The sequence below is a fragment of the Sphingomonas sp. 8AM genome (genome assembly GCF_902506455.1).
GTDB lineage: Bacteria > Pseudomonadota > Alphaproteobacteria > Sphingomonadales > Sphingomonadaceae > Sphingomonas.
Map to the genome: position 1 here is coordinate 3328023 of NZ_LR733844.1, position 229154 is coordinate 3557176.

Sequence of the window (229154 nt, forward strand, 5' to 3'; positions counted from 1 at the left end):
GGTGACGCGCGCCTTCCACGTCGCGTCATTGTCGCCCTGATCGAGCCGGCGGACGACCTCGGTAACCGCAGCAGCGCGCGTGTCGCGCGTCGCCTCCGGATCGAGCGCGCCGCCGAGTGCCAGCCCTTCGATGATGACCGGATCGTAGCGACGCGGCACATAGCGCATCAGCGTCCGCATCCGCCGCGCGTGCTCGACCAGCGGCCGCAGGTGGACACCCGTCAGCTTCTCGTCGCCGCGCTCCAGCGCCATCGCGCCCAGCCCGGCGTCGACGAGGTAATTGTCGAGCGCGTGATCGTCCTTGAGGTACACCTCCGAACGGCCCTTGGTCGCCTTGTAGAGCGGCGGCTGCGCGATGTAGAGGTGACCCGCCGTGATGATCTCGGGCATCTGGCGGTAGAAGAAGGTCAGCAGCAGCGTGCGGATATGCGCGCCGTCGACGTCGGCGTCCGTCATGATGACGATCTTGTGATAGCGCAATTTTTCGAGCTTGAAGTCGTCGCGCCCGATGCCGGTGCCCATCGCCTGGATGAGCGTGCCGATCTCCTTCGAGCCGAGCATCCGGTCGAAGCGTGCGCGCTCGACGTTGAGGATCTTGCCGCGCAACGGGAGGATTGCCTGGAAGTGGCGGTCACGGCCCTGCTTGGCCGAGCCGCCGGCCGAGTCGCCCTCGACGAGGAACAGCTCTGACTTGGCGGGATCGCGCTCCTGACAGTCGGCCAGCTTGCCGGGCAGGCTGGCGATGTCCATGACGCCCTTGCGTCGCGTCAGCTCGCGGGCGCGCTTCGCCGCCTCGCGCGCGGCGGCGGCGTCGATGATCTTGCCGACGATCGAACGCGCGTGCTGCGGATTTTCCTCCAGCCATTCCGCCATCTTGTCGGCCATCAGGCTTTCGAGCGGCTGGCGGACCTCCGACGAGACGAGCTTGTCCTTGGTCTGCGAACTGAACTTGGGATCGGGCAGCTTGACCGAGACGATCGCGGTCAGCCCCTCGCGCATGTCGTCGCCGGTGAGCGACACCTTCTCCTTCTTCAGGAGCCCCGACTTCTCGGCGTAATTGTTGAGCGTGCGGGTCAGCGCGGCACGGAAGGCGGCGATGTGCGTGCCGCCGTCGCGCTGCGGAATGTTGTTGGTGAACGCGAGGACGTTCTCGTAATAGCTGTCGTTCCACTCCAGCGCGACCTCGATCGTCACGTGATCGCGGGTGCCCGCGACCGAGATCGGGTCGGGGAACAGCGGCTGCTTGTTGCGGTCCAGCCACTTCACAAAGGCGGCGATCCCGCCCTCGTAGAACAGCTCGATCGACTTCGGTTCTTCGTGACGCGCGTCGTTGAGGAAGAGGCGGACGCCCGAATTGAGGAACGCCAGCTCGCGGTAGCGGTGTTCGAGCTTCTCGAAATCGAATTCGACGATCTTGAAGGTCGCGGGCGAGGGGAGGAAGGTAACGCGCGTGCCCTTCTTGCCCTCCGCCTTACCGACCACCTTGAGCGGAGCAACCGCATCGCCGTGCGCGAAGCGCATATAATGCTCCTCGCCGTCGCGCCAGATCGTCAGGTCGAGATATTCGGACAGTGCATTGACGACCGACACGCCGACGCCGTGCAGACCGCCCGACACCTTGTAGGCATTGTCGTCGCTGGTGTTCTCGAACTTGCCGCCGGCGTGGAGCTGGGTCATGATGACCTCGGCTGCCGACACGCCTTCCTCGGGGTGGATGCCGGTCGGGATGCCGCGACCGTTGTCGGTCACCGACACCGAGCCGTCGGCGTTCAGCGTGATGTCGATCCGGTCGCAATGCCCGGCCAGCGCCTCGTCGATTGCATTGTCGCTCACCTCGAACACCATATGGTGGAGGCCCGAGCCGTCGTCGGTATCGCCGATGTACATGCCGGGGCGCTTGCGGACGGCGTCGAGGCCCTTCAGCACCTTGATCGAGGAGGCGCCGTATTCGCTGGTATTCTGAGGTTCTGCCATGGCGATCATATAGGCAGCCGGGCGGTGTAGCGAAAGCGAAACCTAGCCTTGTGCGGGTCGGTCGCGCAGCCCCGTGAAGAGCAGCCCGGCGATCGCCAGCGCGGTGCTCGCCACCGCCAGACCGGCCGCGTCGCCGCCGGTCGCGTCATGGAGCGCGCCGAAGCCGATGATCCCGGCGCCGCTGCCAACCAGCGCGACGACGATCAGCGTGCCGTAGACCTCGCCGTACGCGCGCAGCCCGAACAACCGCGCGGCGAAGAAGGGAAAGAGGTCGTTCTCGGCGCCGTTCATCAGCCCGGCGCAGAAGACGCCGGCCATCAGCCCCGGCAGCGTGAGCCCGGGCCATTGCAGCGCCGCGAAGCCGAGCGCCGAGACGCCAGCGACGGTGGCGGCGATCCGCTGCGGCGGGTAGCGGTCGATCAACGCGCCGAACGTGACCCGCGCCGCGACCTGCGACGCCCCGAAAGCGGTGAGCAGCAGCGCCGCCTGCTTGCCGGTCAGATCGTGGTCGATCCCGAACGGCACGAGCTGCGTGACGAAGCCGATCGTCCCGAGATTGACGAAGAAGCCGGTCAGCCCCAGCCGCCAGAAGCGCGGATCGCGCCGTGCTTGCGGGGCGGTGACGCCGGAAACGTGCGCCAGCTCGGTGAACCCAACACGGGTGACGGGGCCGGCGGTGCGGATCGCGACGAGCGCGATCGGCAAGGCGATCAGCGCGGAATAGAGCGCCAGCGCGACGAACCCGCCGCGCCAGCCGAACGCCTCGATCACTTCGGCCAGCACGATCGGCAGCAGCAAGGTGGTCAGCGGCAGCCCCGAGGTTGCGATCCCGAGCGCCAGCCCGCGATGCGCGAAGAACCGCGCCGCGATCAGCTTGCCATAGGCGAGCGCGCTGGTGCCCGGCACCGTCATCGCCAGCGCGAGCACCAGCAGGTGATAATGCCAGAGCTGCCCGCCCATCGTCGCCATGCCCAGATAGGCGGCGGCGAGCGCGACCATGCAGCCGACGATCATCGGGCGCACCCCGATGCGGTCGACCATGCGCCCGAGCAGGGGCACCGCGAGGCTGCCGGCGAAGCCCAGCCCGCTGGCGGCGGCGACCGCGCCGCGGCTCCAGCCGAACTCGCCGGTCATCCCCGGCACGAACATGCTCGACAGATTCTGGAACAACGCCGGGCCGGCCCCGCTGCCGACCACCGCGCCGAGCACCACCGGCCAGCCGCGCCGCCATTCGCTGCGATTCGGGGCGGGCTGGCGGGTCGACATCGACGCGCGCTAGCGGGCCGCGCTGTCGCCGTCATCCCCTGCGCGATCGGGGAGAATCAGGAAGCACATTGCCGCCAGCAGCAGCGCGCCGCAGCCGAGCGTCAGCGCGCCCGTGTAGCCGCCGGTGAGGTCGTGAAGCCGCCCGAAGCCGATGATCCCGACCGCGGTGCCCGACAGGGCGATCGGCATCGCGGTGCCATAGATCTCGGCATAGGCGCGCAACCCGAACAGCCGCGCCGCGAAGAACGGCAGCAGGTCGTTCTCCGCGCCGTTCATCAGCCCGGCGAGAAAGACCAGCACCAGCAGCAGCGCCAGCCCCGACGGCGCGAACGCCAGCGCGACGAAGGCGGCGGCGGACAGGATCGCGAAGGCTGCGGCCACCGGCTGCGGGCGCATGCGATCGACCAGCCAGCCGACCAGCAGCCGTCCGGCAATCGCGCTGGAGGCAAAGCTGGTGAGCAGCAGCGCGGCCTGCGGCGGCCGCAGGCCGAGTTCGAGCCCGATCGGAACGAGCTGGGTCACGAAGCCGGTGGTCGCGGCGTTGGTGAGCCAGGCCGAGGCGACCATGATCCAGAAGCGCCGGTCGCGCCGCGCCGCCGCCGCGCTGGTGCCCGGCAAGGCGGTGCTGCGCGGATCGGAGCGGGCGGGCATCGCGACCGCGCGCAGGCTGAGCATGATGAGCGGCAGCGCGAGGAGCGCCGAGCCACCCGCCAACACGACGAACCCCGCGCGCCAGCCGAAGTTTGCGATGGTGGCGCCCAGAAGGGGTGCGGCAATGATCGTTGCCAGCGCCAGCCCCGAGGTGCCGAGCGCCAACGCCATCCCGCGCCCGCGCACGAAGCGCGCCGCGATCAGCTTGCCATAGGCGAGGCTGCTCGTTCCCGGCAGCGCCAGCACCAGCAGCACGACGCCGAGCTGATAGCGCCAGATCGCCCGGCCACCGTTCATGCCCATCCCCGCCAGCCACAGATAGGCGGCGCCCAGCAGCAGCATCGACGCGATGATGACGGGACGCACCCCGAAGCGGTCGGCGGCGCGCCCGATCAGCGGCGCAGCAATCGCGCTGCCCAAGGCCAGCCCGGCGGCCGTAGCAATGTCGCCGCGCGACCAGCCGAACGTCGCCTCGAGCCCGGGCGTGAACAGGCTGGAGAGGTTCTGGTAAAGTCCTGGTCCGAACCCTGCGCCGAGCATCGCCGCGGCCACCACCGGCCAGCCGCGCCGCCATTCGGTCAGCGTGCGCGGGACGTCGTCGGCGGAAACGGCGGGCTCGGTCAGCGGAATGTACCCCAGAGAAGAAAGCGGTGGTTCATCGCTCAACGCGGATCGGGCAAAAATGTTGTGGGCGTAACGACATCATGCAGCGCGACCCAGGTGGCGGCGTCGATGCCGTCGAACAGCGCGCGCTCGGTGCCGGTCATCCACACCTGCCCGAGCGGGGCGAGGCGGGCGAACAGCGCGGCGCGGCGCACCGGGTCGAGATGCGCCGCCACTTCGTCGAGCAGCAGCACCGGCGCATGCCCGGTCAGCCGCGCCACCAGCTCGGCATGCGCGAGGACGATCCCGAGCAGCAGCGCCTTCTGCTCACCGGTCGAGGCGGTGGCGGCGGGGCGCGCCTTGTCGACGTGCGTGACGATCAGGTCGGCACGGTGCGGGCCGACCAGCGTGCGGCCGGCGGCGGCGTCGCGCGCGCGTCCGGTGCGCAGCGCGTCGGCCAGCGTCGCGGCGTCGCCGCTCCAGCCCTCGAGCGCGATCCGCGCGCGCGCGATCTCCCCAGCGGGCTGGGCGGCGAGCGCAGCGTCGAGCGCGGCGATGGTGTGGCGGCGGGCGGCGTCGAGCGCGGCGCCATGCTGTGCCATCTGCGCCTCAAGCGCCGCGAGCCAATCGGGGTCGGGGAGCGGCTCGGCGAGCAGGCGGTTGCGGTCGCGCATCGCCGCCTCGTAGCGCGCGCCGTCGCGGGCATGGCCGGGCTCGATCGCGAGCGTCAGCCGGTCGAGGAAGCGCCGCCGTCCGCCCGCCGCCTCGGTGAACAGCCGATCCATCGCCGGGGTGAGCCACAGCACCGCGACGCGCTCGGCCAGCGCGGTGGCGGGGGCCGCGGCGCCGTTGATCCGCACCACCCGCCGCTCGGGCGCGGCGGCCAGCGTGCCGGTAGCGAGCGTGACGTCATCTGCCAGCGTCGCGGCGACGCCGAAGCCGCCCGGCCCATCGCTGCGCGCGACCTCCGATAAGGCGGCGCGGCGCAGGCCCCGGCCCGGCGCGAGCAGCGATACCGCCTCCAGCACATTGGTCTTGCCCGCGCCGTTCGGGCCATACAGCACCACGAAGCCGGGCGCGGCATCGGGCACGATCGACAGCGCTTCGTGGTTGCGGACATCGGTGAGGACGAGGCGGGACAGCATGATGGCGCGACGCTGGTACGGGCAAAGCGCGGGCAGGGCGACTGTTTCCTTGGGCGCGCCGGTGCGATGGGTCGGCGCGCGCTTGCATCGTGGCGCATCTGCCGCGACACGGCACGCATGACCGCAAACTCCCATCGCTCCGGCCTGCTGCTCGGCGTCGGCGCCTATGTCTCCTGGGGGCTGCTGCCGCTCTATCTGCACCTGCTGACCGGCGTACCGGCGTTGCAGGTGCTGGCGCATCGCGTCGTCTGGTCGCTGCTGCTGCTCGCCGCGATCGTGCTGGCGATGCGGCGCACCCGGCCGATAGTGGCGGCGGCGCGCGGGCGGACGTTGTTGCTGCTGTGCGCGTCGGCGGCGCTGATCGCGGTCAACTGGCTGGTCTATATTTTCGCGGTGCAGAGCGGGCATGTGCTGGAGGCGAGCCTCGGCTATTTCATCAACCCGTTGCTCAACGTCGCGCTGGGGACGATCGTGCTCGGCGAGTGGATCGGCGCGATCCAGAAAGCGGCGGTCGCAGTCGCCGCTCTCGGCGTCGTGGTGCTGGCGATCGCAGGCGGCGGGGCGTTGTGGATATCGCTGACGCTCGCGTTCAGCTTCGGCGTCTACGGGCTGATCCGCAAGGTGGCGGCGATCGATGCGCTGGGCGGGCTGACCGTCGAGACCGCGTTGCTGATCGGGCCGGCGCTGGCGGTGCTGTGGCTCAGCCCGGAGCCGGTGTTCGGGCGCGGCGATATCGACCTGTTGCTGGTGCTGGCGGGCGCGGTGACCGCCGCGCCGTTGCTGATGTTTGCCGCGGCCGCGCGCCGGTTGCGCTACTCGACGCTCGGGCTGCTGCAATATCTCGCGCCGACGCTGCAGTTCCTGCTCGCGGTGCTGGTGTTCCACGAGCCGCTACGGGGCGTGCACATCGTCACCTTCGCGCTGATCTGGACCGGCTGCGCGCTCTACGCTCTCGGCAGCCGGCCGCGGCGCGCTACTCCCTAGGTTCGCGCCGACCCAGCCACGCGGTGGTGGCGAGGTCCATCGTGACATTGCCGACGGTGCGGATGATGTCGGGGATTGTCTCGACCGCGACCAGCAGGCCGAGTGGGGCGACCGGTGCGCCGATCGTGCCCGCGATCGGCGCGATCGCGCTGACATAGCTGACCGTGCCGGGCAGGCTGACCGAGCCCAGCGAGGTGAGCGTCGCCACCACCACGCCGATCGCCAGCGTCGCGGGCGACAGCGGGACGCCGAACCACGTCGCGACATAGATCGCGACCGCGAGGTTCATCGCCGGGCCGGTCGCGCGGAAGATCGCGACCGCCAGGGGCAGCGTCACCCCGGCGGTGCGCACCGGCACGCCGAGCGTGCGTGCGCCCTCCAGCATCGCCGGCACCGAGGCGAGCGAGGATTGCGTGCTGATCGCCACTGCCTGTGACGGCAGCGCGGCGCGCACGAAGTCTGAAGGGTTGAGCCGCGCGCCGGCCCAGGCGACCGGATAGGCGAGCAACGTGACGATCACCCCGACGCTGGCGACGACGAGGATGTAATGCGCCAGCGCGCCGAACGCGCCCGAGCCCGCGCGCGCGCCCACCACCAGCGCCAGTGCGAATACGCCGAGCGGCGCGATCCACAACACCCAGTCGATCACCACCAGCATCGTGTCGCGGAGGGCAGTGAAGAAGCGGACGAGCAAAGCACGCCCCTCCGCGTCGATTCGCGCGATCGCGAACGCGAAGACGAGCGTGAAGATGATGAGCGACAGGAAGGCGTCGCTGGCGGCGGCGTGGACGATGTTGGTGGGGACGATCCCGGCGAAGAACTCGCCGAGCGGCGGGACCGCGGGCACCTTGCCGGCGCCGACCAGCGCCGCGCGCAACGCCTGCGCGGAGGCGGCGGGGAGCGGGGCGACCGCGAGGATCACCGGCGTCGCGATCGCGGCGATCACCGCCGACAGGAACAGGAAGGTGACGTAAAGCGCGATCGCGCGCCCCGCCAGCCGCCCGGCACGCGCTGCCTCGGCGGTTGCCGCGACCCCGGTGACGAGCAGCGAGACGACCAGCGGCACGATCGTCATCTGCAACCCGTGCAGCCATGCCGCACCGATCGGCTCCGCCACCGCGATCGTGCCCGCGACGGCGTCGCGCGCGAAATGGGCGAGGGCGACGCCGCCCGCCAGCCCGATCAGCAGCGACAGCAGGATGCGGGAGGCTTGCGACATGCGGTATCTTCGCCTTTTGCTCGTCCGCGATTATGGGACCTGTCTGGGCCAAGCGAACGGAAGACACGATGGCAAGGAAATATTTCGGCACCGACGGCATTCGCGGCCTGACCAATGCGGGCGCGATGACCGCGGAAATGGCGATGAAGGTCGGGATGGCGGCCGGGCGGCACTTCCTGCGCGGGCAGCATCGCCACCGCGTCGTGATCGGCAAGGACACCCGCCTGTCCGGCTATATGCTGGAGAGCGCGTTGCAGGCCGGCTTCACCAGCGTCGGGATGGACGTGACGCTGGTGGGGCCGATGCCGACCCCGGCGGTGGCGATGCTGACCAAGTCGATGCGCGCCGACATGGGCGTGATGATCTCGGCCAGCCACAATCCGTTTTTCGACAATGGTATCAAGCTGTTCGGGCCCGATGGTTACAAATTGTCCGACGAGGACGAACTGGCGATCGAGGCGGCGATCGACGGTGACGTCGCGCTGGCGCCGGCGGGCGAGATCGGACGCGCCAAGCGGATCGACGATGCGCGCGGGCGCTACATCCACTTCGCCAAATCGACTTTCCCGGCCGATTTGCGGCTCGACGGGATGAAGGTGGTCGTGGATTGCGCGAACGGTGCCGCCTATCAGGTCGCGCCCGAGGCATTGTGGGAACTGGGCGCCGACGTCATCCAGATCGGCGTCAACCCCAATGGGCTCAACATCAACGACCAGATCGGGTCGACTCACCCCGAAGCCTTGTCGGCGGCGGTGCTGGCGCACGGCGCGGCGATCGGGGTTGCGCTGGACGGCGATGCCGACCGGTTGATCGTGGTCGATGAAAAGGGCCGCGTGATCGACGGGGACCAGTTGATGGCGACGATCGCCGCCGGCTGGGCGCGCGCCGGGCGGCTGGCGGGCGGCGGGCTGGTCGCAACGGTGATGTCGAACCTCGGGCTGGAGCGACACCTCAAAGCGCAGGGGCTGGGGCTGATCCGCACCGCGGTCGGCGACCGGCACGTGCTGGAGGCGATGCGCCGGCGGGGCTATAATGTCGGCGGCGAGCAGTCCGGGCACATCATCCTCAGCGATTATGCGACGACCGGCGACGGGCTGGTCGCGGCGTTGCAGGTGCTGGCGGAGATCTGCCGCGCCGGGGCGCCGGCTAGCGAGGTGCTGCGGCGCTTCGAGCCCTTGCCGCAGTTGCTCAAGAACGTGCGCTTCTCGGGCGGCAAGCCGCTGGAGACCGATGCGGTGAAGGCGGTGATCGCCGATGCCGAGGCCGAGCTGGCGGGGCGCGGGCGGTTGGTGATCCGCCCGTCCGGAACCGAGCCGGTGATCCGCGTAATGGCGGAGGGTGACGATCCGGTGCAGGTCGAGCAGGTGGTCGACCGCATCTGCGACGCGGTGCGCGCGGCGGTTTAAGGGAACGGTGGGGGCGGCTGATGGCCCGCCTCCTTGTCCATTCTCTCGTACCCCGGCGAAGGCCGGGTCCCAGTTGGGGGACGGCTGTCACAGGGCGTAGCGCGCCACCACTGCGGTCTTCCCAACTGGGCCCCGGCCTTCGCCGGGGAACAGGGGCTTACCGCTCGCTCAGATAATAACGATCGGTCGCGTTGAGCGCGTCGTCGAGTTCGTAGACGATCGGCTGGCCGGTCGGGATCTCCAGCCCGGTGATCTCTTCGTCCGAAATCCCCGACAGATGCTTGACCAGCGCACGCAGCGAATTGCCGTGCGCCGAGATCAGCACGCGCTGCCCGTCCTTGAGCGCCGGCGCGATGCGGCCTTCCCAATAGGGCAGCACGCGCGCGATCGTGTCCTTGAGGCTCTCGGTGGCGGGCACGTCGATTCCGGCATAGCGTCGGTCGGCCGAGGGATCGTAGGTGCTCCCGGCTTCGATCGGCGGCGGTGGCACGTCGAAGCTGCGGCGCCAGATGTGGACCTGCTCGTCGCCGTGCTTCGCCGCCGTCTCGGCCTTGTCGAGCCCGGTCAGCCCGCCGTAATGCCGCTCGTTGAGCCGCCAGTCCTTCTCGACCGGCAGCCACAGCCGCCCCATCGCCTCCAGCGCGAGGTTGAGCGTCTTGATCGCGCGGGTCTGGAGCGAGGTGAAGGTCTGGTCGAAGTCCAGCCCCCTGGCCGCCATCAACTCGCCAGCGGCGCGCGCCTCGGCCGCGCCTTTTGCCGTGACGTCGACGTCCCACCAGCCGGTGAAGCGGTTTTCGAGATTCCAGGCGGACTGGCCGTGGCGGATGAGGACGAGCGTTGGCAATCGGGTTCTCCCGTTAGAGGATCAGGGTCAGGAACTGGTTGTGCGGGCTCGGTCGGTAGTCGGCGAAAGCGTCGCAGGGAACGAAGCCGGCGCTGCGATACAGCGCAACCGCTGGTTGATGCAGCTCGGCGGTGCCGGTTTCGAGGCTCAGCCGCGCGTAGCCACGTTCGCGTGCGATGGCGATTACATGCGCCAGCAGCGCGCGACCGACGCCGGTGCGGCGTGCCTGCGGAGCGGCCCGCATCGACTTCACCTCGCCGTGGCGCGGGTCGAGCTGCTTCAGCGCGACGAACCCGGCCAGCGTCTCCTCCCGCCACGCGGTCCAGAAGGTCACCTCCGGCATCGAGAGGCCGGCGGCGTCCAGCGCGAAGGCGAACTCCGCCATCTGGCCGCGCAGCTCGGCCAGATGGTGCGTCAGCAGCGCGGCGACATGCGAAGCGGTCGGGTCGTCCTTCCTGATCTGCATCATGAGCCCCGCTGCTTGTCCGGCGAATGGCTCCGATCTAGCGAAAGGCGCGACCGACACAACAGGAGAGCGCCGATGACGATCCGCCGCCGCACCATCATCCATGACGGACCGGGTGGTCCGTTCGAGGGCGTGTTCGTGTGGGACGACGCCGTCACTACGCCGCGGCCGGGCGTGCTGGTGATCCCGAACGTGCTCGGGCAGAAAGAGAGCGACAATCTGAAGGCCGAGGCGCTGGCCGCGCTCGGCTATGCCGCCTTCGCCTGCGACCTGTTCGGGCAGGGCAAGCGGACGCAGCGCGGCGAGGGCGCGAGCCGCTATATGGACGAACTGAACGCCGACCGTGCGCTGCTGCGCGCGCGACTGCGCGCGTCGCTGGGCGCGCTGACGGCGCACGACGAGGTCGACGAGGCATTGTGCGCCGCGATCGGCTTCTGCTTCGGGGGCAAATGCGTGCTCGACATGGCGCGTGCCGGGCTGCCGATCCGTGGCGGGGTCAGCTTCCATGGCGTTTACGATCGCCCCGATTGGGACAGCGTCGATCCGATCACCGTGCCGCTGCTGATCTGTCATGGGTGGGACGACCCGCTCGGGCCCCCAGATGCGGTCGTCGCGCTCGGCGAGGAACTCACCGCGGCGCAGGCGGACTGGCAGGTCCATGCCTATGGCGGGGCAGGGCACGCCTTCACGGACGCAGCGATGCCGGCGGGTCACGCCGGCTTTGGCTATGATGCGCGCGCCGACCGCCGCAGTTGGCGCGCGATGAGTCAATTTTTACAAGATGTCTTTGAAAACAACGAGATCGTTGCCGAAGTCACCACAGCCTTGTAGCGACGTCGCGCCAGTCGAGCGGCGCAGCACAAGCAGCACCCGCGATTGTAAAAAAACAAACAACGCTTCGGGACGCGTCGCAGGTTATGGGGATCACCGTTTATGCACCGGCGCCGACGCCTGATGACGAGGGCGCGCGCGAGCGGGCGGTGATGGCGTCCGGTGCGCTCGACGCGCGCGACGATCCGGCGTTGCTGGAACTGGTCGAGCAGGCGCGGCAGCGATTCGGCACCGGCATGGCGGCGGTGTCGATCCTTTCGCGCGACTGGCAATATCTGATCGCTGCCGCGGGCGTCACGTCGCGGACCTATAGCCGGCGCATGTCATTGTGCGGCCACGCGATCATTACTCCGCGCGCGGTCTTCTGCGTCGACGATGCGCGTGCCGACCCACGCTTTGCCGACAATCCGGTGCTGATCGACGGCGGACAGGTGCGCTTCTACGCCGGTGCGCCGTTGATCGATGCCGGGCACATGCCGATCGGCACCTTCTGCGTCTTCGACCGGATGCCGCGTGGCGATTTCAGCGCCCACGAGCAGACGCATCTCCGGCAGTTCGCCGAGGCGGCGATCACGCGGCTGGCGGTCCGCCGGGCGGCACCTCCAACCGCCTGACCCCGGTCAGCCCGCCGCGGCGGCGCGGTGGTGGCGGATCACCTCGTCGATGATGAAGCGCAGGAACTTCTCGGAAAATTCCGGGTCCAGCTCGGCGTCCTCGCTCAACTGGCGCAAGCGCGCGATCTGCGCCTCCTCACGGCCGGGATCGGCCGCGGGCAGGCCGGTCTGCGCCTTGTATGCACCGACCGACTGGGTGATCTTGAATCGCTCGGCGAGCAGGCAGACCAAAGCGGCGTCGATGTTGTCGATGCTCTTGCGATAGCCCTTCAGAACGTCGTCGGTCATCACGGCTTCCCCGTCAAAGCGATAATGGTCATGCAGCCCGCGCTTGCGTTGCGCGCGTGCCTCCCCCTAAGGGCAGGAACAGATGAGCGCTACCTTGCACCGACTTCCCGGGCACACGCCCTCGCTCGATCCGATGATCGGGCTGGTCGCCGCCGACATGGATCACGTCAATGCCGTGATTGTCGAGCGCATGCGATCCGAAATCCCGTTGATCCCCGAATTGGCCGGGCATCTGATCGCGGGCGGGGGAAAAAGGATGCGTCCGATGCTGACGCTCGCGGGCGCGCAGCTCGTCGGCTATGACGGCGATCGCCATCACCTGCTCGCCGCCGCGGTGGAGTTCATCCATACCGCGACGCTGTTGCATGACGATGTCGTCGACGGATCGGACCTGCGTCGTGGAAAGCGCACCGCCAACATCATCTGGGGCAATCCCGCCAGCGTGCTGGTTGGTGATTTCCTGTTTTCGCGTTCGTTCGAGCTGATGGTGGCGGGCGGGAACATGCGCGCGCTGGAGATCCTCTCGAACGCCTCGGCGGTGATCGCGGAGGGCGAGGTCAATCAGCTGACCGCGGCGCGGCGCGTCGATCTGCCCGAGGAACGCTATCTCGACATCATCCACGCCAAGACCGCTGCACTGTTCGCGGCCGCGTGCCGGATCGCGGCGGTCGTCGCGGGTCGGCCGGAAACGGAGGAGCAGGCGCTCGACTCCTACGGTCGCAATCTGGGGATCGCCTTCCAGCTGGTCGACGATGCGATCGACTATACCAGCGACGCCGGGACGATGGGCAAGGATGCCGGCGACGACTTCCGCGAAGGCAAGATGACGTTGCCGGTGATCCTCGCCTATGCGCGCGGCGCTGACGAGGAACGGCAGTTCTGGCGCGACGCCGTCGAGGGACGCCGTGCGAGCGATGCCGATTTCGCACATGCGATCGATCTGGTCCGCCGCACCCGCGCGGTCGACGATACGCTGGCGCGGGCGCGGCACTATGGACAGCGTGCGATCGAGTCGCTGGCGATCTTCCCCGACAGCGCAATCAAGGACGCGATGGTCGAGGCGGTCGAATTTGCGGTGGCGCGCGCATATTGACGGACGGCGAGGGGCGGTCAGGACGAGCGTAGCGGCGTCCGCCTGTCCGTCCCGAGCCGCTGCCGAAGCGCTTCGCTGAATAATCACTGACGACAGGGTGTCGCGACCGGAAGTGCAAAGCCGGAAGGCGGCGTCCGGCACGGCGTAGCGCCAGCGATCCCTTGTCACCCCCACCCGACCGGCGCAGATCCGGATCGCCGATCTCGGCCGATACGGTCGCGATGAAGCGCTTTGCCGCGCCTCCTTCGATGAAGTGCCGTTCGGGAGCCCGACGCCCGCCGCATCTCCGCCGCGCGGGCCGCGGCAGCAAGGCTGATCCTGTGGCCGAAGGAAAGCGACACGCCACAGCCGTGCCGTTTGGGCGATCTCATTCTCCGATGCCGGTGACATCCCGGATGAACGGCGGGTCGCGCAAAAATCCGCCGCCCGGGGCTCCCCGGACGGCGGCTCTTTCACGTCAGGCTAACGCCCGAAGCAAGGATCACTCCTTGTTCAGATACTCGCCGGCATCGGCGTCGGTGCCGGTGCCCGAGGGGACGACCTCCGCCAGCGGATCGCTGCCGGTGCCGACGTCCTCGCGCGGGGTGCGCTTCACTTCCGCGGCGCGGGTCTGCGCGGCGGTGCCGGCCGACCCGGCCGCAACCATCGCCTCCTGCAACTTGCGCTGCTGGACCCGCAGCGCCGCGTCGCGCGACGAGGCCGCCACGCGCAGGCGGTTCATGCCCGCACCGGTGCCCGCCGGGATCAGGCGACCGACGATGACGTTCTCCTTCAGGCCCATCAGCGTATCCTGCTTGCCCTGGACCGCTGCCTCGGTGAGGACGCGGGTGGTCTCCTGGAACGACGCCGCCGAGATGAAGCTGCGGGTCTGCAGCGACGCCTTGGTGATGCCGAGCAGGACCGGCTTGCCCGCCGCGCGCGCCTGACCGTCCTCCAGCTTCTCGTTGATCGCGTCCATCTCCTCGCGATCGACCTGCTCGCCCACCAGCAAGGTGGTCTCGCCGGACTCGATGATCTCGACCTTCTGCAGCATCTGACGAACGATCGTTTCGATGTGCTTGTCGTTGATCTTCACGCCCTGCAGTCGATAGACTTCCTGGATTTCGCTGACGAGATATTCGGCCAGCGGCTCGATCCCCATCGTCTCCAGAATGTCGTGCGGGTTCGGCGAACCGCCGATCAGGTTGTCGCCACGCTTGACGTAGTCGCCTTCCTGAACGTCGATCACCTTCGACTTCGGCACCAGATACTCGACGATATCGCCGCCATCCTCGGGCTGGATGCCGATCTTGCGCTTCGCCTTATAGTCCTTGCCGAACACCACCCGGCCGGAAACCTTGGCGATGATCGCCGCTTCCTTGGGGATGCGCGCCTCGAACAGTTCGGCGACGCGCGGCAGACCGCCGGTGATGTCGCGGGTCTTGGCGCTCTCGCGCGCGACACGCGCCAGCACGTCGCCGGCATGGACGGTACCATTGTCCTCCACCGACAGCACCGCACCCGGCGCCAGCAGGTAACGCGCGGCCTCGCCCGAACCCTCGTCGAGCAGGGTCATGCGCGGACGCAGATCCTCCTTCGACTTGGTGGTCGCGCGATATTCGATCACCACGCGCTGCGCGATACCGGTAGCTTCGTCGACCTGCTCGGTGAGCGTCTTGCCCTCGATCAGATCCTGGAACTTCACGGTACCGCCGGTCTCGGTGATCACCGGCATGGTGAACGGATCCCACTCCGCCATCCGGTCACCCTTGCTGACGATGTGGCCATCGTCGAACATGACGTACGCGCCGTACGGGATCTTGTGCACCGCCAGTTCGCGACCTTCCATGTCGACGATCGCGATTTCGCCCGAACGGCTGAGTACCACGCGACGGCCGCGCTGGTCCTCGATCAGGCGCAGGTCGCGGAACTCGACCGTGCCGTCGACCGGCGCTTCGAGGTTCGACTGCTCGTTGAGCTGCGCCGCACCGCCGATGTGGAAGGTCCGCATCGTCAGCTGCGTGCCCGGCTCACCGATCGACTGCGCCGCGATCACGCCGACCGCCTCGCCGATGTTGACCGGCGTACCGCGGGCGAGGTCACGCCCGTAGCACTTGCCGCACACGCCGACCTTGCTTTCGCAGACCAGCGGCGAGCGGATCTTCATCGCCGGTACGCCCAGCGCCTCGATCTGCGCGACCATCGGCTCGTCGAGCAACGTGCCGACGGGGATGACGACCTTGCCGGTCTTGGCATCCACGACGTCCTCGGCCGTGGTACGGCCCAGGATACGCTCGCCGAGCGACGCGATCGTCGAACCGCCCTGCACGATCGCCTTCATCTCCAGCGCGCGCTCGGTACCGCAATCCAGCTCGACGATCGTGCAGTCCTGCGACACGTCGACGAGGCGGCGGGTGAGGTACCCCGAGTTGGCGGTCTTCAACGCCGTATCCGCGAGGCCCTTACGCGCGCCGTGGGTCGAGTTGAAGTATTCAAGGACGGTCAGACCTTCCTTGAAGTTCGAGATGATCGGCGTTTCGATGATCTCGCCCGACGGCTTGGCCATCAGCCCGCGCATACCCGCCAGCTGCTTGATCTGCGCGGGGCTGCCACGCGCACCCGAGTGGGCCATCATGTAGATCGAGTTGATGTCGCGCTCGCGGCCGGCCAGCGGGCCGTCCTCGTAATGGCGCACCGCCTTGATCTCGTTCATCATCGAGTTCGCGACCTGATCGCCGCAACGGCTCCAGGCGTCGATGACCTTGTTGTACTTCTCCTGCTGCGTGATCAGGCCGTCCTGATACTGCTGCTCAAAGTCCTTCACGAGGTCGCGGGTCTCGTCGACCAGCTTGTCCTTGTCCGGCGCGATCAGCATGTCGTCCTTGCCGAACGAGATGCCGGCGCGGAACGCGTGACGGAAGCCCAGCGACATGATCGCGTCCGCGAACAGCACCGTCTCCTTCTGGCCGGTGTGACGATAGACCTCGTCGATGACCTCGCCGACGTCCTTCTTGGTCAGGACCCGGTTGACGACGTCGAACGGCACCTTGTGGCTCTTGGGCAGGCACTCACCCAGCAACATGCGACCCGGGGTGGTCTCATAGCGCTTCAGATACTGGTTGCCCTGCTCGTCGGTCTGCGGAACGCGGCTGACGATCTTGGTATGGAGCGTCACGGCGCCCGCGAACAGCGCCTGGTGCACCTCGGCCATGTCGCCGAGCAACATGCCTTCGCCCGGCTCCTTCTGCTTTTCCAGCGACAGATAATAGAGACCCAGCACCATGTCCTGCGACGGCACGATGATCGGCTTGCCGTTCGCGGGGCTCAGGATGTTGTTGGTCGACATCATCAGGACGCGCGCTTCCAGCTGCGCCTCAAGCGACAAGGGCACGTGCACGGCCATCTGGTCGCCATCGAAGTCGGCGTTGAAGGCCGAGCAGACCAGCGGGTGAAGCTGGATCGCCTTGCCCTCGATCAGCACCGGCTCGAACGCCTGGATGCCGAGGCGGTGGAGCGTCGGGGCGCGGTTCAGCAGCACCGGATGCTCGCGGATCACCTCGTCGAGGATGTCCCAGACTTCCTTGCGCTCCTTCTCGACCCACTTCTTCGCCTGCTTCAGCGTCATGCTAAGGCCCTTGGCGTCGAGGCGCGCGTAGATGAACGGCTTGAACAGCTCGAGCGCCATCTTCTTGGGCAGGCCGCATTGGTGCAGCTTCAGCTCCGGACCGGTCACGATTACCGAACGGCCCGAATAGTCGACGCGCTTGCCGAGAAGGTTCTGGCGGAAGCGGCCCTGCTTGCCCTTCAGCATGTCGGACAGCGACTTCAGCGGACGCTTGTTGGCGCCGGTGATCGTCCGGCCGCGACGGCCGTTGTCGAACAAGGCGTCGACCGCTTCCTGCAACATGCGCTTCTCGTTGCGGACGATGATGTCCGGCGCACGCAGCTCCATGAGGCGTTTGAGGCGGTTGTTGCGGTTGATGACGCGGCGGTACAGGTCGTTGAGATCCGACGTCGCGAAGCGGCCACCGTCCAGCGGCACCAGGGGGCGCAGCTCGGGCGGGATGACCGGCACGACCTCGAGGATCATCCACTCCGGACGGTTGCCCGATTCCAGGAAGCTCTCGACGACCTTCAGTCGCTTGATGATCTTCTTGGGCTTCAGCTCGGACTTGGTCGTCGCCAGCTCTTCGAGCAGCGCGACCTTCTCGCCTTCCAGATCGAGGCTTTCAAGCATGATGCGGACTGCTTCGGCGCCGATCCCGGCGGAGAAGGCGTCCTCACCATATTCGTCCTGCGCCTCGAGCAGTTCATCCTCGGTGAGCAGCTGGAACTTCTCGAGCGGGGTCAGGCCCGGCTCGATGACGATATACGCCTCGAAGTACAGCACGCGCTCGAGCTGCTTCAGCTGCATGTCGAGCAGGAGGCCGATGCGGCTCGGCAGCGACTTCAGGAACCAGATGTGCGCGACCGGCGCGGCCAGCTCGATATGGCCCATCCGCTCGCGGCGGACCTTCGACACCGTGACTTCGACACCGCACTTCTCGCAGACGATGCCCTTGTACTTCATGCGCTTGTACTTGCCGCACAGGCACTCATAGTCCTTGATCGGACCGAAGATGCGCGCGCAGAACAGGCCGTCACGTTCGGGCTTGAACGTGCGATAGTTGATGGTCTCGGGCTTCTTGATCTCGCCGAACGACCACGAGCGGATCTTGTCCGGCGACGCGATCCCGATCTGGATCTGGTCGAAGGTTTCCGGCTTCGCGAGCGGATTGGCGAAATTGGTCAGTTCGTTCATCTTGATGAACCTCTTTCAATTCGTAGCCCGCTCCCCGTCGGGGAGAGGGTTGGGTGAGGGGCCGCCACGGGCGCTGGTCTCGGTGAGACTTCGCCCCCCACCCCGACCCTCTCCCCGGTGGGGAGAGGGAGAAGTGGCTTACTCGGCCGCGATGGCGATGCCGTCGTCGTCCTTGGCCTCTTCCATCGACTTCAGGTCGACGTTGAGTCCCAGCGAGCGCATTTCCTTGACGAGCACGTTGAAGCTCTCCGGGATGCCGGCCTCGAACGTGTCGTCACCCTTGACGATCGCCTCGTAGACCTTGGTGCGGCCGACCACGTCGTCGGACTTCACCGTCAGCATTTCCTGGAGCGTGTACGCCGCGCCATACGCCTGGAGCGCCCAGACTTCCATTTCGCCGAAGCGCTGGCCACCGAACTGCGCCTTACCACCCAGCGGCTGCTGGGTGACGAGCGAGTACGGCCCGATCGACCGGGCGTGGATCTTGTCGTCCACAAGGTGGTGCAGCTTGAGCATGTAGATGATGCCCACCGTCACCTTGCGGTCGAACTTGTCGCCGGTACGCCCGTCGAACAGGTCCGACTGACCCGAGGTGTCGAGCCCGGCCAGCTCGAGCATGTCGGAGACGTCCTTCTCGACCGCGCCGTCGAACACCGGGGTGCCCATCGGGACGCCGGGCGTCAGGTTCTGCGCCAGCTCGATGATCTCGCCCGCGTCACGCGAGTCGATGTCGTCGAGGTAGTGCTCGCCATACACGATGCGCAGCCGGTCCTTGACCGCGTCGGGCATCTCGCCCGCCTTGGCGTCCGGATTGGCGTCGCGCCAGTCTTCCAGCGCATGCTTGATCTGCTGACCAAGGCCACGTGCCGCCCAGCCGAGGTGCGTCTCGAAGATCTGCCCGACGTTCATGCGCGACGGCACGCCCAGCGGGTTGAGCACGAGATCGACCGGCGTACCGTCGGCGAGGAACGGCATGTCCTCCGCCGGCAGGATGCGGCTGATAACGCCCTTGTTGCCGTGACGGCCGGCCATCTTGTCGCCCGGCTGCAGCTTGCGCTTCACCGCGACGAACACCTTGACCATCTTCAGCACGCCCGGCGGCAGCTCGTCACCGCGCTCCAGCTTCTCGCGGCGATCCTCGAACTTGTCGCGGATGCGCTTGGCCGCCTCGTCATACTGGCCCTTCACGGCCTCGAGGTTCGACTGGACCGCATCGTCGGCCACCGCGAACTTCCACCATTCGTGGCGCTCGACGCTGTCCAGCACGTCCATGTCGATGGTCACGCCCTTCTTGACGCCCTTCGGCGCCGCGGTCGCGACCTGATCCAGCAGCATTTCGCGCAGCCGGCTCCACGTCGCGCGGTTGAGGATCGAGCGCTCGTCGTCCGAGTCCTTCTTCAGGCGCTCGATCTCCTCGCGCTCGATCGCCATCGCGCGCTCGTCCTTGTCGATGCCGTGGCGATTGAAGACGCGTACGTCGACGATCGTCCCGGCAACGCCCGGCGGCAGGCGCAGCGACGTGTCGCGCACGTCCGACGCCTTTTCACCGAAGATCGCGCGGAGCAATTTCTCTTCCGGCGTCATCGGGCTTTCGCCCTTCGGCGTGATCTTCCCGACCAGGATGTCACCCGGTTCCACTTCGGCGCCGACATAGACGATGCCCGCCTCGTCGAGGTTGCGCAGCGCTTCCTCGCCGACGTTCGGGATGTCGCGGGTGATGTCCTCCGGCCCGAGCTTCGTGTCGCGGGCCATCACCTCGAACTCGTCGATGTGGATCGACGTGAACACGTCGTCCTTCACGATCCGCTCGCTGATGAGGATCGAGTCCTCGTAGTTGTAGCCGTTCCAGGGCATGAACGCGACGAGCGCATTCCGGCCCAGCGCCAGCTCGCCGAACTCGGTCGACGGACCGTCGGCGATCACGTCGCCGGCGTTGACCACGTCGCCCACCTTCACCAGCGGACGCTGGTTGATGCAGGTCGACTGGTTCGATCGCTGGAACTTCATCAGCGTGTAGATGTCGACGCCCGACTTGGCCGAGTCGACCTCACCGGTCGCACGCACCACGATACGCGCCGCGTCGACCTGGTCGACGATGCCCGCACGCTTGGCCGAGATCGCCGCGCCCGAATCGCGCGCCACGGTCTCTTCCATGCCGGTGCCGACGAACGGCGCCTCGGCGCGCACCAGAGGCACGGCCTGACGCTGCATGTTCGAGCCCATCAGCGCGCGGTTCGCGTCGTCGTTCTCGAGGAACGGGATCAGCGACGCCGCGACCGACACGAGCTGCTTCGGCGACACGTCCATCAGCGTCACCGTTTCCGGCAGCGCCATCAGGAACTCGCCCGCCTGCCGTGCGGAGACCAGCTCCTCGGCGAACGAACCGTCCTCGTTCAGCTCCGCCGACGCCTGAGCGACGGTGTGCTTCTGCTCTTCCATCGCCGACAGATAGACGACCTCGTTGGTCACCTTGCCGTCCACGATCTTGCGGTACGGCGTCTCGATGAAGCCATACTTGTTGACGCGCGCGAAGGTCGACAGCGAGTTGATCAGACCGATGTTCGGGCCTTCCGGCGTCTCGATCGGGCAGATGCGGCCATAGTGCGTCGGGTGAACGTCGCGAACCTCGAAGCCTGCACGCTCACGCGTCAGACCGCCCGGCCCGAGCGCCGAGACGCGACGCTTGTGCGTCACTTCGGACAGCGGGTTGGTCTGGTCCATGAACTGCGACAGCTGCGACGAACCGAAGAACTCGCGCACCGCGGCGACCGCAGGCTTGGCGTTGATCAGGTCGTTCGGCATCACCGTCGAGACGTCGACCGACGACATACGCTCCTTCACGGCGCGCTCCATGCGGAGCAGGCCGACGCGATACTGGTTCTCCAGCAGCTCGCCCACCGAACGCACGCGGCGGTTGCCGAGATTGTCGATGTCGTCGATCTCGCCCTTGCCGTCCTTCAGGTCGACCAGCGTCTTCACGACCGCGAGGATGTCCTCGGTGCGCAGCGTCGTCACCGTGTCCTCGGCGTCGAGGTCGAGGCGCATGTTCAGCTTGACGCGGCCCACCGCCGACAGGTCGTAGCGGTCCGGATCGAAGAACAGCCCTGCGAACAGCGACTCCGCCGTTTCCAGCGTCGGCGGCTCGCCGGGGCGCATCACGCGGTAGATGTCCGACAGCGCCTGCTCGCGCTCCTCGGCCTTGTCGGCCTTGAGCGTGTTGCGGATCCACGGACCGGTCGCGACATGGTCGATGTCGAGCAGCTCGATGCGGTCGATGCCCGCCTTGTCGAGCTTCTCGAGATTGTCCGGGCCGATCTCGTCACCGGCCTCGACGTAGATCTCGCCGGTCGACGCGTTGATGAGGTCATAGGCGCTGTAGCGGCCGTAGATCTCCTCGGTCGGGATCAGCAGCGTCTCAAGACCGTCCTTGCCCGCCTTGTTGGCGGCGCGCGGCGTGATCTTGGTGCCGGCGGCGAAGATCACCTCGCCCGACTTGGCGTCGACGATGTCGAAGGTCGGCTTCACGCCGCGCCAGCTCTCGGCCTGGAACGGGATCTGCCAGCCGCCGTCGCCGCGCACGAAGGTGAGGCGGTTGTAGAAGTGGTTGAGGATCTCCTCGCCGTTCATCCCCAGCGCATACAGCAGCGCGGTGACCGGCAGCTTGCGCTTACGGTCGATACGAACGTTGACGATGTCCTTGGCGTCGAACTCGAAATCGAGCCACGAGCCGCGGTACGGGATCACGCGCGCCGCGAACAGATACTTGCCCGACGCATGGGTCTTGCCGCGATCGTGATCGAACAGCACACCCGGCGAGCGGTGCATCTGCGACACGATGACGCGCTCGGTACCGTTGATGAAGAAGGTGCCGTTCTCGGTCATGAGCGGCATGTCGCCCATGTAGACGTCCTGCTCCTTGATATCGAGCACCGAGCGGGTTTCCGTATCGGGATCCACCTCGAACACGATCAGGCGCAACGTAACGCGCATCGGCGCCGCATAGGTGATGCCGCGCTGACGGCATTCCTCGACGTCGAACTTAGGCGGCTCCAGCTCGTAGTTGACGAAGTCCAGCTCGGCGGTGCCGGCGAAGTCACGGATCGGGAACACGCTGCGCAGCGTCTTCTCGAGCCCGGAGACATAATTGATCGACGGGTCGGAACGCAGGAACTGCTCATAGCTCTCGCGCTGGACCTCGATCAGGTTCGGCATCTGCACCACTTCGTGGATGTTGCCGAACACCTTGCGGATGCGACGCTTGCGCGTCCCCGCCTTGTCGGTCCGCGCGGAGCCCGCGTCGATCGGATTGGTCGCCATAAAAGCTTGTGCCTCGTCAGCCGTCAAAATGCAGGCGCAGGGTCGAACGGACAAAAGCCGATCGCACATCATGCGTCGGCTTCCAGCGTCCTGAACCGCGGCTTCCCAATCCGATCGACACACTGCGCAAGGCGTGCCGTTTCCCGGAAGCTGTGGTGATGATGCGGATATAGGAGCGGGGAGGGGGTGTGTCAAACGGGGCGCCATCCTCTTCCGTTATCCCGGACTTGATCCGGAATCCCGCTTCTTGTCCTGCGCGGGGCGCAAAGGAGCGCGGCTCCGGATCAAGTCCGGGGCGACGAGAACGCGCATGAAAAAGGGGCGGCACCCGCGTGGGTGTCGCCCCTTTTCTGCTGGCGGCCACGTCATGGGGATGAATCCCATGACGTCGAACGAGCGGGCTTGGGCCGCTCGTCGGCCGGCCTCGTGTGAGGGGGGCAAGCCCCTCACACTTCGGCTTACTTCAGCTCGACGGTCGCGCCGGCTTCTTCCAGCTGCTTCTTGACCTTCTCGGCCTCGTCCTTGTTCACGCCTTCCTTGACCGGCTTCGGCGCGCCTTCGACGAGCGCCTTGGCTTCGGTCAGGCCCAGGCCGGTGATCGCGCGGACTTCCTTGATGACGTTGATCTTCTTGCCACCGTCGCCGGTCAGGATCACGTCGAACTCGGTCTTCTCTTCAGCGGCCGGAGCAGCAGCGCCGCCGCCAGCAGCCGGAGCCGCAACCGCCGCAGCGGCCGAAACGCCCCACTTCTCTTCGAGCAGCTTCGACAGCTCGGCTGCTTCCAGGACGGTCAGTTCGCTCAGGCTCTCAACGAGCGCGTTCAGGTCTGCCATGATTGTACTTCCTAATTAAACGGGGACAGGGCCCCAATTCCAAACATCAACCGGATGCGGCCTGAAATCAGGCTGCCTCCTTCTCCGAATAAGCTGCCAGCACGCGCGCGATCTGCGCGGCCGGGGCCTGGGTGATGGTCGCCAGCTTCGTGGCAGGTGCCACGATGAGGCCGACGATCTTCGCACGCAGCTCGTCCAGCGACGGCAGCGTGGCCAGTGCCTGCACGCCCGCCACGTCGAGCGGGGTCGCGCCCATCGCACCGCCGACGATCTCGAACTTGTCGGTCGTCTTGGCGAACTCGGCGGCAACCTTCGCGGCCGCGACCGGATCGGTCGAGGTCGCCAGGCCGACCGGACCGGTCAGCATGTCGCTGATCGAGCCGTAATCGGTGCCGTCCAGTGCGATTCTGGCAAGCTTGTTCTTCGAGACCTTGTAGGTCGCGCCGGCGTCCCGCATCCGGTTGCGCAAGTCGGTCGACTGCGCCACCGACATCCCCAGGTTGCGGGTGACGACCACCACGGCAACCTCGGAGAAGGTACGGTTGAGCTCGGCGACGGCCGCGGTCTTCTGACTACGATCCATGCCATTCTCCACATTGGGAAAGGACGTGCCGAAACACGCGCCCTTCCGGGTACGGACCGCCAGTCGCGCGGATGCGCGAGCGGCGGCATAGTCCAGCGATGGGGAAAATGACCGGCGACCGGCCACACGATGATCGTGGCAGCGCGGGAAGCGTCGATCCTGTCCCCGTCTCGGCGGGGAATTAAGGCCCGAGGGGCCACCCGCTGTCTCGGACGGTGTGCCATGTCCGCGAACGGACAGGCGACACGGCGGGCTATAGCGGATTGCGCCGGCCGGTCAAGGGCGAAGCGGGTGTCACGAAGCTGTCGCCGAACTGTCGTTGCGCCGTCGCCGAACTTTCACGCCCCTGCCTTCCAAGGCCGCGATAGCCGCGGCGGAAATGATGTTCGGGGAAGCTTTTATGACCGGCCTGCGCCACGACGACTTCGTCTTGTTCACCGACGGTGACGTCGACACCAATCCGTCCACCACCACCACGCTCGGCGCGCTGGTCGAGCAGCGCTATTCGCGCCGCCGGATGATGGGCGGCATGAGCGCGATGACCACCGCCGCATTCGGCGCGTCGCTGCTCAGCGGCTGCGGCTCGGACGATGACGACACGAGCGACGCGATCACCGTGTCGGACGGCACCACCGTCCAGACGCAGGGCGGGCGCGTCGTGACGCTGACCGCGACCGCCAGCGGCAATGCCACCAGCACCGGCTGGTCGCAGGCGAGCGGACCCGCCGTCGCGCTGAGCACCAGTGGCACCTCGGTCAGCTTCGTCGCGCCAAACGTCACCACCGCGACCAACATCGTGCTGCAATTCACGGCCAGCAACGGCAGCACGATCAGCAAGGCGAATTCGACCGTCGTCATCAGCCCGGCGACGCTCGATTTCACCGCGGTCGTCAAGAACAGGAACGACATCGTCACCGTGCCGACCGGCTATACCGCGTCGATCCTCTATCGCTGCGGCGATCCGCTCGCGGCGGGGGTGGCGGCTTACGCCAATGACGGTACCGACGGCAATTTCGCGCAGCGTGCGGGCGACAATCACGACGGGATGAGCTTCTTCGGGCTCGCCGCCAGCGGTGCAAATCCCGACGCCAGCAACAGCACGCGCGGGCTGCTGGTCCTCAACCACGAATATATCAATCCGGGCTATATGCATGTTGCCGGGCAGACGATCGTCAACCGCACGCGCACCGTCGAGGCGGAGGTCGTCAAGGAGATCGAGGCGCATGGCGTGTCGGTCGTCGAGGTGACGCGCGCCGGCAACACCGGCGCCTGGAGCTACGTACAGGCCGGCGCGCTCAACCGCCGCGTCACGCCGAATACCCCGATCGCGTTCAGCGGGCCGGTGAAGGGCGACGCGATGCTACGCACCGTGTATGCCAAGGACGGCACCACCGGCCGCGGCACGATCAACAATTGCGCGAACGGCGCGCTGCCGTGGGGCGATTACGCGACCTGCGAGGAGAATTGGGCGGGCTATTTCCGACGCGACGCCGGTGACGCGGCAGTCCGCACCGCGGCCGGCACCCCGAAGCAGAACGTGTCGCTCGCACGCTACGGGATCAGCGAGGGCGCGGCGGGCAACCATCTGTGGTCGACCGTCGCCGCGGCCGATGCTGCCAGCACCATCTATCGCCGCTGGAACGCCACCGCGGCGGCGACGCTGGCGGCGGACGGCACCGCCGACTTCCGTAACGAGCCCTACACCTTCGGCTGGGTGGTCGAGATCGACCCGTACAATCCGGCCTCGACCCCGCGCAAGCGCACCGCGCTCGGCCGCATGGCGCACGAGGGGGTGATGCCCGGCCGCGTGATCGCGGGGGTCAAACCGGCCTTCTACATGGGTGACGACGGCCGCAACGAATATATCTACAAGTTCGTCTCCGCGACCGCCTGGTCGGCGGCGGATGCGACCCCGTCCGATCGCCTCGCGACCGGTGACAAATATCTCGACAGCGGCACGCTCTATGTCGCGAAGTTCAATGCCGATGGCACCGGCCAGTGGCTGCCTTTGCTGTTCGGGCAGAACGGGCTCGACGCGAACAATGCCGCCTATCCGTTCGCCAGCCAGGCCGACGTGCTGGCCAACGCGCGACTCGCCGGCGACGCGCTGGGCGCGACGCCGATGGATCGCCCGGAATGGACCGCGGTGAACCCGGTCGACGGCGAGATGTACTGCACGCTGACCAACAATTCGAATCGTCGCGGCGTCGCGAGCAGCAGCACGCGCGCGATCGACCCGGTCAATCCGCGTGCCTATGTCGACACGCGCATCGATGGCGGCAGCAACTCGGGCAATGCCAATGGCCATGTCGTGCGGCTGCGCGAGGCCAGCGACTCGACCGAGTCGCTTACCTTCAGCTGGGACGTCTATGCGTTCGGCGCGCGGTCGGGCGCGGATGCGGCCAACGTCAACCTGTCGGGGCTGGACGCGACCAACGACTTCTCGTCGCCGGACGGTTTGTGGTTCGGGCTGCCGACCAACGCCGCCGGACAGGCGGCGCCGCTGCTGTTCGTCCAGACCGACGACGGTGCCTATACCGATGTCACCAATTGCATGATGCTGATCGGCATGCCCGGCAGGGTCGGTGACGGCACGACCACGAGCGTGACCAGCTCGTTCGGCGGCACCGCCACCACCACCGCGCGCGTCGGCGCGGCGCCCGGCGCGAAGCTGAAGCGCTTCCTCGTGGGCCCGAAGGAATGCGAGGTCACCGGCATCACATCGACCGCCGATGGCCGCTCGATCTTCATCAACATCCAGCATCCGGGCGAGGACGGCAATTACGCCAACATCACCTCGAATTGGCCGCAGAGCCAGGCGACCGGCACCGGCACCGGCCGCCCGCGCGCGGCGACGGTGGTGATTACCAAGAACGATGGCGGCGTGGTCGGGCTCTAGGGCCCGTCGCCTTCCGCCATCCCGGACTTGATAGAGGATTCCGCTTCTTCTCCCGGCGGTCGCCAGAAGAAGCGGGGCTCCCGAACAAGTCCGGGGCGACGGACGAAAGCGGTAGTCGGATCGCATGGCGACGACGATCGTGGAAATTCCGAACGTCGACTTGACCTCCCCGGTCCGGCCCGTGGCAAGGCAGGGCGGGCCGGGATGCTACGACAAGGCAGACGCTGTGACGAGATAATGGCGACCGTGGCTCCATGCCGCGGTCGCCATTTGCTCAAGTCCCTGGCTTTCTTCGTCATTGTGAGCGCAGCGAAGCAATGACGATGTCGGGCCGAACTACCGCCGCGGGCGCAGCCCCCCGCGCGGCGCCGCACCGCCGCCGCCGTGGCGACGCTGCGGCGGGCCGCCGGCGTTGCGGATCGGTACCGCGCCGCTCGGCATCGGCTCGATCCGCACGCCGCTCTCGTCCTCGCCGTCCGCGTTGGCGGACGCCTTGACCGCCGCCGCGAAGCGTGCCGCCAGCGCGCTCGGCACCTGGAATTGCGTCTCGGTCGCGCCGATGCGGATCGCGCCGATCTCGGCCTTGGTGACATGCCCGCGGCGGCAGAGCAGCGGCAACACCCAGCGCGGGTCGGCGTTCTGCCGGCGACCGACGTTCATGTGGAACCACACCACGTCGTCGAAGCCGTCGCGAAGACCCTTCTGCTGGTTTGCGCTCATTTCGATGCGATCGCCGAGTTCCTCGGGCGCGGGCAGCGCGGCGCGTTGTGCCGCGACCAGCGCCGCGGCGATCTCCTCGGGCGTGCGCTGCGCGAGCAATTCGGTCGCCAGCGCCTTGTCGTCCTCATCGACCTCGACCGGCGCGAGCAGCCGTTCCAGCAACCGCTCGCGATCCTTGGCGCGGATCGCCTCGGCGCTCGGCACATCGCCCCATTCGGCGGCGATGCGTGCGCCACGCAGCATCATCTCGACGCGGCGGCGACGCGGATAGGGGACGATCAGCACCGCAGTGCCCTTCTTGCCGGCGCGTCCGGTGCGGCCCGAACGGTGCTGCAACACCTCGGCATCGCGCGGCATCTCGACATGGACGACAAGGCTGAGCGTCGGCAGATCGATCCCGCGCGCCGCGACATCGGTCGCGACGCAGACCCGCGCGCGACGGTCACGCAGCGCCTGCAACGCATGGTTGCGCTCGTTCTGCGAATGCTCGCCCGACAGCGCCACCGCCGCGAAGCCGCGCTCGACCAGCCCGGCGTGCAGGTGGCGGACGTTGTCGCGAGTCGCGCAGAACAGGATCGCGGTCTCCGCCTCGTAGAAGCGCAGCAGGTTGATGACCGCATGTTCGATCTCGGACGGCGAAACGGTCACCGCGCGATAGGTGATGTCGCCGTGCCCGCGCTGTTCGCTGACCGTCGAGATGCGCAGCGCGTCGCGCTGATAGGCCTTGGCAAGCGCGACGATCGGGCGCGGCAGCGTCGCGGAGAACAGCAACGTGCGGCGCTCGGTCGGCGTCTGGTCGAGCAGCGCCTGCAGATCGTCGCGGAAGCCCATGTCGAGCATCTCGTCGGCCTCGTCGAGGACAGCGGCGCGTATTTGCGACAGGTTCAGCGCGCCACGCTCGGCGTGGTCGCGCAGTCGGCCCGGCGTGCCGACGACGATATGCGCGCCCTGGTTGAGCGTGCGGCGCTCGCGGCTGGCGTCCATGCCGCCGACGCAGGTCGCGATCCGCGCCCCCGCGTAGAGCCACATCAGCTCCTTGGCGACCTGCAACGCCAGCTCGCGCGTCGGCGCGATCACGAGCGCGAGCGGGGGACCGGCAACGGGCAGGTTGCCGTCCTCGCCCAGCAATTGCTCGGCCATCGCAAGGCCGAAGGCGACGGTCTTGCCGGAGCCGGTCTGCGCAGAGACGAGCAGGTCGCGGCCATGCGCGACCTCGGCGGTCACCTCGGCCTGAACGGGGGTGAGCGCGGTGTAACCACGCGTGGCGAGCGCGCTGGCGAGCGCGGGGGGGAGGTTCGGGAAGTCCATGAAGGTTCCCACATGGACCTTTTAGCCGACAATTGCCAGTGGGAACGCAGCGCGACAGCACCGCGTTGGGGCAGCACTCCTGCCAATCATGGAATTTCCACATGACGCTCGCTGCCGATCCGGTCTGGTTCATCACCGGTTGCTCGACCGGTTTCGGTCGTGAACTTGCCAAGCTGGTGCTCGCGAGAGGCTGGCGCGTGGTGGCGACCGCGCGCGACGCCGCGCGCGTTTCTGACCTCGCGGACGGGCAGGACGAGCGACTGCTCGCACTGGCGCTCGACGTCACCGACGCGAACGCGATCGCGGGTGCTGTCAGCGCTGCCGAGGAACGCTTCGGTCGCGTCGACGTGCTCGTGAACAACGCCGGCTATGGCTATCAATCGAGCATAGAAGAGGGCGAGGAGAGCGAGATTCGCGCGCAATTCGACGCCAACGTCTTCGGCCTGTTCGCGATGACGCGCGCAGTGCTGCCGGGAATGCGCGAGCGGCGGCGGGGCGCGATCGTCAACATTACCTCAGTGGCCGGGCTCGTCGGCTTCCCGTCGTCGGGTTATTACGCGGCGTCCAAACATGCGGTGGAGGGCTTCTCCGACGCACTCGCCGCCGAGGTCGCGCCGCTTGGCATTGCGGTGACCTGCGTCGAGCCGGGACCCTTCCGCACCGACTGGGCAGGCCGCTCGCTGCGGCAGACCGAGAGCCACATCGCCGATTATGCCGACACCGCCGCCGCGCGGATGGCGAGCACCAAGGGCTATTCGGGCAACCAGCCCGGCGACCCGGTGCGCGCGGGTGAGGCGATGATCGCGGCGGTCACCCGCGAGGCGCCGCCGCGGCATCTGGTGCTCGGCAAATGGGGCTATGACGCGGTGACCGAGCGGTTGCGCGCGCGCATCGCAGAAATCGAGGGGCTCCGCGACGAAGCGCTCGGCGCCGACTTCCCCGACGCTACCAGCGGTAGTTGAAGCTGACGCTGATCCGCTCGGCCCTGGCGGTGCTGGTCATAACCTCGTGCCGCAGCCAGCTTTCCCACAGGAACAGCGCGCCGTCGCGTGGCTCGGCATAGACGAACGTGCCGTCGCGCGGCGGCGCGGCCATCAACATCGGCAGCCGCGGGTCCTCCAGCTTGAGCGCTCCCGACCCCTCGGGCACCGCGACATAGAAGGTGCCCGACACGACGCTGTGCGGGTGGAGATGCCCGGAATGCGTGCCGCCGGGCTTCATGACGTTCACCCACAGGCTGTCGAGCTTGAGCTTGCGCCCGCCGAGATCGAAGCCCGCCTCCTTCGCGAACGCGGCGACATGGCGGTCGAGCAACTTCTTGAGGTCGGCGAACACCGGGTCGCGCATCGGCAGATCGTTGAGCGAGGCGTAGCTGGTATAGCCGCGATAGCCATGCGCCTTCGACCATCGCTTCCCCGCGCCATCCTCCTCCGCCAGCGCGCGGCACGACGCGTCGAGGTCGGCGAGCAGATCGGCATCGCCCGGATCGGCTTCGTAGAACAGGGTCGGGAACAGCTCGCGGGTCGGCATCGTCATCATCCGTCGGCCCTGCGAAGGCAGGGGCCCATGTCTTTCCGCCCTGAAAGCTGCGCGACGTGGTGGCAAGGGTGAAGACGCCCCGCATAGCGTCAGCGCCGCTGCGTGAGCCGCGTCGCCCGCCATCTCATCCGTCGCTCCTGCGAAGGCAGGAGCCTATGTCTGTCCGCCCCGAAGGCTGCGAGGCATGAAGGAAAGAGGTTTCATCGCGCAGAGGCGCAGAGGCGCAGAGCTGTGTCGCGAGGCGGCGCAGTCAGCTTCGATCGAGACCCGCACCGTACGAGCCGATGGTGACGGGCCAGCCCGGACCAGCAGGCGACACCCCTCTGCGCCTCCGCGTCTCTGCGCGAATCAACTTACTGTTCCGGTCGAGGCGTGAAGAAGGTTTGTTCACGCGGAGGCGCGGAGGCGCGGAGAATGTCGTTTGCGGCAACGGTTTCGAGCCGTCCTTGCCGGCTCATGCCTTGCCGACGTTAACGAGGGTCTCCCGCTCGCCACGGGTGCGTCAGCCTCCGCATCTCCGCGCCTCCGCGTGACCCCGCTTTCTAGGCCGAACCCTATCACCCCAGCCGCAGCGCCACGTCGTTCATGAACCGCACGTCGTCGCCCTGTGCCAGCCACTCCGCCTCCGCTGCCAGCGCGCCGAGTACGTCGCTCAGCGCGTCAATCTCGCTCTTGGCGTAATTGCCGAGCACATGACCGGTGACGCGATCCTTGTGCCCGGGATGCCCGATCCCGATCCGCACCCGGCGGAAATCGGGCCCGAGATGCTGGTCGATCGAGCGCAAGCCGTTATGCCCCGCGGTGCCGCCGCCCTGCTTCACCTTGACCTTCATCGGCGCAAGGTCGAGCTCGTCATGGAAGACGGTCAGCGCGTCGGTGCCGAGCTTGTAGAAGCGCAGCGCCTCGCCAACCGAGCGGCCGCTGTCGTTCATGAAGGTCGCGGGCTTCAGCAGCAGCACCTTCGTCGTGCCGACGCGGCCTTCCTGCAACCAGCCCTGAAACTTCTTGGCCGGTGCGGCGAAGCCGTGAACCGCGGCGATCGCATCGATCGCCATGAAGCCGACATTGTGGCGGTGCATCGCATATTGCGCGCCCGGATTGCCGAGCCCCACCCACAATTGCATCGCTGATCCTTCTCTCCAAAAGCAAAGGGCAGGGGAGCGTCGCCGCTGCCCTGCCCCCGAACATTGGTCCGCACGAAATCGGCGGACCGGCGATTACTCGCCCTTGTCCTCGCCTTCGCCCTCGGCGGCAGCCGCCTCGGACTCGGCCGACTGCGCTTCGGCCACTTCGGCATCGGCCTGCTCGTCCGCCGCGGTCGGAACGGTCGGCGCCACCAGCGTGGCGACCGCGACGTCGCCCTCGGCGGCGGCCTTGGCGCCCTTCGGCAGCTGCAGGTCGGAGATGTGGATCGTGTCGCCGATCTCGATGCCCTTGAGCGACACCGTGATCTCGCTGGGGATGTCGGCGGCGTCAACGACCAGCTCGACATCGTGCTGGACGATGTTGAGCACGCCATTGCCCTTCTTGATGCCCGGCGCGTCCTCTTCGTCCACGAACACGACCGGCACCGCGATCGTCACGGTCTCGTGCTCGCCGATGCGCAGGAAGTCGACGTGGGTCGGACGGTCGGTGACCGGGTGGAACGCCACGTCTTTGGCCAGCGTGCGCGTGCCGTCGACCATGATGACCGAGTTCATGAAGTGGCCGGTCATCAGCGCCTTGACGAGTGCCTTCTCCTCGAGATGGATCGAGGTCGGCTCCTTGTTCTGGCCATAGATCACGGCGGGGACGCGGCCGTCGCGACGGAGTGCACGGGAGGCTCCCTTGCCAACCCGGTCACGCGTCTCGGCTGCGAGCGTAATGGTGTCGCTCATCTCAAATGCTCCGAAATACGGTGATATGCTTTCCGGCCACGCCTCCAGGGATGACCATGACCGGAAGCCGGCGCGCATAGCGGGACGGGGCGGGAAATGCAAGATCGACGTCTTACACCGTCGCCCCTGCGCAGGCAGGGGCCCATGTCTGTATCGTTGCGCATCAAGGTCTGACACAAGGCCGGCGGTCCATGTGTCCAGGTCACACGAGCACGATACAGACATAGGCCCCTGCCTGCGCAGGGGCGACGGGTCAGTAGTTAACCCGCACCGCCTTCAGCCTGTACGCCCCAAGCTGGTCCTGCACGCTCCCCGCGCCGGCCAGATGTCCCGCGCCGACCGCAATGAATACCGTCCCCGGCCGCTTCATCCGCTCGGCGATCCACTTCGCCCATTGCCTGTTGCGATCGGTGAGCAGCACCTTGGCGACCTCGGGCGAGTCCTTGAGCGACTCGTTCATTTCCTTCGCCACACCCTCGGGCTTGCCGCTCGCCCATGCGTCGACCAGCGTCGTGAACGTCGCATCGACCTTCGGCAATTCGTCGAGCGTGCTTTCCAGCAACTGCACCTGCGCACCCTTCGACAGCCCGCCGAACACTCCCAATTGCCCCTCGAACGTCTCCAGCCCGACGACCGGCTTGCCCGCTGCCTTCGCTGCGTCGGTCAGCACCTTCTCCGGGCCGTTCGCCGGATCGTAACCGAGCTGACGCACCGGCAGCAGCGACAGCGTCACCGCCGCAAACCACGGCCGCATCTTCTCGTACACCGCCGGCTGGACCTGCCCGTCGCGCATCGCTTTGGCGAAAGCGGCGTGGTAATTGGGCGAGAGCTGCTGCGTCAGCGGGGTGCCGTTCGGGTCGAAGGCGGCGGCGCTCACCACGCGCTGCTGCGTGGCGGCATCGGGCTCGACCATCTCCAGCACCAGCGTCTGCGAGCGGTCGAACGCGGTCTTCACCGCCTCGTCGAACCACGACAGCCCCGGCTTCAGGACGTGGATCGTCCCGAACAGATAGATGGTCGTGTCCTTGTCCTTGACCACCCACAAGGCCGGGTCGGCGTCCTGCGTCGTTGCGGCGGGCGCGGAGGCCGGCTGCGCACAGGCGGGCAGCGGCAGGGCGAGGAACAGCGCGAGCAGCGGAGCGGCGATCTTCATGGCCCCTCCATGGCGAGCCGACGCGCGAAAGGGAAGCGCGACGGTTTTGTTGATTCCGCGCCGCCCTTGCGCCACAGGCTCGGCCCTGTGACCGACAACATGACCGACATCAGCGCTCCCCGCCCGCTCAGCTTCCAGGCGATGATCCTGCGGCTCCACCAATATTGGTCGGAGCGCGGCTGTGCGATCCTCCAGCCCTATGACATGGAAATGGGGGCCGGCACCTTCCACCCCGCCACCACGCTGCGCGCGCTGGGGCCGGACACGTGGAACGCCGCCTATGTCCAGCCGTGCCGCCGGCCCACGGACGGCCGCTATGGCGAGAACCCAAACCGGCTCCAGCATTATTACCAATATCAGGTGATCCTGAAGCCGAGCCCGCCTGACCTGCAGGAACTCTACCTCGGCAGCCTAGCGGCGATCGGCGTCGATACCGGGCTGCACGACATCCGCTTCGTCGAGGACGATTGGGAGAGCCCGACGCTCGGCGCGTGGGGGCTGGGCTGGGAGGTCTGGTGCGACGGGATGGAGGTGACGCAATTCACCTATTTCCAGCAGATGGGCGGCTTCGACATGAAGCCGGTCGCGGGCGAGCTGACCTACGGGCTCGAACGGCTGGCGATGTATATCCAGAACGTCGACAACGTCTACGATCTGGCGTTCAACGACGCCGGCGTGTCATACGGCGACGTGTTCCTCGAGAACGAGCGGCAGATGTCGACGTGGAACTTCGAGGTCGCCGACACCGACGCGCTGTTCGACCTGTTCAAAAAGGCGGCGGCGGAGTGCGAGCGCAGCCTCGCCGCGAAGCTGCCGATTCCGGCCTATGAGCAGGCGATCAAGGCCAGCCACACCTTCAACCTGTTGCAGGCGCGCGGCGTGATCTCGGTCGCCGAGCGGCAGGCGTATATCGGCCGCGTCCGCGATCTCGCGAAGGCGGCCTGCGCGGCGTATATGGAAAAGAACGGGTGGGCGGAGCAGCTCAAGGTTCCGGCGGCGTGAAGTGCCGCTGGAATAGCTGCGGAGCGGGCGTGAGAGAGATCACGCGACACCGCGACGCCGCGAAGAGATTGTTCGCGCAGAGGCGCAGAGGCGCAGAGATGGTGCGCGCGCGGCGGGTGTCCGCGGCAGCAATCTCGTCAAGCGGCGGCGGCTCCGGCGATGAGCTGGCCGCTGACGCACCCTCTCTGCGCCTCCGCGGCTCTGCGCGAGCCCACCCTCTTCCCCTTCTTCGCGTCCTCACGCCTTCGCGTTACCCCCAGCAAACGGCCCGCCCAGCATGACCGACTTCCTTCTCGAACTCCGCTCCGAGGAAATTCCCGCGCGGATGCAGGCCAAGGCGCGCGAGGATCTCGCGCGGCTGTTCGCGGCCGAGCTGGCGAAGGCCGGCCTCACCGCCGCCGTGACCGTCACCTATGCGACCCCGCGCCGCCTGACGCTGATCCTGCGCGACCTGCCCGACGCGACCGAGGCGGTCAGCGAGGAAGTGAAAGGCCCGCGCGCGTCCGCGCCGCCGCAAGCGCTGGAGGGCTTCCTCCGCAAGACCGGGCTGATCCGCGAGCAACTTACCGAGCGCGACGGCGTGCTCTACGCGATCACCGAAAAGCCCGGTCGCGCCACCGCCGACGTGCTCGCCGAGGCGATCCCCGCCGTCATCCGCGCCTTCCCGTGGCCCAAGTCGATGCGCTGGGGCGCGGCCTCGCTGTCGACCGAGAGCTTGCGCTGGGTTCGCCCGCTGCAAGGGATCGTCGCGTTGCTCGGCGAGCAGGTCGTGCCGGTCACGATCGCCGGCGTCGAGAGCGGCGCGGCGACGCTCGGGCATCGCTTCCACCATCCCGGTGCGATCACGATCGGCTCGGCGGCGGATTATGTTGACAAGCTGCGCGCCTGCCACGTCATCGTCGACCAGGACGAGCGCGCAGCGCTGATCCGCGACCGCGCTATCGCGCTCGCTGCCGAGGCCGGGCTGGTGCTGGTCGGGGACGAGGGGCTGGTCGCCGAGAATGCCGGGCTGACCGAATGGCCGGTACCGCTCCTCGGCCGCTTCGACGCCGACTTCCTGTCGGTGCCGCCCGAGGTCATCCAGTTGACCGCACGGGTGAATCAGAAATATTTCGTGTGCCGGGACGAGACGGGCACGCTGGCGAACGCGTTCGTCTGTACCGCTAACATCGACGCGCATGACGGCGGCGCGAAGATCGTCGAAGGCAACCGCAAGGTGCTCGCCGCCCGGCTGAGCGATGCGCGCTTCTTCTACGACACCGATTTGAAAGTGCCGCTGGCAGATCAGGCGAAGAAGCTCGACCGGATCGTCTTCCACGAGAAACTCGGCACGGTGGCCGACAAGGTCGAGCGCGTCGCCAAGCTGGCGCGCTGGTTGGTGGAGGAGGGCATCGTTGGCGCACTTCCCTCTCCCCTGCGGGGAGAGGGTCGGGGTAAGGGGCCGGTGTCTCACCGAGAGGCCGGTCTCGCTGAGACCTCAACCCCTCACCCCAGCCCTCTCCCCGAGGGGGAGAGGGAGCAGTTGGCCGCTCAAGCGTATCGCGCCGCCAAACTGGCAAAGGCCGATCTCGTCACCGGCATGGTCGGCGAGTTCCCCGAATTGCAAGGCCTGATGGGCGGCTATTACGCCGCCGCGCAGGGCGAGGGCGAAGCGGTCGCCAACGCGATCCGCGACCATTACAAGCCGGTCGGGCAGGGCGACGCAGTGCCGACCGATCCGGTGACGGTGGCGGTGGCGCTGGCGGACAAGCTGGATACCCTCCTATCGTTTTTCTACCAGAAGCTTTTGCCGTCGGGATCGAAAGACCCATTCGCCCTGCGCCGTGCAGCGTTGTCGTCAATCCAGCTTCTACTTGTGAACAATCTAAGATTGCCACTGGCGGAGGTTCTTACCTCAAGAATGGCTTTCCTTTCTGGCTTCTTGGCGGGCATAGAAAACGCTAATCAAGTAGAGGAAATGCTTGAGAGCCGGCGTGCTGCTGGTTACTCGGTAACAGAAGATGATGAGAAAGACGCTTGGGCAATCGCCGAGCGCCGTGCCTTTGCCAAGCGTCGGCCTGAGGAAATGCGGGAACGGGTTGAGCCTGCTGTTGGTCAACTTCTCAACTTCTTCGCCGACCGCCTCAAGGTCCAGCAACGCGAGGCCGGCGTCCGCCACGACCTGATCGACGCCGTCTTCGCGCTCGGCGGTGAAGACGATCTCGTCCGGCTGCTCTCCCGCGTCCGCGCGCTCCAGTCGTTCATCGGTACCGACGACGGCGCAAACCTGCTCGCCGGCTACAAGCGCGCCGCCAATATCCTGAAGAAGGAAAACGTCCCCGTCGCCCCTGCGCAGGCAGGGGCCCATGTCTCTCCCGATCAGGCGACACCGCCCGAGAACGAAGACGCGGGGCTGTCCTACACGCCCGAAAAGGACGAAGCTGCGCTGATCGCCGCGCTCGACACCGCCGAGCCCGCCGCCGCGCAGGCGATCGAACGCGAGGATTTCGAGGGTGCGATGGCCGCGCTCGCGACGCTCCGCGCGCCGATCGACGCATTCTTTGATAGCGTTACCGTAAATGACAGCGATCCGCAAAAGCGTACAACACGTTTAATCCTGCTGGCGCGCGTTCGCGCCGCAGTGCACAAGGTCGCCGATTTCTCGAGAATCGAGGGCTGACGACAACCTCGCCGGCGTCTCAACTTTCGCAACATTCGCGCGGGGCACCGGCGCGAGATCAAGGACTTGGCAGGATGACCCAGCGTTACGTCTATCGCTTCGGTGGCGGCGTCTCCGACGGGGGCAAGGGCGACAAGAACCTGTTGGGCGGCAAGGGCGCGAACCTTGCCGAAATGGCGTCGATCGACCTGCCGGTCCCGCCCGGCTTCACGATCTCGACCGCGATGTGCGCGCGTTATTACGAGGAAGGCGAGCGTTTCCCCGACTCGCTCAAGGCCGAGGTCGCCGAGGGGATCGCGCATATCGAGCGCATCACCGGCAAGACGTTCGGCGATGCCGCCGATCCGCTGCTGGTGTCGGTACGCTCGGGCGCGCGGGTGTCGATGCCGGGGATGATGGACACCGTCCTCAACCTCGGGCTCAACGACGCGACCGTCGAGGGGCTGGCCGCGACCAGCGGCGACGAGCGCTTCGCCTGGGACAGCTATCGCCGTTTCATCCAGATGTACTCGGACGTGGTGCTCGAGCTGGATCACGGCGCGTTCGAGGAAGCGCTGGAGATCGCCAAGGAAGACCGCGGCTACACGCTCGATACCGAGCTGTCGGCGGCGGACTGGCGCGAACTGGTCGCCGAATACAAGGCCATCGTCGCCAAGGAATGGGGCAAGCCGTTCCCGCAGGACGTGCATGACCAGCTCTGGGGCGCGGTCGGCGCGGTGTTCGGATCGTGGCAGTCGGAGCGCGCCAAGGTCTATCGCCGCCTCAACCACATTCCCGGCGACTGGGGCACCGCGGTCAACGTGCAGGCGATGGTGTTCGGCAACATGGGCGACACAAGCGCGACCGGCGTCGCCTTCACCCGCGATCCCGCCAAGGGCGACCGCGCCTATTACGGCGAATTCCTCATCAACGCGCAAGGCGAGGACGTCGTCGCCGGCATCCGCACCCCGCAATATCTGACGAAGGCCGCGCGCGAGGAAGCGGGTGCCCAGCCGCTGTCGATGGAAGAGGCGCTGCCCGAGGTCTACACCGAGCTGGCGGCGGTGTTCGACAAGCTCGAAACCCACTATCGCGACATGCAGGACATCGAGTTCACCGTCGAGCGCGGGAAGCTGTGGATGCTGCAGACCCGCTCGGGCAAGCGCACCGCCAAGGCTGCGCTCAAGATCGCGGTCGAGATGGCGAGCGAGGGGCTGATCACCCGTGAGGAAGCGATCGCGCGCGTCGACCCGCAGGCGCTCGACCAGTTGCTCCACCCGACGCTCGATCCCGAGGCGCCGCGCGACGTGCTGACCAAGGGGCTGCCCGCCTCGCCGGGCGCTGCGAGCGGTCTGGTGGTGTTCGACGCGGACACTGCCGAGCGGATGGCGGCGGACGGCAAGGCGGTGATCCTCGTCCGTACCGAGACCAGCCCCGAGGACATCCACGGGATGCACGCCGCGAAGGGCATCCTCACCGCGCGCGGCGGGATGACCAGCCACGCCGCGGTGGTCGCGCGCGGAATGGGGCGGCCGTGCGTCTCGGGCGCGGGCTCGCTGTCGATTTCCGCGAAAGACAAGGTGTTGCGCGTCGGCACCCGCGAGGTACGCGAGGGCGAGACGCTGACGATCGACGGCGCGACCGGCGAGGTGATGGTCGGCGAGGTCGCGACGATCCAGCCCGAGCTGGCCGGCGATTTCGGGACGCTGATGGAATGGGCCGACGGCGTGCGCCGGCTGAAGGTCCGCGCCAATGCCGAGACGCCGCTCGACTGCCGCACCGCGCGCGACTTCGGCGCCGAGGGCGTCGGGCTGTGCCGTACCGAGCACATGTTCTTCGACGCGGCGCGGATCACCGCGGTGCGGCAGATGATCCTCGCCGAGGACGAGGCGGGGCGCCGCGCGGCGCTGGAGAAATTGCTCCCCGAACAGCGCGCCGATTTCACCGCGATCTTCGAGGTGATGGCGGGCCTGCCGGTGACGGTGCGGCTGCTCGATCCGCCGCTCCACGAATTCCTGCCGCATGAGGAAAACGAATTCGCCGAGGTCGGGCGCGCGACCGGGCTGCCGGTCGAGCAACTGAAGCGCCGCGCGGCGGAACTGCACGAATTCAACCCGATGCTCGGGCATCGCGGTTGCCGGCTGGGCGTGACCTATCCGGAAATCTACGAAATCCAGTCGCGCGCGATCTTCGAGGCGGCGATCGACGTCGCCGAAAAGTCGGGCGAGGCGCCGATCCCCGAGGTGATGATTCCGCTGGTCGGCACCAAGCGTGAGCTGGAGTTGATGAAGACCGTCGTCGATGCCGCCGCCAAGGCGGTGTTCGCCGAGCGCGGGCGGACGCTCGACTATATGGTCGGCACGATGATCGAGCTGCCACGCGCCGCGCTGCGCGCGGGCGAGATCGCCGAGGCGGGCGAGTTTTTCTCGTTCGGTACCAACGATTTGACGCAAACGACGCTGGGGGTCAGCCGCGACGACGCCAGCCGCTTCCTCGGCGCCTATGTCGAGAAGGGCATCTACGCGCGCGACCCGTTCGTCAGTCTCGATGTCGAGGGCGTCGGCGAACTTGTCGAGATCGCCGCCGAGCGGGGGCGCAAGACGCGGCCAGGCATCAAGCTCGGCATCTGCGGCGAACATGGCGGCGATCCGGCGTCGATCGCTTTCTGCGAAAAGGTCGGACTCGATTATGTCTCCGCCTCGCCGTATCGCGTGCCGATCGCGCGACTGGCGGCGGCACAGTCGGCGCTGGAGGCACGTCGATGAACGCGCGCCTCGCCTTCGCGGCGATTGTGACCGCCGCATCGGCACCGCTGCCGGCGCTGGCCGCGGTGACGATCGGAACGCAGATCGTCGACACCCGATTGACCGGCACGATCGCGGGCGCGCCGCTTGACTCGTCGGCGAGCGACGCCGCCACCGGCGCGGGTCGGGTGAGCGCCATGGCACAGCTGGTCGAGCGCGGCACGAACGGTTTCCCGGCGGTGCGCGCGCGATCGTCGGTGGTGGCGGAACTGTCCAGCGCCGAGCGTGGTCGGGTGACCTTCCAGCGTTCGCTGTCACCCGGCGATATCGATAGCGGCAACGCCGTGACCACGAGCAGCGCCAACTACCGCTATTTCTTCACCACCGATCAGGAGACGATGTTCGACCTCGACTGGGGCGTTGGGGCATTTGGCGACGCTGGGGACGGGCAAACGCCGGGGCAGGCGGTCTCGCTGGGCGCGCGAGGCGCTGGCCCCTCATTGCTACAGCTCGGCACCCTGGGCGAAGGCGCGAGCGGCACGACGCAACTATTGCTGACGCCCGGCAGCTACGAATTCTGGATCACGGATGCGTTCGCGCCGATCGCAGCGGCGGGGCGAAGCAGCGGCCTGTCGGGGCAGTACAGCTTCGCGATGCGGGCAGTGCCGGAACCGGAGACATGGGCGTTGATGCTGGCCGGATTCGCCGCGATCGGTGTCGCGGCCCGTCGGTCGCGGAGAAGGGATTCACTGCCCGCCCGTTGAGCGTCCGGGCGGGCGGGTGATATCAGATGAAGCCGCGGTCACGGGGGTGGCCAGGCGCGAGACGATCGCCATCATCAATGCGGTCGTGGTCGAGCGGGCGATCGTCACGGACATAACGATCGTGGGCGATTGGCCGCGCGGTCGACAAGCGACTGTTCTCGCGTTCGAGTTCGTCGTTTTCGCGCTTCAGCTGCGCAACACGCTCGTTCGCGAGATCACGCTCCCGCTCCAGGTCGGTGACTCGCGTTCCGACGGTGCCATGGTCACGCTCCAGATCCGCGGCGCGCTTGGTGACAGTGTCGTGGTCGCGTTCCAACTCGGTCACGCGCTTGCTGGTGACCGCATGTGCGTCACGCTCTGCGACGTAGCGCGCCTTCCACTTGCGACCGCCCGGATGGCTTGCAAGACCGAACAGCCAACCCGCGACCAGCGCGATCGCCAGTGCGATATATTGCGTCGTCGTGGTGAACAGCATGACGATCCTCCGCTTCAGATCGTGGCTCAACGACGCAAAGGCGGCAGCTGTTCCTACGGCTTGGCGTTGATGAACGAGTCGTTGAGCGAGCAGGCTGCCGGACCAAGAATGACAACGAACAACACCGGCAGGATGAACATGATGAGCGGCACGGTCATGATGGCCGGTAGCCGCGCTGCTTTCTCTTCGGCGCGCATCATCCGTTCGTGACGGAATTCCGCCGACAGGACGCGCAGCGCGCTGGCTAGCGGGGTGCCGTACTTTTCGGTCTGGATCATCGTCGTCACCACGCCGCGCACCGCGTCGAGGTCGACACGGTTGGCAAGATTCTCGAACGCCTGCCTCCGGTCGGTAAGGAAGCCCAGTTCAATCGCAGTCAGCGCGAATTCCTCGCCAAGCTCGGCATATGCCTTGCCCAGTTCGCGCGAGACGCGGTTGAACGCGGCATCCACGGTCAACCCGGCCTCGGCGCAGATCACCAGCAGGTCGAGCGCATCGGGTAGCCCCTTGCGGATTGCATCGGTGCGCTTGTTGATCTTGTTCTTCAGGAAGATGTCTGGTGCCTTGTAGGCAAGTACGAAGGTTCCGGCCACCAGCCCGTAGCGCTTGAGCGCGCCCCAGTCCGGAAAGGCGTCGAGCAGATAGACCCAGATCACCATCAGGCCGCCGAAAACGATCGGCAGCACCAGCCGGCCGAAAATCACCGCGACCGCCCATTCCTTGTTGCGGATGCCGGCCTGGATCAGCTTGCGCTGCGCCTCCTTGACCTGCTCGTCCTGCAACACGCGCAGCGACGACAGCAGAGCGCGCACGCGATCCGCGGCGTTGCTCTGGTGAACCAGCTTGGTGCGTCGCTTTGCGGTCGAGGCAGTGATCCCCGCCTTGAGCTGTTCGCGCCGGTCGTTGAGCGCGCGGACCCGGCGGGTCATCGGATCGCGCAGGGCGCGGGTTGCATAACTCCCCATCAGCAGTGCGGCACCGAACGCGGGCAGCAAGGTGGCGAGCATCAGCAGGTCTAGGCCGAATAGCGTGGGCATGTCAGATCTCGAAGCTCACCATACGAGCCATGATGAAGGCGCCGATCGCCATCCAGACCAGCCCGCCGACCGCGGTGAGCGTCAGCCGCATGTCGCTGAAGAATGTCTGCATGTACGGCGGGTTGACGGTGTAGATCAGCCCGAAGACGATGAACGGCAGTGAGCCGATGATATAGGCCGATGCCTTCGATTCCGACGACATCGCCTTGATTTTCAGCTTCATCTGCCCGCGCTGGCGCAGCACCGTGGCGAGATTCTGGAGGGTTTCGGCGAGGTTGCCGCCGGTTTCGCGCTGGATCGAGATCGTGATGACGAAAAACTGGAATTCGGCGGTCAGCAAGCGGTCGGCGGTCTCCTGCAGCGCCACGTCCATCGAGCGTCCGATCCGCATCTTGTCGGAGACTGAGCGGAATTCCTCGCCGACCGGACCAGGCACTTCGGCCGCGACGACCTGCATCGTCTCGGAGATCGGCAGACCCGACCGCAGGCCGCGAACCAGAAGCTCGATCGCATCGGGGAATTTGCTGATGAACGCGGCGAGCCGCCGTTTGATGAGGAACGCGACCGCCAGATGAGGGATCGCCGCACCGAGCAACATGCCGACGAACAACGCGATCAGCACCGGCACGCCATATAGTGACAGCAGCAGCAGCGTGACCGCGGCGATCGACCCGGCGGCAATGCCATACTGACCGACTGTCCACGGCTTGCCGGTCATCGACAGCCGCTTGCGCAGCTCCGCCGCGTTGGGAAGAATGCGTGTCATTGCCAGATCGGCGCGCGTGGCACTGCGTCCGGTGATGCGGCGCAGTTGCGCTTCGATCGTGTTGGTAGGAGTGGCGACGTGTCGCTCGCGTAGCATCGCCAACCGCCGCGCGCTGGCCTTTTGCGTCGACGGCGCGCCCAAAGCGAACGCGAGCAGCCCGAGCGTGAGCCCGGCCGCCAGCAGCAGCAAGATCAGCGGCGACATGACGGCTCCGCAGCAAAAGGGACGATCGTCGTCACTTCCGGGCGGGCTTCTTCGCGACCAGCTCGGTGAGCCGGGCCAGCAGCGATCCGCCGCGCGCGCCGCCACTGTTCAGCGACACCGGGTCGTCGCCGGTCGCCGCCAGCAGGCGCTCGGCCAGATCGGTAAGCGGCGCGATCGTCTTCGATCCCCTGCCGGCGGCGGCCATCGGCTTGCCGAGCTTCGCCGCCTGTGACGCCAGCTTGTGGTCATAGGCGATCGCCACGTCGATCTTGCGCTCGATCGAGCCCTCGAAGTCCTTGCGGAGCACTTCCTGCTGCGTACCGGGATGGACGCGGTTGGCGAGGACGCAGACCTGCGCCTGCGGCGCGTTGGTGCGCAGCCAGGACAACAGCCGGATCGTGTCGCGCGCCGCAGCGAGCGTCAGGTCTGTCACCAGAACCACCGCCTGGACCTCCGCTATTAAATGCGGATGCTGGATCAACATTGCGCGCGGCAGGTCCATGATGCTCATGTCGAATGCGCTGCGCAGCTCTTCCTGAAGCTGGTAATAAGCGGAGCCGTCGGTGACGATCGGGTTGCTGATCGGCGCTTCCGCGGACAGCACCGACAGCTTGTCCGACGCACGGACCAGAGCGCGTTCGAGGAACAGGCCGTCGATACGGCTGGGATTGTCGATCGCGTCGATCAACCCGCGTCCCGGTTCGAGATCCATCGCCAGGGCGTTGGTGCCGAAGTGCACGTCGAGGTCGAGCAAGGCAGTCGAGCGCTTGCCGGCCTCGCTCATCTGCCACGCCAGCGAGGTCGCGATCGTCGAGGCGCCGACGCCGCCGCGGCACCCGACCACCGCCAGCGCCGAATGGATGCGCTCGGCGGCGGCATCGGCATAGCGCGGGGTGTTGAGCATCGCCTGCGCGGAGGCGAACGCATCACGCACCGCGTCGACGCCGAGCGGCTTGAGCAAATAATCGTGGATCCCGCTCGCCAGCAGGTCGCGGTAGAGCCGGACGTCATTTACCTGTCCGGCCGCGATCACGATCGTCCCGGGCTCGCAAACCTCCGCCAAGCTGTTGATGTCGGCGAGCGGATCGCTGGCCTCGCTCAGGTCAACGAACAGCAACTGCGGGCTCGACGAGACCGCCAGCGTCTGCACCGCCTGACGCAGGCCGCCGTTGTAGACATTCTCCTGCGGCCAGCCGAGCTCGTCGACGACCGCGCGCAGCGTCATGCTGGCATTGTCGTCGCAGCAGAAGGCGAGGAAGGGTGCGCGCGCCGCTGCACCCGCGACTTTCCACGGTGCGTTCATGTCAGCGACCCCCCGTCGTCGTGGCTTCGCTCTTCAAAACCGTGCCGCCCGCCCCGGTCGGCGCTGCCTTGCGCCACATGCCTACCGACTTGGCCACGGTGATCGCCGTCGTCGAGCCATCGTCGCTCTTGCCGCGGAGCAGATCGTTCGGGTCGGCGACCATCGCCGCCAACGTGCCGTTGATCGCGCAGCCGAACGACCCGCTGGTATGCGCGTCGAAATTGACCAGCGTCGCCGACGGGCCGGGCGTGGTGCAGCTCGGCACCGAGGCGGTGCTCCGCGTCACGACCACGCGCAGCGTGCCGGGCGGCGGTGCGTCCGCCTGAGGCGCAGCACGCGCCGACAGCCGAAGCCCACGCTCGGCGGAGACCGCCGCGATCTCGGCCCGCGCGCCCGCAGAGACGGCAGGATCGTCGATCGCGATCGTCGCGCCCGGCGCGGGGGCGAGCACGTCGAGCCAGCCGCGCAACCGTTGCCCCTCGCCGCCGGCCAGACCGTCCGCGCCGGCGAGCAGGTCGAGCGCATAATCGTTCCGGGCAACGACCGGCTGGTGTACGGTTTCCAGGCCGCGATACTCACCGCAACCGGCAAGCTGAGCCGCGGCGGCGAGCGCGACGAGGAGGAGCGGACGCGGAGTCATGGAATGCATCCTCACTTGATCGAGAAGCCAGGGGTCGGCTGGGCGGCCGGTGCGGCGGCCTTCGGCTGCGGCCGCGCGGCGGCGCGATTGCCGCTGTCGAGTTTGCCGAGCAATGCACGCTCCAGATCGGTCGGCGCCTTGTAGCCATCAGTTGGCAGCTTGATGTCAGCGGCGTCGACCGGGCGCACCAGATACGGCGTGATGACGATCACCAGCTCGGTTTCGTTGCGCTGGAAGCCATTCGAGCGGAACAGCGCGCCGAGGATCGGGATGTCGCCGATGCCGGGCGTCTTGGTGTAGCTGTTGTTGTGCGTGTTCTGCATCAGGCCGGCGATCATGAAACTTTGACCTGAACCCAGTTCAACCGTCGTCTCGGCGCGGCGCGTGGTCAGCGCCGGGACGCGCGCGCTGCCCACCGATACCGCATTGCCATAGTCGAGTTGCGACACTTCCGGCTTGACCCGCAAGGAGATGCGCCCGTCCGACAGCACGGTCGGCGTGTACGCCAGGCTGACGCCGAACTGCTTGTATTCGATCGAATTGGTGCCGAGCGCCTGCGCGATCGGGATCGGGATCTCGCCGCCGGCTAGGAACGTGCCGGTCTCGCCCGACAAAGCGGTGAGATTCGGGTTCGCGAGCGTCGTCACTTGGCCCAGCGTCTCGCCGAGGTCGAGCGCATTGATGAAGTCGGTGCCGAGCAGCCGCCCGAAGAGACTGAACGTGCCGCCCCCGCTCGTGACCGCCGGCAGCGTGAAGCTGGTGCCGCCCCCCGGCAGGTTGGGATCGTTTGCGCTCGGCAGCACGTTGGTGATCGTGCCCTGCCGGCCGAAGCCGAGCCCGAGTAGCGGGTTCTTGTTGCCAAGCGTCCGCGTGGTGACGTTGTTCGCGATGTTCTTGAGGAACGAGCGGCTTACCTCGGCGAACTTCACCTGCAGGTTGACCTGCAGCGGCGTCGCAATCTTGATGCGATTGATGACCGCCATCTTGAGCGTCGCACTCTCGGCACTCACGTCGACACCGGGATTGAGCAGACTCGTCACCAGCCGCTGCGCCTGTTCGGCGTCCGCGGGGGCGAGGGCAGTGCCGTTGATGACGGCGATCTGCCCGACCATCGTCACACGGAAGTCGCTGCCAGGCAGTGCGGCCTGCAGCATGCGGTCGATCTGCGTCGCATTCTGCGCGACGCGTACCGATGCCGAATAGATCACCGCGCCGGCGCGGTCGGTGGCAAAGATCGTCGCTTCGCCATCGGCCTTGCCGAACAGGTGAATCTGGCGCGGATTGGCGACATAGACGTCGGCTGCGGCCGAATTCGAGGTCCATACCTCGGTCACTGCGGCGGGCAGGGTGATAAGCTCACCCTCGCCGATCGAAAGCCACTTTTCGATACTCGGCTTGGTGACGCCGGCCGGCGGCAGACCGCTGCGAACCATCGGGCGATCGGCGCCAAGGCGCTGAGTGGCGCGTGGTGCGGCCGCGATCGTGGCGGGGGCGAGCGCCACCGTCAGCGCGACGGCGAGTGCCGCGCCATGAAACAGGGAGGAGCGCATCTCAGTTCTTTCCTGCGACGGAGACTTCGGTCACGGCATTGCCGCGGGCGATGCGGACCTTCGGCCCGGCGGACGCTGCGCCCGCGGCGGCGTTCGCTCCCGGCATTCCCGGCATTCCCGGCATCGACGGTGCGGGTGCGGAGGCGTTGTTGCGCAGCGGCACGGTGCGGCGCTGAAAGCGCGAGACGTCGGCGCCGACCGCATAGGTGGTGTTGCCGGTCTGCGGCGTGTTGGCGAGGCGGTCGAGCGCCGCCTCCTCGGCGGTCGCATCCTTCGCATCGCCGACGCTCACCGTGCCCGAGGCGATCGCGCGATCGAGTTCGGAGGCGTTGTCGGCAAGCGAGCGCAGCGACAGCGACAGCGTGCCAATCGTCTGTGCAACCGCGATCTGCTCTGCGATCTTCGGCGTCGCCTCGACCGTGATGGTGGAGAAGGTCTGCACGACGGTATTGCCCTGATCGTCCTTCTGGTCGGTGGTGCGCTGGTCGGTGGCGAGGACGCGCAGGTTGCGCATCACCGTCTCACTGGCGCGTAGCGGCGGGCCGTCGCCCTCGACCGACTGGGTGAGGATCAGATCGATGTGGTCGCCGGGGAAGACGAAACCGGCGACGCTGGTCTGCGCCGATACCGGCACCGTCACCGCGCGCATCCCCGCGCCGAGTGCCGCGGCAAGGAAGCCGCGGTCGCCGGGCTTGACGAGCTGGCCCTGCGTCACCGGCTGACCCGCCGTAATCGGCAGCCGGACGACCGTGCCGATCAGCTTGCCCATATCGGTGCCGCTGCGCATGTAATAAGCGTTCTCGACCAGCTCCTTTGGCCAGGGCTGAAACTTGAGCGCGCTGGCGTCGAGGATCGTGCCGACCGGAAGCGCACGCGTGGCGACCAGCACCTCCGGCCCGTCGATCCTCGGCGCGACAGCCCCCATCGCCGCGGCTTCGGGAGCCGGCGAGCCGACCAGCATCGAGCGCGCAGCGAACGCGGTAAGGGCGGCGACCATCAACGCTCCGACCAGCAGAATGAGCTTGCGACTGTCCATGAATGACCCTGTCCCGGCGCGGCGCCGACGGCGCCTGTGTGCCTGCGATTATTGGATAAATTGGTTAAGGAGCGGTTCGCGAAGCCCGAGCAGACCGGCCAGTGCGATCGCGACGCCATACGGGACCTCGACGGCGCCCGCGTTGCGTCGCAGGCGCTGCTCGATCAGCATCGCCAGCGTCAGCGCGCCGCCGATCACCGACATTACCAGCAGCATGTCGAGCAGGTGCAGCGGCGCGAGCCATAGCGACAGCGCACCGATCAGCTTGACGTCGCCTCCACCCATCTGCCCAAGCGCGAACGCGCCGACGAAGACGGCGAAGACGAGCAACGCGACGCCGAGCTGGATCGCCATCCCCGGCCATGGATCGAGTCCGCTCGCCAGCCACCAGAGCGGGGAAAGCGACGCGATTACGGCGTTCTTCCAGTTGGCGATCTCGCGCGAGCGCACATCCTGGATTCCTGCCGAGAGCAGCAGTGCACCCATCGACGCGGGCAGCAGCCATGTGAGAAATCCCGGGCTCATGCCGCTTGGCGCTAGACGGAATGGTTTGAGAAACCGTAACCATGCCGCGAAATGTCGATGCCGACCGATCCCGCCGCGGTACGCCGCTTCCTGCCCAGCGATGCGCGACTGAGTTTCGACATCGCCGCCGACGGGTGGAAGCTGCGGCGCTTCTCGCGACCGGGTCGCGGGCGCGGCGCGCTGATGTTCCAGGGCGGGCGCGGCGACATGATCGAGAAGTATCTGGAGGCGTTCTGCGACTGGCACGGGCGTGGTTGGGCGGTCACCGCGTTCGACTGGCGTGGGCAGGGCGGATCGGGGCGGCTGGGTGCGGATCCGCATGTCGGCCATTGCGACGACTTCGCGCCGTTGATCGCCGATCTGGCGGCGGTGTGGCGTGATTGGACGGCGGAGCAGCCCGGCCCGCATGTGATCGTCGGGCATTCGATGGGCGGGTATCTGGTGCTCCGCGCCGTGCTCGATGGTGTCATTCGCGCCGATGCGGTGGTGCTGGTCGCTCCGATGCTCGGCCTGCGCTCGCCGGTGGGAGCTTGGCTGGGTGACCGCGTGGCGCGGGCGATGATGCGGATTGGCGATCCGGCCCGCGCGGCGTGGAAGAGCCATGAACGGCCCGGGATGCTGCCGCGCCAGCGGCTGTTGACCGGCGACACGGCGCGCTATGCTGACGAGGAATGGTGGTTGAAGGCGCAGCCGGAATTGCGACTCGGGCCTCCGAGCTGGGCGTGGCTCGCAGAAGCCTTTGCGGCAACCGCCCGGCTGCGCGTGGATCCCCGTCTTGCGACCTTGAAGACGCCCGTGTTGATGTTGGTCGCCGACAATGATCGGCTGGTTGACCCCCGCGCGGCGGCGCAGGTCGCCGCGCGGTTGCCGAACGCCATGCTGGTGCGGTTCGGACCTGGAGCCGCGCACGAGTTGCTGCGCGAGGCCGATCCGGTACGACAGCGTGCGATGGCGTCGATCGATGCCTTTCTCGATCGCTTCGCCTGATGCGCTACGACATCGCGATCGTCGGAGCGGGGATTGCCGGTGCCAGTCTGGCGGCGAAGATCGGCGACCGCGCGCGGGTGCTGTTGCTCGAAGGCGAGGAGCGGCCGGGGTACCATGCGACCGGCCGGTCGGCGGCGTTTTGGTCCGAAACCTACGGCGGTCCGCACATCCAGCCGCTGACCACTGCCTCTGGGCCGGTGCTAAAAGCGGGGGGCTATCTAGACCCGCTGGGAGCGGTCCATATCGGTCGCGATGAGGATGCAGGGGCGATTGCAGCGTTGCTCGATGAATTCGCCGCTACCCCGGTGGCGCTGACCGGAGTCGATCCGCAACCGCTTGTTCCGGGCCTCAGACCGACGTGGACCCGGGGGGTGAGCGAGCCGACCTGCGCCTATATCGACGTGGCGCGGTTGCACGGCGACTATCTCGCGCAGGCGGCGCGCAGCGGTACGGAGCTGGTAAGCGGCGCCCGTGTGGCGGCGGCGACACGACGCGACGACACGTGGCGGATCGAGACCGAAGACGGTCGCGTGGTCGCCGCGACGATCCTGGTTGATGCGGCGGGCGCATGGGCGGACGAGGTCGCGGCGCGGAGTGGAGTCGTGCCGATGGGGATCACCCCCTACCGCCGGACGATGGTGCAGTTGCAGACCGACCCGCCGGTTCCCGCGACGCTGCCGTTTGTCATCGATGTCAGCGGCGGCTTCTATTTCAAGCCGGAAGCGGGCGGGCGCTTGTGGCTCAGCCCGCACGACGAGCATCCGATGGTGGCGCACGACGTCGCGGCCGAGGAACTCGACGTCGCGATTGCGATCGATCGGCTCGAGCAGGCGGTCGATTGGCGGGTGGTGCGGGTCGAGCGCCGCTGGGCCGGGTTGCGGTCGTTCGCGCCGGACCGGCTGCCCGTCTATGGCATGGCTGAGCCCGGCTTCTTCTGGTTCGCCGGGCAGGGCGGTTTCGGCATCCAGACCGCACCGGCCGCCGCCCGGATCGGGGCGGCGTTGCTGCTCGGAGCCGGGCCGCCGGATGACATTGATCCGGCGCGCTACGCACCGCAGCGATTCCGTCGTTAGCTGCGGCCTTCAGGCGGCTTGCGGTCGGGAACCGCGGGGACTTGCCCCAGCAGGGTGAGCAGGGTCGGGATGTCGCCGGTGATGTAGGTGTCGGTCGGAACGCGCAGACTGGAGCGTAGCGCTTGGCCCATCGTGCCCAGTTGCTCCTGCCGATTCCGCTCCTTCCCCTGCACGACTTCGTTCCCATGCTGTCACGATGAGGCCGCTTTCGACAGAGCGGCGAGTGGTAGGGGAACCTGCCGCACGCCGCCATGTTCCGGCTGGCGTTGCTCGACTCGTCGCAGCGCAGCGGCCGGTCGCCGGATCGAATTTCGTTCAGCGGCGCGCAACCTTTGGACGTGGCAGCGATTAAGCTGGCATCGATGATAACGGCTCGCAAAGGTCGCCATGCTGAAGCACGTCACACCGCTCGCTCTTGCGCTTTTCCCGCTGGTCGCGGTGGTGAGTGCCGTCTGGAACGTCCCCTGATCACAAGCTTTTAAGGCCCCCCGAAGGCGCCGCCATTCCCCCCTGAAGAGGCGGCGCCGAACAAGGAAAGGCCCGCCCGGAGCGATCCGGGCGGGCCTTTCTTCTTGCCGGCGGTGCGTAGGGCCGGTCAGCCCTGCGCGTCGTCCGACTGAGCCTCGGCGGTCGCGCCCGGCTCGGCATTCGGATCGTAATCCTCGGTGAAGCCGCCCTGATCGCGACCTTCCTCGAAGACCTGCTGCATGACGTCGACACCCGCCGTCTGCATCTCGGCCTCTTCGGGCGAGCGCGCGACGTTGACCTTGACGTTCACGACGACCTCCGGGTGCAGCTGCACCTTGACGTCGTACAGGCCGATCGACTTGATCGGACGGTCCAGCACCACCTGGCTCTTGGTCACCTTGTGACCATCGGCCTGAAGCGCCTCGACCAGATCGCGCACCGCGACCGAGCCGTACAGCTGGCCGGTGTTCGACGACTGGCGGATCAGCGTGATCTGCGCGTCCTTGAACGAGCCCGCTTCCTTCTCGGCCTCGCCGCGACGGTTGGCGTTCTCGCTCTCGATGCGGGCGCGGTTCGCCTCGAACACCTTGCGATTGGCTTCGTTGGCGCGCAGCGCCTTCTTGTTCGGGAGCAGGTAGTTACGAGCGAACCCGTCCTTGACCTTCACCACGTCGCCGATGCCGCCGAGCTTCTCGACGCGCTCAAGCAGGATGATATCCATCTGCTCTTCTCCTTACTTCACGACGTAGGGCAGCAGGCCCAGGTGACGCGCGCGCTTGATCGCCTGCGCCAGCTCGCGCTGCTTCTTGGCGCTCACCGAGGTGATGCGCGACGGGACGATCTTGCCACGCTCGGACACGAAGCCCTGCAACAGCCGGACGTCCTTATAGTCGATCCGGGGCGCATCCTTGGCGCTGAACGGGCACGACTTGCGGCGGCGGAAAAACGGACGCGCCATTATGCGGCCTCCTCTTCACGATCACGACGGGGGCCACGATCGCCACGATCGCCGCCGCGGTCACCACGGTCACCACGCTCGCCGCGGCCACCCTCGCGCTCGCCACGACGCTCACGGTCGCGCTCCTGCTTGCGCATCATCACGGTCGGACCTTCTTCGTGGCCGTCGACGCGGACGGTCATGTAGCGGATCACGTCCTCGTTGATGCTGGTCTGACGCTCCAGTTCGGCGACGGTGTCGCCCGGTGCGTCGATCTCGAGCATCACGTAGTGCGCCTTGCGGTTCTTCGCGATGCGATAGGCGAGCGAACGCAGGCCCCAGGTCTCGGTCTTGACGACCTTGCCGCCACGTTCCTCGACGATCCTGGTGGCGGTTTCCGCCAGCGTGTCCACCTGCGCCTGTGCCAGATCCTGGCGCGCAAGGAACACATGCTCGTACAGAGCCATGCACGTACCTTCATGTTGGCCGATCGCTGACGAGCACCCCATGTGCAACGCCCCTCCGGCTGTCGTTCCAATGGCAAAGGGCGGCAAGGTGATTCCCTTCCGCCCGACGCCGTCGCGCTATGACGCGAAAACGCGTCCGCTGCAACCGAATGTTGCGGCGCGTGTTGCGGCGCGAATGTTGCGAATGTTGAGACGATCGCGCGTTGGATTCAACTTTCCCGCCTCGTGACATCCTTATGCCAGAAACCGCGCCGAATCGCCAGCGGTTGACCCGAAGCGCGCGCGCGGCCTAGCAGCGCGGGCGATTTCCACGGAGGCCTTCATGCGCGCGTTCATCTTTCCCGGTCAGGGCAGTCAGGCGGTCGGCATGGGCGCGGCGCTGGCCGACGCCTCGGCGGTGGCGCGCGAGGTGTTCGGCGAGGTTGACGAGGCGCTGGGGCAGAATCTGCGCCGGTTGATGGCGGAGGGGCCGGCTGACGAGTTGACGCTGACCGAGAATGCACAGCCGGCGATCATGGCGAATGCGATCGCGACGCTCCGCGTGCTGACGCGCGAGGGCAATGTGCGGCTGGCCGAGAAGGCCGATTATGTCGCCGGTCATTCGCTGGGAGAATATAGCGCCTTGTGCGCGGCGGAGGCGCTCGACCTCGGCACGACCGCACGGCTGCTGAAGACGCGCGGGCGGGCGATGCAGGCCGCGGTGCCGGTCGGCGAGGGGGCGATGGCAGCGCTGCTCGGCGCGGATGTCGAGAAGGCGCAGGCGATCGCGGGCGCGGCGGTCGACCTGATCCTGACCGAGACCGGCGAGACGCTGGTGTGCACGGTCGCCAATGACAACGACCCGTCGCAGGTGGTGATCTCCGGGCATCGCGCCGCGGTGGAGCGCGCGGTGGCGCTGGCCAAGGAGCTGGGCGCGAAGCGGGCGGTGCTGTTGCCGGTGTCGGCGCCGTTTCATTGTCCGCTGATGGAGGATGCGGCGCGGGTGATGGAGGGCGCGCTGGCGGCGGCCGATCTGCGCGCGCCGCTGATGCCGGTGTTCGCGAACGTCGACGCGGTGGCGGTGGCCGATCCGGCGACGATCCGACGCTTGCTGGTCGAGCAGGTGACAGGACGGGTGCGGTGGCGCGAGTCGGTGCTGGCGATGGTCGAGGCGGGGGTGACCGAGTTCGTCGAGTTCGGCGGCAAGGTGCTGTCGCCGATGGTCAAGCGGATCGCGCCGGACGTCGAGGTGGTGAGCGTGGTGTCGATGGACGATGTCGAGGCGCTGCTGAAGAAGTTTTGATCTCGCGCAGAGACGCGGAGGCGCAGAGAGGGTGTGGCTCGGGATATCGACCGGATCAGCGGCGACGTGGTCGATGTGGCGATCAGGCTGCACCGCGACCTTGGCCCGGGCCTGCTTGAGAGTGTGTACGAAACGGTGCTGGCGGCGAAGCTGGCCCGTATGGGCTACACGGTCGAAACGCAGGTTCCGGTATCTATCCGCTTCGAGGACATGCGGTTCGACAATGCCTTCCGCATCGACCTGTTGATCGACGAGCGGTTGATCGTCGAGATCAAATCCGTCGAGCGGCGACGGCCGGTCATGCCAAACAATTGCTGACGTACCTTCGGTTGACCGATCGTCCGGTCGGATTGCTTCTCAATTTCGGCGGAGCAACCCTGAAGGAGGGGATCCGCCGGCTGGTCAACAATCACAACCCCTCTGCGCCTCCGCGTCTCTGCGCGAACAATCAATCTGAGCAACAGGAGTAACCAATGTTCGACCTTACAGGCATGACCGCGCTGGTGACCGGCGCTTCGGGGGGGATCGGGTCGGCGATCGCGAAGGGGCTCGCGGCGCAGGGCGCGCGGCTGGCGGTGTCGGGGTCGAACGTCGCCAAGCTGGAGGCTTTCCTCGGTGAGCTGGGTGGTGACGGGCATGTCGCGGTGCCGTGCGACCTGTCGGATCCCGTGGCGGTCGACGGGCTGGTGCCGCAGGCGGTCGCGGCGCTGGGCGGGCGGATCGACGTGCTCGTCAACAATGCCGGCGTGACGCGCGACAATCTGGCGATGCGGATGAAGGACGACGAATGGGATCAGGTGATCCGCGTCAACCTGGAGGCCGCGTTCCGGCTGATCCGCGCCGCGGCCAAGCCGATGATGAAGCAGCGTTTCGGCCGCGTGATCTCGATCACCTCGGTCGTCGGGCAGACCGGCAATCCGGGGCAGGCGAACTACGCCGCGTCGAAGGCGGGGCTGGTCGGCATGTCCAAGGCGCTGGCGCAGGAACTGGCCAGCCGCAACATCACCGTCAATTGCGTCGCGCCGGGCTTTATCCGCTCGGCGATGACCGACGGGCTGCCCGAGGCGCAGAAAACACAGTTGACGGCACGCATTCCCGCGGGTGATCTGGGGACGGGCGAGGACATCGCCGCCGCGGTCGTGTATCTTGCGTCGAAAGAGGCCGGCTACGTCACCGGGCAGACCATCCACGTCAACGGCGGGATGGCGATGGTTTGAGCCATCCGCCCGGCAGGTGCTGCACACACGGACTTGTCAGGCGGGTTAACGGGCTCTACCTGCGTTCAGGAAATCTAAATCACCCCCCCAAATCGAAAGAGGGAAAGTTATGAGCGAGACCGCCGACCGCGTGAAGAAGATCGTCGTCGAGCATCTCGGCGTCGAAGCCGACAAGGTGACCGAGGACGCCAGCTTCATCGACGATCTGGGCGCGGACAGCCTCGACATCGTCGAGCTGGTCATGGCGTTCGAGGAAGAGTTCGGGGTGGAAATCCCGGACGACGCCGCCGAGAAGATCTCGACCGTCAAGGACGCGATCACCTATATCGACGAGCACAAGGGCTAAGGCCCTGATGCGCCGGGTGGCGGGGCTTCTCGTCCCTGCCGACGCCCGGCCGTCGAACAGATTTGAGCGGCTTCCCGTCCTTCGCTAGAGGATGGGGAGCCGTTTCGTTTATGAAGACCGCCGGATGCGTGGGAGAGGCGCAAAGGGCGGGAAGAAGGGAAGCCTATGCGTCGCGTCGTCGTCACCGGACTTGGCCTCGTCACCCCGCTCGGGGCGGACGTGGAAACCGCCTGGGCGAACCTGATTGCCGGGAAATCGGGCGCCGGCCCGATCACGCGCTTCGACACCACCGGGCAGAAGTGCCTGATCGCGTGCGAGGTGAAGCCGAAGGACCATGAATATGGCTTCGATCCCGACAAGCGCGTGGACCACAAGGTCCAGCGGCAGGTCGACCCGTTCATCATCTATGGCATCGATGCCGCGGGGCAGGCGCTGGAAGACGCCGGGCTGACCGAGATGGACGAGGAGATGCGGATGCGCGCGGGCGTGTCGATCGGATCGGGGATCGGTGGCTTGCCGGGGATCGAGATCGAATCGGTCAACCTCCACGAGCGCGGTCCGGGCCGTGTGAGTCCGCATTTCGTCCACGGTCGCCTCATCAACCTGATTTCGGGTCAGGTTTCGATCAAATACGGCTTGATGGGGCCGAATCACGCGGTCGTCACCGCCTGCTCGACCGGTGCGCATTCGATCGGCGACGCGGCGCGGATGATCCGCGACGACGATGCCGACATCATGCTGGCGGGCGGGGCGGAGAGCACGGTCAACCCGCTTGGCGTCGCTGGCTTCGCACAGGCGCGTGCGCTCAATTGCAGCATGAACGATCGGCCCGAACAGGCCAGCCGGCCGTATGACAAGGACCGCGACGGCTTCGTGATGGGCGAGGGCGCGGGCGTGATCGTGCTCGAGGAATATGAGCACGCCAAGGCGCGCGGCGCGAAAATCTATGCCGAGGTGGTCGGTTACGGCCTGTCGGGCGACGCCTATCACGTCACCGCGCCGCATCCCGAGGGTAAGGGTGCGGAACTGGCGATGCGGATGGCGCTGCGCAAGGCGGGGATGACCCCGGCGGACATCGATTACATCAACGCGCACGGCACCTCGACGATGGCCGACACGATCGAGCTGGCGGCGGCAAAGCGCGTGTTCGGCGACGATCTGTCGGGCGCGTCGATGTCGAGCACCAAGTCGGCGATCGGGCATCTGCTCGGCGGCGCGGGCGCGGTGGAGAGCATCTTCTGCATTCTCGCGATGCGCGACCAGATCGTGCCACCGACGCTCAACCTCGACAATCCCGACGAGGGCACCGAGGGCGTCGATCTCGTCCCGCATCATGCCAGGAAGCGGCCGGTGCGCGCGGTGCTGAACAATTCGTTTGGCTTCGGCGGCACCAACGCTTCGCTGGTGATGAAGGCGGTCTGAGGCTAGGACCATGCGCAGGCTCGGCTGCTTTGCCCTTGTCGCCGGCCTGCTGTTGGTCGCAGCCGGCTTCTGGGTCGGATATGGCTGGAAGGGTGCGGGGCCGTTGCCGCGCGCCGCCAATGTCGGGATCGCCGAAGGGTCGAGCCTCGCTGCTGCGGCGCGGACACTGGAAAAGGCCGGGGTGATCGCCTCGGCGCGCCGCTTCCGCGTGCAGGCGCGGCTCTTCGCGTCGGGCGCGCCGATCAAGGCGGGCGAATATGCGTTCCCCGAACATGCCAGCGCCGCGCAGGTGCTCGCGATCCTGCAGGGCGGCAAGGCCGTGCAGCGGCTGGTGGTGGTCCCCGAGGGGCTGCCGTCGGTGATGGTGCGCGACGCGCTGATGAAAGCCGAGACGCTGACCGGCGACGTCAACGTACCCGCGGAAGGCTCGGTGCTGCCCGATGGCTATGCCTTCGAACGCGGCGAGCCACGCGCGGCGGTGCTCGCGCGGATGCAGGCGGCGATGCGGAAGTATCTTGCAGCGGCGTGGAAGACGCGCAAGCCGGGGGCGGTCGTGACGACGCCGGCGCAGGCGATCATCCTCGCCTCGATCGTCGAGAAGGAAACCGCCAAGCCCGAGGAGCGGCGGACGGTGGCGGCGGTCTACGGCAACCGGCTGCGGCTCGGGATGCCGCTGCAGGCTGATCCGACCGTTATTTATCCGATCACCAGGGGGCGGCCGCTGGGCCGGCGTATCCGGCAATCGGAACTGCGCGCAAAGAACGGATATAATACGTATGCGGAGACGGGGCTGCCGGCCGGGCCGATCGCCAATCCGGGACGGCTGTCGATCGATGCGGTGCTGAACCCGGCCGAGACGAAGGCGCTGTATTTCGTCGCGGACGGAAGCGGCGGGCACGTCTTCGCGGATACGCTGGCCGAGCATAATGCCAATGTGAAGAAATGGTACGCGATCCGTCACGCGCGCGGGGAAATGTAGGCGGACCGCTTACCGGCAATGTGACTCGCCGACCCACGCCGCGGTGCTGGCCTTTTCGGCGCACGCGCGTGTAAGGCGTCGGAATGGCGCAGCAAACTTCATCGCGGCACGGGCGGTTCGGCTGGACGCCCGCGCGGATGCGGGCGTTGCTCCGGTCGCAGCGCCCGCGCGCACGGCGGTTGCGCGCGCGGCTCGCGATTCTTGCCGGGGCAGTGGCGATCGGGCTGGCGGCGACCGTCTTCGCGCTGGCGGCGGATGCGTGCGGCGAGCTTTTTGCCGGCTTCGCGCGGCAGCATCGCTGGGTGCCGATGATCACGACTCCGCTGACCTTCGGCGCTTTGGTGTGGCTGACGCGGCGCTACGTGCCGCTGGCGCGCGGGTCCGGCATCCCGCAAGTGATGGCGGCGCAGGCCGATCCCGAGGCGGCGACGCGCTCGCTGGTGTCGCTGCCGACGGTGATCGGCAAGGCGGCGCTGACGCTCGCCGCGGTGCTGGCGGGGGCGTCGGTGGGGCGCGAGGGGCCGACCGTGCAGATCGCCGCGGCGATCATGGGGCTGACGCACCGCATCCTGCGCGTCCCGCTGCGCGCGGGCGTGCTGATCGCGGGCGGCGCGGCCGGGGTGGCGGCGGCGTTCAATACGCCATTGGCCGGGTTGCTGTTCGCCATCGAGGAACTCGCCGCCGCCTATGAGCAGAAGGTGACGTTGCTGGTGGTCGGCGCGATCGTCATCGCGGGGATGGTCGCGCAGTCGGTGCAGGGCGACTATCTCTATTTCGGTCTGGTCGGCGCGCACATGCCGATCGGATCGGCGCTGGTCGTCGCCGGAGCGGCGGGGCTGGTCGGCGGGCTGGCGGGCGGGGCGTTCGCGCGCGCGATGCTGGCGCTGGCCGGCGGCGTGCATCCCGTGGCAGCGTGGAGCAAGCGGCGCCCGGTGTGGTTTGCGGTCGGATGCGGCGTGGTGGTCGCGGCGCTGGGGTGCGGGACGGGGCTGACCTGGGGCACCGGCTATAGCGCGGCGCGGGCGATGATCGGCGGGGTCGACGCGCCGCTGTGGTTCGGCCCGGCCAAGCTGCTGGCGACGCTGGCGACCGCGGTGGCAGGGTTGCCGGGCGGGATCTTCGCGCCATCGCTGGCGGTCGGCGCGGGGGTCGGCAACCTGCTGCGGCCGCTGTTCGCCGACTCACCGGCGTCGGCGGTCGTGATTCTCGGCATGGTCGGCTATTTCACCGGGGTTGTCCGGGCGCCCTTGACCGCGGTCATCATCCTGGCGGAGACCACCGGAAGCCGCGGGCTGATGCTGCCGATGTTCGCGACCGCGTTTGTCGCAGATGGTGCCAGCCAGTCCATTTGCCGCGAGAAATTGTACCACGGCCTTGCGCGAACCTTCGCGGTATCGTCCAACAAATAGCTTGGTAACCCACAGTTTATATCGTATACGAACCTCATCATTCAGGAGGACGATGTGGTTTCTGGTTCGAGCATGTGGACGGGCGTCTATCCCGCAGCAACGACGCAGTTCGCGGCTGATGGTTCGGTGGACATCGACGCGACGCAGCGCGGGTTGGTGGCGTTGGTCGAGGACGGCGTCGACGGGCTGATCCTGCTCGGCACGTGCGGGGAGAACAACTCGCTCGACGTCGACGAGAAGCATGCCGTGCTGCGCGCCGGCGTCGAGGCGGTCGGCGGGCGCGTGCCGCTGGTGTGCGGCGTGTCCGAGTTCACGACGCGCCGCGCGGCGGCGTTCGCGAAGGAGGTCGAGGACATCGGCGTCGACGCGCTGATGCTGCTCCCCGCAATGGTCTATGTCCCGACGCCGAACGAACTGGCGACGCATTTCCGCACCGTCGCCGAGGCGACCGGGCTGCCGATCATGCTCTACAACAACCCGCCTGCGTACCGCGTGTCGGTCGACTTCAACACGCTCGAACTGCTGGAGCCGGTCAAGAACATCGTCGCGGTCAAGGAAAGCGCGCCCGATCCGCGCCGCTTCACCGACGTCATCAATCGCTTCGGCGACCGCTATATCGTAATGGCGGGGCTGGACGATGTCGCGCTGGAGGGCATGCTGCTCGGCGCGAGCGGCTGGGTCTCGGGGCTGACCAGCGCGTTCCCGAAGGAATCGGTGGCGCTGATCGCGGCGGTCGATCGCGGCGACTGGGAAGAGGCGCGGCGCATCTATCGCTGGTTCATGCCGCTGCTGCATCTCGATGCCGAGCATGATCTGGTCCAGTCGATCAAGCTGGCCGAGGAGATCATGGGGCGCGGGTCGGAGCGCGTGCGCCTGCCGCGTCTGCCGCTGGACGGCGCGCGTCGTGCCGAGGTGATTGCGATGGTCGAGAAATGCGCGGCGACGCGCCCGATCCTCAAGGAAGCAGTCGCGGCCTGATGCGCCACACTTTCTTCTGCATCGACGGCCACACGGCGGGCAATCCCGTCCGTCTGGTGGCCGGGGGCGCCCCGCTGCTGCGGGGTGCCAGCATGGCGGAGCGGCGGCAGGATTTCCTGGCGCGGTTCGACTGGATCCGCACCGGCTTGTGCTTCGAGCCGCGCGGGCACGACATGATGTCGGGCGGGTTCCTGTACCCGCCATGCGGCGATGCGGATGCGGCGATCCTGTTCATCGAGACGTCCGGGTGCCTGCCGATGTGCGGGCACGGGACGATCGGGATGATCACCTTCGGGCTGGAGAACGGCCTGATCACCCCGCGCGAGCCGGGACGCCTGCGCGTCGAGGTGCCTGCCGGGGTGATCGACATCGATTATGTCGCGGATGGCGACCGCGTGCGCTCGGTCAAGATCCGCAACGTGCCTGCCTATCTGGCGACGCAGGGATTGCGGATCGATGTGCCGGGGTTCGGCCCGCTGTCGATCGACGTCGCCTATGGCGGCAATTATTATGCGATCATCGAGCCGCAGGGTGCGTACACCGGGCTCGATGATCTCGGCGCGGCGCGGATCGTCGAGCTGAGCCGGACGGTCCGTGAACTGGTGCGCGCGGTCTATGAGCCGGTTCATCCGCTCGAGCCGACGATCCGCGGTGTCAGCCATGTGCTATGGGCGGACAAGCCGAAGGGCGAGGGCGCGGACGGGCGCAACGCGGTGTTCTATGGCGAGCGCGCGATCGATCGCAGTCCGTGTGGCACCGGCACCTCGGCGCGGCTTGCGCATCTTGCGGCGACCGGGCGGCTGAAGGTCGGCGACCGGTTCGTGCACGAAAGCTACATCGGCAGCCGCTTCATCGGGCGGGTCGAGGCGGAAACGACGATCGGCGAGCAGCCGGCGATCGTGCCGTCGATCGAAGGCTCGGCGATCGCGACGGGGTTCAACACGATCTGGATCGATCGTGAGGATCCGTTCTGGGGCGGGTTCACGGTGGTGTGATCGCCGCTACCCTCCGTCATTCCCGCGAAGGCGGGAATCCAGACGCGCTGGTCTTCGCAAATGCCGAAAGGTCAGAGGTTCTGGATCCCCGCCTGCGCGGGGATGACGACAGAGGGAAGGTGAACGGTAAATAACAAACAGGGGAGAGGCATTTGGCACGAGGGATATTGGGGCCGCTGAAGCCGCTCGATGCGCGGGAGACCGACCCGGATCGCAAGCTGCGCAAGACGCTGAGCTGGCCGCATCTGATCGCGCTGGGGATCGGCGCCATCGTCGGCACCGGCATCTACACGTTGACCGGGGTCGGCGCGGATCGTGCCGGGCCGGCGGTGATCCTGTCCTTCGCGATCGCCGGGGCAGTGTGCGCCTGCGCGGCGCTTGCCTATGCCGAGATGGCGACACTGATCCCGACCGCGGGCAGTGCCTATACCTATACCTATTCGGTGATCGGCGAGAGCATCGCCTGGATCGTCGGGTGGAGCCTGATCCTCGAATATTCGCTGGCGTGTTCGACGGTGGCGGTCGGCTGGTCCGCCTATCTGGTCGGGTGGTTGCAGAGCGCGGGGGTGCATCTGCCCGCCGCGTTGCTCTCGGGGCCGCACGGCGGCGGGATCGTCAACCTGCCGGCGGTGCTGGTCGCGCTCGGGATCGCGGGCATGCTGGTCGCGGGCACCAGGGAGAGTGCGACGTTCAACATCGTATTGGTTGCGATCAAGATGGTCGCGCTGGCGGTGTTCGTGTTCGTCGCCTTGCCGGCGTTCAACGGCGGCAATTTCGAGCCGTTCATGCCGTATGGCTTCGGCAGCCACGTTCAGGGCGGCGCGACGCGCGGGGTGATGGCGGCGGCGGCGATCGTGTTCTTTGCTTTCTACGGCTTCGATGCGGTCGCGACCTCGGCGGAGGAAGCGCGCAATCCGGGGCGTGACCTTACGATCGGGATCATCGGGTCGATGGCGGCGTGCACCCTGATCTACATGGGCGTTGCGGTCGCGGCGATCGGGGCGGTGAGCTATATCGACCTCGGCAAGTCGGCCGAGCCGCTCGCTTACGTGCTGCGCACGCTCCAGCATCCGTTTGCGGCGTGGGCGATCGGGCTGGCCGCGCTGATCGCGCTGCCGTCGGTGATCCTGGTCATGATGTACGGGCAGAGCCGCATCTTCTTCGTGATGTCGCGTGACGGATTGCTGCCGCGATCCTTGAGCCGCGTGTCGGCGCGCACCGGGTCGCCGGCGCTGGTGACGATGGTGACCGGCGTGTTCGTCGCGGCGGTGGCGGGGTTCTTCCGGCTCGACGAGATCGCCGAACTGGCGAATGCGGGCACGTTGCTGGCGTTCATCGCGGTGGCGGCGTGCATGATGATACTGCGCAAGCGCGCGCCCGAGCTGAAGCGCGTGTTCCGCTGCCCGGCGCCGATGCTGGTCGGGACGCTGGCGATCCTCGGCTGCATCTATCTGCTGGTCAGCCTGCCGACGCACACGCTGGAGCGGTTCGCCTTGTGGAACGTGCTGGGCGTGGTCTTCTATCTCGCCTACGGCCGTGCGCGCAGCCTGGTGCGGGCGCAGGCATGATCCGTTCGGCGATCGTCGTCGGCGACGGCGTGGTGGCGCTGAACGTCGCGCTCGCCTTGCAGAAGCGGGGCACGCAGGTGACGATCGTCGCGCCCGACGCGCCATGGCGCGGGGCGTCGTGGGGCAATGCCGGGCATATTGCGGTCGAGCAGGTCGCGCCGCTGGCGTCGCTGTCGACGATTGCCAGCGTGCCCACGCGGCTGTTCTCGCGCGGCGGGGCGCTGGCGCTGCCGGCCCGGGCGATCGGGTGGTGGCTGCCGTTCACGCTGCGGCTGCTGCGCGCCAGCACGCCGGCCCGATTCGCGCGCGGCAAGGCGGCGCTGTCGGCGATGCTCGCGACTGCGATCCCGGCGTGGCAGCGCGTGCTCGCGGAGGCGGGGATGCCCGAGCTGCTGCGCGTCGACGGCCATTATGTCGTCTGGGAGACGCCCGCGACGGCGGCGCGGGGGCGCGCGGCATGGCTGGCGGCGGATACCGGCACCGCGACGGTGCGGAACGCGACCGGGGAAGAACTGGCGCGATTGCGCACGCTGACCGGCGTGCCGTTGGCGGGCGCGATCCGGTTCGAAGGCAGTGGACAGATCACCGATACCGGCGCGCTGGGCGAGGCATTGGCCAAGCGGTTCAGCGCGGCGGGCGGCGCGAGGGTATATGACCGCGCCCGCTCCGTGATCGAGCGTGACGGCGGTGTGCGTGTCACGCTGGACGAGGCAGCGCCGCTCGACGCCGATGTCGTGGTGGTCGCAGCCGGCGCGGCCTCGGCGCCGCTGGTTGCGCCGCTCGGCCTGCGTGCGCCGCTGATCGCCGAGCGCGGCTATCATATCGAGGGCGATCCGGGCGACTGGCCCGCCGACCAGCCCCCGGTGGTGTTCGAGGACCGCGCGATGATCGTCACACGCTTCGCACAACGGCTGCGGGCCGCGAGCATCGTCGAATTCGCCGCGGTCGCGACGCCCGCCGATCCGCGCAAATGGGCGCGGCTGCGCGCGCATGTCGCGGCGCTCGGGCTGCCGTTGCGCGAGCCGGTCGCGCCGTGGATGGGCGCGCGGCCGACGTTGCCCGATTATCTCCCCGCGATCGGGCGGCGTGGTGCGGTGGCCTATGCATTCGGGCATCAGCATCTCGGGCTGACGCTCTCCGCGACGGGTGGCGAGGCGCTGGCCGCGTTGTTGCACGGCGAAACGCCGGCCTACGATCTGGCGCCGTTCGATCTTGCGCGGTTCGGTTGACGCCTGCGCTTCACGGTCCGGCCAGGGCGCCGTGATTTTCTGTTGCGATGCGGGACAGGACCGCGGGAGCCATTGCGCGCGGGCTGACGCGAGGGTTAAGTGATTTACCGGTATATCTCTGCCGGTTGGGGTTCTTCATGACCGGTATTATCGTCCGCAACCTTTCCGAACAACTCGTCGATCTCGTCCGCGACCGCATTCTGGCTGGTCAGGTGGATGTCGACCGCGCCATCCGGCAGGACGCGCTCGCCGCCGAACTGGGCGTCAGCAAGATCCCGTTGCGCGAGGCGCTGACGCGGCTCGAGCAGGAGGGGCTGGTTCGCTCACGCGCCAACCGCGGCTATTTCGTCCGCGAACTGACGATCGCCGAGGCCGAGGAGGTCTATGCGCTGCGCCTCAAGCTGGAACCCGAAGTGGCTGCGCAGGCGTCGGCGAATGCCAGCGAGCAGGAGCAGGCCGTTGCGATGCAGACGCTGGCGCAGCTCGACGCTGCGACCAACGCGCACGGCGACGGGGTCGGCGCCTTCAACCGCGCCTTTCACGTCGCGCTGCTGCGCCCGTCGCGGCAGCCGATCACGACCACGATGCTGGAGCGGCTGCACGTGCTCGGCGAGCGTTACGTGCGCAAGCATCTCGAACCGCTGGGACGCGACCAGCGTGCGAACGACGAGCATGCGCAATTGCTGGAAAGCTGGCTGTCGCGCGACACCGCGGCGGTGCGGGAGCGGATGTTCGCCCATATCGAGCAGACCGTGCTGGACCTGCGGCGCGAATTTCGCGGTGGTGCCGCTATTGGAGACGAGCGCTGATCCTTCTCGCGCACGAGAGGCGATCGGGCGCGCAGCCATCCCTCTGGAGTTCGTTCACCATCTAAGTAGCTGCCACCGAATCAATTTTCCTGCGCATGTTCGTATAATATATTTGATGTACGCTCCGCCGTCTGTATGATCGCGTTATCAAACAAGCGATCATGAGGGGGCAGACATGCTACGGACGAAGAGGTGGCTGGCATCGGCGGCGATCGGTGCGATGGTGCTGGGCGGAGCCGCGCCGGCGGTGGCGCAGGTCACGGCTGGCGATCAGGCAGCGGCGCCGGCGGACGCGCCGGGCGGGACGGAAGGCGAAGGCGTGGTCGTGACCGGCACGCGCCTCGCGCAGCCGGGCGTGATGAGCAACAGCCCGATCACGACGGTCGCCGCGGGCGAGATCCGGCTGCAGGGTGCGACCAACGTCGAGAGTGTGCTCAACCGCCTGCCGCAGATCACGCCGGACTCGAACGAGAATGTCTCAAACGGGTCGGACGGTACGGCAAAGGTCAATCTGCGCAACCTCGGTGCGAACCGGAACCTGACGCTGGTCAACGGGCAGCGGCTGCTGCCGATTCAGGCAACCGATCTCAACTTCATCCCGGCATTCATGGTCAAGCGGATCGACGTGGTGACCGGCGGCGCGTCGGCGGTGTACGGGTCGGACGCGGTATCGGGCGTCATCAACTTCGTGCTGCGCGACGATCTCAATGGCGTGCTCGGCAATGTGCAATACGGCTTCTCGGCGCATCATAACGACAACGCCACCAACCGTGACCGCGTCGCCGGGGCGGGCTTCAACCGCGCGCCCGACACGCCGGTCGATGGTCAGCGCTTCGATGCGAACATCGCGATGGGCGCCAACTTCGCGGACAACCGCGGCAACGTAACCGCCTATTTCGGCTATCGCGACGTCAAGCCGATCGTCCAGTACAACCGCGACGTATCCGCGTGCGCGCTCGATCCGAACGACACCCGCACCGCGTTGATCTGCGGTGGTTCGTCGAACAATGAATATGGCCGTTTCACGCCGCAGCGCGACGACGCCGGCGACTTCAACAACACCAAGGATGGCCAGAAGACGTGGGTGCCGTATGACAACAGCTTCCGCTACAATTATTCGCCGCTGAACTACTTCCAGCGCAACGACACGCGCATCACCGCCGGCGCGTTCGCGAAATATGAGGTGACTCCCGCCGTCGAGCTGTACGGCAGCTTCATGTTCATGGACGACCGCACCAATTCGCAGGTCGCGCCATCGGCGCTGTTCTACGGCTATGGCTATTCGGTGAATTGCGACAATCCGCTGATGAGCGCGCAGCAGGCCGGGTTGCTCTGCGGCGACAATGCCGGGAAGAGCGTCAATCAGGACACCTATATTGGCTATCGCCCGGTCGCCGCCCCGGCGCAGCCGCGCCGCGACGACCTGCGGCACACGGATTATCGCGTCACCGGCGGGGTGCGCGGGCAGATCGCGAAGGGCATCCGTTACGACGCCAATGCGCTGTTCTCGACCGTCCTCTTTAACGAAACCTACCAGAACGACATCGATCCGGCGCGCGCCAATCGCGCGCTGAAGGTCAGCCTGGTCAATGGCGCGCCGACCTGCCAGTCGGTGATCGACAAATCGGACCCGAGCTGCGTCCCGCTCAACGTCTTCCAATATGGCGGGCCGACCGCGGCGGCGCTCAGCTACATCTACGCGCCGACCAGCACCGAGGGGGTCGACAAGGAGACGGTGCTGTCGGGCACGGTCACCTTCGACGGCGGCGAATATGGCGCGAAGCTGCCATGGGCCGATACGGGCATCGGCGTAGTGGTCGGCGTCGAGCATCGCCGCGAAAGCCTGGAGTTCAGGGCCGACGCGCTGGCGCTCGCCAAGGGCACCAAGGAAAATGCGGGCGCCTTCAACGTCACCGAAGGCTTCACCGAGGTGCGGGTGCCGCTGGTCGAGAACCGGCCATTCTTCGAGGAGCTGTCACTGACCGGCGGCTATCGCTTCTCGAAGTACAGCACCACCGGCAAGGGCATCTCGACCTACAAGGGCGAAGTGGCGTGGGCGCCGTCGCGCGACCTGCGGCTGCGTGGCGGGTACAATCGGGCGATCCGCGCGCCGAACATCACCGAACTCTACTCCCCGCAATTTCCAGGCAACGTCGGCACGCAGGATCCGTGCGCCGGCAAGACGCCGACTGCGACCGCCGCACAATGCGCGCTCACCGGCGTGACGGCGGCGCAATATGGCCGGATCCCGGAATGCCCGAGCGAGCAGTGCACAGGCTTCTTCGGCGGCAATCCCGCGCTGAAGCCCGAGCAGGCGGATACCTATACCGCCGGCGTGGTGCTGACCCCGACCTTCGTGCGGGGGCTGACGCTGTCGGTCGATTATTACAACATCAAGGTGAAGAACTACATCAACTCGATCCCGATGCAGCTGACGATCGATCAGTGCATCGGCACCGGCAATCCGTTCTTCTGCTCGCTGTTCAACCGCAACCCGCGCAACGGCGTGCTGTTCTCGGGCGATGCGACAACCGCGGGCTATGTCCTGTCGACGACGCAGAACACCGGCTCGCTGGCGACCAGCGGCATCGACTTTACCGCCGATTATACGTTCCGCACCGCGATCGGCGCGCTGAGCACCAGCCTGGTCGGCACGTGGCTGCGTGATCTGACCACCGAGCCCTTGCCCGGGCTCGCGTCCTATGACTGCAAGGGCCTGTTCGGTGGCACCTGCGGTCAGCCGAGCCCCGAGTGGCGGCATCAGGCGCGCTTCACCTGGACGTCACCGGACGACAAGGGCTCGATCTCGCTCAACTGGCGCTACATCGGTCCGACCAAGGTGTCGTTCAACGACAAGGCGCAATTCCCGGGCAGCGCCACCTATGTCATCAACTCGCGTCTGCCGGTCGCCAATTACTTCGATCTGGCCGCCACCGCGACGGTGACCAAGGAGCTGACGCTGCGCGCGGGCGTCAACAACCTGCTGGATCGTGACCCACCTGCGATCGCCCAGGGCGTTCTGGCGTCGTTCGGCAATGGCAACACCTACCCCGGCGTGTACGACGTTGCGGGGCGCTCCTTCTTCGTCGGCCTGTCCGCCGAATTCTGAGTGCGGTGAACTGAAGGGGGCGGCCGGCGTGCACAGGCGTCGGCCGTCGTCGTGGGAGAGTAAGATGACGGGTCGGATCGCACTTGCCGTGCTGGTGTCAACGCTGGCGATCGCGCAGGCGACCGCCCAGAATGCGACGCCGCCCGCGACGCCGGCCACCGAATGGGAGCAGCCCGAGGTGATCCGCGTCGGGGCCGAGCCGATGCACGCGACCTTCGCCGGGTTCGAGAGCAAGGCCGCGGCGTTGCGCGACGATCCGGCGCGCTCGCGCTATCATCTGTCGCTCGACGGACAATGGTCGTTCCACCATTCGCCCAACCCCGAGGCGCGGCCGGTCGGGTTCGAGAAGCCCGGTTATGACGTGAGCAAATGGGGCAAGGTGGCGGTGCCCGGTATTCTGCAGGCCGAGGGACAGGGCACGCCGGTGTTCGTCGGCGCGGGCTATCCGTTCCCGCGCAACCAGCCGTGGATCGACCACGACATGAACGAGGTCGGCTCATACCGCCGCGAGGTGGTGGTGCCCGCGCACTTCGCGGGACGGCGGCTGTTGCTGACGGTCGGCGCGGCGGGCGCGGCCTATTATCTGTACGTCAACGGTGAGCGGGTCGGCTATTCCGAGGACTCGAAGCTGCCCGCCGAGTTCGACGTGACGAAGGCGATGCATCCCGGGCGGAATACGGTCGCGATCGAACTCTATCGCTATGCCGATGGCAGCTACCTGGAAGATCAGGATTTCTGGCGGGTCAACGGCATCGAGCGAAGCGTGACGCTCTATGCCGCGCCCGCGACGCACCTGCGCGATGTGGATGTGCGTGCCGGACTCGCCAATCAATATCGCGACGGCACGCTGGCGCTGAACGTTGCGGTCGGCGGCGGCGCGGCGCCGGTGCGGGTGCGCGCGACCGTTATGGATCGCGGGCGCGTGCTACTGAAGCGCGAGGGGACGCCGGATGCCGCGCGCAATGTGCAGCTCGACGGCACGATCCCGGCGGTGCGCGCGTGGAGCGCCGAGACGCCCGAGCTTTACACGCTGCTCGTCGAACTGCTCGATGCGAAGGGCAAGGTGATCGAGGCAACCGCGCGGAAGATTGGTTTCCGCACCGTCGCGATCGAGGACGGCGAGGTGCGCGTCAACGGACGGAGGATCACGATCCGCGGCGTCAACCGCCACGAGCACGACCCGCATACCTTTCACGTCGTCTCCGATGCGACGCTGCGCCGCGATCTGGAACTGATGAAGGCCGCGAATATCAACGCGCTGCGGCTGTCGCACTATCCCAACGATCCGCGCATCTACGATCTGGCCGACGAAGTCGGGCTGTATGTGATGGACGAGGCCAATATCGAGAGCCACGGCTATCTGGCGGAATCGCAGCAGAATGGCGATCCCGAGCATACGTTGCTCGGCTACAAGCCGGAGTGGAAGGCCGCGCATCTCGACCGCGTCGAGCGGATGGTCGAGCGCGACAAGAACCATCCGTCGATCATCTTCTGGTCGCTCGGCAACGAGACCGGCATCGGCAGCAGTTTCGAGGCCGCGGCGAAGTGGGTGAAGGCCCGCGACAATACGCGGCTGGTCAATTTCCTCGGCTATAGCATGAGCGGGTGGCGGCACCCGACCAATGCCTATGTCGATATCTTCGCGCCGATGTACGACGACGTCGAGAAGCTGGTCGATTATGCCGAGCGGCCGGAATTCACCCAGCCGCTGATCCTGTGCGAATATGCGCATGCGATGGGCAATAGCCTCGGCAACTTCCAGGATTATTGGGACGTCATCCACGCGCACAAGAAGCTGCAGGGTGGGTTCGTGTGGGACTGGGTGGATCAGACGATCATCCGCAAGGACGCAAACGGGCGCGAATATTGGGCGCAGGGCCGCGACTTCGTGCCGGATGGTGATGACAGTCCGGTCGGCGACGGGGTGATCCAGTCCGATCGGACGCCCGATCCGGAATATTACGAGCTGGCCAAGGTCTATGCGCCGATCCAGTTCGAGCGTGACGGCGCAGGCTATGCGGTGGTGAACCGGCATGACCATATCGACCTGTCGCACTTCACGCTCGATTATGCGGTGACGGAGGACGGGCGCGAGGTGGCGCGGGGATTCGTGCCGATGCCGCAGGTCGCGGCGGGCGCGCGCGTGCCGCTGTCGCTGGCGTTGCCGGCGGCGGGTGACGCGGGGGCGGAGCGGATGCTGGTGCTGCGCGCGCGGGCGACCAGGGGGGCGATCCCGCTGGTCGAGGCGGGGCATGTCGTCGGCTATGAGCAATTCGCCTTGTCGCCGCCGCGCGCGCTCGCCGCGCCGGTCGGCAGCGTCGCGCCGGTCGATGGCGGCGATACGTGGCGGCTCGCGGCGGGCGATGCGGTGCTGGAAATCGACAAGGCGACCGGGCTGGTGAAGCGCTATGCGCGCGGCGGGGCGACGCTGCTGACCGGCGGCGCACCCGATTTCTGGCGTGCGCCCACCGACAACGACGTCGGGACCGGCGTGACCAAGACGCACAAGATGTGGGAGCAGTTCAGCAACAACCGCCGGCTCGATGCGCTGGCGGTCGATGGTGATGCGATCGTGGTGACGCACGACATGGGTGTGGGATCGGTGAAGATCGTGACGCGCTGGACGATGGACCGCAAGGGACAGGCGCGCGCCGTGGTGCGCTTCGTGCCGATCCGTGACGACCTGCCCGATCCGCCGCGCGTCGGGGTGCAATTCCACATGACGCCGACGCTCGACCGACTGCACTGGTATGGGCGCGGACCGTGGGAGAATTATGCCGATCGCAAGACCGCGGCGCTGATCGGTGAATGGCGCGGTATGCTGGCCGAGCAATATCACGATTATGCGCGACCGCAGGAATCGGGGACCAAGCAGGACGTGCGCTGGTTCGACGTCACCGGCGCGAACGGCGCTGGCGTGCGCGTCAGTGGCGACCGGCCGCTGGCGATCAACGCGCTGCCGTTCCCTTATGCCGACCTGATGGAGAAGCCGCCCGCCACGGCGCATAGCAGCGACATCCGCGCGCACGGCGATGGCACGCTGCTGATCGACGCGGCGCAGAGCGGGGTGGGAGGCGACACCGGCTGGAGCCTCGATGGACGACCGCATATGAAATATCGCGTGCCGCTCGCGCCGCTCGAATGGACCTACACGCTGGGGGCGGCGCAATGAGGCGCGCGTTGCTGGCGGTCGCCTTGCTCACCACCCCGGCGCTGGCGCAGACTGACCCGCGCGTCGCGCGATCGATAGCGTTGCGCGATCAGTGGCAGTGGCTGACGCGCGATATCGCCTTCCCGGCGGAGTGGGACAGTGACGGGCGGCACTTCCATTATCGCAAGACCGTGGAAGGCGGGTTCGCGTTCGTCAACGTCGACGCCGCGACGCGCGCCCGGGCGGCGGCGTTCGATGCGGCGGCGGTGGCGAAGGGGCTCGGTGCGGCGCTGGGGCAGACGGTCGATCCGCGGCGGCTGCCGTTCGAGCATTTCGCGTTCGAGGGCGAGCGGCGCGCGATCGACTTCGCGATCGATTATGCGCCGTGGCGGTGCACGCTAACCGACTATGTTTGCGCGCCGGCTGAGGGCGGCGGCCCGCGCCCGCGCGGGTTCGGGGTGGTGCGCGACCTGAAGGTTCCGGCGCGCAACGTGCCGCACCGCTCGCCCGACGGCGCGCGCGAGGCGCTGGTGGTCGATGACAATCTCGTGTTGCGCGCGACGGGCGGGGACGATGAGGTCTGGCGTAGTCAGGACGGCAGCCCCGGCGACTTCTACGATCCCGAGACGATTAGCTGGTCGCCCGACGGCAAGTGGGTGGCGTTGTACCGCGTGCGGCCCGGTTACCGCCGGATCGTGACGCGCGTGGTCTCCTCGCCCAAAGGGCAGGTTCAGCCGACGCTCGCCGAGCAACTCTATCCCAAGCCCGGCGACGCGATCGATCAGGAACGGCCGGTGATCTTCGAGGCGGCGACCGGACGGCGCGTCGAGGTGTCGGACGCGTTGTTCCCGAACCCGTGGCAGCTCGGCGCGATCAGCTGGCGCAAGGACGGGCGCAGCTTTGCGTTCGATTATATGCGGCGCGGGTTCCAGCACGCCGCGGTGATCGCGGTGGATGCCGCCACCGGCGCGGCGCATGATGCGGTGCGCGAGGAGGCGAAGACCTTCATCTTCAACGAGCGGCGCTATGCGCATGACGTCGGCGACCAGGGGCGCGAGCTGATCTGGGCATCGGAGCGTGACGGCTGGCGGCACCTGTATCTGATCGACGCCGCGACCGGGCGGGTGAAGCGGCAGATCACGCACGGCGCGTGGGTGGTGCGCGATATCGCGCGTGTCGATGACGAACAGCGGCGGATCTGGTTTTCGGCCAGCGGCGTGACGCCGGGCGAGGACCCGTATCACAAACACTGGTTCCGCGTCGATTATGACGGGCGCAATTTGACGCGGCTGACCGACGGCGACGAAACGCACGAGGCGAGCTTCGCGCCGGACGGACGGACGTTCGTCGACGTGCATTCGCGCACCGATGTGCCCGAGGTCGCGGACGTGCGCGACGCGGTGAGCGGCAAGGTGCTGGCGACGCTGGAGCGCGGCGACGTGCGCGCGCTGACCGCCGCGGGTTATCGCCCGCCGGAGCCGTTCGTGGCGAAGGGGCGCGACGGCACGACCGACATCTACGGCCTGGTGGTGCGGCCGCGCGATTACGATCCCGCGAAACATTATGCGGTGATCGAGAACATCTATGCGGGGCCGCACGACAGCTTCGTGCCCAAGTTCTATTGGCCGTTCGGTGCCTTTTCGGGCGGCGACAAGGCGATGGGGATGCAGCAGATCGCCGATCTCGGCTTCATCGTCGTGATGATCGACGGGATGGGGACGGCGAACCGCTCGAAGGCGTTCCACGATGTCGCGTGGAAGAACCTCTCCGACAGCGGCTTTCCCGATCGCATCGCCTGGATGAAGGCGCTGGCGGCGAAGGATGCGTCGGTCGATCTGTCGCGGGTCGGCATTTATGGCGGTTCGGCGGGCGGGCAGAGCACGTTGAATGCGCTGCTGTTCCACCCGGACTTCTACAAGGCGGGGGTGGCGTTCGCGGGGTGTTTCGACAACCGCATGGACAAGATCGACTGGAACGAACAATGGCTCGGCTGGCCGGTCGATGCGAGCTATCTGGCGGCGTCGGGGGTGGTGCACGCCAGCCAATTGCGGGGCAAGTTGCTGCTGGTGGTCGGGGAGCAGGATTCGAACGTCGATCCGGCCTCGACGATGCAGGTGGTCGATGCGCTGGTGCGCGCCGATAAGGATTTCGAGCTGCTGGTGGTGCCGAATGGCGAACATGCCGTGGGGCGGTCGATCGGGCCGGTCGCTTACGGGCAGCGGCGGGAGTATGACTTCTTCCTGCGCGCGTTGGGCGGGGCGCGGTGATTGTTCGTCATTGCGAGCGTAGCGAAGCAATCCAGAGCGTCCGGATCCGGCTCTGGATTGCTTCGCTGCGCTCGCAATGACGGCTGCCGGGTTGGTGGTGCGCCTTCCATCATCGTCATCCCAGACTTGATCCGGGATCCCGATTTCTTTGGTTGGTCGAGAAGAAGGAGCGGGGCCCCGGATCAAGTCCGGGGCGACGGTGGGTTACTGGGCCGCGAGGGTCACGGTGGTCGCGGTCGGAGACAACGCGACCGTCGTGAAGCCGCGCTCCGGCTTGCCCTTGTCGTTCGCATAGGCCGCGCCGCCCGCCGGTGCCTCAACCGACAGTTGCGCCGCTGGCGTCGTTGCGGTCGCCGGATCGAGCGTCAGTTCGATGCGGCGCGTTGCCGGGAGCCAGCGTGCCTTGGCGATCGTGCCTGCCGCCAGCGTGATCCACTGTCCGGCGGGGGCGACGAACAGCCGCGTGCGCGCGCCGTCGTGGGGGACGATCTCGACCGCCGCGCCGTCCTCGCGCACCGTGCCGCCGAAGCCGAGCCAGCCGAACGTCGCGTCCTTCACGAGATAGGTCGCGGCGGCATAGGCGTGGCCGAAATAGCCCATGCCGTAATCGCCGGTATAGGCGTCCCAGCGCATCAGATCGGGTTCGGAGTGGAACGCCGCCGCGGCGAAGCCCTCGCGGTCGATGTTGGTGACGCCGCCCATGAACCCGCCGTATGCGACGCGTAGCAGATGGAGGTCGGCGGGATCGCGGCGGTAGGCGTCGAACAGCGGCACCGCGTTGAGCGCGGAGCCGTAATGGTGGAGCTGGCGCTCGATCCTTTTCACCTTGCCGCCATACAGAAAGTCCCAATAGCGGCGGGCGTTGCCATTATAGCCCCAGTGCGGGATCGTCGGGTCATAGCCGAGGATCACCTCGCGCGTGACCGCCGCTTCCTTGGGATGGTTGAAGTAGCGCATCCACGCATAGACCTCGGGCTGGCCGGTCGAATCCCACGCCATCTCGCTGCCGAACGGGAATGCGAGCGTGCGCCAGTGATCGGCGCGCGCCTTCATCAGACCCTCGACCTCGTTCGCCTGCGCGGTCAGCCCCTCGCGCTTCAGGTCCAGCAGGATCTCGAGGAAGATCTCGCCTTCCATCTGGCCGAACTGCGCATAATGCGGCGCGTCGCGCATCATCGCGACGGTCGTGCGATAGGCATGGTCGAGGTAGAAGCGCCAATCGTGGCGCGTCACCAGCCCAATGTGGTGCCGCGTGAGCCGGTACAGCACCCAATGGCCGATCGCGACATGCGGATAATTGTACGAGCGGCCGAGATCGTCGGCCTGCTTCTTGTCCCACGAGGCCCAGGTCGACCAGTCGATGCCCTTGTCGTAATAAGAGCCGAACGCCTTGGGATCGTAATAGAACAGGCTCTTTTTCACGCCACCATCCGGCGACTGCAATTTGGCGAGCACGGTTTCATCGACCATCCGCTCCAGCTTCGCGATTTCGCCGGCGTCGGGATTGTCGAGCTGCTTTATCGTCGCGGCGACCCATGCGCCCGCGCCGCCCTCATCGCTCATCCCCGCGATCCATACGCGCTGGTCCTGCGTGACGATGCGGTTTTCCTCGCGGTCATAGGTGAGGATCGACGGCGCGCGCTTGAACGGGTCGCCGGCGTCATCGAACCATTGCTTGGAGGTGCTGAAGTGGCCGAGATCGGCAGCAACCTGTGCGAGCGGCTTGGTGACGTAATAATGGACGCTCTGCACGCTGCCATCGGCATAGGTGATCGCGACGCGCGCGCGGCCCCAGCCGGTGCCGGTCACGCGCCAGCGGTTCCAGCCCTGCGGCCCCGGCACCTTCGTCAGCGTCAGCGCGTCGGCGGGCGTCACCTTGACGTCGCGCACCGGCTGCGACGCGCGAACGAACAGGTCGGCGGGGCTGTCGGTGGGGACGACATAGCCGGGAATGCCGACCGCGACCGGGCGGCGCTCGGCCTGCAAGGTCGGCTCGATGGTGCGGATCGACGGCGCGGCGACCAGCCGCACGCCGAAAGTGCGCTGTCCGCCGGGCGCAAGCGTGAAGCCGGTAGCGGGGTTCCACGGCTGGCCCTTGTCGGCCATCGCGGCGCTCGCAACCATCCAGTCGTAGAAGCCCTCGAACGTCTGCTGACGCTGGGTGCGATCGGTGAAGACGGGGGCGGCGGACTTCCGACGCGCGTCGTCGAGGATGCGATATTGCTCGAGCGGGGTGCGGCCGTCGGGCAGGACGAGCAGCGCCGGTCCCTTGCCGTTGAGACGGGTGACCTGAAGATAGCCGCCGTCATTCCCGATATAGGGATCGACGAAGCTCGCCTGCGCATGTGCCTGTTCGAGCGAGCGATCGGTGATGATATTGTCGAACACCATCGGCATCCCGAGCGCGCCGATTTCGACCGGTGTGTTGCCGCGGTTCGCGAGCGTGAAGCGCAGTACCGGCGCGCCCTTCTCGCGCAGCCATGTCCGCTCGACGGTGAGCGGGAAGCCCTCGCCCATGGTCGCGGTGATGTCGGCGCGTGCGATGACGTTGCCGGTGGCGGGGAGGGCGCGGACCGGTACGCGATGCTGCGCCGACGAGAAGTCGCGCCATGCGCCACCCGCGCTGCGGACGCGCAGGTGGATGTCACCGATCTGGTTGAAGCCGTCACCGCTGCGCGCGGTGGCGCGACCACCGGGGACGAAATCGAACGCCGGCTCGGCGCCCGGCGACAAGGTCCGCAGCGTCTGGCTGGCGGGATCGAGCGTCAGCGTCAGTGCGTCGTTCGTCGCCCGCGCCTTTGCGACTGGCGCCGCATGGAGCAGCGCGCCGCTCGCCAGCGCGGCGCCCGCGAGATAATATGCCAGCCGTAGCATCGCTCACCCTTTTTCTTCGCAGTTCGATTGACTTCGCACCCGCGCAATCTATCGTATACCATATTCCGGGGAGATGGAAATGCTTGTTGGTCGTCGCGCGTTCCTGATGTCATCGGCAACCTTGCCGATGCTCGCCGTCCCCGCGGCCGCACAGGCGGGGGCAGGACTGCCGACGTCGGCGAAGGCGTTCCCGCTGGCGGCGGTGCGGCTGCGACCCTCGGACTATGCGCGCGCGGTCGAGGTCAACCGCGCCTATCTGCTGCGGCTGTCACCCGACCGGCTGCTGCACAATTATCATGCGTTCGCCGGGCTCGCGCCGAAGGCCGAGGTCTACGGCGGGTGGGAGAGCGACACGATCGCCGGCCATACGCTCGGCCATTACCTGTCGGCGCTGGCGCTGATGCATGCGCAGACCGGCTGCACGGAGTGCGTCGAACGGGCCAACTACATCCTCGGTGAACTGACGCATTGTCAGTCGGCGCATGGCGACGGCTATGTCGCGGGCTTCTCGCGCAAACGCAAGGACGGCACGGTCGTCAACGGCAAGGAGATCTTCCCGGAGATCATGCGCGGCGAGATCCGCTCGGCCGGGTTCGATCTCAACGGTTGCTGGGTGCCTTATTACAATTGGCACAAGCTCTATACCGGGCTTTTCGACGTGATCGACCATATCGGCCCTAACGAGCAGGCGATGGCAATCGCAGTGGCGCTGGGCGGCTATATCGAGCGCGTGTTCGCCGCGTTGAGCGACGAGCAGGTGCAGGTGATGCTGGCGTGCGAATATGGCGGGCTCAACGAGAGTTTCGCCGAGCTGCATGTGCGCACCGGTGACGCGCGCTGGTTGCGGCTGGCGGAGCGCATCTACGACAAGCGTAACCTCGATCCGCTGGCGCAGAAGGTGGACAAGCTCGCGAACTTCCACGCCAATACGCAGGTGCCCAAGCTGATCGGGCTGGCGCGGCTGCACGAGATCACCGGCAACGCCGAACAGGCCACGGCGGCGCGCTTCTTCTGGGAGCAGGTGACGCGGCATCACAGCTATGTGATCGGCGGCAATGCCGATCGCGAGTATTTCAGCGGCGCGGACACGATCGCGCAGCACATCACCGACCAGACCTGCGAAAGCTGCAACACCTACAACATGCTCAAGCTGACGCGGCATCTGTTCGCGTGGCAGCCCGATGGCGCGCTGTTCGACTTCTACGAGCGTGCGCACCTCAACCATATTCTGGCGCATCAGGAGCCGGTGAACGGCGGCTTCACCTATATGATGCCGCTGATGTCGGGGGCGAAGCGCGCTTATTCGGAGCGTGAGGGTGAGGAATTCTGGTGCTGCGTCGGGACGGGGATGGAAAGCCATTCCAAGCACGGCGAGAGCATCTTCTGGACCGGCGGCGACACGCTGATCGTCAACCTCTACATCCCCGCTGACGCGACGTGGAAGGAGCGCGACGCGACGCTGGGGCTGGACACCGCCTATCCGTACGACGGCGCGGCGACGCTGACCTTCACGCGGCTCGGCAAGCCCGGGCGCTTCCCGGTCGCGCTGCGCGTGCCGGGTTGGGCGAAGCGCCATGAGGTGCTGGTCAACGGCAAGCCCGCCGATGCAACGCAGGCGGGCGGCTACGCGATCGTGACGCGGCGCTGGAAGGCGGGCGACAGCGTCGCAATCCGGCTGCCGCTCGACCTGCGGCTGGAGGCCACGCCGGGCGACGAACAGACGATCGCGGTGCTGCGCGGGCCGTTGGTGCTCGCCGCCGATCTGGGGCGCGCCGATGGCGAATGGGGCCATCCCGAGCCGGCGATGGTCGGGCAGGATCTGCTCGCCGCCTTCCGACCGGTGGACGAGGAGAATGCGCAATATGCGACCGCGGGGCTGATCCGCCCCGCCGACCTGACGTTCGTGCCCTTCTATCGCCAGTATGACCGGCGCAGCGCGGTGTATTTCAAGCGCTTCACCGATGTGCAGTGGAAGGTGGAGGAAGCGGCGTTCCTCGCCGAGCAGGCGCGGCAGAAGGACCTCGCTGCGCGTTCGGTCGATGTGATGCACCTGGGCGAAATGCAGCCGGAGCGCGACCACAACCTGACATCGGAGATTTCCTATCCGCTCGCCTATCGCGGCCGCAACGGGCGCGACGCGCGGACCGGCGGGTTCTTCGAGTTTGCGATGGCGGTAAAGCCCGGGCCGTTGCTGTTGCAGGCGACCTATTGGGGGGACGAGCGCAAGCGGACGTTCGACATTCTGGTCGACAACCAGCGCATCGCCACCCAGACGCTCGACGCGGACAGGCCGGGCGCGTTCTTCGATGTCGATTACCCGGTGCCCGAGGCGCTGATTAAGGGCAAGACGAAGGTGAAGGTACGGTTCGTACCGCACGACAAGAACAGCGCCGGGCCAGTGTTCGGCGTGCGGCTGTTCACCGCCAGGCAGGAGCCGCGTGCATGAGCGAGGCGCAGGTCCGTATGACGCTGGACGAGGTGCGCGACTATGCGCGTGCCACGCTGACGCGCGTCGGGCTGGCGCCAGCGCATGTCGCAGCGGTCGCCGAGACGATCGTCGCCGGCGAGCGTGACGGGTGCGGGGCGCATGGCCTGTATCGATTGCTGGTCGCCGCGCATTCGGTCGCGACCGGGGTGGTGGTGCCCGATGCGGTGCCGGTGCTGGAGCAGCGCGCGAGCGGGGTGGTTCGAGTCGACGGCAAAGGCGGCTTCGCGCAACTCGCGTTCGAGACCGGGCGCGACGTGCTGCTTGCGGCGACGCGCGCCAACGGCATCGCCGCGCTGGCGATCAACAATGTCGTGCATTTCGCGGCGCTCTGGCCCGAGATCGAGGCGCTGGTCGAGGAAGGGCTGGTCGCGTTGGCGGTGACGCCCAACCATGCCTGGGTCGCGCCGGCCGGTGGCACGCAGCCGGTGTTCGGGACCAACCCGATCGCGTTTGGCTGGCCGCGAAAGGATAAAGCACCGTTCGTGTTCGATTTCGCGACCAGCGCGGTGGCGCGGGGCGAGATTGAATTGCATCGCCGCGCCGGCAAGCCGGTGCCGGCCGACTGGGGCCATGCGCCCGATGGCAGCGACACGACCGATGCCGCGGCGGTGCTGGCGGGGGCGATGCGGACGTTCGGCGGGCACAAGGGCTCGGCGCTGGCGCTGATGGTCGAGTTGCTCGCCGGGCCGCTGATCGGCGACCTGACCAGCGCGGAGTCGATCGCCTGGGATGCCGGGCGCAAGGGCTCGCCGCTGGGAGGCGAGCTGATCCTCGCGCTCGATCCGGCCGGGTTCCTCGGCGCGGCGGCGGCCGAGCATCTCGCACGCGCCGAGACGGTGTTCGCGGCGATCGAGGAACAGGGGGCGCGGGTTTCGGGCGCACGGCGGCACGCGCTGCGTCCGGTCAGTGCGCGAGACGGCGTGCTCGTCTCGCGCCAATTGCTCGACGATATCGACGAAGTGACGAAGGAGAAGGCATGACGATCACGCTCGCGCTGACGCTGTTGATGGCCGCGCCCGCCGCGGCGCAGGCCGCTACCCCGCCCGCCGCGAAGAAGATGGCGGCGCGCGCGAGCGATGCGGCGTTCCGCAAGCTGTCGGAGAGCGAATATGCGTGGCGGCGGACGCTGAACGGCCCCGACGAGGACGCACCCACCAGCCAGAATGCGACCTTGCCCGATGTCGGCCCGGCCGCGCAGGCGGCGATGACGAAGCGCTGGACCGAGACGATGGCGGCGCTTGACCGGATCGATCCGGCGAAGCTGTCGCCGCAGGCGCGTGACGATTATACCGTCTATCGCGGGCAGATCAGTGCCTTGCTCGCCGAGCAGCAATATCGCGAGTTCGAGAAGCCGCTGAACGCCGATACCAGTTTCTGGATGAGCGTCGGGGGCATGGCGCGGGAGACGTATCGCGACGAGCCGGCGCTGCGCCGTTATCTGTCGCAGCTCGCCAGCCTGCCGCGCTATTACGACCAGCAGATCGCCAATATGCGCGCAGGGCTGAAGCGCGGTTTCACGCCACCCAAGGTGACGCTCGACGGGCGCGACAAGGGTGTGGCCGAGATCGTTGCGGCGGGAGCGGGCGAAGACTCGCCGTTCTACGCGCCGTTCAAAACGCTACCCGCGACGATCCCTGCCGACAAGCAGGCGGCGCTGCGCGCGGAGGCGAAGCGCGTCATCGCTGCAGACGTGGTGCCCGCGCATCAGAAAATACAGGCGTTTTTGCGCGACGACTATATCCCGAACACGCGCGTATCATTGGCGGCCTATGATCTGCCCGACGGGCGCGCCTATTATCAGTCTAAGGTCCGCGAGTTCGTGACCCGCGACCTGACGCCCGAACAGATTCACACGATCGGTCTGGCGGAGGTCGCCAAGATTCGCGCGCGAATGCTGGACGTGATGCGTCAGGTGAAGTGGCAGAAGGACCTGCCGGCGTTCCTCAATTATCTGCGCACCGATCCGCAATTCTACGCCAAGACACCACAGGACCTGCTCAACCGAGCGGCGTGGATCGCCAAGACCTTTGATGGCAAGGCGAGCACCTATTTCGGGCGGCTGCCGCGGATGCGCTTCGCGATCAAGCCGGTCGCGCCAGACATCGCGCCCTTCTACACCAGCGGGCGCGGCGGCCCGGGCATTTACATGGTGAACACCTATGACCTGCCGTCGCGCGGACTCTACTCTTTGCCGGCGCTGACGTTGCACGAAAGCGCACCGGGGCACGCCTTCCAGATGCCGTTCGCGATGGAGCTGACCGACCTGCCGGCCTATCGCCGCGACGAATATATCTCTGCCTTCGGTGAGGGCTGGGCGCTGTATTGCGAGGCGCTTGGCGAAGACATGGGGATGTATGAGACGCCCTATGAAACGTTCGGGATGCTGTCGTACCAGATGTGGCGCGCGGCACGGCTGGTGGTCGATACCGGCGTGCATGCCAAGGGCTGGACGCGCGAGCAGGCGCAGAACTACCTGCATGACAACACCGCTTTGTCGAACCACGAGATCACCACCGAGGTCGATCGTTATATCGCTTGGCCGGGTCAGGCGCTGAGCTATTATATGGGCGAGCTGGCGTTCCTCGACGCCAGGGCGAAGGCGCAGAAGGCGCTGGGCGAGAAGTTCGACATCCGCGCCTTCCACGACGCGATGCTCAGCCTCGGTTCGGTGCCGCTGCCGATGATCGACCAGCGCGTCGACCGCTTCATCAAGGATGGCGGGAAAGGACCGTACCCGCTGCCGTGATCTGTCATTGCGAGCGTAGCGAAGCAATCCAGGGTTGGATCAGGACGCCCTGGATTGCTTCGCTACACTCGCAATGACGGGTAGGCGGTTCAATGGGTTGTGCTTGCTGTCCTTTCCGATCATCGTGCCGGTGAGAAAGCGGGAGAGGCATGGATGACGATCGACCGGCGAAGCTGGCTGGGCGGAGCGGCGGCGCTAGCGGCGGGGTTGGGCAGCACGCCCGTTTCTGCGGCGGCGCGCGCACGGCGCCGTGGCGCGAACGACCGCGTCAACCTGGCGGTGATCGGTGCCGGCGGGATGGGCGCGTCGAATATGGCGAACCTGACCTCGCAGAACATCGTCGCGATGTGCGACGTCGATCTGGCGCATGTCGCCAAATCGGTGTCCGATCCGAAGCGCGCCGCGCTCAAGGCCGCATACGACAAGGCCGAGAAATTTAGCGATTACCGGCGCATGCTCGACACCCGCAAGGATCTGGAGGGAGTGGTGATCGCCGCGCCCGACCATCATCACGCGGTGGCGGCGAAATGGGCGATGCAGCGCGGCTTGCACGTCTATGTGCAGAAGCCGCTGACCTACACGGTGCGTGAGGGGCGCGTGCTCGCGGGGCTGGCGCGCGATAATGCGAAACTGGTCACGCAGATGGGCAATCAGGGCCATTCGGGTGACGACGGACGCCGCGCGGTCGAGATCCTGCGCGGCGGCGCGATCGGGCGCGTGCGCGAGGTGCAGGTGTGGACCAACCGTCCGATCTGGCCACAGGGTGTCGCGCGGCCCGAGGCGGTCGCCGCGCCGGCCTCGCTCGACTGGGATGCATGGCGCGGGCCAGCGCCGGTCGACTGGGGTTACAACCCGATGTACGCGCATTTCAACTGGCGCGGCTGGGCGCCGTTCGGCACCGGGGCGCTGGGTGATATGGGCGCGCATCTGGTCGATTTTCCGGTGTGGGCGCTCGAACTGGGGCTGCCAACGCGCGTCGAGACGCGGCACAGCGTGTGGGGCAATCCCAGAAACCCCGGCGACGGCAGCTATCCGTTGGCGACCATCACCTATTTCGACTTCGGCAACGCCCGGGGCGGGCCGATCCGCATGACGTGGTACGATGGCGGGTTGATGCCGCCGACCCCGCCGGGGATGCCGGCGGGCGCGCGGATGGATCCGGGCGGGGGCGTGCTCTACATCGGGGAGCAGGGCATGTTGATGCATGAGACCTATGGCGAGAAGCCGACGCTGATCGGTGACGGCATCGCGGAGCGCGCGCAGGCGGTGGCGCAGACCTTGCCGCGCATCCAGGGCGGAATGGGTGGCCACGAGATGAACTGGATCCGCGCGATCCGCGGGCAGGAGGCGATCTCCAGCCCGTTCGCGACCGCGGTGCCGCTGACCGAGACGATGTTGCTGGGCGTCGTCGCGCTGAAGGCAGGGCAGCCAATCGACTATGACGGGGCTACATCCCGCGTTACCAACGTCGCGGATGCGAACCGCTATCTGGATCGGGAGTATCGAAAGGGATGGGAGCTATGAAGGGTATCGTGCTGGGCGGCGGGCTGTTGCTCGCTGCGTCCGCCGGGGTTGCGCAGACCCCGCAGGGCGATCCGAAGGCGACCGAGCAATGGTCGCCCGCGGTGCCGGTGGTGACGCCGGGCGCGTTCGCGGGCTGGGTCGCGCCGGCCGACGCGGTGGTGCTGTTCGATGGCAAGAACCTCGACAAATGGTCTGCGGTCAACACCGGTGGCGCGGCCGGCTGGACGGTCGCGGACGGTGCGGTGACGGTGAAGAAGGGCACTGGCAATATCCAGACCAAGCAGACGTTCGGCAGCTATCAGCTGCACCTCGAATATCGCATCCCGGCCAACATCACCGGCGAGGGACAGGCGCGCGGCAACAGCGGGCTGTTCCTGGCGTCGACCGGCAAGGGCGACGACGGGTACGAGTTTCAGATCATGGACAGCTACAACAACCCGACCTACGTGAACGGGCAGCTGGGCGCGATCTACAAGCAGACCCCGCCGCTCGCCAATCCGGCGCGCAGGCCCGGCGAGTGGCAGACGATCGACGTCACCTGGTCAGCACCGCAGTTCGGCGCCGACGGCGCGGTGACGCGCCCGGCCTATGTCACCGCCTATGTCAACGGCGTGCTGGTGCAGAACCATACCGAAGTGCGCGGTGGAACCGTCTACATCGGCAAGCCGAAGTATGTCGCGCACGGGCGCGCGCCGATCAAATTGCAGGATCACGGCGATCCGAGCCAGCCGATCAGCTATCGCAATATCTGGATCCGCGATCTGAAGGATTGAGCCTTTACAGTCGCTCCGGACTCGATCCGGGGCCCCGTTTCTTCCGGGCGACCGGGTGAAGAAGCGGGATCCCGGATCGAGTGCGGGATGACGGAGGCGTGGGTCATTGCGCCTTCGGCGCCGGGCGGCTCAGCGATGGTGAGCCTTGCAGGACGAAACGCCACGGCACCCCGGCGGCGCGGGTGATTCCGATCCGTGGTCCGGCGGCGATCGGCGGCGCCGCGGTACGATCGCGCCACGCGAAGGGCGGCGCGTCGAGCGGGACGGCGTCCAGCGACAGGTCGACGCCCAGCGCCTTGCATAGCCGGCCGGGGCCGGCGCACAGCAAGGCCTCGGCTTGTGTCGTCGCGCGCCGGGCGCGCATCACCTCGGTACCCATCGCCGGCGCGAGTGCGCGGATCAGCACCGCCGCGCCGTCGCCGCAGGTGACGTTGAGGCAATGGTGCAGCCCGTAAATGCGATAGACATAGGCCGCGCCCGCCGGGCCGAACATCGCGGCGTTGCGCACGCCCGGCCCGGAAAAGCTGTGCGAGGCCGGGTCATTGGCGTCATAGGCCTCGGTTTCGACGATCGTTCCGCCAACGCCGTCGATCGTCAGCGTCGTGCCGATCAGCGCGCGCGCCACCGTCACGACGTCGCGGGCGAAGAAGGTGCGGTTCATTTGGTCGATATGGTGGCTCGCGACGGCGTGTGAACCGCCGCGCGGCGTTGTCGTGTGCCAAGCGAGCGGTTAGGCCTGCGTGCATGTCGAATGTGTTGCGTATCGCGATGTCGGGGCTGGCGCTGTTCGCCGCCACACCGATGGCCGCCGCCCCCCGCGCTCCTGTATCCGAGATCGTGATCGATGCCGGCACCGGGCAGGTGCTCGAAGAGGACAACGCCGATCGCGAGCGGCCGCCCGCCTCGCTGGCCAAGATGATGACGTTGTTGCTCGCGTTCGAGGCGCTCGATGCGGGCACGCTCCGGCCGGGCACGCTGGTGACGATGAGCGCGGCCGCCGAGCGGCAGCAGCCCTCGAAGCTGGGACTGCGGCGCGGCGGGACGATCCGCGTCGATGCCGCGCTGCGCGCCGTGGCCGTCATCTCCGCCAACGACATCGCGGTGGCGATCGGCGAGCATCTGGCCGGCAGCGAGCGGGCGTTCGTGACGCGCATGAACGCGCGCGCGGCCGAGATCGGCATGACCCACACCCGCTTCGGTAACGCCACCGGACTTGCGCCGAGTGCCGGACGCACCACCGCGCGCGATATTGCGACACTGGCGCGGCATCTGATCCGTGCGGAGGCAAAGCATTACGGACTGTTCAAAACCCGGTCGATTACCTGGGAACGGCGCGTGCGGCCGAACCACAACAAGTTGCTCGGCAAGGTCGAGGGGATGGACGGACTGAAAACCGGCTATACCGTCGAGGCCGGCTTCAACCTCGCCGCATCGGCCCGGCGTGGGGGCAAGCGGATGATCGTGGTGGTCATGGGCGCGCCGACCAGCGCCGAACGCGACCTGCTCGTCGCCAATCTGATGGAGGCCGGCTTTACCGAGCCGCGGCTGCGCCGGCCCCGTCGCTAAGCCGCGCTCAGGCAACCAGCGCGGCGATCCGGTCGAGAAAGGTCGCGATTCGGTCGGGCTTGGTGACGAAGACGTCCGCGCCCGCGGCCAGACAGGCGTGGCGATCGGTCGCGCTGTCGAGCACCGTCAGGGCCATGACCGGGATCGCGCGGGTGCGCTCGTCGGTCTTCAATCCCTCGATCACATCGAGCCCGCTGATGTTGGGCAGGCGGATATCAACGATGATCGCGGCCGGGCGGACTTCCTCGGCCATCTGGTGCACGCTGCGTTCGTCGGCGAGGACGTGCGGGTCGTAGCCGCCGATCCGTAACCATGAGGAATAGAGTTTGCGGTGGCTGGCCGTGTCTTCGACCAGCATAATACGTTTTCGGTTCGGCACCCGTCCTCCGTTGGCAAGCGCGGAGCCGTCCGCGGCCTTTCATGCTTTTAGCTGCCTGCGCTCATCGCGCATCGCAAGCCGGAAAGCGAGAGCCCCGTAAAGGACGTCAGTTCGGCTGGATGAAAATGCGTTCTGCCTCGCGTGCCAGCGCGCTGAGATCATAGAGGTCCGGCATCTGCTGGTGCGGTTCGTGGTCGATCACGCACAGGGCGCCGAGCGGATAGCCGGAGCGGTCGACGAGCGGGATGCCGACGTAGAACCGGATCGCAGGCGTGCCTTTAACATACGGATTGTTGGCGAAACGCGGATCCTGTGCGGCGTCGGGCACGATCAGCGCCTCGCCGGGGCGGTGGATCGCCATCGCGCAGAACGACAGGGCACGTGGCACCTCATCCTCGACCGGCCCACGCTTGGCGATCATCCACTGGCGGGCACGATCAACCACTGAAATGGCGCCGATCGGTGTTCGCGCGACATCCGCGGCGCGTTCCGCAATCCGTTGCAGCCGCTCGTCCCAACGCTTCGACGGGAGATCGAGGCGATCCACCGCAGCCTGACGGGCGGCTTCATCGGCGACGATCATCGGCCCTGTCATGAGCATTCAGGCGCATCCCCTTAATTCAACGTCTTTTTCTTGTCCAAGACCCCATGAGTCAAGCAAAGGTGCATCAAGCAACGCTGAATTTTCGTACATTGAACGTTCAGGCTGCGTCACGCCATGACGCAGGTTACTTGTGGCGGCCCCGATATCGCTCATAAAGCAGTAAGACTTCCTCGTGTACGTCAGACCACCGCGGAGGTTGTGTGCTGCCGACATCCCTATCGACTCGAGTCGCTGCTGCCTTCGGTGCCGTTCTGGTGCTGGGATTGGCGTTGCTCGGCGGAGGGCTGGTGCTGGCCCGCGCGATCTATGCGGAGAATGCGACGCTCGGCCAGCTCACCGCGCTGCTCCAAATGGAGGAGCGGCAGGATCAGGTGCAGCGCCGGTTGCGGCTCGGCATCGGCGAGGTGACGCGGCTTGCGGAGCAGCGCCAGACGATCGCGGCCCCGCAGTGGGCGACGGTCACGCGCGCGCTGGGTGACTTCCATCACGGCAACGCGCATCTTTCGCCGCGCCTGTCAGTGCCATCCGATTTGCGCGCTGCGGTGGCGGAGCGGCGCGCCGCGGAGGCCGACTTCGCGTCGCTCAGCCTTCGCCTGCTTCAGGATACGCGTGACGCGCGGGCCGACATACCGCGGCGGATGCCGGTGTTTCTGGCTGCACTGCGGCGGCTGGAGGCCGCACGCTCCGCGTTGCGCGGGCAGCTGATCGAGCGGATCAATGTCGAGCTGAAGCGCAGCACCGGCGATCTCGCCACCAATCTGAACCGCGCGCTGATCGGTGCGATTGCTGCCCTGGGTGTGCTGCTGGGATGTATGGTGTGGCTGCGGCGACGGGTGATCCGCCCGATCGTCGCCATTGCCGAGCGGGTGCGCCAGCTCAGCCACGGCGAGGAGGCCGCGCCCGACGTTCCCGGCGCAGCACGGAGCGACGAAGTGGGCGACCTTGCGCGCGGCATCGCCGATTATCGCGGCGCGGTGGAAGAACGGCGGCGCGCCGAACGGCGCGTCGAGTTCCTCGCGCATCATGACATGCTGACCGGACTTCCCAACCGGCTGTTGTTCGAGGAGCGGCTGACGCAGGAATTGCTGCGCGCCCCGCGCACCGGCGAGCGCGTGGCGGTCTTCGCGATCGACCTCGACGATTTCAAGTCGATCAACGATCGCTTCGGCCACGCCGGCGGTGACGAGGCGTTGCGGACCGCGGCGCAGTTGCTGAGCGCGTGCGTGCGTGCCAGTGACATGGTCGCGCGGCTGGGCGGCGACGAATTCGCCATCGTCCAGATCGGCGGCGAACAGCCTGCTACCGCCGAGCTGCTGGTCCAGCGCATCCTGCGCGCGTGCGAGGCGACGGCCGGGGATACGGTGCCGGTGCAGATGAGCATCGGGGTCGCGCTTTCCGGCGTCGAACAGGAGGGCGAGGAGTTGTACAACCTCGCCGACATGGCGATGTATCGCGCCAAGGCGGAAGGGCGGCACACCGCGCGCTTCTTCGACGACCAGTTCAAGGAAGAAGTGCGGCTGCGCTGGCGGCTGTCGCGCGATCTGGACGGCGCGGCCGACCGCGGTGAATTGTACCTCGCCTTCCAGCCGATCGCCGATGCCGATACGTTGCAGGTGATCGGGCAGGAGGCGCTGCTGCGCTGGGCACACCCCGAGCTTGGCGACATTCGGCCGGACCGCTTTATCCCGCTGGCCGAGGCGAGCGGGCGGATTGACTCGATCGGGCTATGGATGGCCGATCAGGCGATGGCGGCGGCGAGTCGCTGGCCCGATCACATGACGTTAGCGCTCAACCTGTCGGCGATCCAGTTCCGTCAGCCCGCGCTGGCGCACGAGCTGCTCGCGCTGGCGCGGCGTCACCGGGTCGCACCGTCACGGCTTGAGTTCGAGGTCACCGAAAGCGCAACCTTGCTCGACAAGCGCCGGCAACCGGTGCTGACCGTGTTGCGCACCCTGCAGCATCACGGCGCCGCGATCGTCATGGACGATTTCGGTACCGGCTATTCCTCGCTCGGCAATTTGCGCGATTTCCGGTTCGACAAGCTGAAGGTCGACCGCAGCTTCGTCGCGACGATGCTGGACCATACGCCGTCCGGCTCGATCGTGCGGAGCATTGCCGCACTTGGTGCGAGCCTCGGCATTCCGATCGTGGCGGAGGGGGTGGAGGAAGTGGCGCAGCTGGCGCGACTGCGCGAATGGGACATCCCGCAGGTGCAGGGCTTCCTCATCGGGCGACCGTCGCGCGAGGCGATTCACTGCGCCGACCCGGCGGCGCTGCTGAGCGCGCGCCCGACCGCGCCGCAATGGGTTGCACGATCCTGACGTGACCAGCTGCGGCACGATGCCGCTGCTGCCCGATCGTTCCGGTTGACCCGTGCTTTAACGGGACGCTACCGCTCGTCGGCGCGCTGCGTTGTGGCGGCCGCCGCTTGACACCGGCCACGGGGCGGTGTTGTTAGCGCTATCAAGTAAGAAGGTGGAGGGGATGATGGCGCAGCTACACGACGCGATCGCGTCGGGCTTGCCGCAGGACTGGCGCTCGGGGCGTTTTGTGGGGCGAGCCGCGACGCCGGCCGGCCCGATCCCGCTGCTGGTGATCGCAGGCGAGGCGTTTGACATGTCGGCAATCGCGCCGACCGTGTCGATGCTGGTCGAGGGCGATGACCTGTCGGGTGCCGGGGGGCGGTCGCTCGGCGCGCTTGACGAAGCAGGGCTTGAACTGCTGAGCCCGGTCGATCTGCAATGCGTGAAGGCGTGCGGCGTCACGTTTGCGGTATCGGCGATCGAGCGTGTGATCGAGGAGCGGGCGCGCGGCGACTGGTCGGCGGCGGCGGAGATTCGCGGACGGCTGGAGGCGCGGATGGGCGGGTCGATCCGCTCGGTGGTGCCGGGCACGCCCGAGGCGGCCGAGCTGAAGCGTGCGCTGATCGAGGACGGACTTTGGTCGCAATATCTGGAGGTTGCGATCGGTCCTGACGCAGAGGTCTTCACCAAGGCACCGGTGCTGGCCACGGTCGGGGCGGGGGCGGAGATCGGTATTCGCTCGGATTCACACTGGAACAATCCCGAGCCCGAGGTCGCGCTGCTGGTGGACAGCCGTGGCGAGGCGATCGGTGCGACGCTGGGTAACGATGTGAATCTGCGCGATTTCGAGGGGCGGTCGGCGCTGCTGCTCGGCAAGGCGAAGGACAATAATGCGTCCTGCTCGCTGGGGCCGCTGGTGCGGTTGTTCGATGACGGGTTCACGATTGACGACGTGCGGCATGCCGAAGTGCGGCTGAACATTCACGGCGAGGACGGTTACGACCTCGACGGGGTCAGCAACATGGCCGAAATTAGCCGCGATCCGCTCGACCTGGTGCGCCAGACTCTCTCGGAACACCAGTATCCGGACGGCTTCGTGCTGTTCCTGGGCACGTTGTTCGCGCCGGTGCAGGATCGCGACGAGCCGGGCCGCGGCTTCACGCACAAGGTCGGCGATGTCGTCACGATCGAGAGCGCGAAGCTGGGCCGGCTCACCAACCGGGTCGTGACGTCGAAGGACGCCGCGCCGTGGACCGACGGGATCGGCGCGCTGTTCCGCAATCTGGCGCAGCGCGGGTTGCTGGAGACGGCCAAGTGAGCGGTCGCGCGAACTATCCTTCGCTGGCGGGCAAGCGCGTTCTCATCACCGGTGGCGCGACCGGAATCGGTGCCGGGCTGGTCGAGGCGTTCGCCGCGCAGGGGTCGCATGTCGCGTTCGTCGATGTGGCGGAGGAAGCGGGACAGGCGCTCGCCGAGCGGCTGGGCGCGCAGACGCATTTCCAGCGCTGCGATCTGACCGATGTCGCGGCGCTGCCGGCGACGATCGGCGCGCTGGTTGAAAAGCTCGGCGGGCTCGACGTGCTCGTCAACAATGCCGCCAACGACGATCGCCACACGATCGCCGAGGTCACGCCCGCCTATTGGGACGACCGGATGGCGGTAAACCTGCGGCATCTGTTCTTCGCCGCGCAGGCGGCGGTGCCGCACCTGAAGGCGGCGGGCGGCGGCGCCATCGTCAATTTCGGGTCGATCAGCTGGCACCTCGGGCTACCCGAGCTGGTGCTCTACCAGACCGCCAAGGCGGCGATCGAGGGGATGACGCGCAGCATGGCGCGCGATCTGGGGCGCGACAACATCCGCGTCACCACGATCGTGCCGGGCAACGTGCAGACTCCGCGGCAGGAGAGATGGTACACGCCCGAGGGCGAGGCGGAGATCGTCGCGGCGCAATGCCTCGACGGGCGCATCCAGCCCGCCGATGTCGCGGCGCTGGCGCTGTTCCTCGCATCGGACGACGCGCGGATGTGCACGGGGCACGAATATTTCGTCGATGCGGGCTGGCGCTGACCGGACCCCGCGGACGCATCGAATCAATAAGTAAAACAAACACAGGAGCGGGATGGGCATGGCGATGGTGATGATGGAGCCGGGCGGACCGGCGGATCGCGACGCCGCGATGGGACAGGTGAACATAGGCTTCATCGCCGCGATCGTCGCGGTGGCGACGATCGGCGGCTTCATGTTCGGTTACGACTCAGGCGTCATCAACGGCACGCAGAAGGGGCTGGAAAGCGCCTTCGACCTCGGCAAGCTGGGGATCGGTGTCAATGTCGGCGCGATCCTGATCGGTTCGTCGATCGGCGCGTTCGGCGCGGGGCGGCTGGCCGACCGGATCGGGCGGCGCGGCGTGATGATGGGCTCGGCGTTCCTGTTCCTCGTCAGCGCGCTGGTCGCGGGCGCGGCGTCGTCGTCGGTGATCTTCATTCTCGCACGGATCGTCGGCGGGCTGGGCGTCGGCGCGGCGAGCGTCATCTCGCCGGTTTATATCTCCGAGGTGACGCCGGCGGCGATCCGCGGGCGGCTCTCCAGCCTGCAGCAGGTGATGATCATCACCGGGCTGACCGGCGCATTCGTCGCCAACTTCGCGCTGGCACGCTACGCTGGCGGGTCGACCGCGAGCTTCTGGTTCGGCTTCACGGCGTGGCGGTGGATGTTCTGGCTGCAGGCGATCCCGGCGCTGGTGTACCTGATCGCGCTGACCGTGATCCCGGAAAGCCCGCGCTATCTGGTCGCGCGCGGGCGTGACGACGAGGCGCACAAGGTGCTGACGCGCTTGTTCGGTACCGCCGAGGCCGATCGCAAGGTCGGTGAGATCCGCGGCAGCCTCGCCGCCGATCATCACCGTCCCAAGCTGTCGGACCTGAAGGATCGCACCACCGGCAAGATCCGCCCGATCGTCTGGGCGGGGATCGGGCTGGCGGTGTTCCAGCAGCTCGTCGGGATCAACGTCGTCTTCTATTATGGCGCGACTTTGTGGGAGGCGGTCGGCTTCTCCGAGGATTATGCGTTGCAGACCAACATCCTGTCGGGTGTGCTGTCGATCGCGGCGTGCGTGTTCACGATCTTCACCGTCGACCGGATCGGGCGCAAGCCGCTGCTGCTGATCGGATCGGCGGGCATGGCGGTGACGCTGGCGGTGGTCGCCTGGGCGTTCTCGACCGCGGTCACCGATGCGGCGGGCGCGGTGAGCCTGCCGGGTAACAACGGCGTGATCGCGCTGGTCGCGGCGAACCTGTACGTGATCTTCTTCAACGCCAGCTGGGGCCCGGTGATGTGGGTGATGCTGGGCGAGATGTTCCCGAACCAGATCCGTGGTTCGGGGCTGGCGGTCGCCGGCTTCGCGCAGTGGATCGCCAATGCGGCGATCTCGGTGAGCTTCCCGGCGCTGGCGGTCTCGCCGGGGCTGGCGGTGACCTATACCGGCTATGCGGTGTTCGCGGCGATCTCGTTCTTCTTCGTGCGCAAGATGGTGCACGAGACTCGCGGGCGCGAGCTGGAGGATATGCAGGGGTGAGGTTGCGCTCCTTGCGGTGACAAAGAGGCGGGCGGTCGCTGATGCGGCCGCCTTCTTTTTATGGGTTTCGTCATTGCGAGCGTAGCGAAGCAATCCAGGGCGTCCTGGTCCAACACTGGATTGCTTCGCTGCGCTCGCAATGACGATGAAGGCTACGGCTCGCCGCCGTTTCGGAGAAGAAGCGGGGCCCCGGATCAAGTCCGGGGCGACGAGAGGCTGATCAGCCCGCCTTGGTCAGCACCGCTTCGATCTCCGCGCCCTTGGCGGCCTTGAGCGCGACGCACTGGTTGATCGCGTCGAGCGTCTGGCCGAGTTCGAGCGCGCCGCCGCCGAGCACTGCCAGCTTGGGGCGGAACAGCGCCTCGACCGCGGCGGCCTTATCGGCGCTGCAATAGCCCGCGAACGACAACGGCAGGCGCGGGCGGCTGAAGGCGGGGATGGTGCCGGCGATCGCGTCGAAATTCTGCTGCAGGCGCGCGAACACCGCGTCGCGTCCGGCCGGGCGAACGGGCAGGGTGCGCAGGATCGCGACGCGCTCGCTCGATTGCAGTGCCTGATCCCCGGTCAGCGCCAGCGCGCGGGTGACAGCCGCGGGGGTGTCGGCCGCACCCAGCGCGCGCACCGCCTGCTGGCGGAACAGCGGATCGGTGCTGCCGATCAGCGCGGCGCGCAGCTTGTCCATGAACGGCACGCCGAGTTCCTGCACCGCCGCGACGAACGCGACCGCGCGATAGCTCGGGTCAAGCGCCTGCGCGTCGCCGACGAGGGACGCCTGTGCGGCGGTGGTGAGCTGCCGGCGCACCTCGGCGTCTTTCGCAACGAAGGCGGCATAGGAAACGAGCGACTGGCGCAACTGGCTCTGCCCGGTTTCCTCGCCGGCATAGGCGCCGGTGGTCAGCTTGAGCGCGCCGAGGCTGCGCAGGCGTGGGAGCGACAATTCGCCGGCCAGGCGACGCAGCCCCGCGTCGGCGGCGGGGGTGAGGCCGAAGCGCTCGACGCCGTCGATCGCCGAGGGAAGCAGCAAGGTCGCCGAGCGCTCGCGATGGTCGGCGAGGATGCGCGCGCTCGACACGACGCGCGCGAAGCCGGCGTTGCCGGCGGCAAAGTCCGCCCACAGGCTGTCGGCGGCGGCCATCGCCTCACGCGCGGGCAGTGCGGCAGCGCCTGCCATCAGCGTCTGCCACCCGGCATCGTCAAGGCTGTAGCGCCAATAGCCCGCGCCATCGGCGTTGGGGACCGCCAGGCCGCTGCCCTTGAGCGCGAGCGTGCCGGTGGCGCCGGTCAGGAGGGTGCAGCTGCGCACCTCGCCTTGCCTAGCGCAGACCGGCACGTTCCACGTCTGCGGTGCGACCGCGGCGACGCCGATCGGGCGATAGCGTGCCTGTGCGACGCGCCAGCCGGTGCCGTCCTGCCGGATGCTGATGACCGGCACGCCGGTCTGCTCGACGAAGCTGCGGAACACCGGAACGACGCCGGCGTCGCCCGAGCCCTTGGCCATCGAGGCGAAGAAGTCGTTGGCGTCGGCATTGCCGTAGCGGAAGCGGTTGAGGTGATATTGCACGCCGCGGCGGAAGCGATCGGGGCCGAGATAGCGTTCGACCATCGTCAGCACCTGACCGCCCTTCTGATAGGTGATCGAGTCGAAGGCGCTGGAGACTTCGTCGCTGCGCTTGATCTCCTGCCGGATCGGACGGCCGACCGACTGGCTGTCGGTGTCCATCGCCGCCAACGCTTCGGCGAGCTGGCCGACCTCGGTGCCGAGCCCCGGTTGCCACAATTCGCCGACGCGATTGCCGGCCCATTCGGCGAAGCTCTCGTTGAGCCAGATGTCGGTCCACCACGTCGGGGTGACGAGATCGCCGAACCATTGGTGTGCGAGTTCGTGCGCGACGACCATGCCGAAGTCGCTGCGCTGCCGTGCCGGGGCGTCCGGCGACAGCAACAGCAACGTGTCGTTGTAGGTGACGAGCCCGGCATTCTCCATCGCGCCGCTCATCACCGGCGAGGCGATCTGGTCGAGCTTCTCGAACGGATAGGCGATGCCGAAATAGTCCTCGTGGAGCGCGAGGATCTTCGGCCCTTCGCTTGCGGCGAGTTGCAGGCGGGCTGTCTGCCCCTTGGTGGCGATCGCGCTGTAGGGGAGCGCGGTCTTGCGGACCGCATTGGCGGGCGCGTTGCCGGGGACGACGTCGAACGCGCCGACGGCGAGCGCGACCAGATAGGTCGGGAGCGGCTTTGATGCCGCGAATTTATGGACGGTCAGCCCGCCGCCGGCGGTGCCGTGCGCGACCTCGGGGGTGTTGGCGAAGACCTTCTGCGCGGTCGGCGCGGTGATCGTCAGCGTGAACGGCGTCTTGAAGCCGGGCTCGTCGAAGGACGGGAACATGCGGCGTGCGTCGATCGGCTCGAACTGCGTCCAGGCGTACCATTCGTCGCCGACCCTGGCGCGGTACAGCCCCTCGCCGCCGGTCATGAACGGCGCGTCATAGTCGAAGGCCAGCGTGACGCGGCCGGCGGGCAGTTCGCCGTCGAAGTCGAGGCGTGCGACGCCCGAGGCATCGACCTGCGTGTAGCGCGCGGTCAACGTGCGCTTGCCGGCGGTGGCGGTGACGCGGGTGACGGCCAGGTCGTTCCCGTGCAGGTAGAGCGAGCGCGTGGCGCGCGCGACCTGCGTGTCGATCTCGGTGTGGCCGGTAAAGCGTGCTTGCGTCGGGTCGATAGTCAGCGCGAGGCGATAGGCGGTCGGGCGCGCGGCATCGGTGAGGCGGCCGAGCGGCACCTCGGGCGTCTGGGCGGTAGCGGGCACGGCGAACAGCAACGCCGCGGAGGCGAGCAGCAAGGTCTTCATCGGATCAATCCCCTTCTCGGGGCGGGTCGTAACAGCCGCGACGACCGGAGGGTAGCGGGATGCTGGCGACGATGGCCATTCGGCTGCTTATGCTTGGGCCCGATTTCCATCGACCGGCTCCCTCGTTCGTCGCCCCGGACGTGATCCGGGGCCCCGCTTCTTCGGCAACCGCGGTAAAAGCGGGATCCCGGATCACGTCCGGGATGACGAGAGAAGGCGGGCACCCGGTCGGTTGGATCCGGTCTACAGGTGCGTGCGAACCGCCCATAGTTCGGGGAACAGCTCGACCTCGAGCATCCGGCGCAGGTACGACACGCCGGCGGTGCCGCCGGTGCCGCGCTTTAGTCCGATCACGCGCTCGACGGTAGTGACGTGGTTGAAGCGCCAGCGGCGGAAGTAATCCTCGAGGTCGACGAGCTTCTCGGCAAGTTCGTAAAGCGGCCAGTGCGCCTGCGGGTCGCGGTAGACCGTCGCCCAGGCGGCGGTGATCGCGTCGTTCGGGGCGTGCGGGGTGCGCCAGTCACGTGCGGGGTCGGCGAGCAGCCCGGCGGCGTGGAGGCGGGTGAGCGCGGCGTCGTAGATGCTGGGCGGGGCGAGGATCGCCTCCAGCCGCGCGAGCGTGACCGGGCGGTGGCGGTGTGGACCGAGCGTCGCGGCGGTACGGTTGCCACAGAGATATTCGATTGCACGATACTGCCACGACTGGAAGCCTGAGGACTGGCCGAGCGCGTCGCGGAAGGTGGTATAGTCGCTGGGCGTCATCGTGCGCAGCACGTCCCACGCGCCGTTGAGCTGTTCGAGGATGCGCGACACGCGCGCCAGCAGCTTGAACGCCTCCGGCAGCGCGCCCGACAGGATCGCGTCGCGCGCGCTTTCGAGTTCGTGCACCGCCAGCTTCATCCATAATTCGCTGGTCTGGTGCTGGATGATGAACAGCAGTTCGTCGTGCGCGTCGCTGCGTGGGTGCTGCACGTCGAGGACGCGATCGAGCGCGAGATAGTCGCCATAGCCCATGCGCTCGGCGAAATTGAGTTCGGCGTCGTGGTGGGTGTCGGTCATGTCACGTTCGCGCGGTGGTGGAAATGCGGCTGGTCCCATTCGCCGGTGGCGAGGATGTCGGCGAGGATCGTGGCGGCCTGCGCGACGTCTTCCTCGGTCAGATACAAGGGCGTGAAGCCGAAGCGCAGCACGTCGGGCGCGCGGACGTCGCCGATCACGCCGCGCGCGATCAGCGCTTGCATCACGGGATAGGCGTGGGGATGCATGAAGCTGACCTGGCTGCCGCGCGCCTGTGGGTCGCGCGGGGAGGCCAGCGTGAGTTGCGGGCAATGCGCCTCGACGTCGCGGATGAAGCGCTCCGACAGGCGGATCGAGGCGGCGCGCAGGTCGGCCATGTCGACCTCGTCCCACGCATCGAGCGCGGCGTCGAGGATCGACAGCGCGACGATCGGCGGGGTGCCGACGCGCATCCGCTCGACACCGGGGGCGGGGCGGTAGCCGCGCTCGAACGCGAACGGCGCGTCATGCCCGAACCAGCCGGCGAGGATCGGCTGTGCGACGTTCGCGTGCTCGGGGGCGACGTGAATGAAGGCGGGGGCGCCGGGGCCGCCATTGAGATATTTGTAGGTGCAGCCGACCGCGAAATCGGCGTGCGCCGCGGTGACGTCGATCGGGAGCGCGCCCGCGGAATGTGCTAGATCCCAGACGGTCAGCGCGCCGGCGGCGTGGGCGCTCGCGGTGAGCGCGGCCATGTCGTGGAGGCGGCCGGTGCGATAATCGACCTGCGTGAGCATCACGACTGCGACACTCTCATCGATCGCGGCGGCGACGGCTTCGGGGGCGACGACCTTGACCTCAAGGCCGCGGTTCAACGCCTGCGTCAGGGCATCGGCGATATAGAGATCGGTCGGGAAATTGCCGGTGTCGGAGAGGACGACGCGCCGTTCCGGGCGGAGCGCCAGCGCGGCGGCGAGCGCCTGAAAGACCTTGATCGACAGCGTGTCGCCGGTGGTGACGGTGCCACCGGGCGCGCCGATCAGCCGCGCGATCCGGTCGCCGACGCGCGCGGGCAGGGTGGTCCAGTCGGCGTCGTTCCATGCGCGAATCAGGCGGTCGCCCCATTCGGCGCGGAGCACCTGTACGGCGCGTGCCTCGGCGGCGAGCGGCAGCGGGCCGAGCGAGTTGCCGTCGAGGTAGATGACGCCTTCGGGCAGGTGGAAGAGCGCGCGGGTGGCGGCGAAGTCGGTCATGCCGGCAGGGTAGGATCGTTGCAGGCGTTACGGAAGCCCCTCGTCATTGCGAGCGCAGCGAAGCAATCCAGCGCCGGATCAGGACGCCCTGGATTGCTTCGCTGCGCTCGCAATGACGGACGGAGTCTCAGTCCGCTGCGACCGGTCCGTGCTGCGGCTTCGGCCGGCGACACAGCCAGATCGGCACGATCAGCACCGCGGCCAGCCATGCCGACAGCCGGAACAGGTCGGTCGAGGACAGCAGATATGCCTGCCCGACCATCTGTCGCGTCACTGCGGCGGCGGCTTGCTGCGTGCTCATGCCGAGCTTCGCCAAATTCTCCGCCGCCATCTGCCAGCCGATGCCGTTGCCGATCGCCTCGGCCAGCCGCGACTGGTGGAGCGCCTCGCGGCGGTCCCACGCGGTCGAGATCAGCGAGGCGGCGAACCCGCCCGCGACGATCCGGCCGAAGTTCGAGATGCCGGTCGCCGAGGGGATCTTCTCGGGCGGGATGCCGTCGAGCAGGATCGTCAGCATTGCGAGGAAGAAGGTCGCCATCGACACGCCCTGCACCAGCAACGGCAGCATCAGGTCGAAGAAGGTCGCCTGCGTCGTGAACCCCGAGCGCATCCAGTAGCTGATCGCAAACCCGGCAAAGGCGATGGTAGCGAGGATGCGCGCGTCGATCTTGCCCGAGAGGCGCGCAATCAACGGGGTGAGGATCACCGCCACCAGCCCGCTGGGCGCGGCGACCAGCCCGGCCCATGTCGCGGTATAGCCCATCTGGGTCTGGAGCCAGAGCGGCAGGATCAGGATGTTGGCAAAGAACACCGCATAGCCCAGCGAAAAGGCGAGATTGCCGATCCAGAAATTGCGGCGCGTGAACAGCGTCAGGTCGACGGTCGGGTTGGCGTCGGTAAGCTCCCAGATCACCCAAGAGATGAAGCCGATCACCGCGACGATCGACAGCACGACGATCAAGGGATCGTTGAACCAGTCGGCGTTCTTGCCGAGGTCGAGCATCACCTGCAACGATCCGACCCACAGCACCAGCAAGCCGAGCCCGACGGTGTCGATCGGCAATTGCGCGGTCGGCGTCTCGCGGTCGCGCAGCCGCGTCCAGCAGATGAAGGCGGTGATGATGCCGAAGGGGACGTTGATCAGGAAGATCCACGACCAGTGATAATTGTCGGAGATGTAGCCGCCGAGGATCGGCCCCATGATCGGCGCAACCAGCGTCGTCATCGACCAGATGCCGAGCGCGGTGGAGCGCTTGTCGGACGGGAAGATCGCGATCAGCAGCGCCTGGCTGCCCGGCATCATCGGCCCCGACACCGCGCCCTGCATGACCCGGAACAGGATCAGCGACGGCAGGTCCCAGGCGATCCCGCACAGGAACGACGCGACCGTGAACAGCCCGACCGAGGTGCAGAAGACGCGCACCACGCCGAAGCGCCGCATCAGCCAGCCGGTGAGCGGTACCGCGACGCCATTGGCGACCGCGAAGGCGGTGACCACCCACGTCGAATTGTCGCTGGAGACGCCGAGGTTGCCGGCGATCGTGGGCAGCGAGACGTTGGCGATCGTCGAGTCGAGCACCATCATGAACGTGCCGAGCGCGAGCGCCAGCGCGGTGACGCCGAGCCGCGCGCCGGTGAGCGGCGGGGGACCTGACGGGGGTGCGCTAGCCATGTGTTACGCTCCGCTCGTTCGCGCCACCCACCACCGTCATTCCCGCGGAGGTGTGAATCCAGACACGCTGACGGTTTGGGAAGAGGCGCGAGGTCAGAGGTTCTGGATCTCCGCCTTCGCGGGGATGACGAAGAGGGGTGGGGAAATGACGAAGGGGACGGCTCACCGGTTCGCCGCCACGATACGGCGGATGGCTGCCTCCACCTGCGGGTCGCTGCCGGTCGTGGTGTCGCCCTGATAGGGAGTCGCCGCGGCCTGCGCGAGTTGCGCGCCGCGTGTGTCGGCGGTGTCGATCGTCGCCTTCACCGACAGGCCGACGCGCAGCGGGTGCTGGCGAAGTTCGCGCGCGTCGAGCGCGATGCGGACGGGCAGGCGCTGGACGATCTTGATCCAGTTGCCGCTGGCGTTCTGCGGCGGGAGCAGCGCGAAGGCATTGCCGCTGCCCGCGGACAGGCCGACGACGCGGCCATGATATTTCACGTCGCCGCCGTACATGTCGGAGCTCAGCTCGACCGGCTGGCCGATGCGGACATCCTTGAGCTGCGTCTCGCGGAAGTTCGCGTCGACCCACACGCGGTCGAGCGGGACGATCGCCATCAGCGGCGTGCCGGCGTTGACCTGTTGCCCGACCTGCACGGTGCGCTGCGCGACCACGCCCGCGATCGGCGCGGTCATGTGCATGTGGCTGCGGGTGATCGCGGCGCGGCGGTAGGCGGCGATGGCGCTGAGCACCGCGGGGTTGGTGTTCACGTCGGTGCCCTGCACGGTCGCCTGCGCCTGACGCCGCTGTTCCTGCGCGAGGCGGAGATTGGCGGCGGCGACCTTCACCGCATCGGCGGCGTGCGACAATTCCTCGCCCGAGACCGCACCCTGTGCCGCGGCGGAGCGGCGGCGCGCGTAATCTGCCTGGGTGCGTGACAGTTCGGCCTGCGCCTGGACGATGCCGGCGTCGCTCTGCCCGACGCGCGTGAAATCGGCGCGGGTGCTGCGGACCGCGCGCGCCAGCTCGGCGGCGGCGGCGGCGACGTTGACGTCAGCGGTGGTCGGATCGAGGTCGATCAGCGGCTGCCCGGCGGTCACCGCCTGCGTGTTGTCGGCGCGCAGCGCGGTGACGGTGCCCGGATCGCGCGCGGTGATCGCGACCACGTCACCCGCGACATAGGCGTCATCGGTCTCCTGCTCGGGCGGGCTGAAGAAGAAGTGCATCACCACCCAGACGATCGCCGCAATGGCGACGAGGATCGCGAGGATGGTGAGCGCGCGGCGACGCGCGGCCGGCTTGCCGGTGGGAGCAGGGGCGGGCGTCGGAGCGGGGGTGGCGGTGTCGGTCATCGGGCAGCGTCCTGAACGGGGTCGAAGCCGCCGCCCAAAGCGGTGGCGAGTTGCGCGCGCGCGGCGAGCGCGTCGATGGAGAGGCTGGCGTCGGCCAGTTCGGCGTCGAGCAGGCGGACGTCGTTGTCGACCAGATCGAGCCGGCTGTTGAGCCCGCTGGCGACGCGGATCGTGTTGAGGCGGTTGGTTTCCGCAAAGCCCGCGGTCACCTGTTGCTGGCTGAGCCGCGCGGTATCGGTCGCGCGAACCTGCGCGATCGCGTCGGCGACCTGTCGCGCGGCGGTGACGACTGCATCGTTATACTGCGCGGTCGCGACGTCGAGCGCGGCGGTGGCACCGGCCAGATCGGCGCGCCGTCGCCCGCTGTCGAACAGCGGCAGATGGAGCGCCGCGCCCCCGCCCGCGGTGCCGGAGTCGAGATCGACGAAATTGCCGAAGCCGATCGCCTGAAGCCCAACCAGCGCCGACAGGTTGATGTTGGGGTAGAAAGCGCGGCGTGCGACCTGCCGCTCGGCCCCGGCGGCGGCGATCCGCGCCTGTGCCGCGGCGATGTCGGCGCGGCGCGCGAGCAGATCGGCGGGGATCGCGGTCGGCACCGGCAGCGCGGTGTCGGTCGCGAGCTGCGTCGCGCCGATCGCCGCGGCATAGTCGCTGCCACGCCCGGCGAGCGCCGCCAGTGCGTTGGTGGCGAGCACACGCGCCGCCTGCGCCTGCACCAGCGCGAGCCGGGCCTGTGCCAGCAGCGTACCGGCGGCGGTGACGTCGATGCGGCTGGCGAGCTGGCTGCGCTCGCGCGCCTGCACCAGCGACAGCGAGCCCTCACGCGCCTTGATCGTGCGTGCGGCGATCGCGGCGCGGCGTTCGGCGCGCGCCACCTCGACATAGTTCTGCACCACCGCGCCCGCGAGCATCAGCCGCGCGGCGGCGACGTCATAGCCGGCGGCGCGGGTCTGCGCCGCGGCGGCCTCGATCGCGGCTTTCTGGCGTCCGAACAGGTCGAGGTTCCATGACAGCCCGGCCTGTGCGGTGCCGAGTGCGCGGACCGTGCCGGCATAGGGCGGCGGGATCGTGTAATTGCTGGACAGTCGCGTGCCCTGCACCTGCGCATTGACATCGACCGACGGGCGGCGTTCGGCATCCTGCCGTTCGAGCGCGGCCTGCGCCTGACGAACGCGCGCCGCGGCGATGTCGAGCGAGGGGTTGCCGGCGAGCGCATCGGCGACCAGCCGGTCGAGCTGCGGATCGCCGATCGCGTGCCACCAGTCGGGGGCGAGCTGCACCGACGGGCCGGCGAGCGCCAGCGCGGCCGGCGTCTTGGCCTCGACCGACGTGTGCGAGGCGGGGGCGGCGCAACCGGCAAACAGCAGCGCCACCGCCGCGGCCAGCCCGGCGCGCGCTTTCGCGAGGCTGCACAAGGCGCGGGGCGGGGCGGCGCGGTGAGTGGGCGGGATCAGGGGCATGTGGCAATGTCCTCCAGCGTGCAGCGCAGCTTCTGCATCAGCGAGATCAGCGTCTCGACCTCGGCATCGGCCCAGCCGGTGAAGCAGCGGTTCCAATGTTCGACGACCATGTCGCGGCAGCGGGAGGTCACCGCGCGTCCGGCGGGGGTGAGCGACAGATGCACCACCCGGCGATCGTCCGCGGAGCGGGTGCGCTCGACGAGGCCCTTCTCCTCCAGCGTGTCGATCAGCCGGGTCATCGCGCCCTTGTCGTGCGCCATGCCGCGCGCGAGCGCGGCACAGGTCGGGGCCTCGCCGTGATGGATCGTCATCATCGCCGACCATTGCGACGAGTTCAGCTCCTCATCCGCGAGCATGCGGTCGAGCAGCGCCGTCATCGTCTGGTTACACGTCTTGATGAGGTAACCGATCGATCGTTCCGGCGTGTAGGTCTCGGGATCGTAGAAGCTCATACGGTTGCTCTGGCAACCATTGCCGGGGCAGTCAATGACTTTGTTTCGTAACATTGCTGTTTCGGGTCAGTCACTGCGCTTGCGGCGGATGCGGCGGTCGCTATGGTTTCCCGCGACACTTCATTCCCCGGGGAGCATCATCGTTGGCTTATCGCGCATTCCTGGCAGCCGGTTCGGCGCTGGCGGCTTTGACGACCCCCGTGCTGGCCCAGACCGCTCCAGTTTCCGCCCCCGCGCCCGTGTCGCAATTGGTGAAGGCGGTCGACATCCCGTATCAGCAGTTCACGCTGAAGAACGGGCTGCGCGTGATCGTTCATACCGATCGCAAGGCGCCGATCGTCGCGGTCAGCGTGTGGTATGACGTCGGGTCGAAGCACGAGCCGAAGGGCAAGACCGGCTTCGCGCATCTCTTCGAGCACCTGATGTTCAACGGTAGCGAGAATGCGCCGGGCGACTTCTTCGAGCCGCTGCAACAGGTCGGGGCGACCGACTTCAACGGCACGACCTATTACGACCGTACCAACTATTTCGAGACGGTGCCGACCGCGGCGCTGGCGCGCGCGCTGTTCCTCGAATCGGACCGGATGGGCTATCTGACCGGCGCGATCACGCAGAGCGTGCTCGACGAGCAGCGCGGCGTCGTGCAGAACGAGAAGCGGCAGGGCGATAACCAGCCCTATGGCCTGCTCCGCTACAAGGCGACCGAGGGGCTGTTCCCCGCCACGCATCCTTATGGTCATGATACGATCGGCTCGATGGCGGATCTCGACGCGGCGAGCCTTGCCGACGTCAAGAACTGGTTCAAGAGCCATTACGGCCCGAACAATGCCGTGCTGGTGCTGGCCGGCGACGTGGATGTCGCGACCGCCAGGCCGCTGGTCGAGAAGTATTTCGGCGCGATCGCGGCTGGACCGAAGAGCGTGGCGCCGCCCGCACCGGTTCCCGCCGCGCTGCCCGGAGCGGCGAAGGATGTGATGAAGGACCGCGTCGCCGCGACGCTCATCATGAAGGAATGGGCCGTGCCCGGCCTCAACGACAGGGAATCGTCGTCGCTGGAGGTCGCCGCGGGCGTGCTGGGCGGACTGGCCAGCTCGCGGCTGAGCAACGTGCTGGTGAAGGGCGAGAAGCTCGCGGTTCAGGCGTCGGCCGAATATAGTTCGTTCGCGCAGGTCGGCACATTCCAGATCACCACGATCGTCCGCCCCGGTGTCGATGCTGCGACCGTCTCGGCACGGATCGACCAGCTGGTCGCCGATTTTGTCAGGAACGGCCCGACCGCCGACGAGGTCAATCGCTACGTCACCAGCACTGTGTCCGGCCGCATCGACGGGCTGGAAGCGGTCGGCGGGTTCGGTGGCAAGGCGGTCGCGCTGGCGGAAGGCGCGCTCTATTCCAACGATCCCGGCTTCTACAAGAAGCAGCTCGCCGAACTGGCGGCGCAGACGCCGGCGACCGTGAAGGCCGCCGCGGCGAAGTGGCTGACGCGGCCGTCGTATCAGGTCGACATCGTCAACGGCGACCGCGACGCTTACGCCGAATCCAAGGCGGTGCCGCCGGCCAAGGTGGTCGAGGCACCCACGCAGGCGGCGAAGGGCACCCGTGGTCCGCTCCCGGCGGTCGGCGCGGTCGCCGGTCTGTCGTTCCCGACCGTGGAGCGCGCGCGGCTGTCGAACGGCATCGAGCTGGTCTACGCCAATCGTTCCGTCGTGCCGATCACCCAGGCGGTGCTGAGCTTCGATGCCGGCGTCGCTGCGGATGTCGCCGACAAGCTGGGCACGCAGCAGCTGACGCTGGCGATGATGGATGAGGGCACGAAGCGGCTCAACTCGATCCAGATCGCCGAGGCGCGCGAGCGGCTGGGCGCGTCGATCTCGAGCGGGAGCAGCCCGGATCGCACGACGCTGTCGCTGCGCGTGCCGAGCGCCAACCTCGCGGCCGGAGCGGACCTGTGGGCGGACATCGCGCGGACGCCGGCCTTCCCCGAAAGCGAGCTGGGTCGCGTCAAGTCGCAGCAGCTCGCCGAGATCGCGCAGGAACTGACGAGTCCGCAGGGGCTGGTGCAGCGCGTGTTGCCGAAGCTGGTCGGACCGGGTTCGCCTTATGCCAAGGCGCAGGGATCGGGTGACGCGGCGGCGGTGCAGGGGCTCACCCGCGCCGAGCTGATCGCGTTCCAGCAGGCATGGCTGCGCCCCGACAAGGCGAAGGTCTTCGTCGTCTCCGACCGGCCGCTCGCCGAAATCCGGCAGGTGATGGAAGCGCGGTTCGGCGACTGGAAGCCGGCCGGTGCAGCGGGTGCCAAGGCGTTCCCGGCGGCGGTGGCGTCGGTGTCGCCGCGGATCGTGCTGGTCGACCGTCCCGCCAGCCCGCAGTCGATGATCGCCGCCGGCGTGCAGACCGGGCTGAAGGGCACCGACGATCTGCTCCCGGTCCAAGTCGGCAACGACGCGCTGGGCGGCAGCTTCCTTGGCCGGCTCAACATGGACCTGCGCGAGGACAAGCATTGGTCTTACGGGGTGCGCGGCAGCTTCAGCCGCAACGCCGAGGCCGCGCCCTATGTGATGTATGCGCCGGTGCAGGCCGACCAGACCGGCCCGTCGGTCGCGGCGCTGCGTAACGACGTCACGCAGTATCTGACCAGCAAGCCGATGACGCAGGAGGAGTTCGCCCGCGCGATCTACGCCGGAACGCGTTCGCTGTCGGGCAATTTCGAGACGTCCGACGACGTGCTGACCGCGATGCAGTCGAACGACCTCTACAAGCGTCCCGACGATTACTATGCGACGATCACCCAGAAATATCGCGCGCTGACGCTGCCGCAGGTGACCGCGGCGACCAGGGCGGCGATCGACCCGGCGAAGCTCGTGTGGGTGGTGGTCGGCGAGGCGGCCAAGGTGAAGCCGCAGCTTGACTCGCTGGGCCTGCCGGTCGAGGTCATCCCGGCTGCCGCGGTGGCCGGAACGCCTCCGGCGCCCGCCGCCAAGTAAGGAGTAACACGATGGCCGGAGTGGATGGTACCTACGATTGCACGGTGAAGTCGCCGCTCGGCGATCAGAAGCTGACGCTGAGCGTCACGCAGTCGGGCGATGCGTTCACCGGTCAGGCGTCGGGCGCGATGGGCGCGTCGGACGTCAACGGCACCGTCGACGGCAATACGCTGGCTTGGAAGCAGCAGATGACGGTGCCGATGCCGATGACGCTCGACATTGCCGCAACGGTCGACGGCGACACGATCACCGGCAGCGTCGGCGCCGGCGCGTTCGGCAGCTTCCCGCTGTCGGGGACGCGTACCGCCTGAGCGCGGGGTTTGGCAGTTCTGTACCGACGGACGGCGCGGCGGGAGCAATCCTGCCGCGCCGTACGACTATTTGGAGCTGGCAAGTCTTTGCCGCGCAAGGCACATCCCGCCACGACGTGAAGGAGACGGGTCGTGGATGCGGGACGCAGGGAGATGATGGCGATGATGGCGATCGGCGGCGCGGGGATGGCGGGTGCCTTGTCGGGCGGCGAGGCGCAGGCCGCCGCGGCGCCGGTGCCTGCGAAGGTGGTGCATCACGTATTCTTCTGGCTAAAGGACCCGACCTCGACCGCGGATCGCGACCGGCTGGTCGCCGGGCTGCGCACGCTGGCGGCGATCCCGGTGATCCGCGCGCTGCATATCGGCGTGCCGGCCGATACCGAGGCGCGCGACGTGGTCGACGGCAGCTATCAGGTGTCCGAGCTGATGTTCTTCGACAGCGTGCCCGACCAGAAGGCGTATCAGGATCACCCGATCCATCAGAAGTTCGTCGCCGATTGCGAGCCGTTGTGGCGCAAGGTGACGGTATACGACACGCTGCGCGTCGACTGACGGCGGGCTGGCCAATTCGCCATACCAAGCCGGTCGACGTTCCGGTTCGTAGCCGTCACCCCGGACCTGATCCGGGGCCCCGCTTCATCGTGACGGGTAGGAAGCGGGATCCCGGATCAAGTCCGGGATGACAGGTCGAGTGAATGTCGATCCGCCCTAGCTCTTCAGCCGCCAGCCGGTGCGGAAGATCGTGACGACCGCGGCGAGGCACAGCGCCGCGAAGCCCAATGTCACCGCAATGCACGTTGCGAACGACACGTCGCTCTGCCCGAAGAAGGTCCAGCGAAAACCGTTGATGAGATAGGCGACCGGGTTGAACAGCGTCACCGTTCGCCACGGCTCGGGCAGCACGTCGAGCGAGTAGAAGGCGCCGCCGAGAAACGTCAGCGGCGTGACCACCAGCAGCGGGATGACCTGCAATTGCTCGAACCCGTTCGCCCAGATGCCGAGGCAGAAGCCGAACAGCGCGAAGCTGGCGGTGACCAGCAGCAGGTAGAGCAGCATCAGCAACGGATGCGCGACGTGCAGGTCGACGAACAGATGCGCAGTGGCGAAGATCACCAGCGCGATCACCATCGACTTGGTCGCCGCCGCGCCGACATAGCCGAGCACCGTTTCGATCGGTGACAGCGGCGCGGACAGCAGTTCGTAGATCGTCCCGGTGAATTTTGGCATGTAGATGCCGAGGCTGGCGTTGAAGATGCTTTCCGAGAAAATCGTCAGCAACATCAATCCGGGCACGATGAACGCGCCATAGCTCACGCCGTCGATGCCGCGCATCTGCGACCCGATCGCGGCGCCAAATACGATGAAATAGAGCGTGGTGGTAATGACCGGGGTCGCGAGGCTGGTCCAGATCGTCCGCCCGAAGCGCGCCATCTCGAAGCGATAGATCGCCCAGATGCCGTGGAGGTTCATGCGCGCGCTCCCACCAGATCGACAAAGATGTCTTCGAGGCTCGACTTGCGTGTCTCCAGATCGCGAAATGCGACCTGTTCCTGCGCCAACCGTTCGAGCAGTCGCGGGATGCCGGTGTCCTCGGCCTTGGCATCGAAGACGTAGCGCAAGGTGTGCCCCTCATCCTCCAGCGACAGCGGCCAGTCCGAAAGTCCGGCCGGGATCGCGGTCATCGGCTCGACCAGTGTCAGGTCCATCTGCCGCTTGCCGAGCTTCGCCATCAGCGCGTTCTTCTCCTCGACCAGCAGCAGCTTGCCGCCGGTGATGACTCCGACGCGATCGGCCATCTCCTCGGCCTCCTCGATATAATGGGTGGTCAGTATGATCGTCGCGCCCTGTTTGCGCAGCCGGTGCACCAGCTTCCACATGTCGCGGCGCAGCGCGACGTCGACCCCGGCGGTCGGCTCGTCGAGGAAGAGGATCTGCGGCTCGTGCGCCAGCGCCTTGGCGATCAGCACCCGGCGCTTCATCCCGCCCGACAAATCCTTGATCTTGGCGTGGCGCTTTTCCCAGAGCGAGAGGTCGCGCAGCACCTGTTCGATATAGGCGGAGTGGCCGGAACGACCGAACAGGCGGCGTGAAAAGGTAACGGTGGCAAGCACGCTTTCGAACTGGTCGGTCGCCAGCTCCTGCGGCACCAGCCCGATGGCGCGGCGTGCGGCCTTGTAGTCGCGCGTCACATCATGGCCGGCGACGGTAACGGTGCCCGCGCTGGGAGTGACGATCCCGCAGATGATGCTGATGAGCGTCGTCTTGCCGGCGCCATTAGGCCCCAGCAGCGCGAAGATCTCGCCGCGATTGACCGCGAGATCGACGGTGCCGAGCGCGGCAGGACCGTTGCGATAGGTTTTCGATACGCCTGAAACAGTAAGAATCGGCTCCGGCATTCCGCCCCCTGAACAGTGATGAAATCGTTACGCCGATGAAGCTCGATCGTTCCGTGACATCGGCCGGCACACGGGCTGAGCAAAGGTTCTCCGCGCTTTATCGGCGACAATCGTTTGAAGTTGACCAGTATTGACGATCTGTATCATTATGGGGCGTTGCCGGCTCGTTGGTGCTTGGAGCCGAACCGTGATGCCCTTCTAACCCCTTGTACCGACAGGATTGTCGGAATGGGGAGGGATTATGAAAGCGCTTTATTGCCTGAGCGCGGCGGCTGTGGTCGTCGCGGCGGCACCAGTGTCGGCTGCCACCGTCGTCGTGTCCAACGTTGCCGGCACGCCGACCAAGACGATGTGGGGCACCTATCCCGGCGAGAACAATGCCGGCAGCACCGCGGCGGTAACCGGGACAATCGCCTACAACGGCAGCGGGTCGCTGGAAATGCGTGGTGACCGTACCCGCACGCAGCTCGGCATCCAGTTCACGTTCGGCCGCACCGATCTCGGTGCGCTCGCGAATGTCAGCGCCCTGACGTTCGACTGGCGGATCGCGGAGGATTCGACCAACCCGTACAATGCCGATTACACGCCGGCGCTGCGGCTGCTGATCCTCGATGGCAGCACGCGCAAGGAGCTGATCTGGGAGGGCGCGTATAACGGCACCTACGGCAATACCACCCGCGACACCTGGTACAGCACGACCGCCGAAGACAAATTCTACATCACCGGCGGTAACGAGAACGACGGGCAGACGATCGCCAGCTGGGCATCGCAGCTCACCGGTGCGCGGGTGCTGGGGATGTCGGTCGGCGTCGGCAGCGGGCTGGGGAAAGGTTATCACGCCTTTGCCGACAATGTGACGCTGGCCACTACCGCCGGCAGCACCACCTATAACTTCGATCTCGCGCCGACCGCCGCGGTGCCGGAGCCGGGGACGTGGATGATGATGATGCTTGGCTTCGGCGTCGTCGGCGCAGCCTGCCGCCGTCGCACGCGCGTCCGCGTGGCGCTGGGCTGATCGCCGCGAGCACTCGTCCTGTGCGGGCGAGTGACCCTGCCGGGCGGGTTTAGCGTTCGCCGATGGCCCGCCACCTTCCGTTACCCCGGACCTGATCCGGGTTCCCGCTTCTACGACGATAGCAGATAAGCGGGGCCCCGGATTGTATCCGGGGCGACGATGGGAGGAATGGACAAGCGGGGATCAGATCTAGGTCGGATCGACATTCAGCGTAGCCAGATCATGGCGGCGGCGAGATGTACGAAGCCGGTGAAGTGGACGGTGCGGCGATCATAACGTGTGGCGAAGCGGCGGAAGTGTTTGAGGCGGCCGAAGCATCGTTCGATCTGGTTGCGATGCCTGTAGATGCCTGCATCATGCGGGATGGCGACCTTGCGGTTGCGCTTGGACGGGATGACGGCCGCAGCGTTCATGTNGCCCAGCACGCTCGAAATACCATCCTTCAGCGCCGCCGCCGCGATCTCGCCCAACGCGTGGAGCGCGGCCGACTTCAGGTCGTCGAACCCCGTTTTGCCGGTGCGCACCGCGCGCGCCAGCGCGGTTTCCACCGCCCGCCCGGCGCGCTCCGCCCCTGTGCCAAGTCCACCCTCCAGCGTCGCGCGCATCGCCGCCACGTCGCGCGCGAACCCGCCGGTATCGGCGCGCACGCCGATCACCAGCCGCTCGATCTCGTCATCCATCCGGAAAAGTCTCCTGCATCGCCGCGATCGTCGCGGCATCGGGGGGCGTCGCCGCCTCGGGCGCGCACGCGCGCACCAGCGCCGCCAGTTCCGCGGGCGTCGCGCGCCAGAAATCGTCCGGCCGCCACCCGAACACCGCCCCCGCCAGCCCGGCCAGCCGCCGCGCCGCCCCGGCGAAGGTCGTCATCGCCCCGCCAGGATCTGCGTCAGCAAGACCCTCAGCGCCGGGGTCGCCGCACTGATACCGGCCGCCACCGCCGCCTCGCCCAGCGCCTCGCGCGTCAAGGCAGGCGGCGCGTCGTGCCGGCAATGCCAGAACAAGCCCACCAGCTCCTCGAGCCGCAGCAACCCCTCGGCCGCCCGCTCGACCAGCGCGAACAGCGGGCCCAGTTCCTGCTCCGCTGCCACCAGCGCCGCGAACGTCGGACGCAGCACCAGCAGCTCGCCCGCCACCCGGATGGCGGCCTCGCCCCGCACGTGATTGGGAACGGGGTTCATGCGCTCACCACCGCGCCGGAGCTTTCCAGCGCGAGCGTGTAGCTGCGCTCGCCGTTATAATCCCCCGCATAGTCGAGCCGCGTGACCAGGAACCGCCCGGTCATTGTCTCGCCGCTCTCGAACGTCAGCCGGTAATCGTCGAGCGTCCCCGCCAGTGCGCTCGCCTTGACGCGCTGCTCCGCCGCCGATCCGGTGAACACCCCCGCCGCCGCGACGCTCACCGAGCGCACGCCCGCGCCCAACAGCAGGTCGCGCCACCCGCCCGAATCCTTGCTGGTCACCGCTACCGCCTCGCCGTTGACGCTCAGTTGCGTCGTGCGCAGCCCCGCCACCGTCCGGTATGTCACCGGGGTCGCGCCATCGCCGACCTTCAGCAGGAACGCACTGCCCTTTTCCGCCGCCATCTCAATCCTCCGCCATGATCCGCACCCGCACGTCGACCAGCGCCGACCAGCGCCCTGCGCTCTCGCTCACCAGCACGTTGCGCAGCGGCACCGCCGTCACCACGCGCCACCCCGCGACGCCCGGCAGCGACAGCAGCGCCGCCTGCGCCTCCGCCGCCAGCGCCACCGCGCGCGCGCCGCTCTCGCCCGCATCGCGCACCGCCACTCCGATGCGCAGCTCGCGCCCGGCGCGGTCCTTCGTCCCCCAGTCGCCGTCGCTCTACTCGCGCAGCGTCAGGAACGGCGCCGTCCCCTTCTCCGCCGCGCTTTCGAACACGCGCGTCACCGCGACCCGCTCGCGCAGTCGCGCCAGCACCGCCGCGCGCATCAGTGGCGCCACCACGCCAGCGACGGCTCCTCGATCCAGCGCCGCTTCAGCCCCGGCGCGCCGACCTCGACGCCATCGTCACGCGCGACGATCTCCGCCTCGGGCAGCACATCGCGCAGCCGCGCCACCATCCGCGCGCGCACCCGCTCCACCGCGCGCTTCATGCGTGCACCGGTTGCGCCAGCGCGACGCTGCGAAACGGCCGCCACAAGGCGCTGACCGCCGCCGGCACCGGCGCGCTCCCCGCACGGTCGCTGAACAGATGCGCCGCGAGCATCGCGACGCCCTGCCTAAGCGGCGCGGGCAACCCCGCCCAGCCGCTCGCCAGCCCGGCGGTGAAGGTCACGCGCAACGCGCCTTCGCCCTTCACCCAGCCGACACCCTGCGCATCGATATCGACCGCCACGCCGTCCGCGACGATCGCGCGCACCGGCGCGGCGGGCAGCGCCTGCCACCCCGCTGCCGCACCAAGCTCCGCCACCAGCTCGCGCACGATCAGCACGCGCCCGGTGAATTGCTCCGCCAGCCCCAGCGCCGCCTCGACGAAAGCCAGCGCCAATGCGTCGTCATCGATCGTCGCCGCCCGCAACTCCGCCCGCACCGCCGCCAGCGCGAGCGCACGATCCCCCGCGCCCAGCGTCACCACGCCGGGCGCTCCCGCCACCAATGTCATGCTGTATCCTTTCGTTACCCCGGCGCCGGCCGGGGTCCACCTCGCCACGCACAGCCCTCCCCCTCCGTCATCCCGGACTTGATCCGGGATCCCGCTTCTTCTTCCCCGGTCGCAGGAAGAAGCGAGGCCCCGGATCAAGTCCGGGGCGACGAACGACGGGTTTGTCCGGGTCGCGGACCACGACCCGTCACGAAGCCGATCAGCCTCAGCTCGCAGCGAATCTAAGGACCTTGATCGCCTCGCTGTTCGACACGCACCCGCCGACCCGCTTGGGCGCGTAAAAGGTCACGAACGGCTTATTGCTGTACGGATCGCGCAACACGTTGGTCTCGCTGCGCTCCGCGATCAGATAGCCCAGCTTGAAGTTGCCGAACGCCACCGCATGCGCGCCCGCCGCAATGTCGGGCATATCCTCGGCCTCGACCACCGGATAGCCGAGCAGGCTCGCCGGCTGCCCCGCCGCCATCCCCGGCTGCCACAGGAACTGCCCGTCGCTGGTCTTGAACTTGCGGATGCGCGCCGCGGTCGCCGCGTTCATCACGAACGTCGCGCCCTGCCGGTACGGCGCGCGCAACGCCTGCACCAGATCGATCAGCCGCTCCGCCCCGTTCGCGCCGAAGTCGCCCGCGGTGCCGGTCGGCACATATTGCAGCGTCCCGAAGCTACGCGTCGCGTCCCCCGCCGCCGCCGTCGGCGCCTGCAGGAAGCCGCGCGGCCGGTTGACGCCATTGCCGCCGACGAACGCCGCACCCTCCGCCTTGGCGAACTCGGCCGCGATCTCCCCGGCCAGCCAGCCCTCGACATCGAACAGCGCATCGTCGAGCATCGCCTGGCTTGCAGAGGGATTGGCGTACAGCTCCCCCATCGGCGGCGCGATCTCGACGAAGGTCGGCGTCGCGGTCACCGGCCGCGCGTCGGTCTCCGCCGCCCAGCCCGAGGGCGTACCGCCGGTCGTCACCAGCTTGCGATACCCCGCCGTACCGACCTGCACGACGTTCGCGATGCTGCGGATCGGGCTGGCGCTCTTCAGCACCGCGTCGATCTGCGCATCGATTTCCCTGGGGATCGCATAGCCGCCCTGATCCCCGGTCGCGCCGGTGAACGCCTTCTGCTCCACCACGATCCCCGACCGCACGAACCCGTCGAACGCCGCGCCGCCACCCACGCGTGCGCCATCCAGCACCGGGCGTGCTACCACCGTATCGCTCATGCTCTTCTCCATGAAAGAGGCCCCCCGCGGGCCCCGCAAAACTCACAGGTCGCTGATCGTCCCGACCCGCGCGGCGGGCTGCATCGGCACCGCCACCAGGCTCACCTCGACCAGATCGGCGCGCAGGATCGCGCGCCACGCGCCCTGCTGCACCACACGCGCGCGGTACCCGACCGACAGCCCCGGCAACGCGCGCGCCCGCACCAGCCGCGCCACCTCGCCGTCGGCGACCTCCGCCTCGACGCGCAAGCCGCGCGCATCCTCGCCGATCGCGATCACCGTCCCGACCGGCCCGCCACGATGCTGCACCAGCAGCGGCACCGGCCCGGCGTCCGCGAAGACGCCCCGCCGCATGACGTCGCCCGCGCGATCGACCACGTCGAACACCGCCGCATAGCCCGCGATCCTCACTTGAGCGCCCCCGGCTTCAGCAAGCCATCGAGCCCCAGCCGCACCGCGATCCCGGCCAGCAGCAGCGCCAGCATCACGCGCGCCACCCACGCCGCCAGCGCCCGCCATGCCGAGCGTTTCGCATCGCGCCACGCGCGCAACAGCTCGCGCAGTTCCGCGACATCCCCCGCCGCGCCCTCGTCGGCCAGCCCCAGCCGCGTCAGCGCGCGCACCGCGCCCAGCTCGCCCGCCTCCTCGACGATCGCGCGCAAGGTCGCGATGGCCGCGCCCTCGTCGCAGCCCTGCGCCAGCAACTGCGCCAGCACGCTTGCCGACGCCGCGCTCATGCCCAGTCCACCATCTGCCGCTTCTCGTCGGCCGACAGGAAGTCGGCACCCGCGACCATCCGCCACAATTGCGCGCGATCCTCGATCAGCGCCGGCACGCGATCGAGATCGACCTGCAACCGCGTATCCGGGAAATCCGCCGCCAGCCCGTCGCGGATCGCCGACAGGATCGCGCCCGCCAGCGGCAGGATCGTCAGCCGCCACAGCGCCTTGTTCGCCTCCTTGTAATTGGCATAGGTGCTGTCGCCCGGCAGCCCGAGCAGCATCGGCGGCACCCCGAACGCCAGCGCGATCTCGCGCGCCGCCGCCGCCTTGGTGCCGGCAAAATCCATATCGGCCGGCGTCAGGCTCATCGCCTGCCACTTCAGCCCGCCCTCCAGCAACATCGGCCGCCCGGCATTGGCCGCGCCCGCGAAGCCCTGCTCCATCTCCTCGCGCAGACGCCGGAACTGGTCGGGGGTCAGCACCGAACCGTCCCCCGCGTCGTACACCAGCGCCCCAGAAGGCCGCGCGGCATTGTCGAGCAGCGCCTTGCTCCACGCCGCCGCGGCATTGTGGATCGCGATCGCCGCCGACGCCGCGTTCAATCATCCCAGTCCGTAATGATCGTCGACCGGATTGAAGCGCCGGACATGGATCACGCCGGCCGGATCAAGCCGCGCCGTCCGCACCCCGACCCGGTACAGATACGCGCCCGGCCACCCGTCCGCGCCCAGCTCGACGCTCACCCGCTCGGGGCGCAGCGCGAACAGCTCCGTCACCTGCCCGTCGGCATCGCGCAGCACCTGTACGAACGCATTGCCGTGCAGCAGCACCTGCGCCGTCACCGCCTCCAGCACCCCGCGCCCGCTCGCCAGCGCGCGCAACCGCGCGTCACCGACATCCAGCGGCGCTCCCTCGACGCCTTCGGCGACCAGCTTCACCGCACGCTGCGCGATCGCATTGCCGCAATAGCCGGCACGCACCTGCGCCTCATACCCCTGCGGCCACTCCCCGATCGCGCGCGCCACCCCGCCCGCACGCCCCAACGCCGGACGCGCCAATGCGCGCCCGGACTTCCATCCGAACCATGCCATGTGAATTCTCCGAAAAAGCGAGACTCAGGCCGGGACTATCCAAACCGTTCGTGCCGAGCAGGCTGAGCCTGTCGAAATGATCCGGTTCTTATGCTCCCGGCATGTTCAGGATCGCCCGGGGAACGATCCGACGCGATCATCGCCTAGAAGCACCTGCTGCGCGCTCCATCCGCCGCTTCCGCCGTCATTGCGAGCGTAGCGAAGCAATCCAGAGCGTCCTGACCTGACCCTGGATTGCTTCGCTACGCTCGCAATGACGGATCAACGTGACGCCATCACCTGAAGATGAAGCGTGACGAGCGCCTCTTCCGAACCGTCATCCCCGCGAAGACCGGGCCTCAATTGGGGCCGCTCAACAGCCACATCGACCGCGATCAACCAGCCCGCGCGACGTCACACCGCGACGCCCTCACACCGACCGCACCCGCACCTCCCCCTGCCTGTCGAGCAGCAGCGCGGTCAGCGCCCACACGCACGCATCCGCCCGATCCGGCGAGCGCCCCGGCCCCTCATACCCGCCGCCCGCGACCAGCCCGGCCAGCTCATCCTCCAGCGCCGGAAACGCGCGCGCATGCCACACGCGCCCGCGCTCATAGAGCGCCGCCACCGGCTCCGCGCGCGCCGCTTTCCCGCGCGTTGCATGGACCAGCCGGATCGGCAGCGACGCCTGCGCCGCGCGCAGCACCTGCTCCACCATCGCCCCGCCCTGGTTCGCCTCCGCGACGACACGCTCCGCCGACACCCGCGTCGCGCACGCCACCACCGCCTGCGCCCAGCGTTCGGGGCTCGCACCCGTCACGCTCGCATCCTCGATCACATAGCCATGCCCGTCGCGCCCCAGCCCGGCGGCGACGATCCCGCACGCATCGCCCCCGATGCCCGCCGGCGGGTCGACCCCGACCACCACCCGCGTCAGCGCCGGGACCGCCGCCGCGCGCTGTCGCTCGATCAAGGCACGCGGCCACAGCGCACCCGCGACATCCTCGATCAACTCGCCGTCCAGTTCCTGCCGCCCCAGCCGCGTGCCCTCATAGCTGGCCTCCATCGCCGCCACGAACGCGTCGGGCAGATGCAGATTGTCGCGCGTACTTCCGCGCGTCGTCACCGTCCCCGCTCCCGCGCGCACCTGCCGCATCAACGCGGTCGGGCGCGGCGTCGTCGTCACCAGCACGCGCGGCAGCGCGCCCAGCCGCAAGCCCATCGTCAGATTGTCCCACGTCGAGGCATGGCTCCATTTCGCCAGTTCGTCGGCCCAGGCGAAATGATGCTCCGGCCCGCGCAATTTCTCCGGCGCCGCCGCCGAATAGAGCGTCGCGACCGCGCCGTTGCCGAACCGCACCTCGCCGCTGGTCGGACGCCACACCACATCATCCTCGGCGCGCGACACCGCGACGACCCCGCTCGGCCCGCCGACCATCACCTTGCGCGCATCCTCGATCGTCGCGCCGACCAGCGCGATCCGCGCGCCGGGCACCGCCCGCGCCATCGCGCGCACCCATTGCGCCCCGGCGCGCGTCTTCCCGAAGCCGCGCCCGGCCTGCATCAGCCACACTCGCCAGTCACCCGGCGGCGGCAATTGCCCCTCATGCGCCCATAACGCCCAATGCTGCTCAAGCTCCTTCAACGCCGCGACGCTCAGCGACGACAGCACCCGTCCGCGCTCGGCCTCACCCAGTTCCAGCAGCCATCGTATTCCGCGAAGGCCGCCATGATCCTGGCCGCCGCTCACCCCGCGGCCTTCGCGCGCGGCCGCTTCGACATCGCCTCCAGCCGCTGCAGCAATTCGCGCTCCGCCTTGGCGCGCGGGCTGTTGCGATCGGCCACCTTGCGCGGCGTCGTCGCCACGTCGACTACCGCGGGCGGCCGCCGCCCCAGCAGCAGCAACGCGGCCGACACGTCCAGCTTCGTATCGGTGTCGCCCAGCACCTGCCGCACCAGCGCGGCCTCCATCCGCTCATAGGCGTCGTCCAGCGCCAGCCGCCATTGCGCGCCGAACGCCGTGCTGCGGCGGCGCAGCGCATAGGCCGACCGCGCCGTCTTCCCCACCGCCGCCGCCGCCCGCGCCACATCGCCGCTGATCGCGAAATGGTCGAAAAACGTCATGCGATCCTCGCGCGACCACCGCTGCGACGGCTTGGCCGTCCCCGCAACCGCCCCCGCGGGCACATCGCCCGCCATCGACATGCCGCCGCTTTCTGCCGCCTCACCCATCCGCACCCTCCCGCCCGCTGTCACCCGCCGCTATAACCCGCCGCTGTCACCCGCGCCGAAACGCAAACGGGCCGGCGCGACCGGGGCCGAAGCCCCGAGCCGCCCGGCCCGTCTGACACCATCTCGATGTTCTTCTTTTGTACTCAAACAGCGTGACGCTGTCAAGCAACTTCGATCACATCCGTCGCCTCCGGGAGCAGCGCGTCGCCGGTGCGCCAGGAAACCTTCCGCATCTTCAAGGCCCTGCTGTACAACGGGCGCGGCGGATCGAACCCGGTGACTGCCTTGTAGTCCGCGGCATAATCGGCCTGTACCTCCGCCGCCGATTTCTCGACGTCGATCCGGGCGCGCAACAGAATACCTAGCTCGATCACGATGGTCGCGATCACCACTGCCTTTCGCTGCGCCGCGCTGAGTTCAGGGCCGGCGACCAGCGCGCCGAGGACGGCGAAGATCATGCCGTGGATCGTCAGCATCGCGTCCTTGTACTGGGCCCAGATGCTGTCGATTCGTTGGCGATGTTGGGCCTCGATCTGCAACAGTCCCAGCAGATCGTCTCTGCGCTGCTTGTCCACCACTCCGCTTCTCCTCGCTGCCCCGCGCTGGATACGCACCGGCCGACGGAGAACAGCACGAACTGGACCGCCCGGATCAAGCAGCGTCTTTTTCAAGCCGATGATGAGAGTGGAGCGGGTAACGGGAATCGAACCCGTGTATTCAGCTTGGAAGGCTGCTGTACTACCATTGTACTATACCCGCGCTGCGGGTGCCCCTGCCACGAACCGTCACCGCCGGTCAACCCGGCGGTGGATCGGATCAGTAGCGCAGCCCGACGTTCAGGAAGTTCGGCACCGGCCCGTTCCAGCCGCCGTCGTCGGCCGCCTCGGCCACCACCGGCGCGCGCTCGCGATCCCGCTCACGCCCGCGCGGACGCTCGTCCTGCTCGCGCCGGGTCCGCTCACGCCGGGGCGCTTCCTCGCGCGGCTGGGCGCGCGGCGCTTCCTCGCGCACGTCGACCCGCGGCGCTTCCTCGCGCGCCACGACCCGCGGCGCCTCGTCCACGACGCGCTCGCGCCGTCGCCCGCTGCGCTCGCGGCGCGGGGCTTCCTCGGCCGGCGCCTCGGGCACATCGGCGACCCGCGCGATCTTCTGCCCGGTCAGCTTCTCGATATTCTCGATATTCTCGGCGTCGTCCGGGCCGACGAACGTATAGGCGATCCCGGTCGCGCCGCCGCGCCCGGTGCGCCCGATGCGATGGACGTAATCGTCGGGGTGCCACGGCGCGTCATAGTTGAAGACGTGGCTCACGCCCTTCACGTCCAGCCCGCGCGCCGCGACGTCGCTGGCGACCAGGATGTTGATATCGCCCTTCTTGAACCGCTCCAGCTCGGCGACTCGCGCCGGCTGGTCCATGTCGCCATGGATTTCGCCGCTGGAGAAGCCGTTTTCCTTCAGGCTTTTGTTCAGCTCGCGCACCGTCGTCTTGCGGTTGCAGAAGATGATCGCGGTGCGCACCTCCTCCTGCCCCAGCAGCGCGCGCAACGCCTTGCGCTTTTCCGAGGACGGCCCCTTCACCGGCACCACCCACTGGGTGATGTTGATGTTGGTCGATGCGGGGCGCGCGACCTCGATCGTCTTGGGATTGTTGAGGAAGCGGTCGGCCAGCTTCTTGATTGGCGCGGGCATCGTCGCCGAGAACAGCAACGTCTGGCGCTGCGCGGGCAGCTTGGTGCAGATTTCCTCGATATCGGGGATGAACCCCATGTCGAGCATCCGGTCGGCCTCGTCGATCACCAGCATCGAACAGCCGGTCAGCAGGATCTTGCCGCGCCCGAACAGGTCCATCAGGCGGCCGGGGGTCGCGATCAGCACGTCGACGCCCTTTTCCAGCGCCTTGACCTGATCGCCCATCTGCACGCCGCCGATCAGCAGCGCCATGCTCAGCTTGTGATACTTGCCATAGGTCTCGAAATTCTCGGCGACCTGCGCGGCCAGTTCGCGCGTCGGCTCCAGGATCAGGCTGCGCGGCATCCGCGCGCGGCTGCGCCCCTGCGCCAGGATGTCGATCATCGGCAGCACGAAGCTGGCGGTCTTGCCCGTGCCGGTCTGCGCGATGCCGATGATGTCGCGCATCATCAACACCGGCGGGATCGCGCTCGCCTGGATCGGCGTCGGCTCGGTATAGCCGGTGTCGCCGACGGCGCGAAGGAGTTCGTCAGAAAGGCCGAGGTCGGCAAAGCTCATGCGGATGTCCGGGCTGTCGGGCGGCGCGGCGTGGCGGTTCCCATCGCTCCCCGCGCTTCCCGATCCACGGCGCAAAGTCAAGGAATTTGCGCCCGCGCCGCCTTGTGGCGGGCTATTTCCTGGCCGTTCGCGGGACCAGCGCACGAAAACGCGTGACCGCGCAATAGGCGCCCGATCGCGAGCGGATGCCGTCGCGCCGCGCGCACAATTGCCCGTCGGCGGTCGGCTTCAGGTAGAAACCGCGATAGAAATCAAGCGTCGGGCAATCGTCGTCCAGCTTGGCGCGAATGCGCCGCGCGCCCCCCACCACCAGGTCGACCTCCCCCTCGCGCTCCACCGCCGCCCCGGTCAGCGCGCTCATCACCACGCATTCCGGCCCTTTTTTCTCGTCCCAGCGCACCAGCGGCGCGGCCGGGGCGCCACGCCCGCGCATCGGGGCGGGCGACACGCGCGGCACGCGGATGATCAGCCGCTCGTGGATCGTCAGCTGCGCATACTCGACACCGTCGAGCTGCGGCGGGCTTGCCGACAGCACGAACGGCGCCGCCGATGCGAGCAGCAGGATGGACGAGTCACGCAAGGTCATCTTGGGGCAGCAGCACTGACCATCGCCGGTTGAACACCTGATGAATTGGACGCACATCGCGCGACAACCAAGAGAAATCGCATGAGCATCGCCACCGACCCCACCGCACTTCACCGCCTTGCCGACCGCCTTGCGCCGCAGGTGGAGCCACGCACGATCGTCACCGATCCCGACACGATCGCGCCGCTGCTGATCGACTGGCGCCGGCGCTTCCATGGCGAGGCCCGATTGCTGCTCGTCCCCGCCTCGGTCGCGGAAGTGCAGGCGATCGTCCGTGCGGCGCGCGCGGAACGCGTGCCGTTGGTGCCGCAGGGCGGCAACAGCTCGATGGTCGGCGGCGCGACCCCGCCCGGCGACGGCGGCGCCGCGATCCTGTCGCTGCGCCGGCTCAACCGCGTCCGCGCGCTCGACGGCGACGCCGGGCTGGCGGTTGCCGAGGCCGGGGTGATCCTGTCCGATCTCCACGCCGCGGCGCTTGCACAAGGGCGCCGCTTCCCGTTGTCGCTCGGCGCGAAGGGCGTCGCGACCATTGGCGGGCTGGTGTCGACCAACGCCGGCGGCACGCAGGTGCTGCGCTTCGGAACGATGCGTACGCTGGTCGCGGGAGTAGAGGCGGTGCTGCCGGACGGATCGCTGTACGACGGCCTGTCCGCACTCAAGAAGGACAATCGCGGTTATGACCTCGACCAATTGCTGATCGGCGCGGAAGGCACGCTCGGCGTCGTCACCGCCGCGACGCTGCGGCTGGTGCCCGCGGTCGCGGCGCGCTGCGTGGCATGGGTGGGCGTCGCCTCGCCCGCCGCGGCGCTGACGCTGCTCCGCCACTTCCAGCGCGCCACCGCGGCGCTGGAGAGTTTCGAGCTGCTCCCCGCCGAATCACTTGTCGCGGTGCTCACCCATATTCCCGGCACGCGCGCGCCGCTGGCCGGCGACCACTCGTGGCACGTCTTGCTCGAAGTCACCGCCGACACCCTCGACGACGACCCCGCCGCGCTGGTCGAGCGCGTCCTCGCCGCCGCGCTGGCGGATGGCGTCGCCGCCGACGCGACGCTCGCCGCCAGCGAGGCGCAGGCCGAGGCATTCTGGCGAATCCGCGATTCAATTTCCGATGCCGAGCGCGCGACCGGTCCCGCCGCGCAGCACGACATCTCGGTCCCGGTCGAGGCGATGCCGCGCTTCATGGTCGAGGCCGCGGCGGCGTGCGACGCGCGCTTCCCCGGCACGCATGCCTCGGGGTTCGGGCATCTCGGCGACGGCAACGTCCATTTCCACGTCCGCGCCGCGCCCGGCACCGATCCCGCGCTTTGGTATGCCGAGCAGGTCCCGGTCGTCTCCGCCTTCGTCCACGACCTCGTCGTCGCGGCCGGCGGGTCGATCTCGGCAGAGCATGGCATCGGGCAGATGAAGCGCCGCGAGCTCGAACGGCTCGGCCCGCCCGCGCGGCTGTGGGCGTTGCGCGCGATCAAGCGCGCCTTCGATCCCGACGAGCTGTTCAACCCGGGAAAGCTCGTCACGCTTGCGCCCGACGCGCCCATTCAATAGCACCGGCGCGGTCCGGGGGGACGGCAGGACGTGACGTCCCCTTGCGCGAATGCACACGATACCGTCCGTTCTGGAGATTCCCATGGCCAGCGCGCCACAACTTCCGCTTTTCTACAACGGCCTCGAACCGCTTTCGAGCGAGGTTCACGCCGACTTCAAGGTGAAGCCGTCCGACACCGCGCCGTTCCTGGTCAATCAGCATGCGATCCCCGTCACGGTCGAGGAATTCCCGCTGATCCAGCGGCATATGCCCATCGTCTTCTCGTCGGGCGAAGATGCGATTCCGATCGCGCTGATGGGCCTGAACGAGGGCGTCAACGTCTTCATCTCCGAAGAAGGCCGGTTGATCGACGAGACGATCTACGTCCCCGCCTACATCCGTCGCTACCCCTACATGCTGGCCCGCCTGCGCCCTGACACCGACGAGCTGTCGCTGTGCTTCGATCCGTCGTCGCCGACGATCGGCGCGTTCGACGAGGGCGATGCGCTGTTCACCGATGGCCAGCCGTCGGAGCTGACGCAGAACATCCTCAAGTTCAACGAGAACTTCGAGCAGGCCGCGGCGCGCACCGGCCAGTTCATGAAGGAGATCAAGGAACTCGACCTGCTCATGGAGGGTGAGGTCACCATCCAGCAGGACGGGATCGAGCAGCCGTTCGTGTACCGCGGTTTCCAGATGATCGACGAGAAGAAGCTGTCGGAGCTGCGCGGCGACCAGCTGCGCAAGATCTCGCAGTCGGGAATGCTCCCGCTGCTCTACGCGCACCTGTTCTCGCTGGCGCTGATGCGCGAGATCTTCGCGCGGCAGGTCAAGCTGGGCAAGATGCCACAGCCGCAGCTCAACGCCTGACGAAAGGCACCGCGATGGCCACCCGACTGCCCGTGAACGAGCGTTACTCCACGGTGGCCATCGCTTTTCACTGGACGATCGCGTTGCTCGTGATCGTCAACCTGATCGTCGGCATCGGGCATGACGCGGTGCCGACGCTCCGGGCCTGGATGCCCGGCCACAAGGCGATCGGCATCACCGTGCTGGCGCTCACCGTGCTGCGTGTCGCGTGGCGATTGCTGCATCGCCCGCCGCCGCTGCCCGCGTTCACCCCCGCATGGGAGCGTGGTGTCGCCCATGCGACGCACTGGACGCTCTATGCGCTTCTGCTGCTGATGCCGCTGTCGGGCTGGGCGATGGTTTCCGGCCCCGAGGGGCGCCGGCCGCTCAGCTGGTTCGGCGTCGCAGACGTACCCTACCTTCCCGTGGACGCAACCGGCGCGAGCGCCGGGCACGAGGCGCATGAGATCCTCGGCTGGACCATGCTCGCACTGGTCGTGCTCCACATCGCCGCCGCGCTGCGCCACCATCTGATCCTGCGCGATTCGATCCTGCTCCGCATCCTGCCGCGCGGCGCGCGTTAGCACGGCGCGGTAATTCATCGCACGCTTTGAACCTTTTGCAGCCCGCCTCTTGCAACCAAAAGCAGGCTCCCTAAGTTAACTGTGTACGGCGCTCGTGTCCCCCCTTTCGCGAGCCCGTATGACACGCTTCGGCGTGTCTCCTCCCTGAACCTTGGCCACCGGGTGCGTGCATCCGGTGGTTTTTTTATGTTCCTGCCTTATTCGGCAGCGTCGGCGATCGGCGCAGCGACCGCACCGTCGGCGAGCGCCTGCCCGGTCAGTGCATCGATTACCGCGCGCAACATGCGCGCCGTCGCTGCCGCCCCCACGCCCGGCTGGTCGAGCCGCCGGTCGAGATAGAGCGCCCGGTCGATCTCGAGCTGGATGGCATGAATGCCGATCTGCGGGGCGGCATGTCGTTCGAGGATATGCCCGCCCGCATAGGGCGTGTTGAGCATGTGGTGCAGCCCTTCGCGCCCCAGTGCCTCCTCGACGCAGGCCACGAAGCGCGGGCCCGCGGCACGGCCGAAGCGGTCGCCGATCACCACGCGTGCCCGCCCGCCGGCAATCGGTGGCATCGAATGAACATCGAGCAGCACCGCGCAGCCGAAACGTGCGCGCGCCGCCGCCAGCACCTGCCCCAGCGTCTCGTGATACGGCCGATGGTCGGCGGCGATCCGTTCCTCGACCTCCGCTGCGCTCAGCCGGCACCGCCACAATTCGCCCGCCGCCGCGGTGCGCCGCGGCACCAGCCCGATCCCCGCGCGTACCTTCACCGACGCCCCGGCGCCGCGGCACGCACCATCGTCGATCAGCGGATCGCGCTCGTGCTCGGCACGGTTCAGGTCGATCCACGCCCGCGGCGCCACCTGAAGCAGCAACGTCTCCCGCTCACGCGCCGCCAGTGCAATTGCGTCGACGTGACGATCTTCCAGCGCCGCCAGACTCGCCAGCGGCGCACGTAGCGCCATTCGCAACGCCGGAGGGTAGTCGCGCCCAGCATGCGGCACCGACAGCACCACCGGGCTCTCGGGCAGCATCTCGCCGAACGTGCGGAAGGAAGGGGTCATTCCGCGCTACCCTATGGAAGCCGCCGTGCCGCTGCAACGTGTCGTCGTGGAGCAGGCGTTCACCATGTCCGCTGGTGGAAAAATCAACGTCGCTCGGGCATATAAAGCCGCGAACGGGAGTTGTGGACGCGATGATACGGATTCTGCTGGCCGAAGACGATGCGGTGATGCGCGAATATCTCGGGCGCGCGCTCGAGCGTTCGGGTTATCACGTCACGTCGGTCGATCGCGGCACCGCCGCGCTGCCGTTGCTGGAAAGCGAGCGGTTCGACCTGCTGCTCACCGACATCGTCATGCCCGAGATGGACGGAATCGAGCTGGCGCAAAAGGCACAGGAACTGGCGCCGGGGATGCGCGTCATGTTCATCACCGGCTTTGCAGCGGTGACGCTGAAGGCCGGCAATGCGATGCCGCAGGCACGCGTCCTGTCAAAGCCGTTCCACCTGCGCGACCTGGTGCTGGAGGTCGACCGGCTGTTCGACACCGGCACCGCGAACGAGCTGATCTGACGGCCGCGGCAACAAAAGCGTAAAAAGCCGCTTGCGCCCCTTCGACCCAGTCGTTAGAGGCGCACCCCTACGGAGGGCGTGTAGCTCAGTGGTAGAGCACTGTGTTGACATCGCAGGGGTCGCAAGTTCAATCCTTGCCACGCCCACCATCTAAAAAAGCCCTGGAGGTCTTCGGACCTCTGGGGCTTTTTTAGTTTTACGTACCCTACGCGATCAGCCGCCCAGTTCCGCACGAACGAGCGCCGCGCCTGCCGCGAGCGCGCGCAGCTTGCCGCGTGCAACGTCGCGCGCAAGCGGCGCCATGCCACAATTGGTCGCCGGCAAGAGCTTGTCGGCATTGACGAACGCCAGCGCCTTGCGCAGCGTTTCGGCGACCTGCTCCGGCGTTTCGACCGTGTCGGTCGCCACGTCGATCGCGCCGACCATCACCTTCTTGCCGCGCACCAGCTCGATCAACTCCATCGGCACGCGCGAATTCTGGCATTCCAGCGAGATGATATCGATCGTCGACGCCTGCAGATTGGGGAAGGTCTGCTCATATTGCCGCCACTCGGCGCCAAGCGTCTTTTTCCAGTCGGTATTGGCCTTGATCCCATAGCCATAGCAGATGTGCACGGCGGTCTCGGCGGTCAGCCCTTGGGCGGCGCGTTCCAGCGTCTTGATCCCCCAGTCGTTCGCCTCGTCGAAGAAGACGTTGAACGCCGGCTCGTCGAACTGGATGATGTCGACGCCGGCCGCCTCCAACTCGCGCGCTTCCTCGTTCAGGATGCAGGCAAACTCCCACGCCAGTTTCTCGCGGCTGCGGTAATGATCGTCAAAGAGCGTATCGATCATCGTCATCGGCCCGGGCAGCGTCCATTTGATCGGCTGATCGGTTTGCGCGCGCAGGAATTTGGCGTCCTCGACGAACACCGGCGCCGGGCGCGACACCGCGCCGGTGACGGTCGGCACGCTCGCATCATAACGGTTGCGGATGCGGACCACTTCGCGCTTGGCGAAATCGACGCCGCTCAGATGCTCGACGAAGGTCGTGACGAAATGTTGACGGGTCTGTTCGCCGTCCCCGACGATCGTGATCCCGGCCCGCCGCTGGTCGTCGACCGCCAGCCGCAACGCGTCCTGCTTGCCGCCCGCCAGTTCCGCCCCTTCCAGCCGCCATGGCGACCACAAGGTTTCGGGCTGGGCGAGCCACGCAGGTTTGGGCAGGCTGCCCGCGGTCGTCGTCGGCAATAACGTCATGTTCGATACCTTCCTGGCAAGCGGCTGGATTACAGCCCGCAAGTCGCGGACCAGCGCGCGAGCGCGGCCCCGTGTGGCTTGATGAATTGTTCCTCGGCGAAGCGGCCCTGCTCGACGGCGAGCCGGCTGCGCTCCTCGCGGTCGTAGACGATGCGGGTCAGCGAATAGTCCTGATAGTTCAGGCTCGGCCGGTAATGTTCCGCGGCGACCGAGTTGGCATTGTAGATCTCGGGCCGGTAGATCTTCTGGAAGGTCTCCATCGTACTGATCGTGCTGGCGAGTTCGAGATCGGAATAGTCGCCGACCAGATCGCCGATATGGTAGAAGGCCAGCGGTGCGACGCTGTGCGATGGCATGAAGTAGCGCGCCGTCATTCCCATCTTTGCGAAATAATGATCGGTGGCGGAAAGATCGTCGGTGCGATATTCAACGCCCAGGATCGGGTGCGCGTTGGCGGTGCGGTGATAGACGTGCTTGCTCGACACGCTCAGGCAGATCACCGGCGGCTTGGCGAAATGATCGCGATACGCGGCCGACTTCAGGAAATGCTTGAACAGATTGCCGTGGAGCTCACCGAACTGTTCGGGCACGCCACCCGGTCCATTGCGGCGGACATGCTCCGGCATCACGACGCAGAAGTCGTAATCGCGAATATACGACGAAAAATTGTTACCGACGATACCGTCGGTCCGTGTGCCCCTGCGCCGGTCGACGACCGCAGTATGCAGGATCTCGATGAGCGGAAAGGCATCGTCGCTGGCGCCCGCCCCGATCCGCAGCGCCGCGGAAATGATGCTAAGGTCGACGGCATAACGGTCTCCCGCCGGATTATCCCAGTGCATCAGTGCGTTGAAGCGATGATCGATCATCGCCAGCGTCTTGCGGAGGTTTTCCTGACGGCTTTCCCCGCGGGCCAGGTTCGCGAAGTTGGTCGTGATGCGCGTGTTGTCGGCGGGGCGATAATCCTCGTCGAAGGCGATCCTGCTGATCGTGAATGTGAAGCCGCTATCCGTCATGACTCACCTGCTTGTTACGGACAGGGGTCGAGGAAGAGCGCGCCGGGCGTGGACCGGCACGGAGCATTTGCACCCCGCACCATGCGTCAAGCGCGATCCACCGGAGGAACCCCCGTCCGAGGAACGTTATCGCGTCGAAGGCAGGTCTCCTGGCTCACGGGTCAACGCGGTGGCTCCGGCCTTCCCGGGCACCTTGCGAGCGCCCAGTGACACAAAATGGAGCCGCCGCTCGCCGCTTACAGTTGCGGGGGCAGCGCCGGACTTTGCCCGAAGGGACATCACCGGCTTCCCGTCTTAGCCTCATCGCCATGCCTGGAATGAGGAACCTCGACACCGCAGTATGGACACGACCGTCGCCGACTTGTCAACCATGATATAAAGACATCCTTATATCTTGATATCGTGGCGGGGTGCTGAAATCGCCAGATCGGGTCTTCGACGGACCTCCATGCTTGTTGGTGTCACAATCGTGCCGTAGCAACGGCGGGTCCGCGGGGGCGGACAGGGGGAATGCTCGATGGGGATGAAGGCACGCTTTGCGGCGGCCGTGGTGCTGGCCGCGCTTGTCGCGCAGCCGGCGGCGGCGCAGGAACATACGGCGGTGAAGGCCGGCTTCACGCTACCGGCGCACAGCGGCAAGAGGATCCTGCTGTTTCGTCCGATCGTACGTGTCGGCGCGCAATCCACGGGCGGATTGTTCGAGCCCAACGGCGACTGGACCGATCAGGCGCGCGCCAATCTCGAGAGCGCGCTCGCCGCGCGGCAGGCCGCGCTCGGCAACACGGTCGTCGCCGCCCCCGTCGCGCTGGGCGACGAGGCGCGGCTGGTTGAGGAATATCAATCGCTGTTCGGCGCGCTGTCGCAGGCGGTGATCGAATATCAGTTCTTCCGCGGCAACCGCCTGCCAACCAAAAAGAAGGACAACAAGGCCGGCGTGTTCGACTGGTCGCTGGGCAGCGGAGTCGCCGCACTGCCGGGCGCGAAGGATGCCGATTACGCGCTCTTCCTCTACAACAAGGACGCCTACGGCTCGACCGGTCGCAAGATCCTGCAGGTGCTGGCCTTGCTCGGCCCCGGCGTCGCGATCAAGTCCGGCGAACATGCCGGGTTCGCAGGGCTGGTCGATCTTAGGACCGGCGACGTCCTGTGGCTCAACGCCGACATGGCGATGGGCGGCGACGTACGTACCGCCGACGGCGCGCAGAAGCGTGTCGGACAGTTGCTGGAGGAGTTTCCGGGCAGCGACGCCGCCCCGACCACTCCCATCGCGACGAAGCAGTGATGCGACGCCTCGTCGGGCTGTGCGCCTGGCTCACCGCCGCCGCGCCAGCGGCAGCGGCAGCGACGACCACGCCGGCACCGCTGCCCCCGCCCTATGCTGGCGCGTACCAGCCGCAGGGCGTCGACGAGATCGGACTGTGGAAGCAGCTGGACGAGGACGAGCGCGTTCTCGCCAACTCGCCGATCCTGATCCGCGACGAGGCGCTCAACGCCTATATCCGCGGCGTGCTATGCGCGACGGTCGGGGCGGAGCGGTGCAGGGCGGCGCGCCTGTACATCCTGCGCACGCCGCTGGTGAACGCCAGTATGGCACCCAACGGGACGCTGCGGCTCTTCAGCGGGCTGCTGCTCCGGGTCCGCAGCGAGGCGGAACTCGGCGCGGTGCTAGGCCACGAATTTGGCCATTTCGAGCAGCGCCATACCCTCGCCAGCTTCAGGGCACGGCGTAACAGCACCGACCTGCTCAGCTGGGCCGCCCTGCTCGCCAGCATGGCGCCCTATGCAGGTGGTGCCTACAATTTCCAGACGATGCAGATCTCGGTCTATGGCCGGCTGGCCCGCTTCAGCCGCGATCAGGAACGCGAGGCCGACCTGCACGGGATCGGCTATCTGAACGGCAGCGCGCTGCGCCCGCAGTCCGCGGCTATCGTCTGGCAGAACATGATGACCGAGGCGGAGCGCTCCGCCGCCGCGCGCGGGCAGGCGCACCCGCGCTTCGATCGAGAGCCGTTCTTTGCCTCGCACCCCTCCGACGCCGAGCGCGCGGTGACGATGGCCGCGCTCGCCGCACCCGATGCGGCCACGCGCGACGACGGGGCGGCGCGCTATGCCGCGGCGCTCGCGCCTTGGCTGCCCTTGTTCCTCGACGACCAGATCAAGCTCAACGACTTCGGCGCCAGCGACTATCTGATCGGGATGCTCAGTGAACGGGGCGCCACCGCGCCGCTCTGGGTCGCGCGTGGCGATCTGTACCGCGCGCGGGGTTATCCGCGCGATCTGGTGTCCGCCGCCGAGTTCTACGGTAATGCCGCCGGGCTCGACGCAAATTCGGCGGAGGCGCAGCGCGGGCTCGGTCTCTCGCTCATCAAGATCGGGCGGCGCAGCGACGGCGTCACGGCGCTGCGCCGCTATCTCCAGCTCAAACCCGATGCACCCGATGCCGCGATGCTCGGCATGTTGGTTTCCACGCCAGGACAGGGCCAATGACCATGACGACGATCCGGAACACCGCCCTTGCTCTCGTCACGACCCTTGCGCTGCTGGGCACCGGCGCGGCGAGCGCGCATGGCTATCGCGAGCAGGGTAAGCCGGCCGAGGTCGCGGCCTCGGCGCTTGTCGTGACCCCGACGCGCGACTGGAACCAGCTCTCGGGCAAGCGGGGCAAGAAGGCCGAAGTGTGGACGCTGGACGGCGAACAGCTCGACCAGGTTACCTTCTACGGCGGAATCGCGCCGGGCGAGCCGCTGTTCCGCGAGCGCGACAAAAAGGGCAAGCCGCTGCCGAAGTTTACCCGCGAGACGCTGCTGGCCGAAGTGCCGGGCCTGCTCGAATCCACCTATCGCACCGATCGCGCGATCGCCAGCTTCACGCTGCTGGACGCCCGGCCCGAGCGGTTCCTCGGCACCGACGGCATCCGCTTCGCCTATGAATATGTCGACGACGACAATCTGCCGCGCAAGGGCGAGGCGCGGGCGGCACTGGTCAAGGGCCTGCTCTACATGGCGACGCTCGACGCGCCGCGGCTGCATTATTTCAACCGCGTCGCCCCCGACTTCCGCGCGCTCGCCGACAGCGCGACGCTGCGCTGACCGCTCGACACCCGACGCATATTGACCCGCCCGCGGCGCTGGCCGAAGGCACGGGCCATGCGCTTCTTTTCCGACAATGCCGCCCCGGTCCACCCCGCCGTGCTGCGCGCGATCGCCGCGGCGGATACGCTCGACACCGCCTATGACGGCGATCGCTGGTCGAAGGCGCTCGACGAGCGCTTCTCGGCCGTGTTCGAGACCGCGGTGCGCGTGCTGTGGGTGCCGAGCGGCACCGCCGCCAATTGTCTCGCGCTCGCCGCTCTGTGCCCGCCGCACGGCGCGGTGGTCTGCCACCGCGAGGCGCATATCCAGAACGACGAATGCGGCGCGCCCGAATTCTACACGCACGGCGCCAAGCTGCTGCTCGCCGAAGGCGAGGGCGCGAAGCTGACCCCCGCCACCGCGGCGGCGGTGCTCGACCGCCAGCGCTACGACGTCCACCAGCAGCGCCCGCACGCGCTGTCGATCACCAACGCCACCGAATATGGCCGGGTCTATACGCCCGCCGAAGTCGCGGCGCTCGGCGCGCTGGCCAGGGAGCGCAAGCTCGGCTTCCATATCGACGGCGCGCGCTTCGCCAATGCGGTGGTGTCGACCGGCGCGTCGCCCGCCGATCTGACGTGGCGCGGTGGTGCGGACGCGCTCAGCTTCGGCTTCGTCAAGAACGGCGGGATGAACGCAGAGGCTTTGGTGTTCTTCGATCACGATCTCGCCGACGCGACGCTCTACCGCCGCAAGCGCGCCGGGCATCTGCTGTCGAAGGGCCGCTACCTCGCCGCGCAATTGCTGGCGATGCTCGACGATAACGTATGGCTCGATTGCGCGCGCGGCGCCAATGCCGGCGCAGCGCTGCTCGCGCAGGCGGCGGGGGTGCGGCTGCTTCACCCGGTCGACGCGAACGAGGTGTTCCTGCGCGTCACTGCCGAGGAAGCCGCGGCGCTGCGCGCTGCCGGGTTCGACTTCTACGACTGGGGCGTTGGCGAAGCACGGCTGGTGGTCAGCTGGAACCAGCGCGCCGAGGATATCGGCCCGCTCGCCGACGCGATCGCCGCACTCGGATGAGCCCCGCCGACCCGCCCAACAGCACGCGCGCGGCGGTGCTGGTACCGTTTGCGCTGGTGGTGCTGATCTGGGGTTCGACGTGGATCGTGATCCGCGACCAGCTGCACGGCGGCGCGGTCGCGGTGCCCGCAAGCTGGTCGGTCAGCTATCGCTTCCTCGTCGCGGGCGTTACGCTGGCGGCGGTCGCGGCGTGGCAGCGCGCGCCGGGCACCCGCGCGCTTTTCGCGCAACCCGGCTTCTGGCGCTTCGCCGGCCTGCTTGGCGTGTTCCAGTTCGTCCTCAACTTCAACTTCGTCTACCGCGCCGAGGAGCATATCACCTCCGGGCTGGTGGCGGTGATCTTCGCGCTCTTGCTCGTTCCCAACGCCTTGTTCGCGCGCCTCTTCCTTGGGCAGCGGCTCGGTCAGCAATTGCTGGTCGGGTCGGCGATCGCGATGAGCGGGGTGGCGCTGCTGTTCATCAAGGAAGCGCGCACCGATCCAGGCGGGCCGACCGAATCGCTGATCGGCATCGCCTTCACGCTCTGCGCGATCCTGTCGGCGTCGACCGCCAACGTCATGCAGGCGACGAAGACCGCGACGCGCTATCCGATGATCCCGACGCTCGCCACCGCGATGCTGATCGGTGCGGCGATCGATGCCAGCTGGGCGGGGATCACGACCGGCGCGCCCGTGTTCGACTGGCGCCCGGGCTATGTCGCGGGCGTGCTGTACCTCGGCATCATCGCCTCGGCACTGGCCTTCACATTATACTTCCGCATCATTCGCACGATCGGCCCCGCCAAGGCCGCCTATAACGGCGTGATCGTGCCGGTGATCGCGATGCTGCTGTCGACGGTGTTCGAGGGCTATCGCTGGACATTGCTCGCCGCGACGGGCGCTGGGCTCGCGGCGGTCGGGCTGGTCGTGGCGCTCAGCGCGCGCAGACCCGCGCGATAATCGGGGTAGCGCGGGCGCCAGTTCAGCACCCGCTTGGCCTTGCCGTTCGCCACGCGGCGGTTCTCGGCGTGAAAGCCACGCGCGGCGGGTGACAGCTGCTCGACCGGCACGATCGGCGGCGGCGCGAGTCCCAGCAACTGCGCGGCATAGGCGACGACCTCGTCCTGCGGCGCCGGCAGCTCGTCGGCGAGATTATACGCCCCCGCCGGTGCGTCGAACCCGGCCACCACCCCGCTGGCGAGATCCGTGACATGGACGCGGCTGAACACTTGCCCCGCAACGCCGGTACGATGCGCCTCGCCGCTCGCCACCCGGTCGAGCGGCGAACGTCCGGGGCCGTAAATGCCCGGCAGCCGGAACACCCTTGCCCCGCGCGCGAGCCACGCCGCGTCGGCGACATTGCGCAGCGGGCGCCGCCCGCGATCGGCAGCGGCCGCCTCGTCGACCCACGCCCCACCGGTGTCGCCATAGACGCCGGTCGAGGACAGATAGCCGAGCCACCGCCCCGCGAGCGCCGCCTCATAGTGGCGAAGCACTGGATCGCCCGCGTCGTCGGGCGGGACCGACGAGAGCACGTGCGTGCTCGCGGCCAGCCCGGCGCACACCGCCGCCTCGTCGTCGAAGCGGATCGTGCCGTCGCGTCCGTCGCGGGTAGTGGCCAGCAGCGGCGCGCCGGCCGCGCCCGCCACCGTGCGCGCCGCATAGCCCAGCCCGAAGACGAACAACCGCATCGACAACCCCTTCCTGACGCAACACCGGCCCGCCCCCCGGCCCCGCTTTCCGGCGGTGTGCCGGTGGAAGCCGAGGCAGAAGCGCGGGCCGGCACCGGACCGCGCATCAGCGCGCTCCGGCAGGCTGCTTAGGCGAAGCGCACCCGGGCGTCCACGCGGCGGCGGCGCAGCGCGACGCCTGCGAGCGCGAACCCGGCGACCATCATCGCCCAGGTCGCGGGCTCGGGCACCGGCGAGGTCATACCGGTGCGGATCGTGTCGATCGACAGGTCGGCGACTGTCGGCGCGCCGAACGCACCGGCCGCGGCGTCGCGATTGGCGATCTTCAGCACGCCCTTGGCATTGTCGGCCATCGACAGGTCGCTCAGGGCGACCGCTCCGACGCCGGGCTGCGACAGGACGTTGCGCAGCGTGTCGAAGCCGAGGCTCAGCAGCGTGTTGTCATTTGGCTTCTGCGACAAGTCGGTGTCGTCGACGAAGAAGGTCGCCGAATCGGTCCCGCCGTTGCCCGCGGCATCGGTAGTCCGCACGAAGCCGTTGGAGGACCCCGTGAAGCGGTAGCTGCCCGAGCCGATCGTCAGCACCGCACTGATCGGCGACGCTGCGCCCATGCCCGCCAGATACGACGAGGTGGCGGTCTCCGCCAACGTGCTGCCGGTCGCTGCCTCGATCGTGAAGATCGCGCTGAATGCCTGTCCCGCCAGGCTCGCCCCGGCTGCGCCGAACTGGCCGCCAGCATCGATGCCGCTCATCACCTTGCCGCTCACCGTCACCGTGGTCGGCGCTGCCGCGGCCGGCACCGCGGCCACCGCCAGCGCCGCCGCGGCGCTTCCCAGAATACTCCGCATCGTCAACACCCCTGTCTACGCAACATGCACGACCGGGAATGGCGAGCCGCTATGATGTAGACAAGCAACGCTTATTCTTAACAATGCCCGACATCGGGACGCTTTCGAACGGTGTGTTCCGGGACGGGAACCACCCGCGCGGACGACGGTTGTTGTCGCCCGCGCGGCACGTCTCCCTGCCTCAGATGAAGCCGAAGCCGCCGCCGGTGAACGCCAGATGGTCGGCGCTCACCCCCGAAACGAGGATCGAGTTGCCGCCGCCCAGATCGATCAGCGCTCCGCCATGCACGTTGCTGACGCCCGGCGCCGCGGTGAAGTGATAGGCGTCGAGATCGATCCGGTCGCCCTTGCCGAAATCGCCGATCACGTCCTTGCCCGAACCCGTCCCAAAGACGAAGTGGTCCGCACCGCCGCCGCCATAGAGCGTGTCGTTGCCGGCGCCGCCGGTGATGACGTTGTCGCGCGCATTGCCGCGGATGACGTTGTCGAGCGCGTTGCCGGTCGCGCTGATCGCATTGCCGGTCAGCGTCAGATTCTCGACGTTGTTGCCCAGCGTATAGTCGATCGACGCGAGCACGGTGTCATTGCCGCCCAGACCGTTGGCGAAATACTCGATCACACGGTCGCCGATATTGTCGACGACGTAGGTGTCGTCGCCGATACCGCCCTCCATCGTGTCCGCGCCGGTGCCGCCGTCGAGGTAATCATTGCCTTCGTTCCCGGACAGGATGTCGTCACCCGCGCCGCCCAGCAACGTGTCGTCGCCGGCATAGCCCTTGAGCACGTCGTTGCCGTCCAGCCCCGACAGCGTGTCGTTGAAGTTGGTGCCATACAGCGCGTTGTCGAGCGCGTTGCCGGTCCCGATGCGCGCATTGTTGGTCAGGTAGAGCGCCTCGACATTGGCAGTCAGGGTATAGTTCACCAGCGCATAGACGGTGTCATAGCCGCTGCCCTTGCCCGCGCCCTCGATCACCATGTCGCCGACATTGTCGACGATATAGGTGTCGTCGCCGGCATCGCCCTGCATCACGTCCGCGCCGCTGCCGCCATCGAGCCGGTCGTTGCCGTCGCCGCCATACAGCCAGTCGTTGCCCTGGTCGCCAAACAGCTGGTCGTCGCCGGCATTGCCCCAGATGTAATCGTCGCCGGCCATGCCGTGCAGGACGTCGTTGCCCGCGCTGCCGTTCAACCCGTTGGCCAGTGCATTGCCGGTGCCGACCCGCGCATTGCCGGTCAGATAGAGGTGCTCGACATTGGCGGCCAGCGTATAATCGATCGAGCTGTAGACGGTGTCGAGGCCGTCGTTGCCATATTCGCGCACTATGTCGCCGGCATCGTCGACGACATAGGTGTCGTTGCCCGGCCCGCCTTCCATGAAATCCGCGCCGGCGCCGCCGTCGAGATAATCGTTGCCCTCGTTGCCATGCAGCTTGTCGCTGCCGTTGCCGCCGAACAGCGCGTCGTCGCCGGCATAGCCGCGCAGCGTGTCGTCGCCGTCCAGGCCGCTCAGCACGTCGCCGGCCGCGGTGCCATAGATGCTGTTGTCGAGCGCGTTGCCCGTGCCCTTGGTGGCGCCGGTCACCAGATACAGGTTCTCGACATTGTCGCCCAGCGTGTAGTCGATCTTGGAATAGACGGTGTCGATCCCCTCGCCCGCGCGCTCGACGATCTTGTCGCCGGCATGGTCGACGATATAGGTGTCGTTGCCGGTACCGCCGACCAGCGTGTCGGCGCCGGTGCCGCCGTCGAGCCGGTCGTTGCCCGCCCCGCCGTACAGCTTGTCATTGCCCGCGCCGCCGAACAGGTCGTTGTCCATCGCATTGCCGGTGATGACGTTATGGTCGGCGTTCCCCGAGCCGCGGATCGCGTTGCCGGTCAGCGTCAGGGCGATCTCGCCCGCCCGCAGGTAATCGTCCGTCGTCGACACGCGCGTCACCGCATCGCCCGGCTTCGCCAACTGGTCGATCATCGAGAGATATTCGGCCGCGGCCTGCTTGTACTGGCCCTTGCTCAGCTCGCCGGGGAAAGCAGCGTTGGAATCCCAGTAATTCTGGTAGACCATGTCGTGGTCGGCCATCCACTGCATGGCCAGCTTCACGAACTCGGGAGAGTCGGTGTTGATCCCCCATTCGGCGATCGCGGTTTCCTTGCCGTGCGCAGCGGCGAAGTCCTGCTGCCACTGCAGGCCATAGGGCTGCTTGACGAACCAGTCGAACGCCTTGATCGCGTCCTTGTCGTGCCACGCGGTGTTATAGTACATGTCGACACCGATCACGTCGACATACTTGTCACCGGGATAGGCTGCTTCGGGGTTCATGTCCCATACGTCAAGGCCTAAGCACCATTCGAAGACGAACTTGTCCGAGACCGAGCGTGCTGCATCGACGAACTTGCGGAACGCCGCGGCGTAATTCTCCGGCTCGCCGACCGCGGAAGACGAATTCCAGCCCTTGCCGTTGAATTCCCAGCCAAGCCGGACATAGATCTTGTCGTCACCGGTCGAGGCCGCCGCGAGCTGTTTGGCCATCGCGAGGAAGTTGGCGTCGTACTTGCCCGCACCCGCGTCGCCCAGCTTGGCGCCGTACGGGATCAGCGGGATTGACCACATGATCGAGACGTCCTGATTGGCGAACATGTCGGCCTGCCACTGCACCGATGACAGCCAGTCCTTCCAGCCCGCTGTACCGCCATGCAACTGGATCGCATCCAGGCGTCCGCCCGCCCAGGCCTGATCCTTCAAGTAATCGTCAACGCTGTACGCGTTGTATACCGATGACAACATGTTGAATACTTCCCGCCCATGCCTGATATCCCCCGATATCAAGCACGCCCCACGATAACCTTGAGAAGTGAGGTTGATGACGAGTTAAGCATCTGGACCAGCGCCATGACACGTCCCTCCCTGGCGCTGCCGCCGGGCGCCGGGGCGCCGGCCAACGCGCCGCGCCACGATCGCGCGGCGGTCCGCGCGCGACCTTGACCCCGTCGACCAGACGGCTGACGCGCAGTCACGGCGGCGGCGCTTCACTATTCCTTGCATGATCTGCCGGTTCGCGGGCATGACGGGTGCACGGCACCATCGATGCAACCGGTCGCGACGCGCGTACCGATCCAGCTTGGTCGGCGGCGCGCAACGAGGACCAGGGAAGCAGCGATGAACGGAACCGCAGCGTCGATGCACGACGATGGCGTGCCGAGGGACAAGGTCAAAGCGTCGCAGACGTTCGAGGGCGTCCAGCTCCTGCGCGGCTTCGCGGCGATGATGGTGGTGTTTCACCACATGTGCTGGGTCGTCACCACCTATCACCCCGGCCAATCCGCCATCGCGACGTTCCGGCGCCTCGCCGAGGTCGGCGCCGGCGGCGTGGACGTGTTCTTTTGCATCAGCGGCCTCGTGATCGCGCATGCCGCCCGCAATCTGTCGGCGGGGGCGGGCAGCGCGCGCACCTTCGCATGGCGGCGACTGCTGCGGGTGCTGCCGCCCTACTGGATTTTCACAGGCCTGTTGTTGTTGCTGTGGGTGACGGGGATCGGACTGAAGGGGCTGAACGTCACCCCCGGTCTCGTCGTCGCGTCCTTCCTGCTGATCCCCTGGCCGAAAACGACCGCGGCGGGCGCGATGAGCTATCACCCGATCCTCGATGTCGGCTGGACGCTGACGTTCGAGATGTACTTTTATGCGATCTGCACGCTTGTCATCGCGCTGGCGGGTGGACGGCGCATCTGGCCGTGGACGATCGCGGGGCTGGGTGTCGTCGCAACACTCAGCCTCCTGACGGCGGGATCTGACGGCGTTGCCTCGGCAACCCTTGCCTCGCCGCTGCTGTGCGAATTCATCGCCGGCGTGCTGCTGGCCCGCTTCGTTGCCGGTCGAGTCGCTCCACGTGCAGGCCGCGTCCTGATCGTGCTCGGCGTCGCCGGGTTCGTCGCGTCGATCTTCGTTCGCGATCCGATGGCGTGGCGCGTGCTGTGCTGGGGCATTCCGGGTGCCTTGCTGGTTGCGGGCGCGGTGCTGATCCCGGTCCGCCTCGACACGCGCGTATCGCGGCTCTTCGGCTTTCTCGGCACTGCCTCCTATACCATCTATCTCGTCCATCCCTTCTTCACATTGATCGCAGGGACCTTGCTGAAGCGGGGAACGATGACGCAAATTCCTCCTGATTTATTGCTGATCGTGTTGACCATCGTTGCTGTGGCCGGCTCGGCGATAAGCTGGTTCTTCGTGGAAGGGCCGCTGATCCGGTTGCTCAAGCCCCGTTCGCGCACCGCGACGCTGGCGAAGCGGTCGCTCGGCGCATCAACCGCACCCGTCACCCCCGACGCACCTCGTTGAGAACCCTGTCGATCGTTACGCGCTTGCGCGCGGCAGAAGCACGCGGCTAGAAGGCGCCGCGTGCGAGGCTGCCGCCGGAACGAGCGGCCGTGTTCATGATACGGCAGGGAGTTTGAGCTGGTGCAACGGGTCGTGCCCAAGCGTGGAAGGTCGTCGCAGCGTTGCGACGGATGCCACGCCGCGGCGGTGAGCGTATGATAACGACGGACAGTCCCCTGCGCATCTGTCTCGTGATCGAGGCGGGCGGCGGCGGCGCGAGCCGCCATGTGCTCGACCTCGCCGGCGCGTTCCGGGCGCGCGGCCACCATGTCCATCTGATCTATTCGGCGGTGCGCGCCGAGGCGCGGCACCTCGCCGAGATCGCGGCGCTGCCTATCACCGCCGAGCCGCTGGAGATGCACCGCTCGCTCGGGCTGCACGATTTAGCCTCGGCGCGCGCGCTGGGGGTCGCGGTGCGCCGCGCCGGGCCGTTCGACATCGTCCACGGCCATAGCTCGAAGGCCGGCGCGCTGGTCCGGCTCGCCGACGTCGGCGGCGCGAAGCGCGTCTATACGCCGCACGCCTTCCGCGGACTCGATCCCGGCGCGTCGCTGCCGGCGCGGGTCTTGTTCAACGGCGCGGAGATCGCGCTCGGCCTGACGCGCACCGACGCGCTGATCGCGGTGTCCAGCGAGGAGCTGGCGTTTGCGCGCAAGCTGCATATCGCCGATGGCCGCTGCCACCTGATCCGCAACGGCGTCATCAACATTCCGGACGTCACCCGCGCACAGGCGCGCGCCACGCTCGGCCTGCCCGACGATGCGCCGGTGATCGGCTTCGTCGGTCGCCTCTCCTATCAGAAGGCGCCGGAGCGCTTCGTCGAGGCGATGCGCCGCGCGATGGCGCAGGTGCCGACGCTGCGCGCGGTGCTCCTCGGCGACGGCGAATGCGCCGATGCGGTCGAGCAGGACCTCGCCGCGTCCGGCATGGCGGATCACTTCATCTGGAAGCGCTCCGCGAAGGCGCAGGATTATCTGCCCGCCTTCGACGCGGTGATGATGACCAGCCGCTACGAGGGCCTGTCCTACGTCCTGCTCGAAAGCCTCGCCGCGCATGTCCCGATCGTCACCACCGAGGTGGCGGGCGCGCAGGACGTGATCGGCGACACCGGCTGCGGCGTGATCGTCGCCAACGACGAAACGGTGGTCGACCGGCTGGTCGAGGCCGCGACCCTGATCGGCACCGATGCGGCGGCGCGCGCCGCCATGGCCGCTGCCGCCGCGCGGCGCAGCAACGAGGTGAACGGAATGCGCATGATCGACGAGACCGAGCGGCTCTACCGCCAGCTGGTCGGCCAGCCTTGATGCAGACCGTCTTCATCAACGGGCGTTTCCTCACCCAGCCGATCAGCGGCGTGCAGCGTTATGCGCAAGAGATCGTCACCGCGCTCGACGCGCTGGCCGGCGATGGCGCGCTCCCGGCGCGCTACGTGCTGCTCACCCCGCCCGGCGCGCGCACGCTGCCGCTGCGGCATATCGAAACGCAGACGATCGGCAAGCGCGCCGGCCATTATTGGGATCAGGTCGATTACGCGCGCGCCGCCAGCCGCGGCACCGCTCTGTGCCTCGCGATGACCGGACCGGTCGCGCTGCGCCGGCAGGTGGTGGTGATCCACGACGCCGCGGTGCAGCGCCATCCCGAGCATTTCAGCAAACCCTATGTCTTTGCGCACAGCTGGCTCGACCGGCTGCTCGCGCGCCGCGCGGTGGTCGCGACCGTGTCCGAATTCTCGCGGCGCGAACTCGCCGACGTGCTGCCGGTCGCGGCGAAGGACATCGTCGTCGCCCCCAACGGTGCCGAGCATCTGTCGATCACGCCCGATGCCGGTGTGGTCGAGCGGTTGGGGCTGACCAAGGGCGGCTATTTCCTCACGCTCGGCAATCTCACCCGCAACAAGAACCTCGCGGTCGCGCTGCGTGCGCTGGCGCGGCTCCAGCCGGGCAGCGCGAAGCTGGTCGCGGTCGGGCGGATGGACCGCTCGGTGTTCGGCTCGGCCGGGCTGCCCGAGCCGGGTGCCGACGTGCTGCTCCCCGGCCGGCTCGACGATGCCGAGGTCGCCGGGCTGATGCAGGGCGCGCGCGCGCTGATCTTCCCGAGCATCTACGAAGGCTTCGGCATCCCGCCGCTCGAGGCGTTCGTCAACGAATGTCCGGTGCTCGCCAGCACCGCACCGGCGGTGCAGGAAGTGTGCGGCGACGCCGCCGATTATTTTGAGCCGCATGACGATGCAACGCTCGCGCGGCTGATGCAGATGCTGCTCGACGATCACGACGGCGAGGTCCGCCGCGAGCGGCTGGCGAAGGGCCGGCAGCGCGTCGCGCGCTACACGTGGCGCGGTTCGGCGCAGATCCTCGCCGACGCCTGTGCGAAGGTCGCCGCGCGATGAAGGTGCTGATCGTCAACGTCCTCTATCCGCCGCACAAGATCGGCGGCGCGGAGAAATCGGTGTCGCTGCTCGCCGAGGCACTGGTCCGCGCCGGCGACGAGGTGGTGGTCGCGACGCTCGACGACATCGCCGCGCCCGTTACCGAGGTGAAGAACGGCGTGACGCTCCGTCGCCTGCCGATCGACAATGTCTACTGGCCCTACGATCCCGACGCGCCCGCGCAGCCGAAGCTGAAGCGGCTGCAATGGCACGCGCGCAACCGCTGGAACCGCGCGGCCGCGCGCCGGATGGGGAAGCTGCTTGACGAGGTTCGCCCCGACGTCGTCCATTGCAACGTCATCACCGGGTTCAGCCCGGCGATCTGGCGCGAGATCAAGCAGCGCAAGCTGCCGCTCGTCCAGACGCTGCGCGATTACGGCGTGATGTGCACGCGCTCGGCACTGTTCAAGAACGGCGCGAACTGCACGACGCGCTGCCTCGAATGCCGCGTGCTCACCGCGCCGGGCAAAACCGAGTCCGCGCGCGTCGACCAGCTCGTCTCGAACAGCGATTACGTCATCCGCCGCCACCATGCCGAGGGCTATTTCCCGGGCGTGCCGGCACGGCGCATCTTCAACATCGTCCCGCTCGACGAACAGCCGCGCGACACCAAGGCACCCGACGCGCCATTCGTGTTCGGCTTCATCGGCCGCATCGAGGCCGAAAAGGGAATCGACGTGGTGCTGGAGGCAACCACCCGCGTCTCCCGCGCCGACTGGCGGCTGCGCATCGCCGGGGTCGGTGTGCCCGAATACGTCGCCGAACTGAAGGCGCGCTATCCCGATCCACGCATCGAGTGGCTCGGCTTCTCGCAGGCGGGCGACTTCTACCGCGCGATCGATACCGTGCTGATCGCCTCGGTCTGGCCCGAGCCGTTGCCGCGCACGCTGATCGAGGCGCTGTCCTACGGCCTGTCGGCGATCTGCGCCGAGGCGGGCGGCATTCCCGAGATCGCCGACCTTGCCGCCCACGCGATCACTTACGAGCCCACCGATGTGGAGGCGCTGGCTGCCGCGATGGACACCGCGCTTGGCGATGCCGCGGCGTGGCGAACGGGCGGGCTCAGCGACCCGCAAGCGCTCGGCTGGTTCGCGGAGGACAAGATCGTCGCGGAGAATCGCGCTGCCTATTCCGACGCGATCGCGGCGACGGCGGCACGCTGAGCTGTCCTTGAGGCGCTGAAACGGCTGGTGATCGACGCTGTCGATCATACCGTCCGACTTTTCGCATTTTCCCGATCAGTCTCCGTCCGCTACCACTGGTGTCACAGATCGCCGGAAAGGTCGTGCGCGCCCGTGCGTAGTGGCAGCAGCAGGCCCGGACACCGGTCGCGACAGGAGACGAGACATGGACGCCATTACCGAAGGTAGCCCGATCAACGATCCCAGGAAGCAGCCCGCCGCGATGCGCAAGCTGCTGGGGCACACGTCGCGCGACTGGTGGCCTGAGTCGTTGTCGATCGACATCCTCCATCAGCAAGGCAAGTCGGGCAGCCCGTTCGGCGACGATTTCGACTATGCCGCCGAATTCCTGAAGCTCGACCTGAAGGCGGTGAAGGCCGACCTGACCGCGCTGATGACCGACAGCCAGCCGTGGTGGCCGGCCGATTACGGGCATTACGGCCCGTTCTTCATCCGCATGGCCTGGCACTCGGCCGGTACCTACCGCACCGGCGACGGGCGCGGCGGGTCGTCGGCAGGGCAACAGCGCTTCGCCCCGCTCAATTCGTGGCCGGACAACGGCAATCTCGACAAGGCGCGCCGCCTGTTGTGGCCGATCAAGCAGAAGTACGGCCGCGCGCTCAGCTGGGCCGACCTGTTCATCCTCGCCGGTAATGTCGCAATCGAATCGATGGGCGGTCCGACCTTCGGCTTCGGCGGCGGACGCGCGGACGTGTTCGAGCCCGAGAAGGACGTTTACTGGGGCACCGAGGAGGAATGGCTCGGCCAGACCCGCATCGACGAGGAAGCCGGGCTGGCGCTCGAAAGCCCGCTCGCCGCGATCCAGCACGGCCTCATCTACGTGAACCCGGAAGGCCCGGGCGGCTGCCCGAACCCGATGGGCTCGGCGCGCGACATGCGCGAGACGTTCGCGCGTATGGGCATGAACGACGAGGAAACCGCCGCGCTCACCGCCGGTGGCCATACCTTCGGCAAGGCGCACGGTGCGGGTGATCCCAAGCTGGTCGGCCGCGAGCCGGAGGGCGCGGACATCGCGTCGCAGGGGCTCGGCTGGGCCTCGACGCACGAAAGCGGCATGGGCGATCACACGATCACCTCGGGGATCGAGGGCGCGTGGACCCCGACGCCCACGACGTGGGACATGACCTATTTCGACATGCTGCTCGACCACGAATATGAGATCGTGAAGAGCCCGGCCGGCGCGCATCAGTTCCAGCCGGTTGGCAACCCCGACGACACGCTGGCCCCCGCCGCGCACACGCCGGGCAAGAAGGTGCCGACGATGATGACTTCGGCCGACATGGCGCTGAAGGTCGACCCGAAATACCGTGAGGTCATGGAGAAATTCCGCGCCAACCCCGCCTGTTTCGCGGAGGCGTGGGCGCGCGCGTGGTTCAAGCTGACCCACCGCGATATGGGGCCGAAGATTCGGTACCTCGGCAGCGAGGTGCCGCAGGAAGACCTGATCTGGCAGGATCCGATCCCGGCGGTCACTCACCCGCTGGTCGACGCCGCCGATGTCGCATCGCTCAAGGCGACGCTGCTCGACCGGCTGTCGGTGCAGGATCTGGTCAGGACCGCCTGGGCCTCGGCCTCGACCTTCCGCGGATCGGACAAGCGCGGTGGCGCGAACGGTGCGCGCATCCGCTTCGCTCCGCAGCGCAACTGGGAGGTCAACGAGCCCGAGAACCTCACCCGCGTGCTCGGCGTGATCGAACAGGTGAAGGCCGAGTTCGACGGCCCGGCGACGGGCGGCAAGCAGGTGTCGATCGCCGACCTGATCGTGCTCGGCGGCAGCGCGGCGGTCGAGAAGGCGGCAAAGGACGCCGGGCATGACGTCACCGTGCCGTTCACGCCGGGCCGCGCCGACGCGCTGGAGGAGCAGACCGACGCCGAGAGCTTCGACGTGCTCGAGCCCAAGGCGGATGGCTTCCGCAACTATCTGCAGGTCAAGTTCAACGTACCGACCGAGGAATTGCTGGTCGATCGCGCGCAATTGCTCGGGCTCACCGCGCCGGAGATGGCGGTGCTGGTCGGGGGCTTGCGCGTGCTCGGCGCCAACGCGCAGGGCAGCGAACATGGCGTGTTCACCAGGCGCGTCGGGCAGCTGACCAACGACTTCTTCGTCAACCTGCTCGACATGAATACCGCGTGGAAGCAGGTCAGCGACGAGAGTGACGAGGAGTTCGTCGGCACCGATCGCAGCACGCACGAGCAGAAGTGGACCGCGTCGCGCACCGATCTGGTGTTCGGATCCAACTCACAGCTTCGCGCGCTGTCGGAGGTCTATGCCTGCGACGATTCGAAGGAAAAGTTCGTGGCCGACTTCGTCACCGCCTGGACCAAGGTGATGGACGCGGACCGTTTCGATCTGGTCACGCACTGAGAGATCGGCTAGCAAGCCGTTGAAGAATTGGGAGGGATCGGGCTGCGCCATTCGGCTGCGTCCCGGTCCCTTCCTCCTTGTACCGGCCGAACAGCCCTTCGGGTCGCCCCGTGGCTGGACAGTCGGGGTCGCCGGCGTGCCCCCCACGCCGGCGGCCGAACTTGCGAGGCGGGGCATCATATTTCGTCATTGCGAGCGTAGCGAAGCAATCCAGGGCGTCCTGATCCGGCCCTGGATTGCTTCGCTACGCTCGCAATGACGTACTCTTCGTCACCCCGGCGACGGCCGGCCCCAGTTGGGAAGGCCGAAGAAACGGAGCGCGGCGCACGTCACCAGCGTGCCCCAACCGGCCCGCCGCCCGAAGAGCGCCCTACTTCTTCCCGTCATCCTTGCGCGAGTTCGCGAACAGCACCGCCGCGGCGACCGCCGCCGAACCGATCCCGACGCCCAGCCACGTCTTCCCCGGCTGCCAGCGGCCCTTGCGCTGATGCGCGGCGGCGCGCGGCGCGCCGGCTTCTTCATGCGCCTTGGCGGCCGCGGCGGCTGCCAGGATCTCGTTGGGTTGCTCGTCGCTCACGTCACTCTCCTTTTGGCGCGTCATAGCGCGCACGAAAGCCATTGGCGAACGCCGCCAATCGCCCTTCAACGATCGCGGCGCGCAGGTCGGCCATCAACGCTTCGTAGAAGGCGATATTGTGCTCGGTCATCAGCATCGCCCCCAGCATCTCGCCCGCGCGTACCAGATGGTGGACATAGGCGCGCGTCCACGTCGTGCACACCGCACACGCGCAATCCGGGTCGAGCGGACCCTGATCCTCGGCAAACCGCGCGTTGCGGATGTTGATCGGCCCGGTCCGCGTGAACGCCTGCCCCGTCCGCCCGGAGCGCGTCGGCATCACGCAGTCGAACATATCGACCCCGCGCTCGACGGCGCCGACGATATCGGTCGGCTTGCCCACCCCCATCAGATAGCGCGGCTGCTCGACGGGCAATTGCCCGGTCGCGAAGTCGAGGCAGCCGAACATCGCCGCCTGCCCCTCGCCGACCGCCAGCCCGCCGATCGCATAGCCGTCGAAGCCGATGTCGATCAGCGCATCGGCGCTCGCCTTGCGCAGCCCTTCGTCGAGCGCGCCCTGCTGGATGCCAAAGATCGCATTGTTCGCGGCATGGTCGCCGCCGCCGTCGAACGCATCGCGGCTGCGCTTCGCCCAGCGCATCGATCGCTCCATCGCGGCGGTCTGCACCTCGCGGGTCGAGGTCGTCGGCACCAGCTCGTCGAACGCCATCACGATGTTGCTGCCCAGCAAGCGCTGGATCTCGATCGAGCGTTCCGGCGTAATCATGTGCCGCGTGCCGTCGAGGTGCGACGCGAACGCCACGCCCTCCTCGGAGCGCTTGGTCAGCGCCGACAGGCTCATCACCTGATAGCCGCCCGAGTCGGTCAGGATCGGCCTGTCCCAGCCCATAAAGCGATGCAGCCCCCCCAGCCGCGCCACCCGCTCCGCACCGGGACGCAGCATCAGATGATAGGTGTTGCCGAGGATGATGTCCGCGCCGGCGCGCTCGACGTCGGCGGGCTTCATCGCCTTGACGGTCGCGGCGGTGCCGACCGGCATAAACGCCGGCGTGCGGATCACCCCGCGATGCATCGTGATCGTGCCCGTCCGCGCCGCGCCATCGGTTGCGGCGACCGCGAAAGCGAAGCGCGTCATCGCCGTCCTCCGCGCCGCTTCCTGTCGGCATCGGGCGCGTCGTCCTTTTTCTCGGGCCGCCGCCCCGCAGTCGGCCCGCGCGCATCGACCGGCATCGTGCGGTAGGTCAGCAGTTCGGCCCGGCTGATCGCATGATCGCCGTCGCGATCGTAACGCGCGAACAGCCGCGAGAAATGATCCTGCAACTCCGCCAGCGTCACTTCGCCGTCATTGTCGCGATCGACCTCATACGGGCTCGGCAGCGCAGCGCGGTCGCCGAGATAGCGCAGCGCCCAGTCGCCGAACGCGATGTAGCGCAGCTTGCCGGTCTTGTTCGGATCGAACGCCGCCAGCGACGCCGCGACGCATTCCTCAAGCTCGTAGCGTTCGACCTTCGCATCACCGTCGCGGTCGCAGGCGGCGATCATCATCGCCACCGGCTCGACCACCATCGTCGCCGGGGTCTGCGGGGTGGCGGGTAGCGGCGCGCGGACGGTGATGTCGCCGTCCTGCGGCGTATCTTGCACCGGGGCCGCGGCGAGCAGGAGCAACGCAAACGGAATCATTACCGCTCCGTGGCAGAAGCCTGCGCGGATCGCCAGCGTCTTCGGGCCGCGCCGTCACCCCTCCATCGCGGACTTCGTATCCTCCAGCGCGAGATCGACCAGAGTCCGCATCGCCGCGGTCGCGCCTGCCACGTCGCCCGCCGCGATCATATCGTGGACGCGCACATGGTCGGGGATCGGGTTGCGCGGCAGCGCCCGTGCGCGCTGCTTGTATTGCGTCGTCCAGTGGATCGCCGCGCCGATGCTCGCGCTCAGCACCATCAGCGCGTCGTTGCGCGTCGCACGCAGCACCGCATTGTGGAAATCCTTGTCCGCCGCGCGCCCCGCCTCGGTTGCCAGCGTATGCCGTCGCATCGCCGCCAGCGCGTCCTTCATCGCCTTCAGATCAGCCTTGTCGCGCCGCTGCGCCGCCAGCCCCGCCGCCGCCGGCTCGACGATCGCGCGCAGCTCGAACAGCGCGCGAACGAACTGCACATCCGGCGCCCCCGCGAACGCCCAGGCGAGCACATCAGGGTCGAGCAGATTCCAGCGTTCGCGCGGCAGCACACGCGTCCCCGCCTTGGGCCGACTCTCGACCAGCCCCTTGGCCGCGAGCACCTGCATCGCCTCGCGATACGCACTGCGCGACACGTCGAGCGCCTCGGAGAAGGCGACCTCGCCGGACAGCGTATCGCCCGGTTGGTATTCACCCGAAACGATCGCCGTGCCCAGCTTGTGCGCGATCGCGCCATGCAGCCGCCGCCCGGTGCCGCGCACCGAGGCGCGCGCCGCGCTGACCGCGATATCATCCGCCGCCGGCGCGTCGCCCTCCTGCTGCGGCACGCCGCTTTCCCGATCCGCCATCACCGCTCCTTTGTGACCTGCTTTATTGTGCCGTGGCAAGCGCGCCGCGCCGGGCAAATGGTCGTTGCAATGCTCGATACCGAAACCTAATGTCCGAGTAATGAGCAAAAACAGCGAGGTGGGCAATGCCCCCGCCACGCTTCTTTCGGGAGGATAGGATGAAGGCACGTTTGTTCGCTTATGCCGGAGCGCTGGCCATCGGGTGCGCCGCACTCGCCCCCGCCACCGCCCAGGACGCGCCTGCCGCCACCGCCGAGTCTGCGACGCTCGCGGTGCGCGGAGACACGCCGGGCCCGGTCTACGACAGGCGCATCTTCACCCAGTTCGCCGAGCATCTTGGCAACGGCGTTTACGGCGGCCTGTGGGTCGGCAACGACCGCAAGATCCCGAACACGCGCGGCTTTCGCAACGACGTCGTCGGCGCGCTGCGCGACCTCGGCACCCCGGTCATCCGCTGGCCGGGCGGCTGCTTCGCCGACGAATATCACTGGCGCGAGGGGATCGGGCCAAAGAACAAGCGTCCGGTCAAGATCAACACCCATTGGGGCGGCGTCACCGAGCCCAACACCGTCGGCACGCACGAGTTCATGGACGTCACCGAGCAGATCGGCGCCGACGTCTATATCTCCGGCAACGTCGGCAACGGCACGCCGCAGGAAATGGCCGAGTGGGTCGAGTATATGACCTCGCCGGCCGGTTCGCTGGCGGACGAGCGGGCGAAGAACGGCCGCAAGCAACCGTGGAAGCTGCCCTATTTTGGCATCGGCAACGAGTTGTGGGGCTGCGGCGGCAACATGAAGCCGGAATATGCCGCCGACGTGACGCGCCGCTACGCCACCTTCGTCAAGGCGCCCGCCAACACCCGGATCGAGAAGATCGCCTCGGGCGCGAACGGCGACGACTATAACTGGACCGAGGTGATGATGCGCGAGGCGGGCGACAAGCTCGACGGCCTCTCGCTCCATTATTACACCGTCCCCGGCGTCTGGGAGAAGAAGGGCTCGGCGATCGACTTCGACGAACTCGGCTGGGCGGAAACCCTCGCCAAGACGTGGAAGATGGAAGAGCTGGTCACCAAGCACAGCGCGATCATGGACAAATATGATCCGCAGAAGAAAGTGTATCTGGCGGTCGACGAATGGGGCACCTGGTACGATCAGGATCCGGGCACGCATCCGGGCTTCCTGCGCCAGCAGAACTCGCTGCGTGACGCGCTGGTCGCCGCGATCAACCTCAACATCTTCGCCAAGCACGCCGACCGCGTGAAGATGAGCGCGATTGCGCAGATGGTGAACGTGCTGCAGGCGATGATCCTGACCGATGGCAGCAAGATGGTGCTGACGCCGACCTATCACGTCTTCAAGATGTACAAGCCGTACATGGACGGCATGGTGCTGCCGATCGACATCAAGTCGCCGTGGTACAACAAGGACCAGTGGACGATCCCGGCGGTCAGCGCCTCGGCGGTCCGCGACAAGGCCGGGGTGACGCACGTCGCGCTCGCCAACGCCGATCCGAACCGCACGATCACCGTCAGCACGACGCTGACCGGGGTGAACGCGTCGCGCGTTGCGGGCACGATCCTGACCGGGCCGAAGGTCAATTCGCTCAACACCTTCGACCAGCCCAACGCCGTCGCGCCCGCTGCCTTCAACGGCGCGCAGCTGAACGGCGGGCAGCTCACCGTCACGCTGCCGGCCAAGTCGGTGGTCATGCTGGACCTCAACTGATGAGCGATGATCTGGCGCTTCTGTCACGCCGCCTGTTCGTGGCCGGGGGCGCGGCGCTTGCCGCCGCCCCCGCGCTGGCCCGCACCCGCGCGGTGCCGGGCACCATCGTCAACCCGCTGGTCCGCCAGCGCGCCGACGCGCAGGTGTTCCGCCATACCGACGGCTGGTATTACATGACCGGTTCGGTGCCCGAATATGACCGGCTGGTGCTCCGCCGCTCGAAGACGATCGCCGGCCTGTCGACCGCGACCGAAAAGGTGTTGTGGCGGCACGAGAAGACCGGCCCGCTGTCGGGGTTCCTCTGGGCGCCCGAGCTGCATCTGATCGACGGCAAGTGGATCATGTATTTCGCCGCCGGTCCCAGCGGCGGCGGCGAGGACGTCTTCCGCATCCGCACCCATGCGGTTGTCTGCGACAGCGCCGATCCGATGATCGGCGCGTGGACGGCGCTGGGGCAACTCAAGACCGCGTGGGACAGCTTCAACCTCGATTCGACCAGCTTCGTCCACCGCGGCCAGCGCTATCTCGCCTGGGCGCAGCGCGAGGAGGGGATTGATACCAATTCGAACCTCTATCTCGCCCCGCTCGCCACCCCGCTGACCTTCGCGGCAAAGCCGGCGCGGCTGGCGATCCCCGAGCTGCCGTGGGAGATCCGCGGCTTCAAGGTTGCCGAGGCCCCCGCGCTGCTGGCGCGCAACGGCCGGTTGTTCATGACCTATTCGGCGAGCGCCACCGACGCGCGTTACTGCTTGGGGATGCTCACCGCGCGCGACGACGCCGACATCATGGACCCGGCAGCGTGGACCAAGTCGCCCGAGCCAGTGATGAAAACTTCGCGCGAGCACAAGATCTTCGGACCCGGCCACAACAGCTTCACCGTCGATGAGCGCGGGCGCGACATGATGGTCTTCCATGCGCGTGATTACGAGAAGATCGTCGGCGACCCGCTGTTCGATCCCAACCGCCACACCCGCGTCCAGCCGATCCGCTACAACGCGGCCGGTGTCCCGCAGTTCGACCCGCCCGTCGCCAACGGCCCGCTGCCGCGCAGGGGATAATCCCGCCACGTGCGGTGCGGTGCATGACGTCGCCACCCCGCCCGTCATTGCGAGCGAAGCGAAGCAATCCAGGGCCGGACCAGGACGCCCTGGATTGCTTCGCTTCGCTCGCAATGACGACGCGGCTCCCCCACGATCAAGCCGGTAGTTGTATGAGTATTGCAGATCATGTCTGCGCACCCGACAGGAGCTTCGCCATGCGCACCATCCTCCGCAGCACGGCCGCGGCGCTCCTGCTCGCCACCGCCCCCGCCGCGACCGCGCCGCGCGCGTTGACCGGCGACCCCACCCCCGTCCACGACCCGGCGATCATCGCCGCCGACGGCGTCTATTACCTCTTCGTCACCGGCCATGTGCGCAGTAGCAACGGGCTGATCCCGCTCCGCACCTCCACCGACCTCAACCACTGGACGCTGCGCGGCGCATCGTTCACCGCGCTCCCCGCATGGGCGGACAGGCACGTCCCCGGCACTGCCGGCATGTGGGCGCCCGACATCACCAAAGTCGGCGATGAATACCGACTCTATTATTCGCTCTCGACCTTCGGGAAGAACCGCTCCGCGATCGGCCTCGCCACCGCGCGCCGGCTTGACCCCGCCGCGCCCGCAGCCAACTGGGTCGACAAGGGGCCAGTCGTCGAATCCGCTACCGGTGGCGACTATAACGCGATCGACCCGGCCGCCTTCACCGACGCCGATGGCCGGCAATGGCTGGCGTTCGGCAGCTTCTGGAGCGGGATCAAGCTGATCGCACTGGACCCCGCCACCGGGCTACGGCTGCCGGGCACGCCGATGCACAGCCTCGCCACACGCCCGTCGCCGGGCGCGATCGAGGCGCCGTTCGTGATCCGCCACGGCCGCTATTATTATCTCTTCGCCTCGTTCGACTTCTGCTGTCGCGGCGCGAGGAGCAGCTACAACACCGTCGTGGGCCGCGCGACCGCCCCGACCGGTCCCTATCTCGATCGCGCCGGCACGCCGATGCTGAAGGGCGGCGGCACCCCCGTGCTCGCCTCCGGACAGGGCACCGGCAGCCGCTATGTCGGCCGCGGCCACAATGCGATCCTGCAAGCGGCCGACGGCGATCGCATCGTCTACCATGCCTACGACACGCAACGGAACGGCACCCCGACGCTCCGCATCCAGCGGCTGCGCTGGGATGCCGAAGGCTGGCCTCACGCGGAGTAGCCGCCGCTCCAGAGTGCGGTCGCTCCGGCCTTGAGCCGGGGCCCCGCTTCGTCTTCAAGGCGCGACGACGTCAACTTAACCCGTCATTGCGAGCGCAGCGAAGCAATCCAGAGCCGGATCAGGACGCCCTGGATTGCGTCACTACGCTCGCAATGACGGTTGGTGTGCGCGACCGGTCATCACAATTTGGACGCCTACGGCAGCAAGCGCCGGCCCGGATCACATCTCGGACGATGAAGCGCTTAAAAACTCGCCTCGCCATAAACGCGCGACAAATCTCCGCCCCACGCGCCATGATACAGCTCGAGCAACCGCTCCGCCGGCACCTTCCCCGCGCGGACGATCTCGCGCAGCGGCTCGAGGAAACCCGTCTCATCCTCGCCCGCCGCGCTGACCCGCGCCCGCGCCTTCAGCCCGCCATGCGCGATGTCGAGTACCGCGGCCGCGATGTCGCGTAACTGCCCGCCACCGGGAATCGGCGCCGACAGCCCCAGCTTCGGCACCGCGTCGCGCAGCGCCTGCCGCTCGTCGAGCGTCCAGTGCTTGACCAGATCCCACGCCGCATCCAGCGCGACATTGTCGTAGAGCAGCCCGACCCAGAACGCCGGCAATGCGCAGATCCGGTTCCACGGACCGCCATCCGCGCCACGCATCTCGAGGAAGGTCTTCAGCCGCACCTCGGGGAAAGCGGTCGACAGATGGTCGTCCCAATCGGTGATCGTCGGCTTCTCGCCCGGCAGTACCGACAGCTCGCCGCGCAGGAAATCGCGGAAGCTCAAACCCGCCGCATCGATATAGCGCCCGTCGCGGTAGACGAAGTACATCGGCACATCGAGCATATACTCGGCGTAGCGCTCATAGCCGAAGCCGTCCTCGAACACGAACGGCAGCATCCCCGTCCGCGCCGGGTCGGTGTCCGACCAGATATGGCTGCGGTAGCTCAGGAAGCCGTTCGGCTTGCCCTCGGTGAACGGCGATGCGGCGAACAGCGCCGTCGCGAGCGGTTGCAACGCCAGCCCGACACGGAACTTCTTCACCATGTCAGCTTCGCTGGCGTAATCGAGGTTCACCTGGATCGTGCAGGTGCGCAGCATCATGTCGAGCCCCATCGTGCCGACGCGCGGCATGTGGCGCAGCATGATCGCGTAGCGCCCCTTGGGCATGATCGGCAGCTCGGCGCGCGTCTTGTCGGGCCACATGCCGAGCCCGAGGAAGCCAATTCCCAGCTTCTCGCCCGCCGCCTTCACCTGCGCCAGATGCCGCCCGGTCTCGGCGCAGGTCTGGTGAAGGTTCTCGAGCGGCGCGCCGGACAGCTCGAATTGTCCGGCGGGTTCGAGGCTGATCGACCCGTCCGCGCCGCTCAGCGCGATGACGTTGCCGCCTTCCTCGACCGGCCGCCAGCCATGCTGTTCCAGCTCGCCGAGCAATGCGCGGATTCCGCCCGCCTCGTCATAGGAGGGCGCGTGATGATCGCCGGTGGCATAGACGAACTTTTCGTGCTCGGTGCCGATCCGCCAGCGCTCCGCCGGCTTCTCCCCACTGGCGAAGCGGGCGATCAGCTGGTCGCGCGATTCAATGACCGCTGCGCGCGTGTCCGAAACGGTCTTGGTCGTCATGGCCGCGCCTTACGCCGCGATGAACCACTGCGCTAGAGCGGATCGGATTGCGATGCGTAAAGCCGCGTCGCACCTGGGAGGTTGAGGCCAACGGCTCGCGCAGAGCCCGCGGAGGACGCGGAGAGAGCGCCGGTTCCGTGCACGCCGCCCGCCCCTGCCGCCCCCGTCATTCCGGACTTGATCCGGGGTCCCGCTTTTACCGCGGCGGCGGTAGAAAGCCGAGGATGACTGACTCGATTTGGCCGCACGCATGACCAAATTGCAAAGTCGTCTGGCCCAAAACGCTGCGGAGGAAGACTAAACGTCGCTGCGCGCCCTGCGTGCTCTGCGCGAACGACGCTCTTTCCTCCTCGCCGCCGTCGAAACCCTACCAATCCCCCGCCACCGCCATCCACACCGCGACCGCCGCCGCCGCCGCCGTATCGGCGCGCAGGATTCGCGGGCCCAGCGCCACCCCGACCGCCGCCGGATGCGCGCGGATCGCGGCGCGTTCCTCGTCATCAAATCCGCCCTCCGGCCCGATCAGGATCGCCGCCGGCCCGCGCCGTTCACGCATCGCCGCCGCTGCCGGCGCGCCGCCCAGCTCGTCCGCGAAGAACAGCGCCCGCCCCGCCGACCAGTCGCGCAACAAGGCGGGCAATTTCACCATCTCCGCCACCTCCGGCACCGCGGTGCGCCCGCATTGCTCGGCCGCCTCGATCATGTGCGCGCGCAGCCGCTCGGTGTTCGGCTTGTCGACCACCGTCCGCCGCGTCACCACCGGCACCAGCCGCGCGACGCCCAGCTCGCACGCCTTCTCCGCCATCCAGTCGACGCGCCCCTTCTTGAGCGGCGCGGCGACCAGCCACAGGTCCGGCACCGCCTCGCGCTCCCGCAACCGCTCCTGCACGTCGAGCGTCAGGTCGCGCTTGCCGACCACGCTCGCCACCGCCAGCCATTCGCCGCTGGCATCGTCGAACAATTTGACCGGATCGCCCGGCTTGGTCCGCATCACCGACACCAGATAATGCGCCTGCGGTCCCGACAGCGTCAGCGCGCCGGGCGCGAGCGCCGTCTCGACGAACAGCCGCGGCGTCGACCGCGGCGGCCAGGCGGGCACCGCCCCCATCATTTCTTCCTTCCCCGTCCGATCAACAGGCGCGCGATCAGGAACAGCAGCGCCCCAGCCAGCGCGACGACCAGCACCACGCCCGTCACCACCCCGGCGACGCGCAGGATGGCATAGAACAGCGCCTCGAAAAACCGGCCGATCGCGACCGAGAGATGGATCACTTCGCCGGGACGCGCGTCCAGCGCTGCTCCTTGCACCCGAAGCCCGCGAACAGGCACCCCTGCGCGATCAGCGTGTTGCGCCCGTCGAGCTGCAGCGTCCCGTCGACTTCACGCCCGATGTCCGGCACGAACACCGTCCCCGCCCACGACCCGTCGCCATCGCGCTCGAAGCCGCGGAACAGCGGCGTGCCAATCAGCCGGTCGGTCCCGCCCGCGGCGGCATCGTCCTTGGCCTTGTCGCTCGCCGACACCACCGTCCCGCACATCCCCGGCTCGCCGCGGCACGGCGCGACACGAATCCGCACGCTGTCGCCGGCATTGCGCCACGTCCCCGCCAGCGGATCGGTGGCAGCGGCGGCGAGCAGAGCGAAAAGGGTCAACATACGCGCGAACCTCGTGGAAAACCGAAGCCTCTATCTAGGGACGCGTTGCGCCGGAATGAACCGCTTCGCGCACGCGTCGGTACACGCTATCGCCGCGGGCGTGACCGACATCGTCCCCGATACCCAGCACCGCGGCCTCCTGTCGCTCCTGCCGCCGCGCGCGCGGCTGTTCGCGTCGCTGGCGCGCTTCGACCGGCCGATCGGCTGGTGGCTGCTGTTCTGGCCCGGCGCATGGGGCGTCGCGCTTGCCGGTGGGGTGGTCGAGCGCTGGCCGCTCCTCCTGTGGCTCCTCCTCGGCAGCATCGCGATGCGCGGCGCCGGCTGCGTCTACAACGACATCGTCGACCGCGATCTCGACGCCAGCGTCGCGCGCACCCGCACGCGCCCGCTGGCGAGCGGCGCGGTCTCGGCGAAGGCGGCATGGGTGTTCCTGCTCGCACTCTGCCTGATCGGGCTGGTCGTGCTGCTCCAGCTGCACCTGCCCGCCGCGATCGTCTCGCTCGCCGCGATCGCGCCGGTCGCCGCCTATCCGTTCATGAAGCGCATCACCTGGTGGCCGCAGGCATGGCTCGGGCTGGTGTTTTCATGGGCGGCGCTGGTCGGCTGGACCGAGACGTGGGGCGCGCTCACCCTGCCCGGCCTGACGCTCTACGCCGGCACGATCTTCTGGGTGGTCGGCTATGACACGATCTATGCGCTGCAGGATCGCGAGGACGACGCGCTGGTCGGCATCCGCTCCTCGGCGCTGGCGCTCGGCCGCCACGTCCGCCCCGGGGTCGGCGCCTGTTACGCGCTCGCGCTCGCGCTGTGGGCGGCGGCACTGTGGCAGGTCCGCGCCGATCCGCTGATCCTCGCCGCGCTCGCGCCGCTTGCGCTCCACCTGTTCTGGCAGGTCGCGACGTTGCGCGACGACGACGGCAACGGCGCGCTCCACCGCTTCCGCAGCAACCGCAGCGCCGGGCTGCTGATGTTCCTGGCCTGCGTCGTCGTCGGCACGCGCATCCAATAACGCCGTCGCCGCGTTTTCCTCGACGATATGGCAACCGCAACCTTTCGCCCCTAAGTCGGCTTGATGCTCACGCCCTCCCAAGCGCAGGACCGCGCCCACGACATCGTCCGCCGCGCCACCGCCGCCGGAGCCGACGCCGCCGATGCGGTGTTCGCCGCCAGCGCCTCGACCGAGGTGTCGGTGCGGCTCGGCAAGCTCGAGGATGTCGGCCGCTCGGAGGGCGAGGATCTCGGCCTGCGCGTCTTCGTCGGCAGCCGCTCGGCGAGCGTCTCCACTTCCGATCTGTCGCCCGCGGCGATGGACGCGTTGGTCGAACGCGCGGTGGCGATGGCGCGCGAGGCGCCCGAGGATCGCTGGGCCGGGCTCGCGCCGCAGGACCGGCTGCTCCACGGCACACCGCCCGCGCTCGACCTTGCCGACCGCCACGCCTGCACCCCCGAGCAGCTCCGCACCGCCGCGCAGCGTGCCGAGGACGCCGCGCGCGCGGTCGAAGGCGTCACCAACAGCGAAGGCGGCGGCGCGGCGGCGTCCGAAAGCGTCTGGGCGCTCGCCACCAGCCACGGCTTCGCGGGCAGCTACGCCACCACCGGCTTCAGCGTCTCCGCCAGCGTGATCGCGGGCGAGGGCAGCGCGATGCAGCGCGACTATGCCTTCCACTCCGCCCGCCACCTTGCACACCTCGACACCCCCGAGGCGATCGGCCAGCTCGCCGGCGAGCGCGCGGTCGCCCGCCTCGATCCGGGCAATGCGCGCAGCGGGACGATGCCGATCGTCTTCGATCCGCGCGTCGGCGCCAGCCTGCTCGGGCATCTCAGCGGCGCGATCACCGGCGGCGCGATCACCCGCCGCACCAGCTTCCTGCTCGATTCGCTCGGCACCGAGGTCTTCGCCCCCGGCGTGACGATCCGCGACGATCCGCACCGCCCGCATGGCCTCCGCTCGCGCCCGTTCGATGGCGAGGGGCTGCCGGTTTCGCCGGTCGCGATCATCGAGAACGGGATGCTGGAGAGCTGGCTGCTCGACAGCGCCTCCGCCCGGCAATTGGGGCTGGAGCCGACCGGCCACGCCGCGCGCGGGATCGGCGGTGCGCCGGGCGTGTCGACCAGCAACCTCTATATGGAGCCCGGCAAGGTGCCGGTCGCGACGCTGATCGAGGATATCGAGGACGGCATCTACGTCACCGAGCTGATCGGACAGGGCGTCAATCCCGTCACCGGCGATTACAGCCGCGGCGCGGCGGGCTTCGCGATCCGCGGCGGCGAGATCGTCGCGCCGGTCGCCGGCTTCACGATCGCGGGCAATCTGCTCGCCATGTACCGCGCGCTCACCCCCGCCAACGACCTCGTGTTCCGGCAGGGGGTCAACGTGCCCACGCTGCGGATCGACGGGATGACGGTCGCGGGTGGCTGAGCCTTCCGCCCCCGATCCCGGCCTCGTCGAGGCGGTCGTCGCGGTCGCGCGCGACGCCGGGCAGATGGCGCTCGCCCGCTGGCGCACCGATTTCGCGCGCTGGGAGAAGTCGGAGGGCAGCCCGGTCTGCGAGGTCGACCTCGATGTCGACCGGATGCTCCGCGCACGGCTGGGCGCGTTGCTGCCCGAAGCCGGCTGGCTGTCGGAGGAGACCGCCGACAATGCCGACCGGCTGGCGTGCCGTCGCGTCTGGGTGGTCGATCCGATCGACGGCACACGCGACTATATCCGCGGGCGCACCGGCTGGTGCGTGTCGATCGCGCTGGTCGAGGACGGACGCCCGGTGATCGGCGTGCTCGACGCCCCGGCGCGCGAGGAAGTGTGGTGCGCCACCGCGCCCGGCCACGCGACCCGCAACGGCGTCCGCGTCACCGCCGGCGGGCGGCTGACGCTGCCCGGTTCGCGCGTCCCCGTCGACGCACTCCCCAAGGTCGACCGCGACCTGACCGCCGTCGAGAAGCCCAATTCGATCGCGCTGCGCGTCGCGATGGTCGCCGCCGACCATGCCGATCTGGTCGCGACGCTGCGCTGGGGCAACGAATGGGACATTGCCGCCGCCGTGCTGGTGGCGAGCGCGGCGGGCGCCTCGGTCAGCGACGCGGTCGGCGCGCCTTTGGTGTTCAACAAGCCCGATCCGCGCGCCTACGGCGTGCTCGTCAGCACCGCCGGCATCCACGACGCCGCCATCCTCCGCCTCGCCGACCGCGTGAAGGCGGCGCTGGGGTAAACCTCTCGCGTCGCCCCGAACGCTCTTGTCCGTCATTGCGAGCGCAGCGAAGCAATCCAGGGCGTCCTGATCCGGCTCTGGATTGCTTCGCTGCGCTCGCAATGACGATCTACGGCTAAACCCTGAGTGCTCAAACCGGTGGACGCCAACCCTATTTCAGCAACCGCACCCCGACGATCAACAACACCACGGCCAGCGCCGGGGTCACCACCCGCTCCGGCAACCGGTCGGTCAGCTTCGCGCCAAGGATCACCCCCGGCACCGACCCGAGCAACAGCGACCCCAGCAGCGGCAGGTTGATGTTTCCGATCACCGCGTGCCCGATCCCGCCGATCAGCGCGACCGGGACCGCGTGGAGGATATCCGTCCCCACCAGCCGCTTGGCGTTCAAGCGGAACGGATAGAGCATCAGCAGCAAGGTCGCGCCCAGCGCCCCCGCCCCCACCGAGGTCAGCGTGATCAGCGTCCCCAGCAACGCCCCCGCCGCGGCGGTCAGCACCGGCTGCCAGCGCAGCATTGCCTCGGTTCGCGCGCCCTCCGCGCGCGCGAACCGCCGCGCCAGCTTCGTCCGGAACGGCGTCAACAGCGCGGAGATGACCAAAGTCACCCCCAGCACGCGCACGATCAGCCCGTTGCTCTCGGCCTTGTGGCCATGGCTCGACAGCCACCACAAGGTGATCGCCACCGCCGGCAGACTGCCCCAGCACAGCCGCTTGACGACCGCCCAGTCGGCGTTGTTCTGGCGGTGATGCATCGTCCCGCCGACGATCTTGGTGATCGCCGCGAACCATAGATCGGTCCCGACCGCCGTCGTCGGCGCGACCCCGAACATCAGGATCAACAGCGGCGACATCAGCGATCCGCCGCCGACCCCGGTCAGCCCGACAATCGTGCCGACCAGAAATCCGGCCAGCGTGCTCAGTGCGTCCAAATCGGTCTGCCCCCGTTCATCGCAATTACCTGCGACGCCCCGCGCGCGGCGGCAAGCGCAGAAAAGCTTGGGGTGGCCAAGCTCATGTCGCCAGCGTCGCCGCGAGGATCGCCGCGATCCGCGCCGCGGCATGGCCGTCGCCGTAGCAATGCCGCACCGCCGCCATCGCGCCGAGCGCCACCGGATCGTCGAGCAAGCCGCCCGCCGCCGCGACGATCCGCGCCGGGTTGGTGCCGACGAGCCGCGCCGCGCCCGCCGCAACGCCTTCTGGCCGCTCGGTCACGTCGCGCAGCACCAGCACCGGTACGCCGAGCGCGGGCGCTTCCTCCTGCACCCCGCCGGAATCGGTCAGGATAAGCGTGCTCGCCGCCATCAATCGCACGAACGCCGGATAGTCGAGCGGCGGTAGCAGCGCGACGCGCGCGCACGCGCCCAGCCGATGCGCCAGCGGCCCCGCGACCACCGGGTTTGGGTGCAGCGGCACGACGATGCCGACATCCGCGCGCCTCGCCAGCCGTGCGATCGCCTCGGCGATCCCCGCGAGCACCGCGCCATGGTTCTCGCGGCGATGGACGGTGACGGTCACGATTTGCCGTCCCGCGAACCGCGTGAGCAGCGGCGCGATCGCGTCCGCCAGCGCCGGCTCGACCGCGATACGCGCCTGTATGATCCGCAACGCGTCGGCGACGGTGTTCCCGGTCAGATGGATCGCCCCCGCCGGCACGTTCTCCGCCCGCAGCGCCGCCACCGCCGCGTCGCCCGGCGCGAAGTGGAGATCGGCCAGCACCCCCGCCACGCGCCGGCTGCCTTCCTCCGGCCACGGGGCGGACAGGTTGCCGCTGCGCAGGCCGGCCTCGACATGCGCGACCGGGATCCCGCGCAGGTGTGCCGCGAGCGTGGTGGCGAGCGTCGTCAATGTATCGCCATGCACCACCACCCGCGCCGGACGCTCGCGCTCGAGCGCGCCGCCGATGGCGACCAGCATCGCCGCCAGTTGCGCATCCAGCGTCGCCCCCGCACCCATCAGCGCCAGATCCACGTCGGCGACGATCCCGAACGTGCGCGACACCTGTTCCAGCAGCGCCCGATGTTGCCCCGTCACCAGCACGCGCGTGTCGATCTGCGGATAATGCCGCAGCGCTTCGACCACCGGCGCCATCTTGATCGCCTCCGGTCGTGTCCCGAAGACGACGAGCAGGCGGGGCCGATGCAACGGGCGAACACTCCCGGGGGTTGTTGCGCCTGCGGAACCTGACGCATGGTCGGGTGATTAAGCGGCCAGCGAGGGAGTTTGCAATGCGACTGGTGATGATCGGCCTCGGCCGGATGGGCGGCAACATGGCGCGTCGCCTGATGCGGGCCGGGCACGAGATCGTTGCGTTCGATCGTGACGCACAAGCGGTTGAAAAGCTTGTTTCGGAAGGCGCGATCGCCGCCAGTTCGGTGGACGATGCGCGCGCCAGGGCGGGCAGCCCGGCGATCTGGTGGGTGATGCTCCCCCACGGTGAGATCACCGACGGGATGGTCGACCAGATCGCCGCCGGCGGCAGTGCGGGCGACGTCGTGATCGACGGCGGTAACAGCTTCTACAAGGACGATATTCGCCGCGCCAAGGCGCTCGCCGAGAAGGGCATCCACTATGTCGACGTCGGCACCTCGGGCGGCGTCTGGGGGCTGGAGCGCGGCTATTGCATGATGATCGGCGGTCCCAAGGACGTCGTCCAGGATCTTGACCCGATTTTCGCTGCCCTCGCTCCGGGAATGGGCACCATCCCCCGTACTGTCGGTCGTCAGGACGGCACCGACCCCCGCGCCGAGAACGGCTACATTCACGCTGGCCCAGCCGGCGCGGGCCATTTCGTGAAAATGGTTCACAACGGCATCGAATACGGGCTGATGCAGGCCTATGCCGAGGGTTTCGACATCCTGAAGGGCAAGGCGTCGGAAAAACTGCCCGAGGATCAACGCTATGACATCGACCTTGCCGATGTCGCCGAGGTGTGGCGGCGCGGCAGTGTGATTTCGTCGTGGCTGCTGGATCTCACCGCCGACGCGCTCACCGCGGACGGCAAGTTGGAGAAGTTCAGCGGCAACGTCGCCGATTCGGGCGAGGGCCAGTGGACGATCGAGGCGGCGATGGAGGAAGCGGTCCCCGCTCATGTCCTGACCACCGCCTTGTTCGCCCGCTATCGCAGCCGCGTCGAACATACCTTTGGCGAGAAGGTGTTGTCGGCGATGCGCTTCGGCTTCGGCGGCCATGTCGAGATGCCGCAATAATGGCGATCCGCCTGCTGGTGTCGGATCTCGACGGCACATTGGTCGACAAGGACAAGAACCTCGCCCCCGCCACGATCGCCGCCGTCAACCGGCTGCGTGCGGCGGGACTCGGGTTCACGGTCATCAGCGCACGGCCAATGTCGGGGATCCGCCCGCTTCTCGAGCCACTCGGGCTCGACGGCGATGTCGCGGCGTTCAACGGCGGGATCGTCTTCCGTCGCGACGGCACGATCGTCAGCCACGTAACAATTCCGGCAGACATCGCGCGCGGTGTCATCGGCATGGCCAATGGCGTCGACACCTGGGTCTTCGCCGACGACCAATGGTATGCGAGCAACGGCGACGGCCCGCATACGCAAAGCGAGCGCCGCAGCAGTGCGCAGGAGCCGGTGGTGGTCGCCTCCTTCGACGATCTGCTCGATCATGCCGACAAGATCACCTTCGTCAGCGACGACGCGGCCGCGCTCCACGCGCTCTACGAACGCGTCCACGCCCGCTATGGCAACGACGCAACGGTCGCGCAGTCGCAGACCTATTATCTCGACGTCACCGCGCTCGCCGCGAACAAGGGCGATGGCATCGCCGCGCTCGCGAAGGCGCTGGACGTCGACCTCGCCGACACGGCCGCGATCGGCGATCAGGCCAACGACCTGCCGATGCTGGCGCGCGCCGGCCTGTCGATCGCGATGGGCAATGCGCCCGACGCGGTAAAGGCGAAGGCGCACGCCACCACTCGCGCCAATGACGAAGATGGCGTAGCGCACGCCATCGACACGATGATCCTGCGCACCGGAGATACCGAATGAAGAAGCTCGTCGCCTTCGACCTCGACGGCACGCTCGCGCTGAGCAAGCAACCGCTGAAGGACGATATGGGCGAGACTTTGGCCGATCTGCTGACGGTCGCTGATGTCGCGGTGATCTCGGGCGGTGATTGGCCGCAGTTCGAAAAGCAGGTCGCCAGCCGTCTGCCCGAACGCGCCGACCGTTCGCGGCTGTGGCTGATGCCGACCACCGGCACCAAGCTCTACGTCCACAAGGACGGTGCGTGGCAAACGGTGTATGCCGAGCTGTTCGACGACGCCGAGAAGCAGAAGATCATCCAGGCGTTCGGTGAGTCGCTCGAGGCGACCGGCTTCGTCCCCGAGCAGACGTGGGGCGAGCGAATCGAGGATCGCGGCAGCCAGATCACCTTCTCCGCACTCGGCCAGGAAGCACCGATCGAGGCCAAGGAACATTGGGACCCCGACTTCGCCAAGCGCAAGGTGATCCAGGCCGATCTTCGCCAGCGGCTGCCGGGGCTCGCGATCAACATGGGCGGCGCGACCTCGATCGACATCACGCGCGAGGGGGTCGACAAGGGCTATGGCCTGCGCCGGCTCGCCAAGGAGAGCGGGTTCGACCTGTCGGACATGCTGTTCATCGGCGACGCGATCTTCCCGGGCGGCAACGATTATCCCGCGCACGAGGCCGGGGTAGATTGCGTTCGCGTCCGCGATCCGCAGGAAACCATCAGCGTCGTGACCGCGATCGTCGCCTGCCAGAAGTAAATCGGTGATCGACGTACCGGGGCTGTACGCCCGCTTCATCAACTGGATTGGCGACGGCACCGGTACCACCGACACGGTCCTGCACATCCACGCCGGGATGGCGGTGCTGATGATCGCGCGGATCGTCACGCGCCGTTCGCTCGGCACGTTCATCCCGCTGTCGGTGGTGGTGGCTGCCGAGCTGGCGAACGAGGTGCTCGACCGGCTCCACTACCATAGCTGGCGATGGTGGGACACGATCCCCGACGTCATCAACACGCTGTTCTGGCCGACCGTGATCTGCCTTGCGGTCCGGCTCCGCCCCATGCGCCCGATCCGGCGGCGCTGACGGCGCCCGTACAGCCGCCTACCGCGACGTCAGCAGCTTGATCGGCCCGCCGTCGAAGCGCGCCGCGCTCAGCACACCGGTCGCATAGGCACCGCTGTCGAGACAGATCCGCCCCGGTGCGCCATAGGCCTGGTCCTGCGGCGTATGGCCATGAACGATCAGCAGATCGCTGTCGACCGGCGTGCCGAGGAACTCCTCGCGGATATAGAGGATGTCCTTCATCCGCTGCTTCTCCAGCGGCACGCCGGGGCGCAGCCCGGCATGGACGAAGATCAGTCTGCCCTGCACGATATAATGGTCGAGCCCGCGCAGCCATGTATCGTGCGCCGCCGGCACCACCGCGCGCAGTTGCTCGCGGGTGACGTCCCAGCCCTCGGGCGTTTCTGGCGTCGCTACGCCATAGGAAGCGAGCGTCGTCGCGCCACCATACCGGCCCCAGCTCTGCCCGCTGCTGCGCGCATCAAGGAACGCGACCATCGCATCCTCGTGGTTGCCCAGCACCGCGCGCCACTCGATCGCGTCGTCCTCGCGCAGCGCCAGGATACGATCAATCAACTGCGCCGACGCCGGACCACGATCGATATAGTCGCCGAGCAGCACCACCATCGGCTTGCCCTCGTACCCGCCCGGGTGCGTCGCGATATCGTCACGGATTCGCGCGATCAGCTTGTCGAACAGGTCGACGCGGCCGTGCAGGTCGCCGATCGCATAGATCAGCCGCCCGCCGGTATCGGGTGTTCCCAGCAGCCGCACCAGTGCCGCCCCGCTCACATCGCCGGCCGGGACCGGCTCGGGCAGCGGCGCCGCGCTCCGCCGCGAGGAGGGCGCTCTGGTGACCCCGGTCTCGGGAGCCGGTACCTGGGACGGACGCGCTTCCTTCTCGCGCCGGCGCGCGATGCCGTCAGGCGCGATCCTCAGCAGCGTGCCGAACATGACCAGCGACAGGACGTTGTGCGCGGTCAGCAACGTACCCTCGAACGAGAACCACACGATCAGCACGAACGCGAAGGCGCGCTGCGGCGCGTTGCGGAACAGGCAGTAAATCACCCAGCCGTAGAACAGGATCGCGCTGACGAGCCCGTATTCGATCGCCACCTTGACGAACGGCCACCAGATGAAGCTGCCGCCCTTTTCGATCTGTCCGGCGCCGATACCCGCGATCAGGCCGCGCGGGTCCTGCAGGAACTCCAGCAGTCGCTCCAGCGGCAGGATGAAACGCATGTTCGCGCTGGTGCCGTTGTGCTTGTATTCGTCCATCCGCGTACTGACGATGTCGAACCACCCCAGCCGGAATGCGATCAGGCCCACGACGAGCAGGATGCCCAGCATCACGATCGCGTTGCGCATCCGCATCCGGCCCAGCAGCACCGGCAGCGTGAGCGCCATCAGCAACGCGCCGGTGCCTGCCATGGTCATCAGCAGCCCGCTCGCCAGCACGATCAGCCGGATCGGGCGGCGGAACAGCGTCAGCTCGACCGCCAACGCCACCGCGATGAACTGCGACAGCAACGACACTTCGAGGAAGGTCACCGCATTGGGCTTCATGTAGCGCGAGCCGTAGATGATCGGCTGGATGTACACGTAGTCCGGGATCAGCCACGCCGCGGGCAGCAACTGGTTCAGGTTCGGCCAGGCGCGCCATGATATCGTCAGCTGGATCAGGTGCTGCGCGAGCGTCACGCCGACATAAACGAGCATCAGCGAGACGAACAGGTTCATGCAGCGCCGGTAATTGGCGGCGCTCGTCTCATAGTAGATCATGAAGGGCGCATAGAGCGCCGCGAACAGCATCAGGCTCGACGCGCTGTAGCGCGGCGCGAGAAAGAAGGTCGAAAAGGACGCGACGAGAAAGGCGAGGAAGAACCCGCCGATCCGTACCGGATCGAACTTGGGACGGATCAGGATCGGTCCCAGCGCGATCGCCGCCACGAACAGCGGCAGTACCAGCGGCACGAACCCGCCGGCCTTCAAGGGCCAGGCGATCTTCTGCAGCACGATGTTGCCGACCAGTCCGATCGCGAAGACCGCCAGCACCACCTTGTCCTGGGACGACGGCGGTGCGGCGGGCGCCTCGTCCGGCGTACGACGTTCGGCGGGGTCGCGCACGGAGCGCTCCGCCCCCTCGAACGGAGCGGCGTCGAGCGTCAGCGATCGGGCCATCGTGTCACGCAATCCCTGGTCATGGCGCAGCGGCGACGCGCGGCGCGCCCCGTCAATCGCAGGAACGCTAGTCCGTAAGCGCCACGCCGCCAACCCAAAAGGGACGGGCGACCGGCACAGGACGGGACGGGGCTGTCCTACATGCCGGCAAAGAACATAAAGGGAACCCTCTCGACCATGGAGGACGATGACATGCCCGACAAGTTCCAGAACCATGCCGACAGCGCCAGCGCGCCGGCCACAGCACCCTATGCGGTCCAGCCCGACGACCTGACGCCGCTGCCCACAATACCGCGCGGCATCTATGTCGGCGGCGGCGGCACGATCGTGCTGCGCGGCGTCGAGGGGAGCGAGGACGTCGCCTATCGCAACCTGCCCGATGCAAGCTATGTGGCGGTGCGCGCGCTCTATGTCCGCGCGACCGGCACCACCGCGACCAACCTGATCGCGGAGGCCTGACATGACGCGTAGTTCGGGATCGATCGGGGGCGGGGTGACCGCGGCGGCGCTGGCACGGGTCGGCGCCCCCGTACCGGTGGTGGAGACGGCCTCGCCGACCGCGCTGCTCGGCTGGGCGGCGGCGCGCGGCCGGCTGCGCAGCGGCCTCGCCGACAGCGCGCGGATCGCGTTCGTCGGCGACAGCAAGACCGTGGGTGCGGGCGCCGGCAGCGGCACCAGCTTCACGGTCGGCGCCTTCGCGCGCTCGCGACCGGCCCGCGTCGCCGCGTTGTTGGCGACGGGTGGGCTGGCGCCGCGCAGCGACGGCTTTTTCGGCTGCGCCGGGCTCGCCAGCATCGCCGACGTGCTCGCCTATGATCCGCGGCGCAGCGGCTTTTCCGGCTGGGGCGGCGGCGGCAATTCGCTGGGTGGCGCGATGATGAGCGCAGGCACCGCCAACGCCGGACAGTTCCAGCCGGGCAGCGCAATCGACCGTTGCTCGGTGTTTATCCGAAACGGCAGCGATCGGCCGCCCTTTACCCTGACCAAGGGAACCGAGAGCGTCACGCTGACTCCGTCTGGCCCGAGCGGCGGCTTCGCCCGGCTGGAAGCGACCTTCGCGACCCGCGACGCCGCCCCCGTTTCGATCGCTCGCGGGGGTAGCAGCGGTACGCTGCAGCTCGCCGGGCTGATCGCATGGGACAGCACGCGCCCCGGGGTCGAGATCGCCAATTTCGGCGTCTACGGCGTCACATCGGCCTATCAGGCGGACATGGCCGGCGCCTGGTCGCCGGCCGCGGCGCTGGCGACCTATGCCCCCCATCTGACCGTCGTGAACCTTGGCACCAACGACATCGCGCAAGGGCAGCCGCTGGCGACATGGCTCGCCAATCTGCGCACGATCGTCCAGCAGGCGCGGCTGAGCGGCAGCGTCATCCTGACGTGGCCGGCGGTGGCCGGCGTCAGTCCGGCAGGCGGCAGCGACGCGAATCGCAGCCAGTGGCGCAGCGCGCTGCGCTCCTTCGCGTTCGACAACGGCTGCCTGTTCATCGACGAGGAGGCGCTGCTCGGCGGCACAGGCCGGCGCCGCTTTCTCCGACAGCCTTCACGAAACCGCCTGGGCGTATGACGTACAGGCGGCGGCGATCGCGCGCGCAATCCTGTAACCACCCAAAATGACACGGCTCCGCCGCCGGTAGGCGGAGCCGCAATGCTTGCTCCCGCGCCGCACCATGCTACGCCCTCCCGGCACAGCCCGGAGGAGACAAAGTGCGCGCCGATGCCAGCGAACTGACCGCCCCACCCGCCCCGGCCGATGTTTGCATCGTCGGCTCCGGTGCTGCCGGGCTCACGCTCGCGGCGCGCTGTGCCGCGCTGGGGCTGGAGGTGCTGGTGCTCGAAGCTGGCGGTGCCGACGTCGACCCGGCGGTGCAGGACGCTTATGCCGGGCAGGTCGCCGATCCGCGCGTCCACTGGCCGCTCGACACGTATCGCGTCCGCGCGCTGGGCGGCACCACCGCCTTGTGGGGCGGCCGTTCGATCCCCTTCGATCCGATCGACTTCGAGCCGCGTCCGTGGGTCGCGCATTCGGGCTGGCCGATCGGCTATGACGAGGTTGCGCGTTACTACCCCGCCGCGATGGAGGCGGCGGAGGCAGGCGCGTTCGACCACACGCCGTCTGCGCCGATCGTTCCCGGCCTCGACGGCGAATGGCTCCACACCACGATCGAGCGCTTCAGCCGTCCGACCAATTTCTGGACGCGCTACGGCCCGCAACTGACCGCCGCCGCGAACGTCCGGGTTCTCACCCATGCGCCGGTCACCGCGATCCGGCTTGCCGCCGACGGCAACAGCGTCGACCATCTGGAGATCCGCGCGCCGGACGGCACCAGTTGGCCGGTGCGCGCGAAGAATTACGTGCTGGCGGCGGGCGGGCTGGAGACCGCGCGGCTGCTGCTCGCCTCCGACGACGTGCGCCCCGATGGCCCGGGCAACGCCGGTGGCTGGCTGGGTCGCGGCTATATGTGCCACCTGGCCGCCACCTTTGGCATGGCGCATTTCACCGGCGATCCCAAAAAGATCGGCTTCGATTACGAGCGCGATGCCGAAGGGATCTACATCCGCCGCCGGCTCGCCCCCACGCCCGAGGCGCAGCGCGCGCGGCAATTGCTCAACAGCACGGTGCGGCTGCATATCCGTGACGCCAACGATCCCGCGCATGGTGACCCGGTGCTGTCACTGATGTTCCTCGCCGCCTTTGCGGTGAAGTACGAATACAGCCGCGCCGCGCGTGAGGCGGACCGCTCGTTCGGGCCCTATCTGCGCCACGTCGGCAACATCGCCCGCCATCCGGTGCAATTGTTCAACTTCGTCCGCACCTGGGGGGTGAAGCGCTATCTGGCGTCGCGCCGCATCCCCTCAATTGCGCTGCCGTCGCGCGACAATCGCTACCCGTTCGAGTTGGTCAGCGAGCAATCGCCCAATTGGGACAGCCGGGTCGCGCTGTCGTCGGAGCGCGATGCTTTGGGGATGCGTCGTCTCCAGGTTGACTGGCGGGTCGCCGCCGCCGACTTCGATTCGGCGCGCGCAACTTACCGGCTGATCCGTGACGAGCTGGTGCGCACCGGCACCGGTACGCTCGATTATGACGAGGCGGGGCTTGAGGACGCGCTGCTCGACTCGGCCGCTTACGGCGGGCATCACAGCGGGACGACACGGATGGCGGATCGCGAGCGCGACGGCGTCGTCGATCGCAACTGCCGGGTGCACGGGGTCGCCGGCCTCTATGTCGCGAGTGCGTCGGTCACACCGACATCCAGCCAGGCCAATCCCACGCTGACCGCGATCGCGCTGGCGTTGCGGCTGGCGGATCATCTCAAGGAGCGACACGCATGACGGGGACGGTGCTGGTGACGGGGGCGGGCGGCTTCGTCGGGCAGCGCGTCGTGGCGGCGCTGGCGGCGGCAGGCGTCCCGGTCAACGCCGGCTATCGCCGCCCGCCGCCCGGCGGTACCGCGCTCAACGTGCTGGAACCCAAGGCACTCGCGGTCGCGATGCCCGGCATCGAAACCGTGGTCCACACCGCGGTCGGCGGCGCGCGCGACACGCGCGTCATCGTCGATGGCACGCGCAACACGCTGGCCGCCGCGCGCGCCGCCGGGGTCAAGCGCTTCATCCAGCTGAGCTCGGTTGCGGTCTATGGCGCGGCCACCGGCACGATCGACGAGGACGCGCCGACCGACCACCCGCACGGCGCGTACGGCGCGGCGAAGGTCGCCGCCGAGGTGGCCTGCCAGCAGGCGGGCGACGCATTGGTCGTCGCGATCCTGCGCCCGACGCTGATCTACGGCCCGCGCAGCGCGGCCTGGACAACCGCCTATCTCGACCGCCTGCATGACGGCTGGCCGGTGCTTGGCGAGGCGGGGCGCGGCGATGCCAATCTCGTCCATGTCGACGATCTCGCCGGCTTCATTACGCACCTCGCGACCAGCGCGACGCCGATCACCGGCACCTTCAACGTCAACGGCGCCGATATCCCGACGTGGCACACCTATCTGGAAGCGCTTCGCGACGCAGTGCAGGCGCCGGCCGGCACCGGTGCGCTGCCGGGTTCAGCGACGCTCACGGCGCGCAAGCTCGCCAAGGCGGCGAGCGCCGCCGCCAGCCGCGCCGGCGTCTCGCTGGGCGCGCTGGAGCGGTTCGTCGCACGCACACCCTCGCATGACGAGGTCGCACGATTCCGCACGCCGGTACGCTATACGATCGAGCGTATGCTCGCGACCGGCTACGCGCCGCGTATTACGGTCGCGGAAGGGATCGCCGACATTGCTGGGTGGGAGCGTGCCGGCCGGCCGTGATCGTGCGGATTATGGCACGCATGGCGAGGATGCCGGGCGGGTATCCGCACAACTCTCCAGGCATCGCTCGCCAGTTGGCATCATTCTTGTGTCTTTACCGATACTTAGCGGGGCCAAAGAGCTCGCTTCGTCACCGGAGCGATCCGCGTTAACCTCTGTCGCAGGATGTCCGCTGAACGCGGATGCGAGGAGAGGTTATGCACAGCACCGTCATTCCGCCCGAAGCCGAGGGCCCGCGGCGCCTTCACCACCACCTTTACGTACAGGTTCTGATCGCGATCGTGGCCGGCGCGATCGTCGGACACTTCTACCCGCAGCTTGGCGCGGCGCTGAAGCCGCTCGGCGACGGGTTCATCAAGCTGGTCAAGATGGTGATCGCCCCCGTGATCTTCCTGACTCTGGTCAGCGGAATCGCCGGGCTCAGCGAGCTGCGCGCCGTCGGGCGCGTCGCTGGCAAGGCATTCGGCTATTTCCTGTTCTTCTCCACGCTCGCGCTGATCGTCGGGATGATCGTCGCCAATGTCATCCAGCCGGGGGCAGGGATGAACATCAATCCCGCCACGCTCGATACCGGCGCGGTCGCCGATTATGCCGCCAAGGCGCATGATACGACGCTGACCGGTTTCCTGCTCAACATCATCCCGGACACGCTGATCTCCGCCCTGACGCAGGGCAATATCCTGCAGGTGCTGTTGGTAGCGATCCTGTTCGGCGTCGCGATCAGTCTCGTCGGGGCTCCCGCTGCGCCGATCCTCGACCTGATCGAGCGGCTCAACATCGTCGTGTTCCGCGTCGTCGCGATCCTGATGCGTGTCGCGCCGCTCGGTGCGTTCGGCGCGATCGCCTTCACCGTCGGCAAATACGGCGTCGGCAGCCTCGTCAATCTCGGCGGCCTCGTCGCGACCTTCTACCTGACCTCGGCGCTGTTCGTCTTCGGCATCCTCGGCATCGTCGCGCGGCTGCACGGGTTCTCGATCCTCCGCCTGATCGCCTATCTCAAGGGCGAGTTGCTGCTGGTGCTCGGCACGTCCTCGTCGGAGCCGGCGCTGCCCGGGCTGCTGACCAAGCTGGAGGCCGCCGGTTGCGACCGGGGCGTCGTCGGGCTGGTCGTTCCGACCGGCTATTCCTTCAACCTCGACGGCACCAACATCTATATGACCCTGGCGGCATTGTTCATCGCGCAGGCCTGCAACGTCGATCTGTCGATCGGCCAGCAATTGCTGCTGCTCGGCGTCGCGATGCTATCGTCGAAGGGCGCAGCGGGGGTGACCGGCGCGGGGTTCATCACGCTGGCCGCGACGCTGTCGATCGTTCCGACGGTGCCGGTCGCGGGCATGGCGCTGATCCTGGGCGTCGACCGCTTCATGAGCGAGTGTCGCAGCCTGACCAACTTCGTCGGCAACGCCGTTGCCGCGATCGTCGTCGCGCGCTGGGAAGGCAAGCTTGACCGCCCGGCGCTCGATGCGGCGCTTGCCGGCCGTCCGATCGCGACGACGACAATCCCCCAAGCCACAGAGTAATTCAGATTATCCGGGACGGCGCTTCCCTCCGCCGTTCCGGCATGGTACCGGTAACCTGACCTTTTCCGTATACTTTCGACTATTTTTCCGGGAGTTAGCCGGTAAGTCTTTGCACGCCCACGAACGTCCTGTTGCCGTTTTGTTTAAGTTATCACGGAGCGTTGGCGCACCATTAACCAGCCTCACGTGCTAAAAGATAAAACATCGACGTAGTAACAAGATCTTGATCGAGGCAGGGACATCTATTCTTGCGCCTGCCGTCCGGTTTTGTACAACCTCATTACCGGGAGTAATCCTGTCACGATCGGATTAACTGCTCTTGGGACATCGCACGGACGCGTTGCGGAGCGCTAGAAGGGGGATGGACAGCGTGCCTAATTATGCGCTCGCACTGCAACATGCTGTTCCGGCAGCCGATAATTACGCGCCTGCGCGACAGGAGGGGGCAATACCGCCGATGGCGGCACTGCTCGCAGAATTCCATAGCAGCATGAGCATAACCGGACTGCGCTACTTCAAGGGCAATATGGACCGCTTCCTGGTCTTCGGCCTGTTGCTGCGCACCAGCCTGTCACAACCCGATCGTCGCGGCACGATCTCGGTTCACTCGGCTGCCATGTCGCTTGGCCGTCCCTTCGAGACCGTGCGCCGTCACATCTGTGCGCTGCTCGACCGGCGCGTGTGCCAGCGCACCCGCACCGGCGTAATGCTGTCCGACGCCTTCTGGGAGCGCGCCGACAATTGGCAGCAACTGCGGTACGCGCACGATTGCTTCGTGCGGCTCATCGCGGACTCGGTGGCCAAGGGTACGATCCCCATCGGCAATCCGCCGGCCGCCCGCCACCCGCGACTCGCGCTGACCGATGGGGTATGCGCCGCGATCGATCTCTTCCTCGCGCTGGTCGATGCCAACCGCTCGCTCTGCACCGAACCACTCGATCTGGCGGTCTTCTCGGTCGTGCTCCACGCCAACCACCAGGCACTCGTCGCCGACCGGGCGCTGGGCGGTTTCGGCGGGGCGACGCCGCTGCTGCCGCGCCATGCCGTGCGCGTCGCGCAGGTCGCACGCGCGCTTTCCACCCCCGACACCACGGTAAGGCGCCGCATCGCGCCGCGCAGCACCGAGGGCGGCCCTTACCGCCGCACCACCAACGGGCTGCTGGTCTCCCCCGACTGCCTGCGCCACTGCGGCCAGACGAGTGAGGAGAACAATGCCAAGCACGGCTCGATCCGCCTGATCATCCAGCGCGCGGTTGCGGCAGGCCTGTCGCTGCGCGATCCGGCGCATTCGTATTGCGATGGCCGGCCTCCCTCGCCGCAGATCGACTGACGTCAGCCGCCGCGCGGCCGCTTGGGCACCAGCGAGGACAGGATCCCGCGCACGGTCCGCACCTCCTGGCTCGACCAGCCGGGCTTGGTCAGCAGCGTCCGCAGCATCCGCCGCGTCGCCGGAGTGCGATCGGGCGGGAAGAAATAACCGCCTTCGTCGAGCAGCGTATCGAGCTGCGCGATCATCCCGTCCAGTTCGACCTGCGGCGCGGGCGGATCGGCGTCGACCGCGGGGGGGCTCGCCAGCACCTGCCCCTTCGACCATTCATAGGCGACCAGGATCACCGCCTGCGCCAGATTGAGGCTGCCGAATGCCGGGTTGATCGGAACGGTGATGATCGTCCGCGCCACTGCGACGTCGTCGGTTTCCAGCCCCGATCGCTCGGGACCAAACAGGATCGCCGACCGCTGCGATCCGGCATGGATCGTCTCCGCCGCCGCCGCTGGAGTCATGACCGGCTTGGTCACGCCGCGCTTGCGGACGGTCGTGGCATAGACATGCGCGCAATCGGCGACGGCCTCGGCGACGCTGTCGAACACCTGCGCGCGCTCGAGCACGATGTCCGCGCCCGACGCCGCCGGCGCGGCCTGCGGATTCGGCCAGCCATCACGCGGCGCGACCAGCCGCAGCTCGACCAGCCCGAAATTGAGCATGGCCCGCGCCGCCTTGCCGATATTCTCGCCCAATTGCGGGCGGACGAGCACGATGACGGGGGGCGGGGCAGAGGGCTGGCTCCCGCTCCTCGATTCGTCCTGCGGGGCGGGGGAGCCAGCGTCGAGCGCAGCCGAGACGCGCGGTCGAGAACGCGCCGCGACGCTGACAGACCGCCAATTACCCGCAAACAGCGCCTCTTTCTTCGCGCGCGACCAGTCCTTTACCTGCCGCTCCCGCTCCAGCGCGTCGATGCGCGTCGGGAAATCCTGCGCCCACATCAGTTCCACAGGCCGGCGATCATGCGTGTACCCCGGCAACGCCCCCGCTTGGTGCTGAGCGACCCGCCGCTCGAGATCATCGGTATGGCCGGTATAATAGCTGCCGTCGGCGCAGCGCAGGATATAGACGTAAAAGCTCATCGGACCGCTATGTTCTCGACGGGCGCATCTCGGCAAGCTCGATGCTGCCCGAACCGAACGGGTGAGGGCAGCGTCACCCCCGCCCCGCTTCCTCCACGCTTCCCGCGAATTCCTCGAAATCACGCGCCTCGCTGAAGTCGCGATAGACGCTGGCGAACCGGATATAGGCGACTGAATCGAGGCCCTTGAGCCCGTCCATTACCATCTCGCCGATCCGCTTGGCCGTCACTTCCGGTTCGCCGCTGGTCTCCAGCTGCCGCTGGATGCCGCTGACCAGCTTCTCCAGCCGCACCGGCTCGACCGGTCGCTTCCGCGCCGCGATCGAGATCGAACGCAGCAATTTCTCGCGATCGAACGGCTCACGCCGCGATTCGCTCTTTACCACCGTCAGATCACGCAACTGGATGCGCTCGAAGGTGGTGAAGCGCGCCGCACAGCCCTCGCACTGCCGCCGCCGCCGGATCGCCGCCCCATCATCCGTGGGGCGGCTGTCCTTCACCTGGCTCGCGTCATGACCACAAAAAGGGCAGCGCATTCAGCGGGTCACTTGTTCTTGGTGCCCTTGTGATAGGCCCAGGCCGCGCCCGCGATCGCGCCGAAGATCGGCCCGACGACCGGCAACGGAATGGCGACGACCGCGCCCAGCGCGCTCCACTTCGCCATGCTCTTGCCCAGGCCCGGCGTGTTCTTCACCGTGCCGCGCACTTCATTCACCTTGTTGTCGAAATCGGCCACCGCTGTTTCTCCTTAGCTGTAGATCGGGAACCGAGCGCACAGCGCGCGAACACGTTCCCGCACATTCGCTTCGACGGTGGCGTCCCCGGCCTCTCCCTTTTCGCGCAGGCCGTCGAGCACGTCGGCAACCATGTTGCCGATCTCGCGGAACTCCGCGGTGCCGAAACCGCGCGTCGTGCCGGCGGGCGAGCCGACCCGGATCCCGCTGGTCTTGACCGGCGGCAGCGGGTCGTTCGGGATCCCGTTCTTGTTGCAGGTGATCCCGGCACGCTCCAGCGCCTCGTCCGCATCGCGACCGGTGATGCCGAGCGGGGTGAGGTCGACCAGCGCCAGATGCGTGTCGGTCCCGCCCGAAACGAGGTCCGCACCGCGCTCCTTGAGCGTCGCCGCGAGAACCTTGGCGTTTTCGACCACCGCGGCGGCATAGCTCTTGAACTCGGGGCGCAGCGCCTCGCCGAACGCCACCGCCTTGGCGGCGACGACGTGCATCAGCGGTCCGCCCTGCAGCCCCGGGAACACCGCCGAGTTGATCTTCTTCGCGATCGCCTCATCATTGGTCAACACCATGCCGCCGCGCGGGCCACGCAGCGTCTTGTGCGTGGTGGTGGTGACGACATGCGCATGGCCGAACGGCGTCGGATGAACGCCGCCCGCGACCAGTCCGGCGAAATGCGCCATATCGACCATGAAGAACGCCCCGACCTTGTCGGCGATCGCCCGGAAGCGCGCGAAGTCGATGTGGCGCGGATACGCCGAGCCACCGGCGATCAGGAGCTTCGGCTGCGTCTCGACGGCCTGCTTCTCGACCGCATCATAATCGATCAGATGCGTGTCGGCGGCGACGCCGTACTGGACGGCGTTGAACCACTTGCCGCTCATCGCCGCGCGTGCACCGTGCGTCAGGTGCCCGCCCGCGTCGAGGCTGAGGCCCATGATCGTGTCGCCCGGCTTCACCAGCGCCAGCATCACCGCGCCGTTCGCCTGCGCGCCCGAATGCGGCTGGACGTTGACGAACCCGCAGTCGAAGAGCTGCTTGGCGCGATCGATCGCGAGCTGCTCCACCTCGTCGGACGGGTGACAGCCCTGATAATAACGCTTGCCCGGATAGCCCTCGGCGTACTTGTTGGTGAACACCGAACCCTGCGCCTCCAGCACGGCGCGGCTGACGATATTTTCCGACGCGATCAGCTCGATCTGCGTCTGCTCGCGGGTCAGCTCATGCTCGACGCCGGCGAACACCGCCGCATCGGCGTCAGCGAGACCGCGGGTGAAGAAACCATCCGGCTGGATGTCGGAAAGCGAGGTCGGGTTGGTGCTCATGCGGGCTCCTTGAGCATGTCGACGCGCGCGGCATGGCGCCCGCCGAGAAAATCCGTGGAGAAAAAGGCGCGAAGGCAGGCGCGTGCCATCTCGGGGCCGATCAGCCGCGCGCCGAAAGCGATGGCGTTCGCGTCATTGTGCGCGCGCGCCAGTTCGGCCGACAGCGGTTCGCTGACCAGAGCGCAGCGGACCGCCGGGTTGCGGTTGGCGGCGATCATGATGCCGATCCCCGACCCGCAGATCGCGACGCCGCGCTCCGCCTCGCCCGCCGCCAGCGTGTCGGCGAGGCGCCGGCCGTAATCGGGATAGTCGACGCTGGCGGTGCCGTGCGTGCCGAGATCGACCACCTCATGCCCTTCGCCCGCCATCCAGTCGCGCAAATCGTCCTTCAACTGGACGGCGGCATGGTCGCAGGCGATGGCGATACGCACGGATCGACTCCCGGAATGACTGGATCGCCGCGCTCTAGCGATCCGTGCGCGGCAAAGCTACCCGGAACGCGGCACCGCCACAGCAGGTTGATGTACCATGACGAAGCGCCTGACCCTCCTCGCCGTCCCGCTGACGCTCGCCGCCTGTGCGCAGCCGGCTCCCGACCCTTCACCGAGCGCGACGCCGAGCGAGCGCGTCGGCCCGCTCGCTGCGCCGCGTGATGAACCGGGCGGCGGGCAGCTGCGCGACAATGCCGTCGAACCCGCCGCCCCCGCGGCGCTGGAGGAGCGCTATCTCGGGCGCTGGATCGGGGTGGAGGGCATGTTCCTCGACGTCACCCGGCGCGAGGGGGGCGGGGTAACGCTCGACATGCAATGGGACCTCGATCACCGCGGCACGTTCGACGGGTCAGTGACCGCCGAAGGCCTGCGCTTCATGCGCAACGGCGTGGCGGAACTTGCGGTGCCGGGGAATGGCGACGCGACCGGGCTCAAGTGGCTGGCGGGCAAGAAGGACTGCCTGATCGTCAAGTCGGGCGAGGGCTATTGCCGGAAATAGGCGCCGGTCTCGCGGGGCGAGCGTCAGACTGCGGGACCGCCAACCGCGGATGACGTTCTTGCGGCGATCGCCCCGGCCAGTGCCAGCACCCGCCGTGCCTCTTCCAGATGCAGCCGCTCGACCATACGCCCGTCGACGCGGATCGCGCCTTCATCCTCGCGCCCGTCGAACGCTGCCGCCAACATCCGCGCCGCTTCCACATCGTCGTCGGACGGTCCGAAGGCGTCATTCGCCGCCGCGATCTGCGCCGGGTGGATCAGCGTCTTGCCATCGAATCCGTACCCGCGCCCCTGCGCACATTCCGCCGCGATCGCCGCCTGATCGTCGAGCGTGTTGATGACCCCGTCCAGCGCCACGAGCCCGGCAGCGCGCGCCGCGAGGACGATTTGCGCCAGCATCGGCAACAACGGCGCGCGGTCCGGGCCGGCCCGACACCGCAACTCCCGCGCCAGATCGTTGGTACCCGCCACCAGCGTCGTCAGACCGCTTGCGGCTGCGCCCGCGACGATCGTCGGCAGCCCCAGCACGCCCGCACAGGTCTCGATCATCGCCCAGAGCGAAGGCCCCTCACCCAGCGCCGCCCGCGCCTGGGACAGGTTCGCCACATTCTCCAGCTTCGGCAGCAGCACTGCGTCCGGCGCCACGTCGCCGAACGCCGCGAGATCATCCGCCCCCCACGGCGTATCGGGCGCATTCACCCGCACCACCAGTTCACGCGGGCCAAAACCGCCCTCGCGGATCGCCGCGACCGCCGCCGCGCGTGCCACGCCCTTCTGTGCCGGCGCGACGGCATCCTCCAGATCGAGGATCACCACGTCGCACGGCAAGCTCCGCGCCTTCTCGATCGCGCGTGCGTTCGAGGCCGGCAGGAACAGCGCACTCCGCCGCGGCCGCACCGTATCGCTCATGCCGCCACACCACCGCCGGACAGCGGCGCGAACCGCGCGACCTGCCGCCCGATCAGCCGCAATTGCTCGACCACCGCCGGATCGCTCGCCCCGCCCTCGTCGTCGAAACGGGTCACCTGCGTGTTGATCGCGGCGGCGAACGGTGTCGGCCAGCCGCGCAGCGCATGGACGATCGAACGCAGCGCCGCGATCGTCGAGCCGGTCGCCTGCCAGCCATAAGCGGTCGCGATCAGCCCGACCGGCATGTCGGCCAGGTAAGGCCGCGAATCGCGCGCGGTCTCTTCCAGCAGATCGAGCGCGTTCTTCACCACACCCGAGATGCTGCCGTGATAGCCGGGGCTGGAGATGATCACCGCCGACGCCTGCCGCACCGCCTCGACGAACGCCTGCTCCTCGGGCGTGCGCGAGGTCGCGCGCGGATCGTAGAGCGGCAGCCGCGCCATGTCGGCGCCCCCGAACATCTGCGTGCGAAAGCCCTGCGCTGCCGCCTCGCCCAGCGCGATCCGCAGCGCGCGCTCGGTCGACGACACGCCCCCGATCGTTCCCCCGATCCCCACCACCAGCGGCGCGAGCGCGCCTTTCGCATCATCCTGCATTTGGCTATCCTTGTCCGGCGCGGGCCCCGCTTGCGATAACTGTTATACCAGCGTAAGACACCAACAGCCATGCGCCCCGACCCCTACGACACCGGCCGCGTCCGCTACAACCACGCACGCGGCGACCATCCGGGCACCAACCCGGAACCGTTGCCGTCGTTCGACGCATGGCACGACGGCGCGCGCGATGCCGATGCTCCTTATGGCGCTTCGCGTTTCGACGACGGCGGCGATCCGCCGCCGCGGTGGCGCCGGATCGCGTGGGGCAAGTGGATCGTGCGCGGCCTCGCCGCATCGATCGTGCTGTTCGTGGTCGCGGTCATCTGGCTGGCGGTCACCGCGCCCTTGTCGCGCTCGCTCAAGCCGCCGACGCCGCCGTCGATCACGCTGACCGCCGCCGATGGCACGCCGATCGCGCGGCGTGGCGCGATCATCGGCACGCCGGTCGATGCCAAAACGCTGCCCCCGCACGTCCGCGAGGCTTTCCTTGCGATCGAGGACCGGCGCTTCTATTCGCACTGGGGGATCGACCCGCGCGGGATCGCGCGCGCGGCGTGGGCGAACGTCGGCTCGGGCGGCGTCCGGCAGGGCGGCTCGACGATCACGCAGCAACTGGCGAAAAACGCCTTCCTCGATTCGGATCGCACTGCCGCGCGCAAGATCCGCGAGGTCATGATCGCCTTCTGGCTGGAGGCGTGGCTCAGCAAGGACGAGATCCTCTCGCGCTACCTGTCGAACGTCTATTTCGGCGATAACGTCTACGGCATCACCGCCGCGTCGAAACATTATTTCGGGCGCACCCCGCAGAAGCTGAACGTCGGTCAGGCGGCGATGCTCGCGGGGTTGGTCAAGGCGCCGTCACGCCTCGCCCCCACCGGCAATCTGAAGGGGGCACGTGCCCGGCAGGCGGTAGTGATCGGCGCGATGGTCGACGCCGGCTTCCTGACGAAGGCCGCAGCGGCGACCGTCCAGCCGCAGCGCGTGCTCGCCGCGCGCACCGATACGCTGCCGACCGGTACCTATTTCGCCGACTGGGTCCTCCCCACCGCGCGCGAGGTCGCAGGCGACGCGGGCACCGAGGCAACCGTGAAGACGACGCTCGACCGCGGGCTGCAATCGACCGCCGAGCGTGTCGTGCGGCAGGCCAGCCTGGGCGGACTGCAGGCGGCGGTGGTTGCGATGCGCCCGGATGGCGAAGTCGTCGCGATGGTCGGCGGCCGCGATTACAAGACCAGCGCCTTCAACCGCGCCGTACAGGCCAAACGCCAGCCGGGCTCGACCTTCAAGCTGTTCGTCTATCTCGCCGCGCTGCGCGCCGGGTTGACCCCCGACGACGTTCGCGACGACTCGCCGGTCGAGATCGCCGGCTGGAAGCCGCGCAACGACGACGGGCGCTATCTCGGCCCGATCACGCTGCGCCGCGCGTTCGCGCGGTCCTCGAACGTGGTCGCTGCGCGGCTGACGCAGGAGGTCGGCGTGCGCAACGTCATCAAGACCGCGCGCGATCTCGGCATCACCACGCCGATCCCCAACGAGGCGACGATCGGGCTCGGCACCGCCGAAGTCTCGCTGCTCGAACTGACCGGCGCCTATGCCGCGATCGCCAACGGCCGCTATCCGGTGACGCCGCGCGGCGTCGAGGGCAATCGCAACGCGAGCTGGTATGAGAAGATCGCCGGCCGCGACAGCGAGATGCCGGGCAAGGTGCGCGACGAGATGCGCTCGCTGCTCGGCTCGTCGATCCGCGGCACCGGGCGCGACGCGAACCTGCCCGTCGATGCCTTCGGCAAGACCGGCACCAGTCAGGGCGGGCGCGACGGCTGGTTCATCGGCTTCGCGGGCAATCTCGTCGTCGGCGTCTGGGTCGGCAAGGACGACAGCTCGCCCAACCCCGGCCTGCACGGCGGCGGCATCCCGGCACAGATCTGGCGGCAGTTCATGATGTCCGCGCTGCACATCCCGGTCGTCGTCGCACCCGAAGCGGACGAGATGGGCGTACCGCTCGACAATATGGCGGACGCGGTCGATCGCTTCGGCCGCGTGATCGACGGAGCGCAGCCGTCGATCGAGGATGCGGTCGACCGGCTGCGCGAACTGGGCATCGAGCTGCCGCAACCGCCCGAGCCGCGTCAGCGGGTGCCGGTCGAGCGTTATCCTGAGGATCGCGGTCCACCCCGCGAGGACGACGGCGGTCCTGGCGAAGAGTACGATTACCGCTTCTAGGGTCGATCTGCACTCCCCTTAGCGTCGCCCGGGACTTGTTCCCGGGTCCACTGCTCTTCAAAATCAACCGCTTGGATCATGATGACGTGAGGTCGAACATACCGTTCGTCATTGCGAGCGTAGCGAAGCAATCCGGGGCGTCCGGGTCCGGCTCTGGATTGCTTCGCTACGCTCGCAATGACGGATGACGTTGACGTCATTACGCTTTGAACGCTCGTCGAACGGTGGATGCCGGAACGAGTCCCGCATTATCATTGGCGTGCCGCAGAGGTCTCGATCAACGCCGGGATGATCGGTCCAGGCAGCCTTGACCACGCCAGCCTCACGCTTATTGTCATACAAAAGCGGGAGAAGTGCTGTTCCGGGTCGATTGTTTCTTGCAGCCTTGCCGCTCGCCGCGCTCGCTGCCCCCGCCGCCGCGCAGGAGCGCGCGGTCACTGTCACCTTGCGCCCGGCGGTCGACCGTCCGTCGACCACCTTCGAGGGCTGGGGCACCGCGCTCGCCTGGTTCGCCGACGTCACCGGCGGCTGGCCCGATGCCGAGCGGAACCGGCTCGCCGACCTCTTCTACGGCAAGGACGGCCTCGGCTGGACGATCGCGCGCTACAATATCGGCGGCGGCAATGCCGCAGGCACCAGGCCGTATCTGCGCCCCGGCGGCGCGGTACCGGGGTTCTGGCGGCAACCGGCGGGCACGGAGGGGCGCGACTGGTGGCGCGCCGACGATCCCGCGATGTGGGACTGGTCGCAGGACCAGCGCCAGCGCTGGTGGCTCGACGCGATCCGCGACCGCGGGAAGACGCCGGTCTTCGAGGCTTTCTCCAATTCGCCGCCGTGGTTCATGACCGTCTCGGGCCGGGTGTCGGGCGCGGATAAGGCCACAGACGACAATCTGCGCCCCGGCTTCGAAAGCGCCTTCGCGGCCTATCTCGCGCACAGCGTCGCCGAATTGCAGAAGCGCCACCGCATCACGTTCCGCACCCTGTCGCCGGTCAACGAGCCGAACACCGATTACTGGTATGCCGCCAACAAGCAGGAAGGCGCGCACTGGAGCCCGGCGCGTCAGGCCGCAATGGTCGACGCCGCGGACGCCGCGCTGAAGGCGCAGGGATTGACGACCGTGGTCGCCGCCCCCGACGAGACCAATTCGGTGCTCTTCCTCGCCGATTGGGCGGCCTATCCCGCCGCGACGCGCGCGCGGGTCGGACAGCTCAACGTCCACAGCTATGGCAACATTCACCAGACCGGGGTGCGCGACGCCGCGCGTGCCGCCGGCGTCCGGTTGTGGATGAGCGAGAATGACGCACCGCTCGACAAGGACCCGGAGGATTTTGCCGGCATGGCCTCGCCGCTGGCGATGGCCGAACATATCGTGCTCGACATCAAGCGGCTGGAGCCCGCCGCCTGGGTCTTCTGGCAAGCGGTCGAGACGCTCAGCACCGTCGACGGCGCAAAGGGGAGCAACTGGGGGCTGTTGAAGGCCGACCTGCGCGCGCCCGCGACCCTGCCTCATGCGATCCACGTCACGCAGAAATATTGGGCGATGGCACAGTTCAGCCGCTACATCCGCCCCGGCGACCGGCTGGTGCCCGTGGACGATCTCGACACGATCGGTGCGCTGTCGCCGGACGGGCGGCGGCTGACGCTGGTCCACGTCAACCCCGGCATCACCCCGCGGCAATTGGCGGTGCCTGCCGGCTGGACGACGCAGATGATCGTCACCGACGCCACGCACCGCGCGACCTGCGTACCGGGAACGCTCGCCCCCGCCCGCGCGATCGTCACCCTCATCCTGCGCCGTGACGGCGCAAAGGACCTGCCATGCCCCGCCTGATCGCCCGCCGGCACCGTTTCGCCCCCGCGCTGCTGCTCCTCGCCGCGCCGCTGACGCTCGCCGCCGACGAACCCGCCCGCTGGGATGCGCCGGGCGCGGGCAACCCGCTGCTCCCCGGTTATTTCGCCGATCCCTCGATCGTCCACGACGGCAACCGCTGGTACATCTTCGCCACCATCGACCCGTGGGGCGACGAACGGCTCGGGCTATGGACGTCGGAGAACGGCCGCGACTGGCGCTTCTCGACGCCGAACTGGCCGACCAAGGCCGCCGCGACCAGCCCGACCTCGGGTGACTCGAAGGTATGGGCACCATCGGTGGTCCACGCAGCGAACGGCCGCTGGTATATGTACGTGTCGGTCGGCAGCGAGGTGTGGGTCGGCAGCGCCGCCTCCCCCGCCGGGCCGTGGCACGACGCCAATGGCGGCAAACCGCTGATCGCGCGCGACTTCGCACCGGCCTATCACATGATCGATGCCGAGGCGTTCATCGACGACGACGGTCGGGCGTATCTCTATTGGGGGTCGGGGCTGAACTGGACCAACGGCCATTGCTTCGTCGTCCGGCTCAAGCCCGACATGGTCACCTTCGACGGCACCCCGCGCGACGTCACCCCGGAAAATTACTTCGAGGGTCCGTTCATGGTGAAGGCCGGGGGCCGCTACCTGCTCACCTACAGCGACGGCAATACCACCAAGGATACCTACAAGGTCCGCTACGCGATCGGCGCGACACCGTTCGGCCCTTTCCACGAGGCGCCGAACAGCCCGCTGCTCCAGACCGACGCCGCGCGCGACATCGTCAGCCCCGGCCATCATGCCGTGTTCCGCTCGCAGGGGCACAGCTACATTCTCTATCACCGGCAAGCGCTCCCCTGGCCGCAATCGGGCGATACGGTGCTGCGGCAAGTGGCGGTCGATCCGCTGACGATCGCAGAGGATGGTACGTTCGTGCCCGTCCGTCCAACGCACGGCAGCACGGTCGCGGGCTTCGTGGCCGCGCGCGACCGTGGCCTGACGTGGACGCCGGTCCGCAACCCCGCGGCGGTCAAGGCCGCAGACGACAATTACGCGACGCTGTGGCGCGCCCCCGCGAACGGGACCGGCAACATCGTCGCCGATCTGGGCGCGGCCCGTCAGGTGACGGGCAGCCGCATCCGGCCGGAATATCCCAACCGCCGCTACCGCTACGCAGTCGAAGCCTCGCGCGACGGTCGGCGCTGGACGCCGCTGCTCGCACCGGGCGAACATCAGGGCTCCCCGGTGACGCTGCGCCATCCCGTCAATGCACGCTACCTACGGCTGACCGTGGCGACGCCGGGCGCCGGCCTGTGGGAATGGTCGATCGACGGCGACAAACCGCATCGCCGTTAACGTCTCCGTCATTGCGAGCGTAGCGAAGCAATCCAGGGCGTCCTGATCCGGCCCTGCATTGCTTCGCTACGCTCGCAATGGCACCCCACCCTCGTCATCCCGCGAAGGCCGGGGCAACACGGGTCGCCTTACTTCACCACCTGCACCAATCCCGCCGCATCCTGTCCGGTCGGCAACCGCCCCGACGCGCTCAGCCGACCGGCCGCATCGTCCCACGACAGCGTCGCGCTGCGCCCGCCCTTGGTGCGGTAATCGTTGGTCGTGCCGTCGTCGTCATACAGCGTGAAGCTGGTGCTGCGCCCCGGATAGACGCGGATCAGCTCCAGCTTCTGCTCGGTCGCGGTGCTCGGCACCGCCGCGCCGAACGGCACGATCGAACCCGCGCGGACGAACAACGGGATCTGGTCGATCGGTGCGGCGGCTGTGATCGTCTGCCCGCCGGTGTAGCGCCGGTTCGTCCAGTAATCGTACCAGTCCGCCCCCGCCGGCAGGTACACCTTGCGCTCGGTTACGCCCTGATCGGTCACCGGCGCCACGAGGAACGCCGGCCCGAACATATATTGGTCGCCGATCGTCGCGACGTTGGGATCGTCGGGGAAGTCCATGAACAGCGCGCGCATGAACGGCGCGCCGCTCTTGTAGGTGCCGTAACCCAGCGAATAGAGGTACGGCATCAGGGCGTACCGCAGCTTCAGGAATTTCGCGAGCACCGGCTCGGCCGCCGCGCCATACTCCCAGATTGCCGTCGCGGGACGTTGCCCGTGGATACGCAGCGTCGGCGTAAAGCTGTTGTACGCGAACCAGCGTGCGAACAACTCCGGATAATCGGGGTAATTTGCGCCCATTGCTGTCGCCCCGGCCGGATCGAGCAGCACCGGACGCGACGCGACCGGGCCGCTCGGCCACTGCCATCCGCCGGTATCGCTGCTCCAATAGGCCATGCCGCTGGCGGTAAAGCCAAGCCCCGCAGGCACTTGCCGCTTGAGCACTTCCCACGTCGACTGCACGTCCGACGACCAGAACAACGCCCCCGTCCGCTGCACCCCCAAATAAGCCGCCCGCGACAAAATCAGATTGCGCAAATTTGGCCGGTCACGCGCAGTTCCCTGCGCCACCCCGGCGGTGTGAACTAGCGGGAAAAGATTGTGAAACCGGTCCCCGGTGCCGATCGAATAATGATAGCCGTCCGGCACGAGATCAGGCTCGGTCTCATCAAGCCAGAACCAGTCGAAGCCCTGCGACGCAATATTGTCGCGCAGCTTGCCCCAGAACCAGTTCCGCGCCTCCGGGTTGGTCGAATCGATCAATGCTCCAGCGCGATCGGAACGTACCGCCAGCCCGTCGACCGGCGTCCCGTCCTTGTGGTGGAGCAGCCACCCCTGCGCCGCCAGCATGTCGTAATAGCGCGACTCCTTCTCGAACCGCGGCCAGACGCTGATGATCGAGCGCATGCCCCCGGCTCTGAGCGCGTCGTTCATGCCCCTCGGATCGGGGAAGAAGTTCCGGTCGATGTCGAGCTGGCCCATTCGCGTCCAGTAGAACCAGTCGAGCACCATCACGTCGAGCGGATAGCCGCGCCGGCGGTAGCCATCGGCGATGTCGAGCAGCTCCTTTTGCGTCTCATAGCGCGCCTTGGACTGGATCAACCCGAAGGCGGCTTTGGGCGGCAGGGGCGTGGTACCGGTCAGCCTGGCATAACCCGCGTAAAGCTCGTCGGCGGTCGAACCGCTGATGACGAAAAATGACACGCGCTCCCCGACATTGGACTGAAAATGCGTCCCGTTGTTGAGCCCCGCCGACACCGTCAGCGCCGAGGGATTGTCCCAGACGATCCCATAGCCCTTGTTGGTGACCATGAACGGCACGCATACCGTTTCGCCGGCCGGAGCATCGTAATTGTGCCGACAGTCGATCGTGCGCCCCTTGAGGTCGAGCTTCCCTTCCTGATTTTGCCCGAGCCCATAGAAATGCTCACCGGGCTGAACCGAGAAGCTCGCGCCGACCTTGAACGTCTGCTCGCCCGTGACCGTGTGCGGCGCGCGCTCCCAGCCTTTCATCTCGGTCAGCATGCGTCCGCGACCGTCGGCGAAGGTGATTGACACCGGCGGGAGCGATGGCGCGAAATAGCGCTGCATCTGCGACGGCGCGCCCGGCCAGTGCTGCGACTTGACGGTGACGATCATCGCCGCCGAGGCGAAGACGTCGCCGGTCGCGTCGCTGCGATGCCGCCACCCCGCGGCATCGGCGCTGGCGTTCGGCCCCTCGCCTGGTGACGCGTCCGCAAGGACGCGATCCAGCGCGATCGTCACGCGGATGATGTTCGGGGCATAAGGCTCGATCGCGACCAGTGCACCGTTGCGATCGACCGTGGCCAGCGGCGCGGCGATGGCGGGGATGGCGAAAACTGCCAACCCTCCCACCAGCGCGGCGCGCCACGCGCGCGTCACCTTGCCCCGATCCGCTCGCTCGATCATCATCCCACCCCGTTGCGCTAAGCTTTCATAGCGCTACCATTCCTTAGCGGCACGATGATCCGCGGCACAAGTCAGCCTCGACCGAGGGGATGGGGAGAGGACATGTTCGGACGGATCGCCTTTACTGCAGGGTTGTTGCTTGCGGCCACGGGCACCGCTGCAGCGCAGATTCCGCATCTGGAAAGTCGCCACGGCCGCCATGCGTTGATCGTCGACGGGGCGCCGTTCACGATCCTCGGCGCGCAGGTCAACAATTCGAGCAATTATGCCCAGGTGCTCAAGACCGCGTGGCCGGTACTCGACCGGATTCACGCGAATACCGTCGAAGTGCCGATCGCCTGGCAGCAGGTCGAGCCGCAGGAGGGGCGTTTCGACCTCTCCTTTCTACAAGAATTGCTCGATCAGGCGCGGTCGCATGACAAGCGCGTCGTGCTGCTGTGGTTCGGAACGTGGAAGAACACCTCGCCCGGCTATACCCCGGACTGGGTCAAGCTCGATAATCGTCGCTTCCCGCGGATGAAAAAGCGCGATGGTCAAGATCATGGCGTCCTCAGCGCGCACGGCGCGGCGACGTTGGCGGCGGATCGCACCGCGTTCGTGAAGGTCATGGAATATCTGCGCGACCATGATGCCCAGCACACCGTCATCATGGTCCAGCCGGAGAATGAGACCGGCAGCTATCGCAACCCGCGCGACTATTCTCCGACCGCGAACGGGCTGTTCGCCAAGTCCATTCCGACGGCGCTGGCCAAGAGACTCGGCCGCAGCGGAACATGGTCGCAGGTGTTCGGCGCCCAGGCTGATCGTGCCTTTAACACCTGGTACGTCGCCTCCTATGTCGAGGCGATCGCCGCGGCGGGCAAGGCGGTGAAACCCTTGCCGATGTACGTGAACGCCGCACTCGCCGGCCCCTCGAACGTTCCCGACCCGGATGGAGTCGCGAGCGGCGGACCGCAGCAGGACGTGCTCGAGATCTGGAAAGCCGCAGCACCGCATGTCGATTTCGCCGCACCGGACATCTATGACCGCAAGAGCGCCAACGCGACGGCGTATCTCGATCTATATGCCCGCTCCGATAACGCGTTGATGGTTCCGGAGGTCGGCAATGCACGCGACTTCCACCGCTACGTCTATGCCGCGCTGGGACGCGGCGCGATCGGCTACGCGCCGTTCGGGATGGACGAAAGTGGCTACTTCAACTTCCCGCTCGGCGCGCGCGACCTGAGTGAGACGACGCTCGCACCGCTGACGCTCACCTACCGCATGTTCGGCTCGATCATGCGGGATTGGGCCCGGATCGCGTATGAACACCCGACGTGGGGTGCCGCCAGGCCTGACGACGGCGCCGCTACGTCAACCCGCATGGGGGCCTGGACGATCAAGGCATCCTGGGGCGAGTGGCAGTTCGGGATGCGCGAGTGGACATGGCTCAAAGCCGTCCCAGCGCCGTGGGCGGAAGACATGGTTGGCGGGCTCGCGGTGGCGCAGCTGTCCGCGGACGAGTTCCTGATCGTGGGTGACCATGTCCGGGTTGCGATCGAGCCGGCGGAGAAGGTTTCGGGTGCGCTGGTGTTGCGCGTGGAGGAGGGTGGTTTTGCCGGGGGGTGTTGGGTGACGGCGCGTGTGTGGAATGGCGACCAGACGGACTATGGGATCAATCTGCTCGATCGTCCGCAGGTGCTGAAGGTGACGATGGGGCGTTATCGTCAGGACTAGGCGGAGCGTTGCCGGCGGAAGGCACGACGGCCCCGGTCTTTGTGAAAGACCGGGGCCGTCGTGTGGATGTCTGTATGTTGGTTGCGGGGACAGCACCGACTGGGAACTTGCAGGTTTGTACGAAAGTGAAAACAGATGATTTATTTGGGCTGATTTAATCGGATACCCCCCGTCGTACCCCCGCCCCTTCAAACATGCGACGTTCGGGTTATTTTTTGCGGCGAAATGCATGTCTGCCGACACGTCTCTCCAGAAAGGCACTCCCTCGTGAGGCTGGCGATACGGCCGACGATTAAGATAACGTCAGGTCAGTTTCTTTAGGGTGAGCAGATGATCTGCTCCGCTGCGCCCGTCATCGGCACCCCAACCGAGCTTTAACGCCGGACACTGGAAACCCTTCTGGTCGATCCCGCGAAACTGACCGAGGGCATGGCGGTCGGGATCATGCTCGACGATCTGATCCGTGCAGGTTCATCGCCAATCAGGCCGGTAGAAATACTTGACGTTTCAACTGCGCTGTTCGGCAGCGCGCGGCGACGTGCACTCGCATGGGTGAGGATGCGGTCCCAAGCAACTTCCCGGTATCTGGAACTGCTCTCGCAGGCGATGGAAACCTTTGAGGTTGAACACCGTCACGCCAACGGAAGCGATCACTTCCTGGTGTGGGACGCCTTTCCGGGCCGGCCGAAGTACCTGCGTCCACTTCCAGATCTCCTTACCAAATTGCGGCCGAAGATTCCGCACCCGGTCGCGCGAGATGACGATACCGCTAATTGTGCGATCCGCCGCGCGACGATGTTCTGGCAGTATCTGGCACCTCGTCTGGGTGACGGCATCTGGGACGAGCTTGGTCTCAAACGCTATTTCATGAACGATGTCGTGGGATTGCGCTTCCCCCGTGGGATCGATCTGGACGCGATAGTCGCGACAGAAGGCGATATATGGGCGCTCGAGTACAAGCACAAATTTCCTTACTATGAAGAGGGCGTTGCGACATTCAGGATAAACACGGGTGAGCTCGATCGATTTGGAGCGCTCGTGATGGTCGGATTTCGCATTCTTGACATCGTCGTCGTCAAATCCCATCAAGACATAACCCGCGGGTCGATCGAGCTATTTAACGACGCATACGCACGCAGTAAGACGCGAGTTCTGGCCATCGGATTTACCGCAGACTTGTAGCGGAGCTCCGGGCGTCGCGGTCTACGCCTGCCCGGGCAACGGCACGGGACGCTCGGACCACGCTCTACACGCGGCCAGTACCGGCAGACTGGTTCGATGATCTCGGGGCCCTTCCGGACACGCAACTTTCGACCAGCCTGATCGACAAACTTTACGGCATTGCAAAGCCGGCTTGCTCGCAAGAGCTGCTTGAGCAGGTTAGAATAGATTAATCCATGCCGATCCTCGCGATCTCGCCAGCGGAAGCAGCCTGCGACATATTTGAGCTTGCTGAGGCTGAACCGTCGGGCAAATAATTGATGGTAGATCTTAATCCGACCATTCGGCGCCGGTGGACAGTCATCCGGAACCAACTGCTGGTCCATGAGTAACCAGTCTCCTCTCTGCCCCTTCAGCGGAGCTGGTGTCGGATCGTGGGATCGGCTGCAAAGGCGGGGCATCCGCCACTGCCCGCGACACCTTGCGCGCGACCTCCTCAAGCGTCGCAAGCAGCCTGTTCATCTGCGAGGCGGTGGAGAGGCAGTCGGGCCCGTACCTGGCGACGAGATATTCGCGATCTCGCGCGATGGCCCGGATGTGGGCAGAGGTTCGTTCGCGAAGCACCAGTCCCCGCGCCGTCGCACGCTCAAGACGCACGGTCAGGTCATGACCCATCTTGCGGATTTCGGACCAGGATGAACCCTGAAGCAGGAGGTATGCCGACAAATTCAGCTCGATCGAGTGTATAGCCAGCAGCCGCATGGGTCCGGCGCTGGTCGGGTCGCCGATCAGGATCGCCCCAGAGGATCGATGAGCGGCGTCGCGATAAAAGTCAGCGAGGCGGTTCATGTCGTACGGCGAGGCGTGGTCGCCCGGATAATGATCCGATTTTATGGAGAAAGGCCTACCGGCCATTCGCTAAAATCCTAGGCCGGATCGACATTCAGGATTCCCAAACGCCGTGAAGGCTGATTCATAGGCATCCGTGTCGAGGCTCGGAGCGAGTGATGGGGATTAAGCGGTACGAGTTGAGCGAGGCGCAATGGTCGCGGTCGGGGCGGGCTGGGCGAGCGTCGGCGCGGAGGCGACGCGCGGCGGCGCGGTCGGCACGGTCGTGCTGTCCCAGCCGCCGCCGAGCGCGGCGAAGAGCTGGACCAGCGCGGTCGCCTCGTCGGCGCGCGCCTGTGCCGCGCTGTTGCGGGTGGTGAGCAGCGTCGCTTCCTGCTGGCTGAGCGTCGTGAAGTCGCTCAAACCGCTGCGATATTGTTCGCGCGACAGCAAGGCGGCGTTGCCGGCGGCGTCGAACGCGACCGCCAGCTCGCGCTCGCGGCGATCGGCGGTGTCGAGCGCGACGACGGCGTTCTCGACATCCTCCAGCGCGGTCAGCACGGTGCCCTTATAGGCGGCGAGCGCGGCGTCGGCGGCGGCTTCCTGTCCACGCACCTGACTGCGCAGCCGGCCACCGTTGAAGATCGCCTGCGTCAGTCCCGCGAACAGCCCGCCGGTGACGGTGTCGAGCAGCGAGCCGACTGTATTGGCGCGCGCATTGATGTTCCCGCTGAACGCGAAATTGGGATAGAGCGCCGCCTGTGCGACGCCGATCTGCGCGGTGGCGGCGGCGAGCGTGCGTTCGGCGGCGCGCACGTCGGGGCGCTGGCGGAGCACGTCGGCGGGGATGCCGATCCCGGCGGGCGGCGTGCCGGTCGGGATTGCGCGGACCTCGGCGAGCAACGGCTTGAGCGCGCCGGGTGCCTGCGCGGTCAGCACGCCGAGCCGCGACACCGCGGCGTTATATTGCTGCTCGAGCGTCGGGATCGTCGCGGCGGTCTGCGCGCGCTGTTGCCGCGCCTGCTCCTGATCGAGCGACGAGACGAGCCCGGCCTGCAGGCGGAAGCCCGCGATCTCGAGATTGTCCTCCTGCAACGCCAGGCTGGCGCGGGCATTGGCGAGCTGCTGCTGGTAGAGCCGCGCGAGGATGTAGTTGCGCGCGGTCTCCTGCTGGACGGTCAACAGCGTCGCGGCATAGTCGAACCCGGACGCCTCATATTGGGCGCGGCTCGCCTCGATCGTCCGGCGCACCTCGCCGAACAGCCCGAGCTGGTAGGACGCACTGCCGCCGATCGAGAAATTGTTCGCGCCGCCGCCGCCGCCGATGTTCTGGACGGTGCCATCGGGGAGCGTGATCGTCTGCCCGCCGCCGCGCAGCGTCTCCGAGCGGCTGTAGCCGGTGTTGCCGCTGAGCGTCGGGAGCAGGTCGGCGCGGCTCTGCACCAGCGCCTCGCGCGCCTGCCGCAACCGGGCGACCGCCTGCGCGACGTCGGTGTTCGCGGTCGACGCCTGCTCGACCAGCTGCCCGAGCACCGGATCGTCGAACCGCTGCCACCAGCGCGTCAGATCCTCGGGCGTCGGCGCGGCGCGCACCGAATAGCCGGCGGGCACCGCCAGCGCGGCGGCGGCGGGCGGACGATAATCGGGGCCGACGGTGCAGCCCGCAGCCGCCAGCGCCATCGTCGTGCAGAGAAGAACGCGCCTCATATCGTCGTGCATGACGCACGCATAAGGCGCGCGTCCAGCGCTAATATGTCGCGATATGTCGCGGTCGCATCATTCCAGCTCGAGAATGACCTGATCCACCGCCAGACTGTCGCCGGCCTGCGCCTGCACCGTGGCGACGGTGCCGGATTTCTCGGCGCGGAGGATGTTTTCCATCTTCATCGCCTCGACCACCGCCAGCGCCTGTCCGGCCTCGACGCGGTCGCCCGCCGCGACATCGAGCCGGACGAGCAGCCCCGGCATCGGTGCGATCAGGAACTTCGACAGGTCGGGCGGGACTTTCTCGATCAGATGCGCGGCATAAGGCGCGACGTGCGCGGGGAGGACGCGAACCTTGTGGCGTGCACCGCGCGTGGTGAGCGTGAAGCCGTCGCGTTGCTTGGAGATCGCTACGGTCAGCGGATCGTCGCCATCGACCTGCACGGTGCGCGCGCCGGGAGTGTAGGCGATCGTGGCGTCGAGCGGGCTGCCGTCGACGGTTATGCGGCCATCGCGGATCGTTACGTCATGATCGTGTCCATCGACGCGGGCGACCCATTCGCCCGGTGCCGACAGGACGTGGCCGAGCTGCCCGTCGACCTGCCGCGCGCGCGTCACCTGAGCGTGTGCCGCGACCGCGCCGACCGCGGCGAGCGTCGTCTTGAGCGCGGGGCTGGCGGGCGCGCCGTGGAAGCCGTCGGGATATTCCTCGGCGATGAAGCCGGTGGTGATGTTCCCCGAGCGGAAGCGCGGATGCTGCATCAGCGCCGAGAGGAAGTGCAGGTTGGTCCCCGGCCCCTCGATCGTGAAGGCGTCGAGTGCGGCGACCTGCGCATCGATCGCCGCCTCGCGGGTCGGCGCCCAGGTGACGAGCTTGGCGATCATCGGGTCGTAGAACATGCTGACCTCGCCGCCCTCGGCGACGCCGTCGTCGACGCGGACCCTGACCTCGTCATTGCGAGCGGAGCGAAGCAATCCAGGGCGTCCTGGTCCGTCACTGGATTGCGTCGCTTCGCTCGCAATGACGGATGTGGTCGCCGGCGGCGCATACCGCACCAGCCGCCCGATGCTCGGCAGGAAGCCGCGATACGGGTCCTCGGCATAGACGCGATTCTCGATCGACCAGCCGTAGAGTCGCACGTCGTCCTGCCCGAACGACAGCTTTTCGCCGGCCGCGACGCGGATCATCTGTTCGACCAGATCGAGCCCGGTGATCTCCTCGGTCACCGGATGCTCGACCTGCAGCCGGGTGTTCATCTCGAGGAAATAGAAGCTCTCGCCGGTCGTATCCGCGCCCGAGACGATCAGCTCGACCGTCCCCGCGCTGTAATAGCCGACGGCGCGGGCGAGCGCGACCGCTTGCTCGCCCATCGCCTTGCGCATCGCCGGGGTGATGAACGGCGACGGCGCTTCCTCGACCACCTTCTGGTGGCGGCGCTGGATCGAGCATTCGCGCTCGTTGAGGTAGACGATGTTGCCGTGCTGGTCGCCGAGCAACTGGATCTCGATGTGGCGCGGGCTCTCGATGAACTTCTCGATGAACACGCGGTCGTCCCCGAACGACGCAAGTCCTTCCCGCTTGGTCGCCTCGAAGCCATCGCGGACATCCTGTTCGCTCCACGCCAGCCGCATTCCCTTACCGCCGCCGCCGGCGCTGGCCTTCATCATCACCGGGAAGCCGATCTCGGCGGCGATCCGCACCGCCTCGTCGGTGTCGGCGATCTCGCCGAGATAGCCGGGGACGACGTTGACGCCGGCCGCCTTGGCGAGCTTCTTCGATTCGATCTTGTCGCCCATCGCGGCGATCGCGTTCGGCGGCGGGCCGACGAAGGCGATCCCGGCCTCGGCGCAGGCGCGCGCGAAGCTCTCGCGTTCGGAGAGGAAGCCGTAGCCGGGATGGATGCAGTCCGCGCCGGTTTCCTTCGCGGCGAGCAGGATCAGCTCGGCCTTCAGATAGCTGTCCACCGCCGGTGCCGGCCCGAGCCGCACCGCCTCGTCCGCCATCAGGACGTGCGGGCTGCGCGCGTCGGCGTCCGAATAGACCGCGACGGTGGCGATGCCCATCTTCCTGGCGGTGCGGAAGACGCGGCACGCGATCTCGCCACGGTTGGCGACCAGGATCTTCTTGAACAACGGCCTCTCCTGTTTTTCTTTTCTCAGTTCGCGCGGGCTGCCGGAATCCCATGCAGCAAGCCGTCCGTGCTCAGGTCTTCGTCGATGTCCGGCCAATGGATGCCGTAACCCGCGCCCGCTTTTTCCCAATGCGCCCGCTGCGCGGCGCTGGCGTGCAGCAGCCGTGGATACCAGGCGAGCGGCACCGCGATCGTTCGCCCGTCCATGAGGTCGACGATCAGGCTGGCGTCGTCGAAGCGGACGTCCAGCACGCGCTCGTCGGTGATCCTAGCCGAAATATTCATGCCACGCCTCCAGCAGCAAGGTCCGGTGCTGCCCGACCATGCCGAGAATGTCATTGATCTCGTGCGCGCGAAAGCCGCGGCTGCGCGCCACTTCCACAGGCTCCAGCCAGACCTTGATCGTCGCTTCACCATGATCGACATGGACATGCGGCGGCTCGTTTGGTTCGTGGCTGTAGAAGTAGAAGCGGAACGCGCCGATCCGCAGCACCGTCGGCATCTACTCCGCCGCCTCGCACACGCGCATCGGCTCGGGCGCTTCCATCGGCCGCACCCCCAGCTTCGCGAACAGCGCCGCGTCGGCGCTGTCGCCGCGGTTGCCGGCGGTCAGCAGCTTGTCGCCGGTGAAGATCGAGTTCGCGCCCGCCATGAAGCACAACGCCTGCGTCGCCTCGCCCATGCTCTCGCGCCCCGCCGACAGCCGCACCATGCTGAGCGGCATCGTGATCCGCGCGACCGCGACGGTGCGGACGAACTCGATGTCGTCGATCTTGGCGAGCGGCGTGTCGGCGAGCATGTCGCCGAGCACCGTGCCCTTGACCGGCACCAGCGCATTGACCGGCACGCTTTCAGGATGGCGCGGCAGCGTGGCGAGCGCGTGGACGAAGCCGACGCGATCGGCGCGCGTCTCGCCCATTCCGACGATCCCGCCGCAGCAGACGTTGATCCCCGCCGAGCGGACATTCTCCAGCGTGTCGAGCCGCTCGCCGAAGGTGCGCGTGGTGATGACGTCGCCATACCGCTCGGGCGAGGTGTCGATATTGTGGTTGTAGTAGTCGAGCCCGGCCTCGCCGAGCCGCTGCGCCTGTTCGGGGGTCAGCATCCCCAGCGTCATGCAGGTTTCCATCCCCATGCCGCGCACGCCCGCGATCATCTGGATGATCGCGTCCATGTCGCGGTCCTTGGGATTGCGCCATGCCGCGCCCATGCAGAAACGCTGCGAGCCGGCGTCCTTCGCCTCGGCGGCGCGCTGGAGCACGGCCTGCACGTCCATCAGCTTGGTCGCCTTCACCCCGCTGTCAGCCGCCACCGACTGCGAGCAATAGCCGCAATCCTCCGGGCAGCCGCCGGTCTTGATCGACAGGAGCGTACAGAGCTGCACTTCCGACGGTGCGTGATGCGCGCGGTGGACGGTCTGCGCGCGGTACATCAACTCGTCGAACGGCAGGTCGAACAGATCGGCGATCTCCTCGCGCGTCCAGTCGTTGCGGGTCGTCGTCTCGATCAGCGTTGCCACATCAGGTCCTTCAATTGCGTGACGCGCTCCTTGGTCAGCCGCGCCAGACACTGCAAGCGCGCCATCGGCTGGAGCGAGCCGCCGGCGAACTCGCCGCCTTCGATCGTGCACTGTCTGTCGCGATAGGCGAGCCACGCGCGCTGGCTGGCGAGCGTCGCCGCGGCATAGCCGAAGCCATCGCGCGCGCTGGCGTCGCGGCGCTTCATCGCGGCATAGGTGCGCGGCCATTGCGCGTTCATCGCCGCGTCGGCGGTCCTGTAGCTGGCGGCGGCCTGCGCGTTCATGTCGGCCTGCGTCTGGGCGCTGACGGGGTTGGCTGTCGCCGCGAGCAAGGCGAGGATGGTCGCTACCCCCGCCTGCTTCGTCATTCCCGCGCAGGCGGGAATCCATCGTTCCGCACATGCTGCCGCCGATGTGTATGCGGCACCATGGATCCCCGCCTGCGCGGGGATGACGGAGTGTGTGGAGCGAGTGTTACGTACGACGTGCAGGACCATCATGCGGCTTCTCCCTGCGGGGGCATATTGTGGCCGAGCAGCCGCAATACTTCTTCCGCCGCGGTGATGAGATTGGTGCCCGGCCCGAAGATCGCCTGCACGCCCGCATCGAACAGGGCCTGATAGTCCTGCGCGGGGATCACCCCGCCCGCGATCACCTTGATGTCCGCGCGGCCAGCGTCGCGCAAATGGCCGATCAGTTCGGGGATCAGCGTCTTGTGCCCCGCCGCGAGGCTCGACGCGCCGACGATGTCGACGTCCTTCGCCAGCGCCAGCACCGCGGCCTCTTCCGGTGTCTGGAACAGCGGCCCCGGCACGATCTCGAACCCGAGATCGCCGAACATGCTGCTGACCAGATTGGCGCCACGGTCGTGGCCGTCCTGCCCCATCTTGGCGACCAGCATCCGCGGCTTGCGGCCCAGCCGGCGCTCGGTGGCGGCGACGCCGTCCTCGAGCCGCAACCAGCGCGCGTCGTCGGTATAGGCGCCGCCGTAGACGCCCTTCACCGGCGTCGGCTGCGTGCCATAGCGGCCGAACACATCCTCCATCGCCGAGGAAATCTCGCCGAGCGTGGCACGCGCCCGCGCGCAGTCGACCGCGAGCGCGAGCAGATTGGCGTCGCCCCGCGCACCCTCGCGCAGCGCGTCGAGCGTCGCCCGCGCCGCCGCCTCGTCGCGCGCCGCCTTGACCTGCCGGATGCGGCGAACCTGTGCGTCGCGGACGGCGTGATTGTCGATCGCGAGGATCTCGACCGGATCCTCATTGTCCTTGCGGTATTTGTTAACCCCGACGATCACGTCCTCCGCGCGATCGACCCGCGCCGCGCGCGCCGCGCTCGCCTCCTCGATCATCGCCTTGGGCCAGCCGGCCGCAACCGCCTTGGCCATCCCGCCCTCGCGCTCGACGCGCTCGATGATCGCCCACGCCTCGTCAACCAGCCGCTTCGTCAGCGCCTCGACATAATAGCTGCCGCCGAGCGGATCGACGACGTTGGTCATCCCGGTCTCTTCCTGGATCACGAGCTGCGTGTTGCGCGCGATCCGCGCGGAGAAGTCGGTCGGCAGCGCGATCGCCTCGTCCAGCGCATTGGTATGAAGCGACTGCGTGCCGCCCAGCATCGCCGCCATCGCCTCGATCGTCGTGCGCATGACGTTGTTGTACGGGTCCTGCTCGGTCAGCGAGACGCCGCTGGTCTGGCAGTGGGTGCGCAGCATCTTGCTGCGCTCGTCCCTCGCGCCGAGCTGCGTCATCACGCGGTGCCACAGCACGCGCGCGGCGCGGAGCTTGGCGATCTCCATGAAGAAGTTCATGCCGATCGCGAAGAAGAAGCTGAGCCGCCCGGCGAACTTGTCGATGTCGAGCCCGCTGGCGACGCCGTATTTCACATATTCCATGCCGTCGGCGATGGTGAAGGCCAGCTCCTGCACCTGCGTCGCGCCGGCCTCCTGCATGTGATAGCCGGAAATCGAGATGCTGTTGAACTTCGACATCTCCGCCGAAGTATAGGCGAAGATGTCGGAGATGATCCGCATCGACGGTTCGGGCGGGTAGATATAGGTGTTGCGGACCATGAACTCCTTGAGGATGTCGTTCTGGATGGTCCCGTCGAGCAACTTCCGGTCGACGCCCTGTTCCTCGCCCGCGACGATGAAGAAGGCGAGGATCGGGATCACCGCGCCGTTCATCGTCATGCTGACCGACATCTGATCGAGCGGGATGCCGTCGAACAGGATCTTCATGTCCTCGACGGTGTCGATCGCCACCCCGGCCTTGCCGACATCACCGGTGACGCGCGGATGATCGCTGTCGTAGCCGCGGTGCGTGGCGAGATCGAACGCGACCGACAGCCCCTTCTGCCCCGCCTTGAGGTTGCGGTGGTAGAAAGCGTTCGATTCCTCGGCGGTCGAGAAGCCGGCATATTGGCGGATCGTCCACGGGCGGCCGGCGTACATCGACGCGCGCACCCCGCGCGCGAACGGCGCGAAGCCGGGCAGGCCGGGGTCCCAGCCCGCGACATCCTCGGGCGTGTAGAGCGGCTTGACGTCGATCCCCTCGGGGGTGTGCCACGTCAGGTCGCGGCCCTTCACCTCCTTCGCGGCGGCGGCGGCCCAGCTTTCGGTGCCGGTCGGCGCGGGCGTTCCGATCGCCGCGGCCGCGCCGCTGTCCTCGCCGAGGTTGCGCTCTTCGGCCATGCTCAGCGGCCCTCGAACACCGGCTGGCGCTTCTCGACGAACGCGCGCACCGCCTCGGCGAAGTCGCGGGTGTGGCCGGCGCGGGTCTGGTTCTCGCGCTCGACCGCCAGCGACTGGTCAAGGTCGAGCGACAGCGCGGCGGCGACCTGCTTTCGGATCATCCCGATAGCGACGGACGGCCCGGCCGCGAGCTTTGCGGCGAGCTGCTGCGTTTGCCCGAGCACCTGCGCATCGTCGACGACGCGCGTCACCAGCCCGGCGGCGAGCGCTTCCTCGGCCGACACGCGCTCGCCGAGCAGCGCCATCTCCAGCGCCCTGGTGCGCCCCGCCGCCTTGGCGACCAGCCACGTCGCCCCGGCGTCGGGGACCAGCCCGATGTTGACGAAGGCGAGCAGCACATAGGCCGAGCGCGCCATCACGCTGATATCGCCGAGCAACGCCAGCCCGAGCCCCGCGCCGACCGCCGGGCCGTTGATCGCGGTGAGGAACGGCACGTCGAGCGCGGCGATCTTGCGGACGAAGGGGTTGTAGCTGGTGTCGAGCGACTCGCCGAGATCGCGCGGCATCGGCGCGCCGCCGTCGCCGACCAGATCAGCGCCCGAGCAGAAGGCGCCGTCGGTGCCGGTCAGCACGATCGCGCGCGCGCCTTGCTCCAGCGCGACGTCGATCGCGGCCGTCAGCTCGGCGAAGACGCGCGGGGTGAGCGCGTTCATCCGCGTGGGCCGGTCGATCGCGAGCGTCGCGACGCGATCGGTGAGGTCAAAGGTGATCGTCTCGTAGGTCAATGCGCGCCCTCCTGCGGCGTTTCCATCAGTTCGACCAGCACGCCGCCCATGCCGCGCGGGTGGACGAAGACGATCGGCGTGCCATGCGCGCCAATGCGCGGTTCGCCTAGGATCGTCGCGCCTTTTGCGGTGAGGTCGGCGATGGCGGCGTGGATGTCGGGGACCTCGAAACAGACATGGTGCTGGCCGCCGGCGGGGTTCTTCTTGAGGAAGCCGGCGATCGGTGACGTGTCGTCACAGGGTTCGATCAGCTCGATCTGCGTGTTGGGCGCGTCGATAAAGCACACCTTCACGCCCTGCGCAGGCAGGTCGAACGGCTCACCGATCGCCTCCGCGCCGAGCAGGGTGCGGTAGGTCTCGATCGCGCGGGCGATTGACGGCGTGGCGATGCCAACGTGGTTGAGGCGGCCAAGGGTCATCGCACCGTCTCCGTCATTGCGAGCGTAGCGAAGCAATCCAGTGTTCCGCGCGACGCCCTGGATTGCTTCGCTGCGCTCGCAATGACGGATCGGATATGTGTCATGTCGTTATCCATGGGCGATCTGTTCGTAGAGGTCGTGCCATTGCGGGTTCATCGCTTCGATCAACGCCATCTTCTTTGCGCGAGAACCGTTCTTGATTTGCTTCTCGCGGGCGATCGCCGCATCCATCGTGTCGGCGAACTCAAACCAGACCAGCAGCTTGCAGCCGTATTGTTGCGTGAAGCCTTCCACCACGCCTTCACGATGCTGCCACACGCGTTGCGCGAGGTTCGACGTGACGCCGGCGTAGAGCGTGCCATTGCGTCGACTGGCCATGATGTAGACCGCCGGCTGCTTCACGCCGCCATCTCGTCATGGCGAGCGCAGCGACGCCATTCAGTGTTCCGCACAACGCCCTGGATTGCTTCCCCCGGCTCAAGGCCGGGGTCGCAGTGACGGAGGGGATCACAGCGGAATGTTGTCATGCTTCTTCCACGGATTCTCCAGCGCCTTGTTGCGCAGCTTGCGCAGGCCGAGCGCGATGCGGCGGCGGGTGGAATGGGGCTGGATCACTTCGTCGATGAAGCCCTTGCTCGCCGCGACGAAGGGATTGGCGAAGCGTGCTTCATATTCGGCGGTGCGCTCGGCGATCTCCTCCGGCGTGCGGCCGCGGAAGATGATCTCGACCGCGCCCTTCGCGCCCATCACCGCGATCTCGGCGGTTGGCCACGCATAGTTCAGATCGCCGCGCAAGTGCTTGGAGGCCATGACGTCATACGCGCCGCCATAGGCCTTGCGGGTGATGACGGTGATCTTGGGCACGGTCGCCTCGGCATAGGCGAACAGCAGTTTCGCACCGTGCTTGATGATGCCGTTATGCTCCTGCGCGGTGCCGGGCAGGAAGCCGGGTACGTCGACGAAAGTAACGATCGGGATCTCGAACGCGTCGCAGAACCGCACGAAGCGCGCTGCCTTGCGGCTCGAATTGATGTCGAGAACGCCGGCCAGCACCATCGGCTGGTTGGCGACGAAGCCGACGGTGCGCCCTTCGATGCGTCCGAAGCCGCAGATGATGTTGCCGCCATGCGCGGGCTGGATCTCGAAGAAATCGCCCTCGTCGACGACCTTCGCGAGCAGCTCGTGCATGTCATAGGGCTGGTTGGCCTTCGCGGGGATCAGCGTGTCGAGCCCGTGCTCGGCGCGGTCCCACGGATCGTCGGTCGGGCGCTCGGGCACGCCCTCGCGGTTCGAGGACGGCAGGAAGTCGATGAAGTCGCGCGCCGCCAGCAACGCCTCGATGTCATTTTCGAAGGCGACATCGGCGACGCTGGTCTTCGTGGTGTGCGTCACTGCGCCACCCAGCGCCTCCTGCGTGACGACCTCGTTGGTCACGGTCTTCACGACATCGGGGCCGGTGACGAACATGTAGCTCGAATCCTTCACCATGAAGATGAAGTCGGTCATCGCCGGCGAATAGACCGCCCCGCCCGCGCACGGCCCCATGATGAGGCTGAGCTGCGGCACGACGCCGCTCGCCAGCACGTTGCGCTGGAACACCTCGGCATAGCCGCCGAGCGACGCGACGCCCTCCTGGATGCGCGCGCCGCCCGAATCGTTGAGGCCGATGACGGGGGCGCCGACCTTCAGCGCCATGTCCATGATCTTGCAGATCTTCTGTGCGTGACGTTCGGAGAGCGAGCCGCCGAAGACGGTGAAATCCTGCGAAAAGACGAACACCAGCCGCCCGTTGATCGTCCCCGATCCGGTGACGACGCCGTCGCCGGGTACGATCTGATCCTGCATTCCGAAATCAGTGCAATTGTGCTCGACGAACATATCGAGCTCCTCGAAGCTGCCTTCGTCGAGCAACACATCGAGCCGCTCGCGCGCGGTCAGCTTGCCCTTGGCGTGCTGCGCATCGACGCGCTTCTGCCCGCCACCGGCGCGCGCCGCGGCGCGGCGGTTCTCGAGTTCGGCGATCGTCGATGACATCTTTCTCTCCCGGACGCGGACGGCGTTGTGCCCGGCGCGCGGCGGCGGGGCAAATGTGAAGTTGTGAACTTGCGAAGGGCATCCTTGCAAACGCCCGTCGCTCCTGCGTAGGCAGGAGCCTATGGCTGTCGATTGCTCGTGGATTATCGACACATTCGCCGCGCCGAGTGTGTCCGAGCGGGCGCGGCACGATACAGACATGGGCCCCTGCCTTCGCAGGGGCGACGGTGGCCTTCGCGACGGTGGCGTGCGCAGGAGCGACGGGAAGTGAAGGCGCGTCTCTACGCCGGGGCACAGTTGCGGGCGTTGCGGGCGGCGGCGCAGCTCAACCAGCGTGCGATGGCGGCGCGGCTGGGACTGTCGGTCAGCTACCTTTCGCAGCTCGAAAGCGACGAGCGCCCGCTGACCGCGGCGGTGAGCGCGGCACTGGCGCAGCATTTCCCCGCCGCGCTCGCCGACATCGAGGGCGCGGTACCGGCGCGGCGGCTGGTGGCGTTGCGGGAGGCGCTCGCCGACCCGGTGGTGGCGCCGCTGCCGCCCGAAGAGATCGCGCAGCTGGCGGAGGAGCGCCCGGCGCTCGCCGACCGGCTGATCGCGCTCCACGCCGCCAAGCGCGCCGCCGAGGAACGCGTCGCGCTTGCCGAGGAGGCGCTGACCGCCGGGGTCGGCGCGCGCTTGCCGTGGGAGGCGGTGCGCGACTGGTTTCACGAATCGGGCAATTACATCGATCCGCTCGACCGCGCCGCCGAGGGGTGGGCGCAGGCGTATGGCGCGGCGGCGATCGAGGACGCGCTGGCCGCACACGGCGTGACGCTGGCCGCCGAGGCGCAGGAGGATGCCCCGCTCGCGCGCTTCGACGGCGGGGTGCTGCGGCTCAACGCCGCGCTGCCGCCGGAAAGCCGCCGCTTCCTGATCGCGCACCGCGTTGCCGCACTCGCCTTCGCCACGCCGATCGCGGCGATCGTCGCCGGCTCCGGGCTGGCGCAGCCCGAGGCACGGCGGCTGCTTGCGATCGGGCTCGCCAATTACGCGGCGGGGGCAATGCTGATGCCCTATCACGCGTTCCGCGAGGCGGCGCGCGCGCTGCGCCACGACATCGACCGGCTGTCGCGGCGGTTCGGCACCAGCTTCGAACAGGCGTGCCACCGGCTTTCGACGCTGCAACGCCCCGGCGCAGCGGGCATCCCCTTCTATTTCTGTCGGGTCGACATGGCGGGCAACATCACCAAGCGCCATTCCGCCACGCGGCTGCAATTCGCCCGCTTCGGCGGTGCCTGCCCGCTGTGGCACGTCCATGAAGCGGTCGCGATCCCCGACCGCATCCTCGTGCAACATGCCGAGACGCCGGACGGCGTGCGCTACGTCTCGATGGCCAAGGGGCTGGTCAAGCCGTCGGGCCGCTACGCGCGCGCGCCACGCCGCTATGCCGTCGCGCTGGGGTGCGAGGCGGCGCATGCTGCCGACTTCGTCTATGCCGATGCGGTCGACCTGCGCGCGGCTACCCCGATCGGGATCAGTTGCCGGCTTTGTCCGCGATCGGATTGTGACCAGCGCGCCTTTCCGCCCACCGACCGCGCGATCGCGGTTGAGGCCGACGTTCGCGGGGTCGTTCCCTATCGGGTCATCTAGAGCGGGTTACGCACTTAACGCGACCTAAAGCTGTCGTCGTTAATCGTGCCACGACTCAAGACGAGTCCGTGAAGGCGGTGGAAATGAAAAATCTGGCGATCGGCCGCAAACTATTGCTCGCTTTCGGCATCCTTGCGCTCGCGCTGGTGGCAATGGCCGGCATGTCGCTGTGGACGCAGGGCAAGCTGAACCACGCGACCGAGGTGCTGGGCAAGGAGCGTCGCGACAAGCTGGTCGCGATCGCCACGATCAACACCGCCACCTCGGATTATCGCATCGCCGAGGCGACCGTGATCCTGTCGGTCGAGCCCGACAAGATCAGCCAGGCCGGCCGCACCGCCGACGCGCAGATCGCCCTGATCGACAAGAACCTCGTGTTCCTTGACAAGGCGCTGACCAATCCGAAGGCGCGCGCGTCGGTAACGCGCTTTCGGACCCTGTGGACCGCGTTCATCCAGCGCTCCGACGTCACGCGCCGGCTGGGCGAGGCCAATCGCAACGAAGAGGCGATGCAAACCTTCCGGGCCAGCCAGTCGTTGTTCGATCGCGCCAATGCCGAGGCCGCGACATCGCAGGACATTCAGGTCAGCCTGATGGACAAGGAGATGGAAAAGGCGCGAACGCTCTACGCCTTCTCGCGCGCGACGGCGGTGGGGCTGGTGCTCGCGGCGCTGGCGCTCGCCGGGGTGCTGCTCACCGCGTTGATCCGGGGCATCGCCACCCCGATCAAGGCGATGACGGAGGCGCTGGGCAAGCTGGCGGCAGGCGACCTGAACGCCCAGGTCGCGGTCGACGAGCGCGCCGACGAGGTCGGGCAGCTGGCCAAGGTGATGGTGCAGTTCCGCAACCAGCTCGCCGCCGCCGAGCGCGCCAAGGAAGAGCAGACCGCGCTGATCGTCGACAATATCGGCCGCGGGCTGAGCGCGCTGGCGCAGGGCGACCTGACCGCGCGGATCGATGCCGAGCTGACCGGGCCGTTCGCCAAGCTGAAGAGCGACTTTAACGGCGCGATGACCGCGGTGTCGGCAGCCATGGCGGCAGTATCGACCAGCGCGACCGGGATCACCAATGGCGCCAACGACATCCGGCAAGCGTCCGACGACCTGTCGCAGCGCACCGAGCAGCAGGCCGCCTCGCTGGAGGAAACCGCCGCGGCAATGCACGAGATCACGACGACGGTGAAGGAAACCGCCGAAACCGCGTCGCGCGCCGATGCCGTGGTGGTCGAGACGCGCCGCGATGCCGAGGCGTCGGGCGACGTGGTGCGCCGCGCGGTCGAGGCGATGAACGGCATCGAGCGCTCGTCGAGCGAGATCAGCGAGATCATCGCGGTGATCGACGGCATCGCGTTCCAGACCAACCTGCTGGCGCTCAACGCGGGTGTCGAGGCGGCGCGCGCCGGCGATGCGGGCAAGGGCTTCGCCGTGGTCGCCAGCGAGGTGCGCGCGCTGGCGCAGCGCTCGGCCGACGCCGCCAAGGACGTCAAGACCAAGATCAACGCCTCGTCTGAGCAGGTCGATCTCGGCGTGGAGCTGGTGGCCGAAGCGGGCGCGGCGTTGCAGCGGATCACGTCGCGGATCGGCGAGATCAGCACGCTCGTCGGCACCATCGCTTCGGCTGCCGAGCAACAGGCGACGGGCCTGCAACAGGTCAACACCGCTGTCTCCGAGATGGACGGGGTGACGCAGCAGAACGCCGCGATGGTCGAGGAAGCGACCGCGGCGGCGCGCAGCCTGGTCGACGAAACCGACGTGATGGCGCGTGAGGTCGGGCGGTTCCGCCTGGCGGCAGGGGCGACGGGAGCAACGGGCCACATCACGCCCCCTGCCTCGCCGGTCCACCAGTTGCAGGCGCGCGCGGCGCAGGCCGGCGCCCGGATCGCCGCCAGCGCGCGGAGCCGCGGCGCGGCGGCGGTGGCGGTACAGGGCGACTGGTCGGAGTTCTGAACCGACGTCGCCTGACCCCCGGCTTACCTTCGGCCTACCGAAGCGGAGCCGGCGCCCCAGTTCTTCTGGCTGGCGGCTCAGGTGAAGAACGCCAACGATCGTCGTTGCGAGCGTAGCGAAGCAAGCCAGGGCATCCTGATCCGGCTCTGGGTTGCTTTGCTACGCTCGCAATGACGGATCAATTTTCCGCCATCACGCACCTTCGAGCCGCGGAGAAGAACCGGGACCCCGGATCAAGTCCGGGGCGACGGCTACGGTCGGGCTGCGACGATAGCCTACTTCCGCTCCCACGCCCGTGTGCCGCCGATCCACGTTTCCAGCACCTTGGTCCGGCGCAGGTCCGCCGGCGTCGCGGTCATCGGATCGCGGTCGAGCAGCAGGAAGTCGGCGCGCTGCCCCGGTGCGAGCGTCCCGAACTTCTGCTCGGCGAACCCGGCGTAGCTCGCACCGCCCGTGTACGCCCACCACGCCTGTTCGCGTGACACCGCCTGTTCGGGATGCCAGCCGCCGACCGGCTGACCCTCGGCATCGGTGCGCGTGAACGCCGCCGCCCAGCCCGCCCACGGATCGGGCTTCTCGACCGGTGCGTCGGAGCCGAATGCGAGCGTCGCGCCGTCGTCGAGCAGCGTCTTCCACGCATAGGCGCCCGTCAGCCGCGCTTGCCCGAGCCGTGCCTCCGCCATCACGCGGTCGCTGGTCTGGTGGGTCGGCTGCATCGAGGCGACGATGTGGTATTTGCCGAACGCCGCCATATCGACCGGATCGACGATCTGCGCATGTTCGATCCGCCAGCGCCGGTCGCCCTTGTACGTCTCGGACAGTTCGGCAATCGCATCGAGGACCTGCTTGTCGGCGCGGTCGCCGATCGCATGGACCGCGACCTGATAGCCGTCCATCGCGGCGCGGCTCATGATGTTCTGCAACTGGTCGTCGGCGAGGAAGCCGAGCCCGCGCTGCCCCGGCGCATCGGCGTAATCGGCCTTCAGCCACGCACCGCGCGACCCCAGCGCGCCATCGGCATAGAGCTTGACCCCCTCCAGCCGCAAGCGGTCGTCGTACAGCCACGGCGTCGGGCCGGTGCCGCCGATCGTCACCGCATTGTCGATGCCGAGGCCATAGGACATGATGCGGACGCGCAAGGCGTTGATGTCCCCCATCCGGCGATAGGTCATCCAGTCGTCGACGCTGGTCCCCATGTCGGCGATCGCGGTGACGCCATAGCCGAGCAGGATCTGCTGCGCCTTGAGGAAAGCGGCGGTGCGGTCCTTGGGGCTGACCTTGGGGACGACGCGCCCGACCAGCTCCTTGGCGCGGTCGACCAGCACGCCGAGCGGCTTTTCGACGCGCCCGCCCGCCGGCGCAGCAGTGGCGGCGGTGACGCCCGCCAGCTTGAGCGCGGCGCTGTTCGCCCAGCCGGCATGGCCGTCGGCGCGCGCCAGCCACACCGGGCGGTCACCGACCACCGTGTCGAGATCGGCGGCGGTCGGAAAGCGCCCGAGTTGCCACACTTCCTGGTTCCAGCCACGCCCGATGATCCATTGCCGGTCCGGGTTGGCGCGCGCGTATTCCGCGATCTTCGCCTTTGCTTCGTCGAGCGAGCGCGTATCGGACAGATCTAGCGTCAGCGCCGCCAGCCCCAGCTCGATGACATGGCCGTGCGCGTCGATCATGCCGGGCACCAGCACGCGCCCCTTCATGTCGGCGCGCCAGTCGTAGCGGGGCCCCGGGTTCTTCTTGGTCGGCTTGGGCGGCTGCTCGTCGGGGGCGATCAGGCGGACGACCTTGCCCTGCGCGTCGATCACCATCGCCTTGAAGCGCACCACCTGTCGGTCGCGGTTGAGCGTCAGGCCGTTGACGTTGTCGATCAGCGCGTCGGCACCTGCGGGCAGCGTCGTCGCAAGGCCGGCGAGCGCCGCCAGCGCGGCGGTGAGATGGCGTCGGTTCATGTCCGCTGCCATATGGAACCGGCATGGCTTTGGCGAGGGATGTCATGCGGCGGGTAATGGGGTTGATCTTGCTGGCATTGGCGGTGCCGGCGGCGGCGCAGACGAAGGTGGCGGAGAAGACTGCCGCGCTCGATTTCTCCTACGCCTATCCCGCCGCCGCCGCGCGGATCGCGCCGCTGCGCCGCTGGCTGGAGGCGGATCGCGCGCGGCTGCGGACCCGCGCCGCCGGGCTGGCGGCCGAGGACCGCCGCGACACGGCGAAAAGCAAGTTTCCCTTCCACCGGCATGACGCCACGCGCGAATGGAAGGTGGTGACCGAGACGCCGCGCCTGCTGAGCCTGTCGGGCGAAAGCTACAGCTTCACCGGCGGCGCGCATGGCAATACCGTGCTGGAACCGCTGGTGTGGGACAAGGCCACGGCGCGGCGGGTCGACCCGCGCGCGATGTTCGAGTCACCGGCGGCGATGCAGCGCGTGCTCGGCGCGGGCTGGTGCGCGTGGCTGAAGGGTGAGCGGCGGCGGCGACTGGGGAATGATCCGGGTGCGGACGACATCTTCCCGTGCCCGCCGGTATCGGACCTGACGGTGCTGCCGGGTTCGACCCACCGCCGCGCGATCGACCGCATCGGGCTGGTCGCCGGGCAATATGTCGCGGGCTCCTATGCCGAGGGGATGTACGAGATGACGGTGCCGGTGACCCCGGCCGTGCTGGCGATCGTGCGGCCCGAGTGGCGCGGGGTGTTCGCGGCGGAGTGACGTCGCCCCTGCGGAGGCAGGGGCCTATGGCTGCTTCGTGCGTCCGGGCATCTGACACGATGCAGGCGGATGGTGTGTCAGCCTTGTTCTTTAACCCGACAGACACGGGCCCCTGCCTGCGCAGGGGCGACGGCGGGTGGAGGCGTGTCGGTCGGGCGAGGGTGTTCCTTTCGCAACGGTGTTCCGCTACGCCCCCGCCATGGCAACCCAGCTCGCGTCCGCCCCGGCCCTTCCCGTCTCGATCGAGGACGTGCGCGCCGCGCAGATCCGCATCGGTGACGCGATCGTGCGGACGCCGACGCTGATCAGCCAGACGCTGTCCAAGCTGACCGGCGCGACCGTGTATCTGAAGTTCGAGAACCTGCAATTCACCGCCGCCTACAAGGAGCGCGGCGCGCTCAATACCTTGCTGCAACTGTCCGACGAGGCGCGCGCCAAGGGCGTGATCGCCGCGTCGGCGGGCAATCATGCGCAGGGGCTCGCCTATCACGGCAACCGGCTGGGCGTGCCGGTGACGATCGTGATGCCGCGCAACACGCCGGTGGTGAAGGTGGTGCAGACGCAGGGCCACGGCGCGACCGTAATCCTGGAGGGCGAGAATTTCGACTCCGCCTATGCCCATGCGCGGGTGCTGGAGGCGGAGCGCGGCTTCACGTTCGTCCACCCCTTCGACGATCCGCGGATCATCGCGGGTCAGGGCACCGTCGCGCTGGAGATGCTGGAGGAGCATCCCGAAATCGACCTGCTGGTGGTGCCGATCGGTGGTGGCGGGCTGATCTCGGGCATGGCGACCGTGGCGCGCGCCGCAGATCGTCGGATCGAGGTGGTCGGCGTCGAGGCCGAGCTGTATCCGTCGATGTACAATCGCATCAACGGCACCGACATGCCGTGCGCGGGCGACACGCTGGCGGAGGGGATCGCCGTCAAGGAGCCGGGCGGGATCACCTCGCAGATGGTCGCGCAGCTCGTCGACGATATCGTACTCGTCTCCGAACGCTATCTGGAGGAGGCGCTGAGCCTGTTGCTCCAGATCGAGAAGACCGTGGTCGAGGGGGCCGGGGCGGCGGGACTCGCCGCGCTGCTGGCGCATCCCGAGCGGTTCCGCGGGCGGACGATCGGCGTGGTGCTGTGCGGCGGCAATATCGACACGCGGCTGCTCGCCAACGTGCTGCTGCGCGATCTGGCGCGATCCGGACGGCTGGCGCGTTTGCGGCTGCGGCTGCAGGATCAGCCGGGCGCGCTCTATAATGTGATGCGGGTGTTCGATCGGGAGCGCGTCAACATCATCGAAATCTACCACCAGCGCGTGTTCACCACCTTGCCGGCCAAGGGCCTGATCACCGACATCGAATGCGAGGCGCGCGACCGCGCGCACCTCGACGGGCTGATGATCGCGCTGCGCGAGGCGGGGTTCGAGGTGAGCACCGTCGAGCTGGCCTGAAACGGGGCGCCGCCTTCATGGTAAAGCGGCTGGTCACCGGACGGGTGCCGTCGCATATGAAGACATTGCAGCACAGGCGCTTCGCGGCGAAGATGGGTGGTCAGATGGGCAGCGCAGGAAAGGGTCGGCACACATGACGGCACCGTTCCGCTTCCCGCGTTTCTTCGTCACCAGCCCGCAGCCGTGCCCGTATCTGCCCGGCCGGCAGGAGCGGAAGGTGTTCACCGAATTATCGGGCCCGGAGGCCGGCGAGCTGAACGACGCGCTCGGCCGGATCGGCTTCCGCCGCAGCCAGTCGGTCGCCTATCGCCCGAGCTGCGCGGGCTGTGCGGCGTGCGTCTCGGTGCGGGTGCGGACGCATGAGTTCGAGCCCAATGCGACGCAGCGCAAGCTGGTGCGCCGCCACGCCGACCTCGACGTTTCCGCGTGCCGGCCGTGGGCGACCGACGAGCAATATACGCTGATGCGCCGCTATCTGTCGGCGCGGCATCCCGGCGGCGGGATGGCGGCGATGGACGAAAGCGACTTCGCCGACATGATCGAGCATTCGCCGGTCAATTCGGTGGTGGTCGAGTATCGCGAGCCATCTAACGGAACGCGGCCGGGAAAGCTGGTCGGCTGCTGCCTGACCGACCGGCAGGCGGACGGGCTGTCGATGGTCTACAGCTTTTTCGACACCGATCAGGACGCGCGGCCCGCGCTCGGCAATTACATCATCCTCGACCATATCGCGCGCGCCCGCGAGGCAGGGCTGCCCTATGTGTACCTCGGTTACTGGGTGAAGGGGTCACAGCGGATGACGTACAAGACGCGCTATCGCCCGATCGAGATGCTCGGCACGCATGGCTGGGTGCTGATGCCGGAGGATGCGGCGGCGCCGGTATCCGTTTGATGATCGTCGTCCCGGACTTGATCCGGGACCCCGCTTCTTCTTGACCAGCGCGAAGGAAGCGGGACCCCGGATCAAGTCCGGGGTGACGGAAGAGGGGCAGAACGCGGCGCGCTTATGAATAGACGGCCGGACCTTATCCTGCCGTCATTGCGAGCGTAGCGAAGCAATCCATTGTCGGACCAGGACGCCCTGGGTTGCTTCGCTACGCTCGCAATGACGACTTACGCCAGCGCGCGCACTTCACACGCCGCATGGATGTCGGCCGCGAGTTCATCGACGCGCGCCGGATTGGCGTCCCACGCGAACATGAAGCGCGCGCCGCCGCCGATGAAGGTATAAAACCGCCAGCCACGCGCGCGCAGGTCGTCGAGCACCGCGTCAGGCGCGACGAGGAACACCGCATTGGCCTGCACCGGAAACAGCAGTTGCACAGCGGGGAGATCGGCGACCCGCGCCGCCAGCCGCTCGGCGCAGGCATTGCCATGTTCGGCATTGCGCAGCCATGCGCCGCTTTCGATCAGCCCGATCCAGGGTGCCGAAAGGAACCGCATCTTCGACGCGAGCTGCCCCGCCTGCTTGCAGCGATAATCGAAATCCTCGGCAAGCGCGCGGTCGAAGAAGATCACCGCCTCGCCGACCATCAGCCCGTTCTTGGTGCCGCCGAAGCACAGAACGTCGACCCCCGCCTCCCAGGTGATCGCCGCCGGCGTGCAGCCGAGCGCGGCGCAGGCATGGGCGAAGCGCGCGCCGTCCATGTGCAGCTTCAGCCCCAGCTCGCGGCAGACGGCCGAGATCGCCCGCACCTCGGCGACCGAATAGACCTGCCCGGTCTCGGTCGGCTGGGTGATCGTGACGACGCGCGGCTTGGGGAAGTGGATGTCGGAGCGGCTGTTGGCGAGCGTGCGGATCGCGTCGGGGGTCAGCTTGCCGTCGGCTGACGGGGCCAGCAGCAGCTTGGAACCGTTCGAGAAGAATTCGGGCGCGCCGCATTCGTCGGTTTCGACATGCGCCGCCGACGAGCAGATGACGCTGTGATAGCTCTGGCACAACGACGCGAGCGCAAGCGAATTGGCCGCCGTGCCGTTGAAGACGAAGAAGACCTCTGCATCGGTCTCGAACAACGTGCGGAAACTGTCCGACGCGCGCTGCGTCCAGCCATCATCGCCATAGGCGACTGCCGAGCCGGCATTGGCGGCAAGCATCGCCTCCAGCGCTTCCGGGCAGGCTCCGGCATAATTGTCGCTGGCGAATTGCTGGGGCTGGGTCGTCACGGTCGCTGATCCTGTTGCTCGGTTCGGGCATCAGGAGTCGAAACGACATGTGGCGAGGGGTCCCGTTGGTTGCCGGTCCGGCCACATCCCCCCGTTGCCGGAGGCGCCACCTTGCTCGGGAGCAGGTTGGCGTCGAACTACGTCGACTCTTGATGTTGGCGCGATCGGTATACGATCCGGTGGCTGCGGTCAATCCTGCCCGCTGACCTGCACCTCGACGTCGAGCCATTCGCGTCCTTCGCCCAGCCGCGAGCCCGCGACCGGCGAGCAACCCGCCGCGTCGAGCGCCACCGCCACGCGGACGTGGTGCGCCTCCGGCGAGCGGCCGAGCGTCGGGTCGAAGCCGATCCATCCGAGCCCCTCGACCCACGCGTCGGCCCAGCCGTGCGGGGTCGGTCGGCCGTTGGGCAGCATGTCGCAATAGCCGGTGACATAGCGGGCCGGGAAGCCGGCGGCGCGCGCGGCGGCGACGAAGACCTGCGCCAGATCACGCGCGGTGGCGGTCTCGCGGGCAAAGGCGGCGGTGACGGTCAGCCCGGCTTCGGGACGTCCGTCGACCAGCGTGAAACGCTCATGCACCGCGGCGTTGAGCGCATGGAGCGCGGCGACCGGCGCGCGCCCTTCGGTGGTCGCCTGCGCAAAGGCGGCGAGCGCGGCCTCGGCGTGCGTCGCGGGGGTGCTGCGCAAATACAGCGCGGCGGGCAACGGCTCGAACGTGCCGTGGAGCACGCCGCTCGACGAACTGGTCACCACCTCGCCCGAGACGCTGATCTCGATCCCCGACAGCGGTCCCTCGGCGTAGAGCATCGTCGTGATGTTGCCGAAGCCGTCGCGATGTTGACGCAGCCGCGCGTCGCAGTCGATGTTGATGTCCCATGCCGCAACCGTCTGGTCGTGCGTGTTGCGGGGGGTCATGCGCAGCAGTTGCACCACCCGGCCCTGCGGCGCGGTGAAGCGGTAGGTGGTGCGATGGTCGATGGTCAGGCGCATGGCGGGGTCACTCTGTTCGGCGGGAACCGGCGGCCGTTACCGCGAGCACGATGCAGTCGTTTCTCGGGCGATCGATCCGCTTGTTCGTCGCACCGGATTTGATCCGAAGCGACGCTTCAATCTCGCTCGCAGGGAAGAAGCGGGATTTATGATCAAGTCCGGGATGACGGAACAAGGCGCGGGAGCGATTGATGTCGAACGCCCTAATGAAACTTGAACTGCCGGCCGATCGCGTCGTGCAATTGCGCGTTTTCGACGATCAGGGCCTGAAGATGCTGGTGGAGCCCCGCGGCGATCACGTCGCCCGTCCGGGTGCGGGCCGCGCGGGCCTGCCGGGTGCGCGCCATCCGGTCCGCCTCACCCTGCGTGCCGCTGGCGCGGGCCAGTGCGGTCAGCGCCGCGACCGTTTCCTCGATCGAGGCGGCAAGGCTGCGCGGCAATTCCGCACGGCTGAGCAGCAGGTCGATGACGTTGGTCGGGTTGAGCCCGTCATTGTAGAGCCAGCGGAAGGCGGTGACCGCCGACACGGTCTGGAGGATCGTCGTCCATTGATCGCGATCGACCGTCCCGCCGACGCGCTCACCCTCCGGCAGCAGGATGTGATATTTGACGTCGAGCAGGCGCGCGGTGTTGTCGGTGCGCTCGACCGCCTGCCCGAGCCGGATGAACGAGGTCGTCTGGTTGCGGAGCATCCGGTGCACCGCCCCCTCGAAGCCGCGCGTCTCGGCCTTGACCGCATCGACCACGCCGAGCGTCGCGGTCGGATCGAGCCGCCCGATCCGCTCGTCGAAGATCAGCCACGCGCCGTTGATCGCCTGCCACGCCTCGCGGCTGAGCGCCGTGCGCACCGCGCGCGCATTGTCGCGCGCCATCGCGAGACAGCGCAGGATCGATCCGCGGTGCGTGCTGCTGTCCAGCAGGAAATGCGCGACCTCCTCGCGGCTGAGCGCGTGACTGCCGGCTGCGAAGGCGTCGGCTGTTTCGCTGACCGCGAGCGCGGTGCGCCACGCATCCTCGCCCGCCGAGCGCGGGGAGAGGACGTCGAGACGCAGCGTCGCCTCGATCAGCCGGGCGATGAAATCGGCGCGCTCGACATAGCGGCCGAGCCAGTAGAGCGAAGCGGCGGTACGGCTGAGCATCAGCGCGGCCCCTGCCCGAGCGTCTGCGTCATATTGCCCATCGTCTGGGTCATTCCGCGCGGCTCGTCCATCAGTACGAAACTGTCCTTGGTCCCGCCGCCCTGCGACGAGTTGACGACCAGCGACCCCTCGCGCAGCGCGACGCGGGTCAACCCGCCGGGGACGACCTGCACGCCCTTCGCGCCGGTCAGCACGAACGGGCGGAAGTCGACGTGGCGCGGTGCGACACCCTGTTCGACCAATGTCGGCACGGTCGACAGCGCCAGCGTCGGCTGCGCGATATAGCGTTCGGGCTCCGCGACCAGCGCCGCCCGGAAACGTTCGATCTCGGCCGACGAGGCGGTCGGGCCGACCAGCATCCCGTAACCGCCCGAGCCGTCGACCAGTTTGACGACCAGCTCATCGAGATGGTCGAGCACGTATTTCAACGCCTGCGGCTCGCGGCAGCGATAGGTCTCGACGTTCGGCAAGCGCGCGTCACCCCCCGAGTAATATTTCACGATCTCCGGCATGTAGCTGTAGATCGCCTTGTCGTCGGCGATGCCGTTGCCCGGCGCGTTGATGATCGCGACGTTGCCCGCCGCATAGGCCGCGATCAGCCCCGGCACGCCGAGCATCGAATCGGGTCGGAAGACGAGCGGGTCAAGATAATCGTCGTCGACGCGGCGGTAGATGACGTCGACGCGGACGCGCCCCTCGATGGTGCGCATGTAGACCACGTCGTCATCGACGACGAGGTCGGCGGCCTCGACCAGCTCGACCCCCATCGAGTCGGCGAGGAAGCTGTGCTCGTAATAGGCCGAATTGTAATGGCCGGGGGTCAGCACCACGCAGGTCGGGCGCGGGCCGCCGCACCCGCGCGGTGCGACCGAGCGCATCGTCTCCAGCAGTCGGTCGGGGTAGCTGTCAACCGCGGCGACGCGGAACTTCGCGAACAGCTCCGGGCAGAGCCGCACCATCGCCTCGCGGTTCTCCAGCATGTAGCTGACGCCGGAGGGCGTGCGGGCATTGTCCTCCAGCACGAAGAAATCGTCGGGGCCGGTGCGGACGAGGTCGATCCCGCAGATATGCGCCCAGACGTCGTGCGGCGGTCGGATGCCGGCAATCTCCGGGCGGAATTGCGCATTGCCGAGGATCAGGTCGGCGGGCAGCACGCCATCGCGCAGGATTTTCTGGTCGCCATAAATGTCGACAAGGAAGGCGTTGATCGCCTCCACGCGCTGGACCAGCCCTTCGGATAGCCGCGCCCACTCATCGGCGAGAAAGACCCGCGGTACGATGTCGAACGGAATGATCCGCTCGCCCGCCTCGCTCTCGCCGTAGACGGCAAAGGTAATGCCGAGCTGACGGAAGGTCGCCTCCGCCGATTGCTGGCGGCGACGCAGCTCGCCATCCGGCGTGTCGGCCAGCCAGCGACACAATTCCCGCAACTCGGGGCGCGCGCCGTCGACGCTGCTGGCCCCCATGATCTCGTCGAACGCTGCTGTCCCCATTTGTCCCCTGCAACGCCTGACGATCGGATTCGACGCATGCTGAGCGAGATCAACGGCGTGCGCAACATCTCATTGCAGTGCAGCAGTCCGTCACCGCAGCGATGTGAGCATCGCAGGCGTCAGCACCTGCGGCAACACGCGCGGTTCGACGGCCTTCGGTGGATAGAAGAGGTAGAGCGGCACCCCGGCGCGGTTGTGCTGCGCGATGAAGCGGCCGAGCACCGGATCGCCATCGGTCCAGTCGCCGACCAGCACCGCGACCTTGTTGCCCTTGAAGGCGGCCGCCACGCTCTGCGTCTCGATCGCGGCCTTTTCGTTGACCTTGCACGTCAGGCACCAGTCGGCGGTGAAATACGCGAACACCGGGCGCCCCTCCGCGCGCAAGGCGGCGAGGCGCGTCTCGGTGAACGGCTCGGCGCCAGCAACGGTGGCAGCCGCCACGCCGGCGGGCTGCGCGCGAACCGTCACGACCGCACCGCCCGCTAGCAGCAGCGCGACCAGCGCGGGTGCCCAGACCAGTCGGCTGCCCTGCACCTGCCGCCGTCCGCTCCACCACAATCCGAGCCCGGCGAGCAAAGCGGCGGCGAGCGCGATCGTCATCCCGTCGACCCCCGCCTGTCGCCCGAGCACCCACGCGAGCGCCAACGCGGTCGCGAACATCGGCACCGACAGGATGTGGCGGAGCCGCACCATCCACATCCCCGGCTTCGGCAGCCGTCGCCGCAGCGCGGGGACGAAGCCGATCAGCAGGAACGGCAGCGCGATGCCGAGCCCCAGCCCCGCGAACACCAGCAGCGCCGCGACCGGCGGCAGCACCAGCGCCGCGCCGAGCGCCGCGCCCATGAACGGCCCGGTGCACGGGGTCGCGACAAAGGCGGCAAGCGCACCGGTCATGAACGCGCCGCTTGCGCCGCCCCGTCCGGCGAATTGCGGGGTCGGCAGCTCGAAGAGGCCGGCGAGGTTGAGCGCGATCGCGACGACCAGCAGCAGCAGCACGCCGACGACGCGCGGGTCCTGCAACTGGAACGCCCAGCCCGCACTCGCCCCGCCCGCACGCAGCACCAGCAAGGTCGCACCGAGCGCGAGGCACACCAGCACGACGCCCGCGGTATAGGCGAGCGCCTCGATTCGTGCATGGCGCTCGCTCTCGCCCGAGCGCGCGAGCCCCAGCGCCTTGAGGCTGAGGATCGGGAAGACGCACGGCATGATGTTGAGCAGCAAACCGCCGAGCAACGCGCCCCCGAACGCCGCCAGCGCGACGCCCCAGTCGAGCGCCGCCGATGCATTTGCCGGCGCGACGGTGCCGGGCTGGGCCGACAGCGCAAGCGCTGTGCCATCCCCGAGGGTCAGCACGCCGTCCAGCGCGCCACGCTCCGGGGTGGCGGCGGCCTTGGTCTCGATCACCAGCCGCTCGCCATCGCGCGTGACGGTCTGCTGGGCCGGATAGTCGGTGGCGCCGCCGCGCGCGGGGTAGAACCACGCTTTCCGCAGCGGCGCGTCCGCGGGGTAAGGTATCGACAGCCGGAAGCGCCCGGCGTCGATCTGCCACGTCGCGGTGCTGCCGAGCGGGCGCGTGAGCGCGCGGCGCCATTGGTCGAATTGCGCACGACGCGCGGGCGTCACCGCGCCGTCCCCGACCGTCAAGTGCGTGCCGAGTTCCTGCGTTTCGGGGACACAGATCGTCTCGGTACAGACAAGATAATCGAGCTTCACGCGCACCGGCAGCGATTTTCCGGACACCAGCCCTTGGGGCACCGTCAGGGTCGTCAGCATCGTCCACGGGCGTTCGTAGACGTGGTTCATCAGCCCGGCGATCACCAGCCGTCCGGGTGGCGGATAGGCGAGCGCTCCCGCCGTCGCGCCTGCCGGCAACGTCCAGGTCGCGCGCGTTGCTACCCCCGCGTCGCCCGGATTGAGCCAATAGCCGTGCCAGCCCGCATCGGGGACGGCATGAATCGCGAGCGCGACGGTGCTGCCCGGGGCGGGGTGGTCGCTCTCGGCGAGCAGCGTCATCGTGACATGCCGCGCCTGCGCGCCCGCCACGGTGGGCAACAGCAGCGAAACGGCTGTCATCAGAGTGAAAAGCGCCGCGCGCATTGCTTGCCTGATCATCGGAGCGGGATCATAGCCGCTTCGCCCCCCCGTTGCATCAAGGTTGCCCGATGAAATCGTTGTTTGCCGCCGCTTTGCTGACCACCGCCGCGCTGGTGCTTCCCGCCGTCGCCCAGGCACCGGCGGCCGCGCCCGCCGCGACGCCGCAGGGCAAGCCCAAGCTGATCGTCGCGATCTCGGTCGATCAATTCTCCGCTGACCTGTTCGCGCAATATCGCAACCGCTATACCGACGGCCTCGCGCGCTTGCAGCAGGGGGTGGTCTTCCCCTCGGGCTATCAAAGCCATGCCGCGACCGAGACCTGCCCTGGCCACTCGACGATCCTGACGGGAATGCGCCCCGCGCATACCGGGATCATCGCCAATACGTGGATCGACCAGCGCGCGGGTCGGCCGGACAAGGCCGTTTATTGCGCGGAGGACGAGCGCGCGCCGGGATCGGATCACGACAAATATCAGCCGTCCGACCTGCACCTGCGCGTCGATACTCTGGGCGACATGATGAAGCGCGCCGATCCGCGCACGCGCGTGGTCGCGGTCGCGGGCAAGGACCGCGCGGCGATCATGATGGGCGGGCACAACACTGACCAGATGTGGTTCTGGGCGACCGATCATTTCATCACCTTGCCCTCGCGCAGCACCGCGCCGGTGCCCGCAGTGGTTACGCGCGCCAATGATGCGGTCGGCAAGCTGCTGGCGGGTGCGCAGGCGCCGTTGCCGCTGCCGGGCTATTGCAAGGGACTGGCGCAGCCGATCGCGGTCGGCGGGCAGACGATCGGGACCGGGCAATTCCAGCGGGCGGGCGGCGACGCCAAGTCGTTTCGCGCCTCGCCCGCGCTTGACGGCGCGGTGTTCGCGCTGGCGGCCGGGCTGATCCAGGACATGAAGCTCGGTCAGGGCGCGGGCACCGACCTGATCGCGGTCGGTGCATCGGCGACCGATTATGTCGGCCATGCGCTGGGCACGCAGGGATCGGAAATGTGCATCCAGATGGCGCAGCTCGACCAGACGATCGGCGCGTTCCTCGCGCAGCTCGACGAATGGGGGCTGGATTACGAGGTGATGCTGACCGCCGACCACGGCGCGCACGACATGACCGAGCGTCAACAGCAGCGCGCGATGCCGATGGAGCAACATGCCGACGCCAGCAACGCCGCCAAGCTGGTCGGCGCGGCGATCGGGCGTGATCTCGGCATCGCCGGGCCGGTGCTGATCGGGCCGGAGAGCGACGTCTATATCGCCGACAACGTGCCCAAGGCGCGCCGCGCGCAGGTGCTGGCGGAGGCGAAGCGCCGCTATCTCGCAATGCCGCAGGTCGCCGCGGCGTTCACCCGCGACGAGATCGCGGCGACGCCGTTCGCGAAGACGCCGCCGGAGACGTGGACGCTGCTGGAGCGCGCACGCGCGTCGTACGATGCGGAGCGGTCCGGCGACCTGATGGTCATGCTCAAGCCGCGGGTGACGACGATCGTCAAGCCCGCGCCCTTCTACGTCGAGACTCACGGCAGCCCGTGGGATTACGACCGGCGGGTGCCGATCCTGTTCTGGCGGAAGGGGATGGTCGCATTCGAGCAGCCGCTGTCGGTCGAGACGGTCGACATCGCGCCGACGCTGGCGGCGACGATCGGGCTGCCGGTGGCGGGGCTCGACGGGCGGTGCCTTGATCTGGATGCCGGCGGGGGGGACAGCTGCCCGAAGTAAGGGCAGTCGCGCGAAATCGCGGACGTATCAGAAACTCACTTGTCTCGTCGTTCCGGAGTCGATTCGAAGCGCCGCTTGTTTTTCAATCGACCGTCAGGAAGAAAAGGCGTCGCCCCTGATCAAGTCCGGGGCGACGGCAATACCTACATCCCGCTCAGCATGTCGATGTGGTGCTGCACGACCGGCGCGATCTGTGCTGCGGTGGTCTTCAGCGGTGCAGCGGAGCCGTCGTTTGCATAGCCCTGGTGCAGCGCCAACGCCTGCTGGTGCGCGGTCTTCTGTTGGGCCAGATACGCCTGATCCCGCGCGGTGCCGGTCGCGGTACGGAGCTGTGCGACCATGTCCTTCTGTTCCGGCGTCAGCATCGGCGGCTTCGGCTTCACGCCCGCCTTGGCGGCAGCGGTTTTGACCATTGCGGTGCTTTTGTTGTGATCACGAATCATGCCTTGCGCGAACGAGCGGACCTTCGGATCCTTGGTTGATTGCAGGACCAGCTGGCTCGACGTCTTCTCGTACAGATCGCTGGCGCCCGCAGCGGCAACGTAGCCAGCGGGGCTCGTCTGCTGCGCGACGGCAGGCGCGGCAAGCAGCGTCGCGAACGCGACAATCGGCAGAACACGCTTCATTCTCTCTCTCCCTCGGACGGGTGACACGTGACGCTGCAAACGTCCGACCACCCGGCAGCGCCCCGGAAATGAGCCGATATTTCTATGTGATACCGATCAATGCAGCGGCCAGAAGTACAGGATCAGCGGCGTGCCGACCAACAGCACCAGCGCCGACAGCGGCGCGCCGAGTCGCGCATAATCGCCGAAACGATACCCCCCCGGCCCCAGCACCAAGGTGTTGCACTGATGCCCGATCGGGGTGAGGAAATCGCTGCCCGCGCCCACCGCGGTTGCCATCAGGAACGCCTCGGGGCGGTAGCCGAGGTCGCCGGCGAACTGCGCGGCGATCGGCGCCATCACGAGCACCGTCGCGGCATTGTTGAGGAACGGCGTCACCGCCATCGCCGCCGCGAGGATCAGCGCCACCGCGCCCCACGCCGGCAGCACCGTGGCGGTCTGCGCCAGCCACGTCGCGATCACATCGGACGCGCCGGTGGTACGCAGCGAGTCCGAGACCGGGATCAGCGCGCCGAGCATCACAAGGATGGGCCACTCGATATGGTTGTACGCCTCGCGCACCGGCAGCAGCCCGGTCACCACGACCACCGCCGCCGCCGCGAAGAAAGCGACGCCGACCGGCACCCAGCCGATCGCGGTCGCGAACATCGCCGCACCCAGCACCGCGACCGGCAGCCACCCGCGCCGGCTGGTGCCGAGCCGCAGCTCGCGCTCGGCGAGCGGCAGGCAACCGAGTTCGCGCAACTTCTCGGGCAGCGTGTCGAGCGTGCCCTGCAACACCACCACATCGCCGGTGCGCAGCGCGATATTGCCGAGCCGTCGCGACAGCCGCACGTCGCGCCGCGAGATCGCGATCAGGTTGACGCCGTAGCGCGCCTGCATGTCGAGCCGCCCGGCAGTCTGCCCCTCCAGCGGTGAGCCGATGTTGATGACCGCCTCGATCACGCCGATCTCGCTTTCGCCGCGATCGGTGCGCTTCTCGCGCTCCTCGCTTTCGAGCGTCAGCCGGTCACCCGCGATCGCGCGTTCGAGCGCATCGGGGTCGCCGCCGAGGATCAGCGTGTCGCCCGCACGCAGCTCGGTATCGGCGAGCGGATGGCTGCGCATCCCGGCGCGCACCATGCGGGTGATCGTCACCTCATGTTCGTGGCGGTCGAGGAACGCCGCAACCGTCTCGCCGACCGCGGGTGAACCCTCTGGAATGACGATCTCGGTGATATAGCCGGAGATGTCGAGCGCCTCGGCCATGCTCGGTGCGGCGCGGCGGTCGGCGGGGATCAGGCGGTAGGCGATACCGAGATACAGCAGGCCGACGATCAACAGCCCGAGCCCGACCGGGGTGTAGTCGAACATTCCGAATGGCTCGCCGAGCATCTGTTCGCGCGAGCGGCTGACGATGATGTTCGGCGACGTGCCGACCAGGGTCATCAGCCCGCCGAGCAGCGAGGCGAACGACATCGGCATCAGGAAGACCGACGGCGAGGCGTTGTTCTTCTTCGCCATCTGGATCGCGGCGGGCATCAGCATCGCCAGCGCGCCGATGTTCTTGACCAAGGCGCTGGCAACGCCAACCGAGCCGGTCAGTACCAGCAACTGCCCGCGCACGCGGCGGACGCGGCGCGCGACCTGCCGCAACACGCGCTCGATGACCCCGGAGCGCTGCACCGCCGCCGAGAGGACCAGCGCCGAGGCGACGATGATGACGATATCGTCCGAGAAGCCCTTGAAGGCATCGGCGGGCGCAACGATGCCGAGCGCGAGGCTGACGAGCAGCGCGATGATCGCGACGACGTCGTAGCGGAAGCGACCCCAGATGAAGAGCGCCATCATCCCGATCAGGGTCGCGATCGAGAGAAGTTGTGGCGTGGTCATCGTCGTTCGCTCAACCGCGGCCGAGGCAGCGCAGTTCCGGTCGATTGCCGCAGGATAAGGTGAATCAGGATACGGGCGGCGGGCGGCTGCCCGGTTCGGCTCAAGAGGGAGTGCCCCTTAATAATCCCGCGAAATGCGAACGTTGCCACTCTGCCGCCCCAGCGTCGAGATCGACGAGAGCAGCGACAGCCAGCGCGTCACCTGAAACTCGACCCGCGTCGCTGAATAGCCGGCACCATCGGTGATGATCTCCGCATACAGCCGTCGCGTGACATATTTCCCGGCCGCGATCGAGGTGCCCTGCCCGGTCTGCGGGTCGGCGGGGAGGATGCGCAGCCGGTCGAGCCCCGCCGCGCGGCGCACCGCGTTGATCGGATTGAGCCCGTTGCCCCCATCCTGCAACGCGGCCACCGCGGCGGCGAGCTGAAGCGCCTCCGGCGCGGACAGATTCGTGATCGAGGTCCCGAACAGCAACCGCGAGAGCAGTTCGTCCTGCGGCAACGCGGGGGTGCTCGCGAAACTGATCTCCGGCTTCTGCGCCACGCCGGTGACGCGGATCGTGGCGTTGAGCCCCGTCGTGTTCGCAGCCGCCTCGATATCAAGCGCCGGGTTCGCCGGCACTTCACCCGCAAAGCGGATGATCCCGCGCGACAATTCGAACTCGCGCCCCGCGAACTCGTAATCGCCGCGGACGAGATCGGCGCGCCCGGTGATCGCGGGATTGGTGGGCGAGCCGGCGATCTGAACATCGGTGGTCCATTCGCTCGAGAGCCCCAGCCCCGAGACCATCAGGCCGTTGCGCGCATGGGCGTGAACCTCGAGCCGCCACGGCGCCGTGGCATCGTCGTCGACCTGATCGCCGCCGGGCACGTTGATCTCGCGAACGTTGATTTGCGGCAGCGCGCTGGCGACGGTCGCCTGCCCCAGACGGTAGCGGCTGCTGTCGAGCCGCACGTCGCCCGAAATGACGCCCCCGACCCCGTCCGAGGTGAAGGCGAGTGGCCCGGTCGCGGTGGCCCCGATATCCTCACGGTCGATCAGCACCGCATGATCGGCGTTGATGCGCAGGTCAAAGGCGACGCCACTCGCGGCCGCGAAGTCGAAACTGCCGGTGCCGGTCACGTGCCCGCCACGCCCGGCATCGCCGGTGAAGCGCTCGATCCGCAGCCGCGACCCGTCGAAGCGCCCGGCAGTCTGGATGTTGGTGACGACGGTGCCGGTGGTAGCGCTCTGGATGCGCGCATTGCTGGCGCGCACCAGCCCGCGGATCTGCGGGCTGGCGACGGTGCCGGTCACGTCCGCCGACAAGGCGACCGGGCCGGACAGGTCGAACAGCTCGATCCGCGTCAGGCGCCAGAGCGTGTCGGCAGGACCGGAGTAGCGAAGCTGCGCGAACACGTTGGCCTTGGTCAGCCGCTCGACGATATCGCCGCTGCCGAGCGGCTTGAGCAGCGCCTGCGCGCGTCCCACGGTGCGCCCGCCCGACGCCATCACCATCCGCACGCCAAGCCTGTCGGGGCTCAGCACCCCCGCGACCCCGATGTCGATCGGCGCGGACGAGCTGAGCAGCCCCGAGCGGGTGAGCCCGCGAATCGTCAGGTTGGTGCGTCCGGTCGGCGCCGCGCCGTCGCGCGCGTTGAGTTCGAGCGTGCCGGTCGCAGTGCCGCCGAGCCCGAGCCCGCTATAGCCGATGTCGAGCACGCCGAGCGGCAAGCGGGTGAGCGACGCGCGCACCGCGGTTTCGCCATTGCCGATCCGGCCCGACACTTCGGCGGCCCCGCCTGCGAAGGTCAGCTTGGTCGGCACCAGCGTCCAGAGATCGTCGTCGCGGCGGAAAACGGCAGGCGTCTCAAGCCGGATCGGCTGCGACCCGATCGTCCCGGAGGCCCGGACCGCATAGCCGTCGGCGGTGATCTGCGTGACCGTGTCGACGCGAAAGCCGACTCCACGCGACCCGGCGATCGATGCGCGCACCTCGCCGGTGTCGCCGGTCAGCGCCGCCTGCCCCGAGAAGCGCGACACCGATAGCGCGCCGCGCCGCAGCCCGGCGCCGCTGGTGGTGGCGTTGACGCGCGCGCCGTCGGGTTCGAGCAGCACGTTGAAATCGACGCGGGCCTGCCGAACAGTCGCCGCGCCGGCCAGTCGCGCGTTGCGCGCGTCGATCCGGCCGCTGATCCGCTGCACCTCGCCAACCGGCACGAAGTCGAGCGCGCCGGTAAAGCCACCCCCGGCGACGGACATCCGCCCGCGGAAGCCCCCGTCGACGATGTCGAGCGTGCCGATGGCGCGCGTGCCGCTGACGTCGAGCCGCGCGACCGCGATCTGCGCCTGCCCGCCCGGCGGCAGCAGGATCGCGCCCGCGCCCTCGAACGGCCCGAGCCGCGATCCGCCCGCGGCGGTGAAGGCGAAGCCCTGCGCCGTCGGATCGAGATGCGCGCGGACATTGCGGAGCCCCATCGCCGCGTTGGGGCGCGCGAAGACGAGGTCGATCGTCGGCTTTTCGATTCTGCCGTCGAGCTTGAGCTGCACCGGGCCGTAGCTGCTCTGCGTCCCCGATCCCTCGAACACGAACGTGCCGTCGCGGCGACGATAGCCGCTGCCGGACAGCCGTAGCGACGGCGCGGTGAGCACGAGCCGCGTGAAATGGAGCACACCATCGGGGGTGCGCTCGAGCAGCGTCTCGACCTGCGGCAGCCCGCCCGCGAGACTGCGGAAGAAGCCGTTGTCGAGCCGCAGCATCCGCGCGCTGCCACGCCCGATCACGCGTGTGCCGTGCCCGTCCGGTCCGGGAACGACGTGCAACTGCGAGCGGACATCGACCACGCCGAGGCCGGGGATCAGGTAGCGCCCGAGCGCGCCCGACAGCGCGACGTCGAAGCGTCCGGTGTGCAGGTCGAGCGTCAGCCCGATGTCGCCGGAAAGTTTGTCGGAGCGCAACTTGAGCCCGTCACCGGTCACCGTATCGGCAGTGACCCGCAGCACGCCGGCCACCGACAGATTGCGCAGGATCCCGCCCGCGACATCGCCGACGCCGGTGACGCGCGCCGCGGTAAAGGCGACCGGCAGCGCGATCGGGCGTGGTCCCCAATGGCCGCGTCCGGCGGCGCGCGCCTGCTCGAACCCGGTGTTGTCGAACGCGAAACGGTCGGCGGTCAGGCGGTAATCGAAGGCAAAGGTGCGGAAATTGCCGTCGAGGATCGCACGCAATCGCAGCTCGCGCGCGGTCATGTTGCGGAACAGCGCCGGCGGGCGCAGCAGCCGGCCGGTGACGCGCAGGTTGCGGAAGGCGCTGTCGGCGAGGTCGACCATTCCCTCGGCCTGCAAGGCGAGCGATGGCGAGCGCAGCGACAACGTGCCGTCGAGGCGGCGGCTCGCGAACGTGCCCACGCCGTTGACCAGCACGCGCGGGGCGGTGAGCGACTGGAGCTTGCCGCGCGTGACGCTGGCGGGGGCGACGGTGCCGGTCAGCGTGTAGCGCCCGGCATTGTTGCCGAGTGCGAGGTCGACGAGCCGCGTGCCACCCACCACCGCCACCGCCTGCCCGCGCCATTGCCGCCAGTCGCCCGCACCGTCGATGTCGAGCGCGATCGTCCGCCGCAGCCCGGTCAGTTGCGCGAGCACGCCGGTCGCGGCGCCCTGCGCGCGCGCGGCGATGTCGAACTTGCCCGCGTCGGGGCGCGAGTCGAGCCGCAACCGCACCCGGTCGCTGCCCGCGACCAGCGCATCGAGCACGACGACGGCGTGGCCGTCACGGATATCGGCGCGCGCGAGCAGCCGCCCGTCGCGAACCCGCCCGGTCACCGCAGGCGCGACGATCAGTCGTGCCACCGACAGGCGAGCGATCGCGATGTCGAACTTCGGCAGCAACGGACCGGAGCGGCCGGTGTCGCGCGGCTCGGGCAGCCTGGCGAGCGTCGCGACGGGAATGTCGAGCGCCGTAATATCGAGCCGGTTGTGGAGCCAGGCGAACGGCGACCAGTCGAGCCGCGCGCGCGGCACCGACAGCACCAGCCCCCTGGGATCGTAGAGCCGGAAGTTGACCAGCTCCGCCTCGCTGTAGAGCGAGCCCTCGATCCGCCCGAGCCGGAAGCGCAGGCCATTGTCGGGCTGGAGCGCGTTGATGCGGTCAGCGACGATGCGGTGGCCGATATCGGTGTCGATCACCACCGCGACGACCGCGACCAGCGCGAGCAGGCCCGCAACAACGAAACCGAGGATGCGCAACGCGCGCATCAGAACGCCTGCCCGAGCGAGACATAGACCGCGATCCGCGAATCGCCGCGCTGCGGGTTGATCGGAGTGCCGACATCGACGCGGATCGGGCCGAAGTTGCTGTAATAGCGCACGCCGATCCCGGCGCCGTAGCGCAGCCCGCTGAAATCGGGCAGCCCGCCGGTGTAGATGTTGCCGCCGTCGAGGAACGGCACGACGCCGAAATTGCCGAACGCCTTCACGCGGGCCTCGATCGCGAACTCGGCGAGACTGCGCCCACCGATCGGATCGTTGTTGACGTCGCGCGGGCCGATCGACTGGAAGCTGTAGCCGCGCACCGATGCCCCGCCGCCGGCATAGAAGCGTCGCGACGGCGCGATCTGGTCACGCGGCGCGCCGAGGATCGTCCCGACGCGCAGCCGCCCGGCCAGCACGACCGCGTCGGTGACCGGCTGATACTTGCTCGCGTCGAGCTGAACGCGGGTGTAGCCGAACACTGTGTCCTGCAACGACACTTCGGGGCTGACCCGCCCCGACAGGCGGAAGCCGCGCGTCGGGTTGAGCAGATCGTCCGACCCGTCATAGCCGAGACTGGTCGGCAGCGCGCCGATGAGGAAGGTGCGGCGACGCGGGACGCCGGTCGAGGCGATCACGTCGCGCTCGTCGGTCGCGACCAGCTCGGCTCCGAGCGACCACGTCCAGGTCTTCTGAAAGAAGATATTGGTCTGCCGCTCCAGCGCCGCCGACAGCGAGATCGTCTGCGCGTCGAACGCGTCGCGGCGCAGATGCGCGGCGGAGAGCTGCGCGGTCAGTACGCGGTCGCGGGCGTGGAAGTTGTTGCGGCGGAAGGTGATCTGCCCGAGCTGCTCGCGCGTGCCCGCGACGCCGCGCAGCGTCACCGCACCTTCGGGCGGAAACAGGTTGCGGTGCGTCCAGCTGACTTCCGAACGCGCGCCCTCGCCCGTGCCATAGCCCAGTTCGACCGCGACGGTGCGCGGCGGCGCGGGTTCGAGCCGCACCGCGACATCGACGATACCGGGATCGGCACCGGGCACCGCGCGCACCTCGGCAGTCGAAACCAGCCCGGTCTGGACGAGCGCGCGGCGCAAATCGTCGAGCTGCGACGTTTCATAGGGCTCGTCGGGCTTGAAGCGGGCGATATCCTGAACGTGCGCGGCGTCGAACACCTTGTTGTCGGCGTTGACCGTGATCCGGCCGAAGCGCCGCGCGGTGCCGGGCGCGACCTCCATCGCCAGCGTCGCGGTCTGCGTCGCGCGGTCGACCACCACTTCCGGGTCGCCGACCTGCGCGAACGGGAAGCCCTCCTCACCGATGCGGGTCTTCAGATTGGCCTCGGCGGCGGCGATCGCATCGGCGTTGACCGGATCATTGGCCTTCACTCCGAAGGCCTCGCGCAGTGCCGGCTCCTTCGCGCCCGCCGCGTCGACCCCGGCCAGCGTCACCCCGGTGAAGCGATAAAGCGGCCCCGGTGTCGCGGCGATCACCACCACTGGGCGATTCTTCGCGCGCTCGACCCGCGTCGTGACAGTGGCGTCATAATAGCCGCTGCCCTTGAGCAACGTGACCAGCAGGTCGGCGTCCTGCCGCGCGCGGCGATCGAGCTGCGCGGCATTGGCCTCCTTGCCCTCCGCGCCCGCCAGCACCGACAATTCGCGGAAGCGCTGTTGCAGCAACGATCCACCGACCGCGTCGACGCCGTCGATCCGCCAGCCATAGCGGAAGCTGGCGGCGACGTTGCTCGCCGCGGCCGTCGGCTCACCGGGAGCGGCGGCGAGATCGGGCCAGTCGACCCCGATGTCGGGCAAGGGCGCGAGCTGGTCGTTGGGGTCGACATCGCTCATCGGCGTCGGAGGCACGACCAGCGGCGGCGCGGGCGCGGTCTGCGCGAGCGCCGGTCCCGTCACAATCATCGCGCCGCACACGACGTGACCCAGCACGCGGTGCCGCCCCACGTCCGGCCACATGCCCCGCGGTCTAGCCGAGCGATTCGCCGAGAAGAAGAGCCAATGCGCAACGATGGCGAAACCATGTCCCGCGTCGGCCCCGGCCCGTCGCGGCGGCTGGCGCATCGCGCATGGGCGTGGCACAGCGCGCAGCATGGCTTCTCCCCCGCGCACCCCCTCCGCCGGCGGCTTCCCTATCGCGATCGGCGCGCTGGGCGGCACTGCGATCGGCCTCTACGCCGGACAGCCCTCGATCGGGTTTCTCGCCGGGATCGCCGCGGGCGTCGTGCTGGCGGTGTTGATCTGGTGGCGGGAGCGGGAACGGTAAATCGTCATTGCGAGCGTAGCGAAGCGATGACGAAAAGAGCTGTCGCCCCGGACCTGATCCGGGGCCCCGCTTCCTCACAACGCTCGCCCAAAAAGAAGCGGGATCCCGGATCAAGTCCGGGATGACGGTGATCTAGTTGACCGGCGCGACCCAGCCCAGCGCCATCGGCGTGGGCGGCGCGCCGATCTTGCGCGCGACGCGGTCGAGCTGCTCGTCATAGCGGACACGGTCGATCACGTTGAGATGCGCCTGCTCGTTCACCTCGCGCGGGACGGCCTTTTCGACATGGCGGAGGGTATGGCCGACATCGGTCGCGCGCAGGCGGCTGATCGCATCGCGCTCGCGCTGTTCGGCGGTGGTCGCGCGCAGCGTTGCGACGCGCCGCGCGAACCGCTCCTGCTGGCGACGGTCGATCCGCCAATGGCCCTTGTAGCGCGCCGCCTCCAGCCCGCTGCCGCGTAACGAGCGGTAGAGCGCGTCGCGGGAGATCATCCGCCCCTTCAGCCGCTGCGCCTGCTTGTCGGCCAGCAACGTCGTATCGACCTCCATGAAGCAGCCGGACAGATGCGCAAGTGCCTGCACGCGCTCGTCCATCCGCTGTTCGGGCAGGTCGACGCGGACCTTCTCGCGCGTACATTCCGCCGCAGCCGGCAAAGCGGCGAGCAGGGCACAGGCCGTGCCCAGCAGGGCAAGCGGACGGACGATCGGCGAGAACATGGACGACACCCCCGGAGACAAGGAACATGGGTTAGCGTGCGGCGCTCAGCCCGGCAACGCCTCGCCTGCGCGACGCACGCCTTCCAGGGCGACTCCGAAGACGAGGTGCGAGGCGAGGCCGTAAGCGTTGCCCGGCACCTCCGCCTCGGGCCACGGTCCCCAGCCGGCGGCGGGGACCAGCACATCGTCGAGCAACAGCATCGTGGTCAGCCCGGTCGGCACCCCCCAGCCTCTGGCCAGATCGGGCCATTGTCGCACCGCCAGCGCATAGCCGCCGCCGATCGCCGCACCCAGCGCGTAGTGCATCGCCGAGCCCGCGGCGTCACGATGCTTCTGCGTGACCGGTCGGCCTTCCACCGCCTTGCTGAGCGTGTCGGCGGCCTTCACGGTCGCGGGATCGTCATTGCCGCCGTCCATCCCGAAGGCGGGCGCGGCGACGTCCTGAAAGCGGTCCATGACGAACGAGGCGGCCAATCCGGCGCCGACGCCGATCGAGGCAGTAGTGAACAACGAACGCATCACGATCTCCCGAACCATCGCGCGCTCAACGCACGATCACGCCGGGCGGCGCATCACCGACGGCGGAAGGTCGCGCGTGCCAACCATGCACCGAGCGCGAGCAGCACCAGCGGCGCGAGCCACAGTGGCAAGGTGGCGGCGCGCAGCGGCGGCGCGTAGCTGACATAATCGCCGTATCGCGCGATCAGCCACGTCCGCACCGCCTCGGGCGCTTCGCCGCGCGCGATCCTTTGCCGCACCAGCGCGCGCATCTCGCCGGCCATGTCGGCGTCCGAGTCGGCGATCGACTGCCCCTGGCAGACGACGCAGCGCAGCGTCTCCATCAGCGCGCGCGCCTGCCGCTCCTGATCGGGGTCGCGCAATTGCGTATAGGCGAGCCGTGGCAGCGCGGTCTGCGCGGCGAGGGGCGCGGCGAGCAGCAATGCGACGACCAGCATAGAGAGGGAGGGCAGCGCCCTCATTTCGCGTCGGCCAGCGCTTGCAGGAGATCGGGCACGTCCTCGGCGCGGATATCGCCGACGTGCTGCGCGCGGATCACGCCCTTGCCGTCGATCACGAACGTCTCGGGCACGCCGGACGAACCGAGCGCGAGCTGGACGCGGCTGTGCGCATCCGCACCGACGCGCGCATAGGGATCGCCGTTGCGGCGCAGGAAGGCCGAGACGTCGCCGGGCGTATCCTTGATCGCAATCGCATCGATCGGCACGCCGGCAGCCTTGAGCGTCAGCAATTGCGGAGCCTCCGCAACGCACGGCACGCACCAGCTCGCGAAGACGTTGAGCAGCCGCGGGCTGCCCTGTCTGAAGTCCGCGCTGGCGAGCCCCGGCTTGCCGGGCGCGATCGCGGGCAGGACGAAGTCGGGCAAAGGTCGCCCGACCAGCGCCGAGCGCACCGTGCGGTCGGCAGGCTGCCACAGCCCCCAGGCGATCACCGCGACGATGATGCCGAACGCGCAGAGCGGCAGCCAGACCAGCCAGCGCTTCACGCGAACGCCTCGGCGCGCTGCTTCGTCCGCCACAGCCGGTATTGATGCCCGACCAGCGACAATGCGCCGCCGAACGCGATCATCGCCCCGCCCAGCCAGATCAGCGTCACGAACGGCTTCCACCACAAGCGCAGCTGCCAGCGCCCGTCGTCGCCCAGCGCACCGAGTACGGTGTAGAGCTGGCCGTTCCACATCGTCGCGATCGCGCTTTCGTTGGTGGTCGTCACCGGCGTCGTGAAATAGCGGACCTGCGGGCGCAGCACGAAGCGCGCGCCGCTCTCGTCGGTGATCGCCAGCCGCCCTTCGAGCGCGCTCCAATTGTCGCTGACCAGCGGACGCACGCCCTCAAGCCGGACGGTATAACCCGCGATCCGTGCCGGATCGCCGACGCCGACCGCGAGCAACGTCTCCTGCGTATAGGCGGTGCTGATCGCCATCCCCGCCAGCGCGACCGCGATCCCCAGATGCGCGATCACCATACCCCACAGATGCAGCGGCGCGCGCGCGAGATTGCGCCTGGCGAGCGGCGCGACGCTCGCCACCGCCAGCCCGGCGGCGAACGCGACCCCCGCCAGCGGCAACACGCCGATCGGCCCGCCGAGCAGGAACACGCCGACCCCGGCGAACAGCGCTGCGCCGATTGCGGGGAAGGAGCGCTGGATCAGCGCCTCGGCCTCGTCGCGCCGCCAGCGCAGCAGCGGCCCGACCGCCATCACCGCGACCAGCAGCAGCGCGATCGGCCCGGCGGTCGAATCGAAGAACGGCGGGCCGACCGACAGCTGGATGTCGAAAGCGCCGGCGATGATCGGATAGAAGGTGCCGATCAGCACGATCCCGAGGATCACCGTCAGCAGCAGGTTGTTCGCGACCAGCGAGCCTTCGCGGCTGAACGGCTCGAACAACTTGCCCTGCCGGACGGTGCCGACGCGCGCGCCGAACAGCGCCAGCGCACCGCCGATGTAGAGCAGCAGCAGCACGAGGATGAAGCTCCCGCGGCGCGGATCGACCGCGAAGGCATGGACGCTGGTGAGGATGCCCGAGCGGACCAGGAAGGTGCCGATCATACTCATCGAGAAGGCGACCACCGCCAGCATCACCGTCCACGCGCGCAGGCCGTCGCGGGTGGCGAGCACCGTCACCGAGTGGAGCAGCGCGGTCGCGGCAAGCCACGGCATCAGGCTGGCGTTCTCGACCGGGTCCCAGAACCACCAGCCGCCCCAGCCGAGTTCGTAATAGGCCCAGTAGCTGCCGGCGGTGATGCCGAGCGTCAGGAAGATCCACGCGCCGAGCACCCACGGCCGCATCGCGCGCGCGAACGCCGGGCCGACATCGCGGGTGACGAGCGCGCCGACCGCG

General features: G+C 67.9%; 193 protein-coding genes, 2 tRNA genes, 4 pseudogenes and 2 riboswitches (2 of these 201 cut by a window edge). Of the genes and pseudogenes, 87 read left to right on the forward strand and 112 right to left on the reverse strand.

The features are described from left to right. The 4 genes in view from gyrB to recF are tightly spaced (at most 42 nt apart) and all read right to left on the reverse strand, a layout consistent with a single transcriptional unit that may run on beyond the window. A protein-coding gene (gene gyrB / locus BACI71_RS15690; RefSeq protein WP_159760183.1) for a DNA topoisomerase (ATP-hydrolyzing) subunit B crosses the window boundary here: on the reverse strand, positions 1 to 1974 show its 5' portion. 519 nt of this gene lie to the left of the window's left edge; only the first 1974 of its 2493 coding nucleotides appear in the window; its start codon is at positions 1972 to 1974; the stop codon falls past the left edge of the window. A 42-nt stretch (positions 1975 to 2016) separates the two neighbouring features. Then, positions 2017 to 3240: an MFS transporter gene (locus BACI71_RS15695; RefSeq protein ID WP_159760185.1), complete on the reverse strand. Its 1224-nt coding sequence runs from the start codon at positions 3238 to 3240 to the stop codon at positions 2017 to 2019. Positions 3241 to 3249: 9 nt separating this feature from the next. Then, positions 3250 to 4557, reverse strand: coding sequence for an MFS transporter (locus BACI71_RS15700; RefSeq protein ID WP_159760187.1), 1308 nt, complete (start codon positions 4555 to 4557; stop codon positions 3250 to 3252). After that, positions 4554 to 5639: a DNA replication/repair protein RecF gene (gene recF / locus BACI71_RS15705; protein ID WP_159760189.1), complete on the reverse strand. Its 1086-nt coding sequence runs from the start codon at positions 5637 to 5639 to the stop codon at positions 4554 to 4556. The genes BACI71_RS15700 and recF overlap by 4 nt, the downstream gene beginning before the upstream one ends. 117 nt (positions 5640 to 5756) lie before the next feature. Between recF and rarD the strand changes: the two genes are divergently transcribed. Then, positions 5757 to 6623 (forward strand): EamA family transporter RarD, encoded by an 867-nt coding sequence (gene rarD, locus BACI71_RS15710; protein WP_159760191.1) that lies wholly within the window; start codon positions 5757 to 5759, stop codon positions 6621 to 6623. Here the strand turns inward: rarD and BACI71_RS15715 are convergent. Beyond that, positions 6613 to 7842: a dicarboxylate/amino acid:cation symporter gene (locus tag BACI71_RS15715; RefSeq protein WP_159760193.1), complete on the reverse strand. Its 1230-nt coding sequence runs from the start codon at positions 7840 to 7842 to the stop codon at positions 6613 to 6615. The two genes, rarD and BACI71_RS15715, sit on opposite strands and share 11 nt — an antisense overlap. A 68-nt stretch (positions 7843 to 7910) precedes the next feature. Here BACI71_RS15715 and glmM point away from each other — a divergent pair, with 68 nt between their 5' ends. Next, the gene (gene glmM, locus BACI71_RS15720; protein WP_159760195.1) at positions 7911 to 9248 is read left to right on the forward strand and encodes a phosphoglucosamine mutase; all 1338 of its coding nucleotides are present in this window, start codon (positions 7911 to 7913) and stop codon (positions 9246 to 9248) included. A gap of 157 nt (positions 9249 to 9405) precedes the next feature. Here the strand turns inward: glmM and gpmA are convergent, their stop codons facing one another. Both gpmA and BACI71_RS15730 read right to left on the reverse strand, forming a co-directional pair. Beyond that, complete coding sequence (gene gpmA, locus BACI71_RS15725; RefSeq protein ID WP_159760197.1) at positions 9406 to 10092, reverse strand: 2,3-diphosphoglycerate-dependent phosphoglycerate mutase; 687 nt, start codon at positions 10090 to 10092, stop codon at positions 9406 to 9408. Between the two features lie 13 nt (positions 10093 to 10105). Continuing rightward, positions 10106 to 10561, reverse strand: coding sequence for a GNAT family N-acetyltransferase (locus BACI71_RS15730; protein ID WP_236553014.1), 456 nt, complete (start codon positions 10559 to 10561; stop codon positions 10106 to 10108). A gap of 72 nt (positions 10562 to 10633) precedes the next feature. Between BACI71_RS15730 and BACI71_RS15735 the strand changes: the two genes are divergently transcribed. Beyond that, positions 10634 to 11389: a dienelactone hydrolase family protein gene (locus BACI71_RS15735; RefSeq protein ID WP_159760199.1), complete on the forward strand. Its 756-nt coding sequence runs from the start codon at positions 10634 to 10636 to the stop codon at positions 11387 to 11389. 86 nt (positions 11390 to 11475) lie between these two features. Next, a complete protein-coding gene (locus BACI71_RS15740) occupies positions 11476 to 12003 on the forward strand; it encodes a GAF domain-containing protein (protein WP_159760201.1) in 528 nt (175 codons plus the stop codon). A 6-nt stretch (positions 12004 to 12009) separates the two neighbouring features. Here BACI71_RS15740 and BACI71_RS15745 read toward each other — a convergent pair whose 3' ends face one another. Next, positions 12010 to 12291, reverse strand: a complete 282-nt coding sequence (locus BACI71_RS15745; protein ID WP_159760203.1) for a chorismate mutase — start codon at positions 12289 to 12291, stop codon at positions 12010 to 12012. Positions 12292 to 12373: 82 nt separating this feature from the next. Between BACI71_RS15745 and BACI71_RS15750 the strand changes: the two genes are divergently transcribed. Continuing rightward, a complete protein-coding gene (locus BACI71_RS15750; RefSeq protein ID WP_159760205.1) occupies positions 12374 to 13384 on the forward strand; it encodes a polyprenyl synthetase family protein in 1011 nt (336 codons plus the stop codon). Between the two features lie 481 nt (positions 13385 to 13865). On the opposite strand, the gene rpoC is transcribed toward BACI71_RS15750, so the two are convergent. The 4 genes from rpoC to rplJ all read right to left on the reverse strand — a co-directional run bounded on the left by rpoC (position 13866) and on the right by rplJ (position 23897). Next, on the reverse strand, positions 13866 to 18164 hold the full coding sequence (gene rpoC, locus BACI71_RS15755) for a DNA-directed RNA polymerase subunit beta' (protein ID WP_159760208.1): 4299 nt from the start codon (positions 18162 to 18164) through the stop codon (positions 13866 to 13868). Between the two features lie 138 nt (positions 18165 to 18302). Further along, positions 18303 to 22481, reverse strand: a complete 4179-nt coding sequence (gene rpoB / locus BACI71_RS15760) for a DNA-directed RNA polymerase subunit beta (protein ID WP_159760210.1) — start codon at positions 22479 to 22481, stop codon at positions 18303 to 18305. A gap of 458 nt (positions 22482 to 22939) precedes the next feature. Further along, positions 22940 to 23314 (reverse strand): 50S ribosomal protein L7/L12, encoded by a 375-nt coding sequence (rplL, locus tag BACI71_RS15765; protein WP_028056843.1) that lies wholly within the window; start codon positions 23312 to 23314, stop codon positions 22940 to 22942. Between the two features lie 67 nt (positions 23315 to 23381). Then, positions 23382 to 23897 carry a 50S ribosomal protein L10 gene (gene rplJ / locus BACI71_RS15770; protein WP_159760212.1) on the reverse strand — a complete coding sequence of 172 codons (516 nt, stop codon included), beginning with the start codon at positions 23895 to 23897 and terminating at the stop codon, positions 23382 to 23384. Positions 23898 to 24297: 400 nt separating this feature from the next. Here rplJ and BACI71_RS15775 point away from each other — a divergent pair, with 400 nt between their 5' ends. Beyond that, complete coding sequence (locus tag BACI71_RS15775; RefSeq protein WP_159760214.1) at positions 24298 to 26796, forward strand: PhoX family protein; 2499 nt, start codon at positions 24298 to 24300, stop codon at positions 26794 to 26796. Positions 26797 to 27132: 336 nt separating this feature from the next. Here the strand turns inward: BACI71_RS15775 and BACI71_RS15780 are convergent, their stop codons facing one another. Continuing rightward, entirely contained in the window at positions 27133 to 28824 is a 1692-nt protein-coding gene (locus tag BACI71_RS15780) for a DEAD/DEAH box helicase (RefSeq protein WP_159760216.1), read from the reverse strand. A gap of 101 nt (positions 28825 to 28925) precedes the next feature. On the opposite strand from BACI71_RS15780, the gene BACI71_RS15785 reads away from it, so the two are divergent. Continuing rightward, positions 28926 to 29786: an oxidoreductase gene (locus BACI71_RS15785; RefSeq protein WP_159760218.1), complete on the forward strand. Its 861-nt coding sequence runs from the start codon at positions 28926 to 28928 to the stop codon at positions 29784 to 29786. On the opposite strand, the gene BACI71_RS15790 is transcribed toward BACI71_RS15785, so the two are convergent. From BACI71_RS15790 to BACI71_RS15805, 4 genes are all read right to left on the reverse strand, one after another. Next, positions 29770 to 30354: a TIGR02466 family protein gene (locus tag BACI71_RS15790; protein WP_201297493.1), complete on the reverse strand. Its 585-nt coding sequence runs from the start codon at positions 30352 to 30354 to the stop codon at positions 29770 to 29772. The two genes, BACI71_RS15785 and BACI71_RS15790, sit on opposite strands and share 17 nt — an antisense overlap. A 566-nt stretch (positions 30355 to 30920) precedes the next feature. Beyond that, positions 30921 to 31487, reverse strand: coding sequence for an aminoacyl-tRNA hydrolase (pth, locus tag BACI71_RS15795; RefSeq protein ID WP_159760222.1), 567 nt, complete (start codon positions 31485 to 31487; stop codon positions 30921 to 30923). 93 nt (positions 31488 to 31580) lie between these two features. Then, on the reverse strand, positions 31581 to 32240 hold the full coding sequence (locus BACI71_RS15800; RefSeq protein ID WP_159760224.1) for a 50S ribosomal protein L25/general stress protein Ctc: 660 nt from the start codon (positions 32238 to 32240) through the stop codon (positions 31581 to 31583). Positions 32241 to 32493: 253 nt separating this feature from the next. Next, a complete protein-coding gene (locus tag BACI71_RS15805; protein ID WP_159760226.1) occupies positions 32494 to 33393 on the reverse strand; it encodes a TraB/GumN family protein in 900 nt (299 codons plus the stop codon). Between the two features lie 141 nt (positions 33394 to 33534). Between BACI71_RS15805 and BACI71_RS15810 the strand changes: the two genes are divergently transcribed. The 4 genes from BACI71_RS15810 to BACI71_RS15825 all read left to right on the forward strand — a co-directional run bounded on the left by BACI71_RS15810 (position 33535) and on the right by BACI71_RS15825 (position 40541). Continuing rightward, the gene (locus tag BACI71_RS15810; protein ID WP_159761282.1) at positions 33535 to 34395 is read left to right on the forward strand and encodes a glycine--tRNA ligase subunit alpha; all 861 of its coding nucleotides are present in this window, start codon (positions 33535 to 33537) and stop codon (positions 34393 to 34395) included. Between the two features lie 277 nt (positions 34396 to 34672). Then, on the forward strand, positions 34673 to 37054 hold the full coding sequence (gene glyS, locus BACI71_RS15815) for a glycine--tRNA ligase subunit beta (RefSeq protein WP_159760228.1): 2382 nt from the start codon (positions 34673 to 34675) through the stop codon (positions 37052 to 37054). A gap of 74 nt (positions 37055 to 37128) precedes the next feature. After that, entirely contained in the window at positions 37129 to 39798 is a 2670-nt protein-coding gene (gene ppdK, locus BACI71_RS15820) for a pyruvate, phosphate dikinase (RefSeq protein ID WP_159760230.1), read from the forward strand. Then, complete coding sequence (locus BACI71_RS15825) at positions 39795 to 40541, forward strand: PEPxxWA-CTERM sorting domain-containing protein (protein ID WP_159760232.1); 747 nt, start codon at positions 39795 to 39797, stop codon at positions 40539 to 40541. Before ppdK ends, BACI71_RS15825 begins: the two co-directional genes overlap by 4 nt. A 22-nt stretch (positions 40542 to 40563) precedes the next feature. Here BACI71_RS15825 and BACI71_RS15830 read toward each other — a convergent pair whose 3' ends face one another. From BACI71_RS15830 to BACI71_RS15865, 8 genes are read right to left on the reverse strand one after another with little or no spacing between them, the layout of a single operon-like run. Then, on the reverse strand, positions 40564 to 41016 hold the full coding sequence (locus tag BACI71_RS15830; RefSeq protein WP_159760234.1) for a hypothetical protein: 453 nt from the start codon (positions 41014 to 41016) through the stop codon (positions 40564 to 40566). 53 nt (positions 41017 to 41069) lie between these two features. Continuing rightward, positions 41070 to 42053 carry a type II secretion system F family protein gene (locus BACI71_RS15835; protein WP_159760236.1) on the reverse strand — a complete coding sequence of 328 codons (984 nt, stop codon included), beginning with the start codon at positions 42051 to 42053 and terminating at the stop codon, positions 41070 to 41072. A gap of 1 nt (position 42054) precedes the next feature. Further along, positions 42055 to 43023: a type II secretion system F family protein gene (locus BACI71_RS15840; RefSeq protein WP_159760238.1), complete on the reverse strand. Its 969-nt coding sequence runs from the start codon at positions 43021 to 43023 to the stop codon at positions 42055 to 42057. Between the two features lie 31 nt (positions 43024 to 43054). Continuing rightward, a complete protein-coding gene (locus BACI71_RS15845) occupies positions 43055 to 44326 on the reverse strand; it encodes a P-loop NTPase (protein WP_159760240.1) in 1272 nt (423 codons plus the stop codon). Position 44327: 1 nt separating this feature from the next. Continuing rightward, on the reverse strand, positions 44328 to 44966 hold the full coding sequence (locus tag BACI71_RS15850; protein WP_159760242.1) for a CpaD family pilus assembly lipoprotein: 639 nt from the start codon (positions 44964 to 44966) through the stop codon (positions 44328 to 44330). Positions 44967 to 44977: 11 nt separating this feature from the next. After that, positions 44978 to 46516, reverse strand: a complete 1539-nt coding sequence (locus BACI71_RS15855) for a type II and III secretion system protein family protein (RefSeq protein ID WP_159760244.1) — start codon at positions 46514 to 46516, stop codon at positions 44978 to 44980. Between the two features lies 1 nt (position 46517). Then, entirely contained in the window at positions 46518 to 47552 is a 1035-nt protein-coding gene (cpaB, locus tag BACI71_RS15860) for a Flp pilus assembly protein CpaB (protein WP_159760246.1), read from the reverse strand. Between the two features lie 48 nt (positions 47553 to 47600). Then, entirely contained in the window at positions 47601 to 48077 is a 477-nt protein-coding gene (locus tag BACI71_RS15865; protein WP_159760248.1) for an A24 family peptidase, read from the reverse strand. 57 nt (positions 48078 to 48134) lie between these two features. On the opposite strand from BACI71_RS15865, the gene BACI71_RS15870 reads away from it, so the two are divergent. Together BACI71_RS15870 and BACI71_RS15875 are read left to right on the forward strand one after the other, a co-directional pair. Further along, positions 48135 to 49064: an alpha/beta hydrolase gene (locus BACI71_RS15870; RefSeq protein WP_328804060.1), complete on the forward strand. Its 930-nt coding sequence runs from the start codon at positions 48135 to 48137 to the stop codon at positions 49062 to 49064. Then, complete coding sequence (locus tag BACI71_RS15875; RefSeq protein ID WP_159760252.1) at positions 49064 to 50137, forward strand: NAD(P)/FAD-dependent oxidoreductase; 1074 nt, start codon at positions 49064 to 49066, stop codon at positions 50135 to 50137. The genes BACI71_RS15870 and BACI71_RS15875 overlap by 1 nt, the downstream gene beginning before the upstream one ends. Here the strand turns inward: BACI71_RS15875 and BACI71_RS18090 are convergent. The 4 genes from BACI71_RS18090 to rpsF form a co-directional block, all read right to left on the reverse strand. After that, a complete protein-coding gene (locus BACI71_RS18090) occupies positions 50134 to 50268 on the reverse strand; it encodes a hypothetical protein (protein ID WP_268894068.1) in 135 nt (44 codons plus the stop codon). The two genes, BACI71_RS15875 and BACI71_RS18090, sit on opposite strands and share 4 nt — an antisense overlap. A 464-nt stretch (positions 50269 to 50732) precedes the next feature. Then, positions 50733 to 51326, reverse strand: a complete 594-nt coding sequence (gene rplI / locus BACI71_RS15880; RefSeq protein WP_159760254.1) for a 50S ribosomal protein L9 — start codon at positions 51324 to 51326, stop codon at positions 50733 to 50735. 12 nt (positions 51327 to 51338) lie between these two features. Continuing rightward, positions 51339 to 51563 carry a 30S ribosomal protein S18 gene (gene rpsR / locus BACI71_RS15885; protein WP_007403456.1) on the reverse strand — a complete coding sequence of 75 codons (225 nt, stop codon included), beginning with the start codon at positions 51561 to 51563 and terminating at the stop codon, positions 51339 to 51341. Then, positions 51563 to 52009: a 30S ribosomal protein S6 gene (gene rpsF / locus BACI71_RS15890; RefSeq protein ID WP_159760256.1), complete on the reverse strand. Its 447-nt coding sequence runs from the start codon at positions 52007 to 52009 to the stop codon at positions 51563 to 51565. The genes rpsR and rpsF overlap by 1 nt, the downstream gene beginning before the upstream one ends. 322 nt (positions 52010 to 52331) lie before the next feature. On the opposite strand from rpsF, the gene fabD reads away from it, so the two are divergent. The 15 genes and pseudogenes from fabD (at position 52332) to BACI71_RS15965 (ending at position 72770) form a co-directional block, all read left to right on the forward strand. Continuing rightward, positions 52332 to 53291, forward strand: coding sequence for an ACP S-malonyltransferase (gene fabD, locus BACI71_RS15895; protein WP_159760258.1), 960 nt, complete (start codon positions 52332 to 52334; stop codon positions 53289 to 53291). A gap of 66 nt (positions 53292 to 53357) precedes the next feature. Then, positions 53358 to 53761, forward strand: a pseudogene (locus tag BACI71_RS15900) (GxxExxY protein). Positions 53762 to 53764: 3 nt separating this feature from the next. Next, positions 53765 to 54508: a 3-oxoacyl-[acyl-carrier-protein] reductase gene (fabG, locus tag BACI71_RS15905; protein ID WP_159760260.1), complete on the forward strand. Its 744-nt coding sequence runs from the start codon at positions 53765 to 53767 to the stop codon at positions 54506 to 54508. 109 nt (positions 54509 to 54617) lie between these two features. Next, entirely contained in the window at positions 54618 to 54854 is a 237-nt protein-coding gene (locus tag BACI71_RS15910) for an acyl carrier protein (RefSeq protein ID WP_028056834.1), read from the forward strand. A gap of 165 nt (positions 54855 to 55019) precedes the next feature. Beyond that, the gene (fabF, locus tag BACI71_RS15915; RefSeq protein ID WP_159760262.1) at positions 55020 to 56276 is read left to right on the forward strand and encodes a beta-ketoacyl-ACP synthase II; all 1257 of its coding nucleotides are present in this window, start codon (positions 55020 to 55022) and stop codon (positions 56274 to 56276) included. Positions 56277 to 56286: 10 nt separating this feature from the next. After that, positions 56287 to 57255: an endolytic transglycosylase MltG gene (gene mltG, locus BACI71_RS15920; RefSeq protein WP_159760264.1), complete on the forward strand. Its 969-nt coding sequence runs from the start codon at positions 56287 to 56289 to the stop codon at positions 57253 to 57255. Between the two features lie 83 nt (positions 57256 to 57338). Further along, on the forward strand, positions 57339 to 58664 hold the full coding sequence (locus BACI71_RS15925; protein WP_159760266.1) for a chloride channel protein: 1326 nt from the start codon (positions 57339 to 57341) through the stop codon (positions 58662 to 58664). A 72-nt stretch (positions 58665 to 58736) separates the two neighbouring features. Further along, complete coding sequence (locus tag BACI71_RS15930; RefSeq protein WP_159761284.1) at positions 58737 to 59642, forward strand: dihydrodipicolinate synthase family protein; 906 nt, start codon at positions 58737 to 58739, stop codon at positions 59640 to 59642. Then, on the forward strand, positions 59642 to 60637 hold the full coding sequence (locus BACI71_RS15935; RefSeq protein ID WP_159760268.1) for a 4-hydroxyproline epimerase: 996 nt from the start codon (positions 59642 to 59644) through the stop codon (positions 60635 to 60637). The genes BACI71_RS15930 and BACI71_RS15935 overlap by 1 nt, the downstream gene beginning before the upstream one ends. Before the next feature lie 164 nt (positions 60638 to 60801). Further along, on the forward strand, positions 60802 to 62205 hold the full coding sequence (locus BACI71_RS15940) for an amino acid permease (protein ID WP_443018512.1): 1404 nt from the start codon (positions 60802 to 60804) through the stop codon (positions 62203 to 62205). Next, a complete protein-coding gene (locus BACI71_RS15945) occupies positions 62202 to 63434 on the forward strand; it encodes an NAD(P)/FAD-dependent oxidoreductase (protein ID WP_159760272.1) in 1233 nt (410 codons plus the stop codon). Before BACI71_RS15940 ends, BACI71_RS15945 begins: the two co-directional genes overlap by 4 nt. Positions 63435 to 63571: 137 nt before the next feature. Then, positions 63572 to 64243, forward strand: a complete 672-nt coding sequence (locus BACI71_RS15950; RefSeq protein ID WP_159760274.1) for a GntR family transcriptional regulator — start codon at positions 63572 to 63574, stop codon at positions 64241 to 64243. 175 nt (positions 64244 to 64418) lie between these two features. After that, positions 64419 to 67352, forward strand: a complete 2934-nt coding sequence (locus BACI71_RS15955; RefSeq protein ID WP_159760276.1) for a TonB-dependent receptor domain-containing protein — start codon at positions 64419 to 64421, stop codon at positions 67350 to 67352. A 64-nt stretch (positions 67353 to 67416) separates the two neighbouring features. Beyond that, the gene (locus BACI71_RS15960; protein ID WP_159760278.1) at positions 67417 to 70524 is read left to right on the forward strand and encodes a glycoside hydrolase family 2 TIM barrel-domain containing protein; all 3108 of its coding nucleotides are present in this window, start codon (positions 67417 to 67419) and stop codon (positions 70522 to 70524) included. Further along, a complete protein-coding gene (locus BACI71_RS15965) occupies positions 70521 to 72770 on the forward strand; it encodes a S9 family peptidase (RefSeq protein WP_159760280.1) in 2250 nt (749 codons plus the stop codon). Before BACI71_RS15960 ends, BACI71_RS15965 begins: the two co-directional genes overlap by 4 nt. A gap of 204 nt (positions 72771 to 72974) precedes the next feature. Here BACI71_RS15965 and BACI71_RS15970 read toward each other — a convergent pair whose 3' ends face one another. Continuing rightward, positions 72975 to 75644, reverse strand: a complete 2670-nt coding sequence (locus BACI71_RS15970) for a DUF5695 domain-containing protein (protein ID WP_159760282.1) — start codon at positions 75642 to 75644, stop codon at positions 72975 to 72977. Positions 75645 to 75750: 106 nt separating this feature from the next. Between BACI71_RS15970 and BACI71_RS15975 the strand changes: the two genes are divergently transcribed. From BACI71_RS15975 to BACI71_RS15995, 5 genes are all read left to right on the forward strand, one after another. Next, on the forward strand, positions 75751 to 78090 hold the full coding sequence (locus tag BACI71_RS15975) for a glycoside hydrolase family 127 protein (protein ID WP_236553015.1): 2340 nt from the start codon (positions 75751 to 75753) through the stop codon (positions 78088 to 78090). Next, entirely contained in the window at positions 78087 to 79112 is a 1026-nt protein-coding gene (locus tag BACI71_RS15980; RefSeq protein WP_159760286.1) for an Ldh family oxidoreductase, read from the forward strand. The genes BACI71_RS15975 and BACI71_RS15980 overlap by 4 nt, the downstream gene beginning before the upstream one ends. Beyond that, positions 79109 to 80878: a DUF885 domain-containing protein gene (locus BACI71_RS15985; RefSeq protein ID WP_159760288.1), complete on the forward strand. Its 1770-nt coding sequence runs from the start codon at positions 79109 to 79111 to the stop codon at positions 80876 to 80878. The genes BACI71_RS15980 and BACI71_RS15985 overlap by 4 nt, the downstream gene beginning before the upstream one ends. Positions 80879 to 81031: 153 nt before the next feature. Continuing rightward, positions 81032 to 82402: a Gfo/Idh/MocA family protein gene (locus BACI71_RS15990; RefSeq protein ID WP_159760290.1), complete on the forward strand. Its 1371-nt coding sequence runs from the start codon at positions 81032 to 81034 to the stop codon at positions 82400 to 82402. Further along, the gene (locus tag BACI71_RS15995) at positions 82399 to 83175 is read left to right on the forward strand and encodes a 3-keto-disaccharide hydrolase (RefSeq protein WP_159760292.1); all 777 of its coding nucleotides are present in this window, start codon (positions 82399 to 82401) and stop codon (positions 83173 to 83175) included. The genes BACI71_RS15990 and BACI71_RS15995 overlap by 4 nt, the downstream gene beginning before the upstream one ends. 103 nt (positions 83176 to 83278) lie before the next feature. On the opposite strand, the gene BACI71_RS16000 is transcribed toward BACI71_RS15995, so the two are convergent. Then, positions 83279 to 83836 (reverse strand): DNA-3-methyladenine glycosylase, encoded by a 558-nt coding sequence (locus tag BACI71_RS16000; RefSeq protein ID WP_159760294.1) that lies wholly within the window; start codon positions 83834 to 83836, stop codon positions 83279 to 83281. Positions 83837 to 83931: 95 nt separating this feature from the next. Here BACI71_RS16000 and BACI71_RS16005 point away from each other — a divergent pair, with 95 nt between their 5' ends. Further along, on the forward strand, positions 83932 to 84741 hold the full coding sequence (locus BACI71_RS16005) for a D-alanyl-D-alanine carboxypeptidase family protein (protein WP_159760296.1): 810 nt from the start codon (positions 83932 to 83934) through the stop codon (positions 84739 to 84741). Positions 84742 to 84748: 7 nt separating this feature from the next. Here BACI71_RS16005 and BACI71_RS16010 read toward each other — a convergent pair whose 3' ends face one another. Further along, the gene (locus BACI71_RS16010; protein ID WP_159760298.1) at positions 84749 to 85099 is read right to left on the reverse strand and encodes a response regulator transcription factor; all 351 of its coding nucleotides are present in this window, start codon (positions 85097 to 85099) and stop codon (positions 84749 to 84751) included. Positions 85100 to 85226: 127 nt separating this feature from the next. Beyond that, positions 85227 to 85721 carry a GAF domain-containing protein gene (locus tag BACI71_RS16015; protein ID WP_159760300.1) on the reverse strand — a complete coding sequence of 165 codons (495 nt, stop codon included), beginning with the start codon at positions 85719 to 85721 and terminating at the stop codon, positions 85227 to 85229. 203 nt (positions 85722 to 85924) lie between these two features. Here BACI71_RS16015 and BACI71_RS16020 point away from each other — a divergent pair, with 203 nt between their 5' ends. The 4 genes from BACI71_RS16020 to BACI71_RS16035 all read left to right on the forward strand — a co-directional run bounded on the left by BACI71_RS16020 (position 85925) and on the right by BACI71_RS16035 (position 91601). Beyond that, on the forward strand, positions 85925 to 88045 hold the full coding sequence (locus BACI71_RS16020) for a putative bifunctional diguanylate cyclase/phosphodiesterase (protein ID WP_159760302.1): 2121 nt from the start codon (positions 85925 to 85927) through the stop codon (positions 88043 to 88045). A 166-nt stretch (positions 88046 to 88211) separates the two neighbouring features. Continuing rightward, complete coding sequence (locus BACI71_RS16025) at positions 88212 to 89345, forward strand: fumarylacetoacetate hydrolase family protein (protein ID WP_159760304.1); 1134 nt, start codon at positions 88212 to 88214, stop codon at positions 89343 to 89345. Continuing rightward, a complete protein-coding gene (locus tag BACI71_RS16030) occupies positions 89342 to 90094 on the forward strand; it encodes an SDR family NAD(P)-dependent oxidoreductase (protein WP_159760306.1) in 753 nt (250 codons plus the stop codon). The genes BACI71_RS16025 and BACI71_RS16030 overlap by 4 nt, the downstream gene beginning before the upstream one ends. 109 nt (positions 90095 to 90203) lie before the next feature. After that, positions 90204 to 91601, forward strand: coding sequence for a sugar porter family MFS transporter (locus BACI71_RS16035; RefSeq protein ID WP_159761286.1), 1398 nt, complete (start codon positions 90204 to 90206; stop codon positions 91599 to 91601). 220 nt (positions 91602 to 91821) lie between these two features. On the opposite strand, the gene BACI71_RS16040 is transcribed toward BACI71_RS16035, so the two are convergent. The 7 genes from BACI71_RS16040 to BACI71_RS16070 form a co-directional block, all read right to left on the reverse strand. Further along, complete coding sequence (locus BACI71_RS16040) at positions 91822 to 94449, reverse strand: M1 family metallopeptidase (RefSeq protein ID WP_159760308.1); 2628 nt, start codon at positions 94447 to 94449, stop codon at positions 91822 to 91824. A 243-nt stretch (positions 94450 to 94692) separates the two neighbouring features. Further along, positions 94693 to 95508 (reverse strand): tryptophan 2,3-dioxygenase, encoded by an 816-nt coding sequence (locus tag BACI71_RS16045; RefSeq protein ID WP_159760310.1) that lies wholly within the window; start codon positions 95506 to 95508, stop codon positions 94693 to 94695. Beyond that, positions 95505 to 96698 carry a kynureninase gene (gene kynU, locus BACI71_RS16050; protein ID WP_159760312.1) on the reverse strand — a complete coding sequence of 398 codons (1194 nt, stop codon included), beginning with the start codon at positions 96696 to 96698 and terminating at the stop codon, positions 95505 to 95507. The genes BACI71_RS16045 and kynU overlap by 4 nt, the downstream gene beginning before the upstream one ends. 127 nt (positions 96699 to 96825) lie before the next feature. Next, entirely contained in the window at positions 96826 to 98370 is a 1545-nt protein-coding gene (locus BACI71_RS16055; protein ID WP_159760314.1) for a DHA2 family efflux MFS transporter permease subunit, read from the reverse strand. A 162-nt stretch (positions 98371 to 98532) separates the two neighbouring features. Then, positions 98533 to 99702 (reverse strand): efflux RND transporter periplasmic adaptor subunit, encoded by a 1170-nt coding sequence (locus tag BACI71_RS16060; protein WP_159760316.1) that lies wholly within the window; start codon positions 99700 to 99702, stop codon positions 98533 to 98535. After that, on the reverse strand, positions 99699 to 101162 hold the full coding sequence (locus BACI71_RS16065) for an efflux transporter outer membrane subunit (protein ID WP_159760318.1): 1464 nt from the start codon (positions 101160 to 101162) through the stop codon (positions 99699 to 99701). The genes BACI71_RS16060 and BACI71_RS16065 overlap by 4 nt, the downstream gene beginning before the upstream one ends. Beyond that, positions 101153 to 101614: a MarR family winged helix-turn-helix transcriptional regulator gene (locus BACI71_RS16070; protein ID WP_159760320.1), complete on the reverse strand. Its 462-nt coding sequence runs from the start codon at positions 101612 to 101614 to the stop codon at positions 101153 to 101155. Before BACI71_RS16070 ends, BACI71_RS16065 begins: the two co-directional genes overlap by 10 nt. 143 nt (positions 101615 to 101757) lie before the next feature. Here BACI71_RS16070 and BACI71_RS16075 point away from each other — a divergent pair, with 143 nt between their 5' ends. From BACI71_RS16075 to BACI71_RS16085, 3 genes are all read left to right on the forward strand, one after another. Next, complete coding sequence (locus tag BACI71_RS16075) at positions 101758 to 104598, forward strand: M16 family metallopeptidase (RefSeq protein ID WP_159760323.1); 2841 nt, start codon at positions 101758 to 101760, stop codon at positions 104596 to 104598. An 11-nt stretch (positions 104599 to 104609) separates the two neighbouring features. Further along, entirely contained in the window at positions 104610 to 104909 is a 300-nt protein-coding gene (locus tag BACI71_RS16080) for a hypothetical protein (RefSeq protein WP_159760325.1), read from the forward strand. A 132-nt stretch (positions 104910 to 105041) separates the two neighbouring features. Further along, positions 105042 to 105461 (forward strand): Dabb family protein, encoded by a 420-nt coding sequence (locus BACI71_RS16085; RefSeq protein ID WP_236553016.1) that lies wholly within the window; start codon positions 105042 to 105044, stop codon positions 105459 to 105461. A 156-nt stretch (positions 105462 to 105617) separates the two neighbouring features. Here BACI71_RS16085 and BACI71_RS16090 read toward each other — a convergent pair whose 3' ends face one another. Then, on the reverse strand, positions 105618 to 106379 hold the full coding sequence (locus BACI71_RS16090; protein ID WP_159760327.1) for an ABC transporter permease: 762 nt from the start codon (positions 106377 to 106379) through the stop codon (positions 105618 to 105620). Beyond that, positions 106376 to 107305, reverse strand: a complete 930-nt coding sequence (locus BACI71_RS16095; protein ID WP_159760329.1) for an ABC transporter ATP-binding protein — start codon at positions 107303 to 107305, stop codon at positions 106376 to 106378. Before BACI71_RS16095 ends, BACI71_RS16090 begins: the two co-directional genes overlap by 4 nt. Before the next feature lie 241 nt (positions 107306 to 107546). Here BACI71_RS16095 and BACI71_RS16100 point away from each other — a divergent pair, with 241 nt between their 5' ends. Then, complete coding sequence (locus BACI71_RS16100; protein ID WP_236553017.1) at positions 107547 to 108320, forward strand: PEPxxWA-CTERM sorting domain-containing protein; 774 nt, start codon at positions 107547 to 107549, stop codon at positions 108318 to 108320. 206 nt (positions 108321 to 108526) lie between these two features. Here the strand turns inward: BACI71_RS16100 and BACI71_RS17985 are convergent, their stop codons facing one another. From BACI71_RS17985 to BACI71_RS16185, 18 genes and pseudogenes are all read right to left on the reverse strand, one after another. Further along, on the reverse strand, positions 108527 to 108733 hold the full coding sequence (locus BACI71_RS17985) for a transposase (protein ID WP_159757575.1): 207 nt from the start codon (positions 108731 to 108733) through the stop codon (positions 108527 to 108529). Between the two features lie 259 nt (positions 108734 to 108992). Then, positions 108993 to 109187, reverse strand: coding sequence for a phage tail assembly chaperone (locus BACI71_RS16110; protein ID WP_159760333.1), 195 nt, complete (start codon positions 109185 to 109187; stop codon positions 108993 to 108995). After that, positions 109184 to 109498, reverse strand: a complete 315-nt coding sequence (locus BACI71_RS16115) for a gene transfer agent family protein (protein ID WP_159760336.1) — start codon at positions 109496 to 109498, stop codon at positions 109184 to 109186. Before BACI71_RS16115 ends, BACI71_RS16110 begins: the two co-directional genes overlap by 4 nt. Then, entirely contained in the window at positions 109495 to 109902 is a 408-nt protein-coding gene (locus tag BACI71_RS16120; RefSeq protein ID WP_159760338.1) for a phage tail tube protein, read from the reverse strand. Before BACI71_RS16120 ends, BACI71_RS16115 begins: the two co-directional genes overlap by 4 nt. Position 109903: 1 nt before the next feature. Further along, positions 109904 to 110101, reverse strand: coding sequence for a hypothetical protein (locus tag BACI71_RS16125; protein ID WP_159760340.1), 198 nt, complete (start codon positions 110099 to 110101; stop codon positions 109904 to 109906). 60 nt (positions 110102 to 110161) lie between these two features. Further along, positions 110162 to 110284, reverse strand: coding sequence for a hypothetical protein (locus BACI71_RS18095; RefSeq protein WP_268894069.1), 123 nt, complete (start codon positions 110282 to 110284; stop codon positions 110162 to 110164). Continuing rightward, on the reverse strand, positions 110269 to 110433 hold the full coding sequence (locus BACI71_RS16130) for a hypothetical protein (RefSeq protein WP_159760342.1): 165 nt from the start codon (positions 110431 to 110433) through the stop codon (positions 110269 to 110271). The genes BACI71_RS18095 and BACI71_RS16130 overlap by 16 nt, the downstream gene beginning before the upstream one ends. Continuing rightward, on the reverse strand, positions 110430 to 110942 hold the full coding sequence (locus tag BACI71_RS16135; protein WP_159760344.1) for a hypothetical protein: 513 nt from the start codon (positions 110940 to 110942) through the stop codon (positions 110430 to 110432). The genes BACI71_RS16130 and BACI71_RS16135 overlap by 4 nt, the downstream gene beginning before the upstream one ends. A gap of 205 nt (positions 110943 to 111147) precedes the next feature. Next, positions 111148 to 112152 carry a phage major capsid protein gene (locus tag BACI71_RS16140; RefSeq protein WP_236553018.1) on the reverse strand — a complete coding sequence of 335 codons (1005 nt, stop codon included), beginning with the start codon at positions 112150 to 112152 and terminating at the stop codon, positions 111148 to 111150. Positions 112153 to 112194: 42 nt separating this feature from the next. After that, on the reverse strand, positions 112195 to 112563 hold the full coding sequence (locus BACI71_RS16145; RefSeq protein ID WP_159760348.1) for an HK97 family phage prohead protease: 369 nt from the start codon (positions 112561 to 112563) through the stop codon (positions 112195 to 112197). After that, a complete protein-coding gene (locus tag BACI71_RS16150; protein WP_159760350.1) occupies positions 112560 to 112889 on the reverse strand; it encodes a DUF6127 family protein in 330 nt (109 codons plus the stop codon). Before BACI71_RS16150 ends, BACI71_RS16145 begins: the two co-directional genes overlap by 4 nt. Beyond that, positions 112886 to 113965, reverse strand: a pseudogene (locus BACI71_RS16155) (phage portal protein). Before BACI71_RS16155 ends, BACI71_RS16150 begins: the two are co-directional and overlap by 4 nt. Before the next feature lie 409 nt (positions 113966 to 114374). Further along, positions 114375 to 115694, reverse strand: a complete 1320-nt coding sequence (locus BACI71_RS16160) for a DNA-packaging protein (RefSeq protein ID WP_443018484.1) — start codon at positions 115692 to 115694, stop codon at positions 114375 to 114377. After that, positions 115691 to 116176, reverse strand: a complete 486-nt coding sequence (locus tag BACI71_RS16165; RefSeq protein WP_159760352.1) for a hypothetical protein — start codon at positions 116174 to 116176, stop codon at positions 115691 to 115693. The genes BACI71_RS16160 and BACI71_RS16165 overlap by 4 nt, the downstream gene beginning before the upstream one ends. 161 nt (positions 116177 to 116337) lie before the next feature. Further along, positions 116338 to 116754: a hypothetical protein gene (locus BACI71_RS16170; RefSeq protein WP_236553019.1), complete on the reverse strand. Its 417-nt coding sequence runs from the start codon at positions 116752 to 116754 to the stop codon at positions 116338 to 116340. Between the two features lie 107 nt (positions 116755 to 116861). Continuing rightward, a tRNA-Gly gene (locus tag BACI71_RS16175) sits at positions 116862 to 116935 on the reverse strand. A 57-nt stretch (positions 116936 to 116992) separates the two neighbouring features. After that, positions 116993 to 118420 (reverse strand): DEAD/DEAH box helicase, encoded by a 1428-nt coding sequence (locus BACI71_RS16180; protein WP_159760356.1) that lies wholly within the window; start codon positions 118418 to 118420, stop codon positions 116993 to 116995. A 112-nt stretch (positions 118421 to 118532) separates the two neighbouring features. Continuing rightward, entirely contained in the window at positions 118533 to 119000 is a 468-nt protein-coding gene (locus BACI71_RS16185) for a hypothetical protein (protein ID WP_236553020.1), read from the reverse strand. Between the two features lie 87 nt (positions 119001 to 119087). On the opposite strand from BACI71_RS16185, the gene BACI71_RS16190 reads away from it, so the two are divergent. The 3 genes from BACI71_RS16190 (at position 119088) to BACI71_RS16200 (ending at position 121961) form a co-directional block, all read left to right on the forward strand. Continuing rightward, entirely contained in the window at positions 119088 to 120548 is a 1461-nt protein-coding gene (locus tag BACI71_RS16190) for an FAD-binding oxidoreductase (protein WP_159760360.1), read from the forward strand. Between the two features lie 82 nt (positions 120549 to 120630). Continuing rightward, positions 120631 to 121398, forward strand: coding sequence for a SapC family protein (locus BACI71_RS16195; RefSeq protein ID WP_159760362.1), 768 nt, complete (start codon positions 120631 to 120633; stop codon positions 121396 to 121398). Positions 121399 to 121412: 14 nt separating this feature from the next. Further along, on the forward strand, positions 121413 to 121961 hold the full coding sequence (locus tag BACI71_RS16200) for a cytochrome b (protein WP_159760364.1): 549 nt from the start codon (positions 121413 to 121415) through the stop codon (positions 121959 to 121961). Between the two features lie 197 nt (positions 121962 to 122158). On the opposite strand, the gene BACI71_RS16205 is transcribed toward BACI71_RS16200, so the two are convergent. Further along, entirely contained in the window at positions 122159 to 123010 is an 852-nt protein-coding gene (locus tag BACI71_RS16205; RefSeq protein ID WP_159760366.1) for an N-formylglutamate amidohydrolase, read from the reverse strand. 131 nt (positions 123011 to 123141) lie between these two features. Between BACI71_RS16205 and cpdR the strand changes: the two genes are divergently transcribed. Together cpdR and BACI71_RS16215 are read left to right on the forward strand one after the other, a co-directional pair. Continuing rightward, a complete protein-coding gene (gene cpdR / locus BACI71_RS16210) occupies positions 123142 to 123519 on the forward strand; it encodes a cell cycle two-component system response regulator CpdR (RefSeq protein ID WP_028967597.1) in 378 nt (125 codons plus the stop codon). 74 nt (positions 123520 to 123593) lie between these two features. Beyond that, positions 123594 to 123668: transfer RNA gene (locus BACI71_RS16215), tRNA-Val, on the forward strand. 64 nt (positions 123669 to 123732) lie between these two features. Here the strand turns inward: BACI71_RS16215 and BACI71_RS16220 are convergent. Together BACI71_RS16220 and BACI71_RS16225 are read right to left on the reverse strand one after the other, a co-directional pair. Next, on the reverse strand, positions 123733 to 124758 hold the full coding sequence (locus BACI71_RS16220) for a methionine synthase (RefSeq protein ID WP_159760368.1): 1026 nt from the start codon (positions 124756 to 124758) through the stop codon (positions 123733 to 123735). A gap of 29 nt (positions 124759 to 124787) precedes the next feature. Then, complete coding sequence (locus BACI71_RS16225; protein WP_159760370.1) at positions 124788 to 125774, reverse strand: DUF1852 domain-containing protein; 987 nt, start codon at positions 125772 to 125774, stop codon at positions 124788 to 124790. A gap of 122 nt (positions 125775 to 125896) precedes the next feature. Beyond that, positions 125897 to 126118, reverse strand: a riboswitch (cobalamin riboswitch). 173 nt (positions 126119 to 126291) lie between these two features. Here BACI71_RS16225 and BACI71_RS16230 point away from each other — a divergent pair. Genes BACI71_RS16230 through BACI71_RS16250 form a run of 5 tightly spaced genes read left to right on the forward strand, consistent with a single transcriptional unit; the run spans position 126292 to position 130863 of the window. After that, a complete protein-coding gene (locus BACI71_RS16230) occupies positions 126292 to 127056 on the forward strand; it encodes a hypothetical protein (RefSeq protein ID WP_443018485.1) in 765 nt (254 codons plus the stop codon). Continuing rightward, entirely contained in the window at positions 127056 to 128261 is a 1206-nt protein-coding gene (locus BACI71_RS16235; protein WP_159760372.1) for a M48 family metallopeptidase, read from the forward strand. Before BACI71_RS16230 ends, BACI71_RS16235 begins: the two co-directional genes overlap by 1 nt. Before the next feature lie 2 nt (positions 128262 to 128263). Continuing rightward, a complete protein-coding gene (locus BACI71_RS16240) occupies positions 128264 to 128863 on the forward strand; it encodes a hypothetical protein (RefSeq protein ID WP_159760374.1) in 600 nt (199 codons plus the stop codon). A 57-nt stretch (positions 128864 to 128920) separates the two neighbouring features. Next, a complete protein-coding gene (locus BACI71_RS16245) occupies positions 128921 to 129925 on the forward strand; it encodes a threonine aldolase family protein (protein ID WP_159760376.1) in 1005 nt (334 codons plus the stop codon). Next, a complete protein-coding gene (locus tag BACI71_RS16250) occupies positions 129922 to 130863 on the forward strand; it encodes a DMT family transporter (RefSeq protein ID WP_159760378.1) in 942 nt (313 codons plus the stop codon). Before BACI71_RS16245 ends, BACI71_RS16250 begins: the two co-directional genes overlap by 4 nt. Here BACI71_RS16250 and BACI71_RS16255 read toward each other — a convergent pair. From BACI71_RS16255 to BACI71_RS16265, 3 genes are all read right to left on the reverse strand, one after another. Next, the gene (locus BACI71_RS16255) at positions 130773 to 131594 is read right to left on the reverse strand and encodes an NAD(P)-dependent oxidoreductase (RefSeq protein WP_159760380.1); all 822 of its coding nucleotides are present in this window, start codon (positions 131592 to 131594) and stop codon (positions 130773 to 130775) included. The genes BACI71_RS16250 and BACI71_RS16255 overlap by 91 nt on opposite strands. 128 nt (positions 131595 to 131722) lie before the next feature. Then, positions 131723 to 132442: a PEPxxWA-CTERM sorting domain-containing protein gene (locus tag BACI71_RS16260; protein WP_159760382.1), complete on the reverse strand. Its 720-nt coding sequence runs from the start codon at positions 132440 to 132442 to the stop codon at positions 131723 to 131725. A gap of 181 nt (positions 132443 to 132623) precedes the next feature. Further along, positions 132624 to 135224: a glycosyl hydrolase gene (locus BACI71_RS16265; RefSeq protein ID WP_159760384.1), complete on the reverse strand. Its 2601-nt coding sequence runs from the start codon at positions 135222 to 135224 to the stop codon at positions 132624 to 132626. Positions 135225 to 135596: 372 nt separating this feature from the next. On the opposite strand from BACI71_RS16265, the gene BACI71_RS16270 reads away from it, so the two are divergent. The 5 genes from BACI71_RS16270 (at position 135597) to katG (ending at position 142806) form a co-directional block, all read left to right on the forward strand. Then, the gene (locus tag BACI71_RS16270; RefSeq protein WP_159760386.1) at positions 135597 to 136775 is read left to right on the forward strand and encodes an acyltransferase family protein; all 1179 of its coding nucleotides are present in this window, start codon (positions 135597 to 135599) and stop codon (positions 136773 to 136775) included. Positions 136776 to 136969: 194 nt separating this feature from the next. After that, on the forward strand, positions 136970 to 138118 hold the full coding sequence (locus BACI71_RS16275) for a glycosyltransferase (protein ID WP_159760387.1): 1149 nt from the start codon (positions 136970 to 136972) through the stop codon (positions 138116 to 138118). Next, positions 138118 to 139200: a glycosyltransferase family 4 protein gene (locus BACI71_RS16280; RefSeq protein WP_159760389.1), complete on the forward strand. Its 1083-nt coding sequence runs from the start codon at positions 138118 to 138120 to the stop codon at positions 139198 to 139200. The genes BACI71_RS16275 and BACI71_RS16280 overlap by 1 nt, the downstream gene beginning before the upstream one ends. Then, complete coding sequence (locus BACI71_RS16285; RefSeq protein WP_159760391.1) at positions 139197 to 140402, forward strand: glycosyltransferase family 4 protein; 1206 nt, start codon at positions 139197 to 139199, stop codon at positions 140400 to 140402. The genes BACI71_RS16280 and BACI71_RS16285 overlap by 4 nt, the downstream gene beginning before the upstream one ends. Positions 140403 to 140586: 184 nt before the next feature. Beyond that, positions 140587 to 142806, forward strand: a complete 2220-nt coding sequence (gene katG, locus BACI71_RS16290) for a catalase/peroxidase HPI (RefSeq protein WP_159760393.1) — start codon at positions 140587 to 140589, stop codon at positions 142804 to 142806. A gap of 370 nt (positions 142807 to 143176) precedes the next feature. Here katG and BACI71_RS16295 read toward each other — a convergent pair whose 3' ends face one another. From BACI71_RS16295 to BACI71_RS16310, 4 genes are read right to left on the reverse strand one after another with little or no spacing between them, the layout of a single operon-like run. Further along, positions 143177 to 143383 (reverse strand): hypothetical protein, encoded by a 207-nt coding sequence (locus BACI71_RS16295; RefSeq protein WP_236553021.1) that lies wholly within the window; start codon positions 143381 to 143383, stop codon positions 143177 to 143179. Between the two features lies 1 nt (position 143384). After that, positions 143385 to 144518 (reverse strand): tRNA guanosine(34) transglycosylase Tgt, encoded by a 1134-nt coding sequence (tgt, locus tag BACI71_RS16300; RefSeq protein ID WP_159760397.1) that lies wholly within the window; start codon positions 144516 to 144518, stop codon positions 143385 to 143387. After that, entirely contained in the window at positions 144515 to 145063 is a 549-nt protein-coding gene (locus tag BACI71_RS16305) for an EF-hand domain-containing protein (RefSeq protein WP_159760399.1), read from the reverse strand. The genes tgt and BACI71_RS16305 overlap by 4 nt, the downstream gene beginning before the upstream one ends. A gap of 54 nt (positions 145064 to 145117) precedes the next feature. Further along, complete coding sequence (locus BACI71_RS16310; RefSeq protein ID WP_159760401.1) at positions 145118 to 145906, reverse strand: FadR/GntR family transcriptional regulator; 789 nt, start codon at positions 145904 to 145906, stop codon at positions 145118 to 145120. A 158-nt stretch (positions 145907 to 146064) separates the two neighbouring features. On the opposite strand from BACI71_RS16310, the gene BACI71_RS16315 reads away from it, so the two are divergent. The 3 genes and pseudogenes from BACI71_RS16315 (at position 146065) to BACI71_RS16325 (ending at position 149881) form a co-directional block, all read left to right on the forward strand. After that, positions 146065 to 147636 (forward strand): alpha-N-arabinofuranosidase, encoded by a 1572-nt coding sequence (locus tag BACI71_RS16315; protein ID WP_201297397.1) that lies wholly within the window; start codon positions 146065 to 146067, stop codon positions 147634 to 147636. Further along, positions 147636 to 148688, forward strand: a pseudogene (locus BACI71_RS16320) (glycoside hydrolase family 43 protein); the annotation flags it as partial. The gene BACI71_RS16315 and the pseudogene BACI71_RS16320, both read left to right, overlap by 1 nt. Positions 148689 to 148891: 203 nt before the next feature. After that, positions 148892 to 149881, forward strand: a complete 990-nt coding sequence (locus tag BACI71_RS16325; RefSeq protein WP_159760407.1) for an arabinan endo-1,5-alpha-L-arabinosidase — start codon at positions 148892 to 148894, stop codon at positions 149879 to 149881. 242 nt (positions 149882 to 150123) lie between these two features. Here BACI71_RS16325 and BACI71_RS16330 read toward each other — a convergent pair whose 3' ends face one another. From BACI71_RS16330 to BACI71_RS16345, 4 genes are all read right to left on the reverse strand, one after another. After that, a complete protein-coding gene (locus BACI71_RS16330) occupies positions 150124 to 151497 on the reverse strand; it encodes a glutamate--cysteine ligase (RefSeq protein ID WP_159760409.1) in 1374 nt (457 codons plus the stop codon). Between the two features lie 367 nt (positions 151498 to 151864). Next, positions 151865 to 152605, reverse strand: a complete 741-nt coding sequence (locus BACI71_RS16335) for a 16S rRNA (uracil(1498)-N(3))-methyltransferase (protein ID WP_159760411.1) — start codon at positions 152603 to 152605, stop codon at positions 151865 to 151867. Beyond that, positions 152605 to 152769 (reverse strand): hypothetical protein, encoded by a 165-nt coding sequence (locus BACI71_RS16340; protein ID WP_028967579.1) that lies wholly within the window; start codon positions 152767 to 152769, stop codon positions 152605 to 152607. The genes BACI71_RS16335 and BACI71_RS16340 overlap by 1 nt, the downstream gene beginning before the upstream one ends. Beyond that, positions 152766 to 153149: a DUF2147 domain-containing protein gene (locus BACI71_RS16345; RefSeq protein WP_236553022.1), complete on the reverse strand. Its 384-nt coding sequence runs from the start codon at positions 153147 to 153149 to the stop codon at positions 152766 to 152768. The genes BACI71_RS16340 and BACI71_RS16345 overlap by 4 nt, the downstream gene beginning before the upstream one ends. A 103-nt stretch (positions 153150 to 153252) precedes the next feature. Here BACI71_RS16345 and ubiA point away from each other — a divergent pair, with 103 nt between their 5' ends. The 3 genes from ubiA to BACI71_RS16360 all read left to right on the forward strand — a co-directional run bounded on the left by ubiA (position 153253) and on the right by BACI71_RS16360 (position 156358). Further along, positions 153253 to 154161: a 4-hydroxybenzoate octaprenyltransferase gene (gene ubiA / locus BACI71_RS16350; RefSeq protein ID WP_236553023.1), complete on the forward strand. Its 909-nt coding sequence runs from the start codon at positions 153253 to 153255 to the stop codon at positions 154159 to 154161. A gap of 63 nt (positions 154162 to 154224) precedes the next feature. Continuing rightward, positions 154225 to 155571 carry a TldD/PmbA family protein gene (locus tag BACI71_RS16355; RefSeq protein ID WP_159760417.1) on the forward strand — a complete coding sequence of 449 codons (1347 nt, stop codon included), beginning with the start codon at positions 154225 to 154227 and terminating at the stop codon, positions 155569 to 155571. After that, complete coding sequence (locus BACI71_RS16360) at positions 155564 to 156358, forward strand: 3'(2'),5'-bisphosphate nucleotidase CysQ (RefSeq protein ID WP_159760419.1); 795 nt, start codon at positions 155564 to 155566, stop codon at positions 156356 to 156358. Before BACI71_RS16355 ends, BACI71_RS16360 begins: the two co-directional genes overlap by 8 nt. A 151-nt stretch (positions 156359 to 156509) precedes the next feature. Here the strand turns inward: BACI71_RS16360 and BACI71_RS16365 are convergent, their stop codons facing one another. Both BACI71_RS16365 and wecB read right to left on the reverse strand, forming a co-directional pair. Then, positions 156510 to 157289: a sulfite exporter TauE/SafE family protein gene (locus tag BACI71_RS16365; RefSeq protein WP_236553024.1), complete on the reverse strand. Its 780-nt coding sequence runs from the start codon at positions 157287 to 157289 to the stop codon at positions 156510 to 156512. An 82-nt stretch (positions 157290 to 157371) separates the two neighbouring features. Next, positions 157372 to 158502, reverse strand: a complete 1131-nt coding sequence (wecB, locus tag BACI71_RS16370; RefSeq protein WP_159760423.1) for a non-hydrolyzing UDP-N-acetylglucosamine 2-epimerase — start codon at positions 158500 to 158502, stop codon at positions 157372 to 157374. Positions 158503 to 158585: 83 nt separating this feature from the next. On the opposite strand from wecB, the gene gnd reads away from it, so the two are divergent. From gnd to BACI71_RS16390, 4 genes are read left to right on the forward strand one after another with little or no spacing between them, the layout of a single operon-like run. Further along, positions 158586 to 159566 (forward strand): phosphogluconate dehydrogenase (NAD(+)-dependent, decarboxylating), encoded by a 981-nt coding sequence (gnd, locus tag BACI71_RS16375; protein WP_159760425.1) that lies wholly within the window; start codon positions 158586 to 158588, stop codon positions 159564 to 159566. Then, complete coding sequence (locus BACI71_RS16380) at positions 159566 to 160372, forward strand: Cof-type HAD-IIB family hydrolase (RefSeq protein WP_159760427.1); 807 nt, start codon at positions 159566 to 159568, stop codon at positions 160370 to 160372. Before gnd ends, BACI71_RS16380 begins: the two co-directional genes overlap by 1 nt. Continuing rightward, complete coding sequence (locus BACI71_RS16385) at positions 160369 to 161115, forward strand: HAD-IIB family hydrolase (RefSeq protein WP_159760429.1); 747 nt, start codon at positions 160369 to 160371, stop codon at positions 161113 to 161115. Before BACI71_RS16380 ends, BACI71_RS16385 begins: the two co-directional genes overlap by 4 nt. A 4-nt stretch (positions 161116 to 161119) precedes the next feature. Further along, positions 161120 to 161443 carry a hypothetical protein gene (locus BACI71_RS16390; protein WP_236553026.1) on the forward strand — a complete coding sequence of 108 codons (324 nt, stop codon included), beginning with the start codon at positions 161120 to 161122 and terminating at the stop codon, positions 161441 to 161443. An 18-nt stretch (positions 161444 to 161461) separates the two neighbouring features. Here the strand turns inward: BACI71_RS16390 and BACI71_RS16395 are convergent, their stop codons facing one another. Further along, the gene (locus tag BACI71_RS16395) at positions 161462 to 163603 is read right to left on the reverse strand and encodes a metallophosphoesterase family protein (protein WP_159760431.1); all 2142 of its coding nucleotides are present in this window, start codon (positions 163601 to 163603) and stop codon (positions 161462 to 161464) included. Between the two features lie 192 nt (positions 163604 to 163795). Between BACI71_RS16395 and BACI71_RS16400 the strand changes: the two genes are divergently transcribed. The 6 genes from BACI71_RS16400 to BACI71_RS16425 all read left to right on the forward strand — a co-directional run bounded on the left by BACI71_RS16400 (position 163796) and on the right by BACI71_RS16425 (position 170748). Next, positions 163796 to 164062, forward strand: coding sequence for a spike base protein, RCAP_Rcc01079 family (locus tag BACI71_RS16400; RefSeq protein ID WP_159760433.1), 267 nt, complete (start codon positions 163796 to 163798; stop codon positions 164060 to 164062). Position 164063: 1 nt separating this feature from the next. After that, on the forward strand, positions 164064 to 165170 hold the full coding sequence (locus tag BACI71_RS16405; RefSeq protein ID WP_159760435.1) for an SGNH/GDSL hydrolase family protein: 1107 nt from the start codon (positions 164064 to 164066) through the stop codon (positions 165168 to 165170). A gap of 140 nt (positions 165171 to 165310) precedes the next feature. Then, positions 165311 to 166936: an FAD-dependent oxidoreductase gene (locus tag BACI71_RS16410; protein ID WP_159760437.1), complete on the forward strand. Its 1626-nt coding sequence runs from the start codon at positions 165311 to 165313 to the stop codon at positions 166934 to 166936. Then, positions 166933 to 167898, forward strand: coding sequence for an NAD-dependent epimerase/dehydratase family protein (locus BACI71_RS16415; RefSeq protein ID WP_159760439.1), 966 nt, complete (start codon positions 166933 to 166935; stop codon positions 167896 to 167898). The genes BACI71_RS16410 and BACI71_RS16415 overlap by 4 nt, the downstream gene beginning before the upstream one ends. A gap of 197 nt (positions 167899 to 168095) precedes the next feature. Further along, positions 168096 to 169418 (forward strand): dicarboxylate/amino acid:cation symporter, encoded by a 1323-nt coding sequence (locus tag BACI71_RS16420; protein WP_201297398.1) that lies wholly within the window; start codon positions 168096 to 168098, stop codon positions 169416 to 169418. A 361-nt stretch (positions 169419 to 169779) separates the two neighbouring features. Continuing rightward, positions 169780 to 170748, forward strand: a complete 969-nt coding sequence (locus BACI71_RS16425; protein WP_159760443.1) for a hypothetical protein — start codon at positions 169780 to 169782, stop codon at positions 170746 to 170748. A 2-nt stretch (positions 170749 to 170750) separates the two neighbouring features. Here the strand turns inward: BACI71_RS16425 and BACI71_RS16430 are convergent, their stop codons facing one another. The 5 genes from BACI71_RS16430 to rpiB all read right to left on the reverse strand — a co-directional run bounded on the left by BACI71_RS16430 (position 170751) and on the right by rpiB (position 174307). Next, on the reverse strand, positions 170751 to 171821 hold the full coding sequence (locus BACI71_RS16430) for a TrmH family RNA methyltransferase (protein WP_159760445.1): 1071 nt from the start codon (positions 171819 to 171821) through the stop codon (positions 170751 to 170753). A gap of 73 nt (positions 171822 to 171894) precedes the next feature. Further along, complete coding sequence (nrdR, locus tag BACI71_RS16435; RefSeq protein ID WP_159760447.1) at positions 171895 to 172356, reverse strand: transcriptional regulator NrdR; 462 nt, start codon at positions 172354 to 172356, stop codon at positions 171895 to 171897. A gap of 8 nt (positions 172357 to 172364) precedes the next feature. Next, on the reverse strand, positions 172365 to 172556 hold the full coding sequence (locus BACI71_RS16440) for a hypothetical protein (protein ID WP_159760449.1): 192 nt from the start codon (positions 172554 to 172556) through the stop codon (positions 172365 to 172367). A 12-nt stretch (positions 172557 to 172568) separates the two neighbouring features. After that, positions 172569 to 173876, reverse strand: coding sequence for a serine hydroxymethyltransferase (glyA, locus tag BACI71_RS16445; RefSeq protein WP_159760451.1), 1308 nt, complete (start codon positions 173874 to 173876; stop codon positions 172569 to 172571). Beyond that, the gene (rpiB, locus tag BACI71_RS16450) at positions 173873 to 174307 is read right to left on the reverse strand and encodes a ribose 5-phosphate isomerase B (RefSeq protein ID WP_159760453.1); all 435 of its coding nucleotides are present in this window, start codon (positions 174305 to 174307) and stop codon (positions 173873 to 173875) included. The genes glyA and rpiB overlap by 4 nt, the downstream gene beginning before the upstream one ends. Positions 174308 to 174404: 97 nt before the next feature. Here rpiB and BACI71_RS16455 point away from each other — a divergent pair, with 97 nt between their 5' ends. Then, a complete protein-coding gene (locus tag BACI71_RS16455) occupies positions 174405 to 174866 on the forward strand; it encodes a hypothetical protein (RefSeq protein WP_159760455.1) in 462 nt (153 codons plus the stop codon). Between the two features lie 23 nt (positions 174867 to 174889). Here BACI71_RS16455 and BACI71_RS16460 read toward each other — a convergent pair whose 3' ends face one another. Together BACI71_RS16460 and BACI71_RS16465 are read right to left on the reverse strand one after the other, a co-directional pair. Then, the gene (locus BACI71_RS16460; protein WP_159760457.1) at positions 174890 to 175774 is read right to left on the reverse strand and encodes an HpcH/HpaI aldolase/citrate lyase family protein; all 885 of its coding nucleotides are present in this window, start codon (positions 175772 to 175774) and stop codon (positions 174890 to 174892) included. After that, complete coding sequence (locus tag BACI71_RS16465; RefSeq protein WP_028967553.1) at positions 175771 to 176370, reverse strand: NADPH-dependent FMN reductase; 600 nt, start codon at positions 176368 to 176370, stop codon at positions 175771 to 175773. The genes BACI71_RS16460 and BACI71_RS16465 overlap by 4 nt, the downstream gene beginning before the upstream one ends. 69 nt (positions 176371 to 176439) lie before the next feature. Here BACI71_RS16465 and BACI71_RS16470 point away from each other — a divergent pair, with 69 nt between their 5' ends. The 3 genes and pseudogenes from BACI71_RS16470 (at position 176440) to BACI71_RS16480 (ending at position 181800) form a co-directional block, all read left to right on the forward strand. Beyond that, positions 176440 to 178593: a transglycosylase domain-containing protein gene (locus BACI71_RS16470; protein WP_159760459.1), complete on the forward strand. Its 2154-nt coding sequence runs from the start codon at positions 176440 to 176442 to the stop codon at positions 178591 to 178593. Positions 178594 to 179038: 445 nt separating this feature from the next. After that, positions 179039 to 179716, forward strand: a pseudogene (locus BACI71_RS18275) (glycoside hydrolase); the annotation flags it as partial. Between the two features lie 698 nt (positions 179717 to 180414). Further along, positions 180415 to 181800 carry a family 43 glycosylhydrolase gene (locus tag BACI71_RS16480; RefSeq protein WP_159760463.1) on the forward strand — a complete coding sequence of 462 codons (1386 nt, stop codon included), beginning with the start codon at positions 180415 to 180417 and terminating at the stop codon, positions 181798 to 181800. 128 nt (positions 181801 to 181928) lie between these two features. On the opposite strand, the gene BACI71_RS16485 is transcribed toward BACI71_RS16480, so the two are convergent. Next, the gene (locus BACI71_RS16485) at positions 181929 to 184274 is read right to left on the reverse strand and encodes a glycoside hydrolase family 31 protein (protein WP_159761298.1); all 2346 of its coding nucleotides are present in this window, start codon (positions 184272 to 184274) and stop codon (positions 181929 to 181931) included. A gap of 102 nt (positions 184275 to 184376) precedes the next feature. Between BACI71_RS16485 and BACI71_RS16490 the strand changes: the two genes are divergently transcribed. Together BACI71_RS16490 and BACI71_RS16495 are read left to right on the forward strand one after the other, a co-directional pair. Beyond that, complete coding sequence (locus BACI71_RS16490; RefSeq protein ID WP_159760465.1) at positions 184377 to 185990, forward strand: DUF5597 domain-containing protein; 1614 nt, start codon at positions 184377 to 184379, stop codon at positions 185988 to 185990. 444 nt (positions 185991 to 186434) lie between these two features. Further along, positions 186435 to 187172: a hypothetical protein gene (locus tag BACI71_RS16495; RefSeq protein WP_159760467.1), complete on the forward strand. Its 738-nt coding sequence runs from the start codon at positions 186435 to 186437 to the stop codon at positions 187170 to 187172. Between the two features lie 339 nt (positions 187173 to 187511). Here the strand turns inward: BACI71_RS16495 and BACI71_RS16500 are convergent, their stop codons facing one another. The 12 genes from BACI71_RS16500 to BACI71_RS16555 all read right to left on the reverse strand — a co-directional run bounded on the left by BACI71_RS16500 (position 187512) and on the right by BACI71_RS16555 (position 199261). Continuing rightward, complete coding sequence (locus tag BACI71_RS16500) at positions 187512 to 188000, reverse strand: hypothetical protein (protein ID WP_201297400.1); 489 nt, start codon at positions 187998 to 188000, stop codon at positions 187512 to 187514. Between the two features lie 165 nt (positions 188001 to 188165). Then, positions 188166 to 189686, reverse strand: coding sequence for an efflux transporter outer membrane subunit (locus tag BACI71_RS16505; RefSeq protein WP_159760469.1), 1521 nt, complete (start codon positions 189684 to 189686; stop codon positions 188166 to 188168). A gap of 69 nt (positions 189687 to 189755) precedes the next feature. Beyond that, positions 189756 to 191816: an acetyl-CoA carboxylase biotin carboxylase subunit gene (locus BACI71_RS16510; protein WP_159760471.1), complete on the reverse strand. Its 2061-nt coding sequence runs from the start codon at positions 191814 to 191816 to the stop codon at positions 189756 to 189758. A 23-nt stretch (positions 191817 to 191839) separates the two neighbouring features. Next, positions 191840 to 192100: a DUF2442 domain-containing protein gene (locus BACI71_RS16515; RefSeq protein ID WP_159760473.1), complete on the reverse strand. Its 261-nt coding sequence runs from the start codon at positions 192098 to 192100 to the stop codon at positions 191840 to 191842. Further along, entirely contained in the window at positions 192084 to 192317 is a 234-nt protein-coding gene (locus BACI71_RS16520; RefSeq protein WP_159760475.1) for a DUF4160 domain-containing protein, read from the reverse strand. Before BACI71_RS16520 ends, BACI71_RS16515 begins: the two co-directional genes overlap by 17 nt. Next, positions 192318 to 193334, reverse strand: a complete 1017-nt coding sequence (gene bioB, locus BACI71_RS16525) for a biotin synthase BioB (RefSeq protein ID WP_443018486.1) — start codon at positions 193332 to 193334, stop codon at positions 192318 to 192320. Continuing rightward, positions 193322 to 193702, reverse strand: a complete 381-nt coding sequence (locus tag BACI71_RS16530) for a lysozyme inhibitor LprI family protein (RefSeq protein ID WP_159760477.1) — start codon at positions 193700 to 193702, stop codon at positions 193322 to 193324. Before BACI71_RS16530 ends, bioB begins: the two co-directional genes overlap by 13 nt. A gap of 128 nt (positions 193703 to 193830) precedes the next feature. Then, positions 193831 to 196023 (reverse strand): methylmalonyl-CoA mutase, encoded by a 2193-nt coding sequence (scpA, locus tag BACI71_RS16535; protein WP_236553027.1) that lies wholly within the window; start codon positions 196021 to 196023, stop codon positions 193831 to 193833. A 2-nt stretch (positions 196024 to 196025) separates the two neighbouring features. Beyond that, positions 196026 to 196808, reverse strand: a complete 783-nt coding sequence (locus BACI71_RS16540; protein ID WP_159760479.1) for an enoyl-CoA hydratase-related protein — start codon at positions 196806 to 196808, stop codon at positions 196026 to 196028. After that, positions 196805 to 197227, reverse strand: coding sequence for a methylmalonyl-CoA epimerase (mce, locus tag BACI71_RS16545; RefSeq protein WP_159760480.1), 423 nt, complete (start codon positions 197225 to 197227; stop codon positions 196805 to 196807). Before mce ends, BACI71_RS16540 begins: the two co-directional genes overlap by 4 nt. A 108-nt stretch (positions 197228 to 197335) precedes the next feature. Next, entirely contained in the window at positions 197336 to 197605 is a 270-nt protein-coding gene (locus BACI71_RS16550; protein ID WP_159761304.1) for a GIY-YIG nuclease family protein, read from the reverse strand. A gap of 129 nt (positions 197606 to 197734) precedes the next feature. Then, positions 197735 to 199261: an acyl-CoA carboxylase subunit beta gene (locus BACI71_RS16555; RefSeq protein ID WP_159760481.1), complete on the reverse strand. Its 1527-nt coding sequence runs from the start codon at positions 199259 to 199261 to the stop codon at positions 197735 to 197737. Positions 199262 to 199528: 267 nt separating this feature from the next. On the opposite strand from BACI71_RS16555, the gene BACI71_RS16560 reads away from it, so the two are divergent. Together BACI71_RS16560 and BACI71_RS16565 are read left to right on the forward strand one after the other, a co-directional pair. Beyond that, complete coding sequence (locus BACI71_RS16560; RefSeq protein WP_236553028.1) at positions 199529 to 200890, forward strand: helix-turn-helix domain-containing protein; 1362 nt, start codon at positions 199529 to 199531, stop codon at positions 200888 to 200890. Positions 200891 to 200973: 83 nt separating this feature from the next. Next, positions 200974 to 202836, forward strand: a complete 1863-nt coding sequence (locus BACI71_RS16565) for a methyl-accepting chemotaxis protein (RefSeq protein ID WP_159760482.1) — start codon at positions 200974 to 200976, stop codon at positions 202834 to 202836. Positions 202837 to 203111: 275 nt separating this feature from the next. Here the strand turns inward: BACI71_RS16565 and BACI71_RS16570 are convergent, their stop codons facing one another. Continuing rightward, positions 203112 to 204782, reverse strand: coding sequence for an amidohydrolase (locus tag BACI71_RS16570; protein ID WP_159760483.1), 1671 nt, complete (start codon positions 204780 to 204782; stop codon positions 203112 to 203114). A 23-nt stretch (positions 204783 to 204805) separates the two neighbouring features. On the opposite strand from BACI71_RS16570, the gene BACI71_RS16575 reads away from it, so the two are divergent. The 3 genes from BACI71_RS16575 to BACI71_RS16585 all read left to right on the forward strand — a co-directional run bounded on the left by BACI71_RS16575 (position 204806) and on the right by BACI71_RS16585 (position 207870). Further along, on the forward strand, positions 204806 to 205537 hold the full coding sequence (locus tag BACI71_RS16575; protein WP_236553029.1) for a DUF4163 domain-containing protein: 732 nt from the start codon (positions 204806 to 204808) through the stop codon (positions 205535 to 205537). Positions 205538 to 205736: 199 nt separating this feature from the next. Beyond that, entirely contained in the window at positions 205737 to 206978 is a 1242-nt protein-coding gene (locus BACI71_RS16580) for a threonine ammonia-lyase (protein WP_159760484.1), read from the forward strand. Between the two features lie 133 nt (positions 206979 to 207111). Next, positions 207112 to 207870 carry an arginyltransferase gene (locus BACI71_RS16585; RefSeq protein WP_159760485.1) on the forward strand — a complete coding sequence of 253 codons (759 nt, stop codon included), beginning with the start codon at positions 207112 to 207114 and terminating at the stop codon, positions 207868 to 207870. Positions 207871 to 208091: 221 nt separating this feature from the next. Here the strand turns inward: BACI71_RS16585 and BACI71_RS16590 are convergent, their stop codons facing one another. Then, a complete protein-coding gene (locus tag BACI71_RS16590) occupies positions 208092 to 209141 on the reverse strand; it encodes a threonine aldolase family protein (protein ID WP_159760486.1) in 1050 nt (349 codons plus the stop codon). 55 nt (positions 209142 to 209196) lie between these two features. Beyond that, positions 209197 to 209302: riboswitch (SAM-I-IV-variant riboswitch) on the reverse strand. A 28-nt stretch (positions 209303 to 209330) separates the two neighbouring features. Beyond that, entirely contained in the window at positions 209331 to 210131 is an 801-nt protein-coding gene (locus BACI71_RS16595) for a transglutaminase family protein (RefSeq protein ID WP_159760487.1), read from the reverse strand. On the opposite strand from BACI71_RS16595, the gene BACI71_RS16600 reads away from it, so the two are divergent. Beyond that, a complete protein-coding gene (locus BACI71_RS16600; RefSeq protein WP_159760488.1) occupies positions 210130 to 210348 on the forward strand; it encodes a hypothetical protein in 219 nt (72 codons plus the stop codon). The genes BACI71_RS16595 and BACI71_RS16600 overlap by 2 nt on opposite strands. Here BACI71_RS16600 and BACI71_RS16605 read toward each other — a convergent pair. The 3 genes from BACI71_RS16605 to BACI71_RS16615 form a co-directional block, all read right to left on the reverse strand. Further along, on the reverse strand, positions 210335 to 211270 hold the full coding sequence (locus BACI71_RS16605; protein WP_159760489.1) for an alpha-E domain-containing protein: 936 nt from the start codon (positions 211268 to 211270) through the stop codon (positions 210335 to 210337). The genes BACI71_RS16600 and BACI71_RS16605 overlap by 14 nt on opposite strands. After that, positions 211270 to 212763, reverse strand: coding sequence for a circularly permuted type 2 ATP-grasp protein (locus BACI71_RS16610; protein ID WP_159760490.1), 1494 nt, complete (start codon positions 212761 to 212763; stop codon positions 211270 to 211272). The genes BACI71_RS16605 and BACI71_RS16610 overlap by 1 nt, the downstream gene beginning before the upstream one ends. 90 nt (positions 212764 to 212853) lie before the next feature. Then, the gene (locus BACI71_RS16615; RefSeq protein ID WP_159760491.1) at positions 212854 to 214860 is read right to left on the reverse strand and encodes a protein-disulfide reductase DsbD family protein; all 2007 of its coding nucleotides are present in this window, start codon (positions 214858 to 214860) and stop codon (positions 212854 to 212856) included. A 65-nt stretch (positions 214861 to 214925) separates the two neighbouring features. Here BACI71_RS16615 and BACI71_RS16620 point away from each other — a divergent pair, with 65 nt between their 5' ends. Continuing rightward, positions 214926 to 216575, forward strand: coding sequence for an alkaline phosphatase family protein (locus BACI71_RS16620; RefSeq protein ID WP_159760492.1), 1650 nt, complete (start codon positions 214926 to 214928; stop codon positions 216573 to 216575). 143 nt (positions 216576 to 216718) lie between these two features. Here the strand turns inward: BACI71_RS16620 and BACI71_RS16625 are convergent, their stop codons facing one another. From BACI71_RS16625 to BACI71_RS16640, 4 genes are all read right to left on the reverse strand, one after another. Continuing rightward, positions 216719 to 217201, reverse strand: a complete 483-nt coding sequence (locus tag BACI71_RS16625; RefSeq protein WP_159760493.1) for a DUF4142 domain-containing protein — start codon at positions 217199 to 217201, stop codon at positions 216719 to 216721. Positions 217202 to 217297: 96 nt separating this feature from the next. Continuing rightward, entirely contained in the window at positions 217298 to 219073 is a 1776-nt protein-coding gene (locus BACI71_RS16630; protein ID WP_159760494.1) for an SLC13 family permease, read from the reverse strand. A 117-nt stretch (positions 219074 to 219190) separates the two neighbouring features. Further along, a complete protein-coding gene (locus BACI71_RS16635; RefSeq protein ID WP_201297401.1) occupies positions 219191 to 223306 on the reverse strand; it encodes a translocation/assembly module TamB domain-containing protein in 4116 nt (1371 codons plus the stop codon). Beyond that, on the reverse strand, positions 223306 to 225270 hold the full coding sequence (locus BACI71_RS16640) for an autotransporter assembly complex protein TamA (protein ID WP_159760495.1): 1965 nt from the start codon (positions 225268 to 225270) through the stop codon (positions 223306 to 223308). Before BACI71_RS16640 ends, BACI71_RS16635 begins: the two co-directional genes overlap by 1 nt. A gap of 133 nt (positions 225271 to 225403) precedes the next feature. Here BACI71_RS16640 and BACI71_RS16645 point away from each other — a divergent pair, with 133 nt between their 5' ends. Continuing rightward, positions 225404 to 225577, forward strand: coding sequence for a hypothetical protein (locus BACI71_RS16645; RefSeq protein WP_201297402.1), 174 nt, complete (start codon positions 225404 to 225406; stop codon positions 225575 to 225577). 132 nt (positions 225578 to 225709) lie between these two features. Here BACI71_RS16645 and BACI71_RS16650 read toward each other — a convergent pair whose 3' ends face one another. The 5 genes in view from BACI71_RS16650 to BACI71_RS16670 are tightly spaced (at most 53 nt apart) and all read right to left on the reverse strand, a layout consistent with a single transcriptional unit that may run on beyond the window. Then, positions 225710 to 226294 (reverse strand): hypothetical protein, encoded by a 585-nt coding sequence (locus BACI71_RS16650; RefSeq protein WP_159760496.1) that lies wholly within the window; start codon positions 226292 to 226294, stop codon positions 225710 to 225712. Between the two features lie 45 nt (positions 226295 to 226339). Beyond that, positions 226340 to 226813: a DUF1440 domain-containing protein gene (locus tag BACI71_RS16655; RefSeq protein WP_236553031.1), complete on the reverse strand. Its 474-nt coding sequence runs from the start codon at positions 226811 to 226813 to the stop codon at positions 226340 to 226342. A gap of 53 nt (positions 226814 to 226866) precedes the next feature. After that, a complete protein-coding gene (locus BACI71_RS16660) occupies positions 226867 to 227274 on the reverse strand; it encodes a cytochrome c-type biogenesis protein (RefSeq protein ID WP_201297403.1) in 408 nt (135 codons plus the stop codon). Then, complete coding sequence (locus BACI71_RS16665) at positions 227271 to 227798, reverse strand: DsbE family thiol:disulfide interchange protein (RefSeq protein WP_159760500.1); 528 nt, start codon at positions 227796 to 227798, stop codon at positions 227271 to 227273. The genes BACI71_RS16660 and BACI71_RS16665 overlap by 4 nt, the downstream gene beginning before the upstream one ends. Then, on the reverse strand, positions 227795 to 229154 hold the 3' portion of the coding sequence (locus tag BACI71_RS16670; RefSeq protein ID WP_159760502.1) for a heme lyase CcmF/NrfE family subunit. 566 nt of this gene lie beyond the right edge of the window; the window shows 1360 of its 1926 coding nt (coding positions 567–1926); its start codon lies beyond the right edge, outside the window; its stop codon occupies positions 227795 to 227797. The genes BACI71_RS16665 and BACI71_RS16670 overlap by 4 nt, the downstream gene beginning before the upstream one ends.

Excerpts from the sequence above, each read along its gene's own strand:
- BACI71_RS15695 (WP_159760185.1), bottom strand. The coding sequence starts at position 3,240 with ATGTCGACCCGCCAGCCCGCCCCGAATCGCAGCGAATGGCGGCGCGGC.
- recF (WP_159760189.1), bottom strand. The coding sequence starts at position 5,639 with ATGCTGTCCCGCCTCGTCCTCACCGATGTCCGCAACCACGAAGCGCTG.
- rarD (WP_159760191.1), top strand. The coding sequence starts at position 5,757 with ATGACCGCAAACTCCCATCGCTCCGGCCTGCTGCTCGGCGTCGGCGCC.
- BACI71_RS15715 (WP_159760193.1), bottom strand. The coding sequence starts at position 7,842 with ATGTCGCAAGCCTCCCGCATCCTGCTGTCGCTGCTGATCGGGCTGGCG.
- glmM (WP_159760195.1), top strand. The coding sequence starts at position 7,911 with ATGGCAAGGAAATATTTCGGCACCGACGGCATTCGCGGCCTGACCAAT.
- BACI71_RS15730 (WP_236553014.1), bottom strand. The coding sequence starts at position 10,561 with ATGATGCAGATCAGGAAGGACGACCCGACCGCTTCGCATGTCGCCGCG.
- BACI71_RS15735 (WP_159760199.1), top strand. The coding sequence starts at position 10,634 with ATGACGATCCGCCGCCGCACCATCATCCATGACGGACCGGGTGGTCCG.
- BACI71_RS15740 (WP_159760201.1), top strand. The coding sequence starts at position 11,476 with ATGGGGATCACCGTTTATGCACCGGCGCCGACGCCTGATGACGAGGGC.
- BACI71_RS15745 (WP_159760203.1), bottom strand. The coding sequence starts at position 12,291 with ATGACCGACGACGTTCTGAAGGGCTATCGCAAGAGCATCGACAACATC.
- BACI71_RS15750 (WP_159760205.1), top strand. The coding sequence starts at position 12,374 with ATGAGCGCTACCTTGCACCGACTTCCCGGGCACACGCCCTCGCTCGAT.
- rpoC (WP_159760208.1), bottom strand. The coding sequence starts at position 18,164 with ATGAACGAACTGACCAATTTCGCCAATCCGCTCGCGAAGCCGGAAACC.
- rpoB (WP_159760210.1), bottom strand. The coding sequence starts at position 22,481 with ATGGCGACCAATCCGATCGACGCGGGCTCCGCGCGGACCGACAAGGCG.
- rplL (WP_028056843.1), bottom strand. The coding sequence starts at position 23,314 with ATGGCAGACCTGAACGCGCTCGTTGAGAGCCTGAGCGAACTGACCGTC.
- rplJ (WP_159760212.1), bottom strand. The coding sequence starts at position 23,897 with ATGGATCGTAGTCAGAAGACCGCGGCCGTCGCCGAGCTCAACCGTACC.
- BACI71_RS15775 (WP_159760214.1), top strand. The coding sequence starts at position 24,298 with ATGACCGGCCTGCGCCACGACGACTTCGTCTTGTTCACCGACGGTGAC.
- BACI71_RS15780 (WP_159760216.1), bottom strand. The coding sequence starts at position 28,824 with ATGGACTTCCCGAACCTCCCCCCCGCGCTCGCCAGCGCGCTCGCCACG.
- BACI71_RS15785 (WP_159760218.1), top strand. The coding sequence starts at position 28,926 with ATGACGCTCGCTGCCGATCCGGTCTGGTTCATCACCGGTTGCTCGACC.
- BACI71_RS15790 (WP_201297493.1), bottom strand. The coding sequence starts at position 30,354 with ATGCCGACCCGCGAGCTGTTCCCGACCCTGTTCTACGAAGCCGATCCG.
- pth (WP_159760222.1), bottom strand. The coding sequence starts at position 31,487 with ATGCAATTGTGGGTGGGGCTCGGCAATCCGGGCGCGCAATATGCGATG.
- BACI71_RS15800 (WP_159760224.1), bottom strand. The coding sequence starts at position 32,240 with ATGAGCGACACCATTACGCTCGCAGCCGAGACGCGTGACCGGGTTGGC.
- BACI71_RS15805 (WP_159760226.1), bottom strand. The coding sequence starts at position 33,393 with ATGAAGATCGCCGCTCCGCTGCTCGCGCTGTTCCTCGCCCTGCCGCTG.
- BACI71_RS15810 (WP_159761282.1), top strand. The coding sequence starts at position 33,535 with ATGATCCTGCGGCTCCACCAATATTGGTCGGAGCGCGGCTGTGCGATC.
- glyS (WP_159760228.1), top strand. The coding sequence starts at position 34,673 with ATGACCGACTTCCTTCTCGAACTCCGCTCCGAGGAAATTCCCGCGCGG.
- ppdK (WP_159760230.1), top strand. The coding sequence starts at position 37,129 with ATGACCCAGCGTTACGTCTATCGCTTCGGTGGCGGCGTCTCCGACGGG.
- BACI71_RS15825 (WP_159760232.1), top strand. The coding sequence starts at position 39,795 with ATGAACGCGCGCCTCGCCTTCGCGGCGATTGTGACCGCCGCATCGGCA.
- BACI71_RS15830 (WP_159760234.1), bottom strand. The coding sequence starts at position 41,016 with ATGCTGTTCACCACGACGACGCAATATATCGCACTGGCGATCGCGCTG.
- BACI71_RS15835 (WP_159760236.1), bottom strand. The coding sequence starts at position 42,053 with ATGCCCACGCTATTCGGCCTAGACCTGCTGATGCTCGCCACCTTGCTG.
- BACI71_RS15840 (WP_159760238.1), bottom strand. The coding sequence starts at position 43,023 with ATGTCGCCGCTGATCTTGCTGCTGCTGGCGGCCGGGCTCACGCTCGGG.
- BACI71_RS15845 (WP_159760240.1), bottom strand. The coding sequence starts at position 44,326 with ATGAACGCACCGTGGAAAGTCGCGGGTGCAGCGGCGCGCGCACCCTTC.
- BACI71_RS15850 (WP_159760242.1), bottom strand. The coding sequence starts at position 44,966 with ATGACTCCGCGTCCGCTCCTCCTCGTCGCGCTCGCCGCCGCGGCTCAG.
- BACI71_RS15855 (WP_159760244.1), bottom strand. The coding sequence starts at position 46,516 with ATGCGCTCCTCCCTGTTTCATGGCGCGGCACTCGCCGTCGCGCTGACG.
- cpaB (WP_159760246.1), bottom strand. The coding sequence starts at position 47,552 with ATGGACAGTCGCAAGCTCATTCTGCTGGTCGGAGCGTTGATGGTCGCC.
- BACI71_RS15865 (WP_159760248.1), bottom strand. The coding sequence starts at position 48,077 with ATGAGCCCGGGATTTCTCACATGGCTGCTGCCCGCGTCGATGGGTGCA.
- BACI71_RS15870 (WP_328804060.1), top strand. The coding sequence starts at position 48,135 with ATGCCGACCGATCCCGCCGCGGTACGCCGCTTCCTGCCCAGCGATGCG.
- BACI71_RS15875 (WP_159760252.1), top strand. The coding sequence starts at position 49,064 with ATGCGCTACGACATCGCGATCGTCGGAGCGGGGATTGCCGGTGCCAGT.
- BACI71_RS18090 (WP_268894068.1), bottom strand. The coding sequence starts at position 50,268 with ATGGGCCAAGCGCTACGCTCCAGTCTGCGCGTTCCGACCGACACCTAC.
- rplI (WP_159760254.1), bottom strand. The coding sequence starts at position 51,326 with ATGGATATCATCCTGCTTGAGCGCGTCGAGAAGCTCGGCGGCATCGGC.
- rpsR (WP_007403456.1), bottom strand. The coding sequence starts at position 51,563 with ATGGCGCGTCCGTTTTTCCGCCGCCGCAAGTCGTGCCCGTTCAGCGCC.
- rpsF (WP_159760256.1), bottom strand. The coding sequence starts at position 52,009 with ATGGCTCTGTACGAGCATGTGTTCCTTGCGCGCCAGGATCTGGCACAG.
- fabD (WP_159760258.1), top strand. The coding sequence starts at position 52,332 with ATGCGCGCGTTCATCTTTCCCGGTCAGGGCAGTCAGGCGGTCGGCATG.
- fabG (WP_159760260.1), top strand. The coding sequence starts at position 53,765 with ATGTTCGACCTTACAGGCATGACCGCGCTGGTGACCGGCGCTTCGGGG.
- BACI71_RS15910 (WP_028056834.1), top strand. The coding sequence starts at position 54,618 with ATGAGCGAGACCGCCGACCGCGTGAAGAAGATCGTCGTCGAGCATCTC.
- fabF (WP_159760262.1), top strand. The coding sequence starts at position 55,020 with ATGCGTCGCGTCGTCGTCACCGGACTTGGCCTCGTCACCCCGCTCGGG.
- mltG (WP_159760264.1), top strand. The coding sequence starts at position 56,287 with ATGCGCAGGCTCGGCTGCTTTGCCCTTGTCGCCGGCCTGCTGTTGGTC.
- BACI71_RS15925 (WP_159760266.1), top strand. The coding sequence starts at position 57,339 with ATGGCGCAGCAAACTTCATCGCGGCACGGGCGGTTCGGCTGGACGCCC.
- BACI71_RS15930 (WP_159761284.1), top strand. The coding sequence starts at position 58,737 with ATGTGGACGGGCGTCTATCCCGCAGCAACGACGCAGTTCGCGGCTGAT.
- BACI71_RS15935 (WP_159760268.1), top strand. The coding sequence starts at position 59,642 with ATGCGCCACACTTTCTTCTGCATCGACGGCCACACGGCGGGCAATCCC.
- BACI71_RS15945 (WP_159760272.1), top strand. The coding sequence starts at position 62,202 with ATGATCCGTTCGGCGATCGTCGTCGGCGACGGCGTGGTGGCGCTGAAC.
- BACI71_RS15950 (WP_159760274.1), top strand. The coding sequence starts at position 63,572 with ATGACCGGTATTATCGTCCGCAACCTTTCCGAACAACTCGTCGATCTC.
- BACI71_RS15955 (WP_159760276.1), top strand. The coding sequence starts at position 64,419 with ATGCTACGGACGAAGAGGTGGCTGGCATCGGCGGCGATCGGTGCGATG.
- BACI71_RS15960 (WP_159760278.1), top strand. The coding sequence starts at position 67,417 with ATGACGGGTCGGATCGCACTTGCCGTGCTGGTGTCAACGCTGGCGATC.
- BACI71_RS15965 (WP_159760280.1), top strand. The coding sequence starts at position 70,521 with ATGAGGCGCGCGTTGCTGGCGGTCGCCTTGCTCACCACCCCGGCGCTG.
- BACI71_RS15970 (WP_159760282.1), bottom strand. The coding sequence starts at position 75,644 with ATGCTACGGCTGGCATATTATCTCGCGGGCGCCGCGCTGGCGAGCGGC.
- BACI71_RS15975 (WP_236553015.1), top strand. The coding sequence starts at position 75,751 with ATGTCATCGGCAACCTTGCCGATGCTCGCCGTCCCCGCGGCCGCACAG.
- BACI71_RS15980 (WP_159760286.1), top strand. The coding sequence starts at position 78,087 with ATGAGCGAGGCGCAGGTCCGTATGACGCTGGACGAGGTGCGCGACTAT.
- BACI71_RS15985 (WP_159760288.1), top strand. The coding sequence starts at position 79,109 with ATGACGATCACGCTCGCGCTGACGCTGTTGATGGCCGCGCCCGCCGCG.
- BACI71_RS15990 (WP_159760290.1), top strand. The coding sequence starts at position 81,032 with ATGACGATCGACCGGCGAAGCTGGCTGGGCGGAGCGGCGGCGCTAGCG.
- BACI71_RS15995 (WP_159760292.1), top strand. The coding sequence starts at position 82,399 with ATGAAGGGTATCGTGCTGGGCGGCGGGCTGTTGCTCGCTGCGTCCGCC.
- BACI71_RS16000 (WP_159760294.1), bottom strand. The coding sequence starts at position 83,836 with ATGAACCGCACCTTCTTCGCCCGCGACGTCGTGACGGTGGCGCGCGCG.
- BACI71_RS16010 (WP_159760298.1), bottom strand. The coding sequence starts at position 85,099 with ATGCTGGTCGAAGACACGGCCAGCCACCGCAAACTCTATTCCTCATGG.
- BACI71_RS16015 (WP_159760300.1), bottom strand. The coding sequence starts at position 85,721 with ATGCTCATGACAGGGCCGATGATCGTCGCCGATGAAGCCGCCCGTCAG.
- BACI71_RS16025 (WP_159760304.1), top strand. The coding sequence starts at position 88,212 with ATGGCGCAGCTACACGACGCGATCGCGTCGGGCTTGCCGCAGGACTGG.
- BACI71_RS16035 (WP_159761286.1), top strand. The coding sequence starts at position 90,204 with ATGGGACAGGTGAACATAGGCTTCATCGCCGCGATCGTCGCGGTGGCG.
- BACI71_RS16040 (WP_159760308.1), bottom strand. The coding sequence starts at position 94,449 with ATGAAGACCTTGCTGCTCGCCTCCGCGGCGTTGCTGTTCGCCGTGCCC.
- BACI71_RS16045 (WP_159760310.1), bottom strand. The coding sequence starts at position 95,508 with ATGACCGACACCCACCACGACGCCGAACTCAATTTCGCCGAGCGCATG.
- kynU (WP_159760312.1), bottom strand. The coding sequence starts at position 96,698 with ATGACCGACTTCGCCGCCACCCGCGCGCTCTTCCACCTGCCCGAAGGC.
- BACI71_RS16055 (WP_159760314.1), bottom strand. The coding sequence starts at position 98,370 with ATGGCTAGCGCACCCCCGTCAGGTCCCCCGCCGCTCACCGGCGCGCGG.
- BACI71_RS16060 (WP_159760316.1), bottom strand. The coding sequence starts at position 99,702 with ATGACCGACACCGCCACCCCCGCTCCGACGCCCGCCCCTGCTCCCACC.
- BACI71_RS16065 (WP_159760318.1), bottom strand. The coding sequence starts at position 101,162 with ATGCCCCTGATCCCGCCCACTCACCGCGCCGCCCCGCCCCGCGCCTTG.
- BACI71_RS16070 (WP_159760320.1), bottom strand. The coding sequence starts at position 101,614 with ATGAGCTTCTACGATCCCGAGACCTACACGCCGGAACGATCGATCGGT.
- BACI71_RS16080 (WP_159760325.1), top strand. The coding sequence starts at position 104,610 with ATGGCCGGAGTGGATGGTACCTACGATTGCACGGTGAAGTCGCCGCTC.
- BACI71_RS16090 (WP_159760327.1), bottom strand. The coding sequence starts at position 106,379 with ATGAACCTCCACGGCATCTGGGCGATCTATCGCTTCGAGATGGCGCGC.
- BACI71_RS16095 (WP_159760329.1), bottom strand. The coding sequence starts at position 107,305 with ATGCCGGAGCCGATTCTTACTGTTTCAGGCGTATCGAAAACCTATCGC.
- BACI71_RS16100 (WP_236553017.1), top strand. The coding sequence starts at position 107,547 with ATGAAAGCGCTTTATTGCCTGAGCGCGGCGGCTGTGGTCGTCGCGGCG.
- BACI71_RS17985 (WP_159757575.1), bottom strand. The coding sequence starts at position 108,733 with ATGAACGCTGCGGCCGTCATCCCGTCCAAGCGCAACCGCAAGGTCGCC.
- BACI71_RS16110 (WP_159760333.1), bottom strand. The coding sequence starts at position 109,187 with ATGACGACCTTCGCCGGGGCGGCGCGGCGGCTGGCCGGGCTGGCGGGG.
- BACI71_RS16115 (WP_159760336.1), bottom strand. The coding sequence starts at position 109,498 with ATGAACCCCGTTCCCAATCACGTGCGGGGCGAGGCCGCCATCCGGGTG.
- BACI71_RS16120 (WP_159760338.1), bottom strand. The coding sequence starts at position 109,902 with ATGGCGGCGGAAAAGGGCAGTGCGTTCCTGCTGAAGGTCGGCGATGGC.
- BACI71_RS16130 (WP_159760342.1), bottom strand. The coding sequence starts at position 110,433 with ATGAAGCGCGCGGTGGAGCGGGTGCGCGCGCGGATGGTGGCGCGGCTG.
- BACI71_RS16135 (WP_159760344.1), bottom strand. The coding sequence starts at position 110,942 with ATGACATTGGTGGCGGGAGCGCCCGGCGTGGTGACGCTGGGCGCGGGG.
- BACI71_RS16140 (WP_236553018.1), bottom strand. The coding sequence starts at position 112,152 with ATGAGCGATACGGTGGTAGCACGCCCGGTGCTGGATGGCGCACGCGTG.
- BACI71_RS16150 (WP_159760350.1), bottom strand. The coding sequence starts at position 112,889 with ATGAGCGCGGCGTCGGCAAGCGTGCTGGCGCAGTTGCTGGCGCAGGGC.
- BACI71_RS16165 (WP_159760352.1), bottom strand. The coding sequence starts at position 116,176 with ATGGGTGAGGCGGCAGAAAGCGGCGGCATGTCGATGGCGGGCGATGTG.
- BACI71_RS16180 (WP_159760356.1), bottom strand. The coding sequence starts at position 118,420 with ATGAGCTTTGCCGACCTCGGCCTTTCTGACGAACTCCTTCGCGCCGTC.
- BACI71_RS16190 (WP_159760360.1), top strand. The coding sequence starts at position 119,088 with ATGAGCATCGCCACCGACCCCACCGCACTTCACCGCCTTGCCGACCGC.
- BACI71_RS16195 (WP_159760362.1), top strand. The coding sequence starts at position 120,631 with ATGGCCAGCGCGCCACAACTTCCGCTTTTCTACAACGGCCTCGAACCG.
- BACI71_RS16200 (WP_159760364.1), top strand. The coding sequence starts at position 121,413 with ATGGCCACCCGACTGCCCGTGAACGAGCGTTACTCCACGGTGGCCATC.
- BACI71_RS16205 (WP_159760366.1), bottom strand. The coding sequence starts at position 123,010 with ATGACCCCTTCCTTCCGCACGTTCGGCGAGATGCTGCCCGAGAGCCCG.
- cpdR (WP_028967597.1), top strand. The coding sequence starts at position 123,142 with ATGATACGGATTCTGCTGGCCGAAGACGATGCGGTGATGCGCGAATAT.
- BACI71_RS16220 (WP_159760368.1), bottom strand. The coding sequence starts at position 124,758 with ATGACGTTATTGCCGACGACGACCGCGGGCAGCCTGCCCAAACCTGCG.
- BACI71_RS16225 (WP_159760370.1), bottom strand. The coding sequence starts at position 125,774 with ATGACGGATAGCGGCTTCACATTCACGATCAGCAGGATCGCCTTCGAC.
- BACI71_RS16230 (WP_443018485.1), top strand. The coding sequence starts at position 126,292 with ATGGGGATGAAGGCACGCTTTGCGGCGGCCGTGGTGCTGGCCGCGCTT.
- BACI71_RS16235 (WP_159760372.1), top strand. The coding sequence starts at position 127,056 with ATGCGACGCCTCGTCGGGCTGTGCGCCTGGCTCACCGCCGCCGCGCCA.
- BACI71_RS16240 (WP_159760374.1), top strand. The coding sequence starts at position 128,264 with ATGACGACGATCCGGAACACCGCCCTTGCTCTCGTCACGACCCTTGCG.
- BACI71_RS16245 (WP_159760376.1), top strand. The coding sequence starts at position 128,921 with ATGCGCTTCTTTTCCGACAATGCCGCCCCGGTCCACCCCGCCGTGCTG.
- BACI71_RS16250 (WP_159760378.1), top strand. The coding sequence starts at position 129,922 with ATGAGCCCCGCCGACCCGCCCAACAGCACGCGCGCGGCGGTGCTGGTA.
- BACI71_RS16255 (WP_159760380.1), bottom strand. The coding sequence starts at position 131,594 with ATGCGGTTGTTCGTCTTCGGGCTGGGCTATGCGGCGCGCACGGTGGCG.
- BACI71_RS16260 (WP_159760382.1), bottom strand. The coding sequence starts at position 132,442 with ATGCGGAGTATTCTGGGAAGCGCCGCGGCGGCGCTGGCGGTGGCCGCG.
- BACI71_RS16265 (WP_159760384.1), bottom strand. The coding sequence starts at position 135,224 with ATGTTGTCATCGGTATACAACGCGTACAGCGTTGACGATTACTTGAAG.
- BACI71_RS16270 (WP_159760386.1), top strand. The coding sequence starts at position 135,597 with ATGAACGGAACCGCAGCGTCGATGCACGACGATGGCGTGCCGAGGGAC.
- BACI71_RS16275 (WP_159760387.1), top strand. The coding sequence starts at position 136,970 with ATGATAACGACGGACAGTCCCCTGCGCATCTGTCTCGTGATCGAGGCG.
- BACI71_RS16280 (WP_159760389.1), top strand. The coding sequence starts at position 138,118 with ATGCAGACCGTCTTCATCAACGGGCGTTTCCTCACCCAGCCGATCAGC.
- BACI71_RS16285 (WP_159760391.1), top strand. The coding sequence starts at position 139,197 with ATGAAGGTGCTGATCGTCAACGTCCTCTATCCGCCGCACAAGATCGGC.
- katG (WP_159760393.1), top strand. The coding sequence starts at position 140,587 with ATGGACGCCATTACCGAAGGTAGCCCGATCAACGATCCCAGGAAGCAG.
- tgt (WP_159760397.1), bottom strand. The coding sequence starts at position 144,518 with ATGACGCGCTTCGCTTTCGCGGTCGCCGCAACCGATGGCGCGGCGCGG.
- BACI71_RS16305 (WP_159760399.1), bottom strand. The coding sequence starts at position 145,063 with ATGATTCCGTTTGCGTTGCTCCTGCTCGCCGCGGCCCCGGTGCAAGAT.
- BACI71_RS16310 (WP_159760401.1), bottom strand. The coding sequence starts at position 145,906 with ATGGCGGATCGGGAAAGCGGCGTGCCGCAGCAGGAGGGCGACGCGCCG.
- BACI71_RS16315 (WP_201297397.1), top strand. The coding sequence starts at position 146,065 with ATGAAGGCACGTTTGTTCGCTTATGCCGGAGCGCTGGCCATCGGGTGC.
- BACI71_RS16325 (WP_159760407.1), top strand. The coding sequence starts at position 148,892 with ATGCGCACCATCCTCCGCAGCACGGCCGCGGCGCTCCTGCTCGCCACC.
- BACI71_RS16330 (WP_159760409.1), bottom strand. The coding sequence starts at position 151,497 with ATGACGACCAAGACCGTTTCGGACACGCGCGCAGCGGTCATTGAATCG.
- BACI71_RS16335 (WP_159760411.1), bottom strand. The coding sequence starts at position 152,605 with ATGGGGGCGGTGCCCGCCTGGCCGCCGCGGTCGACGCCGCGGCTGTTC.
- BACI71_RS16355 (WP_159760417.1), top strand. The coding sequence starts at position 154,225 with ATGCTCACGCCCTCCCAAGCGCAGGACCGCGCCCACGACATCGTCCGC.
- gnd (WP_159760425.1), top strand. The coding sequence starts at position 158,586 with ATGCGACTGGTGATGATCGGCCTCGGCCGGATGGGCGGCAACATGGCG.
- BACI71_RS16380 (WP_159760427.1), top strand. The coding sequence starts at position 159,566 with ATGGCGATCCGCCTGCTGGTGTCGGATCTCGACGGCACATTGGTCGAC.
- BACI71_RS16385 (WP_159760429.1), top strand. The coding sequence starts at position 160,369 with ATGAAGAAGCTCGTCGCCTTCGACCTCGACGGCACGCTCGCGCTGAGC.
- BACI71_RS16395 (WP_159760431.1), bottom strand. The coding sequence starts at position 163,603 with ATGGCCCGATCGCTGACGCTCGACGCCGCTCCGTTCGAGGGGGCGGAG.
- BACI71_RS16400 (WP_159760433.1), top strand. The coding sequence starts at position 163,796 with ATGCCCGACAAGTTCCAGAACCATGCCGACAGCGCCAGCGCGCCGGCC.
- BACI71_RS16405 (WP_159760435.1), top strand. The coding sequence starts at position 164,064 with ATGACGCGTAGTTCGGGATCGATCGGGGGCGGGGTGACCGCGGCGGCG.
- BACI71_RS16415 (WP_159760439.1), top strand. The coding sequence starts at position 166,933 with ATGACGGGGACGGTGCTGGTGACGGGGGCGGGCGGCTTCGTCGGGCAG.
- BACI71_RS16420 (WP_201297398.1), top strand. The coding sequence starts at position 168,096 with ATGCACAGCACCGTCATTCCGCCCGAAGCCGAGGGCCCGCGGCGCCTT.
- BACI71_RS16425 (WP_159760443.1), top strand. The coding sequence starts at position 169,780 with ATGGACAGCGTGCCTAATTATGCGCTCGCACTGCAACATGCTGTTCCG.
- BACI71_RS16430 (WP_159760445.1), bottom strand. The coding sequence starts at position 171,821 with ATGAGCTTTTACGTCTATATCCTGCGCTGCGCCGACGGCAGCTATTAT.
- nrdR (WP_159760447.1), bottom strand. The coding sequence starts at position 172,356 with ATGCGCTGCCCTTTTTGTGGTCATGACGCGAGCCAGGTGAAGGACAGC.
- glyA (WP_159760451.1), bottom strand. The coding sequence starts at position 173,876 with ATGAGCACCAACCCGACCTCGCTTTCCGACATCCAGCCGGATGGTTTC.
- BACI71_RS16455 (WP_159760455.1), top strand. The coding sequence starts at position 174,405 with ATGACGAAGCGCCTGACCCTCCTCGCCGTCCCGCTGACGCTCGCCGCC.
- BACI71_RS16460 (WP_159760457.1), bottom strand. The coding sequence starts at position 175,774 with ATGAGCGATACGGTGCGGCCGCGGCGGAGTGCGCTGTTCCTGCCGGCC.
- BACI71_RS16465 (WP_028967553.1), bottom strand. The coding sequence starts at position 176,370 with ATGCAGGATGATGCGAAAGGCGCGCTCGCGCCGCTGGTGGTGGGGATC.
- BACI71_RS16470 (WP_159760459.1), top strand. The coding sequence starts at position 176,440 with ATGCGCCCCGACCCCTACGACACCGGCCGCGTCCGCTACAACCACGCA.
- BACI71_RS16480 (WP_159760463.1), top strand. The coding sequence starts at position 180,415 with ATGCCCCGCCTGATCGCCCGCCGGCACCGTTTCGCCCCCGCGCTGCTG.
- BACI71_RS16485 (WP_159761298.1), bottom strand. The coding sequence starts at position 184,274 with ATGATCGAGCGAGCGGATCGGGGCAAGGTGACGCGCGCGTGGCGCGCC.
- BACI71_RS16490 (WP_159760465.1), top strand. The coding sequence starts at position 184,377 with ATGTTCGGACGGATCGCCTTTACTGCAGGGTTGTTGCTTGCGGCCACG.
- BACI71_RS16495 (WP_159760467.1), top strand. The coding sequence starts at position 186,435 with ATGCTCGACGATCTGATCCGTGCAGGTTCATCGCCAATCAGGCCGGTA.
- BACI71_RS16500 (WP_201297400.1), bottom strand. The coding sequence starts at position 188,000 with ATGAACCGCCTCGCTGACTTTTATCGCGACGCCGCTCATCGATCCTCT.
- BACI71_RS16505 (WP_159760469.1), bottom strand. The coding sequence starts at position 189,686 with ATGAGGCGCGTTCTTCTCTGCACGACGATGGCGCTGGCGGCTGCGGGC.
- BACI71_RS16515 (WP_159760473.1), bottom strand. The coding sequence starts at position 192,100 with ATGAATATTTCGGCTAGGATCACCGACGAGCGCGTGCTGGACGTCCGC.
- BACI71_RS16520 (WP_159760475.1), bottom strand. The coding sequence starts at position 192,317 with ATGCCGACGGTGCTGCGGATCGGCGCGTTCCGCTTCTACTTCTACAGC.
- BACI71_RS16530 (WP_159760477.1), bottom strand. The coding sequence starts at position 193,702 with ATGACGAAGCAGGCGGGGGTAGCGACCATCCTCGCCTTGCTCGCGGCG.
- scpA (WP_236553027.1), bottom strand. The coding sequence starts at position 196,023 with ATGGCCGAAGAGCGCAACCTCGGCGAGGACAGCGGCGCGGCCGCGGCG.
- mce (WP_159760480.1), bottom strand. The coding sequence starts at position 197,227 with ATGACCCTTGGCCGCCTCAACCACGTTGGCATCGCCACGCCGTCAATC.
- BACI71_RS16550 (WP_159761304.1), bottom strand. The coding sequence starts at position 197,605 with ATGGCCAGTCGACGCAATGGCACGCTCTACGCCGGCGTCACGTCGAAC.
- BACI71_RS16555 (WP_159760481.1), bottom strand. The coding sequence starts at position 199,261 with ATGTCATCGACGATCGCCGAACTCGAGAACCGCCGCGCCGCGGCGCGC.
- BACI71_RS16565 (WP_159760482.1), top strand. The coding sequence starts at position 200,974 with ATGAAAAATCTGGCGATCGGCCGCAAACTATTGCTCGCTTTCGGCATC.
- BACI71_RS16570 (WP_159760483.1), bottom strand. The coding sequence starts at position 204,782 with ATGAACCGACGCCATCTCACCGCCGCGCTGGCGGCGCTCGCCGGCCTT.
- BACI71_RS16575 (WP_236553029.1), top strand. The coding sequence starts at position 204,806 with ATGGCTTTGGCGAGGGATGTCATGCGGCGGGTAATGGGGTTGATCTTG.
- BACI71_RS16580 (WP_159760484.1), top strand. The coding sequence starts at position 205,737 with ATGGCAACCCAGCTCGCGTCCGCCCCGGCCCTTCCCGTCTCGATCGAG.
- BACI71_RS16585 (WP_159760485.1), top strand. The coding sequence starts at position 207,112 with ATGACGGCACCGTTCCGCTTCCCGCGTTTCTTCGTCACCAGCCCGCAG.
- BACI71_RS16600 (WP_159760488.1), top strand. The coding sequence starts at position 210,130 with ATGGCGGGGTCACTCTGTTCGGCGGGAACCGGCGGCCGTTACCGCGAG.
- BACI71_RS16595 (WP_159760487.1), bottom strand. The coding sequence starts at position 210,131 with ATGCGCCTGACCATCGACCATCGCACCACCTACCGCTTCACCGCGCCG.
- BACI71_RS16605 (WP_159760489.1), bottom strand. The coding sequence starts at position 211,270 with ATGCTCAGCCGTACCGCCGCTTCGCTCTACTGGCTCGGCCGCTATGTC.
- BACI71_RS16610 (WP_159760490.1), bottom strand. The coding sequence starts at position 212,763 with ATGGGGACAGCAGCGTTCGACGAGATCATGGGGGCCAGCAGCGTCGAC.
- BACI71_RS16615 (WP_159760491.1), bottom strand. The coding sequence starts at position 214,860 with ATGCGCGCGGCGCTTTTCACTCTGATGACAGCCGTTTCGCTGCTGTTG.
- BACI71_RS16620 (WP_159760492.1), top strand. The coding sequence starts at position 214,926 with ATGAAATCGTTGTTTGCCGCCGCTTTGCTGACCACCGCCGCGCTGGTG.
- BACI71_RS16625 (WP_159760493.1), bottom strand. The coding sequence starts at position 217,201 with ATGAAGCGTGTTCTGCCGATTGTCGCGTTCGCGACGCTGCTTGCCGCG.
- BACI71_RS16630 (WP_159760494.1), bottom strand. The coding sequence starts at position 219,073 with ATGACCACGCCACAACTTCTCTCGATCGCGACCCTGATCGGGATGATG.
- BACI71_RS16635 (WP_201297401.1), bottom strand. The coding sequence starts at position 223,306 with ATGCGCGCGTTGCGCATCCTCGGTTTCGTTGTTGCGGGCCTGCTCGCG.
- BACI71_RS16640 (WP_159760495.1), bottom strand. The coding sequence starts at position 225,270 with ATGTGGCCGGACGTGGGGCGGCACCGCGTGCTGGGTCACGTCGTGTGC.
- BACI71_RS16645 (WP_201297402.1), top strand. The coding sequence starts at position 225,404 with ATGGCTTCTCCCCCGCGCACCCCCTCCGCCGGCGGCTTCCCTATCGCG.
- BACI71_RS16650 (WP_159760496.1), bottom strand. The coding sequence starts at position 226,294 with ATGTTCTCGCCGATCGTCCGTCCGCTTGCCCTGCTGGGCACGGCCTGT.
- BACI71_RS16655 (WP_236553031.1), bottom strand. The coding sequence starts at position 226,813 with ATGCGTTCGTTGTTCACTACTGCCTCGATCGGCGTCGGCGCCGGATTG.
- BACI71_RS16660 (WP_201297403.1), bottom strand. The coding sequence starts at position 227,274 with ATGAGGGCGCTGCCCTCCCTCTCTATGCTGGTCGTCGCATTGCTGCTC.